Annotated in this window: 197 protein-coding genes, 4 tRNA genes, 2 rRNA genes, 1 pseudogene, 2 riboswitches and 1 other annotated feature; of the genes and pseudogenes, 135 read left to right on the forward strand and 69 right to left on the reverse strand. The window is 63.9% G+C overall.

Annotated elements, in window-relative coordinates:
• The first annotated feature begins 75 nt into the window (after window positions 1-75).
• Window positions 76-192 (forward strand): 5S ribosomal RNA (rrf, locus tag KQI11_RS02070).
• A 420-nt stretch (window positions 193-612) separates the two neighbouring features.
• Here the strand turns inward: rrf (KQI11_RS02070) and KQI11_RS02075 are convergent.
• A tRNA-Glu gene (locus KQI11_RS02075) sits at window positions 613-684 on the reverse strand.
• Window positions 685-1,379: 695 nt separating this feature from the next.
• Between KQI11_RS02075 and KQI11_RS02080 the strand changes: the two genes are divergently transcribed.
• The 10 genes from KQI11_RS02080 (at window position 1,380) to KQI11_RS02125 (ending at window position 21,384) form a co-directional block, all read left to right on the forward strand.
• Complete coding sequence (locus KQI11_RS02080) at window positions 1,380-1,973, forward strand: bactofilin family protein (protein ID WP_216400915.1); 594 nt, start codon at window positions 1,380-1,382, stop codon at window positions 1,971-1,973.
• 40 nt (window positions 1,974-2,013) lie between these two features.
• Window positions 2,014-2,634 carry a bactofilin family protein gene (locus tag KQI11_RS02085; protein WP_216400916.1) on the forward strand — a complete coding sequence of 207 codons (621 nt, stop codon included), beginning with the start codon at window positions 2,014-2,016 and terminating at the stop codon, window positions 2,632-2,634.
• A gap of 21 nt (window positions 2,635-2,655) precedes the next feature.
• The gene (locus KQI11_RS02090; RefSeq protein ID WP_216400917.1) at window positions 2,656-3,576 is read left to right on the forward strand and encodes a polysaccharide deacetylase family protein; all 921 of its coding nucleotides are present in this window, start codon (window positions 2,656-2,658) and stop codon (window positions 3,574-3,576) included.
• 638 nt (window positions 3,577-4,214) lie between these two features.
• Window positions 4,215-10,025, forward strand: a complete 5,811-nt coding sequence (locus tag KQI11_RS02095; RefSeq protein ID WP_216400918.1) for an isopeptide-forming domain-containing fimbrial protein — start codon at window positions 4,215-4,217, stop codon at window positions 10,023-10,025.
• 1,017 nt (window positions 10,026-11,042) lie between these two features.
• Window positions 11,043-12,962 (forward strand): 1,4-alpha-glucan branching protein GlgB, encoded by a 1,920-nt coding sequence (gene glgB / locus KQI11_RS02100; protein ID WP_185916007.1) that lies wholly within the window; start codon window positions 11,043-11,045, stop codon window positions 12,960-12,962.
• A gap of 13 nt (window positions 12,963-12,975) precedes the next feature.
• Window positions 12,976-14,166 (forward strand): glucose-1-phosphate adenylyltransferase, encoded by a 1,191-nt coding sequence (locus KQI11_RS02105; protein WP_185916006.1) that lies wholly within the window; start codon window positions 12,976-12,978, stop codon window positions 14,164-14,166.
• A 14-nt stretch (window positions 14,167-14,180) separates the two neighbouring features.
• Complete coding sequence (glgD, locus tag KQI11_RS02110) at window positions 14,181-15,308, forward strand: glucose-1-phosphate adenylyltransferase subunit GlgD (protein ID WP_185916005.1); 1,128 nt, start codon at window positions 14,181-14,183, stop codon at window positions 15,306-15,308.
• Window positions 15,309-16,754 carry a glycogen synthase GlgA gene (gene glgA / locus KQI11_RS02115; protein WP_216400919.1) on the forward strand — a complete coding sequence of 482 codons (1,446 nt, stop codon included), beginning with the start codon at window positions 15,309-15,311 and terminating at the stop codon, window positions 16,752-16,754.
• A gap of 156 nt (window positions 16,755-16,910) precedes the next feature.
• Window positions 16,911-19,352, forward strand: coding sequence for a glycogen/starch/alpha-glucan phosphorylase (locus KQI11_RS02120; protein WP_185916003.1), 2,442 nt, complete (start codon window positions 16,911-16,913; stop codon window positions 19,350-19,352).
• A gap of 13 nt (window positions 19,353-19,365) precedes the next feature.
• A complete protein-coding gene (locus tag KQI11_RS02125; RefSeq protein ID WP_216400920.1) occupies window positions 19,366-21,384 on the forward strand; it encodes a glycoside hydrolase family 13 protein in 2,019 nt (672 codons plus the stop codon).
• A 421-nt stretch (window positions 21,385-21,805) separates the two neighbouring features.
• On the opposite strand, the gene KQI11_RS02130 is transcribed toward KQI11_RS02125, so the two are convergent.
• Both KQI11_RS02130 and malQ read right to left on the reverse strand, forming a co-directional pair.
• The gene (locus KQI11_RS02130; protein ID WP_216400921.1) at window positions 21,806-23,527 is read right to left on the reverse strand and encodes a phospho-sugar mutase; all 1,722 of its coding nucleotides are present in this window, start codon (window positions 23,525-23,527) and stop codon (window positions 21,806-21,808) included.
• Window positions 23,528-23,576: 49 nt separating this feature from the next.
• The gene (gene malQ / locus KQI11_RS02135) at window positions 23,577-25,073 is read right to left on the reverse strand and encodes a 4-alpha-glucanotransferase (protein ID WP_216400922.1); all 1,497 of its coding nucleotides are present in this window, start codon (window positions 25,071-25,073) and stop codon (window positions 23,577-23,579) included.
• Between the two features lie 287 nt (window positions 25,074-25,360).
• On the opposite strand from malQ, the gene rrf (KQI11_RS02140) reads away from it, so the two are divergent.
• From rrf (KQI11_RS02140) to KQI11_RS02160, 5 genes are all read left to right on the forward strand, one after another.
• Window positions 25,361-25,477 (forward strand): 5S ribosomal RNA (rrf, locus tag KQI11_RS02140).
• A gap of 1,215 nt (window positions 25,478-26,692) precedes the next feature.
• Window positions 26,693-27,214 (forward strand): RNA polymerase sigma factor, encoded by a 522-nt coding sequence (locus KQI11_RS02145; protein ID WP_216400923.1) that lies wholly within the window; start codon window positions 26,693-26,695, stop codon window positions 27,212-27,214.
• Window positions 27,201-27,650, forward strand: coding sequence for a zf-HC2 domain-containing protein (locus KQI11_RS02150; RefSeq protein ID WP_216400924.1), 450 nt, complete (start codon window positions 27,201-27,203; stop codon window positions 27,648-27,650). Before KQI11_RS02145 ends, KQI11_RS02150 begins: the two co-directional genes overlap by 14 nt.
• Window positions 27,637-28,203 (forward strand): hypothetical protein, encoded by a 567-nt coding sequence (locus KQI11_RS02155; RefSeq protein WP_216400925.1) that lies wholly within the window; start codon window positions 27,637-27,639, stop codon window positions 28,201-28,203. Before KQI11_RS02150 ends, KQI11_RS02155 begins: the two co-directional genes overlap by 14 nt.
• The gene (locus KQI11_RS02160; protein WP_216400926.1) at window positions 28,190-29,086 is read left to right on the forward strand and encodes a hypothetical protein; all 897 of its coding nucleotides are present in this window, start codon (window positions 28,190-28,192) and stop codon (window positions 29,084-29,086) included. Before KQI11_RS02155 ends, KQI11_RS02160 begins: the two co-directional genes overlap by 14 nt.
• A gap of 52 nt (window positions 29,087-29,138) precedes the next feature.
• Here KQI11_RS02160 and KQI11_RS02165 read toward each other — a convergent pair whose 3' ends face one another.
• Window positions 29,139-30,353 carry a patatin-like phospholipase family protein gene (locus KQI11_RS02165; protein WP_216400927.1) on the reverse strand — a complete coding sequence of 405 codons (1,215 nt, stop codon included), beginning with the start codon at window positions 30,351-30,353 and terminating at the stop codon, window positions 29,139-29,141.
• 315 nt (window positions 30,354-30,668) lie between these two features.
• Between KQI11_RS02165 and KQI11_RS02170 the strand changes: the two genes are divergently transcribed.
• The 6 genes from KQI11_RS02170 (at window position 30,669) to KQI11_RS13395 (ending at window position 35,497) form a co-directional block, all read left to right on the forward strand.
• A complete protein-coding gene (locus KQI11_RS02170) occupies window positions 30,669-31,562 on the forward strand; it encodes an MBL fold metallo-hydrolase (protein ID WP_185915994.1) in 894 nt (297 codons plus the stop codon).
• 70 nt (window positions 31,563-31,632) lie between these two features.
• Window positions 31,633-32,433 carry a transporter substrate-binding domain-containing protein gene (locus tag KQI11_RS02175; RefSeq protein WP_185915993.1) on the forward strand — a complete coding sequence of 267 codons (801 nt, stop codon included), beginning with the start codon at window positions 31,633-31,635 and terminating at the stop codon, window positions 32,431-32,433.
• 144 nt (window positions 32,434-32,577) lie between these two features.
• Window positions 32,578-33,258 (forward strand): amino acid ABC transporter permease, encoded by a 681-nt coding sequence (locus KQI11_RS02180; RefSeq protein ID WP_216400928.1) that lies wholly within the window; start codon window positions 32,578-32,580, stop codon window positions 33,256-33,258.
• Window positions 33,251-33,985 carry an amino acid ABC transporter ATP-binding protein gene (locus tag KQI11_RS02185; protein ID WP_185915991.1) on the forward strand — a complete coding sequence of 245 codons (735 nt, stop codon included), beginning with the start codon at window positions 33,251-33,253 and terminating at the stop codon, window positions 33,983-33,985. Before KQI11_RS02180 ends, KQI11_RS02185 begins: the two co-directional genes overlap by 8 nt.
• Before the next feature lie 172 nt (window positions 33,986-34,157).
• Window positions 34,158-34,568, forward strand: coding sequence for a CD225/dispanin family protein (locus KQI11_RS02190; RefSeq protein WP_216400929.1), 411 nt, complete (start codon window positions 34,158-34,160; stop codon window positions 34,566-34,568).
• A gap of 197 nt (window positions 34,569-34,765) precedes the next feature.
• Entirely contained in the window at window positions 34,766-35,497 is a 732-nt protein-coding gene (locus KQI11_RS13395) for a GntR family transcriptional regulator (RefSeq protein ID WP_216400930.1), read from the forward strand.
• 74 nt (window positions 35,498-35,571) lie between these two features.
• On the opposite strand, the gene KQI11_RS02200 is transcribed toward KQI11_RS13395, so the two are convergent.
• The 8 genes from KQI11_RS02200 to fabG all read right to left on the reverse strand — a co-directional run bounded on the left by KQI11_RS02200 (window position 35,572) and on the right by fabG (window position 44,528).
• Entirely contained in the window at window positions 35,572-38,061 is a 2,490-nt protein-coding gene (locus KQI11_RS02200) for a GGDEF domain-containing protein (RefSeq protein WP_216400931.1), read from the reverse strand.
• A gap of 63 nt (window positions 38,062-38,124) precedes the next feature.
• Window positions 38,125-38,212, reverse strand: a riboswitch (cyclic di-GMP riboswitch).
• A 145-nt stretch (window positions 38,213-38,357) separates the two neighbouring features.
• Window positions 38,358-39,161 carry an acetyl-CoA carboxylase carboxyltransferase subunit alpha gene (locus KQI11_RS02205; RefSeq protein ID WP_216400932.1) on the reverse strand — a complete coding sequence of 268 codons (804 nt, stop codon included), beginning with the start codon at window positions 39,159-39,161 and terminating at the stop codon, window positions 38,358-38,360.
• Window positions 39,162-39,173: 12 nt separating this feature from the next.
• The gene (gene accD, locus KQI11_RS02210; RefSeq protein ID WP_353653896.1) at window positions 39,174-40,016 is read right to left on the reverse strand and encodes an acetyl-CoA carboxylase, carboxyltransferase subunit beta; all 843 of its coding nucleotides are present in this window, start codon (window positions 40,014-40,016) and stop codon (window positions 39,174-39,176) included.
• Between the two features lie 3 nt (window positions 40,017-40,019).
• The gene (gene accC, locus KQI11_RS02215; protein ID WP_216400933.1) at window positions 40,020-41,393 is read right to left on the reverse strand and encodes an acetyl-CoA carboxylase biotin carboxylase subunit; all 1,374 of its coding nucleotides are present in this window, start codon (window positions 41,391-41,393) and stop codon (window positions 40,020-40,022) included.
• 53 nt (window positions 41,394-41,446) lie between these two features.
• Window positions 41,447-41,881, reverse strand: a complete 435-nt coding sequence (gene fabZ / locus KQI11_RS02220) for a 3-hydroxyacyl-ACP dehydratase FabZ (protein WP_021658226.1) — start codon at window positions 41,879-41,881, stop codon at window positions 41,447-41,449.
• Between the two features lie 63 nt (window positions 41,882-41,944).
• Window positions 41,945-42,397, reverse strand: a complete 453-nt coding sequence (accB, locus tag KQI11_RS02225) for an acetyl-CoA carboxylase biotin carboxyl carrier protein (protein ID WP_185915985.1) — start codon at window positions 42,395-42,397, stop codon at window positions 41,945-41,947.
• A 103-nt stretch (window positions 42,398-42,500) separates the two neighbouring features.
• Complete coding sequence (gene fabF / locus KQI11_RS02230; protein ID WP_185915984.1) at window positions 42,501-43,733, reverse strand: beta-ketoacyl-ACP synthase II; 1,233 nt, start codon at window positions 43,731-43,733, stop codon at window positions 42,501-42,503.
• Window positions 43,734-43,766: 33 nt separating this feature from the next.
• Complete coding sequence (fabG, locus tag KQI11_RS02235) at window positions 43,767-44,528, reverse strand: 3-oxoacyl-[acyl-carrier-protein] reductase (RefSeq protein ID WP_216400934.1); 762 nt, start codon at window positions 44,526-44,528, stop codon at window positions 43,767-43,769.
• 375 nt (window positions 44,529-44,903) lie between these two features.
• Here fabG and fabD point away from each other — a divergent pair, with 375 nt between their 5' ends.
• The 5 genes from fabD to KQI11_RS02260 all read left to right on the forward strand — a co-directional run bounded on the left by fabD (window position 44,904) and on the right by KQI11_RS02260 (window position 50,600).
• The gene (gene fabD / locus KQI11_RS02240) at window positions 44,904-45,830 is read left to right on the forward strand and encodes an ACP S-malonyltransferase (protein ID WP_185915983.1); all 927 of its coding nucleotides are present in this window, start codon (window positions 44,904-44,906) and stop codon (window positions 45,828-45,830) included.
• A 35-nt stretch (window positions 45,831-45,865) separates the two neighbouring features.
• Window positions 45,866-46,330, forward strand: coding sequence for a MarR family winged helix-turn-helix transcriptional regulator (locus KQI11_RS02245; RefSeq protein ID WP_185915982.1), 465 nt, complete (start codon window positions 45,866-45,868; stop codon window positions 46,328-46,330).
• Window positions 46,331-47,009: 679 nt separating this feature from the next.
• On the forward strand, window positions 47,010-47,852 hold the full coding sequence (locus KQI11_RS02250; protein ID WP_216400935.1) for an ATP-binding cassette domain-containing protein: 843 nt from the start codon (window positions 47,010-47,012) through the stop codon (window positions 47,850-47,852).
• A 186-nt stretch (window positions 47,853-48,038) separates the two neighbouring features.
• Window positions 48,039-48,995 (forward strand): ROK family protein, encoded by a 957-nt coding sequence (locus KQI11_RS02255; RefSeq protein ID WP_216400936.1) that lies wholly within the window; start codon window positions 48,039-48,041, stop codon window positions 48,993-48,995.
• 102 nt (window positions 48,996-49,097) lie between these two features.
• Window positions 49,098-50,600, forward strand: coding sequence for a DUF1846 domain-containing protein (locus KQI11_RS02260; RefSeq protein ID WP_185915979.1), 1,503 nt, complete (start codon window positions 49,098-49,100; stop codon window positions 50,598-50,600).
• Between the two features lie 59 nt (window positions 50,601-50,659).
• On the opposite strand, the gene KQI11_RS02265 is transcribed toward KQI11_RS02260, so the two are convergent.
• The 5 genes from KQI11_RS02265 to KQI11_RS02285 form a co-directional block, all read right to left on the reverse strand.
• Window positions 50,660-51,568, reverse strand: a complete 909-nt coding sequence (locus KQI11_RS02265) for a sugar phosphate nucleotidyltransferase (RefSeq protein ID WP_185915978.1) — start codon at window positions 51,566-51,568, stop codon at window positions 50,660-50,662.
• 20 nt (window positions 51,569-51,588) lie between these two features.
• Complete coding sequence (locus tag KQI11_RS02270; protein ID WP_185915977.1) at window positions 51,589-53,181, reverse strand: ABC transporter permease subunit; 1,593 nt, start codon at window positions 53,179-53,181, stop codon at window positions 51,589-51,591.
• A gap of 4 nt (window positions 53,182-53,185) precedes the next feature.
• Window positions 53,186-53,944 carry an ABC transporter ATP-binding protein gene (locus tag KQI11_RS02275; RefSeq protein WP_185915976.1) on the reverse strand — a complete coding sequence of 253 codons (759 nt, stop codon included), beginning with the start codon at window positions 53,942-53,944 and terminating at the stop codon, window positions 53,186-53,188.
• Window positions 53,945-53,971: 27 nt separating this feature from the next.
• Window positions 53,972-54,859 carry an extracellular solute-binding protein gene (locus tag KQI11_RS02280; protein ID WP_216400937.1) on the reverse strand — a complete coding sequence of 296 codons (888 nt, stop codon included), beginning with the start codon at window positions 54,857-54,859 and terminating at the stop codon, window positions 53,972-53,974.
• Between the two features lie 280 nt (window positions 54,860-55,139).
• Entirely contained in the window at window positions 55,140-55,892 is a 753-nt protein-coding gene (locus KQI11_RS02285; protein ID WP_216400938.1) for a sugar transferase, read from the reverse strand.
• A 311-nt stretch (window positions 55,893-56,203) separates the two neighbouring features.
• Between KQI11_RS02285 and spoIIID the strand changes: the two genes are divergently transcribed.
• Window positions 56,204-56,467 (forward strand): sporulation transcriptional regulator SpoIIID, encoded by a 264-nt coding sequence (gene spoIIID / locus KQI11_RS02290; RefSeq protein WP_185915973.1) that lies wholly within the window; start codon window positions 56,204-56,206, stop codon window positions 56,465-56,467.
• A gap of 122 nt (window positions 56,468-56,589) precedes the next feature.
• On the opposite strand, the gene KQI11_RS02295 is transcribed toward spoIIID, so the two are convergent.
• A complete protein-coding gene (locus KQI11_RS02295) occupies window positions 56,590-57,345 on the reverse strand; it encodes a M23 family metallopeptidase (protein ID WP_216400939.1) in 756 nt (251 codons plus the stop codon).
• Window positions 57,346-57,491: 146 nt separating this feature from the next.
• Entirely contained in the window at window positions 57,492-58,082 is a 591-nt protein-coding gene (locus KQI11_RS02300; protein WP_216400940.1) for a hypothetical protein, read from the reverse strand.
• Between the two features lie 166 nt (window positions 58,083-58,248).
• Here KQI11_RS02300 and spoVAC point away from each other — a divergent pair, with 166 nt between their 5' ends.
• Genes spoVAC through spoVAE form a run of 3 tightly spaced genes read left to right on the forward strand, consistent with a single transcriptional unit; the run spans window position 58,249 to window position 60,134 of the window.
• On the forward strand, window positions 58,249-58,695 hold the full coding sequence (gene spoVAC, locus KQI11_RS02305; protein WP_185915970.1) for a stage V sporulation protein AC: 447 nt from the start codon (window positions 58,249-58,251) through the stop codon (window positions 58,693-58,695).
• A gap of 19 nt (window positions 58,696-58,714) precedes the next feature.
• Window positions 58,715-59,776, forward strand: a complete 1,062-nt coding sequence (spoVAD, locus tag KQI11_RS02310) for a stage V sporulation protein AD (protein ID WP_216400941.1) — start codon at window positions 58,715-58,717, stop codon at window positions 59,774-59,776.
• A gap of 1 nt (window position 59,777) precedes the next feature.
• Window positions 59,778-60,134, forward strand: coding sequence for a stage V sporulation protein AE (gene spoVAE / locus KQI11_RS02315; RefSeq protein ID WP_185915968.1), 357 nt, complete (start codon window positions 59,778-59,780; stop codon window positions 60,132-60,134).
• Between the two features lie 166 nt (window positions 60,135-60,300).
• Here spoVAE and rpsT read toward each other — a convergent pair whose 3' ends face one another.
• Window positions 60,301-60,561, reverse strand: coding sequence for a 30S ribosomal protein S20 (gene rpsT / locus KQI11_RS02320; protein WP_021659505.1), 261 nt, complete (start codon window positions 60,559-60,561; stop codon window positions 60,301-60,303).
• A 134-nt stretch (window positions 60,562-60,695) separates the two neighbouring features.
• Between rpsT and gpr the strand changes: the two genes are divergently transcribed.
• From gpr to hemW, 6 genes are all read left to right on the forward strand, one after another.
• Window positions 60,696-61,550, forward strand: a complete 855-nt coding sequence (gene gpr, locus KQI11_RS02325; protein WP_216400942.1) for a GPR endopeptidase — start codon at window positions 60,696-60,698, stop codon at window positions 61,548-61,550.
• Window positions 61,551-61,690: 140 nt separating this feature from the next.
• Window positions 61,691-62,737 (forward strand): stage II sporulation protein P, encoded by a 1,047-nt coding sequence (gene spoIIP, locus KQI11_RS02330; RefSeq protein ID WP_216400943.1) that lies wholly within the window; start codon window positions 61,691-61,693, stop codon window positions 62,735-62,737.
• 38 nt (window positions 62,738-62,775) lie between these two features.
• The gene (locus KQI11_RS02335) at window positions 62,776-63,003 is read left to right on the forward strand and encodes a hypothetical protein (protein ID WP_216400944.1); all 228 of its coding nucleotides are present in this window, start codon (window positions 62,776-62,778) and stop codon (window positions 63,001-63,003) included.
• Between the two features lie 196 nt (window positions 63,004-63,199).
• Window positions 63,200-65,011, forward strand: coding sequence for a translation elongation factor 4 (lepA, locus tag KQI11_RS02340; RefSeq protein ID WP_185915964.1), 1,812 nt, complete (start codon window positions 63,200-63,202; stop codon window positions 65,009-65,011).
• A 73-nt stretch (window positions 65,012-65,084) separates the two neighbouring features.
• The gene (locus KQI11_RS02345) at window positions 65,085-65,495 is read left to right on the forward strand and encodes a DUF3795 domain-containing protein (protein ID WP_216400945.1); all 411 of its coding nucleotides are present in this window, start codon (window positions 65,085-65,087) and stop codon (window positions 65,493-65,495) included.
• Between the two features lie 23 nt (window positions 65,496-65,518).
• Window positions 65,519-66,616 carry a radical SAM family heme chaperone HemW gene (gene hemW / locus KQI11_RS02350; protein ID WP_216400946.1) on the forward strand — a complete coding sequence of 366 codons (1,098 nt, stop codon included), beginning with the start codon at window positions 65,519-65,521 and terminating at the stop codon, window positions 66,614-66,616.
• A gap of 55 nt (window positions 66,617-66,671) precedes the next feature.
• On the opposite strand, the gene KQI11_RS02355 is transcribed toward hemW, so the two are convergent.
• The 3 genes from KQI11_RS02355 to KQI11_RS02365 form a co-directional block, all read right to left on the reverse strand.
• A complete protein-coding gene (locus tag KQI11_RS02355; protein WP_216400947.1) occupies window positions 66,672-67,217 on the reverse strand; it encodes a hypothetical protein in 546 nt (181 codons plus the stop codon).
• 15 nt (window positions 67,218-67,232) lie between these two features.
• Window positions 67,233-67,586, reverse strand: a complete 354-nt coding sequence (locus KQI11_RS02360) for an arsenate reductase family protein (RefSeq protein ID WP_185915960.1) — start codon at window positions 67,584-67,586, stop codon at window positions 67,233-67,235.
• A 511-nt stretch (window positions 67,587-68,097) separates the two neighbouring features.
• Window positions 68,098-68,310, reverse strand: a complete 213-nt coding sequence (locus tag KQI11_RS02365; RefSeq protein WP_021659516.1) for a helix-turn-helix domain-containing protein — start codon at window positions 68,308-68,310, stop codon at window positions 68,098-68,100.
• Window positions 68,311-68,428: 118 nt separating this feature from the next.
• Between KQI11_RS02365 and KQI11_RS02370 the strand changes: the two genes are divergently transcribed.
• The 7 genes from KQI11_RS02370 (at window position 68,429) to KQI11_RS02400 (ending at window position 78,683) form a co-directional block, all read left to right on the forward strand.
• Complete coding sequence (locus KQI11_RS02370) at window positions 68,429-68,752, forward strand: hypothetical protein (RefSeq protein ID WP_185915959.1); 324 nt, start codon at window positions 68,429-68,431, stop codon at window positions 68,750-68,752.
• A 273-nt stretch (window positions 68,753-69,025) separates the two neighbouring features.
• Entirely contained in the window at window positions 69,026-70,048 is a 1,023-nt protein-coding gene (hrcA, locus tag KQI11_RS02375) for a heat-inducible transcriptional repressor HrcA (RefSeq protein ID WP_216400948.1), read from the forward strand.
• Complete coding sequence (grpE, locus tag KQI11_RS02380) at window positions 70,026-70,682, forward strand: nucleotide exchange factor GrpE (RefSeq protein ID WP_286172469.1); 657 nt, start codon at window positions 70,026-70,028, stop codon at window positions 70,680-70,682. Before hrcA ends, grpE begins: the two co-directional genes overlap by 23 nt.
• Before the next feature lie 79 nt (window positions 70,683-70,761).
• A complete protein-coding gene (gene dnaK / locus KQI11_RS02385) occupies window positions 70,762-72,609 on the forward strand; it encodes a molecular chaperone DnaK (RefSeq protein WP_216400950.1) in 1,848 nt (615 codons plus the stop codon).
• A 161-nt stretch (window positions 72,610-72,770) separates the two neighbouring features.
• Entirely contained in the window at window positions 72,771-73,928 is a 1,158-nt protein-coding gene (gene dnaJ / locus KQI11_RS02390; RefSeq protein WP_185915956.1) for a molecular chaperone DnaJ, read from the forward strand.
• 1,302 nt (window positions 73,929-75,230) lie between these two features.
• Window positions 75,231-75,328, forward strand: a riboswitch (purine riboswitch).
• A gap of 126 nt (window positions 75,329-75,454) precedes the next feature.
• On the forward strand, window positions 75,455-76,795 hold the full coding sequence (locus KQI11_RS02395) for an NCS2 family permease (protein WP_216400951.1): 1,341 nt from the start codon (window positions 75,455-75,457) through the stop codon (window positions 76,793-76,795).
• Between the two features lie 109 nt (window positions 76,796-76,904).
• Complete coding sequence (locus tag KQI11_RS02400; protein ID WP_216400952.1) at window positions 76,905-78,683, forward strand: adenine deaminase; 1,779 nt, start codon at window positions 76,905-76,907, stop codon at window positions 78,681-78,683.
• A gap of 72 nt (window positions 78,684-78,755) precedes the next feature.
• On the opposite strand, the gene KQI11_RS02405 is transcribed toward KQI11_RS02400, so the two are convergent.
• Both KQI11_RS02405 and KQI11_RS02410 read right to left on the reverse strand, forming a co-directional pair.
• Complete coding sequence (locus KQI11_RS02405) at window positions 78,756-81,005, reverse strand: putative bifunctional diguanylate cyclase/phosphodiesterase (protein WP_216400953.1); 2,250 nt, start codon at window positions 81,003-81,005, stop codon at window positions 78,756-78,758.
• A gap of 156 nt (window positions 81,006-81,161) precedes the next feature.
• Window positions 81,162-81,845, reverse strand: coding sequence for a 5'-methylthioadenosine/adenosylhomocysteine nucleosidase (locus tag KQI11_RS02410; protein WP_185915952.1), 684 nt, complete (start codon window positions 81,843-81,845; stop codon window positions 81,162-81,164).
• 160 nt (window positions 81,846-82,005) lie between these two features.
• On the opposite strand from KQI11_RS02410, the gene KQI11_RS02415 reads away from it, so the two are divergent.
• The 3 genes from KQI11_RS02415 to KQI11_RS02425 all read left to right on the forward strand — a co-directional run bounded on the left by KQI11_RS02415 (window position 82,006) and on the right by KQI11_RS02425 (window position 83,970).
• A complete protein-coding gene (locus tag KQI11_RS02415) occupies window positions 82,006-82,545 on the forward strand; it encodes a rubrerythrin family protein (protein WP_185915951.1) in 540 nt (179 codons plus the stop codon).
• Between the two features lie 123 nt (window positions 82,546-82,668).
• Window positions 82,669-83,160, forward strand: coding sequence for a Cys-tRNA(Pro) deacylase (gene ybaK / locus KQI11_RS02420; protein WP_185915950.1), 492 nt, complete (start codon window positions 82,669-82,671; stop codon window positions 83,158-83,160).
• A 45-nt stretch (window positions 83,161-83,205) separates the two neighbouring features.
• The gene (locus KQI11_RS02425; RefSeq protein ID WP_216400954.1) at window positions 83,206-83,970 is read left to right on the forward strand and encodes a DUF8091 domain-containing protein; all 765 of its coding nucleotides are present in this window, start codon (window positions 83,206-83,208) and stop codon (window positions 83,968-83,970) included.
• 346 nt (window positions 83,971-84,316) lie between these two features.
• On the opposite strand, the gene KQI11_RS02430 is transcribed toward KQI11_RS02425, so the two are convergent.
• The 3 genes from KQI11_RS02430 to ychF all read right to left on the reverse strand — a co-directional run bounded on the left by KQI11_RS02430 (window position 84,317) and on the right by ychF (window position 89,041).
• Window positions 84,317-85,711 carry an MATE family efflux transporter gene (locus KQI11_RS02430; RefSeq protein ID WP_216400955.1) on the reverse strand — a complete coding sequence of 465 codons (1,395 nt, stop codon included), beginning with the start codon at window positions 85,709-85,711 and terminating at the stop codon, window positions 84,317-84,319.
• 477 nt (window positions 85,712-86,188) lie between these two features.
• Complete coding sequence (locus KQI11_RS02435; RefSeq protein ID WP_216400956.1) at window positions 86,189-87,535, reverse strand: sodium-dependent transporter; 1,347 nt, start codon at window positions 87,533-87,535, stop codon at window positions 86,189-86,191.
• Window positions 87,536-87,946: 411 nt separating this feature from the next.
• Window positions 87,947-89,041 (reverse strand): redox-regulated ATPase YchF, encoded by a 1,095-nt coding sequence (ychF, locus tag KQI11_RS02440; protein WP_216400957.1) that lies wholly within the window; start codon window positions 89,039-89,041, stop codon window positions 87,947-87,949.
• A gap of 468 nt (window positions 89,042-89,509) precedes the next feature.
• On the opposite strand from ychF, the gene KQI11_RS02445 reads away from it, so the two are divergent.
• The 4 genes from KQI11_RS02445 to KQI11_RS02460 all read left to right on the forward strand — a co-directional run bounded on the left by KQI11_RS02445 (window position 89,510) and on the right by KQI11_RS02460 (window position 94,398).
• Window positions 89,510-90,247, forward strand: a complete 738-nt coding sequence (locus KQI11_RS02445; RefSeq protein ID WP_216400958.1) for a class I SAM-dependent methyltransferase — start codon at window positions 89,510-89,512, stop codon at window positions 90,245-90,247.
• Between the two features lie 295 nt (window positions 90,248-90,542).
• A complete protein-coding gene (locus KQI11_RS02450) occupies window positions 90,543-91,229 on the forward strand; it encodes a response regulator transcription factor (RefSeq protein WP_021659545.1) in 687 nt (228 codons plus the stop codon).
• 72 nt (window positions 91,230-91,301) lie between these two features.
• Window positions 91,302-92,864 carry a HAMP domain-containing sensor histidine kinase gene (locus KQI11_RS02455; RefSeq protein WP_216400959.1) on the forward strand — a complete coding sequence of 521 codons (1,563 nt, stop codon included), beginning with the start codon at window positions 91,302-91,304 and terminating at the stop codon, window positions 92,862-92,864.
• Between the two features lie 73 nt (window positions 92,865-92,937).
• Window positions 92,938-94,398 (forward strand): S1C family serine protease, encoded by a 1,461-nt coding sequence (locus KQI11_RS02460; RefSeq protein WP_216400960.1) that lies wholly within the window; start codon window positions 92,938-92,940, stop codon window positions 94,396-94,398.
• Between the two features lie 231 nt (window positions 94,399-94,629).
• On the opposite strand, the gene KQI11_RS02465 is transcribed toward KQI11_RS02460, so the two are convergent.
• A complete protein-coding gene (locus KQI11_RS02465) occupies window positions 94,630-95,760 on the reverse strand; it encodes an aldo/keto reductase (protein ID WP_216400961.1) in 1,131 nt (376 codons plus the stop codon).
• 173 nt (window positions 95,761-95,933) lie between these two features.
• Here KQI11_RS02465 and rpe point away from each other — a divergent pair, with 173 nt between their 5' ends.
• Window positions 95,934-96,596, forward strand: coding sequence for a ribulose-phosphate 3-epimerase (gene rpe / locus KQI11_RS02470; RefSeq protein WP_216400962.1), 663 nt, complete (start codon window positions 95,934-95,936; stop codon window positions 96,594-96,596).
• A gap of 64 nt (window positions 96,597-96,660) precedes the next feature.
• On the opposite strand, the gene KQI11_RS02475 is transcribed toward rpe, so the two are convergent.
• Entirely contained in the window at window positions 96,661-97,197 is a 537-nt protein-coding gene (locus KQI11_RS02475; protein WP_216400963.1) for an adaptor protein MecA, read from the reverse strand.
• 45 nt (window positions 97,198-97,242) lie between these two features.
• Between KQI11_RS02475 and KQI11_RS02480 the strand changes: the two genes are divergently transcribed.
• From KQI11_RS02480 to ribF, 15 genes are all read left to right on the forward strand, one after another.
• A complete protein-coding gene (locus KQI11_RS02480) occupies window positions 97,243-98,199 on the forward strand; it encodes an RnfABCDGE type electron transport complex subunit D (RefSeq protein WP_216400964.1) in 957 nt (318 codons plus the stop codon).
• Window positions 98,200-98,224: 25 nt separating this feature from the next.
• Complete coding sequence (locus tag KQI11_RS02485) at window positions 98,225-98,905, forward strand: Rnf-Nqr domain containing protein (protein ID WP_185915937.1); 681 nt, start codon at window positions 98,225-98,227, stop codon at window positions 98,903-98,905.
• A gap of 3 nt (window positions 98,906-98,908) precedes the next feature.
• Window positions 98,909-99,517: an Rnf-Nqr domain containing protein gene (locus KQI11_RS02490; RefSeq protein WP_185915936.1), complete on the forward strand. Its 609-nt coding sequence runs from the start codon at window positions 98,909-98,911 to the stop codon at window positions 99,515-99,517.
• Between the two features lie 153 nt (window positions 99,518-99,670).
• The gene (locus tag KQI11_RS02495; protein ID WP_216400965.1) at window positions 99,671-100,795 is read left to right on the forward strand and encodes a putative glycoside hydrolase; all 1,125 of its coding nucleotides are present in this window, start codon (window positions 99,671-99,673) and stop codon (window positions 100,793-100,795) included.
• A 1,195-nt stretch (window positions 100,796-101,990) separates the two neighbouring features.
• Window positions 101,991-102,242, forward strand: a binding site (T-box leader).
• A gap of 256 nt (window positions 102,243-102,498) precedes the next feature.
• Entirely contained in the window at window positions 102,499-103,683 is a 1,185-nt protein-coding gene (locus KQI11_RS02500; protein ID WP_185915934.1) for a hypothetical protein, read from the forward strand.
• 180 nt (window positions 103,684-103,863) lie between these two features.
• Window positions 103,864-104,403, forward strand: a complete 540-nt coding sequence (locus tag KQI11_RS02505; RefSeq protein ID WP_021658655.1) for a stage V sporulation T C-terminal domain-containing protein — start codon at window positions 103,864-103,866, stop codon at window positions 104,401-104,403.
• Window positions 104,404-104,628: 225 nt separating this feature from the next.
• Window positions 104,629-105,153 (forward strand): ribosome maturation factor RimP, encoded by a 525-nt coding sequence (gene rimP / locus KQI11_RS02510; protein WP_059004467.1) that lies wholly within the window; start codon window positions 104,629-104,631, stop codon window positions 105,151-105,153.
• Entirely contained in the window at window positions 105,150-106,247 is a 1,098-nt protein-coding gene (gene nusA / locus KQI11_RS02515; protein ID WP_185915932.1) for a transcription termination factor NusA, read from the forward strand. Before rimP ends, nusA begins: the two co-directional genes overlap by 4 nt.
• Window positions 106,248-106,322: 75 nt before the next feature.
• Window positions 106,323-106,595 carry an RNase P modulator RnpM gene (gene rnpM, locus KQI11_RS02520; RefSeq protein WP_021658652.1) on the forward strand — a complete coding sequence of 91 codons (273 nt, stop codon included), beginning with the start codon at window positions 106,323-106,325 and terminating at the stop codon, window positions 106,593-106,595.
• Window positions 106,585-106,920, forward strand: coding sequence for a L7Ae/L30e/S12e/Gadd45 family ribosomal protein (locus tag KQI11_RS02525; RefSeq protein WP_216400966.1), 336 nt, complete (start codon window positions 106,585-106,587; stop codon window positions 106,918-106,920). Before rnpM ends, KQI11_RS02525 begins: the two co-directional genes overlap by 11 nt.
• On the forward strand, window positions 106,913-109,231 hold the full coding sequence (infB, locus tag KQI11_RS02530; protein ID WP_216400967.1) for a translation initiation factor IF-2: 2,319 nt from the start codon (window positions 106,913-106,915) through the stop codon (window positions 109,229-109,231). The genes KQI11_RS02525 and infB overlap by 8 nt, the downstream gene beginning before the upstream one ends.
• 73 nt (window positions 109,232-109,304) lie before the next feature.
• Window positions 109,305-109,691: a 30S ribosome-binding factor RbfA gene (gene rbfA / locus KQI11_RS02535; RefSeq protein ID WP_185915930.1), complete on the forward strand. Its 387-nt coding sequence runs from the start codon at window positions 109,305-109,307 to the stop codon at window positions 109,689-109,691.
• Between the two features lie 117 nt (window positions 109,692-109,808).
• The gene (locus KQI11_RS02540) at window positions 109,809-110,756 is read left to right on the forward strand and encodes a DHH family phosphoesterase (RefSeq protein ID WP_185915929.1); all 948 of its coding nucleotides are present in this window, start codon (window positions 109,809-109,811) and stop codon (window positions 110,754-110,756) included.
• Window positions 110,757-111,632 (forward strand): tRNA pseudouridine(55) synthase TruB, encoded by an 876-nt coding sequence (truB, locus tag KQI11_RS02545; RefSeq protein ID WP_216400968.1) that lies wholly within the window; start codon window positions 110,757-110,759, stop codon window positions 111,630-111,632.
• Between the two features lie 3 nt (window positions 111,633-111,635).
• The gene (ribF, locus tag KQI11_RS02550; protein WP_216400969.1) at window positions 111,636-112,556 is read left to right on the forward strand and encodes a riboflavin biosynthesis protein RibF; all 921 of its coding nucleotides are present in this window, start codon (window positions 111,636-111,638) and stop codon (window positions 112,554-112,556) included.
• A 341-nt stretch (window positions 112,557-112,897) separates the two neighbouring features.
• Here the strand turns inward: ribF and KQI11_RS02555 are convergent, their stop codons facing one another.
• The gene (locus tag KQI11_RS02555) at window positions 112,898-113,473 is read right to left on the reverse strand and encodes a cyclase family protein (RefSeq protein WP_216400970.1); all 576 of its coding nucleotides are present in this window, start codon (window positions 113,471-113,473) and stop codon (window positions 112,898-112,900) included.
• 98 nt (window positions 113,474-113,571) lie between these two features.
• A complete protein-coding gene (locus KQI11_RS02560; protein WP_216400971.1) occupies window positions 113,572-114,411 on the reverse strand; it encodes a 5'-3' exonuclease in 840 nt (279 codons plus the stop codon).
• Window positions 114,412-114,861: 450 nt separating this feature from the next.
• On the opposite strand from KQI11_RS02560, the gene rpsO reads away from it, so the two are divergent.
• A complete protein-coding gene (gene rpsO, locus KQI11_RS02565; protein ID WP_044992442.1) occupies window positions 114,862-115,119 on the forward strand; it encodes a 30S ribosomal protein S15 in 258 nt (85 codons plus the stop codon).
• Window positions 115,120-115,230: 111 nt separating this feature from the next.
• Here rpsO and KQI11_RS02570 read toward each other — a convergent pair whose 3' ends face one another.
• The 5 genes from KQI11_RS02570 to KQI11_RS02590 form a co-directional block, all read right to left on the reverse strand.
• Window positions 115,231-115,842 (reverse strand): bactofilin family protein, encoded by a 612-nt coding sequence (locus tag KQI11_RS02570; RefSeq protein ID WP_216400972.1) that lies wholly within the window; start codon window positions 115,840-115,842, stop codon window positions 115,231-115,233.
• Window position 115,843: 1 nt separating this feature from the next.
• Window positions 115,844-116,557: a DUF4004 family protein gene (locus KQI11_RS02575; RefSeq protein ID WP_216400973.1), complete on the reverse strand. Its 714-nt coding sequence runs from the start codon at window positions 116,555-116,557 to the stop codon at window positions 115,844-115,846.
• Between the two features lie 80 nt (window positions 116,558-116,637).
• Window positions 116,638-117,216 carry a hypothetical protein gene (locus tag KQI11_RS02580; RefSeq protein WP_216400974.1) on the reverse strand — a complete coding sequence of 193 codons (579 nt, stop codon included), beginning with the start codon at window positions 117,214-117,216 and terminating at the stop codon, window positions 116,638-116,640.
• A gap of 64 nt (window positions 117,217-117,280) precedes the next feature.
• The gene (locus tag KQI11_RS02585) at window positions 117,281-117,775 is read right to left on the reverse strand and encodes a GNAT family N-acetyltransferase (RefSeq protein WP_216400975.1); all 495 of its coding nucleotides are present in this window, start codon (window positions 117,773-117,775) and stop codon (window positions 117,281-117,283) included.
• On the reverse strand, window positions 117,772-118,017 hold the full coding sequence (locus KQI11_RS02590) for a glycine zipper domain-containing protein (RefSeq protein WP_216401130.1): 246 nt from the start codon (window positions 118,015-118,017) through the stop codon (window positions 117,772-117,774). Before KQI11_RS02590 ends, KQI11_RS02585 begins: the two co-directional genes overlap by 4 nt.
• A gap of 295 nt (window positions 118,018-118,312) precedes the next feature.
• Between KQI11_RS02590 and KQI11_RS02595 the strand changes: the two genes are divergently transcribed.
• Window positions 118,313-118,750 (forward strand): hypothetical protein, encoded by a 438-nt coding sequence (locus KQI11_RS02595; protein WP_185915920.1) that lies wholly within the window; start codon window positions 118,313-118,315, stop codon window positions 118,748-118,750.
• Window positions 118,751-119,246: 496 nt separating this feature from the next.
• Window positions 119,247-121,385, forward strand: coding sequence for a polyribonucleotide nucleotidyltransferase (locus KQI11_RS02600; protein ID WP_216400976.1), 2,139 nt, complete (start codon window positions 119,247-119,249; stop codon window positions 121,383-121,385).
• Between the two features lie 103 nt (window positions 121,386-121,488).
• Here the strand turns inward: KQI11_RS02600 and KQI11_RS02605 are convergent, their stop codons facing one another.
• Both KQI11_RS02605 and KQI11_RS02610 read right to left on the reverse strand, forming a co-directional pair.
• Complete coding sequence (locus KQI11_RS02605) at window positions 121,489-121,923, reverse strand: hypothetical protein (protein ID WP_216400977.1); 435 nt, start codon at window positions 121,921-121,923, stop codon at window positions 121,489-121,491.
• Window positions 121,924-121,955: 32 nt separating this feature from the next.
• Window positions 121,956-122,273 (reverse strand): helix-turn-helix domain-containing protein, encoded by a 318-nt coding sequence (locus KQI11_RS02610; RefSeq protein ID WP_216400978.1) that lies wholly within the window; start codon window positions 122,271-122,273, stop codon window positions 121,956-121,958.
• Between the two features lie 1,240 nt (window positions 122,274-123,513).
• Between KQI11_RS02610 and KQI11_RS02615 the strand changes: the two genes are divergently transcribed.
• From KQI11_RS02615 to KQI11_RS02755, 29 genes are all read left to right on the forward strand, one after another.
• Window positions 123,514-123,726, forward strand: coding sequence for a FeoA family protein (locus KQI11_RS02615; RefSeq protein WP_059004452.1), 213 nt, complete (start codon window positions 123,514-123,516; stop codon window positions 123,724-123,726).
• Between the two features lie 16 nt (window positions 123,727-123,742).
• The gene (locus KQI11_RS02620) at window positions 123,743-123,964 is read left to right on the forward strand and encodes a FeoA family protein (RefSeq protein WP_021658762.1); all 222 of its coding nucleotides are present in this window, start codon (window positions 123,743-123,745) and stop codon (window positions 123,962-123,964) included.
• A gap of 71 nt (window positions 123,965-124,035) precedes the next feature.
• Window positions 124,036-126,216, forward strand: a complete 2,181-nt coding sequence (gene feoB, locus KQI11_RS02625; protein WP_216400979.1) for a ferrous iron transport protein B — start codon at window positions 124,036-124,038, stop codon at window positions 126,214-126,216.
• The gene (locus tag KQI11_RS02630) at window positions 126,213-126,368 is read left to right on the forward strand and encodes a FeoB-associated Cys-rich membrane protein (RefSeq protein ID WP_216400980.1); all 156 of its coding nucleotides are present in this window, start codon (window positions 126,213-126,215) and stop codon (window positions 126,366-126,368) included. The genes feoB and KQI11_RS02630 overlap by 4 nt, the downstream gene beginning before the upstream one ends.
• A 312-nt stretch (window positions 126,369-126,680) precedes the next feature.
• Window positions 126,681-126,932, forward strand: a complete 252-nt coding sequence (locus KQI11_RS02635; protein WP_216400981.1) for a 6TM ABC transporter family protein — start codon at window positions 126,681-126,683, stop codon at window positions 126,930-126,932.
• 27 nt (window positions 126,933-126,959) lie between these two features.
• Window positions 126,960-127,628, forward strand: a complete 669-nt coding sequence (locus KQI11_RS02640) for an ATP-binding cassette domain-containing protein (RefSeq protein WP_216400982.1) — start codon at window positions 126,960-126,962, stop codon at window positions 127,626-127,628.
• Window positions 127,629-127,765: 137 nt separating this feature from the next.
• Window positions 127,766-129,988, forward strand: coding sequence for a metallophosphoesterase family protein (locus tag KQI11_RS02645; RefSeq protein ID WP_216400983.1), 2,223 nt, complete (start codon window positions 127,766-127,768; stop codon window positions 129,986-129,988).
• An 87-nt stretch (window positions 129,989-130,075) separates the two neighbouring features.
• Window positions 130,076-131,245: a YibE/F family protein gene (locus KQI11_RS02650; protein WP_216400984.1), complete on the forward strand. Its 1,170-nt coding sequence runs from the start codon at window positions 130,076-130,078 to the stop codon at window positions 131,243-131,245.
• 201 nt (window positions 131,246-131,446) lie between these two features.
• Complete coding sequence (locus KQI11_RS02655; RefSeq protein ID WP_216400985.1) at window positions 131,447-132,121, forward strand: response regulator transcription factor; 675 nt, start codon at window positions 131,447-131,449, stop codon at window positions 132,119-132,121.
• On the forward strand, window positions 132,121-133,122 hold the full coding sequence (locus tag KQI11_RS02660; RefSeq protein WP_216400986.1) for a sensor histidine kinase: 1,002 nt from the start codon (window positions 132,121-132,123) through the stop codon (window positions 133,120-133,122). The genes KQI11_RS02655 and KQI11_RS02660 overlap by 1 nt, the downstream gene beginning before the upstream one ends.
• 124 nt (window positions 133,123-133,246) lie before the next feature.
• Window positions 133,247-133,930 (forward strand): ABC transporter ATP-binding protein, encoded by a 684-nt coding sequence (locus KQI11_RS02665; RefSeq protein WP_185915906.1) that lies wholly within the window; start codon window positions 133,247-133,249, stop codon window positions 133,928-133,930.
• Entirely contained in the window at window positions 133,927-136,497 is a 2,571-nt protein-coding gene (locus tag KQI11_RS02670) for an ABC transporter permease (protein WP_216400987.1), read from the forward strand. The genes KQI11_RS02665 and KQI11_RS02670 overlap by 4 nt, the downstream gene beginning before the upstream one ends.
• Before the next feature lie 87 nt (window positions 136,498-136,584).
• Window positions 136,585-137,109, forward strand: coding sequence for a nitroreductase family protein (locus KQI11_RS02675; protein WP_286172471.1), 525 nt, complete (start codon window positions 136,585-136,587; stop codon window positions 137,107-137,109).
• Between the two features lie 193 nt (window positions 137,110-137,302).
• Complete coding sequence (locus tag KQI11_RS13400; RefSeq protein WP_185915904.1) at window positions 137,303-138,757, forward strand: GGDEF domain-containing protein; 1,455 nt, start codon at window positions 137,303-137,305, stop codon at window positions 138,755-138,757.
• Between the two features lie 123 nt (window positions 138,758-138,880).
• Window positions 138,881-139,312, forward strand: coding sequence for a prepilin-type N-terminal cleavage/methylation domain-containing protein (locus KQI11_RS02685; RefSeq protein ID WP_216400988.1), 432 nt, complete (start codon window positions 138,881-138,883; stop codon window positions 139,310-139,312).
• A 121-nt stretch (window positions 139,313-139,433) separates the two neighbouring features.
• The gene (locus KQI11_RS02690) at window positions 139,434-140,216 is read left to right on the forward strand and encodes a prepilin peptidase (RefSeq protein WP_216400989.1); all 783 of its coding nucleotides are present in this window, start codon (window positions 139,434-139,436) and stop codon (window positions 140,214-140,216) included.
• Between the two features lie 33 nt (window positions 140,217-140,249).
• Window positions 140,250-141,458, forward strand: coding sequence for a type II secretion system F family protein (locus tag KQI11_RS02695; protein ID WP_216400990.1), 1,209 nt, complete (start codon window positions 140,250-140,252; stop codon window positions 141,456-141,458).
• Between the two features lie 33 nt (window positions 141,459-141,491).
• Window positions 141,492-142,403, forward strand: coding sequence for a type IV pilus biogenesis protein PilM (pilM, locus tag KQI11_RS02700; protein ID WP_216400991.1), 912 nt, complete (start codon window positions 141,492-141,494; stop codon window positions 142,401-142,403).
• Window positions 142,400-142,984: a hypothetical protein gene (locus KQI11_RS02705; RefSeq protein WP_216400992.1), complete on the forward strand. Its 585-nt coding sequence runs from the start codon at window positions 142,400-142,402 to the stop codon at window positions 142,982-142,984. Before pilM ends, KQI11_RS02705 begins: the two co-directional genes overlap by 4 nt.
• Window positions 142,985-143,002: 18 nt before the next feature.
• Window positions 143,003-143,629, forward strand: coding sequence for a type II secretion system protein M (locus tag KQI11_RS02710; RefSeq protein WP_216400993.1), 627 nt, complete (start codon window positions 143,003-143,005; stop codon window positions 143,627-143,629).
• Window positions 143,630-143,662: 33 nt separating this feature from the next.
• Window positions 143,663-145,567: a type II secretion system protein gene (locus KQI11_RS02715; RefSeq protein ID WP_216400994.1), complete on the forward strand. Its 1,905-nt coding sequence runs from the start codon at window positions 143,663-143,665 to the stop codon at window positions 145,565-145,567.
• A 22-nt stretch (window positions 145,568-145,589) separates the two neighbouring features.
• Window positions 145,590-145,958, forward strand: a complete 369-nt coding sequence (locus KQI11_RS02720; protein WP_185915896.1) for a type II secretion system protein — start codon at window positions 145,590-145,592, stop codon at window positions 145,956-145,958.
• A complete protein-coding gene (locus KQI11_RS02725) occupies window positions 145,942-146,514 on the forward strand; it encodes a hypothetical protein (RefSeq protein WP_216400995.1) in 573 nt (190 codons plus the stop codon). The genes KQI11_RS02720 and KQI11_RS02725 overlap by 17 nt, the downstream gene beginning before the upstream one ends.
• 39 nt (window positions 146,515-146,553) lie before the next feature.
• The gene (locus KQI11_RS02730) at window positions 146,554-148,224 is read left to right on the forward strand and encodes a GspE/PulE family protein (RefSeq protein ID WP_216400996.1); all 1,671 of its coding nucleotides are present in this window, start codon (window positions 146,554-146,556) and stop codon (window positions 148,222-148,224) included.
• Between the two features lie 36 nt (window positions 148,225-148,260).
• Complete coding sequence (locus KQI11_RS02735; RefSeq protein ID WP_216400997.1) at window positions 148,261-149,307, forward strand: type IV pilus twitching motility protein PilT; 1,047 nt, start codon at window positions 148,261-148,263, stop codon at window positions 149,305-149,307.
• A gap of 14 nt (window positions 149,308-149,321) precedes the next feature.
• Complete coding sequence (locus KQI11_RS13405; protein WP_216400998.1) at window positions 149,322-150,245, forward strand: prepilin-type N-terminal cleavage/methylation domain-containing protein; 924 nt, start codon at window positions 149,322-149,324, stop codon at window positions 150,243-150,245.
• A 207-nt stretch (window positions 150,246-150,452) separates the two neighbouring features.
• Entirely contained in the window at window positions 150,453-150,899 is a 447-nt protein-coding gene (locus KQI11_RS02745) for a helix-turn-helix domain-containing protein (protein WP_216400999.1), read from the forward strand.
• Window positions 150,900-150,993: 94 nt separating this feature from the next.
• A complete protein-coding gene (locus tag KQI11_RS02750; RefSeq protein ID WP_216401000.1) occupies window positions 150,994-152,097 on the forward strand; it encodes a CPBP family intramembrane glutamic endopeptidase in 1,104 nt (367 codons plus the stop codon).
• Entirely contained in the window at window positions 152,097-152,576 is a 480-nt protein-coding gene (locus tag KQI11_RS02755) for a nucleoside deaminase (protein WP_216401001.1), read from the forward strand. Before KQI11_RS02750 ends, KQI11_RS02755 begins: the two co-directional genes overlap by 1 nt.
• A gap of 126 nt (window positions 152,577-152,702) precedes the next feature.
• Here the strand turns inward: KQI11_RS02755 and KQI11_RS02760 are convergent, their stop codons facing one another.
• The 10 genes from KQI11_RS02760 to KQI11_RS02805 all read right to left on the reverse strand — a co-directional run bounded on the left by KQI11_RS02760 (window position 152,703) and on the right by KQI11_RS02805 (window position 162,812).
• Window positions 152,703-152,918, reverse strand: coding sequence for a hypothetical protein (locus KQI11_RS02760; RefSeq protein ID WP_216401002.1), 216 nt, complete (start codon window positions 152,916-152,918; stop codon window positions 152,703-152,705).
• A complete protein-coding gene (locus KQI11_RS02765; protein ID WP_216401003.1) occupies window positions 152,915-153,538 on the reverse strand; it encodes a glycerol-3-phosphate acyltransferase in 624 nt (207 codons plus the stop codon). The genes KQI11_RS02760 and KQI11_RS02765 overlap by 4 nt, the downstream gene beginning before the upstream one ends.
• A 31-nt stretch (window positions 153,539-153,569) precedes the next feature.
• Entirely contained in the window at window positions 153,570-154,682 is a 1,113-nt protein-coding gene (locus tag KQI11_RS02770; protein ID WP_216401004.1) for an MGDG synthase family glycosyltransferase, read from the reverse strand.
• A gap of 133 nt (window positions 154,683-154,815) precedes the next feature.
• Window positions 154,816-156,963 (reverse strand): polyphosphate kinase 1, encoded by a 2,148-nt coding sequence (ppk1, locus tag KQI11_RS02775; RefSeq protein WP_286172472.1) that lies wholly within the window; start codon window positions 156,961-156,963, stop codon window positions 154,816-154,818.
• On the reverse strand, window positions 156,960-157,880 hold the full coding sequence (locus KQI11_RS02780; protein WP_185915884.1) for a Ppx/GppA phosphatase family protein: 921 nt from the start codon (window positions 157,878-157,880) through the stop codon (window positions 156,960-156,962). The genes ppk1 and KQI11_RS02780 overlap by 4 nt, the downstream gene beginning before the upstream one ends.
• Window positions 157,881-157,966: 86 nt before the next feature.
• Window positions 157,967-158,917: a carbohydrate kinase family protein gene (locus KQI11_RS02785; protein ID WP_216401005.1), complete on the reverse strand. Its 951-nt coding sequence runs from the start codon at window positions 158,915-158,917 to the stop codon at window positions 157,967-157,969.
• 78 nt (window positions 158,918-158,995) lie between these two features.
• Window positions 158,996-160,018, reverse strand: coding sequence for an ADP-ribosylglycohydrolase family protein (locus KQI11_RS02790; protein ID WP_216401006.1), 1,023 nt, complete (start codon window positions 160,016-160,018; stop codon window positions 158,996-158,998).
• Window positions 160,019-160,070: 52 nt separating this feature from the next.
• A complete protein-coding gene (locus KQI11_RS02795; RefSeq protein WP_216401007.1) occupies window positions 160,071-160,817 on the reverse strand; it encodes a hypothetical protein in 747 nt (248 codons plus the stop codon).
• Entirely contained in the window at window positions 160,783-161,733 is a 951-nt protein-coding gene (locus tag KQI11_RS02800) for a carbohydrate kinase family protein (RefSeq protein WP_216401008.1), read from the reverse strand. Before KQI11_RS02800 ends, KQI11_RS02795 begins: the two co-directional genes overlap by 35 nt.
• 44 nt (window positions 161,734-161,777) lie before the next feature.
• Window positions 161,778-162,812, reverse strand: coding sequence for an ADP-ribosylglycohydrolase family protein (locus KQI11_RS02805; RefSeq protein ID WP_216401009.1), 1,035 nt, complete (start codon window positions 162,810-162,812; stop codon window positions 161,778-161,780).
• Window positions 162,813-163,308: 496 nt separating this feature from the next.
• Between KQI11_RS02805 and KQI11_RS02810 the strand changes: the two genes are divergently transcribed.
• The 6 genes from KQI11_RS02810 (at window position 163,309) to KQI11_RS02835 (ending at window position 169,349) form a co-directional block, all read left to right on the forward strand.
• The gene (locus KQI11_RS02810) at window positions 163,309-164,616 is read left to right on the forward strand and encodes an SPFH domain-containing protein (RefSeq protein WP_216401010.1); all 1,308 of its coding nucleotides are present in this window, start codon (window positions 163,309-163,311) and stop codon (window positions 164,614-164,616) included.
• A gap of 134 nt (window positions 164,617-164,750) precedes the next feature.
• Window positions 164,751-165,830, forward strand: a complete 1,080-nt coding sequence (locus KQI11_RS02815; protein WP_185915877.1) for a TFIIB-type zinc ribbon-containing protein — start codon at window positions 164,751-164,753, stop codon at window positions 165,828-165,830.
• The gene (locus tag KQI11_RS02820; protein ID WP_216401011.1) at window positions 165,827-166,654 is read left to right on the forward strand and encodes a TPM domain-containing protein; all 828 of its coding nucleotides are present in this window, start codon (window positions 165,827-165,829) and stop codon (window positions 166,652-166,654) included. The genes KQI11_RS02815 and KQI11_RS02820 overlap by 4 nt, the downstream gene beginning before the upstream one ends.
• 18 nt (window positions 166,655-166,672) lie before the next feature.
• Window positions 166,673-167,659 carry a hypothetical protein gene (locus KQI11_RS02825; RefSeq protein WP_216401012.1) on the forward strand — a complete coding sequence of 329 codons (987 nt, stop codon included), beginning with the start codon at window positions 166,673-166,675 and terminating at the stop codon, window positions 167,657-167,659.
• A gap of 32 nt (window positions 167,660-167,691) precedes the next feature.
• Window positions 167,692-168,648 (forward strand): hypothetical protein, encoded by a 957-nt coding sequence (locus tag KQI11_RS02830; RefSeq protein ID WP_216401013.1) that lies wholly within the window; start codon window positions 167,692-167,694, stop codon window positions 168,646-168,648.
• Window positions 168,642-169,349: a hypothetical protein gene (locus KQI11_RS02835; RefSeq protein WP_216401014.1), complete on the forward strand. Its 708-nt coding sequence runs from the start codon at window positions 168,642-168,644 to the stop codon at window positions 169,347-169,349. The genes KQI11_RS02830 and KQI11_RS02835 overlap by 7 nt, the downstream gene beginning before the upstream one ends.
• A 113-nt stretch (window positions 169,350-169,462) precedes the next feature.
• Here KQI11_RS02835 and KQI11_RS02840 read toward each other — a convergent pair whose 3' ends face one another.
• The 3 genes from KQI11_RS02840 to ppdK all read right to left on the reverse strand — a co-directional run bounded on the left by KQI11_RS02840 (window position 169,463) and on the right by ppdK (window position 175,986).
• Window positions 169,463-171,172, reverse strand: coding sequence for an NPXTG-anchored protein (locus KQI11_RS02840; protein ID WP_216401015.1), 1,710 nt, complete (start codon window positions 171,170-171,172; stop codon window positions 169,463-169,465).
• A 135-nt stretch (window positions 171,173-171,307) separates the two neighbouring features.
• Window positions 171,308-172,762 carry a S41 family peptidase gene (locus KQI11_RS02845; RefSeq protein WP_216401016.1) on the reverse strand — a complete coding sequence of 485 codons (1,455 nt, stop codon included), beginning with the start codon at window positions 172,760-172,762 and terminating at the stop codon, window positions 171,308-171,310.
• Between the two features lie 599 nt (window positions 172,763-173,361).
• Complete coding sequence (gene ppdK, locus KQI11_RS02850) at window positions 173,362-175,986, reverse strand: pyruvate, phosphate dikinase (RefSeq protein WP_185915870.1); 2,625 nt, start codon at window positions 175,984-175,986, stop codon at window positions 173,362-173,364.
• Between the two features lie 427 nt (window positions 175,987-176,413).
• Between ppdK and glmU the strand changes: the two genes are divergently transcribed.
• From glmU to KQI11_RS02865, 3 genes are all read left to right on the forward strand, one after another.
• Complete coding sequence (glmU, locus tag KQI11_RS02855; protein ID WP_216401017.1) at window positions 176,414-177,826, forward strand: bifunctional UDP-N-acetylglucosamine diphosphorylase/glucosamine-1-phosphate N-acetyltransferase GlmU; 1,413 nt, start codon at window positions 176,414-176,416, stop codon at window positions 177,824-177,826.
• Between the two features lie 71 nt (window positions 177,827-177,897).
• Complete coding sequence (locus KQI11_RS02860) at window positions 177,898-178,854, forward strand: ribose-phosphate pyrophosphokinase (RefSeq protein WP_021658498.1); 957 nt, start codon at window positions 177,898-177,900, stop codon at window positions 178,852-178,854.
• 105 nt (window positions 178,855-178,959) lie between these two features.
• The gene (locus KQI11_RS02865; protein WP_216401018.1) at window positions 178,960-179,499 is read left to right on the forward strand and encodes a radical SAM protein; all 540 of its coding nucleotides are present in this window, start codon (window positions 178,960-178,962) and stop codon (window positions 179,497-179,499) included.
• On the opposite strand, the gene KQI11_RS02870 is transcribed toward KQI11_RS02865, so the two are convergent.
• A complete protein-coding gene (locus KQI11_RS02870) occupies window positions 179,435-180,652 on the reverse strand; it encodes an MFS transporter (protein WP_216401019.1) in 1,218 nt (405 codons plus the stop codon). The genes KQI11_RS02865 and KQI11_RS02870 overlap by 65 nt on opposite strands.
• 291 nt (window positions 180,653-180,943) lie before the next feature.
• Here KQI11_RS02870 and KQI11_RS02875 point away from each other — a divergent pair, with 291 nt between their 5' ends.
• The 7 genes from KQI11_RS02875 (at window position 180,944) to KQI11_RS02905 (ending at window position 191,563) form a co-directional block, all read left to right on the forward strand.
• Window positions 180,944-182,164 (forward strand): MFS transporter, encoded by a 1,221-nt coding sequence (locus KQI11_RS02875; protein WP_216401020.1) that lies wholly within the window; start codon window positions 180,944-180,946, stop codon window positions 182,162-182,164.
• 173 nt (window positions 182,165-182,337) lie between these two features.
• Window positions 182,338-184,044: a putative bifunctional diguanylate cyclase/phosphodiesterase gene (locus KQI11_RS02880; protein ID WP_216401021.1), complete on the forward strand. Its 1,707-nt coding sequence runs from the start codon at window positions 182,338-182,340 to the stop codon at window positions 184,042-184,044.
• Between the two features lie 555 nt (window positions 184,045-184,599).
• Entirely contained in the window at window positions 184,600-185,184 is a 585-nt protein-coding gene (gene pth, locus KQI11_RS02885) for an aminoacyl-tRNA hydrolase (RefSeq protein ID WP_216401022.1), read from the forward strand.
• A gap of 36 nt (window positions 185,185-185,220) precedes the next feature.
• Window positions 185,221-188,670, forward strand: coding sequence for a transcription-repair coupling factor (gene mfd / locus KQI11_RS02890; RefSeq protein WP_216401023.1), 3,450 nt, complete (start codon window positions 185,221-185,223; stop codon window positions 188,668-188,670).
• A gap of 123 nt (window positions 188,671-188,793) precedes the next feature.
• Window positions 188,794-189,858 (forward strand): hypothetical protein, encoded by a 1,065-nt coding sequence (locus tag KQI11_RS02895; protein ID WP_185915862.1) that lies wholly within the window; start codon window positions 188,794-188,796, stop codon window positions 189,856-189,858.
• A 145-nt stretch (window positions 189,859-190,003) separates the two neighbouring features.
• A complete protein-coding gene (locus KQI11_RS13410) occupies window positions 190,004-191,191 on the forward strand; it encodes a transglutaminase domain-containing protein (protein WP_216401024.1) in 1,188 nt (395 codons plus the stop codon).
• 27 nt (window positions 191,192-191,218) lie between these two features.
• A complete protein-coding gene (locus tag KQI11_RS02905; RefSeq protein ID WP_185915860.1) occupies window positions 191,219-191,563 on the forward strand; it encodes a Smr/MutS family protein in 345 nt (114 codons plus the stop codon).
• Between the two features lie 298 nt (window positions 191,564-191,861).
• On the opposite strand, the gene KQI11_RS13140 is transcribed toward KQI11_RS02905, so the two are convergent.
• Together KQI11_RS13140 and KQI11_RS13415 are read right to left on the reverse strand one after the other, a co-directional pair.
• Complete coding sequence (locus tag KQI11_RS13140) at window positions 191,862-192,176, reverse strand: hypothetical protein (protein WP_286172473.1); 315 nt, start codon at window positions 192,174-192,176, stop codon at window positions 191,862-191,864.
• Window positions 192,177-192,571: 395 nt separating this feature from the next.
• Window positions 192,572-193,063: pseudogene (locus KQI11_RS13415) on the reverse strand (RNA polymerase sigma factor); the annotation flags it as partial.
• Window positions 193,064-193,265: 202 nt separating this feature from the next.
• Between KQI11_RS13415 and KQI11_RS02915 the strand changes: the two are divergent.
• Window positions 193,266-196,346, forward strand: a complete 3,081-nt coding sequence (locus KQI11_RS02915) for a hypothetical protein (RefSeq protein ID WP_216401026.1) — start codon at window positions 193,266-193,268, stop codon at window positions 196,344-196,346.
• The gene (locus tag KQI11_RS02920; RefSeq protein WP_185915857.1) at window positions 196,333-196,509 is read left to right on the forward strand and encodes a hypothetical protein; all 177 of its coding nucleotides are present in this window, start codon (window positions 196,333-196,335) and stop codon (window positions 196,507-196,509) included. The genes KQI11_RS02915 and KQI11_RS02920 overlap by 14 nt, the downstream gene beginning before the upstream one ends.
• 135 nt (window positions 196,510-196,644) lie before the next feature.
• On the opposite strand, the gene KQI11_RS02925 is transcribed toward KQI11_RS02920, so the two are convergent.
• Window positions 196,645-196,887, reverse strand: a complete 243-nt coding sequence (locus tag KQI11_RS02925) for a hypothetical protein (protein WP_185915856.1) — start codon at window positions 196,885-196,887, stop codon at window positions 196,645-196,647.
• 107 nt (window positions 196,888-196,994) lie between these two features.
• On the opposite strand from KQI11_RS02925, the gene KQI11_RS02930 reads away from it, so the two are divergent.
• Window positions 196,995-197,795, forward strand: coding sequence for an XRE family transcriptional regulator (locus tag KQI11_RS02930; RefSeq protein WP_185915855.1), 801 nt, complete (start codon window positions 196,995-196,997; stop codon window positions 197,793-197,795).
• 59 nt (window positions 197,796-197,854) lie between these two features.
• On the opposite strand, the gene KQI11_RS02935 is transcribed toward KQI11_RS02930, so the two are convergent.
• Window positions 197,855-198,712 (reverse strand): LCP family glycopolymer transferase, encoded by an 858-nt coding sequence (locus KQI11_RS02935; RefSeq protein WP_216401027.1) that lies wholly within the window; start codon window positions 198,710-198,712, stop codon window positions 197,855-197,857.
• Window positions 198,713-199,016: 304 nt separating this feature from the next.
• Between KQI11_RS02935 and KQI11_RS02940 the strand changes: the two genes are divergently transcribed.
• From KQI11_RS02940 to KQI11_RS02950, 3 genes are all read left to right on the forward strand, one after another.
• Entirely contained in the window at window positions 199,017-199,844 is an 828-nt protein-coding gene (locus KQI11_RS02940) for an HAD family hydrolase (protein ID WP_286172503.1), read from the forward strand.
• A gap of 21 nt (window positions 199,845-199,865) precedes the next feature.
• Entirely contained in the window at window positions 199,866-201,251 is a 1,386-nt protein-coding gene (locus KQI11_RS02945) for an MBL fold metallo-hydrolase (protein ID WP_216401029.1), read from the forward strand.
• A gap of 194 nt (window positions 201,252-201,445) precedes the next feature.
• Window positions 201,446-202,015: a biotin transporter BioY gene (locus tag KQI11_RS02950; RefSeq protein ID WP_216401030.1), complete on the forward strand. Its 570-nt coding sequence runs from the start codon at window positions 201,446-201,448 to the stop codon at window positions 202,013-202,015.
• Window positions 202,016-202,068: 53 nt separating this feature from the next.
• On the opposite strand, the gene KQI11_RS02955 is transcribed toward KQI11_RS02950, so the two are convergent.
• Window positions 202,069-202,593, reverse strand: coding sequence for a hypothetical protein (locus KQI11_RS02955; RefSeq protein WP_216401031.1), 525 nt, complete (start codon window positions 202,591-202,593; stop codon window positions 202,069-202,071).
• Between the two features lie 186 nt (window positions 202,594-202,779).
• On the opposite strand from KQI11_RS02955, the gene KQI11_RS02960 reads away from it, so the two are divergent.
• Window positions 202,780-203,913: an aldo/keto reductase gene (locus KQI11_RS02960; protein WP_216401032.1), complete on the forward strand. Its 1,134-nt coding sequence runs from the start codon at window positions 202,780-202,782 to the stop codon at window positions 203,911-203,913.
• Between the two features lie 29 nt (window positions 203,914-203,942).
• A complete protein-coding gene (locus KQI11_RS02965; RefSeq protein WP_286172476.1) occupies window positions 203,943-205,052 on the forward strand; it encodes an aldo/keto reductase in 1,110 nt (369 codons plus the stop codon).
• 69 nt (window positions 205,053-205,121) lie between these two features.
• Here the strand turns inward: KQI11_RS02965 and KQI11_RS02970 are convergent, their stop codons facing one another.
• From KQI11_RS02970 to argH, 7 genes are all read right to left on the reverse strand, one after another.
• A complete protein-coding gene (locus KQI11_RS02970) occupies window positions 205,122-205,964 on the reverse strand; it encodes a polysaccharide deacetylase family protein (protein WP_216401033.1) in 843 nt (280 codons plus the stop codon).
• Window positions 205,965-205,976: 12 nt separating this feature from the next.
• On the reverse strand, window positions 205,977-206,828 hold the full coding sequence (locus KQI11_RS02975; protein ID WP_021658130.1) for a polysaccharide deacetylase family protein: 852 nt from the start codon (window positions 206,826-206,828) through the stop codon (window positions 205,977-205,979).
• 29 nt (window positions 206,829-206,857) lie between these two features.
• A complete protein-coding gene (locus KQI11_RS02980; protein ID WP_216401034.1) occupies window positions 206,858-207,580 on the reverse strand; it encodes an amino acid ABC transporter ATP-binding protein in 723 nt (240 codons plus the stop codon).
• Complete coding sequence (locus tag KQI11_RS02985; protein ID WP_216401035.1) at window positions 207,567-208,232, reverse strand: amino acid ABC transporter permease; 666 nt, start codon at window positions 208,230-208,232, stop codon at window positions 207,567-207,569. Before KQI11_RS02985 ends, KQI11_RS02980 begins: the two co-directional genes overlap by 14 nt.
• Window positions 208,233-208,313: 81 nt before the next feature.
• The gene (locus tag KQI11_RS02990; protein WP_216401036.1) at window positions 208,314-209,147 is read right to left on the reverse strand and encodes a transporter substrate-binding domain-containing protein; all 834 of its coding nucleotides are present in this window, start codon (window positions 209,145-209,147) and stop codon (window positions 208,314-208,316) included.
• 29 nt (window positions 209,148-209,176) lie between these two features.
• Complete coding sequence (locus KQI11_RS02995) at window positions 209,177-209,914, reverse strand: aspartate/glutamate racemase family protein (RefSeq protein WP_216401037.1); 738 nt, start codon at window positions 209,912-209,914, stop codon at window positions 209,177-209,179.
• A gap of 32 nt (window positions 209,915-209,946) precedes the next feature.
• Window positions 209,947-211,281 carry an argininosuccinate lyase gene (gene argH, locus KQI11_RS03000; protein ID WP_216401038.1) on the reverse strand — a complete coding sequence of 445 codons (1,335 nt, stop codon included), beginning with the start codon at window positions 211,279-211,281 and terminating at the stop codon, window positions 209,947-209,949.
• 347 nt (window positions 211,282-211,628) lie between these two features.
• On the opposite strand from argH, the gene KQI11_RS03005 reads away from it, so the two are divergent.
• Genes KQI11_RS03005 through KQI11_RS03025 form a run of 5 tightly spaced genes read left to right on the forward strand, consistent with a single transcriptional unit; the run spans window position 211,629 to window position 217,757 of the window.
• The gene (locus KQI11_RS03005) at window positions 211,629-212,855 is read left to right on the forward strand and encodes a nucleoside hydrolase (RefSeq protein WP_216401039.1); all 1,227 of its coding nucleotides are present in this window, start codon (window positions 211,629-211,631) and stop codon (window positions 212,853-212,855) included.
• 24 nt (window positions 212,856-212,879) lie between these two features.
• The gene (locus KQI11_RS03010; protein WP_216401040.1) at window positions 212,880-214,022 is read left to right on the forward strand and encodes a nucleoside hydrolase; all 1,143 of its coding nucleotides are present in this window, start codon (window positions 212,880-212,882) and stop codon (window positions 214,020-214,022) included.
• Between the two features lie 24 nt (window positions 214,023-214,046).
• Window positions 214,047-215,336 carry a nucleoside hydrolase gene (locus KQI11_RS03015; protein ID WP_216401041.1) on the forward strand — a complete coding sequence of 430 codons (1,290 nt, stop codon included), beginning with the start codon at window positions 214,047-214,049 and terminating at the stop codon, window positions 215,334-215,336.
• 22 nt (window positions 215,337-215,358) lie between these two features.
• Window positions 215,359-216,492 (forward strand): nucleoside hydrolase, encoded by a 1,134-nt coding sequence (locus tag KQI11_RS03020; protein WP_216401042.1) that lies wholly within the window; start codon window positions 215,359-215,361, stop codon window positions 216,490-216,492.
• Window positions 216,493-216,536: 44 nt separating this feature from the next.
• Window positions 216,537-217,757 (forward strand): hypothetical protein, encoded by a 1,221-nt coding sequence (locus KQI11_RS03025; protein WP_216401043.1) that lies wholly within the window; start codon window positions 216,537-216,539, stop codon window positions 217,755-217,757.
• Between the two features lie 1,101 nt (window positions 217,758-218,858).
• Here KQI11_RS03025 and KQI11_RS03030 read toward each other — a convergent pair.
• Genes KQI11_RS03030 through KQI11_RS03040 form a run of 3 tightly spaced genes read right to left on the reverse strand, consistent with a single transcriptional unit; the run spans window position 218,859 to window position 223,761 of the window.
• Window positions 218,859-221,564: a transglutaminase-like domain-containing protein gene (locus KQI11_RS03030; RefSeq protein WP_216401044.1), complete on the reverse strand. Its 2,706-nt coding sequence runs from the start codon at window positions 221,562-221,564 to the stop codon at window positions 218,859-218,861.
• Between the two features lie 16 nt (window positions 221,565-221,580).
• A complete protein-coding gene (locus tag KQI11_RS03035; protein WP_216401045.1) occupies window positions 221,581-222,771 on the reverse strand; it encodes a DUF58 domain-containing protein in 1,191 nt (396 codons plus the stop codon).
• A gap of 24 nt (window positions 222,772-222,795) precedes the next feature.
• Window positions 222,796-223,761: an AAA family ATPase gene (locus KQI11_RS03040; protein ID WP_216401046.1), complete on the reverse strand. Its 966-nt coding sequence runs from the start codon at window positions 223,759-223,761 to the stop codon at window positions 222,796-222,798.
• Between the two features lie 277 nt (window positions 223,762-224,038).
• On the opposite strand from KQI11_RS03040, the gene KQI11_RS03045 reads away from it, so the two are divergent.
• The 3 genes from KQI11_RS03045 (at window position 224,039) to KQI11_RS03055 (ending at window position 224,373) form a co-directional block, all read left to right on the forward strand.
• Window positions 224,039-224,115, forward strand: a tRNA-Pro gene (locus KQI11_RS03045).
• A gap of 57 nt (window positions 224,116-224,172) precedes the next feature.
• Window positions 224,173-224,248: transfer RNA gene (locus KQI11_RS03050), tRNA-Thr, on the forward strand.
• A 40-nt stretch (window positions 224,249-224,288) separates the two neighbouring features.
• Window positions 224,289-224,373 (forward strand) — tRNA-Tyr (locus tag KQI11_RS03055).
• Between the two features lie 75 nt (window positions 224,374-224,448).
• Here the strand turns inward: KQI11_RS03055 and KQI11_RS03060 are convergent.
• A complete protein-coding gene (locus KQI11_RS03060) occupies window positions 224,449-225,600 on the reverse strand; it encodes an IS3 family transposase (protein WP_216401047.1) in 1,152 nt (383 codons plus the stop codon).
• Window positions 225,601-225,927: 327 nt separating this feature from the next.
• On the opposite strand from KQI11_RS03060, the gene KQI11_RS03065 reads away from it, so the two are divergent.
• Genes KQI11_RS03065 through KQI11_RS03080 form a run of 4 tightly spaced genes read left to right on the forward strand, consistent with a single transcriptional unit; the run spans window position 225,928 to window position 229,976 of the window.
• Window positions 225,928-227,223, forward strand: coding sequence for an AAA family ATPase (locus KQI11_RS03065; RefSeq protein ID WP_216401048.1), 1,296 nt, complete (start codon window positions 225,928-225,930; stop codon window positions 227,221-227,223).
• A gap of 59 nt (window positions 227,224-227,282) precedes the next feature.
• Window positions 227,283-227,846 carry a Pycsar system effector family protein gene (locus tag KQI11_RS03070; RefSeq protein ID WP_216401049.1) on the forward strand — a complete coding sequence of 188 codons (564 nt, stop codon included), beginning with the start codon at window positions 227,283-227,285 and terminating at the stop codon, window positions 227,844-227,846.
• Window positions 227,847-227,856: 10 nt separating this feature from the next.
• The gene (locus tag KQI11_RS03075) at window positions 227,857-228,588 is read left to right on the forward strand and encodes an adenylate/guanylate cyclase domain-containing protein (RefSeq protein WP_216401050.1); all 732 of its coding nucleotides are present in this window, start codon (window positions 227,857-227,859) and stop codon (window positions 228,586-228,588) included.
• Between the two features lie 14 nt (window positions 228,589-228,602).
• Window positions 228,603-229,976 (forward strand): adenylate/guanylate cyclase domain-containing protein, encoded by a 1,374-nt coding sequence (locus KQI11_RS03080; protein WP_216401051.1) that lies wholly within the window; start codon window positions 228,603-228,605, stop codon window positions 229,974-229,976.
• Window positions 229,977-230,686 lie beyond the last annotated feature (710 nt).

Genomic DNA, 230,686 nt, shown 5'->3' on the forward strand with positions numbered 1-230,686 from the left:
GCTTGACCTTGTGAAGCAGTTCTCATTCAGTCTATTCCCCTTTATTCAGTTTTCAAGCTGTATTTTTGCAGCACAGTTGGTGTTGATGGCGCGTAGGATCCACCCGTTCCCATCCCGAACACGGAAGTTAAGCTACGCAGCGCTGAAGATACTTGGCGGGAAGCTGCCTGGGAAAATAGGGCGATGCCAACACAAAAAAGACCATCCGAAAGGATGGTCTTTTTTGCTGCACTGCAGTTGTTTTGGGCCGTGGTCTATTAAAGCGAAACGTCAGCTTGACGGACAAAGCGAAGAGATGTCAGGGTGGCGTGGGCGCTCTCCCGTGAGGGGCAGACCTGCTGGGCCAACTGATTTTATCGGCCCTTTTTCCCACCCTCCTGTGCCCCCCCTTGGCAGGAGGGGCTTTTTTGTACCTGCCAACAGGAGGAATTGGTGCTTGCGGGGGAGAAAGAGCGGATTTGAAGTGGGAAGAGATAGTGGATTTGACCGCTGTGGGGCAGCGGGGATATGCCCAAAGGGCAGGTGAGAGCGGACGGCACAACGAAAGGAAAGACAGCAGCTTTGCCAGCCCATTTTTCAGCGAGGGGCGCTGCAGTGAAGGCAAGGACATCTTCAGCACTGGAGGATCGAACCCCCGTTACCGGCGTGAGAGGCCGGTGTCTTAACCGCTTGACCAACGGGCCGAGTCAATTGCGAAGCAATCGCCTTTGACACCACCTCAAAGTCTTAAGGACTTTGATTTTGCTCTGCCAAATGTGGCCCTCTTTGCGATTGGCCACCTCCATCCTCATCGGTATTCTGGGAGTTCTTTTTACCCCTGTCGCTGATCTCGTCCTTGCCCTTTGCCCTCTTCCGTTTTCCCAACACCCCAGAGGATGTCTTTGTCGGCAGTATCACCCATTTCACCATCATCTCTATTGCCTTTCTCCTCCATTAAAAGGCCTTTTCTGTATAATTTTAAGGGACAATAACCGACATTGTGCCCCATCGGGTTTTCAAAAATACAGGTTTGCTAGACATCCATGCAGATGGGGTTCACAATTTGTTTCAATAATAAGAAATATTGGATATTTTGACTGAAATATGCTTTACAAAAACTACCTGTATTGGTATTCTTATTAATATCAATGGTTTAACAACTTGGCGAAAAACGGCGATTAAAAGAGCCAATTGATAGTGTCCTGTACTTTTTTGGCGAGCTGGATTGATAAGCCGGCTTAGTGAAAAATATGCTGTTTCCCCGCCAAAGTGCAGATGCGAACGGCTTCAACAGGGGTGTGTAGTGAGCAGTTCGCTTTTCCACTCGGCCGGGATGGCGGCGCGGGGTGGCAGTGGGAAACGCCTGTTGACAGCGCGCTGGAAATGATGGAGGAAGTAAAATGGAGATGGATCACAAGGGCAAAGGCCTTGAGAACGGCGAACGGCTGGGAGTAAGAGGTAAAATTGGCGTGCCGATGACCGACGCGGGAAGCGGTTCGGTCCTGGTGGAGGACGTATGGATCGAAGGGACGGTGCGCACCTCTTCACCAGTGCGGGTGATGGGACACATCAAAGGAGATTTGCTGGCAGAGGACCAGGTCGTTATCAGCGGCGACATTGAAGGCGACGTGAGCGGCCGGGAAATTTTCTTCGCCGGGGCCGCCATCCGCGGCGACGTCAAAACCGCCGGCACCATTCAGATGGACCGAGACACCGCGATCACCGGCGACCTGACCGCCCGCCGGGTGGAGATGACCGGCAGTGTCGAGGGCAACTTGCAGGTGGCGGAGACCTTGCTTATGGGGAAGACCGCCTCGGTGCAGGGCGATATCACTGCGGGCGCCATCTCGATTGCCGAAGGGGCCGCCCTCAAGGGCCAAGTCGAGGTGCGAGGCCTGGCTGAGGAGTCAGAGCCGCCGGCACCGGGAGATGGGCCAACCGACGGGGAGGCCCCTTTGGACGTGGCGCCCGAGCCGGGCGAGAGCGAGGAATAGGGGTCGCCGCACGGGCGATGACGAGTGGAGGAAAGAGAACATGGGCAAGCAGCAAAACAATTTTAAACAGGCCATGGCAGAACTGCTCAACGGCCGAAACAGCGACCCTGTACAGGAGGGGGAGGGCCCGGCTGAACGGCCATCTGCCGCCCCGGTGCAGCTGGAGGAGCCGATGGCGCCGGTGGAGCGCCCCCAGGGTCTGCAGGTAGAAATCCCCGCCTGGGCAGGGCGCGGCGGCTCAGTGATTGCCGAGGAAATGACTGTTGAGGGCAAGTTGTGCACCGACTCCCCCCTGCAGATCCGGGGACGAGTCAAGGGCAGTGTTTCCGGGCGGGGCAATCTGCTCGTCAGCGGCGGGGTCGAGGGGGATGTACAGTGCGGCGAACTGCAGTTGCAGGGGGCCAAGGTGCTGGGGAACATCCAATCCAGCGGAGCGGTGCGCATTGACGCCCAGGCGGTGGTGAGCGGCGACGTGGCCGCCGGTGAGTTGGAGCTGGTGGGGAAGATCAAGGGCAACCTGCAAATCGAGGGGACAGCTGTGTTGGGCAGTTCGGCTGTGCTCATCGGCGATCTGCGGGCGCACCGTCTCTCCATTGCCGAAGGCGCAGTGCTGCAGGGTAGTGTGGAGGTCACCGGCGGCCTGCAAGACGCAGCGTTTTAAGGGACTGACAGGGGAGCGGCAATGAAGAGAGAAAAGCGGGCCCAAAGGTATTGGGGCAGCGTGCGCTTTTACCGGCACCTGATTGTCGGGTCGGTATTGGGGGGTCTGCTCCTCTCCACCAGTCTGGCGGTGTTTTGGGGGGTGGAAAACCGCCAGCTGAAAAGTGCGGCCCCGGTCTCGGTGGAGCAGGAACGGGCCTTGGCCCCGATGCAAATGGTGTTGCCAGACGGGGCGGCAGCCGAGGGGGCAGAGATCGCCTATCAAAACGCCCACCCCGCCCTCTATGCCGAGAAGCGGGACTTTGCCTTCGCGCCCGACCGGGAGAAAACGGTCTATCTCACCTTTGACGATGGGCCCACCCAGCGCACCGGTGAGATCTTGGACATCCTGGACCGGTACGGGGTAAAGGCGACCTTCTTTGTGGTCTACCGCGACGACGAGGCGTCCAAGGAGATGTACCGCGAGATCGTGGCCCGGGGACACACCATTGGCGTTCACTCTGCCAGCCACGACTACGGGAAGGTCTACCAGTCGGTGGACAGCTACCTGGACGACTTTGACCAGATGTACCAGCAGATATACGAGGTCACTGGGGTGCGGCCAGATCTCTTTCGCTTCCCCGGGGGGAGTGTCAATGCCTACAATATGGACCTCTACCAGGAAATCATCGCGGAGATGCTGCGCCGGGGCTTTGTCTACTACGATTGGAACGTGGGCAGTGGAGACACCATGAGGGGGGCTACCGCCGGCACCATTGCCGACCGGGTGGTGGGGGGGATGCCCGAGAAGCGGGGCATCGTCCTCCTCCACGACAGCGCAAACAAGCTCCAGACGGTGCAGGCCCTGCCCCGGATCATCGAGCGGCTGCAGGGCCAGGGGTACAGTTTTGCCCCCCTGGACAGGACGGTGCGCCCCTGCACCTTTGCCTATAAGCCAGAGTAGGGAGAGCCGATCTCCCAGACGCCGCCCGGCTGAAAGGGTTCAGCCGGGCGGCGTTTTTTATCTGTCGCCAGCCGCGCAAGGCAGGGGAGAAGAAGCACCCTTCCGCCCAGGGGCGACCGGCGGGGGAGGGGGGCCGGTGAAAAGAGGACTGACGAAAGCGACTTTCTCCCTTGGGGAGTGACAGATGAGGAGCTTGTAGCAGCTGTGAAACTGAGCGGTAAGGACTGAAAGAGAGCAAATGAGGACCTGTACAGCACAGCGGCAGAGGGCAACGGCGCGCAATATTTAAAATTAGGCATTGTGCGCTTAAAAAAGCCGTTTCCTTACCTGAAATTTAGAAAAAGCCAAAAAGGGCAAAAAATAGGTGAGTAGAAAGGACTTTAAAATTGGAGTTAAAAATGACGAAAATACACAAGAACTGTGATAAAACCTTGACAATTTCGGGTGGGGTGCTAAAATAGTAGATAAAGTTTAGTATAATTTTTCGTTCATGAAAAGCATTTCTTAATCCTGCTAAATTTGTATAGAATTTTGGCCAACTTGCCTATTGCAAGTTGGCTTTTTTGTCGTATGTATACAAAAAACAAAATTGAACGAAAAACCATAATTTTATAAAAAGCTCAGGAGAGGTGTAAAAGATGAAAAAACGCACAGCATCCATTGGCATTGCCCTGGCGCTGGTCCTCTCTCTCTTTATGCCGTTGATGCCGGTGACCGCAATGGCGGCCGGCGGCGATACGCCGACAGGAGAGGCGGGCGACGCGCCGGAGGGCTACCAGCCACCCCAGTACGAAAAGGGAAAAATCAACCTGGACGGCTACTACACGGTGGGCAGCGACGGAAAGCTGTCGCAGAAGCTGGAGTGGTCCTTCCCCTTTGAAAACCCCCTTCAGCCGGGACAGGGGCTGTCCGATCCCTCCCGCCCCTACGCCTACCAGCTCTGGCAGTCCAAAAGGGGCGCTGACGGCAGCTGGAGCAAGTGGGAGACTCGCTCCACCGTGGACGTGGACGACGCCTCCAACAAGGTGAAGGTGCTCAACATCTACCCGGGAAACGGCAACAACTTGAAGCAGTGGATGGAGAAGGACACCACCCCCAATCCCCTCACGGGGAACGCCGTGTCCTTTGGCATGGGACTCATCTCCGTTACAGCTGTAAATCTGGACAGTTTCAACGGCAACCCCAACAGCTACCTGAAAAATGCAGATGGCGTCTACCAGTACGACGTGCTGATGTTCGGCTCCTACGACAGCAACAGCTCCAAAGATTTAAGCGCAACTGGAGCAGAGGCTGTAAAGGAATTTTTGGCCACCGGCCGCGGCGTCCTCTTTGGGCACGACACGGTTCGCTATGACCACCCGAATTTCGGTGTGTTTGCGGGGGCCGACTACCTGAATTTCTCTGCTTTGGGCTCCTCCTGGTCGATGGATGCCAACGGCGGCAGCGATGTAAAGGTGGTCAACACCGGCTTTCTCACCAGCCGCCCCTGGGATCTGGAGGGGCGGACCCTGCACATCCCCGCCGCCCACGCCCTGGGTCAGGTCTCCGGCGGGCTCGATGTCGACGGCTCACTTCGCAACCAGGTGTGGATGAAGTTCTCCGACGCCGCCGGCAATCCCAAAGACGGGAAGGTCGACTATCGAGAGTCCACCCCCAGCGCCTACCTCACCACCAACGGCAACACCGCCATGATCCAGACGGGCCACTCCAACGGGGCGGCCACCGACGACGAGAAGAAAATCCTGGCCAACACCCTCATCTACCTGGCCCAGACCACCCAGAAAACCGACACGAAGGATATCTCCTTTACCGATGACGCCGCGCCGGACGCCCCCCAGGGCGAGGTGACCGGCATCGCCCCCAACGCCGACCTGACCGGCTACACGGCGCAGGTGACCTTGAGCGGTTCGACCGACAACGGCACCGACTACGCCTACCGGGTCTTGGGCATCCCCCAGAAGGAGCCCAACTCAGAGCAGGACAAGCAGGAGTACGTGAACATCTGGTCCAGCAGCTCCACCGACCCCACCGACCCCTCTGTCTTTCAGCAGACGGCCCTCTCCGGCCTCAAGGGGTATGTGGTCACCGGGGTGGACAAGAGCAGCGCGGCGGCGGCCAAGCCCACCGTGACCGAAGGCAATCTGCTCCGCGCCTCCAATGCAGGCGACAAGGTGGATTACACCACCGCCCAGCTGGTGCCGGGCGAGACCTACTACCTGCACGCCTTTGCGGTGGACTGGTCGGGCAATGTGAGCGGGGACCTGCTGCTGAAGATCAATGTGAGCGCGCGGCAGGTGAACTTTCACCGCAATGACGGCAGCGGCGGCAAAACCAGTACCCTTCTCGCCGGCGACGGCAAGCCGGCCGGTTTTGTGGACAGCCTTTCCCGTGCGGGCTACGCTTTTAAGGGTTGGTATGAAAACGCCGAGGGCAGCGGCAGCGCCGTGACCCGGGACACCGTCTTTGAGACGATGCCCACGGAGCCGGTGGAGCTGTACGCCAAGTGGGTCAAGACCTGGCAGGTGACCCTGGGACAGCGCGGCGAGGGCGAGGTGCAAGCCGAGACGGTCAGCGGTGCGCCCAGCCCCTTTGAAGAGGGAAACGACGTGACCGTGACCTGGCAGCCCGCCCCCGGCTACCGGGTAAAGGGGGTGTGGTTGGACGATGTGCTGCTGCAGCCGGACGGCAGCGGCAAGCTGACCATCCCCACCATCGGCGCAGACCACCACGTGTTTGTGGAGTTTGAGCGGGAGAACAGCGCAGAGGAGCAGGTGTACTACAGCGTGGACACCATGCTCATCGGCGGCGGGAGCGCCAGCTCCATCACCCCCAGCCGGCGGCTGCAAAAGGACAGCTCCGAGACGGAGAACTACCAGGTGCGCTGGGAGGTGGCACCCGGCTACCGCGTCAAATCGGTGCGGGTGGACGGGGCCAACCGGCCCGACCTGGTGGATAGAGACAGCGTGACCTTTGCCCGGGTCATCAGCGACCACCGGGTCGAGGTGGAGCTGGTCAAGGAGGACGCGGCCCCCCTGTCCTACCGCGTGACCACCGAGCTGGTGGGCGGCCCGGGGAGCATCACCCCCTCGGCCTGGGTGCCGGCGGGCGGCGACTACGCGGTGAAGACGGTGTTGGGCGACAGCAAGAACTACGAGGTCAAGTCGGTCACGGTCTACGACGCCCAGGGCAACCAGGTCAGCAGCTTTGCGGTGGACAGCGCCGCCGGCAGCGCCGAATTGACCAATATCGGACAGGACTACCGGGTGGTGGTGAAGCTGGGCGGCAAGGAGCAGACCGGCGTGATCACCGTGCCCGAAGACGAGCTGATCCGGGTGAACACCTCCAAGGACGGGGGCGGCAGCATCTCGGAGTCGAAAGTCGTGAAGAAGGGCGAAAACTACACGGTGGAGTGGTCGGCCGAAGAGGGCTGGACGGTGCTGGAGGTGCAGGTCGACGGCGAAAAGACCTACTACCCCGAAGGGGGAAGCGCCCGTCGGGTCGCCTACCGCAGCGGCCGCAGCAGCGGCAGCATTGTCATCGGCACCCCGGGGGCCTACCCCTTTGAGCAGATACAGGAAGACCACACCATCCACGTGACCTTTGTCAAGGAGAAATACGAGGCCCCTGCGGGGACTTTCAGCGTGCAGACCTCCATCACCGGGGACTGCGGGGCCACCATCACCGGGGGCAACGGCTCCCTCGACCCGGGCAGCGACTACCCGGTGCGTTGGACGGTGCCGGAGGGCTACCGGGTGGCGGGCGTGCTGGTCAACGGCGTCGCCCGGGACGACCTGCTGGAAGCCGGCGGATTGGCGATCACCGGCATCGACCAGAACTACCTCATCGAGGTGGCGCTGGAAAAGGCGGACAACAGCCAGCCGGAGAAGAAGGAGCAGTACACGGTGGCCACCGCGGTGTACGGCCTGAAAGACGCAACGGCGGCCAACATGACCCCCACCACCATCCTGCCCAAGGGGGCAGATCACAGCGTGGGGTGGATGGTGCCCAGTGGCTACCGGGTGGAAAAGGTGGTCATTGACGGGGTGGAGAGCGCCGCCACCTCGGCCAGCTTCCCAAACATCGGGCGCGACCACACGGTGGAGGTCTATTTCGCGGCCGACAGCGGCTCCCAGCCCGACTTGCACCGGGTGAGCACCCAGGTCGTCGGCGGGCTGGGGACCATCACCGCCGGCGGCACGGTGGCCGACGGGGGCAGTTTCACTGTGGGCTGGGAGCCGGCGCCCAGCTACCACCTGGCCAGCGTCATTGTAGACGGTCAGGTGCGGGACGACCTGCTCACTGCCGACAGCCACACCCTGCAAAACATCACCGCCGACCACACGGTGGGGGTGGTCTTTGCCAAAGACGGCGAGAGCCAGGGCCCCGAACACAGCGAGAGCGGCAGCTTTGTGGTGGAGACCGCCCAGGTGGGGGCGGGGAGCATCACCCCCACCGCCACCGTAAAAGAGGGGGCGGACCACACCGTGACCTGGCAGCCGGCCGAGGGCTGGCACGTCAAAGAGGTGCGGGTGGACGGTCTGGTCCAGCCCGATCTGCGGGACCAGACCGAATTTGTCAACATCGGCGCCAACCACAGGGTGGAGGTTGTCTTTGAGCGCGACGGCGGACCCTCCGACCCGGACGCCGACCCCCTCTACCGGGTGGATACAGCCATCGATCGGGTGAAGGGCACCATCACCGGCTCCGCCGTGCTGGAGGGCGGAAGCGACCACCAGGTGAATTGGCAGGCGGCCGAGGGGTACGAGGTCTACCGGGTGACGGTGGACGGAAAAGAGCGCCCCGAGTACGCCGGCAAGACGTCCGGCAGCCACGCCTTCACCGACATTCGGCAAAACCACAGCGTGGTGGTGGAATTCGTGCGGGTGGACAGGGTGCAGCCCGAACTGGGCAAAGGGGTTGTCAACGGCGACCGAACCGACGGTAACCAGTCCGGGGATCGGCTGACCTATACCCTGACGGCCAAGAACAACCAGCAAAATACCCTTTGGAAGGATGTGGTGATGAAAGACCGCATCCCCAAGGGGATGACCATCGACACCGACAGCATCTACCTCTCGAAAAACGGGGGAGAGCCGGTGCAGGTGGACGCCTCCTGCTATGACGCCGACACCCGGCTGCTGAGCGTGCCCATCGGCTCGCTGCTGGGAGGCGACGAGTACGTGCTGACCTTTGACGTGCTCATCAACCAGGTGGCCATTCAGCCGGGGGACCCGTCCGACCGGGACCTGTCCAACACTGCCCAGGCCGACGGCGACAACGGCAGCGCCACCTCCCCCACCGTGACCCCCAACGGGGACGGAAGCGCCCGCCCCATCCCCTACCCCAACGGGCACCTGGCCAAAGTTGCCGAAAACTTGACGGACGGCGGCGGCAAGGTGCAGGTGGGCGACCGGGTCCAGTACACCCTGCGGGCGGAAAACAGCCGCTACGGCTCGGTCTGGACCGGCGTCTCCATTGTAGACGCCCTGCCACAGGGGCTGGAAATCGACCTGGACAGCATCTGCCTGACAGGGCCCGACGGCAGCAAAAAGACCTTGGACGCCGGCGTGTACGACCCGGCCAGCCGCACCCTGGCGGTCTTTGTGGGCGACATCTACGGAGGCGAGCGGTACGAACTGGTGTTTGAAGCCACCATTGGCGCCGACGCCCTGGGACGCGACATCGGCAACACCGGCGAAGCCTATGGCGGCCGCCCCGCAGAGGGCGGCGAGCCGGGCCATTGGGGCGGGTCGGAGGACTATCCCGACCAACCGGGCGACCCGATCGAGCCGGGCGAATGGCCGGTGGAGGCAGACGAGCCCTCCACCAGCGACAAGGTCTACCCGGGGACGGACGAGGAGGTCCTGCTGGCCGACCCCGACCCGGTGCTGGACAAGACGGTGGAACAGCCGGGCCGGCCGGGCGGGGACACCCATCTGGGCGACGCGCTGCTCTACACCGTGACGCTGGAAAACCCCACGGCATACTCGGAGTGGCGCAACGTCTCCATCTTCGACTACCTGCCCGCGGGGCTGAACCTGGACGAGGGGAGCATCCGCTTGACCTATCCGGACGGGCACACCGAAAAGGTGCCCTCCAGCTGTTACAATGCCTGGGAGCACACCCTCGAAGTGCAGATCCCTGTGCTACGGGCGGGGGAGAAGTACACCCTGACCTACAGGACAATGGTGTACGACCCCAACGACGCCGAAATGCAGGAGAGTGGGGAGCTGGTGAACACTGCCGAGGCGGTGGGCACCGACCCAGACGGGAGCCGAGACAGCACCGGCCCCACCGCCAGCGCCTCGGTGCGCTACCCGGTGGACGCCAAGAAGGGGGTCTACACCGGCGATGACAGCCGGCAGGCTGCCCTGCTCTGGGGGGCCATCGCCGCGGGCGCGGTGTGCTGCTGGGCCGCGGTCAGAAGGCGGGAAACCGAAGAGCTGTAGATCCCGCGCTGCTTGCGAAAAGTGAAAAAAGGGCTGGGGAGCGCCTGCTTCCCCAGCCCTTTTTGTGTGCCGTTGACAGAGTCCGCACGGGCGGAGGAGAGGCGCGCGGCGACAGGATGAAGGGGGGGCTAGTCGGCGAAGGGCAGCCGTTCCCCGCCGGGCAGGAAGGGGGAGAGGGGCCGCAGGCCGGAAAAGGGAGCGCTGTCCCCCTCCGTTGGGTGGGACAGAGATGGGGCGACCGCCAGTTGGCGGAGGGGCGGCCGCCTCCTGTTGGGCGAGAAGGGGGAGAGGGGGGGCCGCAGGTCGGCAGAGGGAGCGCTGTCTCCCTCCGTTGGGTGGGACAGAGATGGGGAGACCACCAGTTGGCGGAGGGGCAGCCGTTCCCCGCCGGGCAGGAAGGGGGAGAAGGGGGCCGCAGGCCGGAAAAGGGAGCGCTGTCCCCTTCCGTTGGGTGGGACAGAGGTGAGGAGACCACCAGTCGACAGAGGGGCCGCCGTTCCCCGCCGGGCGGGAAGGGGGAGAGGGAGACCCCCTCGCCGCCAGTGAAAGGGGAAAAGAGGGCGGTTTTTACAAAATTGCCCGGGAAAAAATAGCGGCCTTTACAGGCGAAATGGCAAAGCGCACGAAAAATGGAAAACATTTGCACCAAAACATAGAAAATAGGAGAGAAATCAAATAAACACTGTAAGGGGTAAATAAAATATGGTATACTAAAAATACAAATTATAGTTATATTGACAGAAAGATATAAAAATAAGGGCGTGCCACCATGAGAGCAAAAAAACGCAGCAACAGCGGCTTTTACAGACATCGAATGAAGAAAATGAAGATGGAGACAGAGCGGGCCATGGCGTGTGCCTTCCCACCGGCGTGTTTTGGGTGTGGTCGGGCCGCGCTGTTTTGCTTTTTTGAGGAGTTGACAAACTGCCTGATTTTTAGCAGGGCGGTTGTCGTATAGTGAGATGGGCGCCGCCCGCCTCCCGAGAGGGGCGGACGGCTGAAAGGGGGTTAACAGCCATGGAGGAAAAGGGCGGATTGGTCCCAGTGGACGACCTCTATCTCTTCAACACGGGAAAGGCGCAGAAGGCCTATTTGGCCTTTGGCTGCCACCATCTGCCGGAAAAGGGCTGCCACCGCTTCTGCGTGTGGGCCCCTGGCGCCGCCAGTGTTTCGGTGGTGGGGGACTTCAACGGCTGGGACGAGACCAGCCACCCCATGCAGCGGGGGGAGGGCGGCGTCTACACCGCCTTTGTGCAGGGCGCCAAGAACGGAGACAACTACAAGTACCTGGTAGAGGGGTGCGACGGGGTCAAGCGGTACAAGGCCGATCCCTTTGCCTTTTACAGCGAGCTGCGGCCGGGCAACGCCTCCAAGGTCTGGAGTTTGGCGGGGTACAGCTGGCGCGACGGCACCTATCTGAAAAAGCGCCGCCGCAGAGACCCGCTTCGCCAGCCCATGGCCGTGTACGAAGTGCACCTGGGCTCCTGGCGGCGGGGGGAGGGCGGCGGCTTTCCCAACTACCGGGAGGTGGCCGACCAGCTGGCCCCCTATCTCAAGTCCATGGGCTTTACCCACCTGGAGCTGATGCCCATCACCGAGTACCCGCTGGACGAGTCGTGGGGCTACCAGGTGACGGGGTATTTCAGCCCCACCTCCCGCTACGGCACCCCCCAGGACCTGATGTACCTGGTGGACCGGATGCACCAGGAGGGCATCGGGGTGATCCTCGACTGGGTGCCCGCCCACTTCCCCAAGGACGCCCACGGCCTGGCCCGGTTTGACGGCACCTGCCTCTACGAGCACCAAAACCCTCTGCAGGGCGAGCAGCCCCAGTGGGGCACCCTCCTCTACAACTACGGCCGGCCAGAGGTGCAGAGCTTCCTCATCTCCTCGGCGAACTTCTTCTTGGAGGAGTACCACATCGACGGTCTGCGCATCGACGCGGTCAGCTCGATGCTCTATTTGGACTTTGGCAAACAGCCGGGCCAGTTCGTCCCCAACAGGGACGGGGGGAATGTCAACTACGAGGCGGTCGCCTTTTTGCAGGCGCTCAACCGCACCCTCCTCGCCCTGCACCCGGACGCGATGACCATTGCCGAGGAGTCCACCGCCTTCCCCCGGGTGACCGGGTCCCCGGAGGACGGGGGGCTGGGATTTACCTTCAAGTGGAATATGGGCTTTATGCACGACACCCTGGACTATGTGGAGATGGACCCCCTCTTTCGCAGAGACCACCACGGGGAGATGACCTTCTCCATGACCTACGCCTTTTCAGAAAATTACCTGCTGCCCTACTCCCACGACGAGGTGGTGCACGGCAAGCGCTCGATGATCGACAAGTGCTTTGGCGACTACTGGCAGAAATTCGCCACCCTGCGCGCCCTCTACGCCTTTCAGTACGCCCACCCGGGCAAAAAGCTGCTCTTCATGGGGGACGAGTTCGCCCAGTTCATCGAGTGGGACTACGGCAAGGAGCTGGACTGGTTTTTGCACGAGTACGACTCCCACAGCGGGATGGCCCGCTTTGTCTCCCGGCTGGGCCGGGTCTACCAGAAATACCGCGCCCTCTACGAGATCGACGACAGCTGGGAGGGGTTCCAGTGGCTGAGCGTGAACGACAACCAGCGGAGTTGTCTGGCCTTCCTGCGGCGCTCCAAGCCCTGGAGGGGAAAGGTGCAGCAGGTTCTGTGCGCCTTCAACTTCACCCCGGTGGTGCGCAGCGAGTACCGGCTGGGAATGCCCTGCCAGGGCGTTTTGCGGGAGATCCTCTCCAGCGACGACCGGCGGTACGGCGGCAGCGATGTGCGAAACCGGGAGGAGATCCACACCATGTTTATTCCCTGCGGGGATTTCGCGGCCTCGGCGGAAATCACCTTGCCGCCCCTGGGCGCCGCATATTTTGAGTTTATACCGGACGAGGAAAACAAAGATATTTAGGAGGCATTGAGAGATGGTTGTGAAAAAACAGTGTGTGGCAATGTTGCTGGCCGGCGGGCAGGGGAGCCGTCTGGGCGCCCTGACCAAAAAGCGGGCCAAACCTGCCGTCCCCTACGGAGGCAAGTACAAAATCATCGACTTCCCCCTCTCCAACTGTGTCAATTCCGGCATTGACACGGTGGGGGTGTTGACCCAGTACGAGCCGCTGGAGCTCAACGAGTACATCGGCACCGGGGCCCCCTGGGACCTGGACGTGACCACCGGCGGCGCCCTGGTGCTGCCGCCCTACGTGTCCGGCCAGAAGGGGGAGTGGTACTCCGGCACCGCCAACGCCATCTACCAGAACATCCCCTTTATCGAGCGCTACGACCCCGACTACATACTGGTGCTCTCGGGCGACCACATCTACAAGATGGACTACTCGGACATGCTGGACTTCCACCGCAAGAAGGGCGCCGACGCCACCATCGCCGTCATCGAGGTGCCGATGGAGGAGGCCTCCCGCTTCGGCATCATGAACACCGACGAGGAGGGCAAGATCGTCGAGTTCGAGGAGAAGCCCCCAGTGCCCAAGTCCAACACCGCCTCCATGGGCATCTACATCTTCAACTGGAAGACCATCCGCAGCTACCTGATGCAGGACAACGACGACCCCCACTCGGACAATGACTTCGGCAAGAACATCATCCCCGCCATGCTGGCCGCGGGAGAGAAGCTCTACGCCTACGTCTTCAAGGGCTACTGGAAGGACGTGGGGACCATCGACAGCCTCTGGGAGTCGAACATGGAACTGCTCGACGACAGTCCCCAGCTGGACCTGCACGCCGACTGGTTCAAGATTTTCAGCCGCAACTACGCCCTGCCCCCCCACTACGTGGGCGAGAGCGGCAAGGTGGTCAACTCCATCATCGGCGACGGCTGTAAGATCTACGGCGAGGTGGTCAACTCGGTCATCTCCCCGGGCGTGGTCATCGGCCGGGGCAGCGTGGTCCGGGACAGCATCATCATGAAGGAGACCGAGATCGGCAAGAGCTGTACGGTGAACAAGTCGATCCTCGACGAGGAAGTGACCCTGGAGGACAACGTCTACATCGGCGGCGAGCAGAAGATCACCGTGGTGGGCACCGGGGTGTACGCCACCAAGGGCGCCATCATCTCGGAGGGCGACATGATCGAGCCCAACCGGGTTCTCAAACAGGATTAGGGGAGGACAAAACAATGCGCAAAGACGTATTCGGCCTGGTGTACGCAGGCGAGGAAAACATCAACTTGAGAGAGCTGGTCAACCTGCGCTCGGTCTCGGCCCTGCCGGTGGGCGGGCGGTACCGGGTCATCGACTTCACCCTCTCGAACATGGTCAATTCGGGCATCCGCAACATCGGCATCATCCCCAAGAAAAACTACCAGTCCCTCATCGACCACGTGGGTTCGGGCAAGGACTGGAACCTGGACCGCAAGACCGACGGGCTGTTCATCCTGCCCCCCTATGACACCTTTGAAAACACCGGCAGCTACAACGGGCTGGTGGACACCCTCAAGGGCGCGTCGGCCTACATCCGCCGGGCCCCCCAGAAGTACTGCCTGCTCACCGGCTCCTTCACCCTCTTCAACTGCGACTACTACGGGATGTTCGAGCGCCACATGGACACCGGGGCCGACATCACCATGCTCTACAACGAAGAGCCCACCTGCGCTGAGAAGGGGGCCCACTTCAAGGACCTGCGGCTGACCATGAACGACGACGGCCGGATCACCGACATGCAGTACCGCTCGGAGAAGTCCAGCCAGAAAAAGGTGGGGATGGACGTCTACCTGGTCCGCAAAGACCTGTTGGAGTACCTGGTGGACGACGCCATGGCCCACGGCAAGTACAACTTCGTCACCGACGTGCTCATCAAAAACCTCAAACACCTGAAAATCTACGGCTACAAGCACAGCGGCTATGTCTCCCGCCTGAGCTCGGCCGCCTCCTACCAGCAGCTGAACATGGACTTTCTCAAACCCGAGGTGCAGGACGACCTCTTCTGCAAAGAGCGGCCGATCTACACCAAGGTCAAGGACGGGGCGCCGGCCAAGTACGGCAGCGAGGCCCAGGTGAAAAACAGCCTCATCGGCTCGGGCTGCATCATCGAGGGCGAGGTGGAGAATTCGGTCCTCTTCCGCGGGGTCTATGTGGGCAAGGGCGCAAAAATCAAAAACAGCATTGTCATGCAGGACAGCCGGATCTACGAGAACACCTCGCTGGACCAGGTGATCGTGGATAAGCGGGTCAACGTGCGGCCGTACTCCAACCTGGTGGGCAGCCAGGAGTACCCCCTGATTATCCCGAAAGGAGCGGTGGTCTAGATGGCGGAAAAGCGGGTCAAAGTATTGCTGGCCGGGGCGGAATGCGCCCCCTTCGCCAAGATCGGCGGGCTGGCCGACGTGCTGGGCACCCTGCCGCAGGAACTCATCCGGCTGGGGATGGACGCGCGGGTCATCCTGCCCTTCCACAGCCAGATCAAGGCCAAGTACGCCGAGAAGACCGAGCACGTGGCGGACTTTCACATCGACCTGGGCTGGCGCAAGGACAAGTACGTGGGGGTCGAAAAGCTGGTCAAGGACAAGGTGACCTACTACTTCATCGACTCCAACGACTACTTCTCCGGCCCGGTCTACAAGGGCGGCATGGAGGAGGGCGAGCAGTACGCCTTCTTCAGTCGGGCAGTTTTGGAATGCCTGGACAAGATCGGCTTTATGCCCGACTTGCTCCAGTGCAACGACTGGCACACCGCCGTTATCCCCATGCTCATCAAGACCCAGTACGAGGGCCGTCCCCAGGGGAAGATCAAGACAGTCTACACCATGCACAACCTGATGTACCAGGGCGTCTTCAGCTTTGGCACAGTGCAGGATTGGCTGAACATCGACAGCCGCTACTACCACCCCGACTACATGGAGCTCAACGGCTGCGCCAACTTCGTCAAGTCGGCCCTGGTGTTTGCTGACAAGCTCTCCACCGTCTCCCCCTCCTACGCCGAGGAGATCAAGACCCCCTACTACGCCTGTAACCTGGAGGGGATGCTCAACAAGCGCGCGGGCGACCTGGTGGGCATTGTCAACGGCATCGACATAAACGAGTGGGATCCCGCCACCGACCCCCACACCCCCTACCACTTTGACAAGAGCGACCTCACCGGCAAGCGCCAGAACAAAGAGGCCCTCTACCGGGAGCTGGGGCTCACCGTGCCGGTGGACACCCCCCTCATCGGGATGGTCTCGCGGATGACCGAGCAAAAGGGCTTTGATTTGGTGATGCGGGTCTTCGACGAGATGATGGAGGACGACGTGGCCATTGTCCTGGTGGGGACCGGCGACTACAAGTACGAGCACTTCTTCTGGGAGATGGAGCGCAAGTACAAGGGCAGGGTCTGCTCCTATCTGGCCTACAGCAACGCGGTGGCACACCGGGTCTACGCGGCCAGCGACCTATTCCTCATGCCCTCCAAATTTGAGCCCTGCGGCATCTCGCAGATGATCGCCATGCGCTACGGCACCCTGCCGGTGGTGCGGGAGACCGGCGGCCTGCGGGACACCGTCTTCCCCTACGACGAGCAAAACGGCCAGGGCAACGGCTTCTCCTTTGCGAACTTTAACGCCCACGACATGCTTTACGTCATCCGCTATGCCCTGTCGGTGCTCGCCGACGAGGGCGCGCACCGGGAATTGGTAAATCACGCGCTGGATTGCGACAATTCCTTTGCAGTTTCGGCGGAAAAATACTATACTATGTTTATGGACGTTTTAAGGTAAGATCGCATACATGTGGAACATGAGACGCAATACTGAATTTTACTACCATCTACCATAGAAGGCTGCGCGGGTGAGGCTCTCCTGCCTCGCCCGCGCAGCTTGCCCTGCTTATCGGGGCGATGCCTGAAACGCAGTAACTTTTGCGGGAGGTACGAGATGAAATCGACCAAACAGACGCCCGAGGTGAAGGCCATCGCGGGCAAGCTCAAACGGCATTTCGGCAAGACCCTGGAGAACGCCACCAGAGAGGAGCTGTACAAGGCCAGCGCCATGTGCATCCGCGACGAGGTGGTGGACAAGTGGACCGCTGCCAACGCCGCAGTGGAGAAAAAGGGCCTGAAAAAGGTCTACTATATGTCCGCCGAGTTCCTGATGGGACGGGCCTACATCAACAACCTTGTCAACCTGGGGCTGTTGGAGCGGTACAAGGCCGCCTTTGAGAGCCTGGGGCTGGACATCGAGGAGGTCGCCTCGCAGGAGCGGGACGCCGGCCTCGGCAACGGCGGCCTGGGCCGCCTGGCCGCCTGTTTCCTGGAATCGCTGGCCACCCTTGACCTGCCGGCCATGGGCTGCGGCATCCGCTACGAGTACGGGCTGTTCAAGCAGCGCATCATCGACGGCGAGCAGGTGGAGATGGAGGACAACTGGCTGGAAGACGGCTGTGTCTGGGAGATCGAGCGCCCCGACGAAGAGGTGGAGGTCCACTTTGGCGGCGAGATCGTCGAGACCTGGACCGACCACAAGATGAAGGCCGAACACAAAAACTACTACACCGTGATGGCGGTGCCCTACGACATGCCGGTGGTGGGCTACAAGAGCAAGTGCCCGGCCACCCTGCGGCTCTGGAGCGCCCGGGCCAAAGACCGCTTTGACCTCAAGAGCTTCAACTCGGGCGACTACATGCAGGCCATGCAGGAGAGGGAGGCGGCCGAGGTCATCAGCAAGGTGCTCTACCCCGACGACAGCCACGAGCAGGGCAAACAGCTGCGCCTCAAACAGTTTTACTTCATGACCTCCGCCACCATGCAGAACCTGGTGCGCACCCACAAGGAGCGCCACGGCGACCTGCACAGCCTGCCCAACTACGTGGCGGTGCAGATCAACGACACCCACCCCACTCTGGCCATGCCGGAACTGATGCGCATCCTGATGGACGAGGAGAACTATACCTGGGAGGAGGCCTACAACATCGTCTCCCGGATGTTCAACTACACCAACCACACCATCATGGCGGAGGCCCTGGAGTGCTGGGAGGAGGGGATGTTCAAGGCCCTGCTGCCCCGCATCTACTCCATCGTGCAGGAGCTCAACCAGCGCTACTGCGAAAAGCTGAACCGCTACTACCCCGGGGACATGGACCGCATCAGCGACATGGCCATTGTGGCCTACGGCCAGATCCGGATGGCCAACCTCTGTGTGGCCGTCGCCCGCCGGGTCAACGGGGTGTCCCAGCTGCACGGGGCCATCCTCAAAAACGACCTCTTTGCCGACTCCTACAAGATCTACCCCCAGAAGTATCTGGCCATCACCAACGGCATCACCCACCGGCGCTGGCTGGCCGTGGCCAACCCGGCCCTGACCCAGCTGATGACCGAGACCATCGGCGACGGCTTCATCAAGGACTACCGCCAGTTTGACAAGCTGATGGAATACACCGAGGACGAGGCCTTTTTGGAGAAGTTCGCCGCCGTCAAGCAGCAAAACAAACAGCGGCTGGCCGACTACCTCTTGAAAAAGCAGGGGATCGAAGTCAACGTCAACTCGATCTTCGACGTGCAGGCCAAGCGGCTGCACGAGTACAAGCGGCAGCTGCTCAAATGCCTGCACATCCTCTACCTCTACAACTCCCTGCAGCAAAATCCCGACGCGGTGACCACCCCCATCACCTTCTTCTTTGCCGCCAAGGCCGCCCCCGGGTACGCCCGGGCCAAGAGCATCATCCGCCTGATCAACACCATTGGCGAACTGGTGAATAACGACCCGGCCACCAAGGGCAAGCTGCAGGTGGTGTTCATCGAAAACTACGAGGTCTCCTCGGCCGAGGTGCTGATCCCCGCCACCGACATCAGCGAACAGCTCTCCACCGCCGGGTTGGAGGCGTCGGGCACCGGCAACATGAAGTTCATGATGAACGGCGCCGTGACCATCGGCACCATGGACGGGGCCAACGTGGAGATCTACGACCAGGTGGGGCCGGAGAACATCTACATCTTCGGGGCCAACGTCAAAGAGATCAAGACCATGCAGACCTACAAGACCTACCGCCCCGGCGAGTACTTCGAGAAAAACCTCGACGTGCGCGCCGCCCTGGACCGCCTCATCGACGGCACCCTGCCGGGGGTCTCGGCCCACCGCTTCTCCGACCTCTACCAGTCGCTGCTCTTCGGCGACTTCGACGGGGCCGACAAGTACTTTGTCCTCCACGACCTGCCCTCCTACATCGGCAAGTTCGCGCGGGCCTACAAAAAGTACTGCACCGACCCCAAGGGCTGGCAGAAGATGGCCGCCATCAACACCGCCAAGTCGGGGGTGTTCAGCAGCGACCGCACCATCACCGAGTACAACGACAAGATTTGGAAGCTGGAAAAACTGAAGTAAAGGCGGGACAGATATGAGTATCCCTTTGAAGCCGGGGGTGGCTGCCCGGCACCTGAGCCTGGACAGCCGCTACCGCAGCCCTCTGGGGGCCATGCCCACCGGGGGGACGGTGCAGCTCTGGCTGGAGATCACCGAGGGCCAGGTGGAGGAGGTCTCCCTCCGCGTCTACCGGGACGATTCGCCCCAGGACCTCCCCATGACTCGGGAGAAGGACGGCCGCTACGCCGCCGAATTGGCGGTGGGGGAGAAGCCCTGCGTGCTCTGGTACCAGTTCGTGCTCACCCTGCCGGGGGGGCGGCACCTCTACTGCGGGCTGCCCTTTGGGCAGATGGCGGGGACCGGCTCTGTCTACACCGAGCCGCCGGCCAGCTTTCAGCTAACCGTCTACGACCGGGACTTTGCGACCCCGGACTGGGTGAAGAAGGGGGTCATGTACCAGATTTTTCCCGACCGCTTCAAACAGGGGGACCCCCGCAACGCCAGCAAGGGCCGCCGCTACCACGAGAAGATGGGGCGGACGGTGCGGCTGCACGAGAGCTGGGACGAGCTGCCCGACTACCTGCCTGCCGAGGGGGAGGAGTTCTACACCCCCTGCGACTACTTCGGGGGCGACCTGAAGGGGATCGAGGAGTCCCTGCCCTACCTCAAGGAGATGGGGGTGACCGTCCTCTACCTAAACCCCATTGTGGAGGCCGACTCCAACCACCGCTACAACACCGGCGACTACAAGAAGGTGGACCCCCTGTTGGGGAGCAACGCCGCCTTCGCCAGCCTCTGTCTCAAGGCCAAGGAGTGCGGCATCCGTGTCCTCTGCGACGGGGTGTTCTCTCACACCGGCAGCGACAGCATCTACTTCAACAAGCTGCAAAACTACAACAATCTAGGCGCCTACCAGGGGGAGCAGTCCCCCTACTACCGGTGGTTCCACTTTTTCGGCGACCGGGAACACTACCGCAGCTGGTGGGGGTTTGACACCCTGCCCGAGGTCAACGAGAGCGAACCCAGCTGGCAGGAGTACGTGATCACCGGCAAAGGCAGCGTCTTTGACTGCTGGCTGCGGCTGGGGGCCTCTGGTTTCCGGCTGGATGTGGCCGACGAGCTGCCCGACGAGGTCATCTCCCTGATGCGCAAAAAGGTCAAGTCCCGCAGCGAGAACAACCTGCTGCTGGGCGAGGTATGGGAAGACGCCACCATCAAGGAGAGCTACGGCCACAAGCGCCAATACGCCCTGGGCCGGGGGCTTGACAGCGTGATGAACTACCCCTTTCGGGGGGCGGTCATCGACTACCTGTTGGAAAAATCCACCGCCTTTGAGCTGCGGGACTTCCTCTGTGCCCAGCAGGGCAACTACCCCAAACCCATGTACTACAGCCTGATGAACCTGCTCTCCTCCCACGACGTGGCCCGCATCCGCACGGTGCTGGGCACCGAGATCGACGGGGAGGGGATGGAGCGGCCCGACCAGGCCGCGTTCCTGCAGGGCATCGGCGACTACGAGGCAGCCCAGGGCAAAGGACGCACCCGTCTGGCCATGGCGCTGCAGTTTGCCGTCCCCGGCATCCCCAGCACCTATTACGGCGACGAGTGGGGGATGCAGGGCCTCAAAGACCCCTTCAACCGGGCCCCCTTCCGCCCCAAAGGGGAGGAGGAGCTGCACCAGGTGGTGCAGCGGTTGGGCTCCCTGCGGGCCGCCACCCCCGCCCTGCAGACCGGCCACGCGGCCTTCTTCGCCCCCGCCCACGAGGTCATTGGGGTGTTGCGCTTCTGCCTGGACGGGCAGGACGCCTTTGGCGAGGCGGCCGAGGACGGCACCTACCTGGTCCTCTGCAACCGGGACGAGGTGGACCAGGAGCTGACCGTCGACCTGCGCCAGCCCTTCCCCGGGCTGGACGAGCCGGTTTTGGCGCGGCTGCGCGACGAGCCCTACGCGGTGGCGGAAAACGTCTGGAGCGGCGTCATCTCCCCGGTGGAAGAGGGGAAGGTCACCCTGACCCTGCCGGCAGAGGATTTTGCTGTCTACCAGGTGCGCTAGAGAAAGTCAGTGAGGGATAAACGAGCGGGAACAGCCCTACAGGGCTGTTCCCGCTCGCTCTTTGTTTGGGGAGGAAAACAGGCTTGTGAAAAAGGGGGAGGGCCCGGCGCTGTGATTGCGCCGGGCCCTCTTTATTCCCCGCGCCGGCAGAGCCGGGTTGGGGGGATAGGACTGCCAAAAATTGATTGGGGGTGAGAACGCCGTTCTCTTCTCACTGGCACCATCCTATCAGCTCTCGGTCACAGATTTGGTCACAAAACAGAAAAAAACGAAAAAATAGAAAAGATTTTTAACCGGGTTTGCCTTCTGCCGGGCTGGCCCTCCCCCGCGGGGAGAACGGGCTTCCAATACGGCGCAAAAGGGGAGGGCGCGCAGGTTTTAGCCGCGCGCCCTCCCCGCAAAGGCAGTCGATAGCAAGGGGCTATTTGGTCAGCTCATCCATCAGGGCGCTGACAGCTGTGACCAGCTTGTCAAACTTCTCGTCCGCCTCGGCCTGGGTCTTGCCGCTGGCCGAGAGATAGGCCTTCAGCTTGGGCTCGGTGCCCGAGGGGCGGAGGATGAAGCTGCCCCCGTCGATCTGGTAGCTGAGCACGTCCGATTGGGGCAGGGTGATGGCGCTCTCCTCGCCGGTGGCGCAGTTCACCTGTTTTTGCAGCAGGTAGTCGGCGTAGGCGGTGATGGGGTAACCGGCGATCTCCTTGGGGGCGTTGGCGCGCACGGTTTTGACCGCCCCCTGGATCTTGGCGATCCCCTCTTTGCCGGCCAAGGTCTTGGAGAGGACCTTCTCGTCAAAATAGCCGTACTTCTCGTAGAGGGCGCAGAGGGCGTCGTAGAGGTTCATCCCCTTCTCGGCGTAGTAGCAGGCCATCTCGGTGGTGAGGGTGGCGGCGATACAGGCGTCCTTGTCCCGCACGAAGGTGCCGCTGAGATAGCCGAAGCTCTCTTCAAAGCCAAAGAGGAAGGTCCCCTTGCCGGTGCGCTCGCTGAGCTTGATCTGCTCGGCGATGAACTTGAAGCCGGTGAGCACCCGGCGCAGCTCCACCCCGTAGCGGGCGGCGATGACGTCGGCCATCTCGGTGGAGACGATGGACTTGACCACGAACTCGTCGCCCTTGCGGTCACCGGTTTTCTGGGAGAGGATGTAGTCCAGCAGCAGCACCCCGATCTGGTTGCCGGTGAGCACCTGGAAGGAGCCGTCCTTCTGCCGCACGGCCACCCCCAGGCGGTCGCAGTCGGGGTCGGTGGCCAGCAGCATGTCGGCCCCCACCTGGTTGGCCAGCTCGGTGGCCAGCACAAAGGCGGCGGGGTCCTCGGGGTTGGGGGCGCTGACAGTGGGGAATTTGGGGTCGGGCAGCTCCTGCTCCTTCACCACGTAGAGGTGCTGAAAGCCCAGCCGCCCCAGCACAGTGCGCACCGGGATGTTGCCGGTGCCGTGCAGCGGGGTGTAGACGATGTTGAGGGAATCCTTCTGGGCGTCGATGGCCGAGCGGTTGATGCAGACCGAGAGCACATCCTGGTAGTACTGCTCGTCGATCTCCTTGCCGATGAAGTGCAGCAGCCCCGCCTCCTCGGCGGCCTTCTGCTCCATGGGGGCGACCGAGAAGATGTCGGTGATCTTTTCAATGTAGCCGGTGACGGTGGCCGCGTCCTCCACGGCCAGCTGGCCGCCGTCCTCCCCGTAGACCTTGTAGCCGTTGTACTGGGGCGGGTTGTGGCTGGCGGTGATGACCACCCCGGCGATGCAGCCCAGCTTCAGCACCGCGTAGGAGAGCTGGGGAACCGAGTGCAGGCACTCGTAGAGGTAGACCTTGACGCCGTTTTGGCAGAGGACCAGGGCGGTCTCCAGGGCGAAGCGGTCGCTGTACAGCCGGGAGTCATAGGCGATGGCGACCCCCCGATTGGCCCCGCCGATCTCGTTGATGTAGTCGGCCAGCCCCTTGGTGGCCTGGCGGACGGTGAAGATGTTCATCCGGTTGGTGCCAAGACCGATGGTGCCCCGCATGCCGGCGGTGCCAAATTCCAGCGGCTTGTAGAAGCTGTCCTCGCAGAGGGCGTCGTCAGCGCCGATCTGGGCCAGCTCCCCCTCGTATTCGGTGCCCTTCAGGGCGGCGCTCCAGGCCGCATAGGTGTCCTTGTAGCTCATGGTCATTTCCTTCCTTTCCCATTTGGTCTCAAAAGAGAGGTGTATTCCCTCAGCGGCCGGCGGGCAACCGCCCATACGCCGCTGTCTTTTGACAAAGTGACTCTGCCAGTTCGGGGCCCAGGGCCCCGGGGGTCAGCCGCCAGCACCAGTTGCCGCCGGTGGTGGAGGGGGTGTTCATCCGCGCCTCGCTCCCCAGTTCCAGCAGGTCCTGCACCTGAAAGATGCAGAGGTCGCAGACGCTGGCGAGGGCGGCCCGCAGAAAGGGGGCGCTGCACCCCACTTCCAGCGAAAAGCCCAGGTAGTCGGCGGCGTACCGGCGGGTGTGTTCCCCCGCCTTTTCAAACCAGCCGGCCAGGGTGTCGTTGTCGTGGGTGCCGATGTAGACCACGCTGTTTGCCCGGTGATTGTGGGGGAGATAGGCGTTGTCGCTCCCCCCGTCAAAGGCGAATTGCAGCACCTTCATCCCCGGGAAGCCGGATGCCTCCAGCAGCTTGTGGACGTCGGGGGTCAGGTAGCCCAGATCCTCGGCAATCAGGGGCAGGTCGTCGCCCAGCGCCTTTTTCAGCGCCTGAAAGAAGGGGAGGCCCGGCCCAGTCTCCCAGTGGCCGCCCTGGGCGGTCTCGTCCCCAAAGGGGATGGCCCAAAAGCTGGAAAAGCCCCGGAAGTGGTCGATGCGCACCAGGTCGCAGCACTGCAGCTGCAGTCCCAGCCGCTGGATCCACCAGCGGTAGCCCGAGCGCTTCATCCGCTCCCAGTCGTAGAGGGGGTTGCCCCAGAGCTGGCCGGTGGGGGAGAAGTAGTCGGGCGGGCAGCCGGCCACAAAGCGGGGCTGCCGCTCCTCGTCCAGCCAGAAGAGCTGGGGATTGGACCAGACGTCGGCTGAGTCCATGGACACGTAGAGGGGGATGTCGCCGATGATGCCCACCCCCTGGGCGGCGGCGTACTCCTTGAGGGCGGCCCACTGCTTAAAAAAGAGGTATTGCAGGTATTTGTGGTAGGCGATGTCATCCTTTAAAAGGGTGCGGTAGCGGCGCAGGGCGGCGGGCTCCCGCAGGCGGATGTCCTCCTCCCACTCCTGCCAGGGGCGGCCGCCGAAATGGCCCTTGAGGGCCATGAAGAGGGCGTAGTCCCCCAGCCAGTGGATGTGTTTGCGACAAAAGGCGAGGAAGCCCGACTGATCGGTCTGCTTTTTGGCCCGCTGGTAGGCGGCGCGCAGCACCCCCTCCCGGTGCTGGTAGATGCGGCCGTAGTCCACCTGTTGGGGGTCGTCTCCCCAGTCGGGGGCCGCCGCCTCTTCTGGGCGGAGGAGACCCTCCTCCGCCAGGGTGTCCAGGTCGATGAAATAGGGGTTGCCGGCAAAGGCCGAAAAGGGCTGGTAGGGGGAGTCCCCGTAGCTGGTGGGGCCGATGGGCAGTACCTGCCACCACCGCTGCCCGCTGCGGTGCAAAAAGTCGACCCAATCCCGGGCCGCCCGCCCCAGGGTGCCGATGCCGTGGGGCGAGGGAAGGCTGGTGACAGGGCACAAAATGCCGCTGCTTCGTTCCATGAATACGCTCCTCAAAAGGCGCCGCCAATTGCAAAAAGAGCAGAGAAAACCCCGCTCATATAGGAATATGCCAAAAAACTTGGAATATATTTGTACGTGTTACACGAAAACACAAAAGGCGAGAACCGTTAATTTGTTTATTTTATTCTACGGCTTTTTCCCCTGCAAGTCAATATCTGGGAGGCATTTTCGGGGGCGCTAAGGGCGGGGGGAAGGAGCGACCAAAAAAGGGGAGATGTGGTTGACAAAGTAGGGGAGATGTGGTATAGTAAACACCGTCAAAGACAGTCGGTGTTGATGGCGCGTAGGATCCACCCGTTCCCATCCCGAACACGGAAGTTAAGCTACGCAGCGCTGAAGATACTTGGCGGGAAGCTGCCTGGGAAAATAGGGCGATGCCGACACAAAAGCGGCCTGTGAAAGCAGGCCGCTTTTTTTTGTTTTTCTCCCTCTTTCCCTTTTCCCCTTCCTGTACCAGTATTGTCCCCAGCGCGCGCCGGGGGCCGCGGCCTCATCTGTCAGGCGCTGGATTGCAGAGTGCGAGGGAAGTGCCGTCGTCAAGCGCAATTGTGCGGGTTGAGCGATTTTGGTGGCGGGGGCGCCGGGGCTGCGCCGTTCGCTGTTCGCCCTGCCCATCTGTGGCGCTGCGCCCGCCCGGCGGGAGAGCTTCAAAAGGGGGGCGGCTGCTGGAAGAGCGAGGGAGATATGGCAAGCCCGTCTGCCGGGGCTTTGAGTGGGGAAAAGAGCGCTGTTCTCCCCGGACAGGGCCTTCTCCCCTTTTGATTGGGCCTGGCCCTCTCTGGCTAGATTTCGGCTTTTGTCTGGACCATCGCTCATCTCGGATTGGGCCCCATTCTCCCGGCCAGGTTTGGATCCTTTTCGACCGGGACTCGTTCTCTCAGTTGGACTTTGGCCCTTTCTGGTTGAGGTCTCTCTTCTCCGGCAGGACCTCATTTTTCCCAGTCGGCCTTTTCCCTTCTCGGTCAAACCTCTTTCCTCTTCGGTTGAACGCTCGTTTCCCCAGCTAGAGGGATCGCCTTTTCCAGCTGGGCTTCGCCCATCTCGGCTGGGATCCGTCCCCTCTGGCCAGGCTTCGCCCCCTGTCTGGGCGTTCACCCTTCCTATTTAAAATTTACCCTCTCTGGCAGGGATTCGCTTCCCCCAATCGGCTTTTTCCCTTTTCGGCCAAAGCTCGTGCATCTTCGGTTGAGTTTTTATTTCTCCGGCTGTGGGATTTGTCTTTCCTGGTGGTTTTTGGCCACCAGCTCTTCCCACTAGAGCCCTGTTTTTCCCAATTGCCGTCCCCTCTCGCTTCCCCCCGGCTAGCCCCTCCCCCTTTCCGACCGGTCCTCCAGTTGCCGCTCCGGGAAGGGAGGGCGGGGGAACACTTGTCAAAGCGGGAGGGGGGACTTCGCTTTTCCCTGCCCCGTGCCCCGCTGTCCGGCCGCTGTGGGTGCGGCCGGGCAGCGGGAGGACCCGCGGCGGCGCGCTGCCATCCGACAGAAGCCCACTTTTAGGGATCCGCGCACAAAAAATAAAAAAATTTGCAAAAGTTGAAGACAGGGGCGACCCTCGATCGTTTTATAGACAGAGCCGCCTGAAAGGAGGGAATGCCAGGGATGCGGGAGAGCGAATTTGAAGAGCTGATGAAGCAGTACCAAAACCTGGTATTCACTGTCTGCTACCAGCTGGTGGAGGATTACCAGGAAGCGCAGAACCTGACCCAGGAGACCTTTTTGGCGGCCTATCGCTTTGTCGACAACTGCGAGGGCAAACACATCCGCCCCTGGCTCTGTCGGGTGGCGGCCAACAAGGCCAAGGACTTTTTAAAGAACAGCTACCGCCGCCGCACCCAGCTCGACGGCGAGGGGGCGCTGGCCGCAGCGGTGGCCGACCCATCCCCGCCGCCGGATCAGCAGTACATAGAGCAGGAGTCGCGGGAGCGGGTGGCCGCCGCCATCGAGGGGCTGAAAGAGCCCTACCGCAGCGTGCTGGCCCTCTCCCTACTAGAGGAGAGGACCGCCACCGAGATCGCCATCACCCTGGGTCGCCCCCTGAAAACGGTGCAGACCCAGCTGGCCAGAGGGCGGGAACGACTGAAAAAACAACTGGAAGGGGAGAGGGAAGATGACGCTGTTTGACCGAGATGGACACCTGACCGGCCAGGCCCTTGCGGCCTTGCAGGCCGGTGGCCTGCCCGAGGAGAGCCGCCTCGAAGTGGCCGAGCACCTGGCCAGCTGTGACCGCTGTGTGGCCGCCTACAGCGCGCTGCTCTCCCCCGAAGGGCTGCTGACCCCGCGGGAGCCGGTCGCTCCCCGGGTGATGGAGACCCTGCGCCGGCGGGAGCGCCGCCTCCGGCTGCGCCAGTGGGGCACCATGGCGGTGGCCGCCTGTCTGGCCATTGTCTTTTGGGTGTCGGGGGTCTTTACCGGCAGCTTTTGGTCCCGCACTGAGGGGGAGGACGTCCCCTCCCTGGCCCGGCAGACCGCGGCCTTTGTGGATCAGGTGAGCCAGAAGACCGGCGACCTGATGAACCAATTTGATTTGAGAGAGGTATTTCAAAATGAGAAAGAGTAAATTTTTGACCTTCTTCTGGTCCCTCCTCCCCGGCGCGGGGCAGATGTATCTGGGGCTGATGCGCCGCGGCGTCTCGCTGATGGCCCTCTTCTTTGGAGCCATCGCCGTTGCGGGGTGGCTGAACATCGGGCTCTTCCTCTTTGCCATCCCGGTGATTTGGTTCTACGCCTTCTTCGACGCCATGAACCTGGGCAGCCTTCCCTACGACGCCCTGCAGTACCGCCGCGCCTGCGACGACTTCCTCTGGAAGCCCAGCGACATGGAGGGGCTGAAAAAGCGGCTGGGCGGCAAGACCCAGATTTGGGTCGGCCTGGGCTGCATCGCCTTGGGGCTGTATGTGCTGCTGGACAATCTGCTGATGCCCTACCTGCGGCGGGTCCTGGCCCACTCGGGCCTGTTCTGGGACATTGTCAACAGCCTGCCCACCCTGGTGGTGGCGCTGGCGGTCATCGCCTTGGGGTTCTATCTGGTGATCGGCCGGAACAAGCGGGAGAAGGAGATTCCCTTTGTCCCCTATCAAGGAGAGGAGGAGAGCGAGCATGACGGAGAATAGCACCCCCCGCGACGAGCGCAGAGAGGAGCCCTTTGCCGCGGGCGCTCCCCGGCAGGAGGGGGCCGGCGATCCCCAGTCGGGCCCTGTGCCCGGCGGCCAGACCCCGCCCCCCAATGGCGGCCCCTGGCAGGGCCCCGGATACGGCGCGCCTGTGGGGCAGGTGCCGGTCTACCCGGTCCCGCCCCGCGACAAGCGGCGCCGGGTGGGCACCTTCAGCCTGGGGCTGGCCCTTATCTATGCCGGCGCCCTGGCCATCCTCAACCTGGTGATCCCCAACTTCCATCTCCTGAGCGCCCTGCGCTGGGCCCCGCTGCTACTGGTGGCCCTGGGGCTGGAAATCATCGCCTCCCACGTGATTTTGCGGGGAGAGCGGTTCAAGTACGACTTTCTCAGCGGCTTTCTCTGCCTCATGCTGACATTGGCAGGGGTGGGGGCGGCGGCCGCTACCCCCCTGCTGGACTACTACACCCCCCAGCGGGCGATGGCCGAGCGGCGGGTGGAGCGCCAGCTGGAAGACCAGCTGTACGAGCAGTTGAAGGGCGACGTGCAGATCGCCGGGATGAGCGTCTGGGTGGACATCCGCGACCCCCAGGTGGGGGAGGAGTTCTCCGCCGGCGATTTGGGCGACCTGGACAGCGTGCACCTGGACCTGAGATTGCAGGGCGAGTTTGCCGACAAGCTGGCCTTTGCCACCGCCGTGCGGGGGATACTGGACCAACTGGACGCGCTGGGGGTGCGGATGGACCGAATCTCCTTCAGCGCCGAGGGAAATCGGGTCGCCTACAGCTTACAGGTGCAGGATCAGTTCCAGCTGCACATGCGCACCGACTTGCTGGAAAAACAGGTCGTCGTCCACGGCGATCCCGTCGGCGAAGTCGACTAGCGCCATTTATAGAGAAAAGCCCTCTGCCGGTCGGCAGAGGGCTTTTTGACGCTCATCCTCGCTGGTCCGCCCGGTCGAGAACGTAGAGAAAGGCGGCGGCAATGGCCTCCTTGGGGATCACCGTCCCCAGCTTGGCGATGTCCAGGGGGTTGCGCAGCTCCCCCGCCATCCGCAGCGCCGCCTCCTGGGAGAGGGAGCGCTTTTTCCGCCTGGCCCAGACCGCCCTGCGCGCCCGCAGGGAGTGCAGAAAGCCGGCGGCGGTGTAGGTGGGGGTGTGGGGGACGGAGAAGAGCTCCCCCGCCACCTCGGCGCAGCGCAGGGCCATGTCCTCGTAGCTGCGCAACCGGTAGCCGTAGGGGCGAAAGAGGGTGCGCACCGCGCGCTGCAGGCCGATGCGGGTCAGGGGGGAGAGGCCGCCAAGCAGCGCCTCCAACTCGGCCCGGGTGATGCGCAGCAGGGGGAGGAGGGCGTCCCCCTCCCCCCGGGCAAAGGTGTAGGCAAACCCGTCGCGCAGCCCCAGGGCCTTCCGCCCGTCCTGGGCCCCCACCGCCAGGTTGTGGCGGGCCTGCCGTGGGGAGAAGTCCAGCACCGGCCCCAGGTCCCAGTAGCAGTCGATGACCCGGGCGCGCTTGAGACTGCCCGGCCGCTTGACGCCGGGGGCGTGCAGGTCCACCGCCCAGATCTCGTCGGCCCCACAGCGGCTGGCCAGCTCCACCGGCAGGTTGTCGTAGTAGCCCCCGTCCATGTAAAATTTGCCGTCGATCTCCCACCGCTGTAGGGCGGGGAAGAGGGAGCTGGACGCCATCAGGTAGTCGATGAGCCTGCCCGCGGGGATGTCGCGGCAGAGCAGGGTGCAGGGCTTGAGGGTGGGGTACTCCACCGTCACCAGCCCCAGCTCGGTGGGGGAGCGGCGCACCCGCCCCTCGTCGATGCAGCCCTCCAGCAGGGCCTTGAGGGGAGAGGTGTCGACGCCGCCGTTTTGCAGGTATTGGCTGACAAACCCCACCGCGGTGGTCACCGCCTCGGCAGGCGGAAGGGCGCCCAGGGACGCCGCGTCCAACTGCAGCACCGCCTCGGTGGTGATCTGCCGCCAGAGGGCCTCCGCCCGGTCCAGGTCGCCCTGGGCGATGAGGGCGGCATTGAGCGCCCCCACCGAGGTGCCAGTCACCACTCCGAAGGAGAGCCCTCCTTCCTCGGCCAGGGCCCGGTATACCCCGATCTCATAGGCCCCCCTGGCCCCGCCGCCGGACAGCACCAGTCCCCGCATGCCGTCGCCCTCCTCTGTAGCCGCCCGACTCTGCAGAGTGGGCTGTTTGACTTTATTCTACCACAAGTCTGCCCCGATCGGCCGCCCTTTTTGCGGGGGCGAAAATATACAGAGGATGCATTAAAAATGAATAATATGCCGTATAAATTTATATTTTTGCCGTTTCGCACAAAACAAAAGGCATTTTATTGCGAATAATAGGCGGGAAAAGAGGGGAAAAGGGGTAGACAAACGGGTAATGCTTGCGTATAATTATACATGCACTCCCCCGAACAAAGGGGACAGCACCCCAAAACACACAAGGAGGAATTTCTCATGCCCGAAAAGATTGCCGACGCCGTTCAGCCAGATGCCTGGTACGAGGCGCTGCCCAGACCCCAGTACGCGACCCTGGAAGCAGTCGAGCAGCCCGACCCCTGGTTCTCGGTCTACAGATTGCCTCACGACGTCTACGCCATCTACGAGCCGGGCCACTTCCAGGAGGTCATCTCCTACCTGGTCCTGGGCGGTGAGAAAGCCCTCCTCATCGATACCGGCATGGGGATGGGCAACATCAAAAAGGTGGTGGACTTCCTCACCGACAAGCCGCTGGTGGTGGTCAACACCCACAGCCACTTCGACCACATCGGCTGCAACTGGATGTTTGAAAAGGTGCACATCTACAACCACCCCGGCGCCATCAGACGGATGAAAGAGGGGCTCACCCACCAGGAGGTGGAGGACAACTTGAAACCCGGTTCCAACTGGATCCCCTACCCCGCCGACTTCGTCCCCGAGGAGTACGCCATCAAGCCCTGCAACTACGTGCCCATCGAGAACGGGCACCAGTTTGACCTGGGCGGCCGGGTGCTCACCGCCTTCAACACCCCCGGGCACTCGCCCGACAGCATCATGCTCGCCGACGACGCAAACAAGCTGCTCTTCACCGGCGACACCTTCTACCCCGCCACCCTCTACGCCCACCTGGATTCCCACGACGGGCTCAAATCGGTCATCGACACCTATAAAAAGACCATGGAGGAGGTGGCCGCCAAGTACGGCGACTACACCCTCATCTGCTCCCACAACGAGCCCATGAGAGAGGGCAAGACCCTCGGCCAGGTGGCCGACGCCTTTGCCGCCATCGAGACCGGCGACCTGCCCTACCAGGAGGACGAAAACCACCTGAAAAAGTACACCTTTGACGGCTTCTGCATCGTCACCCTGTAAGCCGCGATCCCATTTCTATAAAGAGCCGGGGAGAGAAAAGCCCGGCGCACATTGAGAGGAGAAACAAAAGATGAATGCAATCAAGAAAATTCTGGCGACCACCCTGGCGCTGAGCATCGGCGCCCTGTCCCTGGCCGGCTGCGGCGGCAAAAAGACCGAGGGCACCGGCAAGGCCTACGACAAAGAGGTCATGACCCCCGGCAAACTGGTGGTGGGCATCTCCGCCGACTACCCGCCCTACGAGTCCCTGGGCAACGACGGCAAGGTCGAGGGCTTTGACGTGGACATGGCAAACGAACTGGCCAAGTACATGGGCAAAGACGGCCAGCCCATCGAGCTGGAGTTCAAGAACATGGACTTCCACAGCATCATCACCGCCCTGCAGGCCGGGCAGATCGACGTGGGCATCTCCGCCTTCACCTATGACCCCGAGCGCGACTGCCTCTTCAGCGACACCTACCTGACCAGCGAGCAGCTGGTGGTGGTCAGCAAGGAGTCCGGCTACAAGAACCTGGAAGACCTGACCGGCAAGAAGATCGGCGCCGGCACCGAGACCACCGGCGCCAAGGCCGCCGAGGAGAACATCAAAGACGCCAAAGTCTCCAGCCCTGGCGACTACACCGTCATGTTTGAGGCCCTGAAGACCGGCGCCCTGGACGCGGTGGTCTGCGACGGCCAGGTGGCCAAGAACTATGTGGCCGCCAACAGCAACCTGGAGATCCTCGGCGACCCCCTGGTGAAAGAGGAGAACCAGATCATTGTCAAAAACGGCAACAACGAGCTGCTCAAAGAGATCAACAGCGCCATCGCCCAGTTCCTGGCTTCCGATGCGCCCCAACAGCTCAAAGACAAGTGGGAGATCGAGGGCTAAGCGCCTCGCCCCGCGAGAAGTGAACTTTTAAAGCGGGAGGGCCCCGTGTCCCCCGGCGAACAGTGGAGGCAGGCCCCCGGGCCTGTCCTCTCGCCGTCTCGGGGCGTCCGCCGCCGACTACTTGAGTAAAGGATTGTTCTGATTATGGATATTGTCCAAAAGATTTTTACGGCAGACAATCTGCTGTTTATGGCCCGCTCCGCCGGCTGGTCCATCATCATCGCCGTCTGCGCCCTGCTGGCCGGCACGGTGCTGGGAATTCTGGCGGCGGCGGCCCGCATCTCCAAGAGCAGGATCCTGCGGGCCATCTCCACGGTCTATGTGGAGTTTATCCGCGGCACCCCCATGCTGGTGCAGATCCTCTTCTGGTTCTTGGGTTTCCCCGTCGTCTGCAAGGCGATCACTGGCTCGGCCGTGAACATCGACCCCTACGCCATCGGCATCATCGCCATGGGCATCAACAGCGGCGCCTACTCCTGTGAGCTCATCCGCTCGGCCATCATGGCCGTCGACCGGGGCCAGTGGGAGGCCGCCCAGGCCCTGGGGCTGAGCTACACCGGGATGATGCGCCACATCATCCTCCCCCAGGCCTTTAAGCGGATCGTGCCGCCCCTGGTCAGCGAGTTTGTCACCCTCATCAAGGACTCCTCCCTGATTTCCACCATCGGCGCGGTGGAGTTGACCCAGAGCGCCAAGGTGCTGGGCGCCCGGTACTACAACTTCATCCTCCCCCTGGCGCTGGCCTGTGTGGTCTACCTGACTTTGACCCTGACCATCTCCCACTTTGGCAAGAAGATTGAAAGGAAGTTGGCTGAAAGTGATTAAACTCGAACACATCAACAAGAGCTTTGGCTCCCTGCAGGCGGTGAAAGACGCCAACCTGAACGTGGAGAAGGGGGAGATCATCTGCCTGATCGGCCCTTCGGGCTCCGGCAAATCGACCTTGCTGCGGTGCATCAACGGGCTGGAAGTGCCCGAGAGCGGCACCATCACCATCGACGGCCAGGTGCTCAACACCGGCGACAAAAAGGGTGCCAAAGAGCTGCAGAAACAGCGCGCCAAGATGGGCTTTGTCTTTCAGCACTTCAACCTCTTCCCCCACATGACCGTCCTCAAAAACCTCACCCTGGCCCCGGTGCAGGTGCTGGGCCGCACCCAGGAGGAGGCCGAGGCCAAGGGGCGGGAGCTGCTGGAGCGCGTCGGGCTGGCCGACAAGGCCGACAGCTACCCCAACTCCCTCTCCGGCGGGCAGAAGCAGCGGGTGGCCATCGCCCGCAGCCTGGCCATGGAGCCGCAGATCATGCTCTTTGACGAGCCCACCTCCGCCCTCGACCCCGAAATGGTGGGCGAGGTGCTGGACGTCATGAAGGAACTGGCCACATCGGGGATGACCATGATGGTGGTCACCCACGAGATGGGCTTTGCCAGAGAGGTGGCCACCCGGGTCATCTTCCTGGACGAGGGGCAGATCCTCGAAGAGGCGACCCCCGAAGAGATTTTCAAGGCGCCCAAACACCCCCGCACTAAGGAGTTTTTGAGCAAGGTCCTCTGAGACGTGAAGGAGGGCCGCCGAGACAAGCCGTCCCGGCGGCCCTCCTTGCAATTGTAAGAAATTTGTGCGCATTTTAGCGCCCTTTTGCCGGTTGCGCCCCGACCGGCTTTGCGGTATCCTGAAGGGGTAGAAGGGGGCGATTTGGCCCCCTGTGAAACAGGAGGGATCTGCGATGAAGACTTGTCCCCACTGCGGCACCCATTGGGAGGACGACTGCTGTTTTTGCCAGCGGTGCGGCGCCCCCTTGCCGCCGCCTCCGCCGCCCTATGGCGCCGCTCCGGTGCCACCCCCGCGGCCGGTCTACCCCGGCGCGCCGTCGGGCACCACCTACCTGGTGTTCTCCATCCTTGCCACCCTGCTGGGCTGCTTTTTCTGTTTCCCCTTTGGCCTCATCGGCATTGGGGGGATCGTCTATGCCTCCCAAATCGAGGGCGCCCTGGGCCGGGGCGATCTGGCGGGGGCCCGCACGGCGGCCAACCGGTCGCTGATCTTCACCATCCTCGCCGCCGCCTCGCCGCTGATCGCGGTGCTCTTTGGCCTTTTGGCGGGCTTTGGCAGCATCTTCGGCTGGCTGTTCTGGTAGCGACGTCTGTGTGCATCCGGCGGGCGGGCCGCTCCCCTTTTGGGGGGCGGCCCGCTTTTTTGCCCCTGGCAATTGCGCCAAACTTTTGTCGTCAACTATGGGGAAAACACGACTGGCAACCGGTTGCAGAGATGGAGTATAATAAATAACATAGAGTAGTGCGCTGCGGCGCTGATGATAGGAGAGGAGCAGAGCGGGTGGCCAAGAGCTTTTTATACAACCAGATCAAACAGGACATCATCCACAAGATCGATGCAGACATCTACAAAAATGGCGACAAGCTCCCCAGCGAGGCCCAGCTGGTGGAGGAGTACGGCGTCAGCCGCAACACGGCCAGCCGAGTCCTCAACGACCTGGTGGAGGAGGGGTATGCCCGCCGCCGCCAGGGCAAGGGCACCTTTGTCTACAACCAGAAAATCGACAACCGGCTGCAGGGGATCCAGAGCTTTACCGACATGTTCGAGCGCAACAACAAAAACCCCTCCACCAAGGTGCTCGCCTACGAGGTGGTGGACGAGCCCCCGGCCCGGGTGCGGGAAAACCTGCACCTGGGGGAGGGGGAGAAGGCCATCCGCCTCTACCGGGTGCGCTATGCCGACGACACCCCCGCTGTCCTCAACGAGACCTTTCGCAGCTTCAGCCGGTTTGAGGGACAGATGGAGTGCGACCCCGCCACCGTCTTTTCCTACGGCTATCTGAAAAAGCTGAAAAACATCTACCCCGTCCACTCGGAAGAGGTGCTGGAGATCGCCCTACTGGGCCCGGAGGAGGCGGTGCTCCTGGAACAGAAGGTGGGGGCCCCCGCCTTTTTGGTGAAGTCGGTCACCTCCGACAACACCGGCCAGCCGCTGGAGGTGGTCAAGTCCCTCTACCGGGCCGACCTCTTTCAGTTCTCGGTGGTTCTCGACCAGGAGGACCCAGGCCGATAGAGCGTACAAAAAAAGAGCGCCATTCCCGATGGGGGAGTGGCGCTCTTTTCTTCGTTGTCTAGAACAGGGGGATATCAGCTGTCCAGCGAGAAGGTGTTGCCCCCCTCCGCCTTGGCCTGGTAGAGGGCCTTGTCCGAGCGGTGGTACAGCTCTTCAAAGGTGTCGCCCGGCCGGGCGATAGCAATGCCCACGCTGGCGCTGATGCCCGCGTGGCGGTCTTCGCAGCGCTCTACCAGCCGGCGGCAGAAGGCTTCGGCCAGCTGGGCGGCCGCGGCGGCGCTTTGCCCGGGCAGGCAGGCGATGAACTCGTCGCCCCCTAGCCGGCCCAGCACCCCGCCGGCAAAGGACGATTCCATGCAGCGGGCCAGCTCGACGAGGATGTCGTCCCCCATCTGGTGGCCAAATCGGTCGTTGACCGACTTGAAGCGGTCCAGATCCAGCAGGAAAAAGGCCGCCGTCTCGCCGGGCTGCAGGGCGTCCAGCAGCCGCAGCACCTCCCTTTCACAGGTGCTGCGGTTGTAGAGGCCGGTGAGTCCGTCGGTCTGGGAGCGGTGGAGGAGGAAATCCCGCTCGGCCCGCTCCTTTTCGATGTTGCGCAGCTTGCCGATGCAGTAGAGGGGGTGTCCCTCCTCGTCGTAGAGGCAGATGCGCAGCAGGGAAAACCAGGCGGAAGAGCCGTCGGCTAGGGGACAGCGGATCTCCGCCTGCACCGATTTTTGGTTGAGGTCGAATGCCTGTTTGGCCACCTGCTCATCCCACCCCACCAATTCGGGGAAGAGCTCCTTCGCCCGCTCCCGGTAGTGGGGGATGACGAGGTCGCAGCCAAAGGCCTTGGCGAACTTGTCGGAGACGGTGAGGGCGTCGGCCCGCACGTCGTATTCAAAGAGGAATTCGTCGCTGAGCTCGGCGATGGTGCGGTAGCGCTGTCCGTCCAGCACCAGCCGCTGCTGGTGGCGGATTTTGGTGCGCACAAAAAAGATGACCAGCCCCAGCACCACGGCGAAGAGGGCGACGACCGCCAGCACCGATTGCAGGGGGTAGGCGTAGAGCAGCCCCATCAGGCTGATCTTCGGCTGGGTGGTGAGGGTGTTTTGAAAGACGGCGTCCTGCCGCTCCCGCTCGGAAATGCTGCCGATGGCCTTGCTGAGCACGGTGAGCAGGGTGGTGTCCGCCGGGCGGCGCAGCGCCAGGCAGAGCCCGGCGCTGGAGTCGTCCAGGGGGGAGTAAACGAGGTTTCTGTAGGAGCGGTTTTGCAGGTACTGCTGCAACAGGTAGGAGTTGGTGACAAAGGAATCGACATCCCCCCGCTCCACCGCCTGCAGGCAGGCCCCGGGGGTGTCGTACCAGACCAGCTCCTGTCCGGCCAGCTCGTCGGTCACCGGATAGCCCCGCAGACAGGCGGCCCGGTTCTCCTTGCCGGGGTCAGTGGCGTTGCCGCGCACCAAAATGCGCTGCAGAGGCAGGTAGGACTGGGTCAGGGTGAGGCCGGCCTCGGTGGCCGCCTCCGCGTTGGGGGGCGCCCCGATGAGGATGTCGGCCTCCCCCGACTGGACCATCTCCACCCCCTCCTGGTAGCTGCCCACCTCGCGGTAGTCCAGGGAGAGGCCGGTCTCGCGGCAGATCTGTTCCAGCAGGGTGGCGCTCACCCCGGTGAACACCCCCTTTTCCTGGTGGTGCAGGGGATCCCATCCGGCGGGGTAGACCGCCCGCAGGGTGCCGCAGGAGGCGATGTAGTCCCGCTCCTCCTGGCTCAAAAAGAGGGTCGGATCGTCATTGTCGCCAAAGTACTTCTCGTAGAGCTGGGTGTCGTAGTGAAAGTCCACCTCGCGGATCTTGGCGAGGCCGGTGTTGAGGCCGCTGATGATGGCTGTGTTCCCCTTGGTGGTGGCAAAGTAGTGGGGGCTCTCGGCAAAACGGGCGATGATCCGCCGCCCCGAGTCCACCGCGGTGTCCCCCTCCAACAGGGCGTCCACCTCGCCGCTCTCCAGCGCCTGCAGCCAGGTCTCTTCCCCCTGGTAGGTGACCACCTGGGCGTCGACGCTGTTGGCCGCGCAAAAGCTCTTAAAGTGCTGGATGCGCCGCTTGGCGGTGGCCTGGGCCCTCACCCGGATATTGGAGAGGGCCGAGTAGTCGCTCTCGCTGAAACGGCTGTCGTCGGCGCGCACCGTCAGCACCGCAAAGGAGGTGCCGGCGCTGTACTCGGGAAAGTCGTAGAGCGCCTCGGTCTGCTCGCTGCGGAGCATCCCCCCCATCAAGTCAATCTCGCCAGCTGCCAACATGTCGAGCAGCTTGGTGAGGGAGGTGTCGATATCCCCCTCGACCTCGACAAACTCGTACTCCCAGCCGGTGTATTTGGCGATTTCCTGTAAGTACTCGTAGGTGTAGCCGGTGTACTCCCCGTCCGCGGTCTTCTCGGAAAAACCGGGCAGGATGGGGAAGCCCACCCGCACGGTGGCGGTGGCCTGGGGCTGTGCCGCCAGGGCCGCGCCGGGCCCGCTCAGGCAGAGCAGTGCACAGAAAAGGGCGCAGAGGAGGGCGATCCCCCGCTTGCCGTGTCGAAACATCAAAAATCCCCTCCTGTTTTGACTGGTCCGCCCAATGGGCGCAGTGCGAAACGGAAGGGAGGGAGGTGCAGCCGGCTGCCCTGTCCCCTGTGGGGGAGGTAGGCCCGTGGCTTTGCGTCCCGGCCTTTCGCCCGGTTTGCCCATCTGTTCAGTTGAAAATCGATATGTCTGTATTATAGCAAGTTTGGCGCTGCGAAACAACGGATATTATCCAAAAATAGTCGGCTTTTCACAAATTGTGAAAAAAGGCGGCGGAACTCGATCCGCCGCCCGAAAAGGGAATCGCTTTTCACCTGTCAGCCGCCGTAGACCCCCATGCTGCGGTACTTCTGGTACCGGTTGTCCAGCAGGGTGCGGGTGTTCTGGGTGCAGAGGGCCTCCAGCTCCCGCACCAGCACCTCCTTGACGGCGATGCAGGTCTTGGCCGGGTCGGTGTGGGCCCCGCCCTTTGGCTCGGGGATGATGCCGTCGATGATGCCGAAGCCCAGCAGGTCGGGGGCGGTCATCTTCAGCAGCTCGGCGGCCTGCTCCTCCCTGGAGGGGTCCTTCCAGAGGATGGAGGCGAACCCCCGCGGGGAGATGACCGAGTAGACGGCATTCTCCAGCATGTAGACCCGGTCGGCCACCGCCAGACCCAGGGCCCCGCCGCTGCCCCCCTCGCCGGTGATGACGGTGAGGACCGGCACCTTGAGGAACATCAGCTTTTGGATCGAGCGGGCGATGGCCTCGCCCTGGCCCCGCTCCTCGGCCCCGACCCCGCAGAAGGCGCCGGGGGTGTCGACGAAGAGGAGGACCGGCCGCCCAAACTTCTCGGCCTGGTCAAACAGCCGCATGGCCTTGCGGTACCCCTCGGGGTGGGCCATCCCGAAGTTGTAGCGGATGTTCTCCTCGGTGGAGTGGCCCTTGCGGTGGCCCACCACCGTCACGGCCCGGCCGTCCAGCAGGCCGATGCCGCCGTAGATGGCCGCGTCGTCGCCAAAGGCGCGGTCGCCGTGAAACTCGATAAAGTCCTCCACCAGGGCGGAGACGTACTGCTCCACGCTGGGGCGGTGGATATTTTTGATGAGCTGCATCCGCTCGTAGGCGGTTTTCGGTGCCATGGCGCGCCCTCCTTACTTGCTGTGAATGGCCAGGATCTTTTGCAGGGTCTCCCGCATCTCGGGGCGGGGGACGATCCGGTCCACAAAGCCGTGTTCGCAGAGAAACTCTGCCGACTGAAAGCCGCTGGGCAGCTTTTCGCCGATGGTCCCCTCGATGACCCGGCGCCCGGCAAAGCCGATGGTAGCCCGGGGCTCGGCGAGGATGATGTCGCCCTGCATGGCAAAGCTGGCGGTGACCCCGCCGGTGGTGGGGTCGGTGAGGACGGTCACGTAGAGCAGCCCCTCCTGGGAGTGGCGGCCCACGGCGGCGCTGACCTTGGCCATCTGCATCAGGGAGTAGATGCCCTCGTGCATCCGCGCCCCGCCGGAGGCGGTGAAGAGGATGACCGGCAGCTTTTTTCGGGCCGCGTACTCAAAGAGGCGGGCCAGCTTCTCCCCCACCACGCTGCCCATGGAGGCCATGAGAAAGTGGCTGTCCATCACCCCGACAGCGGCGGGGTGGCCGCCGATCTTCCCCACCCCGGTGACCACCGCCTCCTGCAGGCCGGTGGCGCTGCGCAGGTTTTCCAGCTTTTCGGAATAGCCCTTGAACTTGAGGGGGTTGCCGCTGCGCAGCTTGCGGTCGAGTTCGCGAAAGCTGCCCTCGTCGCAGGTCATGGCGATGCGGTCGTAGGCCGAGACCCGGCTGCAGTGGCCGCAGAGGGGGCAGACAAACAGATTTTTGGCGTAATTTTGCCGCAGCACTTCTTTTTTGCAGCGCTTGCAGACCACCACCTCTTTGGGGTCGCCCTCGTCCTTTTGCGGCTTGAGGAACTGCGAGACGGTGCGGGTCTTTTTGAACATGTCCAGGATCACGGTCTATTCCCCCTCTCCCTGGCGCGAAAACTGGGCCAGGAGGTCGCTCTTTTCCAAAAAGTTGGTGTCGAAGTTGCCGGTGGTAAAGGCCTCGGAACTGATGATGGCCATGGAGAGGTCGATGTTGGTGATGACCCCGTCAAAGAGGTATTCGGCCAGGGCGCGCTTCATCCGCGCCAGGGCCTGCTCCCGGCTCTCCCCCCAGACGATCAGCTTGGAGAGCATGCTGTCGTAGTAGGGGGGGATGGTGTAGCCCTGGTAGATGGCCGAGTCCACCCGCACCCCCGGCCCGCCGGGGACGTGCAGCCCCTCCACCGTGCCGGGGCGGGGGGCGAAGTTGTGGTAGGGGTCCTCGGCGTTGATGCGGCACTCGATGGCGTGGCCGTGCAGGGCGAGGTCTTTTTGGGCAAAGCCCAGCGCCTCCCCGGCGGCGATGCGGATCTGCTGCTCGATGAGGTCGAGGCTGCAGACCAGCTCGGTGACCGGGTGCTCCACCTGGATGCGGGCGTTCATCTCGCAGAAGTAGTAATCCCCCTGCCCGTCCACCAAAAACTCCACCGTGCCGGCCCCCCGGTACCCCGCCTGCTTGGCCACCGCCACGGCGGCGGCGCCCATCTCAGCGCGCTTTTCGGGGGTCAGCAGGGAGGAGGGGGCCTCCTCCACCAGCTTCTGGTGGCGGCGCTGGATCGAGCACTCCCGCTCAAAGAGGTGCACCGTGTTGCCGAACGCATCGGCCAAGATCTGAAACTCGATGTGCCGGGGGTCGGCCACGAACTTCTCGATGTAGACCCGTCCGTCGCCAAAGCTGGCGGCGGCCTCGGCGGCGGCCTCCATAAAGGCGTTTTTCAGCTCCTCCGGCTCATCCACCTTGCGGATGCCCTTGCCGCCCCCGCCGGAGGCGGCTTTGAGCATCACCGGGAAGCCGATTTCCCGGGCGATCCGCTCCACCTCCCGGTACTCTCCCACCGCCCCGTCGGAGCCGGGGGTCACCGGGACCCCGGCCTCCCGGGCGGTCTGGCGGGCAGCCACCTTGTCCCCCAGCAGGGAGATGGTCTTGCTGGAGGGGCCGATAAAGGCGATGCCGCAGTCCTCGCAGGCCTTGGCGAAGTCGGGGTTTTCCGAGAGGAAGCCGAACCCGGGGTGGATGGCCTCGGCCCCGCTGGCCTCGGCCGCCCCCAGCAGGTTGCGGATGTTGAGATAGCTGTCCTTGGCCAGCGGCCCGCCGATGCAGATGGCCTCGTCGGCCAGCTGGGTGTGCAGGGCCTCCCGGTCGGCGGTGGAGTAGACCGCCACGCTGGTGATGCCCATGTCCCGGCAGGCGCGGATGATCCGCACCGCAATTTCGCCCCGGTTGGCGATGAGAATTTTAGAAAACATAACGAGAGACCTCCATTGCGCTCGAATCAAATGGCTTGGCGAAGGCGTTTTTGCTACTGGATGGCAAAGGTCAATTCGCCCGAGGCGGCCTTTTTGCCGTTGACGTAGGCCACCCCTTTGCCGATGCCGATGGGCCCCCGGCGCTTGATGATCTCCACCGACAGCTCCAGGGTGTCCCCGGGGCGGACCGGCTCCTTAAAGCGCACCTTGTCCAGCCCGCCGAAGAGGCCGATCTTCCCCTTGTACTCGGGCAGGGAGAGGATGGCCACCGCCCCGGTCTGGGCCAGCGCCTCCATGGTAAAGACCCCGGGCAGGATGGGGTAGCCGGGGAAGTGCCCGTCAAAGAACACCTCGTCGCCGCTCAGGTGCATCCGCCCGACGGCCCGCACCCCGGGCTCGAGCTCGGTGATCTCGTCGATCAGCAGCATGGTGTTCCGGTGGGGGATGATCTCCTGGATCTGCTCTTTTGTCAGCAACACATCGCTCATATTGTCCGCTTCCTCTCCTCAAGGCGGGGCCCCCTCGGGGGCCCCGCGAAAATTTGCCAGGTCTTACTGAATGACCATCACCGTCTGGCCGTACTCCACCAGCTCGCCGTTTTGCAGGTAGATGCGGGCCACCTTGCCGTCGCAGGGGCTCTGGATCTCGTTGAGCATCTTCATGGCCTCGACGATGCAGAGGACATCGCCTTTTTTTACCTCCTGCCCCACGGTGACGAAGGGCTCGTCTTCGGGGGAGGGGGAGCTGTAATAGGTGCCCACGATGGGGGAGGGGACCGGCGTCCCCTCAATGGCGGGGGCGGCGGGCTCCTCGGCCGCGGGGGCGGGCTGCGGGGCCGCCAGAGGGGCGGGGGCAGCGGCCGCCGCGGGGACGGCAAAGACCGGCGGGGCAAACTCCGCCTTGAAGGAGAACTCTCCCAGGTGCAGTTCTACGGCCGTGGCCCCCTGGGCCTTGGCCTGAGAAAGCAGCTCGCTGGCTGCGCTTTGCGCTTCGCGAATATCCATGGCGTTTCCAACCTTTCCAAAAGGGGCGCGCGAGGGGGGAGGCCAGACGCTTCCCCGCGCCGAACTCTGCGGGACAGCCCCGCTCTTTTTTAGAGATACAATTTTACCGGTAGGCCCGGACGACGATGGTGGCGTTGTGGCCGCCAAAGCCCAGCGAGTTGGTCAGGGCCACCTCCACCGGGGTGTGCAGGGCCTCGTTGGGGGTGTAGTCCAGGTCGCATTCGGGGTCGGGCTCCCGGTAGTTGATGGTGGGGGGGATGACCCCGTCGCGCACCGCCAGGGCGCAGACCAGGGCCTCCACCCCGCCGGCGGCCCCCAGCAGGTGGCCGGTCATCGACTTGGTCGAGGAGATGTGCAGCCCCTTCGCCGCCTCGCCGAAGGCCAGCTTGACGGCGTTTGTCTCAAAGGCGTCGTTGATGGGGGTGGCGGTGCCGTGGGCGTTGAGGTAATCCACCTGCTCGGGGGTGACCCCGGCATCCGCCATGGCCAGCTGCATGGCGCGGCAGGCCGCCTCGCCCGAGGGGTCGGGGCTGGTGATGTGGTAGGCGTCGGAAGAGGCGCCGTAGCCGGCCAGCTCCCCGAGGATCTCGGCGCCCCGGGCCTTGGCGTGCTCCTCGCTCTCCAGCACCAGGATGCCGGCGCCCTCGCCCATGACGAACCCGGCGCGGCGGGCGTCAAAGGGGACCGAGGCGGCGTCGGGGTCCTCGGAGGTGTTGAGGGCGTGCATGTTGGAGAACCCGGCGATGGCCAGGGGGACGATGCAGGCCTCGGCCCCGCCGGCCACCATGCAGTCGGCGTAGCCGTGGCGGATCAGGCGGAAGGCCTCGCCGATGGCGTGGGCCCCGCTGGAACAGGCGGTCACCGGGCAGTAGCTGTCGCCCTTGGCCCCAAAGCGCATGGAGATGCGGGCCGCCGCCATGTTGGAGATCATGGTGGGGATGAAGAAGGGGGATACCCGTCCGGGGCCCTTGGTGAAGTACTTCTCGAACTCCTCGCAGAAGGTCTCCATCCCGCCGATACCCGAGCCCACGATGGTGCCGAAGCGGTAGGGGTCGGTGTTCTCGGGGGTGATGCCGCTCTGCTCCATGGCCTGGCAGGCGGCTGCCAGCGCGAACTGGCAGAACCGGTCCATCTTCCGGGCCTCTTTTTTCTCGATGTAGTCGGTGGGCTCAAAATCCTTGACCTCGGCGGCCAGGGTGGCCTTGAACCCCTCGGTGTCAAAATGGGTGATCTTGCCGATGCCGTTTTTGCCGGCAATCAGGTTTTTCCAAAAGGTCTCGATGTCGTTGCCGATGGGGGTGATGGCCCCCATGCCGGTGATCACTACGCGGTTCATACAAATCCTCCGTCTTTTCTGTCTGGATGGGGGCTACATGGCCAGCCCGCCGTCTACGATGAGAACCTGGCCGGTGATGTAGTCGGCCGAGGGGGAGCAGAGAAAGGCCACCGCCCCGGCAATGTCCTCCACGGTGCCAAAGCGCCCCAGGGAGATGGAGGCCTTGGCCCCCTCCACCACCTTTTCGGGCAGGGTCTGGGTCATGGCGGTCTCGATGAAGCCGGGGGCCACTGCGTTGCAGGTGATGTTCCGGCTGCCCAGCTCTTTGGAGATGGTCTTGGTCAGGCCGATGAGCCCCGCCTTGGAGGAGGCGTAGTTGGCCTGGCCGGCGTTGCCGTACACCCCGGCCACCGAGGAGATGTTGACGATCTTCCCCCGGCGGGCCCGGGTCATCCCCTTGGCGCAGAGTTTGCTCATGTAAAAGGCCGAGTAGAGGTTGACGTTGAGGACGGCCGAGAACTGCTCCGGCTTCATCCGCAGCAACAGCCCGTCCTTGGTGATGCCGGCGTTGTTGACCAGCACCGCCACCGGCCCGTGCTCGGCGGTGATCTCCTCCACCGCCTGCTCACAGGCGCCGTAGTCGGAGACGTCCCAGGGTTTGGCGACGACCTTTGCGCCCGCCGCCTCGCAGGCCTCAATGGTCTCCCGGGAGACCGGCAGGTCCAGCTCCTCCTGGGAGATGCTGTTGATGATGAGGTCAAACCCCTCTCTCGCCAGCCGCTTGCAGATGGCGGCGCCGATCCCGCGGGAGCCGCCGGTGACCAGCGCCAGGGGGCGCTTATTCTCGTGTTCCATTCTCAAAACCCTCGTTTCTTCTGGATGATCGGTTTGTCCACCCGCCCCGCCGACTGGCGGTGGGAAACGGGGCCGCCCCGGGCGATTCCCGGCGGCAAAACCTCTTTTCATTCTACCATAAAATTGGCAGAGGCAGTACCGGTTGCGCGAAAAGATGCAAAAAAAATTTACATTTCCCGGCAACCGCGGCGGCACGAAAAATGCTTCGATTGACAAACTAATTGTTTTTTATTATAATGGGGGCCACAGTGTTTGTCAACTTTTTCCCGATCCCCGCTGCCAAAAGGGCCTTGTTGCCGCCCTCTGCAGGGGGCTGTGGGGGAAGGCCGGCCGGTCGCAGCGCCGGCTCCCCTTTTATAATAGGAGGAATGAACGATGAGTCAAATCACCCTGCTGTTCCCCGGACAGGGCGCCCAATTCACCGGCATGGGGCAGGACCTCTGCCAGGCCTACCCCGAGGCAAAGGCGGTCTTCGACCTGGGCAGCCAGGTCACCGGCCGCGACCTGGCCGCCCTCTGCTTCGAGGGGGACGAGGCCACCCTGGCCAAGACCGAGAACGCCCAGCTCGCCATCTTCGCCCACTCGATGGCGGTGACCGAGGTGCTGCGGGCGAGAGGGGTCGCCTTTGAGGCGGCGGCTGGCTTCTCCCTGGGCGAGTGCAGCGCCCTCTGCGCCGCCGGGGCTTGCACCCTGGAACAGGGCTTTGCCCTGGTGGCCGCCCGCGGCCGCCTGATGGGGGAGGCGGCTGCCGCCCAGGGCGGCGCCATGGCCGCTGTCATGGGGCTGACCCCCGAACAGATCGCCGACTGCTGCCGGCAGATCGAGGGGTATGTGCTGCCGGTGAACTTCAACTCCCCGGCGCAGACGGTGATTGCCGGCGACCCGGCGGCGGTGGAGGCGGCCTGCGCCCGCTGTGCCGAGGCGGGGGCCTCCCGCACGGTGCCCCTCAAGGTCAGCGGGGCCTTCCACACCCGGTACATGGAGCCCGCCTCCGACGCCCTCTACGCCGAGCTGGAGGGGTTTGCCTTCGCCGACCCGGCCCTGCCGGTCTACGCCAACGGCACCGGGGAGCCCATCCCCGCCGGCGCCGACCTGCGCGCCCATCTGGCCCAGCAGATGAAGGGCCCGGTGCAGTGGGTCAAGACGGTGGAGAACCTGGTGCGCGACGGCCACCTGTTGGGGGCCGAGTGCGGCCCCGGCAAGGTGCTCACCGGCAACGGCCGCCGCATCAGCCGGGAGATGAAGGTGAAAAATCTGCAGACTGCGGCCGACGTGCAGAAGTTTCTCGACGAGCAGGCCTAAAACGGCCACACCCAACAGAGAGAGGAGGGGAGCGGGTGCCCTGTTCCCAGCAGATCAACCACTTTTTGACCGCCATCTTTCAAAATATCCTCTCGGTGGAGGAGGGGTTTGTCCACAGCGCCCTCAAGGACCGGCGGGTGACCATCACCGAGATCCACATCCTCGACCAGATCGGGCCCGAGGGGTCGCGGCGGATGGGGGACGTGGCCGAGAGCCTGGGGGTCACCCTCCCCACCCTCACCGCCTCGGCGGAGCGGCTCTGCCGCAAGGGGCTGGCGGTCAAAGCGCGCGACGGCGTCGACCGGCGGGTGGTCAATATCTCCCTCACCGACGCCGGGAGGGAGGTCTGCCGGCTGCACAGCGAGTTTCACCAGCGGCTGGTGGCGCGGGTCACCCAGGGGTTGGAACCCAGCGACCTGCCTGCCTTTACCCGGCTGCTGGAGCAGGTCAACGGCTTTTTTGAGGAGCTGTCTGCCGAGGGGGGCGCCCTCCTCAGCTGACGGGCCCTCCCCGGTCTCCCAGACCATTTGCTCTGTTCGGCCCTACCTCATTGCCGACATAGGCACAGTGAAACACGGCGACACAGTGGCTGCGAGTGCGGTCGCTGTGTCGCCGTGTTCGCGTGTTACAGTGCCGGGGGGCGAGGTGCCGACGGCTCTTTTGTTGTCGTCCGCTGCCGGTCTGTGCGGCAAAAACTTCCCTTTTTAACCGAATTGGCCTGTGAACGCCGGTCGACGCCCCGTGTGATCCCAGCGACCGCATTTTGTTAAAATGGTGTGAACTGGGGCAAAAAGACATTGGAAAAGGGTCAAAATGTGAGACTGTCTAACCGTTTTTGGTCAAAATTTTCATTTTTCCCTGTTTTTTCTGAAAAATGATTGACAGAAATGAATGGAGAAGGCTATACTGGAGTTCCAGACCGATCGCGCTTTCAGTAGAGACGCCGCGGTTTGGTATAAGACTGCAAGAGAGAGCGCCTGGGACAGAAATGCCCCAGGCGCTCTCTCTTGCTCCCTTTTTCTTGGGAAAAAGCGCCAATCGCTTCCCATCAAAACCGTCAAATGGGAGAATTGGGGCTGTTCGCCGCCCGCCTGCCCGCTGAAGTGGTATGATAAAGCCAAAGGAAGGGCACTTGTGGGACTTGTCGCCCGCTCCAATCACCTTTTAGGGGGGATAGATATGCTGCAGCTGTGCGGCGTCTGCAAAAATTTCCGAAAAAGACAGGTTTTGCGGGAGGTCTCCTGTGAGATCGGAGAGGGGGTTTACGGCCTCTTGGGCCCCAACGGCGCGGGGAAAACCACCCTGATGCGCTGTGTTGTCGGCCTCTACGGCCTGCAGGGCGGGCAGATCCTCTTTGACGGCAAAGATGTGGCAAAGGACGGTGGCATTGCCGGTCGCATCGGCTATCTACCCCAGAAGTTCGGCCTCTTCAAAGAGCTGAAGGTCTACAACATGCTGGAGTATTTCGCCACCCTCAAAAATATCCCCCGAGAGGGGCAGCGGGCGGCCATTGAAAAGAGCCTGGAGGTGGTCAACCTCACCGAGCGGGCAGGGGACCGGGTGGGGGCCCTTTCGGGCGGGATGATCCGCCGGTTGGGAATTGCCCAGGCGGTGTTGGGGGAGCCAGATGTGATCCTCTTTGACGAACCCACTGCCGGTCTCGACCCGGAGGAGCGGATGCGCTTCAAAAATATCGTCTCCTCCATCAAGGGCGGGCGGACCATCCTGATTTCCACCCACATCGTGGAGGACGTGGAGGCTGTGTGCGACCACATCCTGGTGATGGACGGCGGTGAAATCATCGCCTCCAGCACCGACGCCGAGGTGCGGGAAAAGGCCCGCGGGAAGGTGTTTTTACTCCCCGAGGCGGCGCAGCTGCCGGCGGGCAGCTTTGTGGAGAAGCGGCTGGAAGGGGAGGAAGGGACCCTGCTCCGGGTTTTGGCCCCCACCCCAGTAAAAGAGGGGCGGCCAGCTGAGCCCACTGTGGAGGACGGCTATATGGCCCTCATCAAAAAAATCTGACTGCCGGGCTGGCAGTTTATGAAAAACGCGCCGACAGCCGGTTGTGGCGGGGCGCGTTTTTCTCTATAATAGAGGGAAAAGAGGCGTCGCGGGAATCCTCTGCGGCGCGCCCTTTCTCTGCCGTTGGGCAGTGGGAAGGGGAGAGAGCGGGGTCGACGACGGCCCCGGGGAAAGGACGGAAGCGACATGGCCTACTATGTGGGGATCGACCTGGGAGGGACCAACATTGTGGCGGGGGTGGTGGATGAGCGCTGCCAAATCCTCGCCAAGGCGGAGACCAAGACGAGGGCGCCTCGCCCGGCGGAGGAGATCTGCGCCGACATGGCGGCCGTCTACCGCCAGGCGGTGGCGGCGGCCGGCCTCGCGGAGGGGGCGATCGACTGGATCGGCGTAGGCTCCCCCGGGGTGATCGACAAGGCGGCCGGCCAGGTGGAGCTGGCGGCCAATCTGGGCTTTCAAGGGGCGCCGGTGCGGCAACTGCTGCAGGCGCTCACCGGCAAACCGGTCTATGTGGACAACGACGCCAACGCCGCCGCCTACGGCGAGTTTTTGGCCGGGGTGGGCCGGGATGCAGACAGCCTGGTGATGATCACCATCGGCACCGGCATCGGCGGGGGGATCATCCTGGGCGGGAAGATCTGGTCGGGCTTTCGCTACGGCGGGGCCGAGCTGGGGCACATGGTCATCCGCGCCGGGGGGAGGCGTTGCACCTGCGGCAGAGAGGGCTGTATGGAGGCCTACTGCTCCGCCACCGGCCTCATCCAGACCACCCGCGAAGCCATGGAGGGGGCGCCGGACTCCCTCCTCTGGCAGCTTTGTGGCGGGCTGGACAGGGTCTCGGGGCGGACGGCCTTTCAGGCGGCCGACCGGGGCGACGCGGCGGCCCAGGCGGTGCTCGAGCGCTATATAGACGACTTTGCCTGCGGGGTGGCCAATGTCATCAACCTCCTTCAACCCGAGGTGATCGCCATCGGCGGCGGCATCTCCCGGGAGGGGGAGCGGCTGGTGAGCCCCATCCGGGAGCGGGCGCTGCGGGTGGTGATGTCCCGCCACTCCCCCCAGAACACCCGCGTCCTCCCCGCGGCCTTGGGGAACGACGCCGGGATCATCGGCGCGGCCTTCCTGGGCAGGGAGGGACAATAGGAAAAAAGGCGGTTTCGACTCTGCGATACCGCCTTTACTTTTGTGTGGGCCGATGATAGAATAGACAACGTGATTGCAAAAACGATGGAGGGGAGACGGGCTATGAAACAGGGGTTTGACCACGAGAAATACCTGCGGGAACAGTCGGAATTCATTTTGGAGCGGGTCAACAGCTGTGAGAAACTCTATTTGGAGTTCGGCGGCAAGTTGATGGAGGACATGCACGCCAAGCGGGTGCTGCCGGGATACGACCCCAACGCCAAGCTGAAGCTGCTGGAGAAGATGAAGGACCAGGTAGAGGTGGTCATCTGCGTCTACGCCGGCGACATCGAGCGCAACAAGGTGCGGGCGGATTTCAACATCACCTACGACATGGAGGTGTTCCGTCTCATCGACGACCTGCGCTCCTACCAGCTGGACATCAACAGCGTGGTCATCACCCGCTACGAGCAGCAGCCGGCGGCCACCCAGTTCATGAACAAGCTCAACCGCCGGGGGATCAAGACCTATATCCACCGGGCCACCAAGGGCTACCCCACCGATGTGGACACCATCGTCAGCGACGAGGGGTACGGCGCCAACCCCTATATCGAGACCCAAAAGCCCATTGTGGTGGTCACTGGCCCCGGGCCGGGCAGCGGCAAGCTGGCCACCTGTCTCTCCCAGCTCTACCACGACTACCGCCGGGGGCAGCCCGCCAGCTACTCCAAATTTGAGACCTTCCCCGTCTGGAACGTCCCCCTGAAACACCCCCTCAACGTGGCCTACGAGGCCGCCACTGTGGATTTGAAGGACGTCAACATGATCGACTCCTTCCACTACGACGCCTACGGCGTGCTGGCGGTCAACTACAACCGGGATATGGAGATGTTCCCGGTCATCAGCCGGATCATCGAAAAGATCACCGGCAGTCAGCTCTACCGCTCCCCCACCGACATGGGGGTCAACCGGGTGGGCTTTGGCATCACCGACGACGAGGTGGTGAAGGAGGCCTCCCGACAGGAGATCATCCGCCGCTACTTCAAGACCGCCTGCGAGTACAAGAAGGGGACCCTCGACCAGGAGACCTTCCACCGGATGGACGCCATCATGAAGGCGGCCAACCTCAAGCCGGAGGACCGCACGGTAGTGGTGGGGGCCCGCAAGTACGGGGCCCTGAAAAATGCCGATCTGCCCGAGGGGGAGAGCTGCTCGGTGGCCGCCATCGAACTGGCCGACGGCAAGATCATCACCGGCAAGTCCAGCGAGATGATGAGCGGGTCGGCGGCGGCTGTCCTCAACGCCATCAAGTACCTGGCCCATCTGGCAGACGAGATCCACCTCCTCTCCCCCATGATCCTGCAGCCCATCATCAACCTCAAGAGGGGGACCCTGCACAGCCGGCGCACCGCCCTCAGCTGCGAGGAGATCCTCATGGCCCTGAGCGTCTGCGCCGCCACCAACCCGGTGGCCCAGGCGGCGCTGGACAAGCTCTCCCTCCTGCAGGGGTGCCAGGCCCACACCACCGCCATCTTGAGCCAGAGCGATGAACAGGTCTACAAGAAGTTGGGGATGGACGTGACCAGCGACCCCGAGTTTCCCTCGGAAAATCTCTATTACATGTGAGATAGAGGAGAAAAAGCCCCCGGCAGACAGCTGTCTGCCGGGGGCTTTTGTAGGTAGGGTTACATGTTGTAGACCGGGTCGATTTGCTTGAGCTCGTTGAAGGTGTCGATTTCGACGATGTCCCCTTCAAAGCAGGGGCGGACGTCGACCGCGTAGTTTTTGGAGAAGACGCGCAGGGCGACCTCATCCCAGTATTTCTCCTTGCCGCCGGGCATCTGAAAGGTCTCTTCCAGGTCGTGGCAGAGCTGGGCGCCGTCTTTTTGGTCCCAGTAGGAGATGCCATACATGTGGTAGCAGTTGCGCCCCCCCACCATCAGCTGGCGGATCTTGCCCCGCTTGACTTCAAAGCACCAGTCGTCGGTGTACTCCTTGAACATCCCCAGGTAGTTGGAGGAGTACTCGTATTTGCGGATCAGCCGGGGGTTGCTCAGCAGCAGGTCGGCCTCGCAGACATAGGCGTTTTGCAGCAGGTCTTTGGCCAGATAGGCCGAAGAGATGTTGTTGGACTCGTTGAAGAGGGGGTTGTAGACAAAGCGGATCTGGGGGTATTTGTGAAGAAGGCTGTCAAATTGCTCCCACAGATAGCCTCTCACCACCACGATTTCGGGGATGCCCGCCTCGACAATGGCGTCCAGCAGGGTTTCAATGATCATCTTCCCGTGAACGCGGACCAGGGGTTTGGGGGTGTTGAGGGTGATGGGGACCATCCGCGAGCCAAAACCGGCGGCGATGATGACGGCGCGCTTGACCCGGTAGGGCTCCAGCGCCTCCATCCCCAGCTTGGTGATCTGCAGCTCCTTTTTATCGGTCTGGCGGATCAGGCCCATCTCCCCCAGCTCGGCCAGGGATTTGTTGACCATCCCCAGGGAGAGCATGGTGTCGTCTGCGATTTTTCGCTGGGGCAGCTTTTTGCCCCCCTCCCGCTCGATGTAGGAGAGGATTTCAAACTCATTTTTTTTGATGTTCATGAACAGCGTTCCTTTATTCTTTACTTGGCGTATTGGCGCTTGCAGTACGATTTTACCAGAGAGATGACCCCTTTTGCAACAACATTCGACAGGAGGATGACCAGGGAGATAAAGGCGGCGGCCTCAAACATCATGCTGCTCTCCATCTGGTTGATCATCAGGGAGAGGGGCATGGTCTGGGAGCTGTACAGGAAGGCCACGGCGGAGATGGTGATCATCGAGTTGACAAAGAAGTAGCCGAACATCTCGGCGATGGTGTCCAGAGTGCAGGGGACAAAGACGTTCCAGAGCAGCCGCACCCGACCGATCCCCAGGGTTTTGCCCACGTCCTCAAAGTTGGGGTTGAGCTTTTTCATGGCGTTGTGGGCCATCATATAGGGGGAAGAGAAGAAGTGGATGATGTTGACAAACACCAAAATGAGCAGGGTACCCTTTAAAAAGCTGTTGCTGAAGCAGATGACATATCCCAGACCCAAGACGATGCCGGGAATGGCCAGGGAGGCGATGGCGGTCAAGTGGAGCACCTTGGAGACGAGGGCGTTTTTGGTGCGGGCGGTGGTGTAGGCGGTGACGTAGCCCACCACCGTGCCGATGGCTGCCACCAGCAGGGAGATGATGAGGGAGTTGCGGAAGTACCCCCCCATTCCCCGGGAAAAGACCGTCTGGACGTGCGACCAGGTGAAGGTCAAGTCATAGGGGTATTTGGTGAGAACAGTCATGACGGCGAACGAGCCGATGACCAGCAGCACAAAGCCAATGACCAGAATGCAGAAGACCCCCAAAAGGGTATCCCGCAACCGGTTTTTCTTGACGTGCAGCCGCTTGGTGGCAAACCCTAGCCCCTCGCTCTCCTTCTTGCGCAGATCCAGCAAAAAGGTGATGACTGCGGGTAGGAGGAGGATAAAGCCGATAAAGGCGCCCTTGGAGAAGTTGAGCAGGCCGATGACCTCGGTGTAGAGGTAGACCGGCAGGGTCATGAAGCGGCCGCCCACCGCCAGGGGGACGCCGTAGTCGGTAAAGACCATGGTGAAGACCGCAAAGACGGCGGAGACGAGGGGGCGCTTCATGTAGTACATGGTGACGGTGAAGAAGCGGTTGACAGGGGGGACACCCAGCACCTCCGCTGCCTCATAAGGGGTGGCGTCCACGTATTTCATGGCGTCCGAAAGCATCAAAAAGGCCACAGGGAAGGAGTAGAGGATGGACCCCAGAAGGATGCCGGTGAACCCGTAGAGGCCGCTCTCCACCCCCAACAGCTTGGTGAAGAGGCCATTGTAGCCAAAGAGGTTGGTGAGCCCCAGGCCGTGGGAGATGGAGGGGATGAGCATGGGCAGGGTGGCCAAAACGGTGATGAGCCGTTTGCAGGGGATGCGGCTGCGGTTGACCGCCAGGGCCAGCAGATAGGCGATCAGCACCGAAAGAACGGTGGCCGCCAGGGTGACCGACAGGGAGTTGAGGACGGTCTTTCCAAACTGAGGATTTTTGAGGATGCCGCCGATGGCGCTGAGCTTGACCTTGCTGAACATGGCGGCCAGGGGGAGAAAGACGGTGATGGCGAAAAAAGCAATCAGAAGGAATTTGACGGATTTGGAAAACATGCGACTCTTAGCCATATCCCTACACCCCGGCGCTCTCCTGGATGGAGCGGATCTTCTCCTCCAGGTGGACGGTCACAAAGCTGTGAACAAAATCGTTGGCGGGGTGGTGGTAGACCTCTTTCGGGGTGTCCAGCTGCAGGATTTTGCCGCCCTCCATCACCATGATGCGGTCGGACATGGAGAAGGCCTCCTCCTGGTCGTGGGTGACGTAGATCATGGTGATCCCGAATTTGGCTTGAATGTCTTTGATCTCCCGCCGCAGGGTGAGGCGGTTGGCGGCGTCCAGGGCCGACATGGGCTCGTCGAAGAGGACGATGTCGGGGCTGAGGGCCAGGGTGCGGGCGATGGCCACCCGCTGCTGCTGCCCGCCCGAGAGCTTGTGCGGCTTTTTGTTCAGCTGTTCGCTGAGGCCCACCTTCTCGATGATGTCCAGGGCAATGTCGCGGGCCTGTTCCCGTCTGGCTGGGTCGAATTTCAGGGCGTACATGACATTTTGCAGGACGGTCATGTTGGGGAATAGGGCATAGTTTTGGAAGACAATCCCCATCCCCCGATCGGACGGGTGGGCCGAAGAGATATCCCTTCCGTCCTTGTAGATGCTTCCCCCGTCAAATCCCTCGATGCCGATGAGGATGCGCAGCAGGGTGGTCTTTCCGCAGCCAGAGGCCCCCAGGATGGAGAGAAACTCGCCGTCGTTGACGGCGAAGCTGACGTCTTCCAGTACCGGCTTGCCGCCGAATGACTTGGACAGGTGTTCGATGGACAGTTTGGTTCCCATAGCAATTCCTCTTTTTCTTCTCTTTGTTTACGAGTAATACCACCCGTCCAGCAGCTCCATCTTGAGGGCCGAGTCGGCGATGGTGGACATGTTGCCGGAGGGGAGGTCGGCAGGGTAGTTGGGCAGTTTCAGCTCCTGGTCTTTGAGGATCTTGCCGGGACTGAAATAGGCCTTGTCATAGGGGGAAAATTCCTCGTTGAGAAAGCGGAAGACCGCCTGTACGTCGGGATTTGTCTCGCGCCCCTTGATGATGCCGAAACTGGTGGTGTTGTAGGGCGTTCCCTCTGCGGGAGCGATGATTTTTAAGGGCGCCCCCTTGGTGATCTGTTCGGCTGCCTGGAAGACCATGCCCAGACCGATGGCGGCCTCTCCCTGATTGAGCACCTTGATGGGCCCTGACCCCGATTGGGTAAATTGGCGAATATTGACCTGCATCCGGTCCACATAGGACATGGCTTCTTGGGGTCCCATATCGTTGTACCACTGATTTAAGAACATATAGCCGGTGCTGGAGGTTTTGGGATTGGGCATGATGATCTGATTTTTGTAGATGGGGTTGCAGAGGTCTTCATAGCTGTGGGGTTCGGGAAGTCCCTTTTCCGCCAAAACATCGGTGTTGACAATAAAAGCACCTTCGAATTTTTCCCAGATGAGGTAGCGGGAGTCGGCGCCATTGACCCCGGGCAGGTACCGGTCGGTGGAGACGTCAATGGTGCTCAAGTCCGCCAGGGAGTCACAGATCTGCTCGATCGAGGCGGTCTCCATCCCCAGGACGATGTCGGCCTCGGTGTTGGTGCCCTCCGCCTTGATTTTGGCGGCGCTGTTCCCGGTCGCGATCTGCTGCACAGTGACCTTTAAGTCGGGGAACTTCTCTTCGAGCTGTTTTTCCAACTCGATGTTGCGGTAATCCTCCATAGAGGAGTAGATGACAACACCTGATTTTGGAGATGTATTTGAACGCCCACACCCTGTCAGCGGAAGTAGACAGAGGGAGAGCGCACAGCAAAAAATACCCACTCGTTTAAGCAAACGCAAAATAAAATCCCCCTAAATCGTTCAGTTTCTACATAATACTACGCAGATATGAACGATTCAAGGGGATTTGCAAATTTGTTCAATTTTTTATAAAACATGTGACAAATTGGACAAGTCAATGAAAGCTCATTCGACATTTTTCGCCAAAGCGGCAAACGAATCAAGAGACCCGTTTCTGGGAGACAGACTCCTCCTGTGCGGGGACAGCGGTGGTGGGGGCGGATACCTCGTCCCCCTCGGCGTAGTTTTTGCGGGTGAAAACCACATAGACGGTCATAAAGAGGATCTTTAAGTCCTGCCAGAGGGAGAAGTGGCGCAGGTACTCACAGTCCATGGCCACCTTTTTGTCGTCGTCCACCAGGTCGCGGCCGTTGGTCTGGGCAAGGCCGGTGATCCCCGGGCGCAGCTGGTAGACCCCGAAGCTGTGGCGCAGTTGATGGGTGTAGGACTCGGTCACCACCAGGGGGCGGGGGCCGACCAAGCTCATGTCGCCCCGCAGCACGTTCCACAGCTGGGGCAGCTCGTCAAGACTGGTGCGCCGCAGCACCTTGCCCACCCGGGTGATGTACTCGGTGGCGTTTTTCAGCTCCGCCGTGGCCACATTTTTGGGCGCTTCGGTGCTCATGGAACGGAATTTGTAGACGCAAAAGACCTTCCCGTCCTTTCCCACCCGTTTCTGGCGGAAGATGGCGGGTCCCCTGGAGTCGAGCCTGACCGCCAGTGCGGTGAGAAGCAGCAGCGGACAAAGGAGGATCAGGGCCACAGCCGAGAGGAGGATGTCCAGCAGGCGCTTGAATGCCGCATACACGCGCTGAGCGGGGGTGAGGCGAGGGGATCGTGCAGCCGAAAACGCAGGCGCGGGCGAGAGCCTCTGCGAATCGGTCCCCTGCGCGAGATTTTCAGTGTTGTCCATATGAAAACCCCCAACAAAATAAAAGCTAAACTGATTTACAAATTATGGTTTTTCGTTCGCAAAAAAGTTCTGTAAAAAAGGCACAAAAAGCCACTTGGTTTTTGGCCAAACTGGCTTTTTTTGTGCCGATTAAAGGGTGCTTTTTTTTGAACGAAAACGCATACGATCTTTTCTTTTAATATTATACCGTAAAGGCTTTTTTTCGTCAAATGGGAGAATCCGGCGGCTTCGGGAATGATTGTATCCCTCTGGGCATAGAGATGTACCAATATTGACGCGACGGCCAACGAGAGCCGTGAGAGGGTGAGTGCGTGAAGGGGAATGTGGAAGAGCGGGCCATCTCGCTGGGCAACTTTATTGTGGAGAACAAGACGACGGTGCGGCATGCGGCCAAGGCCTTTGGGGTGAGCAAGTCCACGGTGCACAAGGATGTGTCCGACCGGTTGAAAAAGCTCAACCCCGCCCTCTGTCGAGAGGTCAAAAAGGTGTTGGAGATCAACAAGCAGGAGCGGCATATCCGGGGGGGCCTTGCCACCCGACACAAATACCAGGTGCTAAAGGAAGAGGAGGAGTGACCCCCCTCCCTCCACACTGCGGCAAAAAGAGAGGCCTGTCAGCTGACAGGCCTCTCTTTTTAAAAAGGGCAGTATGATTCGCTGTTTTCTGTGCACAAAAAATAGCGGGGGGACAGCCGGAGTTATTTGGAGAAATAAGCTGCGGGGTCCACGTAAGCGCCGTCTTTTTTGAGCTCAAAGTGCAGGTGGGTGCCGAGCTTGCTCTCCCCGGGGATGGACTGGGCCACCGTGCCGATGACGTCGCCGCTCTTGAGGGTCTGCCCCTCTTTGACGGTGACCTTTTGGGACAGGGACTTGTAGATGCCGGTGGCGCCGCCCTCAAACTGGATCTCCACCACGGTGCCCCAGATGTCGTCGTCCCGCACCGAGGTCACCTTGCCGTTTTGGCAGGCTTTGACCTGTGCCCCGGCTTCGGCCTTGATGTCGATGCCGTTGTGGGTGCGCCAGTCGCCCAGGGTCTGGTCCTTGATCACCTTGCCATCAGAAAAGGGGTTAACGGTCTCGCCAGAGATGGGCGAGACAAAGACCCCATTGGACGCAGTCTGCTGCGATGCGGGTTCGCTTTGCTGCCCGGCAGAAGCGGGCGAGGAAGAAGAGCCCTGCCCCTGCGAGGACGAGGTACTTTGCGAGTTCGACGCGGCGGAGGACGACTTGGGTTGAGAGGTCACCGGCTTTTCCACCACCTCTGTATCGGATGAGTCCCATGAGGGCACCTCCTGGTTGATTTGACTTTGGGGGTCGCCGCTCTGAACGGCGTTTTGAATCAGCGCCCAGGAGGCCAGCCCGGCCCCCAGCAGACAGACCGCCAGAGCGACGTAGAACCCCTTGCCCCGAAGCCATTTTTTCAGGCGGGGCTGGTTGTAGCGTGGGTTTTGCATGTTTTTCACCTCCGACAGTAGTCTTGACAGCCAACTGGTGAGATATGCGCCCGCCGCGGGTTGTTTCGCGCCCGCTCCCCACTCAAAAATGCGCGCAAAAAACCGCCCCTCTTACAGAGAAGAGGGGCGGAATGGGCGCCGGTTCGCTATTTCACCTGGTCGCGGGGAACCACTTCCAGGGTGTGGCAGATGGCGTCGAGCACCTCGAAGTGCGCCCTGTAGTGCTCGGGGTCGCCATTGAGGTAGAGGACGTAGAAGTTTTTTGCATCCTCTAAATAGTAGATGCGGCTGGCCACCTTTTTGCCGTCCTTTTCGGTGTCGACGTCATAGCCTTTGGCGGCGTCAAAATGTTCAAAGGTGAACTCCTGCAGGTCGCCGAAGGTCGAGTACTTGTGCAGGTATTCCAGCCCGTTGGCATAGTACAGCTCGATGAACTGGTCCAGAGTCTTGACGCTGCGCTCGGTGAATATCTCGTCGTCCTTGCGGTAGCGGACGATCTGCAGATTGACCTTTTCGTCGACCCAGTCCAGGCCGATGGCGTTTTTGTCCACGCTGGAGAGCTGCTGAAAGTGCTCCTGATAGGCCACGCGCATATAGCCGTCGGCGCTGGTGAAGTAGCCGCTGCCGTCGTAGTCGTAATAGGTGTCGCCGCAGCCGGTGAGCAGCCCCAGGGCGCAGAGTGCAACCGCCGCGATGGCGGCGAATCGGCCCAGGCGGGCGCGAAGGTGTTTTTTCATGGAACCCGTTTCCCCCTTGTAAGACATCCAGAGAGCCGCCTTGCCGGCGGCACGGCGGGCTTGCTTGCCCGCTGCTATTGTTACATTGTAGCATATTTTGCCACAAAAACAAGCGGCATAAATCTCCAAGCGGCAAGAAACACTATCGCAAAGGGAGGAATGCCAAATGCAACTGTCCAATATGGAATACGATAAAATGGTCAAAAAATATTCGCCCAACAGCAGCCTCTTCAAAGACTGTGTCTGGGCGTTTGTGGTGGGCGGGGCCATCTGCACCCTGGGCCAGGCGCTCATCGGCCTCTACGGGTACTGGGGGGCGGACAAGCTCACCGCCGCCACCCTCACCTCGGTGAGCCTGGTCTTTTTGAGCGCCCTGCTCACCGGCCTTAGCCTCTACGACAAGATCGCCAACCGCGCCGGCGCCGGCACCCTGGTGCCCATCACCGGCTTTGCCAACGCCGTGGTCAGCCCCGCCCTGGAGTTCAAGAGCGAAGGGATGGTGCTGGGCCTGGGGGCCAAGCTCTTTGTCATCTCGGGGCCGGTCATCGTCTACGGGGTCTCGGCGGCGGTGATCTACGGAGTGATCTACTACCTGATGGGCCTGGTTGCCTGATGCGTTTGGAGGAGATAAGATGATCAAAAAAATCGGCCAGAGGACCCTGGCCTTGGAATCCGCCCCGGCCCTGATCCAGTGGGCGTCGGTGGCGGGCAAACGGGAAATGGAGGGCCCCCTCTCACAGGAGTTCGACTTTGTGACCGGGGACACCAGCTTCGGCGAAAAGACCTGGGAGAAGGCGGAGAGCGCCATCCAGAAAAAGGCGGTCGCCCTGGCGCTGGAAAAGGCGGGGCTGCAAAACAGCGACATCGACTACGTCTTTGCCGGGGATCTGCTCAACCAGTGCATTGCCTCCAGCTTTGGCCTGCGGGAGTTCGGCATCCCCCTCATTGGCCTCTACGGGGCCTGTTCCACCATGGCCGAGAGCCTGTCGCTGGCCAGCATCTTTGCCGCCAGCGGCTGCGCCGACCGCTGTGCGGCCGTGGCCTCGTCCCACTTCTGCACCGCCGAGCGGCAGTTTCGCCTGCCGCTGGAATACGGCGGCCAGCGCACCCCCACTGCCCAGTGGACCGCCACCGCCGGCGGCTGCGTGGTGGTGGCGGCCCCGGGCCAGGGCAGCGGCCCCCGGGTCCGGCACGTGACCATCGGCAAGATCGTCGACCTGGGGGTCACCGACGCCAACAACATGGGCGCCGCCATGGCCCCTGCAGCGGCCGACACCATCAAGACCTATTTGGAGGACACCGGCACCGCCCCCACCGATTACCAGCTGATTTTGACCGGCGACCTGGGGCAGGTGGGCAGTTCCATCCTCTACGATCTGCTGGCGCTGGACCAGATCGACATCGCCCCGGTGCACAACGACTGCGGGCTGCTGATCTACGACCGGCAGAGCCAGGACGTCAAGGCCGGCGGCTCGGGCTGCGGCTGTTCGGCCTCGGTCCTCTGCTCCCTCATCCTGGGCAAGTTTGCCCGGGGAGAGCTGGACAACATCCTCTTCATCGCCACCGGCGCCCTCCTCTCCACCACCAGCTCCGCCCAGGGGGAGAGCGTGCCCGGCATTGCCCACCTGGTGCACATCTCGGCGGACAGGGACCAGCCCGCCGGCAAACCCGCTGCCCGGAAAGGGGGGAAGTAGGATGGAGTACCTGAAAGCCTTTGTGGTCGGCGGTCTGCTCTGCGTCATCGGCCAGATTTTGGTGGACAAGACCAAATTGACCCCCGCCCGCATCCTGGTGGGGTTTGTGGTCGCCGGCGTGGTGCTGGGGGCCCTGGGCCTCTACCAGCCTCTGGCCGATTTCGCCGGGGCCGGGGCCACCGTCCCCCTGTCGGGCTTTGGCAACCTGCTGGTCAAGGGCACCAAAGAGGCCGTGGACAGCCAGGGCCTGCTGGGAGCGCTCACCGGCCCCTTGACGGCCGGGGCGGCGGGGATCACTGCCGCCATGTTCTTCGGCCTGTTGGTGGCCCTTATCTTCAAACCCAAGGACAAGGCCTGATTTTGCGCCGAGAGCGCCGGCCCCCCCTTTCCTCCGCCCTTGCACAAGGGGAGAGGGGGACCGGCGCTCTTTGAGAGGGCGAGGGCGGGGCGCTTTGAAAAAGGGCAATAAAAAAAGCAGACCCCCCGAGAGGACTGCTTTTGCGTCACACACTAAAAAGAGACCATTACGCGCTGGCGTTCAGTTTGCGAGCGAGGCTGGATTTTTTCCTGGCAGCGCAGTTCTTGTGAAGAATGCCTTTGGTCACGGCCATATCGATCTTCTTGATGGCGTTGCCAACGACCTCCGCTTTGTTCTCGCTGTTCTTCTCCAAGGCAATCTCGGCAGACTTGATGCTGGAACGCAGAGCGGACTTGATCATCTTGTTGCGCAGGTTCTTGGCCTCGTTGACTTTGACTCTCTTCTTAGCTGACTTGATGTTAGGCATAATCGCACCTCCTTCGCATGGAATCGTACAAGTTATCTTAGCATTTTTGTCGCGGGATTGCAAGGATTTTTTTGAAAAAATCTCGATTTCGCGCCGTATGGGGCAAGTCCCCGCCAAAAAGGAGTGATCAGCAGATGGATATTCGCACCGACCTGGCCATCGAGTGGCTGGACATGGCCGCCGGCCTCGGCCCCGACGACTGGCAGCAGGAGGAGACCGTCGAGGGGGGGATCACCCTCGCCACCACCCGCATCCGCACCCAGGCGGCGGCCGAGCGCATCGGCAAGCCGGTGGGGCAGTACCTCACCGCCAGCTTTTCAAACCTCCTCCACGACGCCGCGCAGAACACTGCCCTGGCAGAGCTGCTGGGGGAGCACCTGAAGCGCCTCCTGCCCGAGAAGGGGGGCGTGCTGGTCCTGGGGCTGGGAAACCCGTCCATCACCCCCGACGCGGTGGGTCCCCGCGCGGTGGAGGGGGTGATGGCGACGCGGCACATCGGCCCGGCCCTGGAAAAGGCCATGGGCATCTCCTTTCGGCCGGTGTCCGCCCTGGCGCCGGGGGTGTTGGGGCAGACCGGGGTCGAGGTGCAGGAGATCGCCCGCGCCCTGGTGCGGGACACCGCCCCGGCGGCCCTGGTGGTGATCGACGCCCTGGCGGCCAAGGCGACCCAGCGGCTGGGGCGGACCGTACAGCTCTCGGATGCGGGGATCGTGCCCGGCTCGGGGGTGGGCAACGCCCGCAGCGAGCTCTCCCAGAACACCCTGGGCATCCCGGTCGTCGCCATGGGGGTGCCGACGGTGGTGGACGTGGGCACCCTGGTGCGGGAGTACACCCAGGAGGACATCGAGGAGGAGCGCTCCCGGATGATGGTCACCAGCAAGGAGATCGACCAGATCATCGCCCGCATCTCCAAGGTGCTGGCCCTAGCGGTCAACCGGGCGCTGCAACCCCACCTCTCGGCCGAGGACATCGCCCTGCTCACCGACTAGGGGCGAATAGGCGGTTCCCCGGCCGGTCATACTGGTGAAGGGGGCGCCATATACTGTACCAACAGACGTGTAGGAGGTGCAGCATGGCGCGCGGTAGGACAAGAACTCCTCCCAAAAGGCGGGGACCGAAAAAGTGGAAGATGGGGCTGGCGGCCTGCACGGTGGTGCTGGCCGTCTGCTATGCCAATTTGGGCAAGATCCTCTCCCTCTGGCAGGGGCTGACCGCCCAAAATCGGGCCATCGTCCAGTCGCTGGAGGGGGGCGTCCCCTCGGAGGAGAGCGGCGAGGGCGGCGCGGTGCTGGAAAAGGGGGAGAGCTGGACCGACTTTTCCGCCCTGCTGCCCCAGACCACCGCCCCCGCGGACACCCCGCCGGAGGGCGCCCAAAAGCCCGAGGGGGCCATGCCCACCGAGGCGGTGGACCTGGCGGTCCAGAGCGGTGTCAACTACCAGTCGGCCTACATCAAAAACAAGACCAGCCTCTCGGACGGGCAGATCGCCGAGCTGCTGGGCACCGGGCCCGGGGCCAAGATCCAGCTGGGCAGCAACCAGCCCCAGGTGCTGATCGTCCACACCCACGCCACCGAGAGCTACGAGCCCTACGACCTGGGCTACTACGACCCGGACGCCAGCTCCCGCAACACCGACAACGCCCAGAACGTCACCCGGGTGGGGGAGGAGATCGCCCGCCAGCTCAACGCCGCCGGCATCAAGACGGTGCAGGACAAAACCCAGCACGACTACCCCCAGTACACCGGGGCCTACGACCGCTCCCGGGAGACCATACAGAGCTACCTCAAAAAGTACCCCAGCATCCAGGTGGTGCTGGACGTGCACCGGGACGCCATTCAGTATTCCGACGGCACCCGGGCCAAGCCCACCACCGTCGTCGACGGGAAGAAGGCCGCCCAGGTGATGTTCATCGTGGGCTGCAACAGCGACAAGACCCCCATCCCCAACTACGAAAAAAATCTGCGCTTTGCCGCCAACTTGCAGTCCAGCCTCGCCCAGAGCTACAACGACTTCATGCGCCCCATCCTCTTTGACTACCGCTTTTACAACCAGGACCTGGCCCCGGCCTGTATCCTCATCGAGGTGGGGGGGCACGGCAACAGCCTGGGGGAGGCGGTCTACTCGGGCCAGCTCATCGGCAAGGGGATGGTCGAATACCTCAAGACCCTGGCGTGAGCGCCGGGGCGGACGAAAAAGAAAAAGGAGCATCTGCTGTGAGCGCGACCAGAAAGTACGCGGCCGCCTTTGTTTTCACCCTGGCGGCGCTGATGGTGACCCTGGCCATGGGGGTGGCCTATCTCAACACCTACCGCATGGTGCACGGGTCGGTGTCCATCCCCCAAATCGACGTGGTCCCCTATATAAAGGAAGGGGCGGCCCTCCTCTGGAAGGTCGCCCCCTCGGGGCTGCGGCTGCTCGTCGCCGCCCTCTTTCAGCTGTGAGTGCGCGCCCCCCGCTCTGCCGGGGGGCGCCTTTTTGGCAAAAAAGACCGAGCGGCGTTGCCTGGGCTCCCCCGGCCGTGGTATAATAACCGCATTGCGACCACCGCCTTCGCCCTTTGACCCAAAAGTGGGGCGGCGGTTATTTGAGTGACATTGACGCGTCGGCCGGGGTCGGCCGACGGACAGGGGGACATCCATGAGCTATCGCGACAACATCCGCAACTTCTCCATCATCGCCCACATCGACCACGGCAAGTCCACCCTTGCCGATCGGCTGCTGGAAGCCACCGAGTCGGTGGCCCAGCGGGAGATGAGCCAGCAGCTGCTGGACAACATGGATTTGGAGCGGGAGCGGGGCATCACCATCAAGGCCCGGGCGGTCAAGCTGGACTACCGGGCCGAGGACGGGCAGGTCTACACCCTCAACCTCATCGACACCCCGGGGCACGTGGACTTCACCTACGAGGTCTCCCGCTCTCTGGCGGCCTGTGAGGGGGCCATTTTGGTGGTGGACGCCACCCAGGGCATCGAGGCCCAGACCCTGGCCAACACCTACCTGGCCCTGGAGCACGACCTGGAGATCCTGCCGGTCATCAACAAGATCGACCTGCCCTCCGCCGACGTGGAGCGGGTGGGGAAGGAGATCGAGAACTTCATCGGCATCGATGCCAGCGAGGCGCCGGCGGTCTCGGCCAAGATGGGGACCAACATCGAGGCGGTGCTCCGCCAGATCGTCAAGCTGATCCCCCCGCCCCAGGGGGACGAGGGCGCCCCCCTGCAGGCGCTGATCTTCGACTCCTTTTACGACAGCTACAAGGGGGTCATCGTCTACATCCGGGTCAAGGAGGGGGAGGTGCGCCCCGGCCAGCGCATCCGGATGATGGCCACCGGCGCCGAGTTCGACGTGGTGGAGGTGGGCTACCTGCGGGCCACCCAGATGGAGAAGTGCGACCGGCTGCGCGCCGGGGAGGTGGGCTATCTCACCGCCAGCATCAAAAATGTGCAGGACACCCAGGTGGGCGACACCGTCACCACCGCCGAGAACGGGGCAGCCGAACCCCTGCACGGCTACCGCCAGGTGCAGCCGATGGTCTTTTCCGGCCTCTACCCGGCCGACGGGGCCAAGTACAACGACCTGCGCGACGCGCTGGAAAAGCTCAAGCTCAACGACGCCTCCCTCTCCTTTGAGGCGGAGACCTCGGCCGCCCTGGGCTTTGGCTTTCGCTGCGGCTTTTTGGGCCTTTTGCACATGGAGGTCATTCAGGAGCGGCTGGAGCGGGAGTTCAATATGGATCTGGTCACCACCGCCCCCAGCGTGGTCTACAAGGTGGAGCTGACCGACGGCACCGCCAAGGTCATCGACAACCCCATGGACTACCCCGACCCGGCCACCATCGCCCAGGCTTACGAGCCCTTCGTCAACGCCAGCATCTTCTCCCCCTCGGAGTACGTGGGCAACATCATGGAGCTATGCCAGGAGAAGCGGGGCGTCTTTAAGAACATGGAGTACGTGGACGAAAACCGGGTGGACATCCGCTATGAGCTCCCCCTCAACGAGATCATCTACGACTTCTTCGACACCCTCAAGTCCCGCACCCGGGGCTACGCGTCGCTGGACTACGAGCTGTCGGGCTACCAGCCCTCCAAGCTGGTCAAGTTGGACATCCTCTTAAACGGCGAGGTGGTGGACGCCCTCTCCTTTATCGTCCACACCGACAAGGCCTATGCCCGCGCCCGGCGGATGACCGAGAAGCTCAAGGAGCACATCCCCCGCCAGATGTTCGAGGTGCCCATCCAGGCGGCGGTGGGGGGGAAGATCATCGCCCGGGAGACAGTGCGGGCCCTGCGCAAGGACGTGCTCGCCAAGTGCTACGGCGGCGACATCACCCGCAAGAAAAAGCTGCTGGAAAAGCAGAAAGAGGGCAAGAAGAGGATGCGCCAGCTGGGCAGTGTCGAGGTCCCGCAGGAGGCCTTTATGGCGGTGCTCAAGCTCGACAGCGACTCCTAAAACGCCGTCTGGTCTGCCCTGGGCCCCGCACAGGATGCTTGTGCGGGGCCCAGGCAGTAAGGGGAGAAACGAGATGAAGATGCCCACTGCCATCCCCGAGGGGATGCTGGCCCCCTGCGGGATGAACTGCCTGATCTGCTATAAGCACTGCCTCTCCCCCCAGCCCTGCGGGGGCTGCCGGGAGGGCGGGGAAGGGATGCCCGCCCACTGCCGCCGCTGCACCATCCGGGCCTGCGCCGAAGGGCGGGGGCTGCGCCTCTGCGCGGCCTGTCCCCTATTTCCCTGCCGGCAGGTGAAGCGGCTGGATCGGAGCTATCGCGCCCGCTACCGGGTCTCTTTGATTGAAAACAGCCGGACGGCGGCAGAGGAGGGGATGGCCGCCCTGCTGCAAGAGGAGGCGCGCCGCTGGCGGTGCCCCGGGTGCGGCGGGGTCGTCTCCCTGCACGACAGGGTCTGCAGCGACTGCGGGGCGGAGAAGAGATGAGAGAGGCGAGAGGGGGAGCGAGGATGGAGGACCGGCCGCTGGGGGTGTACCTGCACATCCCCTTTTGCAGGCGAAAGTGCAACTACTGCGCCTTCTACTCGGCCCCTGACGGGGAGGCCGCATGGGAGGAGTACACCGACGCCCTCTGCCGCCACATCTCCCTCTGGGGGGAGAGGCTGGGCCGGCGGGCGGTGGACACCGTCTACTTCGGCGGCGGCACCCCCAGCCTGCTCTGGCAGCAGTTGCCGCGGGTGTTGGCAGAGCTGGGGCGCTGTTTCCAGCTGGACGCCGGGGCGGAGATCTCCCTGGAGGCAAACCCCGGCACGGTGGGGCGGGAGGAGCTGCGAGCCCTGCGCCAAGCGGGGTTCAACCGCCTCTCCCTGGGGGTGCAGTCGGCGGTGGAGGGGGAGCTGCGGGCCCTGGGGCGGCTGCACACCGCCGCCGAGGCCATGGCCTGTGTAGAGGCCGCCCGGGAGGCGGGGTTTGCCAACCTCTCGCTGGATTTTATGCTGGGCCTGCCCGGCCAGAGCGAGGAGAGTCTGGAAGGGATGGAGGACTTTGTCCGCCGGGCGGCGCCCCAGCACCTCTCGGCCTACATCTTAAAGGTGGAGGCCGGCACCCCCTTTGGGGAGATGGGGGAGGCGCTGCGGCTGCCCGACGACGACACCGCCGCCGACCTGTACGAGAGCTGTGTGGCCCGCCTCTCCGCCCTGGGCTACGGCCAGTACGAGGTGTCGAATTTTGCCCTGCCCGGCTTTGCCTGCCGCCACAACGAGAAGTACTGGAGCCTGGAGGAATACCTTGGCATCGGCCCGGCGGCCCACTCCCTGTTGGGGGGCGCCCGCTTTTTCTACCCGGCCGACCGGGCGGCCTTTGTGGGCGGGGGGCTGGAGCAGCTCCAGCGGGAGGGAACGCCCGACTGGGAGGAGTACGCCATGCTGCGGCTGCGCACCGCCGCCGGGCTGGACACCGGCTGCGCGGGGCTGCCGGACGGGCTGTTGGAGCGGGCCCGCCCCTTTGAAAAGCCAGGGCTGCTGCACATCGACGGCCCGGTCATCCAGCTGACACCCAAGGGGTTTCTGGTCTCCACCCCCCTTATCGCTGAAATTTTGTACGGCTGAAAAGAGCGGCCCGGCCAGTTGGCCGGGCCGCTCTTGCGGCGCGATGGAGGAGGGGTCAGCCCTCCTCCTCGCTGGTGGTGTGAAATTGGACGGCGACCCCGGCAATTGCCAGGGCGACCCCTGCCAACAGCCCCCAGAGGGGATTTTTCAGCCCCAACAGGGGGAGGAGGCCCGCCCCCGCGCAGAGCCCGCCGCCGATGCCGGTGGAGAGGATGAGGGCGGGCCGCAGCAGTTTGAGGGAGAGGGCCCCCGCCAACAGCCCGGCGGCACAGCCGGCCAGGGCCCCGGCCCAGGGGATGGGGATCAGGGCGTAGATGCCGACAAAGGCGGTCAGAAAGCAGAGCAGAAATACCCCGCCCCGGTAGACGCGGTAGGCCAGCAGGGCCCCGACCACCCCCAGCAGCAGGATGGGGAGGAGCAGGAGCCACCCCTCGATGGAGAGGAGGGAGGCGAGCCAGCCCCCCAGGGCCGCGCCCAGGACAAAGCCCGCCAGGGAAATCCAGAACTTGCTCAGCTTGAAGCCCAGAAAACAGTCGGCCAGGGCCAGCAAAACGGTAAAAATCGTCGGCCAGAGGGCCGCCGAGGCAGAAAAATCAGGCATCACAGGTGCTCCTTTCTAAAGGGCGGCCTCCCACTCGGCGGGGCGAAAGCCCACCAGCACCCGGTCCCCCAAAAGCAGCAGCGGGCGCTTGATGAGCATGCCGTTTTGGGCCAACAGGGCGTACTGCTCCTCCTCGCTCATCCCGGGCAGACGGTCCTTGATGTGCTCGTTTTTGTAGACCAAACCGCTGGTGTTGAAAAACCGCTTCAGGGGCAGGCCGCTGCGGGCGTGCCAATCGGCCAGTTCGGCCGCGGTGGGGGTCTCCTCCACGATGTGGCGGGTCTCGCAGGCCACGCCGTGCTCGTCGAGCCAGGCCTTGGCCTTTTGACAGGTGGAACATTTGGGGTACCAGATCAGCAGTGCGTTCATTGACAAATTGCCTCCCATCCGCCCCGGCGACAGGCCGGGGCGCCGTTTGTATTTGGTAAAAAAGAACCGGTGCGCGACTCTCCCCTTCCGGCGCGCTGCAGCAGCGGGGCAGATGTCGCCTCGCCGCAGGCAGAGGACCAAGGGCGGGGGAATGGGACAGGGGTCGTCTGCGCCGGCCGGGCCGCCGCGGTATCGCAACCGCCCCACGGCCGACATTGCCACAGGCGCAGCGGCATTTGGCCGTGGGGCAGAGGGCATCTGTACATCTGCCGGGCCGCCCCGACATCGTGACTGCGCGGCGGCATTTGGCCGTGGGACAGAGGGTATCCGCACATCTGGCGGGCCGCCCTGGCATCACAACTGCCCTGCGGCTGCCATACCGCCGGCGTCGCGGGCGCAGTGGCATTTGGCCAGGGGGCGGGGAGCATTTGCGCCTCTGCCGGGCCATCCTCGGCAGCACAGCCGCCTTGTGGCCATTATACCACAGCGGCGGCCGAGGGGGGAGGGGGGATCACCGCTCCTCTCCCGTGAGCCCCAGGAGATAGTCGGCGCTGACGCCGTAGTAGCGGCAGAGGGCGATGACGTGGCGCACCGGCATCTCGTTGGCCCCCCGCTCATAGCGGGCGTACATGGTCTGCGAGGTGCCCAGTACGGCGGCGATCTCCGCCTGGGTCTTGTCGTGATCCTCCCGCAGATCCCGCAGCCGCTGCTGGTAGGGCACCATGGTGAGTCGTCCCCTCTCGTTTGGTGTTGAACTGGCAGCATTTTAGCATAGTAAAAATATTTACTATTGACTTTAGTACATATATTTACTAGAATGGGTAGAAAAGGCGGTGATATTCGTGAAAGAGGAGAGAAGGGACGAGAATCTGGCGGCCAAGATCGTGCGCAACTTCGCCTATCTCGACGCGGTCTGGAGCTTTCTCCTGGCCGTTGCCGACGGGGCCAGCCTCTCATCGGGCGGCCCGCCGGTGCCCTTCACCGCCCGCTTCGCCGTCTTTTTGGACAGTTTCTGCGGCGCCCTGGTGGGGGTCTTCCTCCTCTATGCGGTGGCCGAAGGGGTGCAGATCCTGCACGACATCCGCCGCGCCCAGCACCCCATCTCCCCCGAAGGCCGCCCCGGTGGGGACGGCCCGGGCAGGGGAGGCGCCTCCCCGCCTCTCTAACATCCCCCGCCGCGCAGGCGGAGCGCACCCCTTGAGAGGGGGGCCCCAGTGGCCCCTCTTTTTTTGTGCAGAAATGCCCCCTTAGAGGGGGGCGCCGGGAAAACTGTTGCCAATATGTAAATATTTATTTCAGTTCTTGACTTTTATTGACTTTGGGGGTAGACTGTATGTGTTGGCAGTCGAGAGGTTCGACTGCTAAACGCAAAAACGGCGCTGCTTCGGCATTTGTCCCCCCTAAACGGGTGCCGCGGCCGCCGGAAAGGGGGCGGGACGATGTTGACGCCGAGACAGGGATTTGTGCTTCAGGCCATCTGCGACCTCTACTCCGAGACCGGGGAGCCGGTCTCCAGCGGGGCCATCGCCAAGTTGGCGGGCGACGCCTTTTCCAGCGCCACCATCCGCAGCGAGATGGCCCGGCTAGAGGCCCTCGGCTGTGTCAAACAGCCCCACACCTCTGCTGGGCGCATCCCCACCGCCCAGGGCTACCGCTACTACATCAATCACCTGATGCTGCGGCGGGAGCTGCCGGTGGAGAAACAGCGGGAGATCGCCCGCTTCCTCCGCCAGGGGGTCAGGGATCCGGACATCCTCCTGACCCGGGCCAGTTCCCTTCTGGCCTACATGACAAACTACGCCGTCCTCGCCACCTCCCCCCAGCTCTCCGACCTGTCGATGGAAAAGTTGGAGGTGGTGGCCCTCACCCCCCAGACGCTGGCGCTGGTGGCCCTCACCAACACCGGGTTGGTGCTCAACCAGGTCTGCCAGCTGGGGCTGCCGGCGGGGGAGCGGCAGCTGGAGAAGCTCTCGGGCTTCTGCCGCAAAAACCTCCTCCACCGGCCGCTGCACGAGGTGGCGCTGCTGCGGGACGACTTCCTGCAGCGGGAACTGGGGGGCGACTACCTCTGTCTGGCCCCCGCAGTGCAGCTCATCTGCCGGATGTGCGCCGAGCTCTGCCGGGCCAAGGTGCACCTGGAGGGGCAGTCGAACCTCCTGCGCTACGCCGCGCCGGAGCACGGCTACAACGCCTTTCTCGAGCTGCTCAAGGAGACCGACACCCTGCTGCGGGCCGCCCCCAAAGAGGGGGGGAACGTGGCGGTGCTGCTGGGCGACGACCTGGACCAGGAGCTGGCGGGCACCACCTTGGTGAGTACCGGCTACCTCTTCGGGGACGAGCACACCGGCGTGCTGGGGATCATCGGCCCCCGGCACCTGGACTACACCAGGATCATTCCCCACCTGGCCTATTTTACCGACCTGCTGGGCAGGATCTTAAATGGAACCGACGGGGACGGGTGAGGGGTCTCCCCCTCCCGACCCAATAACAATAGAGAGGAGCTTGCAGGTGGAACCGGAAAAGAAGACGGCCCAGACCGAAGCTGAACAGACCGCCCCGGCGGAGGAGAAGGCCCCCGCCGCCCCCGAAAAAGAGGAGAAGGCGGCTGAGAAAAAGTCCAAAAAGCCCAAGAAGAACAAAGAGGTAGAGGCCCTGGAGGAGCAGCTGGCCGGCTGCCGCCAGGAGAACAGCGACCTAAACGACCGGCTGCTGCGCCTGCGCGCCGAGTACGACAACTTCCGCAAGCGCTCCACCAAGGAGAAGGAGGGGATGTTCACCGACGGGGTGGCCTCCGCCCTCTCCCAGATGGTGGTGGTGCTGGACAATCTCGAGCGGGCGGTGGACGCCTGCCAGGAGGACAGCGACCTCAAGACCGGGGTGGAGATGACCCTCAAACAGTTCCGCGAGGTGCTGGAGAAGATGGGTGTCTCGGAAATCAACCCGGTGGGCGAGTCCTTTGACGCCCAGCTGCACAACGCGGTGATGCACGTGGAGGACGAGACCCTGGGCGAGAGCCAGGTGGTGGAGGTCTTCCAAAAGGGCTATCTGCTGGGGGAGCGGGTCATCCGCTACGCCATGGTCAAGGTGGCCAACTAGACGAAATATCCCGGGGCGGGCAGCCGCCCCTCACAACCATACAGTACAGATCGACGGATTGAAATAGGAGGAAACGACAATGGGAAAAATCATCGGCATTGACTTGGGTACAACCAACTCTTGCGTGGCGGTCATGGAGGGCGGCGAGCCGGTCGTCATCGCCAACGCCGAAGGCGCCCGCACCACCCCCTCGGTGGTGGCCTTCACCAAAGACGGCGAGCGGATGGTGGGCCAGGTGGCCAAGCGCCAGGCCATCACCAACCCCGAGCGCACCGTGATGAGCGTCAAGCGCCACATGGGCAGCGACTACCACGTGGCCATCGACGGCAAGAACTACACCCCCCAGGAGATCTCGGCCATGATCCTGCAGAAGCTGAAAGCCGACGCGGAGGCCTACCTGGGCACTACCGTCACCGAGGCGGTCATCACCGTGCCCGCCTACTTCACCGACGCCCAGCGCCAGGCCACCAAGGACGCCGGCCGCATCGCCGGACTGGACGTGAAGCGGATCATCAACGAGCCCACCGCGGCCGCCCTCTCCTACGGGGTGGACAAGGAGGACGACCAGAAGGTCATGGTCTACGACCTGGGCGGCGGCACCTTCGACGTCTCCATCATCGAGATGGGCGACGGGGTGCAGGAGGTGCTGGCCACCGCCGGCAACAACAAGCTGGGCGGCGACGACTTCGACGACCGGATCATCGGCTACCTGGTCAGCGAGTTCAAGAAGGACAGCGGCATCGACCTCTCCTCGGACAAAATGGCCATGCAGCGCCTCAAAGAGGCCGCCGAGAAGGCCAAGATCGAGCTGTCGGGCATGGCCCAGGCCAGCATCAACCTGCCCTTCATCACCGCTGATGCCACCGGCCCCAAACACCTGGATATGACCCTCACCCGCGCCAAGTTCAACGAGCTGACCGCCGACTTGGTGGAGGCCACCATGGCCCCGGTCCGCCAGGCCCTCAAGGACTCCGGCCTCTCCGCCAGCGAACTGCACAAGGTGCTGATGGTGGGCGGCTCCTCCCGGATCCCCGCCGTGCAGGAAGCGGTCAAGAACTTCATCGGCAAAGACCCCTTCAAGGGCATCAACCCCGACGAGTGCGTGGCCATCGGCGCCGCCATCCAGGGCGGCGTGCTCGGCGGCGACGTGGAGGGCATCCTCCTGCTGGACGTCACCCCCCTCTCCCTGGGCATTGAGACCATGGGCGGCGTCTCCACCAAGATCATCGAGAGAAACACCACCATCCCCACCAAGAAATCCCAGATCTTCTCCACTGCGGCCGACAACCAGACCTCGGTCGAGGTCCACGTGCTGCAGGGCGAGCGGGAGATGGCGGCCGACAACAAGACCCTGGGCCGCTTCCACCTGGACGGCATCGCCCCCGCCCCCAGAGGGGTGCCCCAGATCGAGGTCACCTTTGACATCGACGCCAACGGCATCGTCCACGTCTACGCCAAGGACCTGGGCACCGGCAAAGAGCAGAACATCACCATCACCTCCTCCACCAACATGTCCAAGGACGACATCGACAAGGCCGTGAAGGACGCCGAGGCCTTTGCCGAGCAGGACAAGAAGCGCCGCGAGGAGATCGACGTGAAAAACAGCGCCGACCAGATGGTCTACCAGACCGAAAAGAGCATGGCCGACCTGGGCGACAAGCTGCAGAGCGAGGAGAAATCCGCCCTGGAGGAGAAGCTCACCGCCCTCAAGAGTGCCATCTCCGGCGGCAACGTGGACGAGATGAAGCAGAAGACCGAAGAGCTGCAGAAGAAGTTCTACGAGGTCTCCGAGCGCGTCTACAAAGAGGCCGCCGCCCAGCAGCAGGCCGCCGGCGCGGATGCCGGCGCTGCCGGCGCCCAGTCCGCCCCCGGCGACGACGGGGTGGTCGACGCCGACTTCACCGAGGTGGACGACGACAAGAAATAAGTTGCTGCGCCCCAAAGCAGCGAGTCACAGGCCGACGAGCAGAGCAGTCGGCCTGTTTGGCGGCAGGGGTGCGGTGGACGCTGCGCCGGGTCTGTGCTATACTGGTACGGCAAAAGCGCCCCCTTCCCCCGCTACTTTAAAAAGGAAACAGGTGGTATCCATTGGCAGATAAACGCGATTACTACGAGGTCTTGGGCGTCTCCAAGAGCGCCAGCGACGACGAGCTGAAAAAGGCCTACCGCAAGCTGGCGAAAAAATATCACCCCGATCTCAACCCCGGCGACAAGGAGGCCGAGGCCCACTTCAAAGAGGTCAACGAGGCCTACGAGGTGCTCAGCGACTCTGCCAAGCGGCAGCGGTACGACCAGTTCGGCCATGCCGGGGTGGACCCCAACTACGGCGCCGGCGGCGCTGGCGGGGCCTACAGCGGCGGGTTCGGCGGGTTTGACGACCTGGGCGACATCTTCGAGAGCTTTTTCGGGGGCGGATTCGGCGGCGGTCGCGGTCGCCGGCAGAACCCCAACGCCCCCCGCCGGGGCGGGGACAGCCACATCAACGTGGTGCTGGACTTCTTCGAGGCCGCCCACGGCTGCACCAAGACCGTCGAGGTGCAGAAACAGGAAGCCTGTGACGAGTGCGGCGGCACCGGTGCGGCCAAGGGAACCACCCCCAAGACCTGCCCCGACTGCGGCGGCACCGGCCAGGTGACGGTGGGCCAGCGCACCCCCTTTGGGGTCATCCAGTCCACCCGGCCCTGCTCCCGCTGCGGCGGCACCGGCCAGATCATCGAGAACCCCTGCTCCAAGTGCCACGGGAGCGGCCGCAAGACCGTCACCCGCAAGGTGGAGGTGAAGATCCCCGCCGGCATCGACGACGACCAGACCATTGCCATGCGGGGCTACGGGGACGCCGGGTACAACGGCGGTCCCAGCGGCGACGTGATCGTGGTGGTCTCGGTCCGCCCCGACCCCCTGTTTGAGCGGCGGGGATTCGATGTCTGGTGCGACGTGCCCATCAGCTACTACACTGCCGTCATGGGCGGCGAGGTGGTGGTCCCCACGGTGCACGGCAAGGTCAAGTACCAGATCCCCGAGGGCACCCAGCCCGGCACCACCTTTCGCCTCAAGGGCAAGGGCATCCAGTACCTCAATGGGCGCGGCAAGGGCGACCAGTACGTCAAGGTCACCATCGAGGTGCCCAAGCGCCTCAACCGCGAGCAGAAGCGGGAGCTGGAGGAGTTCGAGCAATCCCTCTCCATCGAGCAAAACTACGAAAAGCAAAAGAGCTTTCTCGAGCGCATCAAAGACCTCTGGAAGTAGAGGTCTCTGCACAGGGCCCCGGCCATTTGGCCGGGGCCCTACTTTTTTGTCACCCTTCTCCCCGGGCGGCGCGGGCGGTGGGTGTGCCCCCCGGGCTTTCCTGCTCCCTTTCACCTTCGCGATTTGCCTTGCCCCCGCCCCATTTTGTCCCGCATGATGTGGCAGCCCGATGGGCGAAGGGGGGAGGAGATGGCCAAAGGAGGACAGGTCTTTCGAGAAAGGAGGTGCGTTGGTTGGGAGCGGCGGAGACGGAGTGACAGCGCGGTTGCCCTCTCTGGCCCTCCCGACGCTGACCTGGTCTCCTGTTCCGCCTTGTCTTGCGATACGTGATCAGCTGGTGGGGGAGGAGGGAAGTTCGCTGATGGGGTGGATAGGCCCCCCCAAAAGGTGGGCTACCGGGCGGGTGCAGCGGGCCAGAGAAATAGCGCAGTCGCCCTCCCCGCAGTCCATCGCCCGCCTTGCCCCTGGTCTTGCCCTGGGCTGCACAACTGCCCGGCGGCAAGGGGGGAGAGCGTTTCCCGGGGAGGATGGAAGATGAGGCTTACCCCAAAGGAGGAGTGTTCTGGCTGCATATGGTGGGGAACAGGCTGACAGCGCGGCCGCCTTTCCTCAGTTGCGCTCCTTTTCGCCACCGTTTGTCTTGCCCCCTACCCCGCCTTGCCATACCTTGCCCTGCTTTGCCCTGCGCTGCACGACTGACGGGGTGGAGAAAAGAAACCGATGGCTAGGGGAGGGGCAGGTTTTTCGGGAGAGATGGCTGTGCTGGCCCGGGCACAGCGGGGGCAGAGTGGCGGCGCAACTGCTTCTCCGCCCTTTTCCCGCTCGCCCCTCACCGCCTGCACTGTCCGCGCCCTTTGCTCTTTGCCATCTGCCATTTTCCCTGTTTTTCCCTGCGGTGTGCGGTTGCCCGAGAGGGAAAAGGCGTCAGCTGGAAGGGGGACCATTTTCGCGGATAAGGGGATATGTCGGCGGGGGCCGAGAGAGGGCGAGGAAAGGGCGCATCTGTCTCCCAGCAGCGGCGATCCCCCCTCCCTGCGAAAAGGGCCCTGCCAGGGAACTTAGCGAACCGTTTTTATCTAAAAATCGCCTCTTTTTTATCCAACATGGGGGATGCGCGCAAAGTGGATGACCCCACAAAAGGGCGGCGGAGGGCTGATCGGTTTTTCAACACTCTGCATGAATTTTTGGAGAGATGCAAAAGAGAAGATGCAAAAGTTTGTATGAAAGAACAAATTTCGCCCTGTTTTTGCCGCGCACTTTCGGCGCGCCCTCCCCTTGCTTTTGGGGGAGGGGGTGGGGTATACTCGGGGTGTCGCTGGTTGCTATATAATACCCGGATATGGCGGGTAGTTTCTACACTTCACCGTAAATGAAGTACTATGGCTAACTTCTCACCGGCCGGGCGGAGCTGTCTCTCCGCCTCCGCCGGCCGCGTGCGTGTTGTGAGTTGTCCATTTAGTGACTGCCGACAAAAAAGCTGCAGAAACCAAAACAACAACCCGAAACGCGAAAAGAGGAGGAAAACTATGGGACAGCTGTCGAAATTTTTCGGCCTGCGCGAGCGGAAGACCTCGGTCAAGACCGAGATCATCGCCGGACTCACCACCTTTATGACCATGGCATACGTACTGGTGGTGCAGCCCAGCGCCATTGTGGGATTTGGCGCGGTGCCGGCCATTGTCGACATCAACGGAATTTCTGTATCCAAAGAGGCCGTCGTGGTCACCTGTGCGGTGATCAGCGGCCTCATTACTTTGCTGATGGGGCTCTATGCCAACATGCCCTTCGCCCTCTCCACCGGCATGGGCAGCAACTTCATGCTGGGGGCGCTGCTCCAGTCGGGCAGCATCTCCTTTGGGCAGATCATGGCGGTCATCCTGGTCTCGGGCCTCATCTTCCTAGGGCTGTCGGTCTTTGGCATCCGCGACTTGATCGTGCGGATGATCCCCAAAAACATCAAGCTGGCCATCGGCTCGGCCATCGGCTTTTTCATCGCCTACCTGGGCTTCAAAAACACCGGCATCGGGGTGTTTGAAGGGGGCATCGGGCTGGGCGATTTTCGTTCCCCCTCGGTCATCCTGGCGGTGGTGGGGCTGCTGATCATCGCCGCCCTCACCGCCTTCAAGGTCAAGGGCGCCATCCTCATCGGCATCGTCGCCACCACCCTGCTGGGCATCCCCTTTGGGGTCACCACCCTCCCCACCCAGCTCTTCAAGCTGCCCGATTTCAGCCAGGTGGGCAACCTCTGCTTCCAGTTTGACTTTTCCGGCCTCTTCACCCCGGCCTTCATCGTGCTGATCTTCATCGCCTTCTTCGGGGACTTCTTCTCCACCCTGGGCACCGTGCTGGGGGTGGCCGGCAAGGCGGGGATGCTGGACGAGGACGGCAACCTGCCGGGCATCCAGAAACCCTTCCTGGTGGACGCCATCGGCACCTGCGTGGGCGCCCTCACCGGCTGCACCACCATCACCACCTATGTGGAGTCCTCCTCCGGGGTCGAGGCGGGCGGCCGCACCGGCCTCACCGCCGTCACCACCGCCGCCCTCTTCCTCCTCTCGGTCTTCGCCGCCCCCCTGTTTTTGATGATCCCCGACGCCGCCACCGGCCCGGCCCTCATCTTCGTGGGCTTTTTGATGATGGCCGACATCGGCAAGATCGACTTCTCCAATTTCTCCGAGGCATTTGGCCCCTTCGTGATGATCCTCTTCGTCATCTTCACCGGCTCCATCGCCAGCGGCATCGCCGCCGGCATCCTCGCCCACGTCTTCATCAAGTGCATCACCGGCCGCTTCAAAGAGGTCCATCCCGGGATGTACGTCCTCTGCGTGCCCCTTGTCCTCTACTTCCTCTACAACACCCCGCTGTAAGGCGGCGTAGAGCTCACCCGAACACCCTGCGGAGAGAGACCGGCACCCGGGCGCCCCTTGCAGCGGGCGGCGGCCGGGCCGGGGAAAAGAGAAAAGGAGACCTGAAAAGATGAAATATCAGCCCAACGACAAGCGCGCCCTGTTGCAGGCGGCCCTGGGCCGCATCCCCTGCGACCTGGCCATCGCCAACGTCCAGTACGTCAACGTCTTCACCGGCGAGGTTTACCCTGCCACCGTCTTTGTCCACCAGGGCTTTGTGGCCCACGTGGAGGCGGGCGACCCCCAGGCGGACCTGCACCTGGCCAAAGAGGTCTACGACGGGCGCGGCCGCACCCTGGTGCCCGGCTTCATCGACGCCCACGTCCACGTGGAGAGCTCGATGCTGACCCCCCGCAACTTCGCCGCCGCCGTCCTGCCCCACGGCACCACCACCGCCGTCACCGACCCCCACGAGATCGCCAACGTCGCCGGGGAGGAGGCGGTCCACTACATGCACGACGCGGCCCTGGGCCTGCCCATGCGCCAGCTCATCAACATCCCCTCCTGCGTCCCCTCGGTCCCCGGGCTGGAAAATGCCGGGGCCACCTTTGACGCCGGCACCATCCACCGGCTGGCCAAGCTGGAAAATGTCCACGGCCTGGCCGAGGTGATGGACTTTGTCGGGGTGGTCGAGGGCGAGGAGCGGATGATGGACATCATCGCCGCCGCCGAGGAGGAGGGGCTCTACCTGCAGGGCCACCTCCCCCGCCAGACCGGGCGGATGGTCTCCGCCTACCGGGTGGGCGGCCCCTGGACCTGCCACGAGTCCACCACCAGCGAGGAGTCGGTGGACAAGATGCGCGCCGGCATCTACGTCGACGCCCGGGACTCCTCCATCTCCCGCAACGTCACCGCCGTCTGGGAGGGGGTCAAGGACTTTCCCTGCCTGGACCGGCTGACCTTCTGCACCGACGACAGAGAGGCCGACGACATCCTCTATGTGGGGCACATCGACGACGTGGTCCGCCACGCCGTCAGCCTGGGGATGGACCCGGTCTTGGCCATCCGCAGCGCCACCCTGCTGCCCGCCCAGGCCGCCCGCCTGGACAACCTGGGGGCGGTGGCCCCCGGCTATGTGGCCGACTTCCTGCTGCTGGACGACCTGCAGAACCTGCAGGTCAAGGAGGTCTTCACCGCCGGCAAAAAGGTGGCGGAGGACGGGGCCCTGCTGGTGGAGATCCCCCAGCAGGCCCACCCCTTTGAGACGGTCAACTCCATGGACGTGCCTGACCTGACCGCCGCCGACTTTGCCCTGGCGGCCCCCGCCGGCTGCGGGGAGCAGGTGGCGGTCAACGTGATGACCTACGGCGACATGGAGGTCTCCACCGCCGACGCCGTGGTGGAGACGCTGCCGGTCAAAGAGGGCCGGGTGGACATCTCCGGCGACAGCGACCTCTGCTACGCCATTGTCATCAACCGCTACGGCAACGGCACCCTGGCCAAAGGGGTGGTCCGCGGCTTCGGCCTGGAGCGGGGGGCCGACGGCTCCACCGTCTCCCACGACTGCCACAACCTGACCATCGTCTACAAGACCCCGGAGGACGGCTACGCCGTCTACAAAAAGCTGCGGGAGTGCGGCGGCGGCATCGCCTGTGCCGCCGGGGGAGAGGTCCTCTGCACCTTCCCCCTGCCGGTGGGCGGGCTGATGTCCAACCTCTCCTGGGAGCAGGTGGCGGCCCAGTCGGTGGCCATGAAAAAGGCCCTGCGCCAGGTGGGACTGCAGCAGAAAAACCCCCTGCTGCGCATCGCCACCCTGGCCCTGCCGGTGATCCCCAAGGTGAAAATCAGCGATCTGGGGCTGGTGGACGTGCTCAAAAAAGAGCTGATGCCCCTCTTCCCCAAGGCGTAGAGGCTCTGATAAAAAAAGAGGACTGGCAAAAGCCAGTCCTCTTTTTTATGGCGCAGAGGGGGAAGGTGCGCGCTAATCCTCGCTCTTCAGCCGGCGCTCGAAATCCGCCAGGGGCATGGGTTTGGCAAAGACAAAGCCCTGCACCGTGTCGCAGCCGGCCTCCCGCAGGAAGGCCACGCTGTCCATGCTCTCGACCCCCTCGGCGATGACGCGGATGTGCAGCTCCCTGGCCATCTGAATGATGTTGCGCACCACGATGCGCTCCCGGCTCTTGTCCACGCTCTTGTGGAAAAAGAGGATGTCCAGCTTGAGGACGTCAATGGGCAGGTTTTTCAGCAGGTTGAGGGAGGAGTAGCCCGACCCAAAGTCGTCCAGCGAGCAGACGAACCCCCGCTGGTGCAGCTGCTGCACCAGTTGGAGAAAGAGGGTCTCGCCCCCCAGGGCCAGGCTCTCGGTGACCTCCAGCTCAAGCTGGCCGTCGGGCAGGGAGAACTCCTCCTTGGTCTTTGCGTAGTAGTCGACAAAGTCCTCCCGCAGGAGCCCTGCTCGGGAGACGTTGACCGCCAGATTCAGCGGCCGGCCGCCCCCGTCCAGGTGGCGGCGGTACCACTGGCAGGCCTGGCGGAACATGTAGCGGTCCAGCTGGACGATCAGCCCGCTCTTTTCAAAGGCGGGGATGAATTCGCAGGGGGGGATGACCCCCCGCTCGGGGTGGATCCAGCGGCAGAGCACCTCCGCCCCCGCCAGGCGGTTGCCGTTTTGAATGTCGAATTTCGGCTGAAAATAGGGCTGGAACTGTCCCAGGCGCAGGGCCTGTTTGCCCTGTGCCTCCAGCGCCGACTCCTGCAGGTTTTGCCGGCGCAGCGACTCGGTGAAGAAGGCGCAGCCGCTGCCCGCCTCCCCCTTGACCGACTTTTGCGCCATGTTGGCCCGGTCGATCAGCTCGTTGACCGTCAGCCCGCTGTCTTTTGGCTCCAGGCAGCAAAAGCCCATGCACAGCCCGATGTAGGCCAGGTTGGCGGCGCTCTCCTCCGGCTGGTGGAGGGCGTGCAGCAGCTGGTCGAACCAGTCGGTCAACTCCTGCCGCTCCCGGTAGCGGCGCAGCCCAACAAAGTTGTCCGCCGCCATCCGGCAGAACACCTCGCCCGGGCGCTCGCCCTCCTGAAAGAGGCGGTACATCTGCCGCAGCAGCTGGTCGTCCATCTGGTAGCCCAGGGCGTCGTTGTAGTATTTGAATTTTTTGAGGTCGCAATACCACACGGCAAAGGGGCCGTCTCCCCTGCGGGCGACCTCGGCGTCCAGGAGAAATTTGTTGTAGTTGCGGCCGCCGGTCAGCGGGTCCACATAGGCCAGCCGCTCGATTTCCGCCTGGTTGCGGCTCATCATCCGCCGCTGCTGGAACAGCAGCAGCAAAAACAGGGCGCAGGCCGCGATGATGATGGCGACGGCCCCCACCGAGGTGGCCAGGTAGCGCTGGCGCAGGGCCTGCAGGGGGACAGAGGCCAACACGAACCAGTCCTCGATCCCCGCGGGCTCCAGCACCGCCAGCATGGCGACCCCGCCGGCGAGGTAGCGAAAGTGGGTGCTCTCCCCCCGCTCTAGGGCGGCTTGCAGGTCGGCCCTCTCCGCCCCATCGACCCCCTCCAGGGCGTCCAGCGCCGCCGGGGTGGCAGAGGAGGCCCGGGACGAGGCGAGGATCACCGCCCCCGTATTGCTGTACAGGTCGGTGTACCCGCTGCCGTCCAGGAGGGGGGCGTCGAGGATCTCCTGGATGACCGAGACGCTGTTGACCGCGCAGAGGACGCCCAGCACCTGGCCGTCGGCCCGCTCGACCGGCACGGCGTAGTAGTGGACCGATTCCCCCTCGCGAAAGGGGTCGGCGATGGCGGCGGAGATGACGTCCTCCTCCGCCAGGGCGCGGGTGAAGAAATCCTCCCCCGAAACGTCCAGGTTGCGGTAGCGGCGGCCGCCCAACTCCATCAATTCCAGCCGCCCCTCGGCGGTGGCAAAGCCCATGCAGGTGAAGGCGTTGCCCTCGTTGACCTCGCCCATCAGCCGCGCCAGCTGCTCCAAATCGGTGATGTCCTGTTCGGCCACAAAGACGCCGACCCCGTGCAGGGTCTGAAAGTCGCCGTCCACCTGTTTGATGAGGGCGGTCTCGTGCTGGCGGACGGCGTTTTTCAGATAGAGCAGATTTTCGTCTGTGTACTGGTGCCCCATCTGCGCCAAAAACAGAACGCTGCCCACGACAAAACAGAGGCAGAGGAGGATGGCTGTGACTGTCCAGCGACGGTGTCCCTTCGGCTTTTCCTGCAGCGGCATGCGGGGGTCCTCCCTTCGCCTCTTTTTCCCTTATTTCCTCAATTTTAACAGGTTGTGGGCAAAAGAACAAGACCGGCATTTTGGCAGCGTCGAAACGCCAGCCAAAGATCGCCGTTTCCCAATCAAAAAAGGGAGGGGGGAACATCCCCCTCCCCTTTACGCCATTCCCTGAATGACCCGCACCAGCAGTTCGGCGCTCAACTCGGCGGCGCGGTCGGCAAAGTCCTCGTAAATACTCTCGGCCTCGTCGTCGGCCGTGTCCGACAGCAGCCGGATCACCCCAAAGGGCACCCCGTTTTTGACGGCGGTGTGGCCCACGGCCGCCCCCTCCATCTCGGCGCAGTCGGCGCCGGTGCGGGCGATGATGTCGGCCTTGACGGCGCTGTCGCTGACAAACTGGTCCCCCGTGGCGACGACGCCCCGCTTGTAGCGCACCCCGCCGATCTGGTCGAGGCAGCGGCAGATCTGTTCCACCAGCGCCCCGTCGGCCTTGAGCACCGGGGTGTAGGGGTGGCACTGGGCGAAGATGGAGGGATCAAAGTCGTGGTAGAGCACCTGCTCGGCCACCACCACGTCCCCCAGCCCCAGGTCGTCGGCTAGGTTGCCGGCAATGCCGGTGTTGAGCAGGGCGTCCACCCGGTAGCGGTCACAGAGGATCTGGGCGCTGATGGCGGCGTTTACCTTGCCGATGCCGCTGCAAGTCAGCACCACCTGCTGTCTTCCCAGCTGGCCCGAGAGGTAGGTGCCGCCGGCCACCACCTCCTCCTGCAGGTTTTTCAAGTTGGCCCGAATGAGGGCGATCTCCTTTTCCATTGCGCCGATGATCCCGATGGTCTGCATCTCTCGTCTCCTCCTGTTTTGCGCCCGGTGGGCGTCTGTCTCGTTTGGAAATTGTACCACATCCGGCTGCATATTGGTACCCCAAACCGCCCATATTGAAGGGTGAAAAACACCGGGCGGCAGGGCGTGTCTCTGCGCCCCCAAATGGGAGGAATCTTCTATGGAACTGCAAAACAGCCAGACCCACGACAACCTGTTGGCCGCCTTTGCCGGGGAGGCACAGGCCCATCTCAAATACCTGCTCTACGGCAAAAAGGCAAAGGAGCAGGGGTACGAGCAGTTTGCCGACCTCTTCAAACTCACCGCCGCCAACGAGCGCGCCCACGGCGAGATGTGGTTTGAATACCTCAAGGGGGGCGAGGTCCCCGGCGTCGCCGACAGCCTGGTGGACGCCGCCGAGAAGGAGCACTTTGAGTGGAGCGAGATGTACAAGGAATTTGAGAAGACCGCCCGGGAAGAGGGCTTTATCGCCATTGCCGAGCGCTTTCGCCTGGTGGGGGAGATCGAGAAGACCCACGAGGAGCGCTACAACCAGATGAAGCAGAACCTGGACGGCGGCGAGGTGTTTCAAAAGCCCCAGGCCGAGACCTGGGTCTGCAAGAACTGCGGCTACATCTGCACCGGGATGAAGGCGCCGGAGAAGTGCCCGGTCTGCCACTACCCCCAGAGCTATTTTGAGCTGGAGGGCGGCAAGCTGTAACAGACGACTGTCCATGGGGAGGGGGCCTGCTGGGCCCCCTCTTTTTTTGGTTCTGCGCACTGGCCGCCCGCCGGGGAACGTGGTATACTAAAACCCGCAATAGGGAAAAAGGAGGGCGCGCCCATGGGCAGGGAGAAAAAGGCGGAAAAGACCAACGTGATGCGCATTTTGGAGCGGGAGGGGATCCCCCACCAGACCCACGCCTACGACCACCAAGACGGGGTCATCGACGGCCAGGGGGTGGCGGCCAAACTGGGGCAGGACCCGGCGCAGGTCTTCAAGACCCTGGTCTGCCGGGGCCACAGCGGCAGCTACCTGGTCTTCTGCATCCCGGTGGCTGCCGAGCTGGATTTGAAGGCGGCGGCCCGGGCGGCCGGGGAGAAGAGCGTGGAGATGATCCACGTCCGGGAAATCAACCAGGTCACCGGCTACGTGCGGGGCGGCTGTTCCCCCGTGGGGATGAAAAAGCCTTACAAGACGGTGGTGGACGAGAGCTGTCTCCTCTTTGACACCATCATCTTCAGCGCCGGCAAAATCGGCTTTCAGGTGGAGTGCGCCCCCGGCGACCTGCTGAAATTGGTGGGCGGCACCACTGCAGAAATCGCTATTTTGTAATTTTTATAAGATAATATACGAGTCGTATTGACTGGAGGCGTGGCAATGGTGGAGCCGGGCAACCCCCAGCGCTTTGAGGAGGCCCGCCTGCGGGTGCAGGGGGGCGACCGGCTGCGCACCGGGATCGGCACCCTGGGGGAGAAGAGCCTGCACGCGATTTTGAAAAACTACTTTGAGCCCGCGGGCGAGAACCAGGAGACCCGGGTCGGCGACTTTGTGGCCGACATCGTGGGCAGCGAGGGGATCTTTGAAATCCAGACAAAGGGCTTTGACAAGCTGCGCAAAAAGCTGGCGGCCTTTTTGCCGGTCTGCCCGGTGACGGTGGTCTACCCGGTGGCCCAGCTCAAGTGGGTCAACTGGGTGGACCCGTCCAGCGGCGAGGTGGTGGCCCGCAACCGCTCCCCCCGCCGGGGACAGGCGGCAGACGTATTCTACGAACTGTATAAAATAAAAGAATTTTTACAAATGGAGGGGCTGCGGTTCTGCATCCCCCTGTTGGAGGTGGAGGACTACCGCCTTCTCGACGGCTGGGACCGCACCAAAAAGCGGCGGGCCACCCGCAGCGACCGGGTGCCCACCCGGCTGTTCGGCCAGGTGTGGGTCTCCGGCTGGCGGGAGTGGGGGGAGCTGATCCCCCCCGACCTGCCACAGCCGTTCACCGCCAAAGAGTACGCCAAGGCCGCCCGCCAGCGCCTGGAGATGGCCCGCCGGGCGCTGAACGTGCTGGCCTCCCTGGGGCTGGTGGAGCGCGCGGGCAAGGCGGGGCGGGCCTACCTCTACCAGCTGCCTGCAGAAGTGGAAAACGGCTGAGAGCAACCTGCTCTCAGCCGTTTTTTCTGGCGTTAGCGCCCCCGGGGTCTGCCGGGAAATCCAATTGCCTTGGCGCAGCGCTCCCGGAAAGGAGGGGCGCCGAAGGCATAGAGAGAAAGGCAATTTTGGGTACGGGCGGCGCGAGATGGTCTACTGGATTGCCGGGCTGCCGGTGACGGCAGGTGTCTATGCCCATGAGATGTCAGCCGCGCGGAGGGGATGGGGACCGTTGCGGGTGTTATGCGCGCACAAAATGTCGGTCCCCCTTGAGGGGCAAAGCCCGGGCAATGTCCCGTTCGGGCCCGCAGATACCGCCCGTTTCGGCGGTGGTTTGGGCGGCGCGGGGCTACTGGGCGGCGACCTCCTCGGCGGAGGCGGGGCGGACAATGGCCTTGTCCTTCCAGCGGCCGGTCAGATAGCGGACGGTGGTGCCGATGCACTCGGCCAGCCAGCCGATGACCACTGCGATCCAAATCCCGGTGTACCCCAGAATGGGGGAGAGGGCCAGGGCGGCGATGGTCTTGGAGGCGATGCCCGAGAGGGCGAACACCATGAAGAGGTTGACGTCCCCCGCGCCCTTCATCACCCCTTCGGCGGGGAAGAGCAGGGCCATCAGGAAGTAGGAGGCGGCCGAGTAGAGCAGGTAGTTGGCCCCGGCGGCAATCACCGCCTCGGCCCCCTCGCCGCTGACGAAGATGGAGCAGAGCGGCCCGCCGAAGAGGACCACCACCCCGGCCATCAGCACGGCAAAGCCCAGGGAGATGAGCAGGGAGTAGCGGTAGCCGGTCTTGACCCGGCCCACCTTCCCGGCGCCGATGTTCTGGGCGGTGTAGCCGGTGACGGCGGTGCTGATGTTGACCATGGGCATCATGGCCAGGCTCTCGATCTTCATGGCGGCGGTGTAGGCGGCCATGATGACGGGGCCGAAGCCGTTGACCAGGGCCTGCATGATCATCATCCCGGCGGAGATGGCGATCTCCTGCGCGGTGGTGGGGATGGCCAGCTTGATCATCTGCTTGAGCAGGGCGGGGGAGAACTGGCGGCGCAGGGGCTCGGCGTCCAGCTTTTCCTCGTCGGCCGCGGCGATGGAGGCCAGCCGCTTTTGCAGGGCGAAGAGGGCCAGCACCGAGGAGATGGCCTGGGAGATGACGGTGGCGATGGCCACCCCGGCCACCCCCCAGCCGAAGCTGATGACAAACCACAGGTCCAGCACGATGTTGGTGATGGAGGAGATGATGAGGAAGAGCAGCGGGGTCTTGGAGTCCCCCAGCGCCCGAAAGACCGAGGAGAGGATGTTGTAGGTAAAGGTGAACACCAGCCCCAAAAAGTAGATGTAGATGTACTGTTTGGACATGCTCATCAGGGACTGGGGGGTGTTGAGCAGGCGCAGCAGGGCGGGGGTGGCGAGGATGCTCACCGCCGCCAGCACCAGGGAGAGGGCGATGGAAAAGGCCACGCAGGTGACGATGGAGTGGCGCACCTCCCGCTTGCGACCGGCGCCAAAGTACTGGCCGATGAGGATGGAGGCGCCGTTGGAGAGGCCGAAGGCGATGCCGGTGATGGCGAAGGTGATGGCATAGGAGCCGCCCACCGCCGCCAGGGCGTCGGAGCCGACAAAGTTGCCCACCACGATGGAGTCCACCATGCTGTACAGCTGCTGAAAGATGTTCCCAAACAAAATGGGAAGGGCAAAGAGAAAGAGGATCTTTCCCGGGTTGCCGCGGGTCATGTCTTTTGTCATATCGTTCATCCTTTCTGTGAAGGTGTATTGTGCGCCGCGATCGCCCCGGGCAGGGGCGGATAAAAATCCCCAAAAAGGCAAAAAAACAGCAAGGCGAAGCGGCTGCAACGCGTTGCTGCTGATCTTGCGGTGACGAAAAGGGCAAAAAAATAGGCAGAAGAGACAGCTTGCGCGTCGAACCTCCTACCACCGGTCCTCGGCAGTCATGCCGATGTCCAGTCCCAGTATAGACAGCCCTGGGCGGAAAAGTCAAGGGAGCGGGAAAAGATTGGCGGATTGGCCAATATTGGACAGTTTACGTGCAGCGAGATGGCCAAAAAATGCTGTCAAAAGAGGGCGAGAGGACCGTCTTGTCGGGCAAAAGCGGGGGCGGCCAGAGAAAGCGAAGGGGGGAGCACTGCCCACTGTCGCTGTGAAGGGGCGACAGAAAAAAGCCCCTGCGCCAAAAAAGCGCAGGGGCTTTTGGGAAAAGGGGGCTTACCCCCCGATGAGTCCCATGACGAAGATGACGGCGATGAGGATGGGCGCCACCCAGCGGATGAGGAAGCCGTAGACGCGGCGGATGGCAAACCGCTTGCCGCAGCGCTCCACCTCCTCGGTCACCTTGCCCACCCCCCAGACGTGGCCCACAAAGAGGCAGGTGGCCAGGGCGGCCAGGGGCATGAGGATCTTGTCGGTGAGGAAGCCCATGGCGTCAAACAGGTTCATCCCCCCGATGGTGAAGCCGGAGAGGGGGCCCATGGAGAGGCTGGCAAAGACCCCGATGAGGGCCATCAGCCCGCCCATCACCAGGGTGGCGGTGCGGCGGCGCCAGTGGAAGGTGTCGATGAAGAAGGAGGCGACCACCTCCAGCAGGGCGATGGCGCTGGTGAGGGCGGCGATAAAGACCAAAAAGAAGAAGGCCAGCCCGAAAAATCGCCCCAGGGGCATGGAGTCAAAGACCGCCGGCAGGGTTTTGAAGATGAGGCCGGGGCCGCCGGTGGGCTCCATCCCAAAGCTGAAGACGGCGGGCATGATGGCCATCCCCGCCAGCAGGGCCATCAGGGTGTCCAGCCCCACCACGGTGCAGGTGTCCTTGGTGATGTCGGTGTCCTTTTTCAGGTAGCTGCCGTAGGTGATGGCGATGCCCAACCCCAAACTGAGGCTGAAAAAGACCTGCCCCATGGCCAGCACGATGGAGTCGATCAGGGCTTTGGGGTCGGAGAGGAGGGCGGTGTCGGGGACAAAGAGGAACTTGAGCCCCTCCGTCGAACCGGGCAGGGTCACCGAGCGCACCACCACCCCGATGAGGAGGACGAAGAGGAGGGGGAGCAGCCACTTGCTGCAGGTCTCGATCCCCTTTTGCACCCCGCCGATGACCACGATTACGGCCACCGCCATGAACAGCAGGTGCCAGATAACCGGCTGCACCGGGGAGGAGACAAAGGTGTCGAACGCCGCCCCGTCGGAGACGTTGGCGCCGGTGAGGTAGCTGCCGATGTACTTCATCACCCAGCCCCCCACCACGCTGTAATAGGAGAGGATGATGAAGGCGCAGGAGATCTCCAGCACCCCGACGAAGGACCACTTCTTGTCGATGCTGCGAAAGGCGCCGATGGCGTTGAGCTGGGTCTTGCGGCCCACCGCCATCTCGGAGAGCATGATGGGGATGCCCAGCACCAGGGCGAAAATCAGGTAGAAGACGATGAAGAGCCCGCCCCCCGAGATGCCCGCCACATAGGGGAACTTCCAGAGGTTGCCCAGGCCGATGGCCGACCCCGCGGCGGCCATGACAAAGCCCAGGGAGCCGGTGAAGTGGCCGCGGCCCGTTTTTTTCTTGTCCATGTTTTTTCACACTCCTTTGTTGATTCGGTCCCCCCGCGGAGAACGAAAAAAAGTCCCGCCCCTTCACGGTGACGTGAAGGGACAGGACAAAAGTTTCCTGCGGTACCACCCAACTTGGCGCAAAGAGCGCCCAACTCTGCGGGATGCAAACACATCCCCGGCCGATAACGGGGCCTGCCGTGGCGGACTACTGGGGGCGCGCCCCGTTCACCCGCCCTCTCGGGGGCGACTGACCCCACCCCGCTCGCCGCCGTGCTCACACCTGCCACGGCTCTCTGAAGGCGCTTGGATGGGCTTTTTCCCCGTCGGCGATTTGACACCAGCGGTCTGGTTTTGTCGCCGGCGCGCGAACGCCGGCGGAATGGGTCTATTATAGCGGCGCCCTGCCGGTTTGTCAAATGGGGCCCAGAATCAGACGTTGAAGCGGAAGAGGACCACGTCCCCGTCCTGCATCACGTACTCCTTCCCCTCGGAGCGGACCAGCCCCTTTTCCTTGCAGGCGGCCATGCTGCCCTGGGCGACGAGGTCGTCGAAGGCCACCACCTCGGCGCGGATGAACCCCCGCTCAAAGTCAGTGTGGATCTTGCCGGCGGCCTGGGGGGCCTTGGTGCCCTTTTTGATGGTCCAGGCGCGGACCTCGGGCTTGCCGGCGGTCAGGTAGGAGATGAGGCCCAGCAGCTCGTAACAGACCTTGATGAGCCGGTCCAGGCCCGACTCCTCCAGCCCCAACTCCCCCAAAAAGAGGGCCTTGTCCTCGGCGGACATGTCGGCGATGTCCTCCTCGATCTTGGCGCAGATGGGCAGGGAGAGGGCCCCCTCCCCCTGGGCCAGGGTGCAGAGCTTCTGGTAGTTCTCATTGTTCGAGATGTCGCCGATGAAGTCGTCCTCGCTCATGTTGCCCACGTAGATGACCGGCTTGTCCGAGAGCAGGCCCATGGCGTCGATGAGGGCCTTCTCCTCCGGCTCACAGGGGAAGACCGAGGCCCGCTTGCCCTCTTCCAGGTGAGCCTTCAGCCGCTCCAGCAGCTGGGTCTCGGCGGCGTAGGCCTTGTCGCCCTTGGCCAGTTTCTGGGCCTTTTGGATGCGGCGCTCGACGATGTCGAGGTCGGAGAAGATCAGCTCCAGGTTGATGGTCTCCACGTCCCGCAGGGGGTCGACGCTGCCGTCGACGTGGACGATGTCGCCGCTCTCAAAGCAGCGCACCACGTGGACGATGGCGTCCACCTCGCGGATGTGGGAGAGGAACTTGTTGCCCAGCCCCTCGCCCTTGGAGGCGCCCTTCACCAGCCCGGCGATGTCGACAAACTCGATGGTGGCGGGGGTGAACTTGTCGGGCTGGTACATCTCGGCGAGCTTGTCCAGCCGCTTGTCGGGGACGGCCACCATCCCCACGTTGGGCTCGATGGTGCAGAAGGGGTAGTTGGCCGACTCGGCCCCGGCGTTTGTAATGGCGTTGAAAAGGGTGCTTTTGCCCACGTTGGGCAGACCCACGATTCCCAGTTTCACGTGCAGATCCCTCACTATTATTCCATTTGGACGGCTTTGGGGGGCAGGACCCCCGCCGCCCGGCGCTTTTAACAGTATAGCACAAATGCCTGCCCGGTGGAAATGCCCCCGTGTGAATTTGCCGCCCCTTTTTGCAGTTGACAGAAGGGGGAGCGCCGGGGTATGGTAGAGGGGAAAGGGAGGGACGGCGAATGTGCGCCATTTGGACCCTGGAAATGAGAAGGAAAAGCCGCTCCGCGCAGATGAAAAGCGATGAGACGCTGTTCGGAGCTTTGACGGAGGGCTGAAAAGCGCCCTCCCCTCTCGTCGGCGATCAGGCAGCCCGGCGGGTGCGAAGGCGCACCCGTCTGTTGGTGTTGCCCGCCGCCGGGAGATGGTTGCCGCCGACAGCGCCCTGCCGGCGGCTTTTTTGCGCCCCGCCGCGGGCAGGCTGGACGGGGCGCGAAGAGAGACGAGGAGATTAACAAGATGAAAGAGAACCACTACGACGACCCGGCCTTTTTTGAGCAGTACAGCCACTTCCCCCGCTCGGTGGAGGGGCTGTCGGCGGCCGGCGAATGGCACGAGTTGCGGCGGATGCTGCCCGACCTGGCGGGCAAGCGGGTGCTGGATCTGGGCTGCGGCTTTGGCTGGCACTGCAAGTACGCGGCCGAGCAGGGAGCGGCGTCGGTGCTGGGCACCGACCTGTCCGAAAAGATGCTGGCCGGGGCGAGGGAGCGAAATGCCGACCCCCGCGTCCAGTACCGGCGGATGTCCATGGAGGAGATGGACTTTGCCCCCGGCTCCTTTGACGTGGTGATCAGCTCGCTGGCCCTGCACTATGTGGAGGACTTCGCGCCGGTCTGCCGCGCCGTCTGCGACTGCCTGGCAGAGGGGGGGAGCTTTGTCTTCTCCTGCGAGCACCCGGTCTTCACCGCCGAGGGCAGCCAGGAGTGGTGCTGCGACGGGGCGGGCAACCCCCGCCACTGGCCGGTGGACCGCTACTTTGACGAGGGGCGGCGCACCGCCCACTTTTTGGGGTGCGAGGTCACCAAGTACCACCGCACCCTCACCAGCTACCTAAACACCCTGCTGCAGGCGGGCTTTGCCATCAAAGAGGTGGTGGAGCCCCGCCCCGACCCCCGCCTGATGGAGGTGCCGGGGATGGCCGACGAGCTGCGCCGGCCGATGATGCTGCTGGTGCGCGCCGAGAAGGGGAAAAAATAGGACCTTTGGCCTCAAAAGGGCGGTCTGCCGGGCGGCGGGCCGCCCTTTTTCCCCGCCGCGCGGGGGAGGGGCGCGAAAAAGTGCCGCGGCGGGGAAAAAACAGGGGAAATGATATGGTTTCTTTCGCCGATCCGTACTATAATAAATGGTAAATAGGCGCCCTCACCGCGCCGTGCGGCAAACATTTAGAAACTGTTCACCTTTCGCGCCGAGCAGTCGCTATAATGGGAAAATAGAAGGTGAGACGCCGGGCGGCGGGCTGTCCGGCGGCAAAGAAACCGGAGGGGATTTACGCGTGGAAAAGATTCTCGTCGTAGACGACGACAAAAACATCTGTGAACTGCTGCGACTGTATATCGACAAAGAGGGCTACCAGACCGTTGTGGCCTACGACGGCAAACAGGCCCTGAAACTCTTTGAGGAGGAGGCCCCCTGCCTGATCGTGCTGGACGTGATGATGCCCGAGCTCGACGGCTGGCAGGTCTGCCGGGAGATCCGCAAGTCCTCCGACGTGCCCATCATCATGCTCACCGCCAAGGGTGAGACCTTTGACAAAGTGCTGGGGCTGGAACTGGGGGCCGACGACTATGTGGTCAAGCCCTTTGAGTCCAAGGAGATCGTGGCCCGCATCAAGGCGGTGCTGCGGCGCACCGGCACCCGCGCCCAGGCCTCCGACGTGAAAGAGGTGCGCTACGACAAGCTGGTGGTCAACCTGACCCGGTACGAGCTGAAGGTGGACGGCAAGATCGTGGACACCCCGCCCAAAGAGCTGGAGCTGCTCTACCACCTGGCCTCCAACCCCAACCGGGTGTACACCCGCGACCAGCTGCTCGACGAGGTGTGGGGGTTTGAGTACTACGGTGACTCCCGCACGGTGGACGTGCACATCAAGCGGCTGCGGGAAAAGCTGGAGGGCGTCTCCGCCCAGTGGTCGGTCAAGACGGTGTGGGGCGTCGGCTACAAGTTTGAAGTGAAAGACTAGCGCGCAAAAAAAGCGGTGCAGACGGGGGCGGAAGGCCCCCGTTTTGCGACTGGACGGGAAAGGGGCGCCGAGGTGCGAAACGGGATAGTCAAGCGGTATTTTTTTACCTGTGTGTCGGTGGTGCTGGTGAGCATCGTGGTGCTGGGGGCGGTGTTTTTGGGGCTGTCGGCCCAGTACTTTAAAGACGAGCGCCAGGACCAGCTGTTGATCATCGCCCAGCGGGCGGCCGAGCGCACCAGCTCGGGCCTGACCACCAGCGACGGCAACTCCTATCTGCTGGACTTCGACACCCTGCGCCAGGGCTACCGGCTGCTGATCTCCACCCAGGAGGACGCCGACCTCTTCATGACCGATGTGAACGGCGTCACCGTCCTCTGCACCGAGGGGACCCGCTGCGCCCACACCACCTACCGGGTGCCCGCCGAGGTGCTGGAGAAGTCCTCCCAGGCGAGCGCGGCCAAGGGCTACCGGGGGATGGGGACGCTGGGGGAGATCTACAAGCGCCCCCACTACATCGTCAGCGTGCCCATCACCGGGGACGACGGCTACATCATCGGCTACGTCTTTGCCGCCTCGCCGGCGGATGAGCTCTCGCAGTTTTTGGTGGACGTGCTGCGGATGTTCGCCATCGCCGCGGTGGTGGTGCTGGCCATCTCCTTTGCGGTGATCTACTACACCACCAAGCGGCTGGTCTCCCCCCTCAAGGAGATGGCCGGCTACGCCGCCCGCTTCGGGCAGGGCGACTTCTCGCAGACGGTGCCGGTGACCTCCGACGACGAGGTGGGCCAGCTGGCCATGGCCCTCAACAACATGTCCTCCTCCCTGGCGGTGGTGGAGCAGACCCGGCGCAACTTTGTGGCCAATGTCTCCCACGAGCTCAAGACCCCCATGACCACCATCGGCGGCTTTGTGGACGGGATTTTGGACGGGACCATCCCCCCGGAGCGGCAAAACCACTACCTGGGCCTGGTCTCAAACGAGGTGAAGCGGTTATCCCGGCTGGTCAGTGGCATGCTAAACGTGTCCAAGATCGAGGCCGGGGAGATGACCCTCAACACCGTCCCCTTCAACATCTGCGAGGTGATCTTCACCGCCCTGCTCTCCTTTGAACAGCAGATCGAGCAGAAGTCCATCGAGATCGAGGGGCTGGACGTGGACAAGGTGATGGTGGAGGGCGACCGGGACCTGGTGCACCAGGTCATCTACAACCTGGTGGACAACGCGGTGAAGTTTGTCAACGAGGGGGGCGTCATCTCCTTTGGATTTGAGACGGTGGGGGGCTACACCTTCACCGCGGTGCGAAACAGCGGCGAGGGGATCCCCAAAGAGCAGCTGCAGCAGGTGTTTGACCGCTTCTACAAGACCGACCGCTCCCGCGGGCTGGACAAGAAGGGGGTCGGGCTGGGCCTCTACATCGCCAAGACCATCGTCAACCGCCACGGCGGCGACATCGTGGTCAGCAGCAAAGAGGGGGAGTATACCGAATTCCGCTTCTCCCTGCCGGCAGCCAAACCGCTGCGGGCCAAACGGGCCGCCAAGGGCGAGGGCCGGCGGGATGGCCAGCTGGCAGACATCCCCGCCGAGGCGGAGGGGCAACAGGCCCCCGACCCGGGGGATGGGGACAGAAAAATTTAAAGGGATTTCACCATTCTGTCACATCCTATTGGTACAATCAAAAGCGTACTATTCAAAATTAGGAGGCCTCTCCATGTTTGATAACCAACAAAATCCCGAAACGCCCCGGGACGAGACCGGCGGCGCTTCCCCCGCGGGCGGGCCGGGCGGCTCCAGCATTCCCGGCCCCGGGCCCTATGGGCAGCAGCAACCGGGCGGCCATCGCCCCCAGACCCCGCCTGCGGGCGGCGGCGCACAGGCGAGCGGCCAGTCCCCCTACTCCCCCTACCGGCCGGCGGGCCCGGGCGGGGCGCAGCCCTTTGTCTTTGACCCCGACCGGTACGCATCCTCCGGCGGCCCGGGGGGCAAACGGCCGGACAAAAAGCCCAAAAAGGGCAGGGGGGCGGTGGCCTTTGCCGTCATCCTCTGCTGCGTGCTGGCCCTCTCGGGCATTTTGGTGGGGGCCAACATCCTCTACAAAAACTCCCAGAAGGGCTCCGGCGGCCAGGGGGGCAGCTCCCAGGCGGGGGTGACCATCCAAAACCGCCCTGAGGACGGAGACGACGGCGATGATGCCAAGAGCGGCGAAAAGATGACCACCGAGCAGGTGGCCACCAAGGTGAAACCGGCGGTGGTGGGGATCGCCGTCTACAGTCAGCAGAGCACGGTGGAGGCCAGTGGCTACGGCTCGGGCATCATCATGAGCGCCGACGGCTACATCATCACCAACGCCCACGTGGTGGAGGGGGCGGTCGGTCTGACCGTCACCCTGGAAAACGACGAGGAGTACACCGGCAAGGTGGTGGGGACGGACACCAAGACCGACCTGGCGGTGGTGAAGATCGAGGCCCAGAACCTGACCTACGCCGAGTTTGGCAACTCCGACCAGATGAAGGTGGGCGAGGACGTGCTGGCCATCGGCAACCCGGGCGGGCCCAGCCTGGCCGGGAGCGTCACCAAGGGGATCGTCTCGGCGGTCAACCGGACGGTGGGCGGCTCCACCGGCTACTCGCTGCACTGCATCCAGACCGACGCGGCCATCAACCCCGGCAACTCCGGCGGGGCGCTGGTGAACATGTACGGCCAGGTGGTGGGGATCAACTCCTCCAAGATCGCCAAGACCGAGTACGAGGGCATCGGCTTTGCCATCGCCATCAACGAGGCCAAGCCCATCATCGACGGGCTGATCCAAAACGGCTACGTGAAGGACCGGGTGAAATTGGGGGTCACGGTCATCGAGATCAACGACACCACCTCCCGCCTCAACGGGCTGCCCAAGGGCCTCTACATCAAGAGCATCGACCAGGGCAGCAGCCTGGAGGGCACCGGCGTGCAGCCGGGGGACATCATCCGCAAGTTTAACGGCGAGAGCACCGAGAGCTATGAGGCCCTGCAGGCCCAGCTGAAAAACTGCAAGCCGGGCGACGAGGTAAAGCTGACCATCTACCGGTCCCAGCAGTCGGGCACCGACAAGACCTTCGAGGTGGTGGTGACCCTCAAGGAGGACGTGCCCAACGCCGTCGTCAACCAGTCCGCCCGCTCCAAGGTGAGCTGAATGATTTTTTGACCGATCTTTTCTCCGCAAAGGGCCCCGAGAGGGGCCCTTTTTGCCCGGGGAAAGGGCGAGGGGGGCGCGCAGATCCTGCGCGCCCCCCTCTTTTGCCGAACGGCCCCCCCGAAAGGGGCATAGGATGGGACTGTCGAGGTCCGGCATGCGGGGCCTCGTTGAGATAGATGGCGGGGGCCGGCGAATGTTCGCCGGCCCCCGCTTTTTTTGGGAAAACCCCTATTCCAGCCCCTGGATCTCGGCGTGGATCTCGGCCAGCCGGTCGGGGATCTCGATGTGCTGGGGGCAGTGCTTCATGCAAGCCCCGCAGCGCTGGCACTGGTCGGCCCGGTTTTCGGCGGGGGTGAAGCGCTGGTACATGGATTTGACCAAAAACTGGTTCTGGTGCCGCTTGTAGTCGTTGTAGAGGGCGAAGATGCGGGGGATGTCCACCCCAAAGGGGCAGGGCATGCAGTAGCGGCAGCCGGTGCAGGGGACGGCGGTGACCTTGCTCAGCTCATCCAGGGACTCGGCCAGGGCGCGCTCCTCCTCTTCGGCGAGGGGGGCGGCGTCTTTAAGGGTGGCGATGTTCTCCTCCATCATCGCCAAATCGGACATCCCGCTGAGGATGACCCGCACGTTGGGGTGGCCCGCCACCCAGCGCAGGGCCCAAGCGGCGTCGCTCCAGTCGGGCTGGCAGGCGCGCAGGGGGGCCTGCGCCGCCTCGGGCAGCTTGGCCAAAAAGCCGCCGCGCACCGGCTCCATGACGATGAGGGGGACGCCGGCCTCGGTGAAGAGGCGGTACTGCTCGTCGGCGTGCTGCAGCGACCAGTCCACGTAGTTGAGCTGCATCTGGGCCACGTCCCACTGGTGCGAGGCGAGGACCCGCTGCAAAAAGGCGGGGGAGTCGTGGAAGGAGAAGCCCACGTGGCGGACCTTCCCCTCGGCCTGCATCCGGCGCATGAAGTCGTAGGCGCCCAGCCGCTCGGCGTCGTCATAGTTCTCGTGGCTGACGGCGTGCAGCAGGTAGATGTCAAAGTAGTCGACCCCGCAGCGCGCCAGCTGGGTGTCAAAGACCTTCTGCATGTCCTCTTTTTCTTTGCAGGCCCAGATGGGCAGTTTGTCCACCAGGATGTAGCTGTCCCGGGGGTACTTGGCCAGGGCGCGGCCCACATTTTCCTCAGAGGTGCCGTCGTGGTAGGGGTAGGCGGTGTCGAAGTAGTTGACCCCGTTTTCCATGGCGCAGTCCACCATCTGCTGCACCCGCTCAAAATCAACCGTCTTCTTGTCCTCCTGCAGGGGCAGGCGCATGGTGCCGAAACCCAGCAGCGGGGTGGAGAGTTCGAGGTTGCCCAGTTGTCTCCTTTGCACGTGTCATTCCTCCCTAATGGCGTGGGAAATCCCCACAGATTCGCCCTTATCATACACCATCGCCCGGACCATTGCAAAGGAAAGCGCCGCGGCGCCGGCAAAATTGACGGCCGGGCGGTTTTGTTATACAATATATCTGTATGAATGCGACTTGCAGAAAGGGGTTACCCACCTTGCTGAAAATTTCACCTTCGATCTTGTCCTGTGATTTTGCCAATTTGGAGAGCGAGTGCGCCCAGATGAAAGAGGCCGGGGCCGAGATGCTGCACATCGACGTGATGGACGGCCATTTTGTCCCCAACCTGACCCTGGGAGCGCCCATCGTCAAGTGCTTGCGGCCGAAAAACGACCTCTTTTTTGACGTGCACCTGATGATTTCCGAGCCGCTGCGCTACATCGACGACTTTGCCGCCGCCGGCAGCGACCTGATCACCTTCCACGTGGAGAGCGAGAGCGACGTGGGCGAGACCATCGCCAAGATCAAGTCCCACGGCATCAAGGCGGCCCTGTCGGTCAAGCCCGGCACCCCGGCCGAGGCGGTCTTCCCCTACCTGGACCTGCTGGACATGGTGCTGGTGATGACGGTGGAACCCGGCTTCGGCGGGCAGAAGTTCATGGGCGACATGCTCCCCAAAATCGAGGCCATCCGCAAAAAGGCCGAGGAGCTGGGGCTTTCCCTGGACATCGAGGTGGACGGCGGCATCGACGCGGGCACCGCGCCGCTGGTGACGGCGGCCGGCGCCAACGTGCTGGTGGCCGGTTCGGCCATCTTCGGCAAACCCGACCGCACCGCCGCGGTGCGGGCCCTGCGGGCAGCCGGCGAGAGCGCCCTCTGATCGCCCTCTCGCGCGCCAAAAAGCGGGGGCGGGCGGGGTGACCCCCGCCTGCCCCCGCTCTCTTTCAGGCCAACCTGGCCAGCTGTTCCACCGCCTGTTGCCCGGCCAGGGGCCGCCAGTGCTCCCGGGTGGCGGCGTCAGCCACGCCCCCCGGCGGCAGCGGCCGCCCGAACTCCCCCAGCAGGGAGAGGGGGCGGGGCGACTGCCCCCGGCAGGGGGCCAACCGCAGCCGGTAGCGGCCCTCGCGGGCGAAGAGGGCGCTCTCAAAGCGCCCCGGCCCGGCCTGGCGCAGCAGCGCCGCGCACCCCTGCGCCAGGTGGGACAGGCTCGCAAACTCCCACAGCTGGGGCGGCGCGCCCGACGCCAGCCCGGTGAGGTAGAGCTCCGCCCCCTCGCCCTGGCGGCGCAGCTCGACCGAGAGCGCCTCCGGCCGCAGCGGGGCCAGCCCGGTGGCCCGCTGAATGCGCGCCAGCAGCCGGGCGATGGCCTGCCGGGCCGGCTCCCCCTCGGGCCGCCAGCCCTCGCCGATCTGCAGGGCCCGCAACTCGGCGGCCTCTAGGGCGATCTTCCAGCGGTCGGCGTCTATCCTCTCAATGGTCATGGCTGTCCCATCCCCCCACTTCTCACAACCGGAAAGGAGTCCTCCATGGATCGGTCCTCCCCCCTCTACCGGCGGTATGCGCTGTCCAAAGACGTGCTCATCGCAATGCTGCCCATCTTCCTCATGAATGTGATCACCTACGGCCTTCGCCCCCTCCTCCTGCTGGCGGTGTCGATGGCGTTCTCCTATCTCTTCGACGCCCTCACCGCCCGGATGCGGCAGGAAAAATTCGACCGCCACGACATCTCGGGGATGGTCACCGGCGCCATTTTGGTGATGTTCCTCCCCGCCAGCGCCCCCTATTGGCTGGCGGTGGTGGGCGTCTTTGTGGCCATTGTGCTGGCCAAAAATGCCTTTGGCGGCTACGGCAACAACATCTTCAACCCCGCGGCGGTGGGCGGTGCCTTCTTGGCCCTCTTCTGGCCGGAATGGATGTTTTCCTATCCCCTGCCCTTCACCAGCGTGCCGCTGATTTTGCACAAGGGCGCGGTGCTGGTGGACTCCCCCCTCAAGACCATGAAGATCGGCGGGGTCCCCTTTGTGGAGAAGATCGAATTTCTCATCGGCAACTACCCCGGCCCTCTGGGGGCGGTGGGGACGCTGGTGGTCCTCTCGGGGGCGGTCTACCTCTTTGTGAAAAAGGCGGTCGACTGGCGGCTGCCGGCCTCTTTCCTGGGGGCCTGCGCCCTCTTTTCCTACCTCTTCCCCCGGCTGCACACCACCCGGCTGGACGCGGCCTGTCTGGAACTGCTCTCGGGCACCCTGGTCTTCGCGGCCTTCTTTGTGGTGACCGACCCCATCACCGCCCCCAAGCAGCCCCTGTCCCGGCTGATCTACGGGGCCCTCTTCGGGGTGATCACCATGCTCTTTCGCTACTACGGCGCCTTTGAGATGGGGATCTGTTTTGCGGCCATCGCCTCCAATGCCATGGCCGCCTTCATCGACCGCAAGTTGGCTTGGTTCCAAAGTCGCAACAGCGGCCTGCGGGTGATTTCCCAGTGAGGGCGCGGAAAGGAGTGAAGCAACTGTGACCAAATTCAAGCGGCGCTTTCGCGCCTGGAAGGAGCGGGGCCGCCTCTTCTTTGGCCGCCACCAGGACGACCTGGGCCGGGTGGATGGGATCTTCTCCCAAAACCCGATTTTGATGCAGGGGCTGGCCCTGGCGCCGGCCATCGTGGCCACCCAATCGCTCAAGGCGGGGGTCATCCTCTCCCTGGGCTTTCTGGGGGTGGTGGTGCCCACCATCCTCCTGGGCAGCCTGCTCTTTAAAAAGGTGGACGCAGTCTACCGCACCATCCTCACGGCGCTGTTGGGGGCCCTGCTCTTTGTGCCGGTGGCCTACGGGCTGTCGCAGATGTTTCCCTTTGTCTCCACCAATGTGGGCATCTACCTGCCCATCCTGATCGTGGATTCGATCGTGGTGACCAAGTGCAGCTCTTACACCCATTTCGGGGTGGACCGCTACACCTTTTTGGACCTCTTTTGCACCTGGTTGGGCTTTACCCTGGTGGTCTGCGTGGTGGGTGCCCTGCGGGAGGTGTTGGCCTACGGGCGGCTCTGGGGCGTCACCCTCAAAGGGGTGGTGCCGGTCTCCCGCTCCATCGCCCTGCCCTTCTTCGGGTTCTTCCTCATCGCCGTGCTGGCGGCGGGCTTTCGCTTTCTCAACAACAGCTTCCGCCACTGGATCAACAAAAAGGAGGGGAAGTAAGCCATGGCACAGGTCGCAGCAAACATGCTGGTTTCGGTCATTTTGGCCATCTTTGCGGAAAACGCCCTCTTCTCCCGCGCCCTAGGGGTGGAGCGGACGCTGCTGCTGGTGGACGACATGGGGGCCATGGTCACCTTTGGCTGCCTGACCACCCTCTCGGTCACCCTCACCTCGCTGCTCACCTATCTGGTGAGTTTCCCCCTGCAGCAGGACGTCAACGCCTACATCTACAAGCCGCTCCTGTTCATCCTATGCATGGTGGCGGTCTATTTTGCCCTGTCGGGGATCGCCCGCCGCATCCGCATCCCCCGCTTTGTCAAGTGGCAGACCAAGGTGCGCCCCCACTTTCACCTGGCCACCTTCAACAGCGCCGTGCTGGGCACCCTGATGCTCTGCTCCGGGCAGGTCTTCTCCCTGCCCCAGACCGTCGGCTTCTGTTTGGGCAGCGGCGCGGGCTACACTCTGGCCACCCTCATCGTGGCCGAGGGGCAGAGAAAGCTGAAAAACCGCAGTGTCCCCGCCTCCTTTCAGGGACTGCCGGTGACGCTGCTCTACATCGGCATCCTCAGCCTCTGCATCTACGGGTTCACCGGCTACCAGCTGAGTTTTTAGGGGGAAAGGGCGAAATGGGGCCGGCAGACGGCCAATTTATGAAATTTTTTTAAACCCTTTTGCATTTTGCACACCTCGTCAAAAAAATGGTGTATACTTATCACGGCTGATCACAGCGCCCGAACAGCGGGCAAAAAGGAGGGAGTCAGGCGGATGGCGAAGCGATACAAAATCAAGCGCTACGACAAGATCTACCGCAGCAGCAACCGAAACCTGATCCGAAATATCGCCATTTGGGGCGCAGTGTTGGTGGTGCTCGCCTTTGTGGGCTTTGCCGCCTACCGCCCCCTGGTCAACTTCCTAAACGGCGTCTATACCGGGGAGAAGCCCCCCACCTCTCAACCGGCGCAGGACCCGGGCCAGACCGGCGAGGAGGAGACGCCGCCCCAGGAGGAGAAGGCCCCCGTCTACGCCAGGGTCTCCCTGAGCGACCTCGCCGACGAGGCCAAGATCGCCGAGACCGCCCAGCGGCTGGAGGCCGCCGGGGTCACCCGGGCGGTGCTCCCCCTCAAGGACAGCGAGGGGCTGGTGCACTACAACACCGGGGTGGCCACCGCCCAGGCCGCCGGGGCAGTGGCGGCCGGCGGCATCGACCTGGACCGGGTGGTCAGCGTCTTTTCGGAAAAGGGGATCGAGGTGGCTGCCCAGCTGTCGGCCTTTAAAGACCCCCTGGTCTCCCGCTACGACAAGACGGCGGCGGTCCTCTACAAAAACCAGGCAGGGGTCCTCTGGCTGGACAACACCGCCAAGGCCGGGGGCAAACCCTGGCTCAACCCCAATGCCCAAAGCGCCCAGACCTACCTGAAGGCCCTGTGCGCCGAACTGGGGCAGAAGGGGGTCAAGGAGATCATCCTCGCCGACGCCACCTACCCGGTGGCCGCCTTCCTGAAGGACGCGGGCTATGGCCTCTCCGGCGGCACCACCGCCCAGCAGGCGCTGCAGGCCTCCCTCGATGGGATCGCCCAGAGCGCCAAGGAGTCGGGGGCCGAGTTGAGCCTTTACTACCCGGCCAGCCCCTGGATGTTGGCCGAGCAGGTAAACGGGGTGGACTACCGGGCCCTGAAGGCCGACCGGCTCTACGTGGACGTGGGGGAGACCGGCGTGCCCAACGGCACCAAGGTGGGGGAACTCACCGTGGCGGCCGGCACCTCCCGCCAGGAGGTGGCCGACGCGGTGCGGGCGGCCCTGGAGGGCAAGACGGCCACGTCCCCCCTCTACTGCACACCCGACGGGGTGAGCGTCTCCGGGCAGGAGGAGACGGTCCCGTCCCTCTCGTAAATTCAAATCAAACAGCGCGCCAGGGAAGGACTTCCCCGGCGCGCTGTTTTGTGGGCGTGCCCCGGTCGCATCAAGTCGGGGCATAGGGGGACGGCGGGGTGTGGGCACAGTGTGAACGACCCTGGAGGGCGGGGCGGCCATGTCTCCTCTCCATTGTGCGCCCGACAGGGGAAACATTTTCAAGTAGGGGGAACGACCTTGCCCCTCTCATAAGTCCAAATCAAACGGCGCGCCGGGAGATCCTCCCCCAGTGCGCTTTTTTGTGGGTATGCCCCAGTCGCATCAAGTCGGGGCGTAGGGGACGGCGCAGTGTTGACATGACGCGGACGGCTCTGGAGAGACGGTTCCGCCCCTTCTACCGTGCACCCGACAGGTCGGGCTTATTGGGCAGGAGGAGACGGTTCCATCCTTTTCTACAAATTTCAATCCGGCAGTGCGCCGGAAAAATCCCATCCGGCGCATTTTTTACAGGCGCGCCCCGATCGCATTAAGTCGGGGTATGGGGGGACAGTGTGGTGCGGACACAGTTTGGGCGGCCTTGGAGAGTAAGGCAGCTACGCCCCCCTTTACTGTGTGTCCGATGGGATGAGCATTCCCGGAAAGGAGGAGACAGTTCCGCACCCCTCGTAAATCCAACAGCGCACTGGAAAATCCACTCCCCCGCACCTTCTTTTGTAGGTGCCCTCTGGCCGCATTGGGTCGGGGCGCGGGGGAAGCGGCGCGGTGCCGATGCGCCGGGGCGGTCTAAGGGTCGTCTTCCTTTTGGCCGCTTCATCCCACCGCCCTACAGTCGAGAGGCGCTTGGTGGAAAACACCTTCCCCGCCCCATCCAGTTGCAGGCCCGCTCTGGCGGGCCCTTGGGGCGCTCGGGGCAGTTTCTCCCCGGAGCCAGCGCAGTGAAGGGCAAGTGGCTGCCTTTTCCTCCCCTTTGCCGCGCCAGGCCCACCCCGGAGCGATTTGGGCGGTAGGGGAAGGGGAAGAGACCCGTAGGCCGGCCTTCCTACCCTTATGGGACGGCTTTGACGCAGGGCCTGACCGGCGCAGCCGCTCGTGCTCCCCCAGGCCCCTGCAGTGCAACCCAGCGCTCCTGGAGGCAGTGCCTGCCCGTTCCGCCCCACCGGGCGGCGAGCGCCAAAGAGGACGATTTTTCCCCTTGACAAGACGGCGGGGGCGGAGTAGAATGACACCATATTCCAGAAAACCGTTGATTGAGAAGAGTAGGTGCGGAGTGCTCCCTTCCAGAGAGCTGCGGGCGGTGAGAGCGCAGCGGGCAAGGCGCCGGACTGAATGGACTCATGAGGGCGGGACGAAAGGCGGACGGCCGAGTAGTGCCCGACGGGACCTCCACCCGTTACCAAGGGAGCGCACATGGTGGTGTGCGGAGCGAGTGGGCGCCTAGACGCCAATTTGGGTGGTACCGCAGGAGAGTGATTCCCCTGTCCCAGCAGAAATTGCTGGGACAGGGGATTTTTTATTGCCGGGGAAATCGAGGGGGCGGCCGCAAAAGGGGGTCGCAAGTGCACTCTTGCCCGGCAAAGGACCGCCGCCACCGCATCTGTCGAGTTGGGCCGCGCAAGGCCCGTGAGAAGGGGGAGAGAGGGATGAACAGCCGCGCCGCCGGGGTCTTGCCGGTGTTTCGATGGCGGGGAAAAACGCCCGCCCGCAGACACCCGAAACCAATTTTTGAGGAGGACTGAACAACCATGACCTTTACCCCCATTCTGGCCTTTGCCGTGGTCGCCATTGTCTTTGCCCTGGGCGACCTGGTGGCCCGCAAAACCAAGGGCATCATCTCCGCCTTCATCGTCGCCATCGTGCTCTTCGTGCTCTTCGGCGGCGTGCTCAAGGTGCTGCCCGCCGACTTGATGGACACCTCTGGCCTCAACGCCATCATCCCCACCTTTGGCATGGGGCTGATCCTCACCAACCTGGGCTCCACCCTGGACCTCAACGAGCTGAAAAAGGAGTGGAGGACCATCCTGGTGGCCCTGGCGGCGGTGATCGGCATTCTGGTGCTGGGCTTCACCCTGGGCCAGCTCATCTTTGGCCGGGAACTGGCCCTCTCGGCGCTGCCCCCGGTCTCCGGCGGGGTGGTGGCCACCATCATCACCAGCGACGCGGCCACCGCCGCCGGCCGGCCCGACGTGGCCTCCTACGTGGCGGCAGTCAACGCCCTGCAGGTGATCGTCGGCCTGCCCATCTCCTCCTTCTGCCTAAAGAAGGCGGCCACCAAGTACGCTTCTGAGGGCAACCTGAAGCGGGCCGCCGAGGAGGGCGGCCGCCGCATCGACCTCCACTTCCTCCCCAAGACCCCGAAGGGCCTGGACAGCCCCTTCGCCCACTTTGCCCGCCTGGCCCTGGTGGCGGGGTTGGCCGAACTGGCCGCCTCGGCCACCGGCCTCAACGCCACCATCGTCTACCTCCTCTTCGGGGCGCTGGCCTCGGCCACCGGCGTGGTGGACAAAAACGCCCTCGCCAAAGCGGGGGGCGACGGGGTGATCCTGCTGGCCACCTACGCCTACTGCTCGGTCAGCTTTTTGACCATGTCCTTCTCCCAGTTTGCCAGCATCTTGGTGCCGGTCTTTGGGATGCTGCTGATCTCGGCGCTGGGCATCGCCGTCTTCTCGGTGGTGGTGGGGAAGATCTTCAAGTGGAGCCCCGCCCTCTCCATCGCGGCGGGCTTCTCCTGCATGTTCGGCTACCCCATCACCTACACGGTGGCCATGGAGGTCGTCCAGGGGGTCACCGACGGCGGCGACTACACCGAGCAGGAGGTGCAGCGCCTCACCGACTACGTGCTGCCCAAAATGCTCATCGCCGGGGTGACCACCGTGAGCGTGGCCTCGGTGGTGCTGGCCGGGGTGGTGGCGCCCATGATTTTTGCATAACTGTTCGATTGGGAGAGCAGGCCGTTTTTTCGCCGGAAAAAATGGCCTGCTTTCGTCTGCGCGAGGAAGGGATTTTGGCATAAAATAACCTGCCGTGCAAATACTAGCAATGTGAAATTTCCCGCAGACGCCAGGAGGCGCCGCGGATAACGCCAGTTTTGACATGGGAGGAAAAGCCAGATGAAGGCAACGGGAATTGTGAGGAGAATCGACGATTTGGGGCGGGTGGTGATCCCGAAGGAGATCCGCCGGACCCTGCGCATCCGGGAGGGCGACCCCCTGGAGATATACACCGACAACGGGGGGGAGGTCATCTTTAAGAAGTATTCCCCCATGGGGGAGATGTCCACCTTCTCCGCCGTCTGCGCCGAGGTGTTGGCCAAGACCACCGGGCTGCCGGCCCTGATCTGCGACACCGACGGGGTGATCGCCGCCGGCGGCATCTCCAAGAAGGAGGTGCTCGACCGCCGGGTGGCCCCGGCCCTGGAACAGCTGGGGGAGGGCCGCAAAAACTACCTCTGGGAGAAGGGCGGCGAGGTGCTGCGCCCGGTGGAGGGGTTGGAGCGCCAGGCCCAGACGGCCTCCCCCATCCTCAGCAACGGGGACGTGGTGGGCTATGCGGTGCTGCTGCAGGGCGACGGCACCGCCTCGGCCACCGAGGCCGAGTGCAAGCTGACGGTGGCCGGCGCTGCCTTTTTGGGCCGCCAGATCGAGGGCTGACCCCAGCGGGGAAAAAGCGGCGTTTGGGAGTGGCAAACACCCCAAAAAAGGGATGTTTACCCCGCTTTTTGCCTCAAAGCCCCTTGCAATGGGGCGGGGGATGTGGTATAGTGAATAACACAGTAAGGTTTTATAAGTGAGGTTGAAAGAGTGGGGTTTCCCGCTCTTTCATTTTTATGGGGCCCAGGCGGGTCCCCCTCCACAGAAAATAAGGGAGGCACTGCTGTGGCAAAACGAACTTCCGGCGGCAAGACCGCCAACCTGGTGCGCGAGCTGGTCCAGCCCATCTGCCAGGAGCTGGGGGTGGAACTCTGGGACGTCCTCTATCTCAAAGAGGGGTCCGACTGGTTCCTGCGGGTGGTCATCGACCGCCCCGAGGGGATCGACCTCAACACCTGCGAGGCGGTGAGCCGCCGGGTCAGCGACCTGCTGGACGAGGCCGACCCCATCCCTGAGAGCTACTTTTTGGAGGTCTCCTCCCCGGGCATCGAGCGCGCGCTCACCCGGGATGAGCACTTTGCCCGCTACCTGGGCGAGCCCGTCCGGGTGACCATGATCCGCCCGCTGGACGGCTGCAAGGAGCTGGTGGGGGAACTGGTGAAGAAGGAGGGGGCCCTGCTGACCCTGGCGCTGGAAGGCGGCGGCACGGTGGAGATCGACCTGGCCCAGACGGCCAAGGTCAACGCCGTGGACACCGAAGAGGCGTTTGCCGACAGTGAAGACGAGGACGGAGGAATGGAGAAAAGATGAACACCGAATTTTTTGAAGCGCTGGCCCTGCTGGAGAAGGAGCGGGGCATTCCCGCCGACTACCTGCTGGAGAAGATCGAGGCCGCCGTGGTGATCGCCGTGAAGAAGGACTACAACTGCGGCGACAACGTGCTGGTGGACATCGACGCCGAAAAGTGCAAATTCGACGTTTACCTGGTCAAGACCGTGGTGGAAGAGGTGGAGGACGAGACCGCCGAACTCACCCTGGAACAGGCCCAGTCCTATAAAAAGAGCGCCAAGATCGGCGACACCATCCAAATCAAACTCAAGACCAAGGAGTTCGGCCGCATCGCCGCCCAGACGGCCAAGCACGTCATCCGCCAGGGCATCCGCGAGGCGGAGCGGGGGCTGATGGTCCGCGACATGCAGGAGAAGGAGCACGAGGTCATCACCGCCACCGTGCTGCGGGTGGACCCCCTCAAGGGCTTCGTCACCGTCGATTTGGGCAAGAACGAGGCGGTGCTGGTCCGCTCCGAGCAGGTGGAGGGGGAAGTCCTCCACGAGGGCGAGCGGGTCAAGGTCTACGTGGTGGACGTGTTGGCCACCGACCGCGGGCCCAAGATCATGATCTCCCGCACCCACCCCGGCCTGGTCAAGCGCCTGTTCGAGATGGAGGTGCCCGAGATCTACGACGGCACGGTGGAGATCAAGGCGGTCTCCCGCGAGGCGGGCAGCCGCACCAAGATGGCCGTCTGGAGCAAGAACCCCGACGTGGACCCGGTGGGCGCCTGCATCGGCCCCAAGGGCTCCCGGGTGGCGGCCATCGTCGCCGAGCTGGGGGGCGAGAAGATCGACATCGTCCGCTGGAACGAGGACCCGGTGGCCTTCATCAGCGAGGCCCTGAGCCCGGCCCAGGTGGTCGGGGTGGAGATCTTGGACGAGGAGCAGCGGACCTGCCGGGTCTCGGTGCCCGACGGACAGCTCTCCCTGGCCATCGGCAACAAGGGGCAGAACGCCCGCCTGTCGGCCAAGCTGACCGGCTGGAAGATCGACATCCGCCCCGAGAGCGGATTCTACGGCGAGGACGAGGATGAGACCCCGGCCCCCGCCCAGGACAGCGGCGAAGAGGGCTGATCCCCCCGTTTGCCGGCAAGGGCCCGCGCAGGCGGGCAAACGCGTGTTTTTTTGAGCAGAGAAGGGTGAAGAGAGATGGTTCAAAAGCGGGTCCCCATGCGGATGTGCGCCGGCTGCGGCGAACAGAAGCCCAAGCGGGAACTGATTCGGGTGGTGCGCAACAAAGAGGGGGAGGTCTCCCTGGACACCACGGGCAAAAAGCCCGGGCGGGGGGTCTACCTCTGTCCCAGCGCCGGCTGCCTGAAAAAGGCCCAAAAGGCCAAGCGGCTGGAGCGGGCGCTGAGCGCGCCCATCCCGGAGGACGTCTATGAAACCCTGCTCTCGGAGATAGAAGCCCATGGAGAGTAGAGAGAAACTGCTGAATATGTTGTCCCTCTGCCGAAAGGCGGGAAAACTGTCCATGGGTTTTGACAGCGCCAAAGAGGCGCTGGTGCGCAAAGCGAGCCGGCTTTGTCTGCTGGCTGCCGACTGCTCCCCCAAAACCGCCAAGGAAGTTCGGTTTTTTTGCGGCAGGGAAGGGGTCTCCTGCAGAGACCTGCCCGTCGGCCGCGGGGACCTTTCAAAGAGAATGGGCAGGGAGTACACCGTCCTCAGCGTGGACGACGATTCCTTTGCCGCCAGCATACAAAACCTGTTGACCTGTACGAACGAGGAGGACTGTGTATATGATTAAACAGCATCGCATCCACGAATTGGCCAAGGATATGGGCCTGCCCAGCAAGGACTTGATGGAGATTATGGAGGGGAAGGCCGACCTGACCAAAAAGCACATGAGCGCCCTGGATGACGAGCAGCTCAGCTACCTCTTTGAAAAGCTGACCGAGCGCAACCAGCTGCCCAACCTGGACAGTTACCTGGAGAAAAAGCCCGTCGCGAAAGAGGCGCCCAAGGCCCGGCCCCAGAAGGCGGCCAAGCCCAAAAAGCCCAAGGAGAAACTGCAGACGGTCAAGCTGCCGGTGGTGCAGGACCCCGAGGCCGAGAAGGCCGCCGAGGAGATCGCCAAACAGGCCAAGACCCTGCGGCACGTGGACACCCGGACGGTGGACGTCAACCTGGACAAATTCAACGAGAAGTACGACCGCATCGCCCCCCAGACCCCCAAGACCAAGAACGCCGTCACCAAGCAGAAGTTCACCAGCCGGGGACGGCGGGGCGGCTTCCGCGGCGGCAAGAAGGTGGAGACCGAGGCCCAGCGGCTGCAGCGGCTGCGGATGGAGAACATCAAAAAGACCCCGCTGAAGGTGCTCATCCCCGACGAGATCACCGTGGGCGAGCTGGCCGCGCGGATGAAGATGACCGCCGCCAACGTCATCAAAAAGCTGATGGGGCTGGGGGTCATGGCCTCCATCAGCGACACCATCGACTACGACACCGCCTTTTTGGTGGCCAGCGAGCTGGGTTGCGCCCCCGAGAAGGAAGTGGTGGTCACCATCGAGGAGCGCCTCTTTGAAGAGGAGGAGGACAAGGACGAAGACCTGGTCACCCGCAGCCCCATCGTGGTGGTCATGGGCCACGTCGACCACGGCAAGACCAGCCTGCTCGACGCCATCCGCCACGCCAGCGTCACCTCCACCGAGGCCGGCGGCATCACCCAGCACATCGGCGCCTACAAGGTGAAGGTGGGCGACGGGGAGATCACCTTCCTCGACACCCCCGGGCACGAGGCGTTCACCGCCATGCGCGCCCGCGGCGCCCTGATGACCGACATCGCCATCCTGGTGGTGGCCGCCGACGACGGCATCATGCCCCAGACGGTGGAGGCCATCAACCACGCCAAGGCCGCCGGGGTCTCGATCATCGTCGCCATCAACAAGATGGATAAGCCCGAGGCAAACCCCGACCGGGTGATGCAGGAGCTCACCGAGTACGAGCTGGTGCCCGAGGAGTGGGGCGGCGACGTGATCTGCGTGCCGGTCTCGGCCACCACCAAACAGGGCATCGACACCCTGCTGGAGATGGTGCAGCTGACCGCCGACGTCAAGGAGCTCAAGGCCAACCCCAACCGGATGGCCAAGGGCGCCGTCATCGAGGCCAAGCTGGACAAGGGCCGCGGCCCGGTGGCCACCGTGCTGGTGCAAAACGGCACCCTGCACCGGGGCGACGTGGTGATCGCCGGCACCGCCGTGGGCCGTGTGCGGGCCATGACCGACGAGAACGGCCGCCGCCTGGAAGAGGCCGGCCCCGCCACCCCGGTGGAGATCACCGGCCTGGCCGAGGTGCCCGCCGCGGGCGACGACTTCAACGCCGTCGAGAACGAGAAGCTGGCCCGTGAGCTGGTGGAGAAGCGCCGCTACCAGCAGAAGCAGGAGCAGTTCAACTCCTACCAGAAGGTCACCCTGGAAAACCTGTTCAGCCAGATCGAGCAGGGCGAGTCCAAAGAGCTCTCCATCATCGTCAAGGCCGACGTGCAGGGCTCGGTGGAGGCCGTGCGCCAGTCGCTGGAAAAACTCTCCAACGACGAGGTCAAGGTGCGGGTCATCCACGGCGCGGTGGGCGCCATCACCGAGTCAGACGTGATGCTGGCCGAGGCCTCCTCCGCCATCATCGTCGGCTTCAACGTCCGCCCCGACCCCCTGGCCAGGAACCGGGCGGAAGAGGCCGGGGTCGACCTGCGGCTCTACCGGGTCATCTACGACGCCATCGAGGACGTGGAGTCGGCCATGAAGGGGATGTTGGCCCCCAAGATCCGCGAGGTGGACCTGGGCCGGGCCGAGATCCGTCAGGTCTACCGCATCTCCAACGTGGGCGCGGTGGCCGGCTGCTACGTGACCGAGGGCAAGATCCTCCGGGGCGCCAAGATCCGGGTGGTCCGGGACGGCATCATCATTGCCGACGACGAGCTGGCCAGCCTCAAGCGCTTCAAAGACGACGTCAAAGAGGTGGCCCAGGGCTACGAGTGCGGCATGAGCCTGCAGAAGTTCAACGACATCAAGGAAGGCGACTTCTTCGAGGCTTATATGATGGAGGAATACAGAGAAGACTAATAGGGGCGCGACCCGCGCCGCAATCTGCCCCCGCCGCCCCCAACCGGGCGGCCGGGGATAGGGAGGGGAAACCATGTCATCCTTTCGGGTAAACCGCATCTCTGAAGATGTGAAGAAGGAACTGGTGGACATCATCCGGGTCCTCAAAGACCCGCGCATCAAGCACGGGGTCATCTCCATCGTCAAGGCAGAGGTGACCAGCGACCTGTCCTACGCCACGGTGTACGTCTCGTCCCTCGACGGGATCGAGGACGCGAGGGAGGCCGTCAAGGGCTTTGAGAGCGCGGCCGGCTATATCCGCCGGGAGATCGGCAACCGCCTGCGGCTGCGCCGGACCCCGGAATTCCGGTTCGTGGCCGACGACTCCATCGCTTACAGCAGCGAGATCTTCAAAAAGCTGGACGACATCCGGGAAAAGGACCGGCAGAACCGGCAGAAGGACCAGACCGAGTCCGATTGACAGAGGTGTTCCGGCGAGACCCAGGGGCCGCCCCGCACAGGCGGGGCGGCCCTTCCTCGTCGGCACACCGGGGACCGGCCCCGAGGAGGGGCCCTATCAAAGGGGGAGACGTTGGAGATGGAGATGACGGTAAAAGGGGCGGCAGACCTGCTCAAGGGGGCAAAGGACGTGCTGATCCTCTGCCACCAGAGCCCGGACGGGGACACCCTGGGCAGCGGGTACGGGCTGTACTTCTGCCTGAAAAAGCTGGGGGTGCGGGCCCGGGTGCTCTGCCCGGACGAGATACCGGAGCTGTTCAAGCCCCTCTTGCGGGGGTACAGGGAGGAGCCGTTCGACCCCGCCCTGGTGGTGGCGGTGGACATCGCCGACGCCAAGCTGATGGGCCGCCTCTGCGCGCAGTACGGCGATTCGGTGGACCTCTGCATCGACCACCACATCTCCAACACCGGGTACGCCCGCCGGCTGCTTTTGGACCGGGAGGCCGCCGGCACCGCCGAGGTCATCTTCGCCCTGGCAAAGGAGTGGGGGCTGGCGCCCGACCCCCACCTGGCCGACTGCCTCTACACCGGCATCGCCACCGACAGCGGCTGCTTCAAATACCAAAACACCACCCCCCGCACCCACCGCATCGCCGCCGAGCTGATGGAGTGGGGGGCCGACGCGGCCGAAATCAACCGGGCGATCTTCGACACCAAATCCCAGGGGCGCTTGGCGGCCGAGAGCGCCCTGATCCGCTCGATCCGCTATTTCTGCGGCGGTCGGCTGGCCGTGGCGGTGATGGACCTGGCGACCATCGCCGAGACCGGGGCCGGCCCGGCCGACTTTGACGGGCTGACCGCCCTGCCCCGCCAGGTGGAGGGGGTGGAGATCGGGGTCACCCTGCGGGAGCGGGAACCCGGCTTCTTCAAGGTGAGCGTGCGCACCTCCAGCTATGTGGACGCCTCGGCCCTGGCGGCCCGGCTGGGGGGCGGCGGCCACATCCGCGCTGCGGGCTGCACCGTCCGCGGCACGGCGGACGAGGCGGTGGAGACCATCCACCAACTGGCAAAGGAGTTTTTGCACTAGATGGACGGAATTTTGTGCGTCAACAAGCCGGAGGGGTTCACCTCCTTTGACGTGATCGCCAAGATGCGGGGGATCGCCCGCTGCAAGAAGATCGGCCACGGGGGGACGCTGGACCCCATAGCCACCGGGGTGCTGCCCCTCTACTTCGGTGCGGCCACCCGGGCAGTGGACATGGTGCCCGGCCAGAAAAAAGAGTACCGGGCCACCTTTTTGCTGGGCCAGACCACCGACACCCTGGACCGCACCGGCACCCTGCTGGAGACCCGGCCGGTGCGGGTGGGGCGGGCGGAGGTGCTGGCCCTGCTGCCCCGCTTCACGGGGGAGCAGGAGCAGCTGCCCCCCATGTACTCGGCGGTGTCGGTGGGGGGGCGTCGGCTCTACGACCTGGCCCGCCAGGGCATCGAGGTGGAGCGCAAGCCCCGCCGGATCACCGTAGAGGAGCTGGAGCTGCTGGACGGCGAGGGGGCCAGCTACACCCTGCGCATCCTCTGTAGCAAGGGCACCTATGTGCGCTCGTTGGTGAGCGACCTGGGCGAGGCCCTGGGCTGCGGCGCGGTGCTCACCGATTTGGTGCGCACCCGCTCCGGCCCCTACACCCTGAAAGACTGCATCACCCTGGAAGAGGCCCAGGCCAAGCGGGAGGAGCTGGCCTCCCTTTTGCTGCCGGTGGAGACAGCCTTCGCCCACCTGCCGGCGCTCTCCCTCTCGGCCCACTTTGCCCGCCTCTTTGCCAACGGGGTGCGGCTGCGGGCCGAGCAGGTGGGCAGCCCGCAGCCCGGCGAGTACCGGGTCTTTGGGCCGGACGGCTTTTTGGGGGTCGCCCTGCAAGACGGGGGGCAACTGCGGATCAAACGCCTGTTTTTGGGGGGGAGATAGCCGATGGAAGTGGCGGCAACACTGGACTTTTGCAGTTTGCAGCAGACCTCGGTGGCGCTGGGGTACTTTGACGGGGTGCACCGGGGCCACATGGAGGTGATCTCCCGGGCGGTGGCCACCGCCCGGGAGAAGGGGCTGCGCCCGGCGGTCTTCACCTTTGTGGCAGATGGGGGCCGCAAGGGGGAGCGGGCCCTGCAGGGGCAGCTGCTCACCGAGGCGGCCAAGGAGCGGCTGCTGGCGGGCGCCGGGGTGGAGTTGGTGCTCACCCCCCACTTCGCCAGCTTTCGCCAGATGGAGCCGGAGCAGTTCGTGGCCGAGGTGATCCATCTGCGGCTGCGGGCCCGGGCGGTGACCTGCGGCTACGACTTTCGCTTTGGCCGGGGCGGGGCGGGGGACGCCGCCGCCCTCAAGCGCCTCTGCGCCCCCCTGGGCATCGCCGTGGAGGTGGTGCCCGAGTTCCGGCTGGCGGGGCGGGAGGTCTCCTCCACCCGCATCCGCGCCCTCATCGCCCAGGGCGAGATGGAGGAGGCGGGCCGGCTGCTGGGCTACCCCTTCGCCGTGGAGGGGAGCGTGGGCCAAGGCAACCACCTGGGCCGCACCCTCCAGTTCCCCACCGTCAACCAGCGACTGCAGGAGGGGATGGTGCAGCCCCGCTTCGGGGTCTATGTCTCCCGCACCCGGGCGGCCGGGCGCTGGTGGCCCTCGGTGACCAATGTGGGGGTCAAGCCCACGGTGGGGAGCGAGTGGCCGGTGGCCGAGACCAACCTGCTGGGCTTTTCCGGCGACCTGTACGGGGCCGAGATACGGGTGGAGCTGCTCCACTTTCTGCGGGGGGAACAGAAGTTTGCCTCGGTGGAGGCGCTGCGGGAACAGATTGCCCGGGACGTGCAGAGCGCCCGGGACTACTTCGCCCAAAACGGCTGAGAGGTGGACCCCGCCAGGGCAACGGGCGGTATCTGCCGGGCCAAAAAGGGCATGCTCCGGCCTTTGCCCCAGAGAGGGGCGCCGGGATGTTGGCATCGCCCCGCCCCCATCGCCCCCGGTGGGACGCCGTTTCGCGCCGTTTACCCCCCTTCAAATCGCTTTTTTGCCTCTTCGGCGCCCATTCTTTCAGGAGGGGCTTCTGCCAAAGCCCGTTTGCGCTCCTCCGGTCAAACCGGGGAGAGGCTGGGTGTCAAAGCTGCAAAATAAAAATACAGGCAGGCGGATGATACGCCTGCCTGTATTATTTTTATAAAAACAACAAATTGGATTGTCCGGGCGGGTCAGGGGGCGATCAGAACGGCCCGCACCGGCGCGCCGTCGCTGCCGGCGATCTTGACGGGGGCGGCCGAGAGGAAGTAGCGCCCCGGCTCGATCCCATCCAGCTTGAGGGTCTCGATGATGGCGATCCCCTCGCCGAGGATGCTCTGGTGGGGCGGTTTCTCCCCGCCCACTGGGCCCACCGAGAGGGCGTCGGTGCCCAGGGTGATGATCCCCTTCTCCCGGAGGATGGGGCCGGCGTTCTCGCTGAAAAAGGCAAACCCCTTGACGAGGAGGATGGAGCAGCCCTGGGTGTCCAGCTCCCGCAGCCAGGCGTCGCCCACAGTCTGGCCGGGATAGCTGACCACCAGGCATTCGCCGATGTAGTGCTCCAGCGGCATGTCGGCGATGGAGACCGGCGAGTCGGTGAAGTGGCAGGGGGCGTCGGTGTGGGTGCCCTTGTGCACTGAGGTGGTGATTTGGGTGCAGTTGCAGTCGTCCCCTCGCGCCCGGCTGAGGGTCTGGCGGGTCTCGGCCGGCGGGTCACCCGGGTAGAGGGGGGCCGAGAGCAGTTCGTGGGAGATGTCGATCAGACGCATGGCAAGCGCCGCCTTTCCGTTTTCTTTTCTCCAGCATAGCAGAGAGTTTCCCCCCTGTACAGGGGCGGCGGCACTTTTGGGGCAAAAAAGTGCCGGGCCTACCGCTCGCCGATGGCGGCGATGATTTCGTAAGTCTTGCGCTCGCGCAGGGCGGGGCTCGGCCGCCGCGGCACCAGCGTCCCGGTGTCGAGTGTCCGGTCAAGGGCGATCAACCGCTCGTTCTGGGCGATCTTGTCCCGGTTTTCCCGCAGGATGCCCGCCGTTTTGGAGGCGGGCTGGGCGGCGATGTAGGGGGCGATCCCCCCGCTGTGCAGAATGGCCGCCGCGGTCTTGGGGCCGATCCCCCGCACCCCTTCGATGTTGTCGCTCTTGTCCCCCACAAGGGCCTTGTAGGGGACGTACTCCCCGGGCGCGATCTGAAACCGCTCCCTCACCCGACGGCAGTCGAAGAGGACGCTGTTTTTCCCCCGGGGAACGTAGAGGGTGGTGTGCCCGTCCACCAGTTGAATGAAGTCGGAGTCGGTGGAGACGACGGTGCAGGCTCGCCCGGCTGCCCCCTCCCGCGCCACGAGGGAGGCGATGAAGTCGTCGGCCTCCACCCCCTCCGCCTCCCGGTGGGGGATGTCCAGGTAGTCCAGCGCCTTTTTGATGAGGGGCAGTTGGGCAAAGGGGTTCTCCCCCTCTGGCGCGTCGGCGTAGTCCCGCCGGTTGGCCTTGTAGCCGCTGTCGATGGCCAGATTGCCCGCCCAGCTGGTCTCGCTGTCAAAGACGACGGCCAGGGCACAGGGGTCAAACTGCTCGGCCAGCTTCTTCAGGCTCCCCAAAAAGCCCACCAGCCCCTTGATTTCCCGCCCCTCCCTGTTTAAAATAGAGGCGGGGATCCCATAGTACATCCGAAACAGCAGGTTGTGCCCGTCCACGACGACGATTTTTTCCATCTTTTCGCCCTCCCCGATCAAAAGGTGATGTGGGCCGCCGTTCGGCCCTGCGGTCGCCCCCGCCCCCCAGCGCAAAAGGGGGGGCGGGGCGGTTTTCTCTGTCCCCCCGCCGGCGGGGGGGATAAAAAAAGACAGGTATGATATCGATCATACCTATCTCTAGGGTCCGGCCGCCTGGCCGGAAGAAACTGCTTCTGCCCCCATTATAGCAGAGGGGCGGGCCCTTGGCAACGCCCTCACGCCCTTCCTTTTTTGGAGGGGGAGGAGGGGCCGTTCCCCGCCGGCGAACGCCGGGAAAAGATTGGATTTTTGCTTTACAACAGCCCTGGTTTGTGGTATCCTAACAACTGTGTGACCCATTACTTGGCTCTGGGGGCATGCCCCGAAACGGGGAGTTCACCTGCCCACTGCGAAGTTTTGCGGCGCAAATTTTACAATGAGGTGAAAGACATGGAAAACAAACAGGAACTCATCGCCAAATACCGCGTCAATGAGAAAGACACCGGCTCGCCGGAGGTGCAGATCGCCCTTCTGACCGCCCGCATCAACCACCTGAGCGAGCACCTGAAAGAGCACCCCCACGACCACCACTCCCGCCGGGGTCTGCTGAAGATGGTCGGCAAGCGCCGCAACCTGCTCAAGTACCTGACCAAGGTCGATGTGGAGCGGTACCGCGCCATCATCAAAGAGCTGGGCATCCGCAAGTAGGCGACGATCAAAAAAACAGAGAGGGCCCTGGCCACTATCGGCCAGGGCCCTTTTTTGCAGGAGCGCCGCCCCAGCCATCGGCGGGGGCAGCGCTCCTTTGACGTGCGTTTTTTACAGGCCCTGCCGGACGCAGTCGCCGGTGACCCGGCCGATTTTGGCCGAGCGGTGGACCGAGAGGGTGCCGCTGCAGTCCACCTGCCCGATCTCGCAGCGGGGGCCGATGGTCACGTTCTGCCCGCTCACCGTGTCGGCCCGGACCCCCGAGAGGGAGACGGTGGTGGCCTCCACCATCCCCACGGTGGAGAGGGTGGGGAAGAGGAGGGCACCCAGCCCGCGGCTGTGGGAGATGATTTGGATCTGGTCGCCCACCACCTCCCGGGCGTTGATGGCGCCTTCGGCCTTGAGGAAGTCGGCGGAGATCTGCCCCTCCACCCGGATGTAGCCGGAACAGCGGACCTCCTGCGCCTCGAGGTTGCAGCCCTCGCCCAGGACCAGCCGCCCCGAGGCGGACAGGGACGCGGCGCTGATGTCGCCCCCGAAGTCGGCGGTGCCGCTGCAGGTGAGTTTGCCCACCTTCAGCTTCCCCTGGCAGGTGAACTTGCCCGAGACGGAGAGGGACTGGGCCGTCAGATCGCCGGTGCACTTGCCCATCCCCGAGACCTTGACGCTGCCGTACTCCCCCCCGGCAATGGTGCCCATCCCATCGATTCGCGTATCCTGCATCTTACTTCCTCCTGTTCTCATCTGTCGGGCCGCTCTCAAAGCGGGCGGTGTACTTCATCTTGATGCGGCCGGCCAGCTCGCTCATGGGGCGACTGTCCAGCACCGAGACGGCCGGGCCGAAAAGGGGTGGCTGCTCCCCCCCGGTGACCGCCAGGGTCAGCTCCCCCCCGCAGCGAAAGAGGGTGCAGCCCCCCTCGGCGCAGCGCAGCGGCGGGGGGAGCGCCAGGGCCTGATAGACCAAGTCCTTGGCGCTTTCGGGCGGGAGGGAGAGGCGCTGTACCCCCTCCCACAGGGCGGCCAACAGCACCGCCTGGTCAAAGGAGAGGCCGGCGGGCGGGGCGGCGGCTTCGGCTGCGGCCAGCAGGTCGGGCCCGAGCTCGCCCCACTCCCAGAGTTCCCGCGGGGCAAGGGGGACATCCACCGCCTCGGGGGAGAGGATCTTGGCCAGCTCTTCCAGGGAGTAGCGGTCTTTTGCCTCCAGAATGGCCTGCACCCGGGCGAGCATCTGCTCTTTGGGGAAAAAGGTCTCCTGCCCGGTGTAGGAGGACTGCTTGATAAACCACCCCTCCGGGATCAGCCGCTCCCGCTTCCAGCGGTAGAGCTGGCCGTAGGAGATGCCGGTCTCGGCCAACAGCTGTTTTTTGGAGATGAGTTCCAGGGAAATCGCCCCCTTTCGTAACAATGTTCTGTCGATGGACTTATCGTAACATAACATTGTTTTGTTGTCAACCAAAACTTTGGCGCAAAAAAAGAGAGGGCCGCAGGGTCCCCTCTCAATGGGCGGGTAGAAGACCGCTATTCCCCTGCCGGGGGAAAGGCCACCTGCCGCCGGTAGACGGGGCCGGGGATGGTGGCGCGGTAGACGGCGTCCAGCAGGGCGGGGATCTCGCGGTCGGGGAAGTCCCGCGCCACCGGGAAGAAGAGGATGCGGTACTCCACCCCGAAAAGGCGGCAGCGGCAGCCGGTCTCCCGGGCCCCGTTTTTCAGGTAAAAGCGGATGCGCCGGCGGCGGGTCTCCCGCTCCTGGGCGGTGGGGGCGGTGTCGGGGTCCTCCACCTCGATGAGCAGCCCCTGGCAGCCGTCGAGGTGGCCGGGAAGCTGCCGCCAAAAGGCGCTGCCCGCCCCCTGGCCCCTGCCCCCCTGGCAGACGGCGTAGTAGTCCAGCAGCCAGCAGGGGCCCTCGGGCACCCGGGTGAAAAAGGCGTAGGCGCGCAGTTCCTCCCCCGCAAAGCCGCCCAGGCAGAGATAGCGCCCCCGCCGCAGCAGGGAGAGGATGGCCGTCAGGGGCTTGCGCTCGGCGGGGGGAAAATCGCGGGAGAGGTGGCGGGCGTAGAGGGCGCGCACCTCTTTGGCGGTGAGGGGTCGGCAGTTCAAAGAAGATGCTCCTTTCTGAATGCGCCGCCGTCTCAAAGCGGCGGGGAAGGGGATGGGGGCGCCCCTATGCAAGGGGGCGGGTGTACTGGATCTCCTTCACCGGTTGGCCCCCGACCTCCCCTTCGAGGCGGGCGCCGGAGGGGGCAAAGCCCTGGCGACGGTAAAAGGCCTGGGCCCGCAGGTTGCCCTTCAGCACCCACAGGTAGACAGAGGGGTAGCCCTGACCGGCCAGTTCGTCCAGCGCTGCGCCCAGCAGCGGGACACCCAGCCCCCGGCCCCAGTAGGCGGGCTTTAGGTAGAGGGAGACCACCTCCCCCCAGCCCGCCATCTCGGGGCTGCGGGCCGGGCAGCAGGAACAGGTGCCGGCGATGGCGTCCCCGTCCAGGAGAAGGAAGCTCGTCCGCTGGGGGGCGTCCAGCACCCCCAGCCAGTTGCGGGCGTCGAGACCGTCGAGATAGGCCTGGGGGATGAGCCCCCGGTAGGCGGCCCGCCAACTGTCCACGTACACCTGGCCGATGGCGAGCCGGTCGTCGCCGTCTGTGGCGGGGCGGACGATCACCCCTCCGCCCCCCCTTCCGGGGGCGGGGTGGGCCCGGGCGGGTCCTTTTTCTTGATGGCGGTGCCGATGGCCAGCCCCAGACAGAGGCCGACGGAGATGCCGATGGCCAGGTTGTGAAAGACGGCGCCAAAGGCCGTTCCCAGGCAGAGACCCAGGCCCAGCCCCAGGGACTGGTAGTTTTCTTCCCCCGGCTCGGGAGGAGGGGTGGGGTCGTCGCGCTTGGGCGCTTCGCCGGTGGACATAAAAATCGCTTCCTTTCGCCGCTGTTTCTCCCAGTGTACTGTCTGCACAGGCCCGCTGTCAACGACTTTGCGGTTTGACAACAACTGGAATTGGGGGTAAACTGGCATCCAACCCACCAAAGGGCCCTGCCGTCCGCCGAGGCGAACGGGGGGGAACAGGGCCGCTCGGCAGAAAGCCCCCGCCCGCCGCGGCCGGCATCCCTCCGCGCCGCGGGCCCGGTGAGAGAGAGGGCGTCCTGCCCAGGGGGGCGCCCAGGGCCCCCCTCGGACCCCACCTTGAAAGGAGCGCGTTTTTATGTGTGAGGAGTGTTACAGCGAAGACAGCCGGGCCACCCCGCTGCGGGGGGCGCGGGCCTGCCTGGAGGGGCACACCCAGTACATCTGCGGCAGTTGCGGCCGCTGCATCTGCATCGAGAGGGAGGAGCGGCGCGGGCTGCAGCGCTGGAACTTCCCCTTTCAGACCCTCGAGCAGGCCAAACTCTACCTGCGGGTCGCCGACCACACCTGCCAAAGGGCCTGCGGCATCTACCAGATCGAGGGGCCGGGCGGCCGGACCTTCTACAAAATTTTCCCCGGCCGGGAGGAACTGGCGGCCTTTCTGCGCAAAAACCCCGGCAAGCGCTGCCCCCAGGGCGCGCCCCTCTTTTCGGCCGGCCGGTACCGCGAATTCCCCGGCACCCAGGTGCGGCGGCTGCGCCCCCAGGAGGTGGAGGCGTACCTCGCCCAGCGGTGACGGGGGAAGCCGCCCCGCCGCCCTATCCCCCCTTCCATTTTGCCACCGCCCCCTTTGTCAGAGCCGCCTTTTTCTCTCGGCCGCAGCGTACCCGTCCCCTCGCACCGCCTTTCCCCCCTCCGCACCTCTGGAAGGCAGGGCCGCCCCCTCCCCGTCCGGTGGCGAAGGGGGCCGGCTCTGCCTTCCCTTCCCTTACCCCCCGTCGGCATTTGTCGAATTGCCTACAAAATGGCCACAGTTATGGGCATAGCCCACAAAACTGCGGCCATTCCTTTACAGTGAACTGGTATTTATACTATACTGATTCCATAGCCGAACGGCCGCCTCCCCTTTCCCGCCGTGGGGGAGGGGGGCGGGCCGCCCGGCCCCGGGGTGGGGGCGGACATCGGTTTTTGCAGACTATCGCGCCCCCTTTGCGCCTTCAAAAGGGGTGGGATACCCTGTAAAAGCGCGGTCCCGCCGGCCATCAATTTTGTGTGCGCAGGAGGAATGCGTGATGTTTGAGGAATTCAGAGTGTTTGAGACCCAGTTCGCGGGGAAGAAGCTGTCGGTGGAGACCGGGAAGATGTGCTGCCTGGCCAACGGCTCCTGCCTGGTGCGCTACGGCGAGACCACCGTGCTCTGCAACGCCACCATGTCCCAAAAACCCAGGGAGGGGATCGACTTCTTCCCCCTCTCGGTGGACTTTGAGGAAAAGCTCTACTCGGTGGGGCGGATCCCCGGCTCCTTTTTGAAGCGGGAGTCCCGCCCCTCCGAAAAGGCGGTGCTGGCCTGCCGGATGGTGGACCGCCCCATCCGCCCCCTCTTCCCCAAGGACATGCGCAACGACGTGGCGGTGGTGATGACGGTGATGTCGGTGGACCCCGCCTGCGCGCCCGAAATCGCCGGCCTCATCGGCACCTCCATCGCCCTGGCCATCTCCGACATCCCCTGGAAGGGGCCCATCGGCGGGGTGCAGGTGGGGCTTGTGGACGGCAAGGTGGTGCTCAACCCCAGCGAGGAGGAGGGCCACCGCTCCGACCTACACCTGACCCTGGCCGGCTCCAAGGAAAAGATCGTCATGATCGAGTGCGCCGCCAACGAGGTGGACAACGACACCATGCTCGACTGCATCAAGGCCGGGCACGAGGAGATCCGCTCCATCATCGACTTCATCGAGAACATCCGCCTGGAGATCGGCAGGGAAAAGATCCCCTACACCTCGAAAGACGTGCCCTTTGAACTGCTGGACGCGGTGCGCGACTACGCCCTGGAGAAGATGCAGCACTGCATGGACACCGACGACAAGCGGGTGCGCGACGAGCGGCTGGCCCCCCTCTACGAGGAGGTGCACGACCACTTTGACGACCGCTGCCCCGACGACCCCGGCCTGATCGACGACTGCCTCTACAAGCTGCAAAAGCAGGTGGTCCGCCGCTGGCTGCTGGACGAGGGCAAGCGGGTCGACGGCCGCGGCATCGACGAGATCCGCCCCCTGGCGGCCGAGGTGGGGGTCCTCCCCCGGGTGCACGGCAGCGCCCTCTTCACCCGCGGGCAGACCCAGGTGCTGACGGTTGCCACCCTGGGCCCGGTCAGCGAGTCGCAGCGGCTCGACGGCATCGACCACGAGACCGGCAAGCGCTACATGCACCACTACAACTTCCCCTCCTACTCGGTGGGGGAGACCCGGCCCAGCCGCGGCCCCGGCCGCCGGGAGATCGGCCACGGCGCCCTGGCCGAAAAGGCCCTGGTGCCCGTCCTCCCCAGCGAGGAGGAGTTCCCCTACGCCATCCGCCTGGTGAGCGAGGTGCTCTCCTCCAACGGCTCCACCTCCCAGGGCTCCATCTGCGCCTCCACCCTGGCGCTGATGGACGCGGGCGTCCCCATCAAAGAGCCGGTGGCGGGCATCTCCTGCGGCCTGGTGACCGAGGGGGAGCGCTGGATGACCATGGTGGACATCCAGGGGGTCGAGGACTTCTTCGGCGACATGGACTTCAAAGTCGGCGGCACCAAAAACGGCATCACCGCCATCCAGGTGGACATCAAAAACGACGGCCTGACCTATGACATCATTGCCGAGGCCTTTGAAAAGACCTACAAGGCCCGGATGCACATCTTAAACGACATCATGCTCAAGGCCCTGCCCGCTCCCCGGCCCGAGGTGTCCCAGTACGCGCCCAAGATGCGGGGGATGCAGATCCACCCCGACAAGATCCGCGAGGTCATCGGCTCGGGCGGCAAGGTCATTCAAAAAATCTGCGCCGAGTGCGGCGTCAAGGTGGACGTGGAGGACGACGGCCGCGTCTTTGTCTCCGGCATCGACCTGGCCGGGGTGGAGCGCGCCATCACCATCATCAAGACCATCGTGCAGGACCCCGAGGTGGGCGCCCTCTACAAGGGGGTCGTCACCCGGCTGATGAACTTCGGCGCCTTTGTGGAGATCGCCCCCGGCAAAGAGGGGCTGGTCCACATCTCCAAGCTGGACAAAGAGCGGGTGGAGAAGGTGGAGGACGTGGTCAACGTGGGCGACGTGGTGGTGGTCAAGGTCACCGAAATCGACCGCCAGGGCCGCATCAACCTCTCCCGCAAGGACGCGCTGGAGGAGATGGAGCGGGCCAAAAAGAAGAGAGAAGAGCAGCAGGAGCAGGGGGAGTAAAGCCCCCCCTCTTCCCCGCCGCCAAAAAAAAGAGGGCCCACACAGCCGTGTGGGCCCTCTTTTGTCACCTGTTCTATACGGTTTGTAATATACAATAAAACAATTACAAGTTTTCCTCCCCCGGCAGGGGCTGCAAGGGGGATTTGCCGTCGGGGAGGGGGCATATCTGGTAGAGGCGGTCGCTCAACTGCACACAGGTGCGGTAGGCGGACCAGTAGCGCCCGCACAGCCGCTTCCAGCGCTTTGTCAGGAGGAAACCGGCGAGGGTGGCGGCCGCGCAGAGGCAGGTGCACCCCAAAAAGACGTACCGCCCCCAGCCGGGGAAGCGCAAAAACAGGAAAAAGCCTGCGCCGAGGCAGAGCAGGAGGGCGTATACAACAGGCGTCCAACGCCAAAAGTGGGGGCGCCGCTCCAGCCGGTCGCGGGCCTGTTCGGCCGCCAGCAGCCGGGGGTAGACCTCCTCCCACCGGCGGCAGATGGCGTCCAGTTCCTCCCGCTGCGCCTGGGAGAGCTGCGAGACGTCCGGCCACTGCGACATGGGGCGCATCCCCTTTCGGGCAGAAGGGGCGGCTAGTCCCGCGCCTTCATGATGGATTTGAGCAGTTCCTTGAACAGCCGCCGCTCGTGCGGGGTGAGGCGATCGACCAGGGGGCGGAGGTCCTCCCCCCCGTCGGGCAGGCAGAGGTCCCCCTGCAAAAGGTACTGGGGGGAGACCGTGAGGTTGTTGCAGATTTTCAGCAGCAGGTCCAGCTCCAGCCCCCGCTTGCCGCTGAGGATCTTTTGCATGTAGGCGGCGGAGACGTCGCACGCCTCGGCCAGCGCCTCCACTGTCACCCCTTTGGCCAGCCGCGCCTCGTTGAGCAGCTTGCCGAACTGTGTCCGGTCCACCCGGTCCCACCCCCTCTCTGCCCGTCTGGTATAAGACTGCATGGGCCCCTGACCGCGCGCCGCGCCGCCAGGGCCCTTTTTTAGTATAGGAAATATTTTCCCCGCGGAGAATCGACAGACCGGCCTTTTTGCGGACAGAAAGGCCGCGGCGGTACTTTTTTTGAAATCTGCTGAGACAATCCCCACAGTCAACTCAACAGCATACAGGATTTGAGAAGACAATATACCAACAATTGAGGGTATTGCCATATTTTTTTGCCGGGTGTCCACCTCGCGAGTTATTGGGGAGAAAGCATACCGCCGTGGGTGATGGAAAGGGAGCAGGGAGGGAGATGCGCCCTCTCCCCGCCAGCACAGTCCGTCTCATCCCCTCTTTTTTCACGGCATGGGGCGAGATAGAGAGAACCTGTTTCACCCCTTTTTTCCAGCGTGCGATGGATATAACAAGATTCCGACAGTACACGGGAGCAAGGGTACCTCCCTCTGACAGAAAACGCCCTTTGGCACGCCCATTTTTCCTCCCCTCACTCCTCTCCCCATAAGAAAGCGGGTATTAAAAGGGTGGGTTTGCTTCTTCCGGCGGTATTGTCCGCACCATCCACGCCTTCCGCGGTATGGGAAGCGAGTGGGACAGGGAGGACCTCCTCCGGCTGAACATGCTCTCAGAAGCGCCCCCTTGCTGCCATCCTGTCCCCTCCGCGCGGAGGGAGAACAGGTACGCCCCATTCCTTCCGACAGTACACGGGAGCAAGAGTACCTTCCTCTGACAGAAAATGCCCCGGGAGCGCTCTTGCCGCCTTCCTTGCCAGCACTTTCCTGCATGGCGGAGGATAGACACCCCCTACACTCCCCCCGAACAGTACACGGGGCAAAGGCCACCTCCTCCCGGCCATCCTGATTTCCTCCCACCTTCGTCCCCTCTGTGCGCGGAGGGAAAGCAGGTAGCGCCTTGTCCCTACCACCACGGGCGCAAAGGCGCCCCTCCCCGCCGCCCAAGGGGCCACAGAGCCCACGGAGGGGGAAAATCAGAAGAAAAAATTCCCACAAAATTTCGCGCGGCAGCGGCCATTTTGCGGCAAATCGGCAAAAGCTGGGGGTGGGATGAAAAATTTGGGGAGAGGGGATTGACAGATGGAGTTAGCGGCGGTAAACTATGAACTGTTCAAAGAAGTTAGTTAATGCTAACCAAATGCATTGGCCCTCGGTCCCAGGTGGGCCGCCAAAGAGGAGGGGAGGGGACGTGATGCCCTTGACAATGGCAAAGGCGGGGGAGACGGTCACCATCCGCAAGATCACCGGCCGCGACGAGGTCCGCCAGCACCTGGCGGAGCTGGGCTTTGTGGTGGACACGTCGGTGACGGTGGTCAGCGAGTTGGCCGGCAACCTGATCTTGCAGGTGAAAGACAGCCGCATCGCCCTGGACAAGACCATGGCCATGCGGGTGATGATTTGAGAGGAGAGAGAGCCCGATGAAAACGCTGAGAGACGCCAAGGTGGGGGACACGGTCACGGTGGTCAAGCTCCACGGCGAGGGGGCGGTCAAGCGCCGCATCATGGACATGGGGATCACCAAGGGGGTGGACATCCACATCCGCAAGGTGGCCCCCCTGGGGGACCCGCTGGAACTCAATGTCCGCGGGTACGAGCTGTCCCTGCGCAAGGCGGACGCGCAGATGATCGAAATCAGCTAGGGCGGCGGGCGCCGCCTGTTTTTCGGCCAAGCGGTTAGCTTGTGCTAATTAAGAGAGGGGGAGTACAAGAAATGGAGATAAAAATCGCCCTGGCGGGCAATCCCAACTGCGGTAAAACCACCCTGTTCAACGCCCTGACCGGCTCCAACCAGTACGTCGGCAACTGGCCCGGCGTCACGGTGGAAAAGAAGGAGGGCCGCCTCAAAGGGCATGGGGACGCGGTCATTCAGGACCTGCCGGGCATCTACTCGCTGTCGCCCTACACCCTGGAAGAGGTGGTGGCCCGCAGCTACCTGGTGGGGGAGAAGCCCGACGCCATCCTCAACATCGTCGACGGCACCAACATCGAGCGCAACCTCTACCTGACCACCCAGCTCATCGAGCTGGGGCTGCCGGTGGTGGTGGCGGTCAACATGATCGACCTGGTGCGCAAAAACGGCGACCGCATCGACCTTGCCAAGCTGGGCGACGCCCTGGGCTGCCAGGTGCTGGAGATGAGCGCCCTCAAGGGGGAGGGCGGCATGGCCGCCGCCGAGGCCGCCCTGGCCCTGGCCAAGGGCCACCGGGCGGGGGAACGGCCCCACGTCTTTACCGGCAGCGTCGAGCACGCCATCGCCCACATCGAGGAGTCCATCGCCGGGAAGGTGGACGACCGCTTCCTGCGCTGGTACGCCATCAAGGTGTTCGAGCGCGACGAGCGGGTGATGGAGGAGCTGCGGCTGTCCGCCTCCCTGAAGGCGCACCTGGAACAGCACATCGCCGACTGCGAGCAGGAGCTGGACGACGATGCCGAGAGCATCATCACCAACCAGCGCTACGCCTACATCAGCGGGGTGATCGAGCGCTCGGTGAAAAAGAAGCGGGCCAAACACAGCCTCTCGATTTCCGACAAGATCGACCGCGTCGTCACCAACCGGGTGCTGGCCCTGCCCATCTTTGCGGCCGTGATGTTTTTGGTCTACTACATCTCCATCTCCACGGTGGGGGACGTCGTCACCGAGTGGACCAACGAGACCCTGTTTGGCAGCCTCATCTGCGGCAACCTGAGCGCCTGGATGGAGGGCATCGGCTGTGCGCCCTGGCTGGTGGGCCTGGTGGTCGACGGCATCGTCGGCGGCGTGGGCGCGGTCATCGGCTTTGTGCCCCAGATGCTCATCCTCTTCCTCATGCTCTCGGTGTTGGAGGATATCGGCTACATGGCCCGGGTCGCCTTTATCATGGACCGCATCTTCCGCCGCTTCGGCCTCTCCGGCAAGAGCTTCATCCCCATGCTCATCGCCTCGGGCTGCGGGGTGCCCGGCGTCATGGCCAGCCGCACCATTGAAAACGAGCGCGACCGCCGCATGACCATCATGACCACCTGCTTCATCCCCTGCGGGGCCAAAATGCCCATCATCGGCCTGTTTGCCGGGGCCCTCTTCGGCGGCTCCGGGCTGGTGGCCACCTCGGCCTACTTCATCGGGGTGGCGGCGGTGATTTTTTCAGGCATCGTCCTCAAAAAGACCAAGATGTTCTCCGGCGACCCGGCCCCCTTCGTCATGGAGCTGCCGGCCTACCACGTCCCCGCGGTGGGGAACGTGCTGCGGGCCACCTGGGAGCGGGGCTGGTCCTTCATCAAGCGGGCCGGCACCGTCATCCTGGCCTCCTCGGTGGTGCTGTGGTTCTTGCAGTCCTTTGGCTTTGTGGATGGGGTCTTCGGGATGGTGGAGGACAACAACACCTCCCTGCTGGCCTCCATCGGCAGCGCCATCTCCTTCCTCTTTGCGCCCCTGGGCTTTGGCAGTTGGAAACCGGCCGTGGCCACCTTCACCGGCCTCATCGCCAAGGAGAACGTGGTGGGCACCTTCGGCGTCCTCTACGGCTTTGCCGAGGTGGCTGAGGACGGCGCCGAGATCTGGGGCAACATCGCCACCGACTTCACCCAGCTCTCCGCTTACAGCTTCATGATCTTCAACCTCCTCTGCGCCCCCTGCTTTGCGGCCATGGGCGCCATCAAGCGGGAGATGAACAGCGCCAAGTGGACCTTTGCCGCCATCGGCTACATGTGCGGCTTGGCCTACCTCGCCTCGCTGGTGGTCTACCAGTTGGGCCTGCTCTTCACCGGCTACGGCTTTGGCGTCGGCACCGTCGCCGCTGTCCTGGCCCTGCTGGCCGCCGTCTACCTGCTGGTGCGCAAAAACCGGTATGGCGACAACACCCTGGCGGTGCGTTCGGTCACCGCCGCCTCGAAGAAAAAGGAGATGATTTCTTGAACGGACCCACCATCGTCGGCGCGCTGATTATTTTGGCGATCGTCGCCGCCATCGTCGGGCGGGGCATCTGGAACAGGAGACACCACCGGGGCGGCTGCAGCTGCGGCTGCGGCGACTGCCCCAGCCGGGGCCTCTGCCACCCCGACAAATAGACAAATAGGGGGGCGCGGGCGGCAAAACCGCCGGCGCCCCTCTTTTTTAAAAGGAATATTTTCCCGGAAAACGCCGCCGCAATGAGGCCCCGGGAAAGGGAGTGGGGACAGACGAGATGATGATCGACAAGCGGCCGATCGGCGCTGTGCCGGACAGCAGGGGCCAAGTGGCCCGAAACGTGCTCTACCGGTGGGGCGGGCTGTTGTCGGGCGCGGCAGCGCCCCTTGCCTTTGCCCGGCTGCTGGGCGGGCTGCTGCAGGGGGGCCACCGGCGCCGACCTGGCCGCCGCCTGCGGGGTGGGGCTTTTGGCTATGGCAGTGCGCTGGTTCTGCACCGCCATGGCCGGGCGGGAGAGCTTTCTCGCCTCCCGCTCGGTGAAAAAGGCGCTGCGCCGCCGCATCTGCGACAGGCTGCTGCGGCTGGGGCCCTCCTGCGCGCAGCGGGTCTCCCCCTCGGAGGTGGTGCAGCAGTTAAAGGCCTATTTTGGCGCTTGCCTGCCCCAGTTTTTTTACAGCCTGCTGGCGCCTTTGCCCCCCTTTGTCCTGCTCTTCCCCATCAGCTAAAAGGCGGCGGTGGCCCTCCTCCTCTGTATGCCGCTGATCCCGGCGGCCATCGCCGCGGTGCAGACCGGTGCTACGGGGGGTGTTGCTGGACATCCGCCTGGGCGCGCTCACTGCCGTTGTTGGGGGGAGCGGCTCACTCTTGCCGCCCTGCTCACCGGGCGCTGCCGGGACTGTGGGGGCGAGGCGCGCATCGGCGGGGTGGAACGGGGCCGGCTCTCCACCGGAGAACTGGCCCGCACCGTCACCTATGGGGGCTTTGCGGGCCACCTGTTTTCGGGAACGGCGGCTGAAAACCTGCACATGGGCTGCCCCGAAGCTGACGACGCGGTCCTCTGGCGGGCGCTGGAACGCACCCGGACGACCGACTTCCCGCGGGGGGAACAGGGGCTGGGAACCCATCTGGGGCCCCAGGGGGCCAACCTCTCGGGAGGGCGGCGGCAGCGGCTGGCCCTGGCGCGGGCCCTGCTGCACGGCACCCCTATCTACATCTTTGACGAGGTCACCTCCAACAGCGACGTGGGGAGCGAGAACGACATCATAGCCAAAATCCACGCCCTGGCGGGGGAAAAGGCGGTCCTCCTCGTCTCCCACCGGCCAGCCAATGTGGCCGCCGCCGACTGCATCTGCGTGCCGGGGCCCGGCCGGGGGCCCCCTCCCTTTTGGCCCGAATGCCAGGTCTGGGAAAGGGTGGCGTAGGGGGAAGGTGGGGGACGGTCAAAGCTCTGTAAGGCCGGGTAAAAAGTGGGTCAAAAGCCTTGAGAGGGCCGCCGGAGCGGCGCTATAATGCAACCGTCACAGGAAATGTTTTGAAGAAGAGAGAGGAGAAAAAGACTGTGAGAGTTGCAAAGAGAGCCGCCGTTTTGGGGCTGGCCGCCGCCCTGGCCCTTTCCTCGGCCGCGCCGGCGTTTGCCAGTTTTGCCGGCGACACCCAGGGGGGCAGCGCCTACCAGAGCTGGAAAAGCGCCAACTGGACGGCTGAAAACGCCGCCGACTCCGGCCGGCTGGCCATCGCCCCCGGCAAGAGCGAGACCGACCTGAACTTCGCCTGGTACGCCCAGCAGAAGGGGGTGCCCGCGGTGAAGATCGCCACCAGCAGGGAGGGGTTGGCCGCCGCCACCCCCATCCGGGGGACGGCCACCGCCATCGACCGCCAGAATGTGGCCGGGGTGCGCTATCTGGCCTCCAACAAGGTGGAGGCCGAGGGGGTCATTGCCCCCAACACCCTCTACTACTACAGCTATACCGATGATGTGGAGGCCGTCGCCCCGGTGTGGAGCGAGCCCGCCACCTACCAGTCCCACGGCTTCGACAGCTTTGAGGTGCTCTATGTGGGCGACCCCCAGGTGGGGGCCTCGGGCAGCGCCGGGCAGGGGACAGCCGACGACGCCAACATTGCAGTGGACACCTACAACTGGGACAAGACCCTTCGGTACGCCCGCGCAAACGAGGGCAAAAATGCCAGCTTTATGCTGGTGGCCGGCGACCAGATCGACTACTCCAGCGCCGACACCGCCGAGAAGCGGGCCATCCGCGAGAGCGAGTACGCCGGCTACCTCTACCCCGAGGCCCTCAAGGGGCTGCCCATGGCCACCACCATCGGCAACCACGAGAGCTATGGGGACGACTACTCCCTGCACTACAACACTCCCAACGCAGAAGACGGTCTGGGGGCCACCGCCTCGGGCAGCGACTACTACTTTAGTTATGGGGATGTCCTCTTCATCGTCCTCAACAGCAACAACCGCAACACCGCCGAGCACCGGCAGTTGATGCAGAAGGCCGTCGAGAGCCACCCCGACGCCAAGTGGCGCATCGCCATGTTCCACCACGACATCTACGGCTCCGGCGAACCCCACGCCAGCGTGGACGGCGCCAACCTGCGCATCCTCTTCGCGCCGCTGATGGACCAGTTCAACATCGACGTCTGCCTCACCGGGCATGACCACTCCTACGCCCGCACCTACCAGATCCTCGACGGCAAGGTGGTGGACTACGACGAGAGCACCGGCTCCATCGCCGACCCCCAGGGCACCCTCTATATGTCCGCCGGCTCGGCCAGCGGCAGTAAGTTCTACAACCTGAACACCCCCAAGCAGTACTTTGTGGCCGAACGCAACAACGAGAACAAGCCCACCTTCTCGGTCATCAAGATGGGGGGCGATCGCTTCTCCATCAGCACCTACGACTACGAGGGGAACCAGTACGCCCAGCCCTTCACCATCGTCAAAAACGCCGATGAGGAGTCCCTCACCAACCTGATCTCCCAGGCCCGGGAAAAGGAGGCGGGCGACTACACCGAGGGCAGCTATGCGGCCCTGCAACAGGCCGCTGACGAGGCCGCCGCCCTGCTGGACACCCGGGAGGACCCCGGCGCCGAGGCGCTGGCCCAGGCGTATGACAAGAACATCCAGGGCGACAACAGGGCCGACCCCCTCAACTACTACGGCTACGCCCAGGGGATGTACCAGGCCGCTGCCGACGGGGCCCTGAACATCAAGGCCACCACCCTAAAAGCCGGCTTCTCCACCCTGCTGGACAAGACCCTGCACCGCCAGCAGAACACCACCGTCTCGGCGGCTGATCTCTCCGCCCGCTATGTTGCCCTGACCCAGGCGCTGGACGGCCTGGCCCTGCGCGCCGATGCCGACGCCCTGCAGGCGGAGATCGCCCGGGCCGAGGCGGCGCTGGAAGCCGCCGAAGAGGGCGAGCATGCCGGGCAGTATCCCGCCGGCTCCAAAGCGGCGTTGCAGGCAGCTGTCGAGGCGGCCCGGGCGGTGTTCGGCGACCAGTTGGCCAGCAGCGGGGAACTGACCGCCGCCACAGAGGCCCTGCGGGCCGCGGTGCAGGCCTTTGCCGACGGGCAGCGCACCGAGGACGCCACCCCGCCCAGCCCCGACCAGGGCGGCGAGCAGACCCCCGATGCCGATCCCCCCGAGGCGGGCCAGCCCAACACCGGTGACCCCTCCGGTGTGGCCCTTCTCCCCCTGGCGGGTCTCGGCGTCCTGGCCCTGGCGGGCGCTGGCACCTGTTTGGCCAAGCGCCGCCGGACCCGGTGACCCCCCTTTCCCCGCACAAGATGCAGAGGCGCTCCGGCGCCTCTGCATCTTGCCTCGCCCCAAATTTTTTTGATGGAGGGATCTTTCATGTGCGACGCCAACCGCGCCCGCCTGCGCCGCAGGCTGCCCGACCTGGCCATGCTGGCCTTTTTGCTGCTCTTTGCCCTCGCCCTCATCCTCCTCAACCGCTCGGTGCAAAAGGCCCCTCTGCTGCCGGAGGACGGCAGCACCTTTGAAAAGGGGACGGTGATCGCCCTGTTGGAGGACGATCTGGCCGACGGCGGCGGACAGGTCGTCCAGGTACTGCTGCGCAGCGGCACCCACCGGGGGGAGACGGTCACGGCCGACAACTCGGCCAGCTATCTCTACGGGGCCGCCTGCCGGGTAGGCACCCGGGTGGTGGTGCAGCTGGGCGAGTACGGCGGCGCCCTCACCGCCAGCGTTTACAACTACGACCGGGGCGGGGTGCTCTGGGCCCTGGTCGGCCTCTTTTTGGCGGTGCTCTGTGCCATTGGGGGAAAGCGGGGCCTCAAGTCGGCAGTGGGGCTCATCTTTACCTTTCTCTGCGTCCTCTTTCTCTACCTGCCCCTGCTCTACTTGGGGGTCTCGCCCTTCTGGGCGGCGGTGGCGGTGGTGGCGCTCACCACCCTGGTCACCCTCTACCTCATCGGCGGCCCCACTCGCAAAAGCCTCTGCGCCATCCTTGGCACGGTGGCTGGGGTGGTGGCCGCCGGGGGGATTGCCGCCCTCTTTGGGGCCCTGGGCAGGATTTCCGGCTACAACGTCAGCGACATCGAGACCATGATCGTCATCGGCCAAAACAGCCGCCTGCAGATTGGCGGGGTCCTCTTCTCCGGCATCCTCATCGCCTCGCTCGGGGCGGTGATGGACGTGGCCATGTCCATCTCCTCCACCGCCAGCGAGCTCATCGCCCAGACCCCCTCCCTCACCCGGCGGCAGCTCTTTCGCAGTGGCATCAACGTGGGGCGGGACATGATGGGCACCATGTCCAACACCCTGATCCTGGCTTTCACCGGCGGCTCGGTCAACACCCTGCTGGTGATCTACGCCTACGACATGCCCTACCTGCAGGTGATCAACATGTACGCCATCGGCATCGAGATCCTGCAGGGGCTTGCGGGCACCCTGGGGGTGATTCTGACAGTTCCGGTGGTCTCGGCCCTCTCGGCCTGCGCCTTCGGCCGGCGGGAGGCCGCTCCCGCTGCGCAAATCCCTAAAATACGTATAAACAAATAGATGTAATACTAACTGTAATAAAAATGGGATGGCAATCACCGCCTTTCCTCCCCCCGTTCCCCCGGATTGCACTGGCAGAAACTTCCCCGCCCCCCTGCGGGTGACGAAATCGTCACCCGCAGGGGGGCGGGGTTTGCTATAATAAAGGCAAGTTTAGCCGCGGGGGCCCTGTCGCCCCGCGGGGAAGGGGGGAGCGCGGAGATGCGCATTTTGCTGGTGGAGGACGACCGCACCATCGCCGCCGGTCTCTGCTATTCGCTGCAGGCCGAGGGCTACCAGGTGGAGCACTGCGCCACCTGCGCCGGGGCCTTGGAACAGGTGGAGGCGGGGGGCTGGGACCTGTTGCTGCTGGATCTGACCCTGCCCGACGGCAGCGGCTACGACATCTGCCGCTGGGCCAAGGCCCTGGGGGACACCCCGGTGGTCTTTCTCACCGCCTGCGACGAGGAGGTCAGCGCGGTGATGGGGCTGGACATGGGGGCGGACGACTACGTGACCAAGCCCTTTCGCCTGCGGGAGCTGCTCAGCCGCATCAAGTCGGTGCTGCGCCGCAGCGGCCGGGGCGGGGGGGAGACCTCTCTCACCTTCGGCGCCCTCACCATCTGCCCCCAGCGCGCCCAGGTGCGCTTTGCCGGGCGGGAACTGGCCCTCACCGCCCTGGAGTACCGGCTGCTGTTGACCTTTGCCGCCCACCCCGGACAGGTGCTCACCCGGGGCCAATTGTTGGAGGGGATCTGGGACGTGGCCGGCAACTTTGTCAACGACAACACCCTCACCGTCTACATCAAGCGGCTGCGGGAAAAGCTGGCCGCCGCCGGGGACGAGGGGCGGATCTCTACCGTCCGCGGCCTGGGCTACCGAATGGAGGGGGAGTGATGCTGCGCGGCCGGGAGGGGAAGCTCGCCGCCGTCCACTTTGCGGCCCTCTCCGCCGCGGGGACGGCCCTCTGCTTTGCCGTCGCCCCGGCGGCCGGGTGGATCTGCCTCTCCCTCTGCGCGCTGCTGGGGGCGATCTTCGCCGCCTTTACCCGGCGGCGCTACCGGGAGATCCGCCGCCTCTCCCAGTACCTGGCGTCGGTCTATTCGGGGGGCAAACCCCTGGACATCCGCGACAACCGGGAGGGGGAGCTGAGCATCCTCAAAAACGACCTCTACAAAATCACCTGCGTCCTCACCCGGCAGGCCGAGCAGCTCCACCGGGACAAGGACTACCTGGCCGAGGCCATGCAGAACATCTCCCACCAGCTCAAGACCCCCCTCACCAGCCTCTTCGTCATGACCGAACTGCTGCGCTCCCCCGACCTGCCGACGGACAGGCGGGAGGAGTTCTGGCAGAGCACCGGCCAGTCGCTGGAGCGGATCCAGTGGCTGGTGGGCACCCTGCTGAAATTTTCCCGGCTGGACGCCGAGGCCGTCGCCTTTGCCAGGGAGGAGCTCGCCCTGGCCGACCTCCTGGCCCGGGCGGCGGCCCCCCTGCGCCCGCTTTTAGAGGGGCGGCGGCTCTCCCTCTCCATCGACTGTCCCCCCGCCCTCACCTGGCGGGGGGATGGGGAGTGGACGGCCGAGGCCCTGGGCAACCTCCTCAAAAACTGCGCCGAGCACACCCCGCCCGGGGGCTCTGTCTGGGTGCGCTGTAGCGAGAACCCGCTGCACACCGAGATCGCCATCTGCGACAGCGGCGAGGGGATCGACCCCGGCGACCTGCCCCACCTCTTCGAGCGCTTTTACAAGGGCAAAAACGCCGCCTCCGACGGGGTGGGCATCGGCCTGGCCATGGCCAAGACCATCCTGCAGAGCCAGAACGCCGACGTGAGCGCCCGCAACCGCCCCGAGGGCGGGGCCGAGTTCTCGGTCAAGCTCTACAAGCAGATCGTCTAAAGGTGACCAAATGGTCACCGCCCGGGTCACCCCCGCGTCACCTGCCAAAAGTAGAGTGGGGCCAGGCGGGGGAGAGCGCCCCCGCCGATCACCGGGCCCCGGCCCGCATGGGAGGAATGGTTTGATGGAACTGTTGCGCGTGGAAAGCCTCTGCAAACACTACGGCGGCCGGGAGACCGGCACCGACGCCCTGAAGGGGGTCTCCTTCACCGTCGAAAAGGGGGAGTTCGTGGCCATTGTCGGCCCCTCCGGCTCGGGGAAGAGCACCCTCCTGCACATCCTCGGCGGGGTGGACCGCCCCACCTCCGGCCGGGTGCTGGTGGACGGGGCCGACGTCTACCAGATGGACGAAAACGCCCTGGCCATCTTCCGCCGCCGCCAAATCGGGCTGATCTACCAGTTTTACAACCTGATCCCCGTCCTCAATGTGGAGGAGAACATCACCCTCCCCCTGCTGCTGGACGGGCGGAAGGTCGACCCCTTCCGGCTGCAAAACCTGGTGGAAAAACTGGGCCTGGGCGAGCGGCTCGGCCACCTGCCCAGCCAGCTCTCGGGCGGGCAGCAGCAGCGCGTCAGCATCGGCCGGGCGCTGATCGCCAGCCCCGCCCTGGTGCTGGCCGACGAGCCCACCGGCAACCTGGACAGCAAAAACAGCGGCGAGATCATCGGCCTGCTGAAGGACTTTCACCGCACCCTGGACCAGACCCTGCTCATCATCACCCACGACGAGCGCATCGCCCTGCAGGCCGACCGCATCATCGCCATTGAAGACGGGCAGATTGCCCGGGACGAGGTGATCCGCCGATGAACATCATCCACCGCCTCACCCTCAAAAACATGGCCCAAAACCGGCGGCGCACCCTGGTTACTGTGCTGGGGGCCGCCGTGTCGGTGGCCATGCTCACCGCCGTCTCCCTCATCGCCGTCTCCTTTTTGGACATGATGCAGCGCACCGTGCTGGCCGACACCGGCGACTGGCACGTCCGCTTCGAGGGGGTCTCCGCGGAAGCCCCCGCCGCCGCGCGCGCCGACAGCCAGACCGGGTCGGTCACCACCCGGGGGCTGCTCTCCTACGCCAAACCGCCGGAGAGCCTGGACACCCAGCGCCCCTACCTGGCCCTCTGGGGCTACGACCCTGCCGACCAGTCGGCCGCCCGGGCCCCCCTCACCCTGGAGGAGGGGCGGCTGCCCGAGCGGGCGGGGGAACTAGTGGTCTCCCGCGCGTTTTTGGAGACCTCCGCCCTCGACTGGCAGGTGGGGCAGCAGGTGGTGCTGCCCACCGGCCGGCGGCTGGCCCCCGACGAACAGAGCGGCGAACTGTTGCCGGTCTCCCCCTCCTCCCCCGCGGTGGACGGGGAGCAGTGGCTGCCCGAGGAGAGCGAGCGCTACACCCTGGTGGGCATCGGCTCCTTCTCCACCGGCCTGGAGCCCAGTTGGAGCCGCAGCTACACCGGCATCACCTGTCTGCCCGGCGGGTACGGCGGCCAGCTGGAGGTGTCCGCGTCGATGGCCCACCTCGACCGGGGGGTCTACGACTGGGGCGACCGCCTCTGGGAACAGGTGGGCGGCGCCCGCACCTACAACAGTGAGCTGCTCTTTTACATGGGCATCACCGACGACAACACCCTTTACAGCACCCTCTTCGGGGCCCTGGCCATCGTCTGCGGGGTCATCCTCGTCGGCTCGGTCAGCCTCATCTACAACGCCTTCGCCATCTCCCTGGCCGAGCGGGGGCGTACCTTCGGGATGCTCTCCAGCGTGGGGGCCACCCGCCGCCAGAAGCGGGGCAGCGTCTTTTTTGAGGCGGCCCTCATCGGGGCGGCGGCCATCCCCCTGGGTCTCTTCGCCGGCTGGCTGGGCATCAAGATCACCTTCGCCTGCATCGGCTCCATCGTCCAGGAGATGTTTCGCGCCGCCCAGCCCCTGCGGGTGGTCATCGCCCCGGCCGCCGTCGGGGCGGCGGTGCTCCTCTCGGCGGCGGTGCTCTTCCTCTCGGCCTGGGTGCCGGCCCAGCGGGCCTCCCGCATCTCCCCCATCGAGGCCATCCGCGGCAGCCGGCAGGTGCGCATCTCCCCCCGGCAGGTGCGCACCTCCCCCATCAGCCGCAAGCTGCTGGGGTTTGAAGGGGAGCTGGGGCTGAAAAACAGCAAGCGCAGCCGCAGCCGCTACCTGGCGACCCTCCTCTCCCTCTTTGTCAGCGTGGTGCTCTTTCTCACCGCCTCCACCTTTACCTATTACATGGGGCGCTCCTTCTCCATGACGGTGGAGGACGTGCAGTTTGACTACACCGTCAACTTCCCCTACACCGGCGACAGCCAGCGCGACCGGCTGGCCGCCGGCATCCAGGCCCTCCCCGGCATCGAGGAGAGCGCCTGCACCCAAAGCCTGTACGGCCAACTGACCCTGCGCCCCGAACAGCTCACCGCCGAGGCCCGGTCGGCCATCTGGCAGCGGGGAGACGGGCTCTACCCCATGGGGATCCAGGTCTACGCCCTGGACGAGGCGTCCCTGAAGAGCTACTGCCGGCGCGCGGGGCTCGAGGCCGCTCCCCTGCTGTCAGGCAGCGGCAAGGGCATCCTCCTCTCGCCCCAGCTCTACCGGGTCGGACACGAGTTCCGGGAGCTGCGCCACCTGGCCGCCCCCCTGGGCAGCGAACTGACCTTTGCCGCCGGCGAGGTGGAGGGCCCCCAGCTGCGCCTGCAGATCGCCGGGGTCTCCTCCGAAGCCCCCATGCCGGTGGCCGGGGCCATGGGCAACAGCTCCACCCTGGCGGTGCTGGTCTCCCAGGACACCTTTGCCGGCTGGCTGGACCAGCTGGGGACCGACTCCCGCACCGCCACCGTGATGGTGCGTGCCGCCGACCTCGACCTCTTTTACAGCCGCCTGCTCCAGTACCAGAAGGAGACCCGCAGCGAGTGGAGCGTCACCGACTTCACCCGCTACCGGGAGCAAAACAGCCAGCTCCTGCTGCTGGTGGAGGTCTTTGTCTACGGCTTTGTGGCCCTGGTGGCGGTGGTCTGCGGGGCCAACATCTGGAACACCGTCTCCACCGGGGTGGCCCTGCGCCGGCGGGAGTTCGCCATGCTCCACTCGGTGGGCATCTCCCCCCGGGGCTTCCGGCGGATGATGCGCTGGGAGAGCCTCTCCTACGGGGTGAAGGCCCTGGCCCTGGGCCTGCCGGTGAGCGCCCTGCTGGCCCTGGGCATCTACAGGGTGCTGGAGCGAAACTTCGCCTTTGCCTTCTCCCTCCCCTGGGGGGCCTATCTGGCGGCGGTGCTGGGGGTGTTCCTGCTGGTGGGGCTGCCCATGGCCCTGTCGCTGCGCAAACTCCGCCGCGAGAACGTGATGGACGCCCTGAAAAACGAGAACCTCTAAGGGCGACCGGCATTTGCGCCCACCCCCTGCCGGTGGTATGATGGGGCTGTGACCGGGCGGACCCCGGAAGAGAGGGAGGTTTTTTGTATGGACGTGTTGGAAGCCATCTACACCCGCCGCAGCATCCGCAAGTACACCGGCCAGCCGGTGGGGGACGAGGCGGTCAAGGCCCTGCTCAAGGCGGGGATGATCGCCCCCACCGCGGTGGACAACCGCGACTGGGAATTCGTCGTCACCAGGGAGCGGGCGGTGCTCGAGCGCCTGTCCGACTGCCTGGGCCACTCGGGGCTGATGCTGAGAGAGGCCCCCCTGGCCATCGCCCTCTGCGGCGACTGGGACCGGGCCTACCGCTGGGGCAGGGACTACTGGGTCGAGGACTGCGCCGCCGCGGCCGAGAACATCCTCCTGGCCGCCCACGGCATGGGGCTGGGCGCGGTCTGGCTGGGCACCTATCCCCAGACCGACAAGATGCGCCGGGTCGCCGAGACCCTGGAGCTGCCGGCGCATATCATCCCCTTCTGCGTCCTCTCCATCGGCTGGCCGGGGGAGACAAAGCCCGCCGCTGCGGACGAGCGGTACGACGAGGCGAAGATCCACATCGACCGCTGGTGACCTGCCGGCGGGAGGGCCGCTCCGGGCAATTGGCCCGGGGCGGCTTTTTGTATGTCAAAAACAGAGAATTTTTTTTGGTATTTTTAGAAATGCCTTCCGGCGGGAGGGTCGGCGTGGTATACTGGTGGAAATTGGGGGGGCGCCGCGGGTGTCCCCCTCCCCGCCGCGGGCGGGGCGAAGGGGGGCGCGCAGGGTGAAACAGGAGATCGGCCACAGGCGAAAAAACCTGCTTCTGCCCACCTGCGCCATTGCCCTGGCCCTGGTGCTGTCGGTGCTCTCCTTTGCCTACTACCAGCGGGAGCTGCGGGCCACCCTCCTGCAAAAGACCGAGGAGGAGATGGCCCGCTACACCCACCAGAGCGGGGCGATGGTCTCCGGCCTGGTGGAGGACTACTTTGCCCAGCTGGACGCGGTGGCCCTCTTCTGCGCCGGGAACGCCGACCGGGACAACGACAACATCGTCGAGCTGCTGCGCCGGCAAAACAGCCGGGATGAAAATTGCAGGCTGGGCCTCTCGGACTTGAGCGGCACCCTCTACACCGGCACCGGGGTGCCGGTGGACATCTCCGGGCGGGACTTTTTTCAGCGGGCCGCCGCCGGGGAGCGGGTGTTGAGCCAGGTGCACGGCAGCTGCCTGGACGGCCGCTCCTGCGTGGTGCTGGCCATCCCCATCTACGAGGGGGAGCAGGTGGCCGGGGTGGCCTATGCCGAGTACGCGGTGACCCACTTTACCGAACTGTTGGGCAGCGCCCAATTTGCCGGGCTGGGGGCCACCATGGTGATCCAGCCCGACGGGGCCATGATTTCGGGCTACGCCGGGACCGAGCGGTACGAGACCTTTTACGACGCCATCAGCCAGATGGACTTTCGGGGGGCGGACACCCTCGCCAGCCTGCGCGAGCGCGTCGGGGCGGGGGAGTCGGGGCTCTTCACTTACTACAGGGGCGGCAAGGCCCGCTACCTCTACTTTGAGCCCGCCGGGGTGGGGGACTGGACGGTCCTCTCCCTGGTCCTGGCCGAGTCGGTGGAGCGGCAGTTTTCCAGCATCAACGGCCGCTCGGTGGCCCTGATGGGGATCAACCTGCTGCTCTACAGCGTGGTCCTCCTCTGCATCTGGCTGATCTGGCGCAAAAATCAGGCAGTGCTGCGGGCCAACCGCTGCGACGGGCTCACCGGCATCTACAACCGCGGGGGGGTGCGCGCCGCTGTGGAGCCCATGTTGGCGCGGGTGCCGGAAGGGGGACGGGTGCACGCCTGCCTCTTCATCGACGTGGACGACTTCAAGGGGGTCAACGACCGGCTGGGCCACCAGGTGGGGGACCGGGTGCTCGTCCAGCTGGCGTCCCTGCTGCAGCGCACCTTCCGCCAGAGCGACGTGGTGGGCCGCTACGGCGGCGACGAGTTCCTGGTCTGGATGCGGGACGCCCCCTCGCCCCAGCTGGTGGAGCACCGGGCCCAGCAGCTCTGCGAATCGGTGGCCGCCTGCGAAGACTTCCCCACCTCCATCAGCGTGGGGGTGGCCCTCTGGCCGCAGGACGGCAGCGACTACGACGAGCTGCTGCACGCCGCCGACCAGGCCCTCTACACCGCCAAAGGGGCGGGGAAAAACCGGGTCGCTTTTTCCCAAAACCTTGGCGAATCGGGGTAAAATAGTCTTGTTTTTTGAGAGAAAGCGCCGTATAATGAGACCATGTACATAGGACACGGCGGGCCGCTGTGTAAAACGCTTGCTCTGCCCCCGGGCGGAGCGCCGAGAAAAGAGGTCATTTAAATGAACAAATTGGCAACTCGTGCCAAAGCGCAGCTGCAAAAAAAGACCGGCAAAAAGGGCTTTACCCTGGTCGAGGTCATCGTGGTGCTGGTCATCCTGGCGATCCTGGCCGCCCTGCTGATCCCCTCCATGGTCAAGTGGATCGACAAGGCCCACGAGAAAGAGGCCATTGTCGAGGCGCGGACGATTGTCATGGCCGCCCAGACCATCGCGTCTGAAGCCTATGAAAAAAATCCCACTGCCACCGCCCTGACCGGTGCGCAGGAGAGCGAAGTGCTGGCCCTGGCCGACATCGGCGGCTCCTTCCCGGCGGGTTCCTCCATCACCATCGACGCGGGCAAGGTCACCGGTCTGACCTATGTGACCAAGAACGGCGCCTATCAGGTGGTTTACAGCGCGACGGGAGATACCTATACCGTCACCAAGTTGTAACAGTGATTTCTGCGGTCAAAAAACAGCGCATTTACTAGAAAGCGAGGGCACCCTTGCGGGACTTTCCCGCAGGGGTGTTCTAAGATAGGGGCAAAAATGCCCGAGAGGGGAGGGTCCGCCAGTGCCAGCTTCGTACTACGTCGCCTGCACCGTGCTGGCCCTCCTCCTCTTTGCCTTCGGCAGCGTCATCGGCAGCTTTTTAAACGTGGTCATCTACCGGGTGCCCCAGGGCATCTCGGTGGCCAAAGGGCGCTCCTTCTGCCCCAGCTGCGGCAAGACCCTCCACCCGCTGGACATGGTGCCGGTCTTCAGCTGGCTGGCCCTGCGGGGGCGCTGCCGGTCCTGCGGGGCCCCCATCTCCCCCCGCTACCCCCTTGTCGAGTGCGCCGGCGGAGTGTTGGCCCTTCTCTGTGTGGGGGCGCTGGGCCCCACCCCTCTGGCGGCGGTGGCCTTTGGCACCCTCTGCGCGCTGCTGTGCGTTGCCTGCATCGACGCCACCACCATGGAGATCCCCAACGGGCTGGTGCTGGCCCTGGCGGCCTTTGCGCTGCTGGCGGTCCCCGCCGCGCCGGGGGTGGGGCTTCTCTCCCGCCTCTTCGGCGCGGCCGAGATCAGCCTGCCCCTGTTCCTCTGCACCCGTCTGGTGCCCGAGAGCTTTGGCGGGGGCGATGTAAAGCTGATGGCGGCCGCTGGTTTCCTGCTGGGGTGGCGCGCCACCCTGGTGGCCGCCTTTTTGGCCCTGGTGGGCGGCGGGCTCTACGGGGTCTGGCTGCTGGCCACCCGCCGCGCCGGGCGGAAGAGCCACTTTGCCTTCGGCCCCTTCCTGGCCGGGGGGATCGGGGTGGCCCTCCTCTGGGGCGAGGGGCTCATCTCCGGCTATCTCTCCCTCTTTGGCCTGGCCTAGGGGGCTCATCAAATCGGAAAGGGGGCGGGGCAGGTGCCCGTCTACCAGTACCGCGCCGCCGACAAGGGCGGCAAGATCACCGAGGGGGAGATGAACGCCCCGGCCGAGGCCCAGCTGTCCGAGCGGCTGCGGGGCGACGGGCTCTTCCTCCTCTCCTGCAAGGAGAGGGAGGAGAAAACCGTCTCCTACCGGCTGCGGCCGCTGGAACTCTCCGAGTTCTGCCGCGACCTGGGCACCATGCTCGGCTCGGGCGTGCCGCTGCTGCGCTCGGTCTCCATCCTCATCCAGCGCGACCCCAAGGTGCGCATCAAGCGGGTCTACCAGCAGCTCTACCGCTCCCTCCAGCGGGGGCTCCCCCTGTCGGAGGCCATGGAGGAGCAGACCGGCGCCTTCCCCGAGCTGCTGATCCAGATGTACCGCGCGGGGGAGGCCAGCGGCCGGCTGGACCTGACCTCCCAAAAGATGGCCCTCCACTACCAAAAGGAGCACCGCCTCAACAGCAAGGTGCGGGGGGCGATGGTCTACCCCATCATCCTCCTGTGCCTGACGGTGGTCATCACCCTGGGCATCTTCCTCTTCGTCCTCCCCAACTTCTTCACCCTCTTCGAGGGGATGGAGCTGCCCTGGCCCACCCAGGTGGTGATGGCCATCAGCGGCGGGCTGGAGCGGTACTGGGTGTTCTGGCTCGTCGGCGCGCTGCTGGCGGTGCTGGCCCTGGGGTTTGTGCTGCGCCTGCCCAAGGTGCGGCTGGCGGTGGACCGCTGCAAATTGCGCCTCCCCCTGGTGGGCAAACTGCTGCGCACCATCTACACCGCCCGCTTTGCCCGCACCCTCAGCTCCCTCTACGCCAGCGGGCTGCCCATCATCACCGCCCTGCAAAACGCCCGCGGCACCACCGGCAACCGCTACATCGGCGACCAGTTCGACGGGGTGGTGCGGCAGGTGCGCAGCGGCGGCGCCCTGTCCGACGCCATCGCCCAGGTGGACGGCTTTGACCCCAAACTGGCCGCCACCATCCGGGTGGGGGAGGAGACCGGCAAACTCGACGAGATGCTCGAGTCCACCGCCGAGTCCTTCGACTACGAGGCGGAGAGCGCCACCGCCAAGCTCACCGCCATCCTCGAGCCGGTGCTCATCATCCTCATGGCGCTGGTCATCGGCTTCATCATGATCTCGGTGATGCTGCCCATCTACTCCCTCTACGACCAGATCGGCGCCGGCGCCGGCAGCTACGGCGGCTGATCAATCCCCGCTTTTTAAAGGAGAAAAAACACCATGGAATGTTCGGTATATATCGGCAACGAGGCCATCCACGCGGTGATGGGCCGGGCCGGGCGCAAGGGGGTGCAGATCGAGCGGGTCTGCTCGGAACCCCTGGCCCCGGGGGCGGTCATCGGCGGCGTGTTCATCGACGAGGCGGCCGTCAAGGCGGCCCTCTGCAGCCTCTGGGGCCGCAGCCACCTCCCCCAGCGAGGGGTGCGGCTGGTGGTTGGGGGGCGCTCGGTCTTCCTCAAGCGCTCGGTGGTCCCCACCCTCTCCCGCGGCAAACTGCAGCGGGTGTTGGTGGACGAGTTCCCCGAGGTGGAGGACCCCGCCGAGCTGCTCTACGACTACGCGGTCCTCACCCCCCACCTCCCCGAAGGGGGCGGCGCGGTCCTCTGCACCGCCGCGCCCCGGGCCTTCATCCAGTCCTACCGGCAGCTGTTTGCGTCGGCGGGCGTCGGCCTGCGCTCGGCGGAGCTGAACATCGGCGGCCTCATCAAGGTGGCGCGGCTCTCGGCCGCCCTGCAGCGGGAGAGCTGCGTGGTGGTGGTGCTCGACGACCTGGGCGTCGACCTGACCCTGCTGGCCGCCGGCGACTACCGGTTTTGCAACCGCTCCCGCCTGTTGGAGGGGCGGGGCACCCTCCAGTCCGCCGCCGAGATCGGGCGGCTGCTCTCCTCCATGGTGCAGTTCAACGCCTCCGAAAAGGGGGAGCCGGTCGAGCACGTCTACCTGGCCGGCCTCAAGGAGGGGGAGGAGGGGCTCTGTGCGGCCCTGGGCGAGAGCTTGGGCATCGCCGCCGACCCCTTCCCCGACTGCCCTGAAATCGCCGTCCTGCCCCGCCGCAGGGGGTGCCAATTCACCCTTGCCGAGCACCTGTACGCCGTGGGGGGACTGATTCGGACAGGGGGGATCTGGGGATGAAGGCGCTTCGCAAAAAGGACATCGACTATCTGGCCCGGCTGAAGGACGGGCGGCGCAGCGCCCGCCCCATCCTCCGCATCGCCCTGTTGGCGCTCCCCTTTGTGCTGGTGTTGGGGGCCTTCGCCGCCGCCTTTTTCTACTACACCGGCGCCACCTCCCGCCTGAAAAGGGAGGACGCACCCCTGCAGGCCTACCTGCAAAACCCGCAAAACCTCCAGCGCCAGAGCAGGGCGGTGGAACTCTCCGACCAACTGGCGGGCTACACCGCCCGGCGGGACGCCCTCAAGAGTGACCTGGACGCCCTGGCCGGCTACCCCCGGCTCTACAAGGAGCTCTACCGGCAGGTCATCGGCCTCACTGGCAATGCCGTGCAGGTGGAGAGCACCTCCTTCTCCGACGAGACCGGGCTGCTGAGCCTGGAACTGTCCTCCTCCGGGGTGAAGGACGCGCCGACCTACATCCAAAAGCTGCGGGAGTCCGGCCTCTTTCAGGACATCGCCTACCGGGGGTACGGCGTGGACGAACAGGACGGCCGCTACCACTTCACCGCCGACTGCCTGCTGGCAGCCTCGGCCCAATAGCCGCAAGGAGGGAACGCCATGACCAAACTGACCCGGCGGGAGCGAACGCTGCTCTACGCCATGTTTCTCATCCTCTTTGCGGCGGGGGCCTTTCTCCTGGCGCGACCCCTGGCCGCGTCGCGGGATGCGGCCCAGGAACAGCTCGCCCAGGACAGGGAGGCCGCCCAGCTGATGGAGCGGCAGATCGCCCTGGCCCAGACCTATGAGAGCCAGATCAGCGCCTGCAAAGAGGAGATCACCGCCCTCTCCGGCAGCCTTCCGGCCCCCATGGTCTCCAACCGGGCCGACCAGATGGTGACCAACCTGGCCCTCCGCCACCGGCTGACCCCGGTAAAGGAGACCATCTCCGACCCGGTGAACACCCCCATCCCGGCCTACCTCTCCCAGCCCGCCGAGCAGGGGAGCGCCTCCCAGGGGGAGGAGGAGGCCGTCGGCGCCCTGACCACCACCGAGATCGAGCTGCAGGCCTACGGCACCCTGTCCAACCTGCAAAACCTCCTGGAGGAGATCAAGGACCTGCCCGAACTGCGGGTCACCCAGTACAAGACCACCGTGGAGCGGAGCAAGGACGAGGCGGGCAACACCTCCAGCCGCACCCTGTTCACCATCCACTTTGCCATCTACCAGTACCAGGAGGGCGAGTAGCCCCCAAACCGCCGCAGAAGGGAGGGATTTGCCGTGCGCGCCAAACCAAGAGAGCAGGGCTCCGCCATGCTCTGGTCGGTGCTGGTGCTGGCCATCATCGCCATCTTCGCCACCGGGGTGCTCACCCTGGCCCTCTCCTTCTCCCAGCGCAGCATCCAAAACGACAGCCGGCAACAGGCCTACCTCACCGCCCGCTCGGCGGTGGACGCCCTCTCCTCCCAACTGCACGCGCTGGAGGTGGGGCAGTCCTCGGAACTGGTCCCCACCACCCCTGAGGGCATCCGGGTGGAGATCCCCCAGACCGAGGGGATGGGCAGCTGCACCGCCGTCATCGCCCGGCCAGAGGAGGGGGTCATCACCATCACCGCCACCGCCCGCTACGGCGGCCAGGAGCAGACAGTGGTGGGCCGCCTCACCCGGGAGGGGGGCGGCGACGGCGACCTGCCGGTCACCGACCTCTCCGGCTTTGTGGGCTTTGTGGGCGGCCGGTGGGTCGTCAGCGGCCAGCTGGAACTGGAGGGCGACGTGGGGGACGAGGACGCCTCGACCATGTACGTGCTCGAGAGCATCGTTTCCGGCAGCCAGAAGGGCCACGTCCACGCCGACGTCCCCCCCGTCCTGACCCCCGGGTACAGCTGGCCCAAAGAGGTGGGCTATGACGGCCAGAACCGGGAGCCGGTCAATCAGGAGATCACCGCCACTCTCCCCCCAATCACCTTCCCCGACGAGGGGGTGCAGACCCTCCCCGCCGGGGCCTGGAGCGCCACCCTCGGGGGCGGCCAGCAGTGGTACCAATTCGAGGGGAGCACCTCCCCCTCGGCGCTGACGATCACCGGGGACCGGGACATCTACATCCGGGTCCGCCAGGGGCAGAAGCTCTATCTGAGCAAGATCGCCTGGGACGAGGACGCCGCCGACGTGCAGATCTTCGTCCTGCTGGAGGAGGGGGAGTCCGGGCCGGGCGGCGTCTTTCAGACCGAATACGGCTTTGAAAACCCCGACAACGCCCCCCTCTACATCTGCGGCGGGGCGGACACCAAGGTCAGTCTGGGCGGGGCGACCGAGTTGACCGGCAGTATCTACTGTGCGGGCGAGGTGGCGACCGGCTCCAAGACCGAGCTGGAATACCGCCCGCCGGTCGCCGGCAGCGGGGGGGAGAGTTCCGGCGGCGGGACAGGGGAGAGCAGCATCTTCACCGGGATGGTGGCCAACCACTGGTGGCTGGGCAGCTACACCTACACCTTCGGCACCCCGGAGACCCCCTGCGACATGGTGGTGCTGCAGGACTTTCGGGAGGTCGGCTCCCAAAACCGGGTGGTGACCTACCGCGCCCCCATCGTCAAAGCGGGGGCCACCGGCGCGGGGGGCAACGCCGTCCGCTGGAGCGTGGAGCCCCAGTGGAGCGAGAGCCCCGCCGTCCCCCGCCCCCGCCTGCCCAGCGGCCCCGCCAACGGGGAGACGGCCCCCCTGCGGCTGGAAACCGGCGGCACAGTGGAGATCGGCGGCGAGGGGGAGCACTGGTACCGCTGTGAGGGCGGCTGGCAACAAAATGCCACTGTCCGGGTGGTGGGGAGTGGCGACTGCTACCTCGTCGTCCCCACTGGGCAGAAGCTGCAGTGCAACTTTGTCCGCCCGGCCACCGAGGGGGACGTCCGGGTCTTCATCGTCCTTGAGGACGGCGCCTCCCCCTGGAACCAGACCACCTTTGAGACCGCCTACGGCACCGAGTGGAGCCAGCCGGACAACCTCAACCTCTACGTGTTGGGCGGGGCGGAGACCAACTTCACCCTCTGGGGGGAGTTTGCCGGCGCGGCCTATGTGGACCACCTGCAGTGCAACCGGGCGGACATCCACTTCCACTCCCGCCCCACTGAGGTGGGAAAACCCGTCGCCCCGAGCAATGGCCGCTGGAAGCTGGTCCGCTACGAGGCGGCCTAGTGAAGAGAGAGGAGGGCGCGCAGTGGAGCGAAAAGAGCGAGCAAAAACCGCCGCCACCGGGGGGATGACCCTGGTGGAGGTGGTGGTTTCCCTGGCGCTGCTGGCCGTTGTCGCCCTCATCTTGGTGACCGGCTTCTCGGCGGCGGGCAAGCTGATCCGCCGGGGGACCGACACCAAAAACAGCACCGACAAGACCATCTCTGCCCTGGAGATGCTCGCCGGCGGCCTCTCCCCCGCCGACGAGGTGGACAGCACCGAGGAGGAGAGCACCCTCACCTACACCCTAAACGGCGCGACCCGCAGCGTGAAGGGCCGCACCATCACCGTCACCGACCCGGAGGACCCGGCCATCAGCCACCGGGTCTTTGTCCCCGATGCGCCGGCGCAGTAGGGGCCCGGCCGCCCGCCGCGGCTGGACCCTGGTGGAGGTGTCGGTGGTGCTCCTGCTGCTGGTGCTGGTGGTGGCCCTGGCGGGGGGGATGATCCTCTCCGGGGGCAACCTGCTGGGCCGCAGCGCCCAGCTGGGGGAGGAAAAGCTCATCGGCGACACCGCCTGCCAGTGGCTCTCGGGCAAGCTGCGCTACGCCACTGAGCTGCGCCTCGTCGGGGGGGACGACCTCTCCGCCCCCGAGGCCGTCTGGCTGGAGGAGGGCCGCCTCTGGTACCGAAACAGCGGGGAGGGGGCCCTCCAGCCCGGCCAGGGGATCGACTACTACGGCGACGCCTTCTACCAGGGGCGCACCCTGTCCGTCACCGCCGCCCTGCACGACCAGTACTACCTGGATCTGACGGTGCGGGTCCACCGCGCCGACGGGGCGCTCTGCTACACCACCCGCACCACCGTCAAACTGCTCAACCTGCAAATCAGCGGCGCCCCGGCGGAGGGGCCGACTGGCGAGGTCGAGGACCCGGCCCTCCTCTTTGCCAGCGGGCAGGGGGCGGGCTGACCGGCCGCGACCGCAACACAGAGGAAAAGGGGAGTATCCATGAAAAACATACCCATCGGCGAGGTGCTCAAGGAGTACGGCTACATCACCGAGGAGCAGCTGCAGCAGGCCCTGGCGGCCCAGAAGCAAAACCGCAGCCGCCGTCTGGGCGAGATCCTCGAGGACATGGGCTTTGTCACCGAGCGCCAGAAGCTGGAGGCCCTGGGCCAGAGGATGGGGCTGCCGGTGGTGGACCTGGCCACCTACGAGGTGGACACCGACGCGGTGGCCAAGATCCCCAAGCAGTTGGCCCTGCGCCACGGGGTCATCGCCGTGGCCCAGCAGGGCGGGCACCTGGTGGTGGCCACCAGCGACCCCCTCAACTTCTACGGCACCGAGGAGGTGCGCCAGATCACCGGCATGCCGGTGGACTCCCTGCTGGCCGAAAAGGCCCCCATCGACGCGGCCATCGCCCACTACTACGCTGAAATCGGGGCCAAGCTGGCCGCCGAGCAGGCCAACAAGGACGTGGAGCCCCTGCCCATTTCCCCCATCGAGGTGGAGGAGGGGGAGGGCGACGCGCCGGTGGTCAAGCTGCTGGCAAGCCTTCTGGACCGGGGCTACAACTCGGGGGCCAGCGACATCCACGTCGAGCCCTTTGAGCAGCAGACCTCGGTGCGGATGCGGCTGGACGGGGTGATCGTCGACTTCGTCACCCTCTCCCCGGCCATCCACCCCTCCCTCATCACCCGCATCAAGATCCTCGCCGGGCTGGACATCGCCGAGCGCCGCCAGCCCCAGGACGGCCACTTTCGCCAGAAGGTGGACGGCCAGGACGTCAACATCCGCGTCTCCATCATCCCCACCATCTACGGGGAGAAGGCGGTGCTCCGCTTCCTCAACCAGAACACCCCCATCGACCGGGCGGGCCAGTTCGGGATGGACGACGACAACTATCAAAAGTTTTCACAGATGCTCCGCTCCCCCCACGGCATCATCTACATGACCGGACCCACCGGCTCGGGCAAGACCACCACCCTCTACATGATTTTGGAGCAGATGGCCCAGCGCACCCTCAACATCTCCACCATCGAGGACCCGGTGGAGAGGGACATCTTCCGCATCAACCAGATGCAGGTCAACACCGCCGCCGGCCTCACCTTTGACGCGGGGCTGCGGGCCCTCCTGCGGCAGGACCCCGACGTGATCATGGTGGGGGAGACCCGCGACAGCGAGACCGCCTCCATCTCGGTGCGGGCGGCCATCACCGGCCACCTGGTCTTCTCCACCCTCCACACCAACGACGCCCTCTCGGCCATCGTCCGCCTGCAGGACATGGGATTGCCGGCCTATATGGTGGCAAACTCCCTGGTGGGGATCGTGGCCCAGCGGCTGGTGCGCAAGGTCTGTCCCCACTGCGCCGAGGAGTACGCCCCCGACGAGACCGAGCGGGCCGCCCTGGGGGTCGATCTGCCCCGGCTGCGGCGGGGAAAGGGCTGCCACATCTGCGGCCACACCGGCTACAAGGGGCGCATCGCCATCCACGAGGTGGCGGTGGTCGACCGGCAGATCCGGCGGATGATCTCCGCCGGGGCCCCCATGGACGACATCACCCAGTACGCCCGCGAGAGCCAGGGGATGCGCACCCTGCGCGACAGCGCCCTGCAGCTGGTGAAAAACGGGGTCACCACGGTGGACGAATTCCTCAAGGTGACCTACTACGCCGACTGACACCGGCGCGAGACGAGAGAAACGAGGTTTTGCAAGATGACCATTCAGGAGCTGGTCGCCGCCGGGCGGCAAAACGGGTGTTCCGACATCCACCTCACCGTGGGGGCCCCGGTCCCCTGCGCCCTGCGCCGGGACGGCGCCCTCTTCCCCGCCCCCTTTTCCCTGGACAGCGGCGAGGCGGAGGCGCTCATCCGCGCCCTGGCCGAGGGCGAGCGGCCCGAGGGCCTCTGCCGGGGGGAGGACATGGACTTTGCCTTCGCATTGCCGCAGGGGCGGCAGCGGGTCAACATCTTCTGGCAGCAGGGCCATCCGGCGGCGGCCATCCGCCTGCTGTCCGACCACATCCCCACCCTGGAAGAGCTCTCGCTGCCCCCGGTGTTGGGGCAGCTGGCCGACAGCCCCCGGGGGCTGATTTTGGTCACCGGCCCCACCGGCAGCGGCAAGTCCACCACCCTGGCGGCCATGATCCAGCGCATCAACCGCAGCCGCCCCGCCCACATCCTCACGGTGGAGGACCCGGTGGAGTACCTCTACACCCCCGAGCTGGCCACCGTCCACCAGCGCGAGGTGGGGCGGGATGTGCCCTCCTTCGCCGCGGCCCTGCGCTCGGCCCTGCGGGAGGACCCGGATGTGATCCTGGTGGGGGAGATGCGCGACTACGAGACCATCTCCGCCGCCGTCACCGCCGCCGAGACGGGGCACCTGGTCCTCTCCACCCTCCACACCACCGGCGCGGCCCAGACCATCGACCGCATTGTCGACGTCTGCCCGCCCCAGGCCCAGTCCCAGATGCGCTCCCAGCTCTCGGCCATCCTGCGGGGGGTCGTCACCCAGCAGCTGCTCCCCCGGGTGGGGGGCGGGCGGATCGCCGCCACCGAGGTGCTGGTGGGCACCGACGCGGTGCTCAACCTGATCCGCGAGAACAAGTGCTATCAGCTGGACACCCCCATGCAGGCGGGGGCCGCCCAGGGGATGCACACCCTGAACGCCGACCTGGCCAACCTGGCCCGCCGGGGCGTCATCGACCGGCAGACGGCGCTGCAGGCCTCCACCTCTCCCGCCAACCTGCGGGAGTACCTGTGAGAGGGGGCCGCGCGGTGAGGGCGAAAAAACAGGCTGCTCGCAGGGGGCGGCAGGGCTTCACCCTGGTGGAGGTCATTGTGGTGCTGGTGATCTTGGCGGTGCTGGCCGCCCTCCTCATCCCCTCCATGGTGAAGTGGATCGACAAGTCCCACGAGAAGATCTGCCAGGTCAACCGCAGCGACATCGCCCGCTTCTACCAGGCGGCCCTCCCCCTGGAGCCGGAACTGCAGCGGGACAGCCAGAACGGCCAGGCGGACAAGGTGCTGCCCTTCCTGCGGGAGACGGGCTACGTGGAGGAGGGGATGAAGTGTCCCGACGGCGGGACCTATCTCTCCCTCTACGACAATGTGAACGGCGGGGTCATCTTCGTCTGCTCCAAACACCTGGGGGACGTGAGCGAGGCGGTGAAAAACCAGGTCAACACCGGCACCATCTGTGAATACGGTTCTAGCGCCCTGAAAAACTACATCGACATCATGGGGGACGACACCCTCAGCAAGGACGAAAAGCAGAAGCGGCTCAAGGAGCTGGGGATCGAGAGCATCTTTGCCAATAAAGACCCCTCCCTCATCAACAACGAGAGCTTTCGCAAGGCCGTCTACGAGAAAAACGGCGGCTGGGGCGAGCTGAAGGTGGACGGCCAGACCTTTTACGTCCAGCCCTACTACAACACGGTCAAGCAGGACAAGACGGAAAATTCCCTGGTGATTTTCGCCAACACAAACCCCAACAACAGCGGCAACTGGACGGCCAACTACATCTACAACCGCGACGACGGCAGCTGGTACCAGTGCGCCACCGGCTCCAAGTCCATCAACGGCAAGAGCTGGAGCGACATCAAATACGACCTGGAGAATGAAAAGACCTATAGCGGCTCTCCCCAGTGGGTCAAAGTAGACAAGATCTTTGGCCTCCCCGACGGGGCGGAGGGGGCCTGAGGGGCGGCCGAGAGGCAGCGCCGCAGAGGAGAGGGGGGAGCGTCCCCTCTCTTTTTGTTTTCCCGCAAAAAAGGGCATCACCGCGCGGCCGCAACCGCGGTTGCGCCATTTGGATCGCCGATGCGGTTGCGCGGTTTCCCCGCTCTCCCGCATACTGAGAGACAGACAGTGCCCTGTCATTGCAAAAGCGGGAAAGGATGAGTGACAATGAAAAATCGGCAATTGGCAGACCAGTTGACCGCCCTCCGCCGGGACGCCGGCCTCTCGCAGGAGGAGCTGGCCGCCCGCCTGGGGGTCAGCCGCCCCGCCGTCAGCCGGTGGGAGCGGGGGGCGGCCCTGCCGGGGGTGGAGAATTTGACCGCCCTGGCGGCCCTCTACGGCGTGGGGGCGGAGGAGCTGCTGGCAGCCTCCGGCCCTGCCGCCCCGGCGCAGCTCTCGCCCCGCCGGCGGCAGAGTGCAAAGAGACCGGTATACGGGCTGCTCGGCCTCTCGCTGGCCCTCCGCCTAGCTGCTACTGTTTGGAATAACCTGGAAATCCGCAAGGTATCTTTCTGGAAATGCCCCCAAATCTGCCACTTTTCACGGTTTGTTCAAACAATCGGTTTGATTTCACCTGCGCGGATTGGTATAATGATGACGATTATATTGGGTTGACTTTTGGGTGTAAAGTGCAAAGGCCGCCCTTGCGCGGACCGGCCAAACAGGGCCGGCCGTTTTCCGCACGGGCGGTGAAAGGGGGGACAAGCAGGTGTACAGCGACGGCAGCGAGCGAGACTGCGCGCAGCAGACCTTTGAGGGCTTTCCCCCGCCGGAAGAGGGGGAGGGCTATTCCTATTCCGCCGGCTTTGGCTACCTGGGTGGCCCCCAGGAGGGAAAAGGCAGGGGAAAGAGCGAACTGCAGATCCAGGAGATCCACCGCCAGGCCAACATCCTGGGGTTCGCCATCCTCCTCTCCATCTTCCTCTCCAACGCCTCCTTCTTCCTGCTGACCCGGCTCTTCGCCCTCCTCTCCTCTGGGGTGGTCATCATGAAAAACGGCCAGGTGCTGACCAACCAGTTCCTCCACTACTTCATCCGCCTGCTGGTCTACCTGGCGCAGATCGTCATCCCCTACTGGGTGGTCTCCTGTCTCAACGGCTTCCGCCTCAAAAAAGACCTTCCCCGCGGCCCGGTCAAAGGGCGCACCCTGGTGCCCTGCACCTTCATCCTGCTGGCCATCGGCATTGTCGGCATCGCCTCGGCCAACGTCCTCGGCGGCCTGGCCTCCCAGCTGAACATCCGCTTTGTCAGCAGCGCCGAACCGGCCATCACCTCGGCGCCCGCCTACCTGCTCTACTTCCTCTCCCTCTCGGCGGTCCCCGCCGTGGTGGAGGAGGTGGTCTTTCGCGGGGTGGTGCTGCAGCCCCTGCGCCGCTTTGGCGATCGCTTTGCGGTGGTGGTCAGCGCCATCGTCTTTGCCATGGCCCACCAGAGCTTTGTCAAGGCCCCCAACATGTTCTTCGTGGGCCTCTTTTTGGGGTATGTGGCCATCAAGAGCGGCTCCATCCTCACCACGGTCGTCCTCCACTTTGTCAACAACGCCCTCAGCCTGGTGCTCGCCACCCTGCAGACGGCGGTGAGCGCCTCTACCTACGCGCTGGTGCAAAACAGTCTCTTTGCCCTGCTGCTCTTGCTGGGGGTCTTCTCCGTGGCCTACCTTTCGCGGCAGGACAGCGCCATCTTCGCCATTGAGGACTACGAGGACACCAACACCCTCACCACCAAGATGGTGGCCTTCATCGGCTCGGGCGGCTTTGTCATCAGTCTCTGCATGGTGGCTTTCCTCATGGCCTCCCAGGCCCGCATCCTCTGATGGACAGGCAGTACATGCGCCTCGCCCTCGATCTGGCCCGCTGTGCGGCGGCCCAGGGCGAGGTGCCGGTGGGAGCGGTGGTGGTGCACCGCGGCCAGGTGGTGGGCTGGGGCTACAACACCAGGGAGCAGAGCAAAAACGCCCTGGACCACGCCGAGATCAAGGCCATCGACATGGCCTGCCGCAACCTGGGCGGCTGGCGGCTGCCCGACTGCGCCCTCTACGTCACCCTGGAGCCCTGCGCCATGTGCGCCGGGGCCATCATCAACGCCCGCATCGACCGGGTCTGCTTTGGCGCGAGGGACGAGAAGTTCGGCGCCTGTGGCAGCGTGGTCGACCTCTTTTCCCAGCCCTTCACCTACTGCCCCAAAGAGGTGATCCAGCTGATGGAGGAGGAATCCCGCCAGCTCCTGCGGGAATTCTTTGCCGATTTGCGGGCCCGCAAGCGGGCCGAAAGGGAGAAGGGGCGGGAGGGGTAGCCCCCCTCTGCTCTGCACAAAAAAAAGACCGCCGGTCGGCCCTGTTCGGGTCGGCCGGCGGTCTCTCTCTGCCGCGAAAGTTGTCCCCCCTTGACCGCCAGGCGGCAGAGAGGGGGAGCGGGACAGCTACAGCCCGCCAAAATTGTGGGGAAAAAGCCGCACTTCCACCCCGGTCTTGTAGGGCATATCCACCCCCTGCAGCTGGTGCCAGACGATGACCTGGTAGAGCAGGGCGGTGTAGGTCGCGGTCCCCCCGTCCTTGTAGAGGGTGCGCTTGGGAAAGAGAAGGAGAAGCGCTGCCAGCACAACGATTACAGTTCGTATAATTCGCTTTCTTTTCAACTAAATATCCCCCGCACAAAGGCCTTTTTCAGGAGTTCCTGGTGGAGGTGGGGCGCTCCGCTGAGGTGGCGAAAGATCACCGCCGCCGAGATGAGGGTGCAGCCCGCGGCGATGCACTTGTTGGGGCAGAGGAGGAAGCTCCCCCCGGCGAAGAGGGAGAAGGTGGCCAGGGTGCGCAGCCGGTGGTCGGGGATCACCGCGATCAGGGAGAAAAAGAGGTAGAGGGCCGCCAGCCCAAAGACCACCAGACTGCCCGGAAGCAGCCCCAGCAGGGCCCCAAAGCTGGCGGTGATGGCCTTGCCGCCCCGGCCCTGCCGCCAGGGGGAGAAAGCGTGCCCCAGCACCGGCGCCGCCAGCACCAGGGAGAAGAGGAGCCGCTCCTGGGTGGGCAGCCGCGAGGCCGCCAAAAAGACGGGGAGAAACCCCTTGGCCAGGTCGCAGAGGACGCAGAGCACCCCCACCCGCGGCCCGGCCAGCAAAAAGGCGTTGGCCGCGCCGGGGTTGTGGTCGTCGCTGTCGGCGACGATGTCGATCCCCCGCAGCCAGCGGGGCAGCAGGGCGCTGTAGAGGATGCTGCCGGACAGAAAGCCCAGCAGGGCGTAAAAGAGATAGGGCAGCACAGCCGGTTTCCTCCTCTCTAAAAAGGGTCGTCTAAAGATTGTCTTCCGCCATCCGGCGGACGATCTCCTCCGCCGCCCGCGGGTTGCAGTTGGCCGCCTGGGCCGCGGCCATCGCCTCCCGGCGGGCGGGGTCGCCCAGCAGCCCTTCCGCCGCCTCGGCGGTCTCTTCCGGGCCGTCGGGGCAGAGGGACATCCCCCGGCTGCTGAAGAAGGCGGCGTTCTGGGTCTCGCACCCGGGGATGGGGGCGGTATGGATGAGGGGGATGCGGTGCACCGCCGCCTCGGTGCTGGTCAGGCCGCCGGGCTTGGTGAGGAGCAGGTCGCAGCCGTCCATGTAGAGGGGGACCTGGTCGGTGTAGTCGAGGACCACCGCCCGCGGCTCCCCGGCAAAGCGCTCCCTCAACTCGGCCTTCAGCCGCTCGTTCCGGCCGCCGAAGAGGTAGACGCGGCGGCGGTCGCCGCCCCGCTCCAGCAGGGCCTGGGCGTACTCCCCCGCCCGGCCAAAGCCCATGCTGCCGGTCATCACCAGGCAGACCTGGCTGTCGGGGCCGATGCCCAGGGCGGCGCGGGCGGCCCCCCGGTCGCCCGGGTGGGAAAACCGCCGGCTCACTGGGATGCCGGTGGCCACCAGCTTTTCCCGGGGGAGCCCCTTCTGGGCAAACTCCTCCGCCAGATCCCGGTGGGGGATGAAGTAGGCGTCCAGCTCGGTCTCCTCCCAAAAGGGGATGCAGGTGTAGTCGGTGGCGATCCCATAGCAGCGCGCCGCCAGCTTCCCCCGCCGCCGCAGGCTGGTGAGGGCCTCGGCCGCGAAGAGGTGGGGGGTCAGCACCCGGTCAAACCCCTGCTCTTCGATGTAGCGCAGCAGGTTGTCGGCGTAGAGGGTGTTGGCGAAATAGACCGGCGAGCGCAGCCGGTCTGAGCGGATGGCCTCGCCCGCCCGGTAGAGCCACTGAAACACCAGGGGGGAGCGGGTGGTGATCTTGACGTAGGCGTTCGACACCACCCGCGAGGTGCGCCGCCCGGCAAAGAGGAGCACGTCCTTCATCTCACAGGGGACCCCCTGCCGCCGCAGCTCCTCGAGCACCGCCCGCCCGGCGGTGTTGTGCCCCTGCCCGGTGTTGCAGGACAAAATCAGTACCTTCACCCAATCCCTCCTCATCTGGTGGCCTTTTCTGTGCCTTTAGTATAGGAGCTGTGCCCCCGCTTGTCAATCGGTGGCGAAAAAAGGGGAGGGCCCGCCGGTTTTCCGCCCGGCGGGCCCTCCCTCAAATCTGTTTTTACCTTCCGAACCAGGAGAAGGGGGCGCGCCCCTTCCAGCGGCCCCAGGCCGTCTTCTTCACCGGCGGCACCGGCTTGGCGGCCGCGGCCACCGCCTCCTCCATGAACAGCTCCTGCGAGCCCACCGGCCAGTCGGCGGGCGGGGTGCGCTGTAAATAGGTGCCGTCGGCCTGCTGCTCCCTGCCCTTGACGTTGTCGCCCAGCATCACGTGCACCATCTGCAGGATGCGGGCCTTGAGCTCCTTGTCCTGAATGGGGCAGGCGATCTCCACCCGGTGTTCGGTGTTGCGGGTCATCATGTCCCCCGAGCCGATGTAGACCCGGGTGAACTCCCCTGTGCCAAAACAGTAGATGCGCGAGTGCTCCAAAAACCGGCCCACAATGCTCACCACGCTCACGTTGTCGGTGAGGCCGGGCACCTTGGGGGTCAGGCAGCAGATGCCCCGCACGATCAGCTGCACCTTCACCCCCGCCTGGGAGGCCTCCACCAGTTTGGCCATGATCTCGGTGTCGGTGAGGGAGTTGCACTTGATGGTGATGCCGCAGGGCTCCCCGGCGCGGCAGTTGGCGATCTCCTCGTCCATCCGCGCGAGGATGCTCTGCTTAAAGCTCACCGGCGCCACCCAGAGCCGGTTGTAGTGGCCGAAGAGGTTGCCCATGGCCATGTTCTTGAAAAACTCCACCGCGTCCTCGCCGATGGAGAGGTCGGGGGTGATGATGGACAGGTCGGTGTAGAGCCGGGCGGTCTTCTCGTTGTAGTTGCCGGTGCCGATTTGGGTGATGGTGCGGATGCGCCCCCGGTCCCGCAGGGTGATGAGGCAGATCTTCGAGTGCACCTTGTAGCCGTCGGTGCCGTAGATGACGTGGCAGCCCGCTTCCTCCAGCCGCTGGGCCCACTCGATGTTGTTCTGCTCGTCGAAGCGGGCGCGCAGCTCCATCAGCACCGTCACGTCCTTGCCGTTCTCCGCCGCGGCGATCAGGTATTCCGCCAGCTTGGACTGGCGGGCGATCCGGTAGAGGGTGATCTTGATGGAGAGGACCGAGGGGTGATAGCTGGCCTCTTTGATGAGGTTGAGAAAGGGGTTCATGCTCTCAAACGGGTAGGAGAGGAGGATGTCCCGCGCCAGGGCCTGGCGCAGCATGCTCTCGCCGGGGTCCACCAGGGCCGAGCGCTGGGGGGTGAAGGGCGTGTCCAAGAGTTCCAGCTTCTGGGCCGGGCTCAGCTTCCCCTCCAGCGCAAAGCAGTAGGAGAGGTCCAGCGGCGCCCGGGAGAGGAAGACCTGGTCGCGGCCGATGTGCAGCTTGCCGCAGAGGTACTTGACGAACCGGTCCCCCACCTGGCTCTGCAGTTCCAGCCGCACCGGGGCCAGCCGCAGCCGCTTGCGGATCACCCGCTTCATGTGCTGGCGGTAGTCGATGTCCTCGTCCAAAAGGCCGGCCTCGGTGTCGATGTCGGCGTTGCGGGTGACGCAGAGCACCGTCCGCTCCACCACCTCGTACATGTCAAAGACCAGGTGGGCAAAGTGGCAGAGCAGGTCCTCGGTGAGGACAAAGCGCAGGGCCTTGCCCTCCGCCGGCTCCAAAAAGGTGATGCGCTCCACCATGGGCGGCAGGGGGATGATGCCAAAACAGATCTTTTCCTTGTGGCGCAGGGTCACCGCCACATTTAGCTGCTTGTTGCCGATGTGGGGAAAGGGGTGGCGGTTGTCGATGATCTGGGGGGAGAGCAGGGGCAGGGTGTTCTTGAGAAACTGCTTCTCCAGGTGCCGCTGCTCCTTCTCGGGCAGGTCCGCCACCCGGCAGCGGGCGATCCCCTTTTTGGACAGGGCCTTGGCCACCGCCTCAAAGGACTGGTCGCGCAGCTGGTAGAGGGGCCCCACCGCCGCAAAGATGGCGGCCAGCTGCTGGGCCGGGGTCATCCCGGTCTTGGTGTCCCTGCTGTCCGGCGCGGCCAGCAGGTAGTCGGTGATGCTGCCCACCCGCACCATGAAAAACTCGTCCAAGTTGCTGGTGAAGATGGAGAGGAACTTGAACCGCTCCAGCAGGGGGGTGGCCTCGCAGTTGGCCTCCTCCAGCACCCGCTCGTTGAACTTTAGCCAGGACAGCTCCCGGTTTTGCATACAGGGGGCCAGCTCGCTTCCCTTCATCCCTCTTCACACCCTTTTTTGGTCTGCAGCATCCGGTCGATGAGATAGCCCTCCCGCACGCCGCTCTGGCTGATGGCGATCTGCTGGCAGCCGAAGGCGTCCACCACCTCCCGCAAGATCATCAGCCCCGGCTGGATACTGAAGATCCGCTCGGGGACGATGCGGTAGACGGTCTGGTAGAAAAACTCCTTGTCCCGGATCATCTTGCACAGCTTCTTCACGTTTTTGGCGGGCACCTCCCGGGCGTCGGCGGGCAGGCCCAGCAGCTCACAGCTGAGCTTGTGTAGCGCCCGCAGGGTGCCGCCCACCCCGCACATCTGGGGCAGGGTGTCCCTCCCGACCCAGTCCACCTTGCCCATGGCCTTGCGGATGACGCCGCGCACCTGGTGGCGCTCCTTGTCGCTCATCAAGAGGCCGTCCACGTACTTGGCGTGCAGTCCCAGCGACCCCACCGGCAGGGAGCAGAGGTGCTCGATGGCCCCCTCCTTGCTCACCACCAGCTCGGTGGAGCCGCCGCCGATGTCGCAGAGCAGGCCGGTCCCCATGGGCATGGCGTGGTTGACCCCGATGTAGTCCAGCCGGGCCTCCTCCTCGCCGGTGAGCACCTCGGGCGAAAGGCCGGTCTCCCGCCGAATGGCCTCCAGGGCCTTGTCCCGGTTGCCCGCCCCCCGCAGGGAGGCGGTGGCAAAGACCCCGTACTCCTCGATGCCGAAGCCGGCGAACACCTCTTTGTACCCGGCGAGGATGGCGCAGGCCTTGCGGATGCCCGCCTCGGCCAGCATCCCGTCTTTTTTCACGTATCCCGCCAGGCCGGCCATCTCTCGCTTGTTGATGAGCTGGGTGATCTCGCTGCCCTCGCACTCGTAGATGGAGAGGCGGATGGAGTTGGAACCGATGTCGATGACGCCGTACTGCAAAGTGGTATCCCCCTTTAAATGACAAACCCTGTTTGCCCTATTTTATCATATTATGGGCTGGTTTAGGTAAACTTCTTGTAATATTTTCAGGGGGCTGCCCGGGTTTCCACCGCCTGGGGGGCCCTGTCCATCCAGCGCCGCGCCTCCTCCAGGGTGCAGATGCCGCCCCGGGCCCCCAGCACGGTGCAGGCGCGGGCGGCCATCCCGTTTGCAAAGCGGGCGCAGTCGCCCAGCGCCCAGCCGTTGACCCGCGCCCAGAGGAAGGCGGCGCCCCAGGTGTCCCCGGCGCCGGTGGTGTCCACCGGTGTCACCGGCACCCCGGGGCAGGCGATGGTTCGCCCCGGGGTGTGCACCCGGCAGCCGCCGGGCCCCAGGGTGACGACCACGAACTCCACCCCGCCGGCAAAGAGGTCTTTCAGGCAGGCCCCCTCGCTGCGGTCCCCCCGAAAGGCGGCAAACCCCTGCTCGTTGAAGGTGAGCCCGTCGGCCCGGCGGAGGAAGCGGGGGTCGTTGTCCTCGGCCACCACCCCCTCCACGTCCAGGTAGAGCTTGGCCCCGGCGGCCCGGGCCCGGTCCAGCACCGCCTCGGCGTCCTCCACCTGCTGCAGGGTGCGCACAATGGTGTAGATCCAGGCCGCCCCGTCCAGCAGCCGCTGGTGGCGGGGGGTGATGCGGCGGGGGGCGCGGGCGGTGTCCACCACGCAGACCACCCGCTCGCCCCCCTGGGTGACGATGATGCACTTGGGGTCGGCCATGCCCGGGTCGTGCAGGGTGTAGGAGGTGTCGATGCCCTCGGCCTCCATCGCCGCGCGCAGCTGGCGGCAGACCGGGCTGTCGCTGAGGGAGTCCACCAGGTAGCACTTCTGTCCCAGCCCGGCGGCCACCCCGGCGGCGTTGGCCACCATCCCCCCAACCAGGTTTTCCACCGGGCGCAGCATCATCTTGTCCCCCATCTCCCCCCAGCGGTCGGTCTCGTAGTACTCGTCGATGCAGGCCTCCCCCAAAAAGACCAGGTAGGGCGCGTCTTGGCGCTCCATGGCGATCCCCCTTTTCTCGCTGTGCGACAGGGGGCGCCGGCCCTCCAGACAGCCGGCGCCCCCTCTCTTGTTTCCGTCTTACCGCTCGGCGGCGACCTCCGCCAGCCGGTCGGCCAGCCCGCGCAGGTCGTAGCCGTTGACCCGGTCGATGACCTCCAGGTAGTGCCCCGGCAGGGCCCCGATGCCGCTGTGGGCCCCGGCGATGCTGCCCACAATGGTGGCCACCGTGTCGGTGTCGCTGCCGATGTTGACCCCGGCCAGGGTCGCCTCCACCGGGTCGCCCCGGCCCGCCACCAGCAGGCCGAAGGCGGCGGGCACCGCCTCGGCCGCCGCCAGCCCGGTGCCGATGATGTCGGAGATGTCCCGCATGGCGGTCTCGATGTCCGGCGCGCGCATCCCCAGCTCGGCGGCGATCCAGATACGCCGCTCCACCGAGGGCCCAGCCAGCCGGGCGCCCACCCGGCCGCCCTTCTCATACCCCTTTTGGGCCCCGTAGGCCCCCGCCTTGACGATGGAGAAGAGGTCGGCCCCCTCCCGCACCGCCTCGGCGCAGGCCGCCGCCACCGCGCAGGCCCCCGAGAGGGCGATGTCGTAGGGGTGGGTCGGCAGGCAGATGGTGATGGCGTCCTCCACCGCCCGGTCCCAGTCGCCGGGGTTGACATAGCCCACCGCCTCGATCTTCATGGCCCCGCCGTTGGAGGCCTTGGAGTTGTCGCAGGCCAGAAAGGAGAGGGGGGCCTCCATGGGGGTGCCCAGCATGGCCATCACCGCGGCGCGGGTGGTGGGGCCGGCGTACCGCTCGAAGTAGTCCCCCAGGCCGTGCCAGCGCACCAGGGCGTCCTTGGCGCAGGCCTCGTCGATGACCCCTCCGCGCTCGGCAATGGCTATGGCGGTGCACCAGGCCAGGGAGAAGTCGTCGGTGACGGTGCCGGCCTTGGCCCCGCGGGCAAAGGTGTCCTCGGGCGCGTCGATAAAGTCCCGCACCGGGCCGCCAAAGCGCTCCTCGATCAGCGCTGTGGAGCGGGTCTCGGTGGCGGCGCCGATGGCGTCTCCGGCGGCGGCCAATACCAGGCCGCCCAAAATGCGTTCGTTCAGGGTCATCTGCAATGTCCTCCTCGCTTTTGGCTTCCTCCCCGCCCGGTGGGGCAGGGGGTCAATATCCGATGTAGAGCCGGTACCGCCCGCCCGTCAGCTTCTGGGCGCAGACCCAGTAGGAGGTGTTCCCCTCCCGCTTGATGTGCTGGCAGTACCCCTCGATATCCTGTTTCTTGTAGTCCACCTTCCACTGCTCGGTGATGGGGAAGGTGGCGGTGATGGGGGTGTCCCAGGAGCGGTTGTCCGGGTTCCCGTCCGGGTCCAGCTCCAATCCGATGCGCTGGCCGTACTCCTTGGCGTAGGCCACAAAGTAGTCGATGTCGTAGGACTTGACCGGCTCGGGTGCGGGTGCGGGTTCGGGCGCAGGCTCCGGGGCGGGGGTGGGTCCCGGCTCCGGCTGGGGCGCGGGTGTCGGCTGGCCGGCGGAACTCCCCCCCTGGGAGGGGGCCTTTTGCCCCTGAGCGGGGGAGACGGTCTCCGGCGGGGCCTTCTCTGCCGCGCCGCCGGTCTGCGCCGGGGTGCTCGGGCCCGCAGCGGCGCTCTCCCCCTCCGGGGCGGGGGGTTCCTCCGGGGCGGTCCCCCCTCCGTCGGGGGGCCTCTCCCTCTCGATTCCCGCCACCGCCGCGGGGGCGGTCGGGCAGGCGGCTGTCCCCGCCTCCCTTTCGGCGGAGCAGCCGCCCAGGAGAAGGGCCGCCGCCAGGAGGAGGGGGAGGGCGGCCCCTCGCCCCGCCCGGTTTGTCGCCTCTATCCCCCTTGCCGCGGCGCGGCCGTCACCGCTGGGGCGGCAGCGGGTGCTCCTTGACAAAGGCCTCCACCTCCTCCAGGGTGGCGATGCCGCTGCGGCTGCCCACCATGGTGACGCAGCGGGCGGCGGCCGCGGTGGCAAAGGCGGTCACCTTGGGCAGGCACCAGCCCTGGGTCAGCCCGTAGACAAAGGAGGAATTGAAGGTGTCCCCGGCGCCGGTGGTGTCCACCGGCTTGACCGGGCAGGCGGGCTGGTTGACGATCATCTCCTTGGAGTAGACCGAGCAGCCCTCGCCCCCCTTGGTGATGACCACCATCTTGGCCCCGTTTTCCAGCAGGGTCTTGCAGTAGACCGCCTCCTCCTTGCCGTGGGCCATATGGGCAAAGTCGTGGTCGTTGACGAAGATGATGTCGCAGAGCCCCAGGTATTTCTGGTGGCGCTCGTCGTCCTCATAGCTCTCCAGGTCATAGGTCACCAGGGCCCCGTGTTCGCGGGCCTCGGCAATGGCCTCGTAGCCGTTTTCGTAGAGCTCGATCTTGTTCATGGTGGTGTAGATAAAGGCCGCCCCGTTGAGCAGCTTCTGCTGCTCGGGGGTGAAGCGGAAGGTGCAGCCCTCGTCCAGCCCCACGAAGATGGTCCGCTCCCCGCTGCTAGTCAGATAGATGTTGCAGACCACGATGGTGTAGTCGTCGTCGTAGTTGTGGTGGCTCAGGTCCACCCCCGCCTCCCCCAGGGTCTTGAGGATGAAATCCCCCTCGGGCGAGTGGGTGGTGGTGCCGATGAGGTAGGTGTGGCGGCCGTATCCGGCCAGGGTGGAGCTGGCGTTGGAGATCATCCCCCCCACATAGTCCCCCATGGGCCGGCAGAGGATCTGCTCCCCCAGGTCGGGCCAGCGGGAGAGGGCGTAGTAGTGGTCCACGCCGCCGTCCCCCACGGCGACCACATAGCGCTCGGGATTGGCGATTGCCTCGTTCATGGTTTGGTTCCCCTTTCCGTTATTCGTTGTGATGGGCCGGGCGCTCACCGCTCCCCGGCCAGGCAGCGGGCGACTTTTTGGGCCAGCCCCCGCAGGTCGAATTGGTTTTGCCTCTCGATGAGGTCGATGTGCGCCGGGGGGATCTCCCCGGCCCCGGCAAAGGCGCCCGCCATGGCCCCGGCGATGGTGGCGATGGTGTCGGTGTCCCCGCCGATGTTCACCCCGCCGTAGACCGTCTCCATCACCCGGCCCTGGGCGGCCGCCAGCAGGCCGAAGGCGGCGGGCACCGCCTCCACCGTGGCCAGCCCGTTGCCGATGAGATCGCGGATCTCCGCCATCCCCGCCCGCCAGTCGCCGGCGTGCCGCCGGCCGATCTCCCAGGCCAGGGCGATCCGCCGCTCCACCGAGGGACCGGCCAGCCGGTGCCCGCGCAGGGCGCCCAGCCGCATCCCCTCCCTGGCGCCGTAGAGGCCGGCGTCCCGCAGGTCGTCCAGGGCCGCGCCCGGCTGCATCGCCTTGGCCACCGCCGCCGCCACCGCGCAGGCCCCCGCCAGGGGGATGTCGTAGGGGTGGGTGGGCAGGCAGGCCTCCACCGCGTCGGCGATGGCCCGGTCCACATCTCCCCCCGAGAGCAGGGCCACCGGCCCGATCTTCATGGCCGCCCCGTTGGAGGCGCGCCCGTTCTCGCAGACCACCTGCACCGGGATGTCCCGCGGGGGGACCGGCTCACCCCGCAGGGCCCGCACCGCCGCCTTGGTGGTGGGGCCCACGTTGTAGTCGAAGTAGGCCGGGTACTGGGCCCACTTGAGCAGGGCCTGTTCGGCCACCGCCCGGGTGACCTGTCCTCCCGCCTCCACCGCGGCCTCCAGGGTGAAATAGGCCAGGGAGAAGTCGTCGGTCACCATCCCCGCCCTGGCCCCGTAGGCCCAGGTGTCCAGGGGGGCGTCGCGAAAATCGGTCACGTAGCCGCCGAAGTCCTCCAAAATCATCTCGGTGCTCCGCTCCTCGGTGGGGCCGCCCATGCTGTCGCCGATGGCGGCTCCGGCCAGGCAGCCCAGCAGTTTGTCCTCCCGCTGCATCGCCCGCATCCTCCTCTCCGCCCCGACGCCCTTTCAAAAGGGCTGTCCGGGGGTGGTTGCACATACAATGGTAGTATACCATAGGCCCCCTCCTCCGGCATAGAATCAAAATCGCCACAAATGAACGGCAGTCCGTCGGCGAAATGCCCAAAGGCGGGGCAAAAAAATCAGCCCCTTTGCAGGGGGAAAAGCTGGGTTGGGCGGTGTGCGATTGTCGAAATTTGTGGTATAATAGCCACAAAGTGGCGAGGATACCGGGGATGGCCGGGCAGATGCGCAAACGCCGTTTGCTCCCTGCCCCACGGCCAAATCCCACTGCGCGCTCGCCGCTTGCGGCACAATGGCCGCAAGCGGCAGTCGTGCCGCGGCGACCGGGGCCGTCCGGGTGTTTGGCCCGCGCTCTGCCCGCGCTGCGCAACGGCTCGTAGGTTCACTTGCAGATCAGGCGTCCCGCCGCAGGCGGACCGCCGAAAACAATAAGCGGAGGGATTTGAATATGGGTCTTATCAAAGCGGCAACCGGCGCCATCAGCGGCGCCCTGGCAGACCAGTGGCTGGAGGCGTTTGAGGCCGGCGACATGGGCGACACCACGGTCATGGCCCCCGGCATCAAACTCCGCTGGGGCGACCGGCGGGACAGCAACTACAAGGGCACCGCCCAGGTGGTCTCCAACGGCTCGAAGATCATCGTCAACGAAAACCAGTGCATGCTCCTCGTCGACGGCGGCAAGATCGTCAGCTACACCGCCGAGCCGGGCTATTACACCGTCGACAACTCCACGGCCCCGTCGGTCTTCAACGGCCAGTTGGGCGACTCGGTCAAGGAGACCTGGGAGCGCTTCAAGTTCTCCGGCTCCACCCCCCTGCAGCAGAAGATCTACTTCATCAACATGCAGGAGATCAAGAACATCGCCTTTGGCACCGTCAACCCGGTCAACTACTTTGACGAGTTCTACAACGCCGAGCTCTATCTGCGGGCCCACGGCTACTTCTCCATCCGCATCACCGACCCCATCAAGTTCTACCGCGAGGCCATCCCCCGCGATGCCCAGCACGTCAATGTGGAGGACATCCACAAGCTCTACCTGTCCGAATTCCTCACCGCCTTCCAGGCGGCCATCAACCAGATGTCGGCCGACCACGAGCGCATCTCCTACGTCGCCTCCCAGAGCCAGAAGCTGGCCCAGTACATGTCCACCGTCCTCGACGACGACTGGAACGACCGCCGCGGCATGGTGATCGAGTCGGTGGGGATCAACAGCATCTCCTACGACGAGGACTCCAAGAACCTCATCAACCTGCGCAACAAGGGCGCCATGCTCTCGGACGCCACCGTCCGCGAGGGCTACGTCCAGGGCTCGGTGGCCGAGGGCATCAAGGCCGCCGGCTCCAACTCGGCCGGGGCCGCCCAGGCCTTTATGGGGATGGGCATCGGCATGCAGGCCTCTGGCGGGCCCATGGGCGCCTTTAGCGCCACCAACCAAAACCAGATGCAGCAGCAGGCGGCCGAAAAGCAGGCCGCCAAGGAGGAGGCGGCGGCCCAGGCCGCGGCCGCTGCGGCTGCCGGCGCCTGGACCTGCGAGTGCGGGCAGCAAAACACCGGCAAGTTCTGCCAAAACTGCGGCAAGCCCCAGCCCGCCCCGGCGGAGACCTGGACCTGTGAGTGCGGCCAGGAAAACGGCGGGAACTTCTGCTCAAACTGCGGCAAGCCCCGCCCGGCAGCCCCCTCCGTCTGCCCCAAGTGCGGCAAAGAGGTGGAGCCCGGCGCCAACTTCTGCCCGTCCTGCGGCGAAAAACTCAAGTAATTGCCCCCTGATTTTCTCCCCTGCCGCCCCGGCAGAGGGGGGAGGGGGATATTGGGCCCCTGCGGACGCATCTCGCTCCGCGGGGGCCCGGCCCTGTGGCCACCACTCAAATGGAGAAAGGGATGACATACGCCATGCCAGAGACCCAGACCACCCTCACCTACGACTGCCCCCGCTGCGGCGCCGCCCTCTCGTTTAACAGCGACAGCCAGAAGTGGGACTGCGCCTTCTGTGGCGGCTCCTTCACCGCCGAGGAGATGGAGGAGATCTTGCGGCAGCAGCAGGCCGCCCAGGTCGACGACCCCCTGGAGCAGTGCGAGGGGGCAGGGGAGGACCACGCCCAAGAGGTCACCGTCTACACCTGCCCCAGCTGCGGCGCCCAGATCCTCACCGACCAGAACACCACCGCCACCTTCTGCGTCTTCTGCCACAACCCCGCCGTCATCGCCGGCCGGTTGGAGGGCGCGTTTCGCCCGGCCTACGTGCTCCCCTTTGTGCTCAAAAAGGAGCACGCCCTCCAGGCGCTGGAGAAGCTGTGCAAGAAAAAGCCGCTGCTGCCCCGGGATTTCACCTCCACCCACCACATCGAAAAGCTCAGCGGCCTCTACGCCCCCTTCTGGCTCTTTGACTGCCAGGTGGACGCCTCCCTCTCGGCCCGGGCCGAGAGGATCACCAGCTGGAGCGACTCCAGCTACCGCTACACCAAGACCGATGTCTACCAGATCGAGCGGGCGGGGGAGATCTCCTTTGGCCACCTGCCGGCCGACGGCTCCAAGGGGTTGGACGACAGCATGATGCAGGCGCTGGAACCCTTCAATTTTGGCCAGATCAAGCCCTTCTCCATGGCCTACCTCTCGGGCTATTTGGCCGAGCGCTACGACGAGAGCGCCCGCGACCTGGCCGCCCGGGTCCACCAGCGCATCGAGAGCACCAGCCGGATGTTGCTGCGGGACACGGTGGCCGGCTACACCAACGTCAGCCCGGGCAGCTGCTCGGTGTCGGTGCGCAGCGAGCGGGCCGACTACGCCATGCTGCCGGTCTGGATCCTCAACACCAAGTACAAGGGGGAGACCTACCACCTGGCCATGAATGGCCAGACCGGCAAGATGGTGGGCCGCCTGCCCATGAGCAAGGGCCGGCTGGCCGCCTGGTTTGGCGGGGTGAGCGGCATCCTCTTTGCCGTGTCGATGTTGATCGGAGGGCTGATCAAGTGAGCAAAATTGCAAAAGGAAACCGAAAAAAGGGATGGGCCGCCCTGGCATTGGCCGCCCTCCTGCTGTGCGCCGCCCCCCTCTGCGCCCTGGCGGGCACCGCCACCGGCAGCCTGACCAAGGTGTTTGACCAGGCGGGCCTCTTCACCCAGCAGGAGCGGGACACCCTCACCAAAAAGGCCACCGAGACCGCCACCACCTACCACATGGACATCGCCGTGGTCACCACCGACGACGCCGGGGGCAAATCGGCCATGTCCTATGCCGACGACTTCTACGACTACAACGGCATCGGCTGCGGGGAGAAAAACGACGGCCTGCTGCTGCTCATCGACATGGACAACCGCAAGGTCTGGATCACCACCACCGGCAGGGCCATCGATCTCTTTACCGACGACCACATCGACACCCTCCTCGACGACGAGGTCATGCCCCAGATGAAAAAGGGCGACTACTACGGCGCCGCCCAGGCCTTCCTCGACCGCGCCTCCCGCTACATCAAGTACGACGGGGGAGAGGGGCCCTTCCTCGGCCACCCGGCCCTCTACACCGCCATCGCCCTGGGCGGTTCCCTCCTGGTGGGGGGGATCGTGGCGGGCTGTTTGGCGGGCAGCCACAACAAGCTGCCCAACCCCGCCCAGCTGGCCCGGGCCTACACCGGCACCAACGGGGTGCGCCTCTCCCGCAAGGAGGACAACTTTGTCACCACCCACACCTCCCGCACCGCCATCCCCAAGAGTTCCAGCAGCGGCGGCGGGGGCGGCGGCTCCTCCACCCACTCGGGCTCCAGCGGGGTATCCCACGGGGGCGGCGGCCGCAGCTTCTAAAGGAAGGGGAGTGAGGGGATGACCATCGAGGAGATGAAGTGTCCCAATTGCAGCGCACCCCTCAGCCGCAGGGGGGCGGACTGGTACTGTCCCTTCTGCGGCGGGGCCTACTGCGAAAATGGGGCGGAAAAACCGCCGTCACCGCCCGCTGACCGGCGGGAGGACCCGCCTCCCGGCAGCCGGGCCGAGGCGCCCTATCGGGGGGCGGAGATCCTCGCCTGCGCGCAGGGGAAGGATGTCCCTCTGCGAGCGGGCAATACGGCGGTGCGTGCTGTGCCGATGCGCTTTGACCGCTCACAGGCCATCTCCATCCTCCGGCAGGCAGCCCCAAAGGGCGCGATCAAAGCCTGCTTTTCTATCTCTGCCCTCCAGGCGGTGAGAGAGGTGCGCCTGCCCCTGTGGCGAATTGCCTGCCGGGGAATTGCCGCCATGGAGGGGATTTGGGCGGAGAGACCGCACCTTCCCCCCGCCGCTGGGTGCCGGGTGGCCCAGAACTGTCTCTTCACTGCCGAGGAGCTGCTCTATTCCCCTCTGGCCTCCCCCGTCTTTTTGCGCAGTGACCTGCAACAAGTGGCTGTCTGTGATTTGGAAGAGCAGGGCAGGCGGGAGATTTTGGGGGACACCGCCCTCCCCGGAGATGGGCGCTGGCGGGAACAGGCCAAATGGCAGCTGCAAAAATGCCTTCCCCGCCCGCTCGGTGGGGGATGTTTTGAAAGTGGCGTTTGGCACAGCATCGTCCTCTCCATCACCGAAGCGGTGGCCCATCTCTACCTCGCCCCCTATTGGTGCCTGGAAGGGGCGTGGGAGGGGAAATCCTACCGGCTGCTGGTCAATGGCTGTACCGGCTGGGTAGATGGCAATCCTCCCCTTGGGCCACAGGCAGAGGAGGGGCGGTGGCGGCAAAGCCGTCTCTGTGAGATGACGATGCGGGAAGGACCCCTCTGCACGGCGGCGTTTGAATGGACGTTTCAGCAGAGCGACCGCCAGCCGGCCGAGAAGAGATGAGTCCACTTGACCCGGCAAAGAGGAGAGATATTGTGAGAGAGCTAAAAAAGCGGGCCTGCCCCAGCTGCGGGGCACCGCTGACCCCCATGCCGGGCGGCGGGGGATACACCTGTCCCTTTTGCGATACCGTTTTGCACTGGGAGGAGACGGAGCCCCCCGTCCAGGATGCCAAAAAGCGGCAGCCGGCGCCCTTTGTGCCGCCCAAACCGACGGTGGACCCACGCAAGGACTGGCTGGCCGACTTTCAGCGGGCGGACAGAGAGGTGGCCATCTTCCCCCCCACCGACCCCCTGCGGGTGAGTAAAAAGGTCCCCTGTTCCATCCCCCAGGGGGAGGCGGCCCAGGCTGTTTGCGACTACTGTAAGCGGGTCAAGGGCTCCCCCCTCTGGACACGCCGGCCGCAGGGCCTCCTCTCCCATCTGGAACAGGTCTGGTTCCCCGTCTGGTGCGCCGACGCCACTGCCGAGGGGGCGATTGCCGCCGTCTCTTCCACTGGCCTTAGCGCGGAGATCCACCGGGGGGAACTGACCCTCTTGGGAAAACAGTTCGCCGACCTGCAGGGGATGGAGGAGCGGCTGCTCTGGCAGCGGTTTGCCCCCTTTCCCCTCGACCGGGCAAAGGAGGGGGACCCGGTCAAGGTGGAGCGCTGCCCCTCTGATTTGAAGCGGTCGGCCCTCCTCGCCGGCAGCGAGGCGAAGGACCGGCTGTACAGCGCCCTCTTTCAGGAAAATCACTGCAAAGAGGAGCAAAAGGTGCAATACAAGGCCTCCCTTCTCAGCTGCAGCGCCGACTGTGTTCTCTACCCCGTCTGGAAGTGCAGTCTGCCCGGCAGGGGAAAGGGCAGTGTCGTCTGGGTGGACGGGGTCAGCGGCAGGACCGCCGGCTCCGTGGAAGCGGGCTTTTTTTCCAGTATGCTCGCCCCCGCCCCCTGGGTGCTGGGACTGATTGCCGGTGGGCTGGCGACCTTTTTGGGGGTGTTGATATGGTAAAAAATCGCTGGAAGTGGATGGCCGCCCTGTTGGTCTGCTGCCTGGTTCCCCTTGTGGGCACCAGCGCTTCGGCGTTTGGCGCCGACCTCTGGGAGGACACCAAAGGGGGAGTCCACGTGTTCGATTCGGCCCAGTGCTTAGAGGACCCCTCGGCGCTGGAGAAGCGCTGTGCCGCCCTGATTGACGAGTTCGAGTTCGACCTGATAATCATCAGCCAATATGACAACAGCACCTACGCCCCTCCTGATTTGGACCACCGCTTGGAGGAGGTGTTGAGGCAGCGCTACGGATACGGTTCTTACAAGCGCATCGACGCCGCGGTGATGTTCATCAATGCCAGGAAAGGCACCTGTGAACTGGGGGTCTGGGGGCAGTTTGACTCCTTTTCCCCCGGCGACGGGACCGCCTTTACCTATGACGAGCTGGCGTTTGCGATGATCGACGATTTGACGGCCCAACTGCAGTTGGCAAGTGATAAGGGCCGCTACCACCCCATTTCGTGGCGTCACCGCCGTCACGTCCTCTACAGCGCTCTCTTTGGCGCGGCGGTCTTTGTCGCCACCGTCTGCCTGCTGGCCCGTCGCCGACAGAAGGAACAAAATGCCGAGCTCCGGCAGAGCGTCTCGTACACGGTGCGCCCCCTGGCAGGAGGGGAGCTGCTCTACCGCTCCACAGGGCACAGCCATAAGGGGGCGGGCTGATTTTTCCCTGCGGCTTTTGGATAGAGTACCCCGCCACAATCTGCCGCCCCATGAAAGAGCGCCCCTTGCAAAGCTGCAAGGGGCGCTCTTTTTGAATGGCTATTTGACGGGAATTACTGCGCTTTCTTGCGCAGCGTCAGAACTGCCGCCCCGCCCAGCAGGGCCAGGGCCGCCACCCCGATGATCCCGGCGTCGCCGGTATTGGGGGAATCCCCACGGCTGGAGTCGGGAGAAGGGGCAGGATCAGGCGCGGACGGCGTGACCTGATCGGGAACGGGAGGCTCCTCAGAGGAGCTGTCGTCAAAGTTGACGATGACATAGTAGCTGAGGTGCTCGGTGAGAAAGGAGAGGGTCCCGTCTTCGTTGTCGATGCTGTCCAGCAGGGTGAAGGTGCCGTCTTCCTCCAGGCGGAAGACGCCCAACAGGCCATCAAATCCGTCGGGGACGGGCAGGGTCACCACAATGGAGCCGTCCGGCTGAACGGTCTGGTCGCCGTCCAGAAGACAGATGTCCAGCAGCTGGAACTGGTCTGACACGGTGTTGACCGAGGCTTTGACTGCATCGTAGAGTTCGCCCTCTGTCAGCTCGTCGGCCGCCACAGTGCAGCCCGCAGGGATGGGGCCGGTGGCGGAGACACCGCTGTCGGGGTTGGTCACAGTGGTGATGGGGGTCTCTTTGGTCACCTCGATCTCGATGATCTTCTCTGCGGTGTAGGGGTTGCTGTAGCAGTCGCAATATTCAGGGATGTTCTGGGGCAGAATGGTGGCGTACTGGACTTTCAGCTTGACGGTCCCCAGCCCAGTGAAGCTCCAGGTCTCACTGCTCGAGAGGGTGTTGCTGTAATCTCCACCCGAGCGGGTCACCAGTTCAGCCCCTTCGAGGATCTCGACCTTGGGCGCAAAGGCGAGGGGATGGCTGCCAACAAAGTCATCGGTGTCATAAGCTGACTTCTTTTTGGCATCCTCTACCTTTTCATTGGAGAGCGCGGTGTTCTCCAGCTTGGTGGTAAAGTGGAAGACACTGCCCAACTTGATTTTTTGAGGGGCGTTGGTCTCGATTTTCGGCTCTTCCACCGTTACGGTATAGGGGGCTCCGAAATTGCTGCCAGAGGGTGTTTTGGCCTGTAGCACCACAGAGCCGGGGTGCATGGCACGGCTAATTTCGTCTTTGATATAGGAGGTGTGCCCTTTGGCGCCAGGCCCACCTGCATCGTGGTGGTAGGCAAAGAGAGCCGATTGAGCGACTGTGTCGCGGTTGTAGTCATACAATTGGCCGTCAGAGTAAAGGGCGTTTTGGATTGTCGCTATGGAAAACTGGTCGTACACATTCGCCCCTTCCGTCAGGAGCGCCTGCCCAAGCTTCAAGTGAGAGGGAAGGCGATAGGAGAGCGTCGGTTTCCCCGCCGGCGCGGTCACGTTGAGCCCGGTCTTCTCGTACACCTTCTCGGTGGCAAGCCCCTTGTCGGCGACGATCCGAAAATAGGAGTTCGCCCCCGCCGCCTTGAAGTCGATGGTGATCGTCTCCTCCAGGCGATATCTCCCCCCGGCAGAAAAAACTTGATCCTGCGCGGCGAGGACGATGTTGTCGGAACTCTCGAGGACAGGCCGCTCCGAAATTTCCTGGCTGTCCTCGATGGCGACGGTGACCGTCACCCTGTCCCCCACCCAAAAGCCGTCGGTCGGGCCGTCCGGGTCGGGGCCGTCAAGATCTCCCGAGGAAATCTGCACTGTCCGGTCGCTCGAGGCAGCCCAAGCAGTGGGAACAGCCGCTGAAAATACCAGCGAGACCGACAACAGCGCTGCCAGCCATCTTCCCTTTTTCATCTTATCTCCTCCAATCCTGCCAATTGACAGTTATAATGTCTCCATTATAGGCCCCTTTTTGGGGGCGAACAATGCGTTTGGAGGAAGATTGGACGATTCGGCAAAATCCGACAGTTCTTTTGTGCGCTTCTGCCCTTACTCTCGAACCGCCTCCACCGCCCGCCCGAGCTGGACGTCCAGCTCGCTCTGCTGGGTGTACCACTTCAGCGTCACCGCCTGGGTGAGGGCGCGGCAGAGGCCCTGGTCGATCGCCTCCCCCTCGGGCAGCCCCGCGTCGGCCCGAAAGGCCCGCACGGCGGCGGCGGAGCCCGGGGCGTAGTAGCCGTCCTGGCGGGCGACCGGGTAGCCCAAAAAGGCCAGGTAGGTCTGCACCGGGCCGGCCGCCTCTCCCACCTGGTCGGGAGAGATGGTCTCCCCCTCCGCCATCTGCGGGGCGGGGGTGTCCAGCGCGCCGGGCTGCGAGACCTCCAGGTCGGGGGCGATCCCCTGGCCGTTGACCCACCCGCCGCCGGGGGTCAGCCAGCGGTAGCGGGTGTACTTGAGCCCGCTCCCATCGCCGAAGAGGAGGGTGGACTGCACCGTCCCCTTGCCGTAGGTGGCGGTCCCCACCACCGTCGCCCCCAACTGCTCCTTCAGGGCGGCGGTGAGGATCTCAGAGGCGCTGGCCGTGTCCCTGTCCACCAGCACGGCGATCCGCTCAAAGGAGCGGCGCTCGGTCTCGCGGTCGGCGGTGATTTCGCGCACCTTGCCGGCCTTGTTCTCCTCCTTGTAGACCACCGCCCCCTCGGGCAGAAAGTAGCTGGCCACCTCCACCGCGGCGTCCACATAGCCGCCGCCGTTGCCCCGCAGGTCGATGACCAGCTCAGTGCAGCCGGCCTCCTGCAACTGGGTCAACACCTCGCCGGTGCGCGCGCCCAGGGTGCTGGTGAAGGAGCGGATGGTCAGCACCCCCACCCCGTCGACCACCCGTCCGCTGGCCGAGTTGTCCACTGTTCGCCGCTCCAGGGCGTACTCGGTCTCCACCCCGTTTCGCGCCGCGGTCACCCGCACGGCGGTGCCCTCCTCCCCGGCGATCTCTGCCGCCGGGTCCTCCAGCTGGGAGAAGGGGACGCCGTTCACCGCCACCAACAGGTCTCCGGGCAGGATGCCCGCCTCGGCGGCCGGTGAGCCGTCCACCACCTGCACCACCAAAAAGCCGCCGTCCGCCTGCTGGTAGACCACGCCGATCCCCACCGACGCCCCGGCCAGGCTCTTTTCGCTCTGGGTGCGCAGGGCGGGGGGCAGGTAGCCGGTGTGGCTGTCCAGCTCGCTCTGTGCCATCCCCGCCAGGGCCTGGTCGGTCAGCCGGCTGGACAGGTCCTCCACCTCGCCGCCAAAGTACCACCGGTCCCGCAGGGCCCGGTAGCTGGCGGTGAGTTTGCGGTACCCCTGCGCGCCGAAGGGGGAGAAGAGGCCCAGCGCCCCTTCCAGCGCTGCCCCTCCGCCAAAGGCGAGGAGAAGGGCGAGGGCGAGGGCGACGACCCTTTTCCAGCGTCCGGGGCTGCGGCCGAGCCGTCGGGACTGTGAGCCGCGGGGAGAGAGCGAAAACATGGCAAGCATCCTTTCCGGTGGGAAGCTGGACCGGCTTCCCACCGGCCCGCAGTAAGATAATAGTATATCGCTTTTTTGTGACAGACAGATGAACGGCTTCCCCTCTGACGGGACCCTTCCTCACCAGGGTCCTCCTTGCCGGAGCTCCAGGGCTTTTTCTTCATCGGAACTTCTCTCTTCACCAAGTCCTCTCTTCTTTGGAACATCCTCCTCACCGGGGCTCCCTCCTCACCGGGGCCCCCTCCTCACCGGGGCCCCCCCCTCACCGAGACCCCCTCCCTTGCCAAGGCCCCTCTCCACCAGACCACCTTTTCTTGCCGAAGCCCCTGTCTCACTGGAGACCTCCTTTCCGGCCGAGCCCTCTCCTCGCCGGGGGCTCCTCCTCACCAGAACCCTTCATCACCGAGCCTTCCCTCACTCTGGGACCTCTCTCCCTGGAGGCCCCTCCCAGTCAAGACTCCTCTCCGCCGGACCCCTCTTCTTGCCGAAAGCCCCCTCCCCCCACCAAACAACTCCCCTCTCCCCCCAAAAAGGCCAAAAAGAGAGCCCCGCCGGGCGCTTTCGCGCCTCGACGGGGCTCTCATCAGCTCTCAAATGGCTTATTTGTCTTTCAGAGCGGCCTGCGCAGCAGCCAGCCGGGCGATGGGCACCCGGAAGGGAGAGCAGGAGACATAGTCCAGGCCGACGCGGTGGCAGAACTCGACCGAGGTCGGGTCGCCGCCGTGCTCGCCGCAGATGCCCAGGTGGATGTCGGGTCTGGTCTGGCGGCCCAGCTTGGCGGCCATCTCAACCAGCTTGCCAACACCCTTCTGGTCCAGGTGGGCGAAGGGATCGGACTCGTAGATCTTGTTGTCGTAGTAGTAATCGAGGAACTTCCCGGCGTCGTCGCGGCTGAACCCAAAGGTCATCTGGGTCAGGTCGTTGGTGCCGAAGCTGAAGAACTCGGCCTCGGTGGCGATCTCGTCGGCGGTCAGGGCCGCGCGGGGGATCTCGATCATGGTGCCGACTTCGTACTCCAGGTCGATGCCGGACTCGGCGATCAGCTTGTCGGCGGTGGCGACCACCACGTCCTTGACAAACTTCAGCTCTTTGACTTCGCCGACCAGCGGGATCATGATCTGGGGCTTCACAGCGAAGTTGCCCTTCTTGGTCACGTTGATGGCGGCCTGGATGACGGCGGTGGTCTGCATCTCGGCGATCTCCGGGTAGGAGACGGCAAGACGGCAGCCGCGGTGACCCATCATCGGGTTGAACTCGTGCAGGGAGGCGATGACCTCTTTGAGTTTGGCAACGGTGATGCCCAGCTCGTCGGCGATCTCCTTGATGTCCTCTTCCTTGGTGGGGAGGAACTCGTGCAGCGGCGGATCGAGGAAGCGGATGGTGACAGGGTCGCCCTCCATGGCCTCGTACAGGGCCTCAAAGTCGCCCTGCTGATAGGGCTCGATCTTGGCCAGGGCCTTTTTGCGGTCCTCGGTGGTCTCGGCCACGATCATCTCCCGCATGGCTTTGATGCGGCTCTCCTCGAAGAACATGTGCTCGGTGCGGCACAGGCCGATGCCCTGGGCGCCGAACTCGCGGCCCTGTTTGGCGTCGCGGGGGGTGTCGGCGTTGGTCAGGACCTTCAGCTTGCGGACCTTGTCGGCCCAGCCCATGAACCGGCCGAAGTCGCCGGAGATGGCGGCGGGGCTGGTGGGGATGGCGCCGTAGTAGATGTTGCCGGTGGAGCCGTCGATGGAGAGGAAGTCGCCCTCGTGCAGGGTCTTGCCGCCCAGGGAGAACTCTTTGGCCTCTTCGTCGATGACGATCTCGCCGCAGCCGGAGACACAGCAGGTGCCCATGCCGCGGGCCACGACGGCCGCGTGGGAGGTCATGCCGCCGCGCACGGTCAGGATGCCCTCGGCCACGTTCATCCCCTCGATGTCCTCAGGGGAGGTCTCGCGGCGGACCAGGACGATCTTCTCGCCCTTCTCGGCCCACTCCTTGGCGTCCTCGGCGGTGAAGACCACCTTGCCGCAGGCGGCGCCGGGGGAGGCGGCCAGGCCCTTGCCGATGCACTCGGCCTTCTTCATCTCGTCGGCGTTGAACTGGGGGTGCAGCAGGGAATCCAGCTGCTTGGGCTCGACGCGCAGAACGGCCTCGTCCTCGGTGATCATCCCCTCGTCGACCAGGTCGACGGCGATCTTCAGGGCGGCGGCGGCGGTGCGCTTGCCGTTGCGGGTCTGCAGCATGAAGAGCTTGCCGTTTTCAATGGTGAACTCCATGTCCTGCATGTCGCGGTAGTGCTGCTCCAACCGGTTGGCGATCTCGGCGAACTGGTTGTAGACCTCGGGCATGTCCTCCTGCAGGTGGGAGATGGGGGAGGGGGTGCGCACGCCGGCCACCACGTCCTCGCCCTGGGCGTTGATCAGGTACTCGCCGAAGAGGGCCTTCTCGCCGGTGGCGGGGTTGCGGGTGAAGGCAACGCCGGTGCCGGAGCGGTCGCCCGAGTTGCCAAAGACCATCATCTGCACGTTGACGGCGGTGCCCCAGTCGTAGGGGATCTCGTTCATGCGGCGGTAGACGTTGGCGCGGGGGTTGTCCCAAGAGCGGAACACGGCCTTGACGGCCTCCATCAGCTGGACCTTCGGGTCAGCGGGGAAGTCGGTGCCCTTTTTCTCTTTGTAGAAAGCCTTGAAGCGGACCACCAGGTCCTTCATGTCGTCGGCGTCCAGCTCCACGTCCTGGGTCACGCCGCGCTCTTCCTTCTTGGCGTCGATGATCTTCTCAAACTCGGGTTTGGGCAGCTCCATCACCACGTCGGAGAACATCTGGATGAACCGGCGGTAGGAGTCGTAGGCAAACCGGGGGTTGTTGGTGAATTTGGCAAAGCCCTCCACCACTTCGTCGTTGAGGCCCAGGTTGAGGATGGTGTCCATCATGCCGGGCATAGAGGCGCGGGCGCCGGAGCGGACCGACACCAGCAGCGGGTTCTCGGGGTCGCCGAACTTTTTGCCGACCAGCTTCTCGAACTCGGCCAGATTCTCAAAGATCTCCTTCTGGATGTCCTCGTTGATCTGCTTGCCGTCCTCGTAGTACTTGGTGCAGGCCTCGGTGGTAACGGTGAAGCCCTGGGGAACCGGCATGCCGAGGTTGGTCATCTCGGCCAGGTTGGCGCCTTTGCCGCCCAACAGCTCCCGCATGGTTCCGTTGCCTTCGGAAAACTTGTACACGTATTTCGTGCTCACGGGTATCTACCTCCTGTTTTTTGTAAACAGATTTGGACACCACAAAGACTATGCGCGCTCCCCCTCGCCGGAAAGAGCCCACATAGTCCTCTCATCCCCAATCTGTTCAGACGCACCGTCTATGCGCCCATTATAGCAAATCGAGATTGTATTTGCTATACCCAATTTGCTTTTTTTGTGTTTTATTGGTGATTTTCAATAGATTTTCCCCAGAGCCGGAAAAAGGGCTTGCAAAAGGGACGGGAAGTTGTAATAATTATATAAAGAGCAGTGCGCCGATTCGTCAAAAAGACCCCGCTTCCCCCATGGGAAAAGGGGCTTTCTTGCGCCTGGAGGGCACTGTGTAAAAACGAGGTAGCTTATATGCCGGGGCGGGGCCGCGCGCCTTCCCCCATGCCGAACACAACTGGAAACAGGAGGCAAGTACATGGAAGCAGCCATCAACGCCGTCGTCCTGGCGGCGGGCGAGGGGACCCGCATGCGCTCGCGCAAGCCCAAGGTGCTCTGCGAGGTCCTCTTCAAGCCGATGATCTCCTGGGTGACCGACGCGCTGGAGCGCGCGGGCATCGAGGACATCTGTGTCGTGGTGGGCCACGGCAGCGAAGAGGTATGCCAGGTCCTGGGGGATCGGTTTGCCGTCGCCATGCAGACCAAACGGCTGGGAACGGGCCACGCCGTGCTGCAGGGGGAGGCATTTCTCAACTCCCACCGGGACGGGCATACCCTTATTTTATGCGGCGACGCCCCCTTTGTCGACGAGGACACCATCCGCCGCTCGCTGGAGAGCCACCTCCAGTCGGGCAACGCCGTCACCGTCATCACCGCCGAGCTCGACGACCCCACCGGCTACGGCCGCATCGTCAAGGACGGCGGGCAGATCGCCAAGATCGTCGAGCAGAAAGACGCCACCGAGGCCGAGCGGGCCATCCGCGAGGTCAACTCCGGCGCCTACTGGTTTGAGACCGCCGCCCTGCTGGAGGTGCTCCACCAGCTGCAAAACGACAACGCCCAGGGCGAGTACTACCTGACCGACACCGTCTCCCTCCTGCTGCGCGCCGGCAGGGGCGCCGGCACCTACACCGCCCAGAGCGAGGACGTGGTGCTGGGGGCCAACGACCGCCTCTCCCTCTACAAGCTGGGGGAGATCGCCCGCCGCCGGGTCATTGAAAAGCAGATGCGCCAAGGGGTCGAGTTCGTCACCCTCGACGGCATCGTCCTCTCCCCCGACTGCGAGATCGGGGCGGACACCACCATCCTCCCGGGCACCATCATCAAGGGGCACACCGTGGTGGGCTGCAGCTGCACCATCGGCCCCAACTCCCTGCTCACCGACGCGGTGGTGGGCGACGGCACTGTGCTCAACGCCTCCCAGGTGACCAATTCGGAGATCGGCTCCGGGGTGCGGATGGGGCCCTTCGTCCAGGTGCGGCCCGGCTCCCGGGTGCAAGACGGCGCCAAGGTGGGCAACTTCGTCGAGATCAAAAACTCCACCGTGGGGGAGGGCACCAGCGTCGCCCACCTCACCTACGTGGGGGACAGCGACGTGGGCTCGGGGGTCAACTTCGGCTGCGGCTGCGTCACCGTCAACTACGACGGCAGCCAGAAGTACCGCACCGTCATCGGCGACAACGCCTTCATCGGCTGCAACACCAACCTGGTGGCCCCGGTCACCGTGGGGGAGGGGGCCTACACCGCCGCCGGCTCCACCATCACCGAGGACGTGCCCGCCGGCGCCCTGGCCATCGAGCGCGGGTACCAAAAGACCGTCGAGAACTGGGCCGGCAAGAAGTTGGCCGGCCGCATCGCCAAGGCCAAGAAGAAAAAAGAAGAGGAACGGTAGCGCCGCAGGGTGCAAAACGCTGCCGTCGCACCGGTGCGGGGCAGCCAGATAAATAGGGGAGTTAAAAAACTATGAACGTACACGGCAAGGACATTAAGATTTTTTCCGCCAACTCCAACAAGAAGGTGGCCGAGGAGATCGCCGAATACCTGGGCCTGCCTCTGGGCAAATCGGACGTGGGGATGTTCTCCGACGGGGAGATCTCGGTCTCCATCCACGAGACCGTCCGCGGTTCCGACGTCTTCGTGGTCCAGTCCACCTGCGCGCCGGTCAACCGGCACCTGATGGAGCTGCTCATCATGATCGACGCCTTCAAGCGCGCCTCGGCCGGCCGCATCACCGCCGTCATCCCGTATTACGGCTATGCCCGCCAGGACCGCAAGAGCAAGGCCCGCGACCCCATCTCCGCCAAGCTGGTGGCCGACCTGATCACCGCCGCCGGGGCTGACCGGGTCCTGACCATGGATCTGCACGCCGCCCAGCTCACCGGCTTCTTCGACATCCCGGTGGACCACCTGCTGGGCGTCCCCCTGCTGGAGCCCTACTACGAGAAGAAGTTCGCCGGCAAGAAGGAGAACCTGGTGGTGGTCTCCCCCGATTTGGGGTCGGTCACCCGGGTGCGCTCCTTCGCCCAAAAGCTCGACGTGCCCATCGCCATCGTCGACAAGCGCCGCCAGAAGGCCAATGTCTCCGAGGTGATGAACATCATCGGCGACGTGAAGGACAAGACCGTCATCCTCGCCGACGACATGATCGACACCGCCGGCACCCTCTGCAACGCCGCCAAGGCCCTCATGGGCAAGGGCGCCAAAGAGGTCTACGCCTGCGCCACCCACGCGGTCCTCTCCGGCCCCGCCATCGAGCGCATCAAGGAGTCCCCCATCAAAGAGCTGGTCTTCCTCGACACCATCCCCATCCCCCCCGAGAAGATGCTCGACAAGTTCCGCATCCTCCCGGTGGCCCCCGTCTTTGCCGAGGCCATCGCCCGCATCTACTCCGACAAGTCGGTCTCCACCCTCTTTGTCTGATCCCTGCCCGCAAAATCAGGCGGGGCGGCATACAGCCGCCCCGCTTTTTCTTTTTCCCCGCCTGTGCGATGATGGGAAAAACTGCCGCAACGGGGGAGAGGAGAGATGTATCTGAACCTCGATCGGGTCGAATTCACCATGATCTACCACTGCACCGGCCGCTGTGCCCACTGCTCCCAGGGGGAGATGTCCGACCACCCGCCCGGTCACCTCCCCTACGCCCTCTGCGAGGGGGTGCTCACCCGGCTGGCACAGCGCTTCCCCCTGCGCTCGGCGATGTGTTTTGGGGGCGAGCCCCTCCTCTGGCCGGGGGACACCGTCGCCCTCCTGCGGGAGGCCAAGACCGCCGGCATCCCCCGGCGGCAGGTCATCACCAACGGCTACTTCTCCCGCGATCCCGTCCGGGTGGCCCAGGTGGCCGGCTGGCTGGGGGAGGTGGGGGCCGAGGTGCTCCTCTCGGCCGACGCCTTCCACCAGCGGCGCATCCCCCTCCCCGCGGCGCTGGACTTTGCCCGCCGCCTGGCCGCCGGCGCCGGTATCTATCCCCCAAACACAGGGCGCGCCCGAAAAAAGAGCCGGGTCAGCCCTTTGGGGCTGGGGCGCGCCCCAGGGCCAGCCAGGCCACCGCGCCGCCCAGGGCGGTGATCCCCACCCCGAACAGCAGCGTGGCGGGGATGCCCACCCGGTCGATGAGCCAGCCCCCCAGCAGCGAGCCGAAGACCCCGCCCAGGGTGTTGGTCACCGCCAGCATGGCCTGCCCCTTCACCCGGTCGGCCCCGGCGATGACGGCGTTGGCGTAGTGGACGGCCGCCGGGGTGAAGAGGGCGAAGCCCCCCACCTGAAAGACCTGGCTCAAGTAGATGCCCCCCGGGTCGCGGGCCAAAAACAGCAGCGCCGCCTTGACGAGGAAGAACCCCAGCGAGATCTTCAGCAGGGCCTCGCAGCGGACCCTGCGCACCAGCCGGGAGAAGAGGGCCATGGTGGGCAGTTCCAGGGCCGAGGCCACCGTGAGGGCAGCCCCGAAGTCGGCGCTCTGCCCCCCGGCGTGCACCACGATCTGCATCAGGAAGTTGTTGAGCATGGTGTGAAAGACAAAGACGCAGGTCGCCCCCGCCAGAAAGAGGGTGAAGCGGGGGTTTTGCCGGAAGAACTCCAGCAGGGAGGAGGGGCGCTCCCCCTCTCCCGCCCCCTCTTCACCGGCCTTGGCGGCGGGGGCGTCGGTCAGCCCCTTGGCGCGAAAGGTCAAGGCCAGCAGGGCGATGAGGAGGTAGAGCAGCACAAACCCCACCGGCAGCACGTCGGCCCCCCACCGCTCCAACAGCAGCCCCAGCAAAAACGAGACCGCCGCATAGCAGAGGGAGCCGATCCCCCGCGCCAGGCCGAAGTCGATGGACAGCCCCCACCGCTCGTAGACAAACCCCAGGGCGTTGATCAGGGGCTGAACGGTGAGCATGGCGGTGGCTACCAGGCAGAAGAGGACGGCCGTCAGCCAGAAGGAGCGGGGGATGAGCAGCAGCACCCCCGACAGGGCGGCCGCCGCAAAGGCGATAGCGGCGGCGATCTGCCGCAGGGAGAACCGGCGCGCCCGGTCGGCCAGGAAGGCGGCCGCGGGCTGGAGCAGCGCCCCGAACACGTTGGAGAGGGCCAGCACCACCCCGATCTGGGTGGTGTCAAAATCGCGGGAGAGCAAAAAGGCCGAGGCAAAGCTCATGACGGCGCAGAAGACCATCCAGTAAGCGCCCTGTAAGCTGGCGTACTGGGCGGTCATCCGCCGGGCGAGCGAGGGGTTTGACTGCAAGGGTTCATCCTCCTTTTTTGGCGGGTCCCGCCGCGGGACGATATAGTCCAAAACGGTCCAAAAGCGGCCGAAACCCGCCGATCTCTGCTCATTTTAGCACGATTTTGGACCGGGTGCCATCCCGTGTTTTCCCCGCCGGAGGGCCGGTTCCGGCAAAATGCCGGGATTTTGCCCCTTTCTTCTGTGCTTTTGCCGGTATCACCCGGCAAAGCGGCTGTGATACAATGCAGCTATCGGCCACTGGCAGCTCCCTGCGCGCGGGTGGCGGACAATAGAGAGGGGACGATTTTCTTGCACAGACAGAACAAGCGGCCGGGCGGCCGGGGCGCGGCCACCATGGCGGTCTTTTTTTTCGGGCTGTTGGCGGTCAACTACGCCCAGTACCAACTCTCCCCCCTGGGGCCGGAGATCACCGCCGCCCTGGGGCTGGACGCCGCCCAGTTTTCCAGCGCCTTCTCGGCGCCGATGATCCCGGCCTTCCTCCTCTCCTTCTTCGCCGGGGCCCTCTCCGACCGCTGGGGGGTGCGCCGGGTGGCGGGGGTGGGGCTGGCCGTCAGCGCCCTGGGCACCGCCCTGCGCCCCCTCTGCGGCAGCTACCTGGGGCTGATGGGGAGCATGGTGCTGCTGGGGGTGGGGATGGCCTTTTTGAACGCCAACACCGCCAAGGTGGTGGGGAACTGGTACCCCCCGCAGCGGGCGGGAACGGTGGCGGGGGCGGTGCTCACCTCCTCCCCGGTGGGGATGACGGCGGCCCTGGCCACCACCGCCCTGCTGCCCAGCGCCAAGGCGGCCTACTGGGTGGCCTTCGCCGTCTGCGCGGCCGCCGCCCTGCTCTGGCTGCTGCTGATGCGCGAGCGGCCTGAGGGGGCGCCGGACGCGCCCGTCAAAGAGGAGGCCGCGCCCCCCTCGGCGGGGGAGAGCATAGCGGTGGCCGCCCGCAGCCGCTCGGTCTGGCTGGCGGGGGGCTGCATGGCCTGCCTGATGGGGGCCTGCATCCTCCTCAACGCCTTTTTGCCCAGCGCCCTGCAACAGGTGCGGGGAATGGCGGCGGCCGCCGCCGGGGTGGCCGCCTCGGCGGTGACGGTCGGCAACATCTTCGGGGCCCTGTTGGGGCCGGTTTTGCTGCAAAAGACCGGCAGTCTCAAGGGCTGCCTGATCGGGGCCGGGGCGGTCTTCGGCCTGGGGGCGGCCTTTGGCTGGCTGTTGCCCCAGGGCCTTGTCATGGGGGCGGTCCTCTTTGTCACCGGGGTGGCCCTGGGGATGTTTTTCCCCCTGCTGCTCTCCCTGCCCGCCACCCTGCCCGAAATCGGCCCCCGCTACGCCGGGGCGGCGGGGGGGATCATCGCCACCCTGCAGATGCTGGGAGGCTTTTTGCTGCCCACCTACCTGGTGGCCCCCCTGGCCGGGGGCAGCTACCCGGTGCTCTTTGGGGCCGCCGGCGGGCTGATGGCGCTGCTCTGCCTGTTGGCCCTGGCCTTCCCCCGCGCGGCCCGGGGCAGATCCGCCGCCTAGAAATTTTGAAAAAGCACTTTTTATTGCAATCGGAAAAAGCGATTGTTCAGCGGCCTGGCCGCGTGGTATAATACAGTTGACTGTACAGACTTGCTCTGCAAAAAGGGAATAAAAAGAGAGACTTTCAGCACCCGCTTGAAAGGGCGCCAGGATCTCTGGCGAGGAGGCCACCAATGGAGACTCCGCACATCAGCTCCCACGCGCTCCAGTCGTTTCCCATCGACGCGCAGGTGCTCTACAAGGCGATCGTCAACAGCACGGAGGACTATGTCTACATTGTGGACATGGCCGCCGATCTCGCCCTCGTCTCGGAAAACATGGCGCAGGACTTCGCGCTGCCGGGGCGGCTTGTGAAGGGGCTGGTGTCCCGCTGGGGGGAGCTGGTCCACCCCCGGGACCAAAGGCGCTACTTTGCCTCCATCGACGAGATGCTGGCGGGCCGCACCGACGAGCACAACGTGGAGTACCAGGTCAAAAACCGCGGGGGCGAATACGTCTGGGTGGTCTGCCGGGGCCTGCTCAACCGGGGCGAAGGGGGCCGGCCGCTCACCTTTGCGGGGGTGGTGGCCCCCATCGCCAACAAGGGAAAGATCGACCCCACCACCGGCCTCTTCACCCAGGGCGAGTGCCGCAAGCGCGTCGAGCGCCTGCTGGAGCGGGCGGAGGCGCCGGGGGGCATCCTGCTGCTGGGGCTGGACGACTTCAAGCGGATCAACAACCTGAAAAACCACATCTTCGGCGACTCGGTGCTGCGCCAGATCGCCCAGAACCTGCAGCGGCTGCTCCCCCCGCGGGCAGAGGTCTTTCGCTTTGACGGGGACGAGTTCGCCGTCGTCTGCCCGGGGGCCTCGCCGGAGGAGATGGAGCGGCTCTACCGGACCATCCACCTCTGTGCCAACCGGGAACAGGAGGTGGACGGCACCCCCTATTTCTGCACCATCTCCGGCGGCACCGCCCAGATCGGGCGGGACGCGGACAACTACCTGGACCTGCTCAAATACGCCGAGAGCGCCCTCGAGGCCTCGAAGGACGGCGGCAAGAACCGCTGTACCGCCTTCACCCCCGACCTGCTGAAGCAGCGCATCCGCAAGATGGAGCTGACCAGCTGCCTGCAGCAGAGCGCCCGCAGCGGGATGGAGCACTTCTCGCTGGTCTACCAGCCCTTTGTCCGCTTTGAAGAGGGGGGCGGTCTGCAGCTCGTCGGCGCCGAGGCCCTGCTGCGCTGGTCCTGCGAGCCCTTTGGCCCGGTGTCGCCGGTGGAATTTATCCCCCTGCTGGAATCCAGCGGCCTCATCGCCCAGCTGGGGCGGTGGGTGCTGGAGGAGGCGGTGACCACCTGCAAGCGCTGGCTGGATTTCTGCCCCGACTTTGTCATGAACGTCAACGTCTCCTATCTGCAGCTGGCGGACAAGGCCTTTGTCCCCTTTGTGCTGGACCTGCTCCAGCGGCGTGAACTGGACCCCCGGCACCTGGTGCTGGAATTGACCGAGAGCTGTTTTGTCACCGACATGCCCGCCCTGCGAGAGGCCTTTCAGGGGCTGCGGAGCGCGCGCATTCAAATCGCCATGGACGATTTTGGGACAGGCTACTCCTCCCTGGGGATGCTCACCCAGATGCCGGCGGACATCGTGAAGATCGACCGGCTCTTCATCTCCCTCATCAACGACCAGACGCACGAGTTCAACCGCGCCTTCATCGCCGCGGTGATCCAGCTCTGCCACAGCGTGGGCATCTCGGTCTGTGTCGAGGGGGTCGAACAGCTCGACGAACTGAAGACGGTGCAGACCTTGAACGCCGACAGTGTACAGGGGTACTACGTGTCCCGCCCCATCACCAGAGAGGCCTTTGAGGAGAAGTACTGGCCCGGCGCCGAGGGGTAAGAGGGGCGACTGCCGATAAGGCGGTGGGGTTGGCCAGCCGCCCCCCGAGCGCGCCGCCGGCAGGGAGACAGTTTGCGCCGTTGGCGCGGGCCCGATCGGCCGCCGGGACCGCAGCGGCAGCCGATCGGGGCCTGCGGGGAAACGTCTGCCACCGCCGGGGCCCCGGCCGACTCCGGCGTGTGCGCAGGGCCTTTCGGACGGGGCGGCGGGGGAAGACCGGGCGGCGCCTCCCGCGGGGGGCGTGAGGGCGCCCAATTGCAACAAAAATGGAGGGGCAGCCATCTCGGCGCCCCTTTTTTGTGCGGGCATCCCTTTTCGCGGAAACGAGCCCCCCTTTTTCCTGTGCCAAATGTCGAAGTGGGCCGAAGGGGGGAAAACCGCCCCGAAGGTGTTGAACCGGGCGGCGCGATGGGCTATAATGAAAGGCGCTTGCAGTGCGCGGGCGGCAGTTTGAGCGGGGCGGTGGCTGACACCGGTCCGCCCCGACTTGTTGCGCCCATTTTGCAAAAAAAAGGGGGACGGGCCCCGGGCCTGTCCCAGACCAGGAGAGAGAACATGCTGTTTTCCAAACCCAATATCGACCTCTGCGTGGTGGGGCTGGGCAACCCCGGCAAGAAGTACGAGCGCACCCGCCACAATGTGGGCTTTGTGCTCGTCGACGACATCGCCCGGGAGCTGGGGGTGTCGGTCAGCCGGCTCAAGCACCAGGGGACCTGCGGGCAGGGGCTCGTCGACGGCAAAAAGGTGCTGTTTGTCAAACCCCAGACCTTTATGAACCGCTCGGGCCTCTGCGTGCACGAGGTGGCCAGCTACTACCGCCTCCCTCCCGAGCGGGTGCTGGTGATCTGCGACGATGTCTCCCTGGACGTGGGGAAGATGCGCATCCGCCGCAAGGGCTCCCACGGGGGGCACAACGGCCTGCGGGACATCGCCCTCTCGCTGGACAGCGAGAACTACCCCCGCATCAAGATCGGGGTGGGGAAGAAGCCCCACCCCGACTACGACCTGGCCGACTGGGTGCTGGGCGCCCTCTCCCCCAAGGAGTGGGAGGCGGTGCGGGCCTTGGCCGGCCCCTGCCTGGACACCCTGCGGCTGCTGCTGGAGGACAACCTGAACGAGGCCATGAACCGCTACAACTAGAGCCCCCCTGCGCCGGGGGCAGAGGAGTGTGTGAGGATGGAGTTTTTTACCCGCATCTGGCAGGGGGTGCCCGCCTTCGAGACCCTGCGCCGCAGCCTGGAAGAGGGCCGCGTCCCCCTGGCCTGCTACGGTCTCTCCACCGTGCACAAGGCCAACTTGATCGCCGCCCTCTACGCCGAGACCGGCCGCCAGATGCTGGTGCTGGTGCCCGACGAGCGGGTCGGGGAGCGGATGGTGCGCAACCTCAACACCATGATCGGCGGGGAGGCCGCCGCCCTCTACCGGCAGAAGGACTACGTCTTCCACCCGGTGGAGGGGGCCTCCCGCGAGTTTGAGTACGGGCGGCTGTCGGTGCTGGGGCGGGTGCTCGACGGCAGCTGTCCCATCGCCGTGGCCACCGCCCCCGCCGCCTGCCAGTACACCCTGCCCCCCCAGCGCTACCGGGAGGCCACCTTTGTGCTGCGCCCGGGGGACGCCTGCCCCACCGACCAACTGGCCCGCCGACTGGTGGAGGCCGGGTATGTCCGTCGCCCCCAGGTGGACGGGCCGGGCCAGTTCTCGGTGCGGGGGGGGATCGTCGACCTCTATCCGCCCCAGGCGGCCGCCCCTCTGCGGCTGGAATTCTGGGGGGACGAGGTGGACACCATCGCCGCCTTCGACCTGCTCACCCAGCGCCGGGGCGACGGGGTGGAGGCAGTGGAGATCACCCCGGCCAGGGAGGTGCTGGTGGCCGACCCGGCGGCCCTGGCCGCCAAGTTGCGCAAACTGGGGAAAAACGGGCCCGAGGCCCTGCTGGCCGACGCCGAGCGGCTGGAGACCGGGGCCGAGGTGGCGGGGCTCGACCGCTACCTGAGCCTCTGCCTGCCCGAGCGGGCCACCCTCTTTGACTACCTGGAGGACGCCTTTGTCTTCACCAGCGAACTGCAGGAGATGACCCAGGAGCTGGAGGGCTTTCACTGGCAGCTGGGGGAGGATGTAAAGGAGCTGTTGGAGCAAAAGCTCCTCTCGGGGAAGGCGACCGCCTTTGCCGACGAGAAGGGGGCCTTTTTGGCCCGCCTGGGCAGGGGCCGCACCGCCTTTTTGGAGACCTTTTCCCGCCAGTTGGAGTTCCCCTTAAAGGAGCTGCTGGACTTCACCGCCGTCTCCACCGCCAGCTGGAGCGGGCAGATGAACCTGCTGCTGGAGGAGCTTGCCAGCCAGCAGGAGCAAAACTACTGCACCCTGATTTTGGCGGGGACCGAGAAGGCGGCCAAGACCCTGGCCTACGACCTGCAGAGGGACGGCTACAACGCCCAGTACACCGATTCGGGCAAGACCCTCTCCCCCAAGAAGGTCTATGTGGCGGCCGGCACCCTCACCGCCGGGTTCGAGTACCCCGAACTGCGGGTGGGGGTCATCTCCTACACCCTGCAGGAGGGCAAAGGCAAGGGCAAGCGGCGGACGGCCAAGAAGAAGCGGGGGAAGGACGCCATCACCACCCTGGAGGACGTGACCCCCGGGGACTACGTGGTGCACGTGACCCACGGCATCGGCCAGTTCACCGGCATCACCCAGTTGGACCTGCAGGGGGTGAAGAAGGACTACCTGAAGATCCAGTACGCGGGCAAGGACGTCCTCTTTGTGCCGGTGACCCAGCTGGACCTGGTGAGCAAGTACATCGGCCCCCGGGAGGACCGAAAGATAAAGCTCAACAAGCTCCACTCCACCGAGTGGCAGCGGACCAAGCAGCGGGTCTACTCCTCGGTCAAGGACATGGCCGACGAGCTCATCAAACTCTACGCCGAGCGGGCGGCGGCCAAGGGCTTTGCCTTTTCGGAGGACAGCGAGTGGCAGCGGGAATTCGAGGAGCGCTTTGAGTACACCGAGACCGACGACCAGCTGCGCTGCATCGAGGAGATCAAGGCCGACATGCAGTCCCCCCGGCCGATGGACCGGGTGCTCTGCGGGGACGTGGGCTACGGCAAGACCGAGGTGGCCCTGCGGGCGGCCTTCAAGTGCGTGCTCGACTCCAAGCAGTGCGCCATCCTGGTGCCCACCACCATCCTCGCCTGGCAGCACTACCAGACCATCCTCAAGCGGATGGGCAACTTCCCGGTGAACGTGGAGCTGCTCTCCCGCTTTCGCACCCCGGCCCAGCAGGCCGAATCGATCCGCCGGCTCAGGAGCGGGCAGGCCGACATTGTGGTGGGCACCCACCGGCTGCTGCAAAAGGACGTGAGGTTCAAAGACCTGGGGCTGGTGGTCATCGACGAGGAGCAGCGCTTCGGGGTGGCCCACAAGGAGAAGTTCAAAGAGGCCTTCAAGGGCATCGACGTACTCACCCTCTCGGCCACCCCCATCCCCCGCACCCTGAACATGGCCATGAGCGGGATCCGCGACATCTCCATCATCGACGAGCCGCCCCAGGACCGCCACCCCATCCAGACCTATGTGCTCGAGCACAGCGACCTGGTGGTGGGGGACGCCATCCGCAAGGAGCTGCGCCGGGGCGGGCAGGTCTACTACCTCTACAACCGGGTGGAGTCCATCGAGGCCTGCGCTTCCCGGGTGCGGCAGATGGCCCCCGACGCCAACGTGGCGGTGGCCCACGGCAAGATGGGCGAGCGGGAGCTCTCCTCGGTCTGGGCCCAGCTGCTGGAGGGCAGCATCGACGTGCTGGTGTGCACCACCATCATCGAGACCGGGGTGGACGTGGCCAACTGCAACACCCTCATCATCGAGGACGCCGACCGGCTGGGCCTCTCCCAGCTCTACCAGATCCGGGGGCGGGTGGGGCGCAGCGCCAAGCGGGCCTTCGCCTACTTCACCTTCAAGCGGGGCAAGGCCCTGTCGGAAGTGGCCTCCAAGCGGCTGACGGCCATCCGGGAGTTCACCAGCTTTGGCTCGGGCTTCAAGATCGCCATGCGGGACCTGGAGATCCGGGGGGCGGGGAACATCCTCGGCGCCCAGCAGCACGGCCACATGGAAGCGGTGGGCTACGACATGTACCTGCGCCTGCTCTCCGAGGCGGTGAGCGAGAAGAAGGGCGAGGAGAAGCCCTACAAGAACGAGGAGTGTTTGGTGGACATCCAGCTGGACGCCTACATCCCCAAGGCCTATATCGAGGACATGGCCAGCCGGATCGACACCTACAAAAAGATCGCCGCCATCCAGTCCCGGGAGGAGGCCGACGACCTGCTCGACGAGCTCATCGACCGTTTCTCCGACCCGCCGGCGCCGGTGGTGGGGCTGGTGGACGTGGCCCTGCTGCGCAACCAGGCCGCCAATTTGGGGGTGGGGGAGATCACCCAGCGGGAGGACACCGTCACCATCCGCTTTGTCCACCTGGAAATGGAGCGGGTCGCCCGGGCGGTGGGCTGCAAGAAGGGGGTCAAAAACGTCCTCTTCAACGCCGGGGAGAAGCCCTTTTTGCAGGCGGTGCTGGAAAATCCCCACCGCCCCATCGACGGGATCCGGGCGGTGCTCGACGCCATGTCCCACGCCTAGGGGACGCGCCGCGCCCAGCGCCCCTTCCAGGGGGAATTGACTTTTGACAGCCCCCCAAAAAATTGCTATAATCGTAGCTAGTTGTATGCGCTGTGGCGCGAAAAGAAAATGGGAGGAAAGACGATGTCTTTTAAACATAAGCTGGCGGCCGGCCTGGCCGCTTTGGGGCTGCTGGCCTCGCTGACCGGCTGCACCCTGGGCAAGAGCTTTGACTACGCCGCCAAGGTGGGCGAGGTGGAGATCTCCAGCGGCCTCTACCTCTACTACCAGTACGCCAGCTACCTGGACGCGGCCGAACAGTCGCAGAAAAACCCCAAAGAGGTCAAGACCGTCTTGAAAGAGCAGATCGGCGAGCAGAGCGCCACCGACTACATCAAAGACCAGACCAAGGCCCGCTGCATCAGCTACGCGGCCATGGAAAACCTCTTTGACAAAGAGGGGCTGGAGGTCACCGAGGAGGACGAGGCCCAGATCGAGGCCAACGTCAACCAGAACTGGGACAGCCAGAAGAAGGCCCTCGAGAAAAACGGCATCGGCAAAGACACCTACCGCACCCTGGTGCGCTCGGCCCTCAAGTCCAGCAAGCTCTTCGACCACTACTACGGCGCCGACGGGCTGACCCCGGTGGGGGACGACGAGCTCAAGGCCTACTTTGAGAGCCAGTACCTGCACATCTCCTTCCTGGCCCTGCCCAAGCTCAACAGCGAGTCAAACGCCATCTCCTCCGACGGGATCGCCACCATCAACGACCTGTCCGAGCAGATGCTCGCCAAGTTGAAAGGCGGCGCCACCATGAAAGAGGTGGCCGACGAGTTCATGCCCCAGGTGCTGGAGGTGGGCGGCCACTCCTTTGCCGAGGGGACCGACTTCGTGCAGCAGGACTTCATCAATAAGGACACCGAGAACTACAGCACCTACCCCATGAACATGATCAACCAGATCAAGGCCGACGGGGTGGGGGACTACAACCGCTACGAGGCGGCCCAGTACACCTTTGTCTACCAGCGCCAGAGCGCCCTCGCCAACGAGGCGGACTTTGCCTCCGCCCGCACCTCGCTGCTGGTGGAGATGAAGGAGGGCGAGTTCTCCGAAAAGAGCAAGGCTGCAGAAGAGGGGCTGGAGATCGTCTACAACGATGCGGCGGTCAAGGAGTTCAGCCCCAAAAAGATCAAGTACGTGGCGTCGTAACATATGGGGGGAGGGGCGCGGTCTGCCCCACCCGCTGAAAAAACGGGCGGAAGTCCCGTTTTTTCTTTTTTGGGCCGGCTTGAAAAGACAGCCGCCCACGCCTTTGGGCCCCCGTCGGGCCCAGACCAGAGAGAGGAGATCGCCTGTGCAAATCCACCGCCTATTTCGCCGCGGGGCCGCCCTGGCCCTGGGGGCCGGGTTGACCCTGTCCCTCCTTTGCGGCTGCTCGCTGCTGGACGAGCTGCGCACCGGCAGCAACGACCTGTTCCGGGGGGAGCCGGTCACCCGGCAGCAGGTGGAGCTGGAGGGAAAATACGGCCGCTCCCAGCTCGACGGGCTGCAGCGGGAGCTCTACGACGACCTGTACAGCGCCGTCTCCCGGGCCGAGGACAGCATCCAGGTGGACAGCCGCATCACGGTGGAGGAGCTGGAGACGGTCTACCGCTACTACTTCTCCGACAGCCCCGAACACTTTTGGGTGGACGGGTACAGCTATGTCACCGGACCCGGCGGCCGGGTGCAGAAGGTGCTGCTGCGCTACATCGGCACCCGGGAGGAGATCGCCCGGATGGACGGGGAGCTGGAACAGAGGGTGGAGGAGCTGACCGCCCAGAGCGCTGCCCTGCCCGGCGACTTTGAAAAGAGCGTCTGGGTCAGCGACGAGCTGGCCCGGCGGGTGCGCTACGACACCGACTTGAGCGGGAAGAGTCCCTACACCGCCTACGGCGCCCTGGTGGACGGGCGGGCGGTCTGCCAGGGGTATGCCAAGGCCGCCCAACTGCTCTACCAGAGGCTGGGTTACCCCTGCCTCTACGTGCGGGGGGAGAGCCGGGGCGAGCGCCACGGCTGGGTGATGGTGAAGCTGGGGGAGAGCTACTACCACGTGGACCCCACCTGGAACGACCTCTATATGGAGGGGATGGGGGAGGATGAGGTGATTCTCAACCACAGCTACCAAAACATCACCACCGCCGCCATCTCCCGCGACCACCAGATCAGTGGGGATGAAAACTACCCCCTGCCCCCAGCCGACTCCACCGAGATGAACTACTACCGGGTAAAGGGGCTGCAGGGGGCCGACTTCGGGGGGATCGCCGAGCGGGTAATCGCCGCGGCGGCGGAAAACATCGGCCGGGGCGACTACTCGGTGGAGATGCAGCTGGGGGACGCCCAGGCCATCCAGTCGGCGGCCGAGAGCACCGGGGGGATGCGGCGGCTGATCTCCGGGGTCAACGAGGCCCTGGGGAGGGAGGCGGTGGCCTACCGCTACTCCTACTACCAAAACCCCGACCAGTTCACTCTGCAAATCTACTTTGAGAAGGTCGCCTCCTGACGGGCGGCTGGGAAGGAGGGGCCCGGCGTGGAGGTCTACACCGTCAACCTAGAAGAGGGGATGCCCTATGTGGACGAGGCCCTGGAGCACCTGGAAAAGTCGCTGCGGCGGGCCAAGAACGGCGGCTGCAAGGTGGTGAAGTTCATCCACGGCTACGGCTCCTCCGGCAAGGGGGGAAAGATCCGCCGGGCGGTGCGGTTGGAGCTGGAGCGAAAGTGGGAGCGGGGGGAGCTGGCCCTGGTGGTGCCGGGGGAGCGCTTCTCCCTCTTTGATCCGGACACCCAGCGGATGATGCGCCGCCACTTCTTCGTCACCCGGGACAGCGACATGGGGCGAAACAACCTGGGGGTCACCCTGGTGATGCTGAAATAGAGGCGTGCTCCCCGGCAGAGCCGGAGGACGACGCGGCCATAAAAGGCTTGGTGTCCGCGGGCGGCCAAAGGCGCGGCGAAATTCGGTCTGCCTTGTTACGGCCCGGCATGAAAGCGGGCAAATTTGCCTGTTTAAGACACCCCCTTAGACTGTCCCCCTGCCGTTGACGGCCCGCCTTTGCCCGGTGCTTGCAGCGAGCGCCTTTTGCGGGACGGAATTACCGGCAGGGCCGGTGGTTTTTGCTGGCAATAAGAGAGGGGCCCTTCCCCGCGGGGAAGGGCCCCTCTCTTATTGTTTGTCACTGGGGCAGCTCGACCCAGAAGGGGCCGCTGCCCCGGTTGCCCAGCCGGTCGCAGACCGAGAGGGTGTAGCGCCCGGCCGGGGCGTCGAACCAGGCCACTCCGGCCGCCCCGTCCACCCGGCGGGGGGAGAGGGAGGTCCCGTCCTCCCCGGTGAGGGAGAGGGTCGGCCAGTCGACCCCGCTGGGGTCCTGCAGCCGCAGGGCCACCAGCCCGTTTTCGCCCCAGCTCTCGACCAGCACAGGGGAGGAGAGGTCGCCGTCCCCCACCAAAAAGTCCACCCGGACGGTGCGGCCGTTGGCCCCGGCCGCCACCGCCGTGCAGGGGCCGGGGGCCACGGGGGAGAGGGTGAAGACGCCTCCTCCCCGGGCCGACAGGGGAGGGAGCGGCCGCCCTGTTCCAGCCAGACCTGGCTGGCCCCCTCCGCCTGGACCGACACCTGGGCGCCGCCCCCTGCGGGGGTGCTCTGCACGCTGCCTATTTGCGGGGTGGGCAGCAGCGCCAGGGCCGCGCTCCCCCCCACCGCGGCAATGCCCGCCAGGGCCGCCGCGGGAAGGGGAACAGTGTGCGGGGGCGGCGGGCGAAACCCGGCTCGCCGCCCCGCCGCAGAGAGGGCCAGCCCGGCGGGAAGGAAGGCGGGGAGGAACCCGTCCATCTCCCGCCGCAGCTGGGCCCGGGCCAACTGCAAATCCCGCTTGACGGTGCCGGGGGAGCAGTGGAGGAGGGCGGCGATCTCCCCCACCTTGCGGCCCTGAAAATAGTGCAGGACGACCGCCTGCCGGCGGCGCTCCGGCAGGGCGGCGACGGCGCGGTGAAGGGCGGCCTCCCGCTCCTCGCGCAGGGCGCGGCGCTCGGGCTGGCCCGTCTGGTCCCGGTCGGGAAGCCCGGGCAGCAGCTCGTCCCCGCTCCCTGCGCGGCGGCCCTCCACCCGGCGGAGATTTTGACAGGCGAGAAAGGTGGATCTGTTGAGAAAGGCCACCAGGGAGCGGGGGTCGCGGATGTCGCCCATCTTTCGGTAGAGGGTGAGGTAGCTCTCCTGCACCGCCTCCTCGGCGAGGGCGGCGCTTTTTAAGAGCAGCTTTGCCTGGGCCAGCTGGGCCGGGGCGGTGGCGCGGTAGAGCTGGGCGAAGGCCTCTTCATCCCCCTGCCGGGCCGCCCGGAGAAGGGCTTCCAGCTGCCGGTGCGTCCGTTTTTCCTCCATTTTCCACCCCTCCAAATCTTGCCGTATCCTGTCGAAAAGTGTACACTATCTTTGCCTGAAAAACAACGCATTTGGGGAGTTGGGAATTTTTTTCGATTTTTGGCAATTTTGAATTGGCCGTTTTGAAAATGGCGTACACCTATTTAGAAACAGATTGAGGCGCAGGGGCAGATGCGCCCTTGACGAAGGGGAGGAAAACGCCATGAAACACGGTAAGCGGCGGGAACTGGGGGCGCGGTTGACAGCCCTGGGACTGGCGGCCGCCCTGGTGGTGGGGGGCGCGAGCGCCCTTCGCCGGCCGGTCCACGCCGGGCAGTCGGCAGGGAGCTTTGTAGAGGAAAAAAACCTGAACGCAATTTTTGCCATGCGCTCCACCACCGCAGGTGTCGGCGTCGTCGACGGCAACTGGGTCCACTTTGCGGATGAGGACCACTGGGCGGACAGCGTGAGCAACACGTCGCTTTTTTCCAAGGGGAAGATCTCGCTGAAAGCCAACTGGAAGCTCGAGGCAAATTTTACCGTTGTCGGGAGCGGGCACTGCCATTACGGGGAGGTGGCCCTTTACGACAGCACCACCAACTATCGGTTTTCCGTCGGTCGGGTGGGCGGTATCGAGCGGATCACCGTCGTTCAGGGGAACGACTACAAGCAGCCGCAGCAGCCGCTGACGGAGGCGGACTTTGGGGAAAATAAGCCCTACTGCCTCTCCTTTGACACGGCGGCCAATGCCTTTACCCTGTCCTACAACGGCAAGAGCATCACCTACCCCAACCCCTTTACTGAAGATGTGGTCACTGTGGGTATCGAGGGGACAATGGACTACAAGGGCGACGTCCCCGCTGTGGGGCGGGTGGAAGGAACATTTCTAAAAATGGCCTACACCGATTACAGCCCCGCCTTTCTTGAGACCAAACTGCTCGACGAGAGCGGAGGGACCATTCCCCAGGGGACGCCGATCGCCGACGGCAGCATCGTCACCGTGCAGGCAAAAATCAAAAACAACTGGGAAAATGGGGGCACCGTCCCCAGCCACCTGAAGCTCTCGGACAGCGAGGAGTACCCCACCGCCGGGCTGCATTTTGACCCCGCCACCTGGGGGGAGAGCAAAGGCAAGAGCCAAAAAATCACCGTGAACGGGGTGGACGTGACTGCCCAGGGGGGCAATGTGGCGACAGGGGGCATCCCCTTTGACTGCTCCCCTGCCGAGACGGTCATCACCTACCGGGCCAAGGTGGCAAATCCCGAGGGCAAGGCGGTCACCATTGGCCAGATGATGGTGGACGACTTCTTTCAGTCCAAGCAGTATTCGGGGGACGAACTGATCCCCGCCAAGCCCCTGGTGCCCTACGACCCGGAGAAACCGGCGGAGGAGCAGGGGACGGCGGGGAAGGACTACCACTTTACCCGCACCCCAGCCAATGAAAATGGCTGGAACGCCGGTCCGGTGGAGATCGCCTTCTACCCCGACCAGTTCAACCAATTCCTCATCAAAGAGGGGGAGGTGGTCACCGCTACCCTCGACCAGGGCAACCGCAAGACCAGCTACAGCCAGGAGACCGGGGGGAGGAAAACCGCCTACCAGGCCAAGAACACCCAGACGGGGGAACTGTCCACCACGGTGGAGGACGCGGTGAAGATCGACGCCACCAAGCCCACCCTCTCCGCCTCGGGGAAGACTGTCACCCTGTCGGACAGCCTCTCGGGCGTCTGGAAGGTCGAGCGCTACGACGCCAAGATCGGCCGCTGGGTCGGCGCCAAGATGTTCCCCCTCACCGGCGGCAACGGCGCCGCCAGCCAGACTTTTGTTGTCGCCCAAAACAGCAAGTATCGGGCGGTGGACGCGGCGGGGAATATCTCCGACCCCCTGCCCGTCACCGTCAACGACCCGCCCTCGGCCGACCCCAGCGACCCCAGCGTCACCCCCTCCGACCCGGAGAAGGAGGTGGACGAAAACGGACTGGCCCACACCGTTATCCACGACAGCATGCAGGAGGTCATCGACCGGGAGGCCCCCCTCTACGGCGGGCGGTTCACGGCAGAGGACGCGAAGGACCTCTTTGACAGCCGCTACGGCTTTGCCTCCAACGTGCCGGGCAACAGCGACCTCACCTATGTTTACACCATCGCCCAGGGGGGCAAGGACGTCACCGGGGAAGGGGTGGACGCCACCCAGCCCGGCAGCTTCACCGTCACCTGCGTGGTCACCGACGCGGACGGCAACACCACCACGGTGCTCCTCACCGACACCCTCATCGACCGGGACGCCCCGCCGGTGGTGGACTGGGGGGAGGACCCCGACCCGCCGGTGGGCCCCTCCTTCGACCCCCTGAAGCCCCTCCCCAAGCCGGTGATCAAAGACGACCCGGCCACCGGGAAGAAACACGCCCACCTCTACGACAGCATCACCGAGGTGGTGGGCACGCCCCCCGCCTACGGCGGCAAGCTGACGGCCCAGGTGGCGGCGGAGATCCTATCCGGGCGCTACCAGTTCGGCAGCGCCCAGGGGGACGGTGTCCTCACCCACGGCCCGGTCACCGTGACGGTGGACGGGAGGGAGGCGGCCCTTGACACCGCCAGGCCCGGCAGCTGCGCCATCACCCAGACGGTGACCGACAGCCAGGGCAACCAGACCACCGTTCACCTGACCTATACCTTTGTGGGCCAGGGAGTCCCGCCGGTGGTGGAGTACGACCCCAGCGACCCCACGGTGGAGCCGGGGAGCCGCCCCGACGACCCGGAGGTGGTGGAGGACTGGCAGAGCGGCACCAAGTACGCCACCGTGAAGGACAGGCTGGTGCAGGCGATTTCCGACCCGCCCCTGTCGGGCGGCTGGCTGGACGAGGCAGAAATTCGCGACTTGATTGCCGGCCGATATAAGTTCACCTCGGCCCAGCCGGACGGGGCCCTCAAGGAGATCCGCTTCGCCGTGACCCGGGATGGAAAGGCGGTGGAGGGGATCGACACCACCCGGCCCGGGGAATACATCATTGCCTACACCCTGGAGGACTCCTCCGGCAACCGCACCTCCCTCTTTTTGCAGTACGAGCTGGCGGAGAAGACTGCCGGCGGATCGTTGGACGGGGAGACTGCCGCGCCTGCCGGCGGGCAACCCAATACTGGGGATGCGGACGCCGGACTGCTGGGCGGCGGGCTGGGCCGGGAGGACGGTTCCTGCGGCGTCCACTGGGGGCTGTTGGCGCTGGCGGTGCTGGTCGCCGGCTACACCCTTTTTCGCAAGGGACAGTTGGACCGGGAGGAGGGAGAAGACCGTGAAACTCTGTGATTTTCTCTTTTTCACCCTGGTGGCGGGCGGGGGCGCGGCCCTCTTTGTCTTTGCCGGCTGTCGGTTAGACCTTCCGGCGCTGTTGATCCTCGCCGGGGCGGTGCTGCTGGGCAGCGGCTACCTGATCCGCCGCACCCGCCGCCGCGACCGGGGAGAGCTGTGACGCGGGGGCAGCACCCCTCCCTCAAATAAAAAAACAGACACCCTTTTCAGATGTGAAAAGGGTGTCTGTTTTTGTCGAAAATATGTGCTTTTCAACAATTTTTTGAAATGGTAAAATAAGGATAGAAAAGGGCAGCTACCACTCGAGGGAGGGAAAGTAGGAATCCCTGTCGGGAAAGGCGGCGGCGCAGAACATATCCCGCACCACGTCGCAGAGATGGGCGGGGTCCAAATCCTCCCGCTCAAAGAGGGAGGCCAGCCGGGCCACCTGTAAGGGGTCGGGGGAGAAGAGGGGCGTCTCGATCCCGCCCTCCGCCTGTATGCCAAAACGACTTTTCTCCGGGTTGGAAATGACCGCAAAGCAGTGGTTCTTACTCATCGCAATGTCTCCTTTTGTTCCTTCTTGTAGCGGCGCCCACACGCCGCGCATTCCATGCTACCAGGATGGGAGACAAAGTCAATAAAGGGAGGGGACTTTTACAGAAAATGGGTGAAAATTTACCGAACGCGGATATTTGGGAAGAGGGCGGCGGCAAGGACCTTTCGGAAAAGCTGCGGCTGCTGAAGGAGCGGGAGGGCTTTACCACCCAGATGCTGGCGGACTACTCGGGCATTCCCCTGGGGACCCTCAACAAGATCCTCAGCGGGGCGACCAAAGACCCCTCCCTCAAGACGGTGGAGCGGCTGGCCCAGCTCTTCGGGCTGCCGATGCGCTACTTCTGCGACGTCTACCCCAGCGGGCAGAGCTGTGCCGCCCTGTTGGAGCAGGAGGTGGAACAGCCCCTGCTCCTCACCCAGGAGGAGTACCGGCTGATTTGGAGCCTGCGTCGGTTCACCGGCAGGGAGCGGCGAATCCTCCTGACCATGGTAAAGACCTTTGACGCCCTCCACCGCCCCGGCGACCCGGCAAAACTGGTGCTGCCCTGCTATCTCCCCACCCGGGCGGAGGGCGGGCAGACAGCGGTGGACTCCATCGCCATCCGCCACATCTCGGTAAAAGACAGCGAAACGGCCCAGGCCGCCGACTTTGCGGTGGTGCTCTACGGCAGCGCCATGGAGCCCGCCTACCACGCCGGGGAGGTGCTGGCGCTCTCCCGCCGCCCGGCCGGACAGGACGAGATCGGCCTTTTCAACCTAAATGGGGAGGGGTATATCCGGCTCTACCAGCGGGTGCGCGGAAAGGTGCGGCTGGCGGCGCTCAACCGGGCTTTCCCCAACGTCGCCGTGGAGGAGGGCAGCCAGTTTTGCTGCCTGGGAACGGTGGTGGGCCGCCTCGACCTGCTGTGAGGGGACAACAGGGAAAAAGGACCCGGACAGACATCTGTCCGGGCCCTTCTCTTTGCCGCCTAGCGGAAGTAGTTTTTCAGCAGCATCCCGTCCTGGGTGGGGTCGTAGTCCCGCCCGCCGCTGTAAAAGATCTGGGGGGCGGTGATGGTCTTGGGCTGGCCCGAGAGGGCCTCGGTCAGCTCCTTTTGCAGTTGCAGGCAGGCCACCGAGGTGATGTTGGTCTTGCACTGGCCCGACCAGCGGGCAAACCACTGGGACATCCCCGCCACCGACTGGGCGGTGAGATAGCGGTCCAGGTAGGCCTTGAAGAGGTTCAGGCGCAGGGTCTCCTTCTCGTCCCCCTCCAGCTTGGTGTAGCGCAGGTAGCCGGTGAGCTTGTCGCCGCTGAGATCTTGGGGGCCGTAGGGCAGCTTGAAGGTGAGCAGGCCGCTTGTCTCGTCGTAGCGGTAGATGTCCTCGGCCACGCTGTAGGGCAGCTCCCCGACCTCGTCGAGGATGGCGGCCAGGGTCTGGTCGGTCAAGTCGGCGTAGTAGTCGATGCGCAGCCCGGTGAGGGCCTGCAGGGAGGAGATGCACTCCATGGCGCCGCCGTAGCCGTAACACTGCTGCAGGCTGTCCTCCCGGTTGGCAAAGGACACCTTCCAGCAGGGGGGGAGCACGGTCAGGGCCAGCTGCCGCTTGGTCCCGTTGATCCCCACCAGCAAAAACGCGTCGGGCAGGCTGCGCTCCTCGGGCCGCAGGCAGAGCAGCAGATTGGTGCCCGAGGCGTAGTTTGCCTCCACCACCTGGGCCTGCCGCTCCCGCTCCTCCAGGGCGGGCTTTTGCACCAGCTGCCCAAAGGCCAGGGCAAAGACCGCGATGAGGGCGAGGAAGGTGAGGCTGAAACTCTGCCAGAAAAGACGGGTGCTGCGTTTCACGGGCCATTTCCCCCTTTTGCTCATTTACAGGGAGAGTATGGCCTGCCCACAGAGGAGATATGCGGGCGGCGCAGCTGCCCCAAATCGACAAAAGAGGGGGAGCGCCTTTGTGCAAATGAGACCTTGCTTTTCTTGTAAAAACGTTTTATCATAGAGGCAAATCAATACAAAACCACCGGGTGATTTCACCGAAGCAGCGGCAGATGTGCGAGACCTGCGCCCCAGGAGGCGGGGCTTTTAGAGGGACAGATGCGGCTGCTCGTTTGATTTTGCCGGGGGCAGCGAGGAGGAGTACGCTTTGAAGATGGATTTTTTGGAGGACTGCAAGGTCGTCATCCTGGACATGGACGGCACCCTGTACCAGGACGAGGGCTTTATCGCCCGCAACGTGGCCTATTTGGCCGAGGGGACCCGCTGGCAGGGGCGGGAGGACGACATCACCGCCAAGTGCTTTGAACTGATCCGGGGGCAGCTGCCCCTGAAACTGGGGCACTTTTACGAGACCGACGCCAACCTGCACTGCGAGACGGTGGAGGAGCTGTTTGCCGTGACCCCGGTGGAAAACCGGCGCAGCGACGGCTTTGAGGAGCGGTTTTTCGACCACAATAAGCACTTTACCTACATGGGCGACGCCTGGAGTGTGACCTTCTTCATCGGCGAGCGGATGGGGATCCCCCGCACCCGGGGGACCGAGTGCTTTTTGAAGGTGCGCGAGGAGATGCTGGAGGGCCCCTTTGCCATGCATCTGCACGAGGACATCAAAGAGGCGGTGGGCCAGGTGACCGCCAGCGGCAAAAAGACCTACATCTTCACCAACACCCAGCAGGTGGGGGCCGAGGGCTTTATTCGCAAGCTGGGGCTTTTGGACAAAGTCTACCAGGTGAAGTACGGCACCAACAAGCCCTACGGGCTGGACACCCTGCTGCCCCAGATCTTAAAAGAGACCGGCGTGCGGCCGGAGGAGATGCTCTCCATCGGCGACCACACCTTCAACGACCTCTCGCCCATCAAGAAGTTCGGGGGAAAGACCATCTGCATGTCCCCCTATGAGATCCACGACAACGTGCAGTGGGACGCCCGGCTGACCACCCTCGACCAGCTCTGCGACACCCTGCGCCGGCTGGCCCGCTAAGCGGCAGAAAGGAGAGACGCCATGCGCCCTACCATCACCTTTTTCTCGGGTCTCAACACCATCGGCGGCACCCACGTCCTCATCGGCTGTGGGGAGGACGCCATCCTCTTTGACTACGGCGCCCGCCCCTCGGCCCACTACGACTGGCTCAACCCGGCAGTGCACATGGAGCTGCCCCGAGGGCTGCGCCAGCACCTGCTGACCCGCAAGGCCCCGCCGGTCTTTGAGCTCTACGACCCGGACTGCCTGGGGGATCTGTCCTATGAGGACGTGATCCAAAACGCCTGGGACGGGATGCAGTTCCCCCGCTACAAGCGGGTGTCGGCCTTTGTCAGCCACATCCACCAAGACCATATGGAGCTGCTCCCCTTTTTGGGGGAGCAGGTGGACCTGTACATGCACAAGGACTCGGTCTCGGTCTATGACGGGGTGGTGGCCAGCGGCGAGTGGTACGGCACCAGGGCGAACGTCATCGGCCTGGCCGACGGGGAGGAGCGCCAAATCGGCGAGCACCTTCACATCCAGCTGCGGGAGACCGACCACGACATCGCCGGCGCGTCGGCCCTCCTGGTCACCGCCGGGGGGCACAAGATCCTCTACACCGGCGACTGGCGGACCCACGGCCGCCACCGGGACTATGTGGAGCGGCTTTTTGCCGACATGGCCGACCAGCACCTGGACATGATCATCACCGAGACCACCCAGCTCAAGGAGGAGACCCTCTGGCAGAAGCAGCTGCCCCAGAAGGAGCTGGAGCTGCCCGGCCTCTACCGGGAGATGTTGCAGAGGGCCCAGGGGCTGTGCTATCTGAACATCCTCTGCCGCAATGTGGAGCGGGTGGCGGACTTTATCAAGGTCACCAAGGAGTGCGGCCGCACCCTGGTGCTCGACCGGGCCACCGCCCTGCTCTGGCACACCGCTGCCACCGAGGGGCTGAGCCACCTGGAGGGGGACCCGGTGCTGGGGGAGACCGACGCCATCCGCCTCTTTGAGGGGGAGGACCCCAGCGGCCTGCCCTACGAGACGGTCAGCCTGCGGGAGATCGTCCACCACAAAAAGGACTATGTCTTCTACCTGATCTACCCCAAGACCCCCATCATGGCCGAGCTGGAGCGCACCGGGGAGCAGGGCGTCCCCTCCCACTACTTCCACGCCGACGGCAACCCCCTCTTTGCGGGGGACAAGATCCTGCACGCCTGGCTGGACGACTTCGGGGTGCGCTACCACTTCCACGGCACCTTTGGCCACGCCATCCCCCGGGAGATCACCCGGATGGTGAAGCTGGCCGCCCCCAAGCTGGTGGCCCCCCTGCACGGCAACCACCCCGAGCTGCTGGACACCGGGGAGATCCCCAAGCTGTTGCCCACCTTTGGCCAGACCTTTGACCTGGACAAACTCTTCCCCTGACGGCGCCTGACCTGAAGAGCGCCCCGCCGAACCCGGCGGGGCGCTCCTTTTTCCTCTGCTGTAAACTTTGTATACTATAAATAGTTTACAATGGAGGCGGGCGGGAAAGGCTGTTTCATCTGCGGATGGAATGGAGGAAAAAATCAATGTATACTTAAAACGCAGAACATAGTTTACATTGAGGAGGAATTCCCATGCGTCAATCGTCCAAGACCAGGGAGCTGGTGCTCACCGCCCTGGCCGCGGCCATCATCTCCCTGTTGGCCCCCCTGTCCGTCCCCCTGCCCTTCACCCCGGTGCCCATCTCCCTGGCGAGCTTTGCGGTCGTCCTCTGCTCGGCCTGCCTGGGCTTTTGGCGGGGGACCGTCGGCACCCTGGTCTACATTGCCGTGGGGCTGGTGGGACTGCCGGTCTTTGCCGGGTTCACCGGCGGGGCGGACAAGCTCTTCGGCCCCACGGGGGGCTACATCATCGGCTTTATCTTCTGCGCCGCCGCCACCGGCTGGCTGGTGGACCGGGCGCCGGGAAAGGTCTGGCTCTACCCGGTGGCCATGGTGGCGGGGAACCTGCTCTGCTATGTCTTCGGCAGTCTCTGGCTGGGGATGCAGATGCACCTGACCTTTGGCCAGGCACTGCTGGCGGGGGTGGTCCCCTTCCTGCCGGGGGACGCGGGAAAGATCGTCGTCGCCTGCCTGGTGGCCTACCCCATCCGCCAGCGGCTGGAAAAGGGCGGTTTCCTGCCCGCCAAGAGCGCCGCGAAATAGCAAAGAGAAAAGGGCTCCACCGCGGTGGGGCCCTTTTTTTCTGCGGCATAAAATCACTGCAGTTCCTGCCCCTGCGCATCAAAGAAGCGGCAGCGGTAGGGGGGCTCGCTCCCGCCCCCGTCGGTGGCGGAGAAGGCCTCCGCGTCGAAAATGAGCGTGGGGGTGGTGTCAAGGCCGTTGGAGGTGCGGTTGCTCCCCTCGGTCCGCTCGACGCGGACGCAGGCGGGGTTGTCCACCAGCAGCACCAGCCCGTTTTGCCAGCGGTAGGTGTAGCAGCCCGGGGCGCGCCGGGTCAGCTCCCCCTCCTCCAGGGCGGAAAAGGCATAGCCGCTGCCGCTCCGGCTGAAACTGACGGGGAAGTAGGCGGTGTCCTCCCCCTCCCCGGCGGCGAGGACCAGGAGGGACATCCCCTCCCGGTCGACCTGCCCCACCGCCCGCAGGGTGGCGGCCTCGCTCTCGGCGATGGGGAGGTGGGGGCGGGCCAGCGCCACCATCTCCTCCTGGTTGCTGGCGGTCTTGGCGCAACCCGACAGCGCCAGGCAGAGCAGGGCAATCAACAAAACGGCGGTCTTGCGCATCTCGTTTGCTCCTCTCGCGCCCACAGGGGCGCTTTTTCTCACCATACCCCACGCCGGGACAGCCTGTCAAGGCGCGGCGGCAAAAAAAGGGGAATTTCCCCCTTGACTTGGAGTGGACTCCAGGGTGTAAGGTGAAAAAAACGGCCCGGCAGCGGCGGGCCGCCCTGTTGAGAGGAGAGAGAGACCGTGATCTACAAGGCATTTGGGGACCTGCAACTGTCGGCGCTGGGGATGGGCGCCATGCGCCTGCCGACCATCGGCGGGGAGGACGGAATGATCGACGAGGTCCAGACCGGCCAGATGGTGGACTTTGCCATGGGACAGGGAGTCAACTACTACGACACCGCCTGGGGCTACCACGGCGGCCAGTCGGAGATCGCGCTGGGCCGGGCGCTGCAGAAGCACCCCCGGGAGCGCTTCTACCTGGCCGACAAGTTCCCCGGGTACGACCTGGCCAACATGGGCAGGGTGGAGGAGATCTTCGAGCGGCAGCTGGAGAAGTGCGGGGTGGAGTACTTTGACTTCTACCTCTTCCACAACGTCTGCGAGATGAACATCGACGCCTATCTGGACCGGCAGTACGGCATCTACGACTACCTGATGGCGCAGAAGCGCGCCGGGCGGATCCGGCACCTGGGCTTTTCGGCCCACGGCAGCTGCGCGGTGATGCGCCGCTTTTTAGAGGCCTGCGGCGAGGGGATGGAGTTTTGCCAGCTTCAGCTCAACTACCTGGACTGGACCTTTCAGGATGCAAAGGGCAAGGTGGCACTGCTGGCGGAGTACCAGATCCCCGTGTGGGTGATGGAGCCGCTGCGGGGCGGCCGGCTGGCCGCCCTGCCGGAGGAGAGCGCCGCGCGGCTGAGGGCCCTGCGCCCCGACGAGGGGGTCCCGGCCTGGGCCTTTCGCTTTTTGCAGACCCTGCCCGAGGTGGTGGTGACCCTGTCGGGGATGTCGAGCCCCGCCCAGCTGGAGGAGAACATCCGCACCTTCTCCCAGGAGCGGCCCCTGGACGAGGGGGAGATGAAGGCCCTGCTGGAGGTGGCCGACGGCCTGCTCGAGCGCAAGGTCCTGCCCTGCACGGCCTGCCGCTACTGCACCAGCCACTGCCCCCAGGGGCTGGACATCCCCTCGCTGCTGTCCCTCTACAACGAGCACAGCTTTTCCGAGGGCGGCTTTCTGGCCTCCATGGCCCTGTCGGCCCTGCCGGCGGAGAGGCAGCCGGGCGCCTGCATCGGCTGCAGGAGCTGTGAGGCGGTCTGCCCCCAGCAAATCAAAATTTCTGAGGCGATGGCCGATTTCGCCGCAAAGGTGCGGGCCTGACAGGCCCCTTGCACAGGGAGGAACAGAAGATGGCAACAATGCAGTACCGAGCGCTGCCCCACGGCGGCGAGAAAATCAGCGTCATCGGCCTGGGGATGGGCTCGATCCACGCCGGCAGCGAGGAGGAGATCGAGCGCACCGTCGACCGGGCCATCGAGGCGGGCATCAACTACTTTGACATGGCCGCCTCAGAGGGGAAGCCCTACCCCTGCTATGCCCGCGCCTTTGCCGGGCGGAGGGAGAAGCTCCTCTTGCAGATGCATTTCGGCGCGGTGTACGAGGGCGGCAGGTACGGCTGGACCCGGGAGCAGTCAAAGATCGAGGAGAGCTTTCGGGAACAGCTGCGGCTGCTGGGCACCGACTACACCGACATGGGGTTTGTCCACTGCATCGACGAGGAGGACGACTGCGACCAGGTGCTGAGCGGCGGCCTCTGGGATTATATGAAAGCCCTCAAGGCAGCCGGCGTGATCCGCCACCTGGGCCTCTCCTCCCACAATCCCGAGATCGTCCGCCGCTTTTTGGAGACGGGGCTGGTGGACATGGTGATGTTCAGCATCAACCCGGCCTACGACTACTCCACCGGCACCTACGGCATCGGCAGCGCCGAGAACCGGAGCCGCCTCTACCGGGAGTGCGAGCGGGAGGGGGTCGGCATCTCGGTGATGAAGCCCTTTGGCGGCGGGCAGCTGCTGGGGGAGAGGACCTCCCCCTTCCGCCGGGCCCTGAGCAAGACCCAGTGCATCCAGTACGCCTTGGACCGGCCGGGGGTGCTCACCGTCCTCCCCGGGGTGCGGGGGGAGGAGGACCTGCAGGCGGTGCTGGCCTACCTGGACGCCGATGCGCAGGAGCGGGACTACTCGACCATCAGCGCCTTTGCCCCCCCGAACGCCGAGGGGGTCTGCGTCTACTGCAACCACTGCCAGCCCTGTCCAGCGGGGCTCGACGTGGGGCTGATCAACAAGTACTACGACCTGGCCCGAGCGGGGGACGTGTTGGCGGCGGGGCACTACCAAAAGCTCTCGCTGAAGGCCGACGCCTGCCTGCGCTGCGGCCACTGCGAGGCCCGCTGTCCCTTCCACGTCAAGCAGGAGAGCCGGATGGAGGAGATCGCCGCCTATTTTCAGGGGCAGCTGTAGAGGGGCAAAACGAGAGAGGGGCCGGGGAAGACATCTCTTCCCCGGCCCCTCTTCTCTTTGGGGGGAGGTCTATTTTTTGAGGGCCTCTTCGCAGTAGGCGTGCAGCTCGCTGCCGGTGGCAAACCAGACCCCCTCCATGGCGGTGGCGTAGTCGAAAAACTCCTCCAGCACGGCGGTGCGGCCGGGGTTGCCGATGGTCTGCGGGTCCAGCTGCATCACGTAGCAGAGACCGTGGTTGTAGTGGCCGAGGAACTCGTCTTTCCAGTTGGAGAGCATGTTGGTGTAGTTTGACACCCGCCCCTGCCCAAAGGGGAAGGCCGGCCGGTAGTTGAAGGCCAGGTAGGGGAAGTCGAAATTGGCCCACTGCATGGGGATCTCGAGGATCTCCTCCCCCGGCTGGGTCAGGGGGAGGTAGTAGGGCCGGTCGTCGTCAAAGAGGTCGCTAGAATAGACCATCCCCAACTCCTTGGCGATGGCGAGGGTCTCCAGGGTCAGGTCCCCCTCGGGGGCGCGAAAGCCCCGGCAGGGCTGGCCGCTGACGGCCTCGATGGCGGCCACCGCCCGCGCAAGCCGCCGGCGCTGCTCCTGGGCGGAGAAGAGGGAGAGGTTTTCGTGCTCGTACCCGTGGCAGCCGATCTCGTGGCCGGCCGCGGCGATCTGCCGCAGCTTGTCGGGGTACTCCTCCGCCACCTTGCCGGGGCAGAAGAAGGTGGCTTTGATTTGGTAGCGCGCCAGCACGTCCAGCAGCCGGTCCACCCCCCGCAGCATGCCGTACTGGCCCATGGAGAGGGTCTTGGGCATCTCTTTGGCCGCCGGGTCGAGCTGCAGCCAGAAGTACTCGGCGTCCAGGTTGACGGTGATGAGGGCGGCGCAGCGCTTGCCCTGGGGCCAGGTCATTGTCTCGGTGTACATCTGCCATTCCTCCTATTGTGGGTCGGTGGGGTAGGTGGCGCGCCACCAGTCGGCGATCTCTGCGCCGGTGGCGATCCAGACGTCGGGGTGGGAGGTGACTTCCTTCAAAATCTCCTCCAGGATCAGGTTGCGGCCGGGGGCGCCGGAAATCTGCGGGTGCATCAAAAAGGAGATGCAGAGGCCGTAGCGGTGGTAGCCGCGGAACTCCCGCAGGTAGGTGTCCTGCACGTTGCGGTAGCAGGAGATGCGGTCGAGACCGGCGGGCTCGGCCGGGTAGATGCTGTAGGCCTGGGCCACGTAGTCGTCCAGCTCCCACTTGGAGGGGATCTCGATGAAGTCGGTCACCCGCCCGTCGAGCACGGTGTGGTAGGGGCGGTCGTCCCCCCGCATCGAGCTGGAGTAGGAGAAGCCCCGCTCCTCCAGCAGGTAGGGGGTCTCCACCGCCCAGTCGCCCGAGGGGGTGCGAAAGCCCACCGGGGCCTTGCCGGTGATCTCTTTGATGATTTTCTGGGTCTTTTCGATGATCTCGATCTGCTCCTCCCGGCTCTTCTCCACAAACCGCTCGTGGGTGTAGCCGTGGTTGCCGATCTCGTGCCCGGCCGCGGCGATTTTTTGGATGACTGCCGGGTTGTGTTCGGCCACATAGCCGGGCACAAAGAAGGTGGCCTTGACCCCGTATTTGTCCAGCAGGTCCAAAATCATGTCGACGCAGCGGTTGGGGCCGTACTGGCCGATGGAGCGGGCGCGGATGAGCTGGTCGGCGTGGGGCTCGTCGGCGGACATGTTCTGCCAGATGATGTCGCCGTCCAGGTCAAAGGTGAACATGGCGGCGCTTTTGCAGCCGTTTGGCCATTTGATTTGCATAGATGGATCGTCCTTTCGTGCGGCGATTTTTACAGCACCTTCTCCAAAAATTCCTTGGCGCGGGGGGATTTGGGGCTGGAGAAGAAGCGCTCAGGCGGGGCGTCCTCGATCAGGCGGCCCTCGTCGAGAAAGCAGATGCGGTCGGCCAGCTCCCGGGCAAAGCCCATCTCGTGGGTGACCAGCACCATGGTGATGCCGGTGTCGGCCAGCCCCTTGATGACCCCCAGCACCTCTTTGACCATCTCCGGGTCCAGGGCGGAGGTGGGCTCGTCGAAGAGGATGGCCTCCGGGTCCATGGCCAGGGCGCGGGCGATGGCCACCCGCTGTTTCTGTCCGCCCGAGAGGGTGGCGGGGTAGACCCCTGCCTTGTCGGCCAGGCCGACGCGCTCCAGCAGTTCCATCGCCTTTTTCCCGGCGGCCTTCTTGTCGGCCTTTTTCACCTTGCGGGGGGCGTAGGTCATGTTCTCCAGCACCGTCATGTGGGGGAAGAGGTTGAAGTGCTGAAAGACCATCCCCACCTTCTCCCGCACCGAGAGGATGTCGACTTTTTTCTGGGTGATGTCCACCCCGTCGATGAACACCTGGCCGGAGGTGGGGGTTTCCAGCAGGTTCATACACCGCAGCAGGGTGGATTTGCCCGAGCCGGAGGGGCCGATGATGGCCACGATCTCCCCCTTTTGGATGTCCAGGGAGACGTCCTTGAGGACCTCCAGCTCGCCGAAGTCCTTGCTCACATGCTTAACGCTGATCACTTTTGCGCACCTTCCTTTCAATGCATTTGGCGATGAAGTTGAGGATGGTCACGATGACGTAGTAGATGAGGGCGGCCACCAGGAAGGGCTCAAAGGAGCGGTAGGTGGCGTTCATCACCAGTTGGGCGGTGCGCATGATCTCCACCATCCCGATGGTGGCTACCAGAGAGGTGCCCTTGAGGAGGTTGATGACCTCGTTGATGATGCTGGGCAGCACGCTCTTGATGGCCTGGGGAAAGACGATGTCCCACATCATCCGCGGGTAGGAGACCCCCAGCGCCTGAGCGGCCTCCTTCTGGCCGGCATCGACCCCCAGCACCCCGCCTCGCAGGTTCTCCGAGAGGAAGGCCGCCGAGTTGAGCCCGAAGGCCAGCACCGCCGCTTGCAGGGCGGTGATTTTGTAGGCAAAGAGCTGGGGAACGGCGAAGTAGACCAGAAACAGCTGTACCAGCTGGGGCACCCCGCGGAAGATGGAGGTGTAAAACTGGGCAAAACCCCGGAGGATGCGGCTGCGGGAGATTTTGCAGAGGGTGAGGGGGATGGCCAGCACAAAGCCCACCAGCAGCGAGAGCAGGGTCACCTGCATGGTGACGCCGATGGAGCGGAAAAACATGGGCAGGTACTTGGGGATGATCCCGAAGTCCAGATTCATGGGGATTCTCCTTTCGCGCAGGCAGACCACGGCGGCCGGCGCCGTAGTCTGCCTTTTTGGTGTAGGGGGGAAGGGAAGGGGCTACTCGCCGATATAGGCCTCGCCCAGCCACTTAGTGACGATCTCGTCCATCTTGCCGCTGTCCTGCAGGGCCTTGATCTCGGTGTTGAAGGCCTCGATCAGGTCAGAGCCCTTGGGGAAGGCGATGGCGAACTCCTTGTCCACGTCCTTGTTGATCTCGCTGTCCTTGGGGATCATGAAGCCGTCCAGGTCGGGGTTGTCGTTGATGAAGCCCTGCAGCAGGGAGCCGTCGGTGCACATGGCGTCCACCCGGCCGCTCTTGAGTTCGGCCAGCACGGCGGGCTGGCCGTCAAAGGTGGTGACGATGGCGCCGGGGACCTTGCGGGCGGTGGTCTCGTAAGAGGTGCCGGTGGAGCAGGCGATTTTTTTGCCGTTCAAGTCTTCCACCGTCTTGATGCCCGAGTCCTTGCTCACCAGGAAGGCGTCGCGGCTCTCGATGTAGCCGATGGAGAAGTCGACGCTCTTGCGGCGCTCGTCGGTGGCGGTCAGCCCCGAGAGGACGAAGTCGGCCCGGCCGGACTGAAGGGCGCCGATGAGGCCGGAAAACTGCATGTTGGTAATTTCGTAGGTGAAGCCCATGTCCTCGGCCATCTGGTTGAGAAAGTCGATGTCCAGGCCCTCGTAGACCTCCTTGCCGCTGTCGTCCACGGTGACGGTCTCAAAGTTTTTAAAGGAGGCGCTCATGGCGATGGTGAAGTGCTTGCCCGCCAGGGGTTTTCCGCTGGTGTCGCTTCCGGCGTCGCCGCCGGCGCTCTTGTCGGTGCCGCAGCCGCTGAAGGCTCCCAGTGTCAAAACGCCCGCCAGGGCGACAGCCAATACTTTTTTCAGTTTCATAGTCGATTCCTCTCTCTTTCTCTCTTTATTTAATCAATTGTCCCGCCCGACCAGGCGCGAATTGCCCGGGGTGGGAGGGGATAGGCCAACTTGCTGTGGCAGAGGCCCTGGCGCACCAGCAGCTCCGCAGTGCCCACCAGGGTGAAGGCCGGGTCGATGACCGGCAGCCCCGCCAGGGCGGAGACCTGCGCCCCCAGCCCGGCAAAGCTTAAGCAGCCGAGGATCACCGTGTCGGCCCCGTCCTCCTCGGCGCATCTTCGGCAGGTCTGGGCCAGCTTCTTGACCAGGGCGCCGTCGGTAGCCGGGCTGCGCCCCTCGCTGGGGCCGTGCTCGGCGCTGCGCACCGAGGCCAGTGCATTCCCAAAGCCCAGGGCGCGGACAAAGGCGGCCTTTTGGGGGATGCGGCCGGCGGCGGTGGTGAGGACCGAGAAGCGGTGCCCCAGCTGCGCCGCCAGGGCCAGGGAGGCCTGGGCCCCGCCCACCACCGGGATCTGCAGCAGCTCCCGACAGGCCGACAGGCCGGGGTCGGAGAAGCAGTAGAGGCAGACGGCGTCGAATCCGTCGGCCTGCGCCTGCAGGGCCATCTGCACGATCTCGGGCGCGGCCACCGCCACGTCCAGGTCGGAGTCGATGCAGACCTGGGTGCGCTGGGGGCAGTCCATCGAGATGGCGGTGTCCGGGCCCGCCGCCCGGGAGAGAAGGGCCTCGCGGGCGGCGAGTTCGGCCCGGGTCATCCCCGAATCGGGGTTGATGAATTTCAGTTTCACCCGCGCTTCCTCCTTTCTGCCAGGGCGGCGGTTCAGAGCATCTCCTTTTTGATGCCCTTGTGCAGGATGTTCTCGTAGTCGATATAGGGGTAGATGTCCTCCCCGATGGCGGGGCAGAACTGCTTGAGCTCCGAAAGGGTCAGCTCCTCGATGCTCGTCTGCCGGTCCTCGCAGTAGATAACGATCTGCCCGACGATGCCGTGGGCATCCCGAAAGGGGACCCCCTTGGCCACCAGGTAGTCCGCCACCTCGGTGGCGTTGAGAAAGCCCTTGGAGACCGCCTGCCGCATCTTTTCGGGGTGGACGGTGAGGGTGGCCACCATCCGCTCCATCATGGTCAGGGAGAGGAGGACGGTCTCCAGCCCGTCGTGAAAGAGGTCCTTGTCCTCCTGCATGTCCTTGTTGTAGGCCAGGGGCAGCCCCTTCATCACCGTGAGGAGGGCCAGCATGTCGCCGTAGACCCGCCCGGTCTTGCCCCGGATGAGCTCGGCCCCGTCGGAGTTTTTCTTCTGCGGCATGATGCTGGAGCCGGTGGTGTAGCGGTCGTCCAGGGTGACAAAGCCAAATTCCTGGGTGCCCCAGAGGATCATCTCCTCGGCCAGCCGAGAGAGGTGCATCATCAAGATCGAGAAGGCGGCCAGGACCTCCAGCTGGTAGTCGCGGTCGCTGACCCCGTCCATAAAGTTGTCATAGACCCCGGCAAAGCCCAGCTTCTCGGCGGTGAAGGCCCGGTCGATGGGGTGGGTGGTCCCGGCCAGGGCGCCGCATCCCAGGGGGGAGAGATCCATGTTTTCCAGGGCGCTTTGCAGCCGGTGTCTGTCCCGCTGCAACATGCCGTGATAGGCCATGAGGTGGTATTTAAAGGTCACCACCTGGGCCCGCTGCAGATGGGTGTAGCCGGGCATGATGTAGGGGTTTTCGTCCGCCTTTTTCCGCAGCGTCTGCAAAAACGCCTCCACCAGCTCGACGACATGGGCGGTCTCCCTCTTGACATAGAGCTTCATGTCGGTGTTGACCTGGTCGTTGCGGCTGCGGGCGGTGTGGAGCTTTTTCCCCACCTCCCCCAGCCGGTCGATGAGGTTGGCCTCGACAAAGGTGTGCACGTCCTCGTAGCGGTCGTCCAGGGGCAGGGCGCCGCTGTGCACGTCGGCCTGTATCCCCAGCAGCCCCTCGGTGAGCTGGGCGCCCTCCCCCTCGGTGAGGAGGCCGCACTTGACCTGCATGGCCACGTGGGCCAGGCTGCCCTCGATGTCGGGGTCGCAGAGCCAGTGGGTGTCTTTGAAATTGTTGTTGAACTGCTCCATCAGGTCCTCTTCGCCCGCGCGGAACCGGCCCCCCCAGAGCTTGTGAATGCCGTTAGCTGCCATCTGTCTGGCCCGCCTGCCTTTCTGCTGTAGATATTTGAAAATTATTCATTCAATGTGCATGATTATACCTCTTTCTGCGGGAGGATGCAAGAGGAAATTGAGTATAAAATATCGTTTTTACTCTGTATATACAGTATAAAACCCTAAAAATATTCAAAAATAAGAAAGTTTATAACTATTCAACAAAAAGAGAGACGAGGGTTTTTCAAAAGACAGCAAAGTTTAAAAAAGGATTACAATTGGTTACAAGTTTGCTAGAAAATTGCCACTGAAAAGCAATCATGTTAAAATGATTTTAGGAAAAATGCGAGGTGGCCGCCGTCAGGCGGCAGAGGGGGGCGGCGGCTGTGCGGGAGAGAATCAGGGCGCTCTGGCGCAAAAAGGCAGTGCGGCGGGGCCTGTTGGCGGCGGTGGTCGCCCTGGTGTGCCTGGGGCTTTTGTGGGGGGTGGTCCGTGCCATCCCCGGCGCGCCCATCGACACCACCCTCACCGGGCGGGTGCCGGTGGTCATCGACAGCGACGGGGGGCTCGACGACTTGACGGCCCTGTTGCTGGCCCGACAGGTGGACCGTCTCGAGGTGCGGGGCCTCACCGCCTCCTACGGCGCGGTCTCCCTGCCCCAGGCCGGGCGCAACCTGTTGGCGGCGGCCGAGTGGATGGGGGAGGACTGGCCGGTGGCCCTGGGGGCCAAAAGCGCCCTCGACGGTTCCCTGCCCGCCGGGGTCCGCACCCTGGGGGAAAACGGGCTCTACGGCGCGGTGCTGCCGCCGGCCGCCCGACAGGCCGACCCCCGCACCGCCAGCGACTTCCTCTACGACCTGGCGGTGGAGGAGGGGGGCGCGCTGCAGGTAGTCTGCCTGGGGCCGGCGACCAACCTGGCCAGGGCGATCGAGGAGCACCCCGACCTGCCCGGCCTGTTGGCGGGGGTCACCCTGGGGAGCACCCGCCTCCCCATCCCCGAGGTGGAGGTGGAGCGGCTCAAGGGCGAGAGCGAAGAGGCCTGGCGCAAGCGCTGGGAAGAGGCCCAGTTAAAGCACGAGCAGGAGGAGGTGGGGGCCCACCCCGACTTGCTGTGGGAGGCCGACGGAGCCGCCCTGGAGGCGGTGGTGGAGAGCGGTATCCCCCTGACGGTGGTGCCGGTCTCGGCCCTGGAGGGGATGGAGGCGGGCAAAAAAGACCGCTGGGACACCCTGACCCCCCTGCTGGAGGACACCGGCAAAGCCGCCCCCCTCTACGCGGGGGCCAAGGAATACTTGAATGAGGAGTACCGCAAGGGCAGCCCGAGCATTGCAATGGACTTTTCGGCGGTGGCGGTGCTGGCCGCCCTGGTGGACGAGAGCGCCTTCACGGTGGAAGAGGGGGGCATCGCCTGGGCGCGGTACGGGCCGGTGGTGGAGCCGGGCGGCGAGGGGGTCCGCTGCCGGGTGGCGAGCGAACTGGAAATGGTGACGGACGAGGACTACAAGTGGGCCGAAGCCACCAGCTCCAGAGATGGGACCAAGGCGGTGGCGACCCAGCGCATCCCCATCCCCAAGCTCTTTTTGGTGATGGAGAAGACCTTTCGGCACTGGTGATTTTCCCGACGGGAGGGTTTTGAGATGGCACTGATCGGCACAGCGGGCCGCCAGCGCGGGCGGAAGATCGGAACGGCGGCAGCGGCGATCGCCCTGGCTGCGCTGATGGTGGTCGGCGGCGGGCGGCTGCTGCCGGGGAAGGCCATCGGCGCCACATTGACCGAGCGCACCCCGGTGCTCATCGACAGCGACGGGGGGCTCGACGACCTGACGGCCCTGCTGATGGCCCGGCAGATCGGCTGCCTGGACGTGCGGGGGATCACCGCCAGTTTTGGGGTGGTCCCCCTGCCCCAGGCGGCCCGCAACCTGCTGTCGGCGGCGGACTGGATGGAGCGGGACTGGCCGGTGGCCCTGGGGGCCGGGGCCTCGCTGGACAGCCGCCTGTTGACGCAGGAGAGCCGGTGGGGGAAGACCGGCCTCTGCGGGGTCGCCCTGCCCCCCAGCGGCCGCAGCTTTGACGCCCGCACCGCCAGCGACTTCCTCTACGACCTGGCGGTGGAGGAGGGCGGGCGGCTGCAGGTGGTCTGCCTGGGGCCCCTCACCAACCTGGCCGCCGCCCTGCGCGAACACCCCGACCTGGCGGGGAGGATCGCCGGGGTGACCCTGGGGGCGGGCCTCCCCCTCCCCGAGGGGGGGCTGGACGAGGAGGGGGAGAGCGCCTACTGGGCGGCCGTGGCCGGGAGCGATTACGCCCTGCAGGCCGACCCCACCGCCCTGCGGGAGGTGGTGGAGAGCGGCATCCCCCTGACGGTGGTGCCGGCCCCGGTGCAGGCGGAGATGGCGGCGGTTCGGCAGAGAGATAGGGACACCATCAGCCCCCTCTTTCAAGACCTGCGGGAGACAAAGCCCGTCTACGGGCAGATGCTCTCCTTCCTCAAAGAGCAGGGGGGCACCAGCGACCGGGTCTCGCTGGAGCTGGGCGGGGTGGCGGTGCTGGCCGCCCTCACCGACGAGAGCGCCTTCTCCTTTCTCCCGGCCGATCTGCAGTGGCGGCAGGGGGCGCTGGCATACGCCCCCGCCGAGGGAGAGGGGGACTGCCGGGTGGCGGCGGCCCTGACGGCGGTGACCGACGAGAAGTACCGGCGGGTCTCGGCATCCGGCGCCGGTGAGTTGGTCCCCGTTCCCCAGCTGTACGGGACTTTGGAGCAGACCTTTCGATACTGGTAGACCGGGCGCAAAGGGGGAAGCGAGATGGCAGGCGGGCAAACCGTACGGCGGGGGCCGCGAAGGGCCCTGCGCCGGCATCTGATCGAGGGGCTGGCGGTGCTCTATGCGGCACTCCTCCTCTTCTCTCCCCAGTGGGGCATCCCCACCGGGCTGTCCGAGCGCACCCCGGTGGTCATCGACTGCGACCCGGGCAGCGACGACGTGTTGATGTTGGGCTATGCCGCCGGGGCGGACCTTCTGGACGTGCGGGGGATCACGGTGGTGGGGGGGACGGGCACCCTGGCCCAGACCGGGCGCAATGCCCTCACGGCGGCGGCCCACTTTGGCCTTCACTGCCCGGTGGCCCTGGGGGCCGCGCAGACGGTGCGGGGCATCCCCTTCACCTGGCCGCAGGACGCGGGGGCCAACGGCGCCAACAACCTGACCCTCCCCTGGGAGGGCGGGCGCTCCTTTGACCCCCGCCCCGCCTGGGACCTGCTCTACGACCTGGCGGTGGAGGAGGGGGGGCAGTTGCAGCTGGTCTGCACCGGGCCCCTGACCAACCTGGCCCGGGCGCTGGAGGAACACCCCGACCTGCCCGGCTATTTGAAGCGGGTGGTGGTCTCGGCCGGCAGCGTCGATCTGCGGGCGGCGACCGCCGCCGGGGAGTACACGGCGGGCGGCGCGGGGAGCAGCCTGGCCTTGACCGCCCCCGACCCCAACGGCCAGGCAGACCCCGGCGCCCTGGAGGCGGTGCTGGCGAGCGGCCTCCCCCTCTACATTGTGGGGAACGACCGGTATGCGGCGGGGAGCAGATTGGTGTGTAAAGACAGCTGGACCACCTTTGCCAGCGAACCGCAGCTCTACGGGGCCATCTGGACCTACCCCATGAACGTCTACAAAAGCGGAGGGGAGGACAATGACGTATCGCTGTACGGCCTCGCCGCCCTCTACGCGGTGCTCGACGAGGGCGCCTACCGCTTTGCACCGGCCCAGCTGTGTCCGGCGGAAGGGCTGCTGGAGCGGGCGGTGCCGGAGAGGAGCGTGGTCGTCTACGACCCCGCGGGGCAGATGCGGATGATGGACCCCACCAAGGAGCGGGAGACCAGGGAGCCGGTCGAGCCAAACCTCCCCAGCGGGATGTTTTTCTGGGAGGAGGCGGACTACCTGACCCCCGCCGACCTGGAGGGGCGGACCCTGGTGCGGCTCACGGGGGAGGAAGAGGCCAACTGTCACCTGGCGGTGGAGCAGCGGGTGGGGACATCGGGCGTTGGAGAATGTGCGGTATTAGGTCCCATTTTTGACTGCCGGAACCAACTTGGAAAAAAGAGCTGACCTGCCAGAGAGGAGGAGAGAGATGCAGATGTTTTGGGAGAGGGGACGCCGCCTGGCGCAGGCGGTGCGGGCGCGGGCGGGGCGGGTTTTCTGCGGGGCCCTCGCCCTCTGGGTGGGGGTGATGGCCTTTTCGCCCCAGAGAAACATCCCCACCACCCTGACCGGGCGCACCCCGATCCTCATCGACTGCGACCCGGGGGGAGACGACGTTCTGGCCATCGGCCTGGCCGCCGGGACGGCGCTGCTGGACGTGCGGGGGATCACCCTCTGCAGCGGCGCGGGGACCCTTGCCCAGACCGGCCGCAGCGGGCTGACGGCAGCGACTTACTTTGACCTTCACTGCCCGGTAGCCCTGGGTTCCACCCGCAATTCGGCGGGAGAGGCCGTCGTCTGGGGGGAGGACACCGGCCCCACCGGCGCCGGAAACCTGGTCCTCCCCTTTGGGGGGGAGGAAGACTTTGACCCTCGCCCCGCCTGGGAGTTGATGTACGAGACCGCTGTCCAGGAGGGGGGCGCGCTGCAGATCCTCTGCCTGGGCCCCCTGACCAACCTGGCCCGGGCGCTGGAGGAACACCCCGACCTGCCGCAGTACATCCAGCGGGTCGTCTTTTCGGCGGGGAGCGTCTCCCTGACCGAAAATGGGGCGGTGGCCGGGGTGGGGAACGACGCCAACGGCCCGGCCGACCCGGCGGCCCTGCAGAAGGTGCTGGCCAGCGGCATCCCCCTGGTGATGATAGACGCGTCGATCTCTTTAGGCGATCACGGCACCCAGAAGGACCTGTGGACCCTCTTTGCCAGCCAGCCCAGGCTGTTTGACGCCCTCTGGAGCTATTGGGATGAAAAGGGGAAGCGCAACTTTGCCGCCGGCACCCTCCCGCTGGACGGCATTGCGGCGGTCTCCCTGCTGATCGATGAGACGACCCTGGTCCTCAAACCGGCCGACCTGGGCTATTGCGAGGGGCCGGTGACAGGGCTCGACGGGGAGTCCCTGGACGGGCGGGGGCGGGTGACGGTCACATCCGCGGCCGAGGGGGGGAGCCCCCACCGGGTGGCTGTGGCCTGCGCCATGTGGGACTGGCAGGGAAAGACCGCCCCGGCGCCGGTGGTGCTGCTCCACCAGTGCCGCAACCTTTTGGGCAGCGCGGCGGCGCTGTGACGGTGAACGGCAGACAGAAGAGAAGATGAAGACGGGGTGTTTGTATGAACCTGCTCAAGAAGGGAAAAAGCAAAAAACAGGTGCTGGCGGTCTGCGCGGCCACGGTGGCCTGTGCGGCCGCAGCGCTGGCGCTGACCGGCAAGGTGGCCGCCAAAAAGATCCAGGACATCCCCGAGGTGGCGGAGCGAAACGGTCTGACCCACATCGAGTCGGTCTTTCGCCGGCAAAATGGCGAGGGGTATGTCCTGCTGACCCGGGTGTTTCGCTGCCCCAACCCCAAGGGCCCGGGGCAGGCCTACAACTTGAGCGACGAGGAGATCAGCTACCTGCTCATCGACCTGCAGAGAAACATCCCCCAGGTGGCGCTGGAGGTGGGCGGTCAGCGCGTCGAGAGCGACCCGGAGCAGGTGGACGTCCACTACAACTGGGTGGCCGATCAATTCTTCGCCTACTACACGGTGCCGGTGGGACAGATCGGGGAGGCCGAGAGCGCCTACCTCACCTTAAACGACAGCGGGCAGAAGGAGCGGCCGGTCATCGACCTCTCCGACCAGCCGGAAGCGGTGCAGACGGTGCAGCTGGAGGGGGGGCGTTCGGTGGAGATCCGGGTGCAGTCGGCCAGCGCGGACGGCCGCAACCTGCTGGTGGAGTGCCTGTCCGACGGCGAGACCCAGATGGTCTACCCCGCCCTGGCCGACCTGGGGATGGCCGGCACCAACTGGCGGGCCCAGGAGACGGTGGAGAGCATGCTGGAGCAGAGCGAGGAGAGGAGCCTGTCCCTCTACACCCTCAAGCGGGTCCTCTCCCTCTACGAGCTCTTCTACCGCACCCCCAAGGTCTGGTACATGACCTTTGACAACCTGGCGGAGACCGTCTACGCCACCGCCGGCGAGGCGGTGTCCATCCCCAACCCGGCGGAGGGGGAGACCATCGAGCTGAACACCCCCTTTACCGTGGGCGGGCAGCGGTACCGCCTGAGCGCCGTCAAGCGCTCTAATGGGACGGTCTTCACCACGGTGGAGACCTACGGCGAGACCTCGTCCATCATCGCCCTCAAGGCCAATGTGGGCCCCGCCGGCAAGTGGGCGGAGTACCAGCAACCCGCCATCACCTACGAGCTGCGGGGGGAGGCGGCCAAGGGCACCTCCAGCCAGCAGTTGGAAGTTCTCGCCTCCCAGCCGGAGGGGATCGCCCTGGAATTCATGCCCTATGAGGCGCGGATCAAGTGGGGGTGGCCCGGCATCGTCCTCCCCCCGGAAAAATAAGTTTCTATAAAACTGGCTAAAACAGCGGCCTGTCGCCCCACACCCCGGGCGACGGGCCGCTGTCTTTTGCACCTGGAGATGGTGGAGATGGGGCTGCTCAGATGGGGGGAGCCGCTCGATGGGGGAGAAAAGAGGAGGATCCCCAATCGGCGGCTGGTTTTGCGTTTTTGGAGGCGAGAAGACGGCGGGATGGTCTCCCCAAACTCTGGCGGGATTGCCCCTTTTTTCAATCAGCGGGTCAGTTCCCCTCTTGGTCCGCGACATATAAAGGGCGCGTCCGGCCAAAGGCGCTGAGGAAGCGGTAGGTGGTTCTATGCTCCCGACAGTGGGCGGAGAGGTTGGCAGGGAGGGGAGGGTGCTGCGGCGGCAGTGTCTGTGGGAGAGGGGAGATCTCTCTCGGCCTCGGGGGGACCGCTCGCCTACCGGCAGCTGTCGCCCTGCCGATGGGGCAATGGGGGGCCGCCCAATCGAGGCCATCGGTTGAGGAACAGGCAGCACCCTGCTCCCGACGAAGGGGAAAAGGCTGATCGGGAGGGGAGAAGATGCCCAGCAGCAGTTGAAGTGGGGTCGGCATTCGCCCGATCTAGGGCAACCCCGCTTTACCGGTGGGTCGCCTCTGTGGCGGTGGGGGACAGGCCGCTGGGAGAAAGACTGTCCACCCGATGGAAGGGAGCGACCTCTGCCCCTGCGGTGGCGGAAAAAAGCCCCTCCATTTTTTGGCCTGTGGGATGGGGAAAGGGCAGCGTTTTGCCATCCCCCTTGACATGGGGGACAGAAAACACTGGGTGATCTCGACTGTGTGCTGTGCAGCCGGGCACACCCCATCAAATACGGGGACCTTATCCTTTTGGTACAGGGCCGATTGGTGTGTCTGCCGAGAGGGAATAGGGAAGCTGCTCTCCGGCTGTTGCCCCCCTGGGCAGGGTAGACCCCTGTGAGGGGGAGATGCGAACGGGCCTCTCTTCCCCTCTTCGCGAAACGGCCCGATCGCCGGCGGGGGCGAAGGGAAAAACGCAGCAGCGGGCCCGGCGGCCTGCCGTGTGGCAGGTGCCGGGCCCGCTGTGTAAAAAAGGAGGAGGAAAGGCAACGGTAGGGGACATCTCACCAGAGCGCGTGGAGGAAGCGGAAGGAGAGTTTCTTAAAGATGTTTTGGTCCTTGGACACCGAGCGGATGAACCGGTCGACAAAGACCAGGAATTCGCGGAACTGCTCCGGCGTCATCTGGTGTTGGCTGAAGCCGGCTTCCAGCACCAGCTCGATGATGGGCAGGGCCTCGCCGTGCTCCAGGTGGTCGCCAAAGGCCACCTCGATGCTGCTGGCCATCCCGTAGTAGGAGTGGGCGTGGGTGTAGCCGAAGGAGAAGAAGTCCAGCGCCTGCAGCAGGTAGCGGTAGAGGCGGATGATGTTGCGGCGGGGCTCGTCGGTCTCCAGGGAGCGCTTGAAGCGGTGGATGCGCACAAACCGGCGCAGGGCCAGAAAGACGGCGGCGACGGCGATCAGGCCGCCCAGCCAGGCGATGCCGGTCCAGATGATGGTGGTCCAGGGGGCATTTTTGAGGGGCCGCCGCCAGGTGTCGAAGATGGAGAGGGGGTCGTCCACCCCGTCAAAGGTGACGCTGCCCCCGCCGATGCTGTCGCTGGGGTCGCCGCTGCCGGTTCCGCCCCCGCCGGAGATGATGGGGGGCGCCACCTCGCCATCCACCACGGGCAGGGTGTCGTACTCGATAGAGCGGTCGGGGGTCATCTCCACCGGCACCCAGCCAAAGCCGTCCAGGTAGATCTCCACCCAGGCGTGCATGGCGCTGCCGCTGACCATGGTGCCCCGCCGCTCCACCAGGGCGTTGACCCCCAACAGGGGCTGCTCGATGGGGACCTTCTCGTCCTCCAGCCCGCGGCCGCTCAAGGCCTGGGGGGTGAGGGCGTAGCCCTCCACATAGCGGGCGGGCACGCCGGCCGAGCGCAGCATCATGGCGCCCGCCGAGGCGAAGTGGGTGGCAAAGCCGCTGTCCCGCTGGGTGAGGAAGTACTCGACAAAGTCCTGCCCGTCGGGGGTGGAGCCGGGGGCGGGGTTGTAGTGGTAGTGTTCGCTCAAATAGCTGCGGACCCAGTCGGTGTAGGTGGCCAGGTCGCCCGCCTCCGCCAGCGCCTGGGGGGTGAAGAGCTCGTCGGTGAGCACCTTCTGAATGTTGTCGGGCACCTGGGTGTAGGTCTGGTAGACAAAGCGGCGGTAGGCCGCCTCCCGCCGGGCGTAAGCCGCCGCGTCGCGGTCGCGCTGCGCCGCCTCCTGCAGGGGGGTGTCCATGTCCACCCCCAGCAGGTTGGGGGCGGTATAAAAGTCAAAGTCGTAGGAGCCGGCCCAGCGGTTGTTGTCGGTCCAGATGGTGCTGTCCAGGTCGGTCTGGGCGGTCTCCCGCTCGGGCAGCTCCTCCCCTTCGAGGAGGAGGGAGGGGTCGATCTCCTCCCCGATGTACCAGGGGTAGACCGCGCCGTAGGGCACATAGGTGAACTGCTTGAGGGCGGTGTCCTTGAGCCCTTCCACCGAGATGGTGGCATGGGAGAGGTAGACCCCTTTGAGCACCGGGTTGTCGATGGTGTCACAGAGGGCGATGTAGTCGCTGGGGAGGTTTTGGGGCGAGGTCTCCGCCTCGGAGAAGAGGGATCCGAAGGCCTGCCGGCCCGTCTGCTCGGCCTCCTCGTCCAGGGTGTCCCACCGGTCCCCCCGGTAGATCCCGCCCACATACCCCTTGAGGTAGATGGACTGGCCCAGGGTGGGGGTGCGGATCATCAGGTCGTTGGCGGCGTCGTAGTTGCGCCAGATGCCCAGGCGGCTCAACTGCCCGCGGTAGAGGTTGAGGATGCGGCTGGGCTGTTTCTCCATCGACACCTCGGAGAGCTTGTGCCCGGCGCCGTTGCGAAAGGAGGTAAAGGCCCGGCTGTTGTACAGCGGCGGCGAGATGATGAGCCCGCCCGCCGCCAGGCAGCAGAGGCAGAGGCCGACGAGGACACAGCCGCTCTTGAGGGCGGTGGCGTAGCGGTAGTTGTAATTTCGGTAGTCCACCCGAAAGGCGCGGGCCTTTTTCTCGATTTTTTCGGAGAAGTCCCTCTTGGCGCGGGGGTGCCGGGTGGCCAGGTGCAGGGAGAGCACCAGCGCGTAGGAGGCGGCCAGCAGCAAGAAGGGGAGGTAGGAGGGGGTGAGGCCGTAGAAGAGCCCCGGGAGCAGCGGCAGGAAGGTGGCCGCCAGGTAGAGGAAAATGTTGGGCCGGTAGAGGATGGCCACCCCAATGACAAAGAGGATGCAGCAGAGGGCAAAGTTCACAAAGAAGCGCTCGCTGGCCGGCTGGTCGTAGAGGGGCGGGATCCGGTAGGGGATCAAAAATTCAAAGGTGTGCCAGTTGAGCAGTTCGATGACCCGGTTGAAAAACATCTCAAAGCCGAAAAAGAGGGCGTCGCTTTTGAAGAGGCCGAAGGAGACGGCTGCAAAGAGGACCACCCCCGTCCCCGCCAGGGGGTATTTAAAGAGGGTGTAGAGCAGGCAGACCCCCACCAGACAGACCCCCAGCGCCACCGGGGAGACAAGGCTCACCGGCAGCTGGTAGAGGGTGAGGAAGCTGGCCAAAAAGGAGAGGGCGCAGAGCCCCAGCAAAAACAGCCGCACATACCACTTGGCCTGGGGGGCGCGCCGCTCCAGGGCGAGGGAGGTGTCCCGCAGAAGGACGATGTCGTCCCCCTCCAGCGGGGGGAGGGGCGCCGGGTGGCGCAGTTTGTAGAGGAGGGAGGGTTTCTTGCCGCGCTTTTTCTTCGCTTTCAAAGTCCAGTCCCCCCTCTCACAGAATCAGGGCCTGCAGGGCCCCTTCCGGGTGGTCGGAGTCCACACAGATACAGCGGATGCCATACCGGTCCAGCACCGGCATGTCGCAGTGGTCGAAGTCGTGGATGTAGAAAAAGGTAAAGGGCTCCCGGTGCTCCATCCCCATCTGCTCGATGGGGCCGGTCTCGATGATGGGGGCCAGGTAGAGTACCTGGGCGCTCTTAGCCACGGTGAAGTTCTGGCAGTAGGCCTGCAGGGCATAGATCTGTTCGGTGTAGCTGGCGGCGTCAAAGAGGTCGTCCAGGCAGCCAAACAGGTCGGCCTCGTCGGTGATCCGGTGGGAGGCGAGCCCCCCGTTTTGCAGGTCGTACCAGTAGACGGTGTGCTCGATCCCCTCCTGCAAAAAGAGGGGGGAGAGGACACAGAGGGTCTCCAAGATGGCGTCGAGGTAGTTCTTGTCCTCCCGCGAGCCGGAGACCCGGTAGAGCTCCAAGAAGATGCAGGTGGTGTCCTGCAGGGGGAAACTGGACTCCTTGACGATCATCTCGCCCACCTTGGCGGTGAGTTTCCAGTGGATGTGGTTGATCCGGTCGCCGGGCTGGTATTCCCGCAGCTTGAAGGTCTCGGAGGAGTCGTCCCCCCGCCGGTGGCGGGAGAAGGTGTTGCTGTCGGGCACGTGGCGGAAAAAGTCCACCCCGATGCGGGCGGCCGAGTCCACAAAGGCGGGCAGCACCGGCAGCACGAGGCGGCTGTTCGGCTCCAGCCGGATGCAGGTGATCCCCAAAAAGTCGTACAGTCGCACCTCGCCCAGGGAGAAGGTGATCTTCCCGGTGTGGCGGGGGGCCACCGAGTAGGAGATGGTCTGGGTGTTTTTGGAGAAGACGGGGGTCTCCACCACCGTCCGGTTGGGGTCGCCGTAGAACTGGTGGCGGGCCAACAGCTCCACCTGGCAGCGGGCGATGGGCAGCCGCCCCCGGTTTTTGATCTGTAGCTGCAGGGAGAACGACTCGCCCCGCCCCAGGGAGTGGGGGCCGGGCAGCAGCTCTACCTCGACTTTTTTGGCGCAGTGGCGCAGCAGCAGATAGAGCCCCAGGGGGAGCAGCAGCGCCATGGCGAAGGCCAGCATGGACAGGTACTCCCGGTAGGAGAAGGCGAACACCGCCATGGCGACGCAGAACGCCCCGTAGATGATGCGCGCTTTTTTCACGGGAACATCCCCTTTCGGCGTCTTCTACTGTTGGTCGAGCAGGCTCTCGGTGATTTGTGGGGCCGGGGTGTCGTTGAGGATCTCCTGCAGCAGGGTCTTGGCGGTGACCCCGCCGACCCGCGCCTTGGAGCCCAGCACCAGCCGGTGGGCGCCCACGTCGAAGAAGGTCTCCTGCACGTCGTCGGGCACCACGAAGTCGCGGCCGTAGAGGTAGGCCATGGCCTTGGCCATCCGGACGTGGGCCAGGGCGCCGCGGGGGCTCATCCCCAGGGTGATCATGGCGTGGTTGCGGGTGGCCTCGGTCAACTGGGCCACGTACTCGTAGATGGCCTTGTGCACGGTGACCAGCTGGGTCTCCCGCTGCATCTGCAAAATTTCCTCCCGGCTGGCCTGGGGGATGACCTCGTCCAGCGGGTTGCTGTCGTGGCGGCGCTCCATGATGGTGATGGTGCTCTCCACGTCGGGGTAGCCCATGGAGAGGCAGATGAGGAACCGGTCCAGCTGCGACTCGGGCAGGATCTGGGTGCCGGCCGAGCCCACCGGGTTCTCGGTGGCGATGACGATGAAGGGCTTGGGGGTCTCGCGGGTGACCCCGTCCACGGTGATGCGGCCCTCCTCCATCACCTCCAGCAGGGCCGACTGGGTCTTGGAGGAGGTGCGGTTGATCTCGTCGGCCAAAAAGAGGTTGCAGACCGCCGCGCCGGGCTTGTACTCAAAATCGCCCAGCTGCTTGTTGTAGATGGTGAAGCCGGTGATATCCGAAGGCATGACGTCGGGGGTAAACTGCATGCGGTGGTAGTCCAGCGAGAGGGCCTTGGAGAAGGCCATGGCCAGGGTGGTCTTGCCCACGCCGGGGATGTCGTCGAGGAGGACGTGACCCTGTGCCAGCAGGGCCATGAGGATCTTGGCGGCGATGTCGTCCTTGCCGACCACTGCTTTTTTGATTTCAGAAAGGATGCGTTGCGCCTTGGGGTTATACGTGTGCTCCATGCTTTCACTCCCTTTTTGCTCTGTCCGCGCGGCCGCCTCCCCGCGGGGCGGGGCGACAGGGCGGCCGTTTGCTATAACAACAGTATACATGAGCAAATTTTTTCATACAACCTGACGGAGGTTACAAAGTGTTACAGTTGGGTTACAGCGCGGCGAGAGCGCGGAAAAGAGGGGGGCGGATCTGGTTGACAAACGGGCGCGGATGGGCTAAAATATAAAAGCTGTGTTACGAATATCCAGCAATTTTTGGTGTGCTGCGCTGTAACACAAAGGCTGACGAGGCGTAGCTCAGTTTGGTAGAGTGCCTGGTTTGGGACCAGGATGCCGCAGGTTCAAGTCCTGTCGCCTCGACCAATTTTTTTGTTGACAACGCGAAAAGAAGATGGTATAATCCATACCGTTGTCACATTTGCTGGTGTAGCTCAGTTGGTAGAGCAGCTGATTTGTAATCAGCAGGTCGGGGGTTCAAGTCCGTCCACCAGCTCCATTGAAAAGAGCCGGCCAATGTGGCTACTAAAATAAAATATGGTGGAGTTCCCGAGTGGCCAAAGGGGGCAGACTGTAAATCTGTTGCGTTTCGCTTCGATGGTTCGAATCCATCCTCCACCACCAGATGATACGAAGGTAGGTTTTTGTAGTTTCTTTTTGGAAATGTACAAAACATACCTTCGTTTTTTATTATTGTAATTATGTATTTGTCGAATTTTCTGCATAATAATCTATTTCTACTTGTTCAGGTGTTCGTGCTTTCAACCGATGATGAGGTCGTTCATAATTAAAAAAGTGAATGTATTCCTCTACTGATTGTATTAGTTCTTCTGCAGTGAAATAAGCATGACGATGTAATTCTTCTTTTTTCATACAGGCAAAGAAAGACTCTGCTACTGCATTATCGTGCGGAGAACCGGGGGCTGAGAAAGATTGTTTCACTTTCTTTTTCCGAAGATATTGGCGAAACTCGTAAGAGACATATTGTGAGCCTTGATCAGAATGAAAAATTAGATTAGATGGGCAATCACGTTCCTGAAAAGCTCGTTTAAAAGCTTCTTTTGATTGTGCTGTATTGTTAGAGGTTGATACTTCGTAAGATATAACTTTTCTGGAGAATAAATCGATAATAACGCAGATATAATAAAATGTCTTATTTACCATCACATGTGTTGTATCACTGACCCAAACAATATTTGGAGCTTCTGTTGTAAAGTTTCGTTTTAATCTATCTTTTCGAAACTGTCGATGATAAATATTATTATCATATCGGGAGGGTTTCTGTGCTTGACAGCAAAGATTCATTTCCTTCATTAATTCTCGTATCTTTTCAATAGCAACAGTGTATCCTATTTCTTTTAATTTGATGCGAATTTTGGGCGCTCCAAATCTCTGCTTGCTTTCTTCAAATATTTTTTGAATAAGTGGACGAAGCTCATTATCTCGCAATTCATAACTGGTCGGAATATCTTTATGACGAATTCTATGATAAAGTGTTGTATGATTTACATCAAGTGCTTTACATACAAGCATCATTCGAAAATCGTAATGTTCCATTAATTCTAAAGCTGCATCAATTCGGTTTTTTAGAGGGGATTTTGGGGTGCAGCCGCTGATACGGTAGATCTCGTTTTCAGCCTTTAAACGTTCTAATTCTCTCTGCAAGGAGAGAATATTACCAGCCGAATACATTTTTCCCTGAGATTTCACAATTGGTTTCATATCTGAAAACCTGTTGTAGAGGGAGCTTCGGGAAACATTATAGCTTTTACAAAGATTAGATATGCTTTCTCCTGATTTGTATTTTTGATAGAGCATTTGTTTAAATTCATCTGAATAGGTTTTAGGCATAATTAAGTTTTCTCCTTTCTGTTGACTTTGACTATTGTAACAAAATTATCAGCTACCATAAAGGTCCATTGATTTATCATTTATCTTTCTTCAAAAAAGCCTAAAGTTAATGAAGGTAGAAACAAACAGAGCTTACTTCTAATATCAGAGAAAATGAATACCTGCAAAAAACAGCACCGATGTCCTCCAAGCGAGGTTCCGGTGCTGTTTTTTTATGAAACGACGCCTCAAATCATATTAACATATACGTATAAATGAGGATTTTCCTCAATCTAATATTGATTTATTTGACAAATTGTATTATAATCGACTTGAGGGAGTGAAAATATGCTAACTAAGTTTGTTTTCCGTAATTTTAAGTCTTTTCGAGATGATACGATATTGGATTTGTCTGCGTCGAAAATTACAGAATACGCAGATCACTTATTTGATACTGGAATTGAAAAGGTTTTGCCGACTGTCGCTATCTATGGAGCCAATGCAAGTGGCAAATCTAACGTTTATCAGGCTTTCGAATATATGAGCCAGTATGTTGTAAACTCATTCAAATTTGGTGGAGATGACGATTCAAACCAAAAATCAGACTTTGGTTATATGAAACCTACGCCTTTTTTGTTTGATAGCAAAAGCAAAAATCAAGAGTCTTTATTTGAAGTTTCCTTTGTAGATACAGGTAGCGAATCAATAAAATCATATCAATATGGCTTTGCGGTAAATTCACAGGGAATTACACGAGAATGGTTGAATCGAAAAGCTAAAACCGCAAGAGCTTATAAACGTATTTTTTATCGGGATGCCGAAACATTAGATTTAACTGGAATTCCTGTCAAATACCGTGAAAACTTAGAAGTCTCCTTGGAACGAGAGGTTTTGATTTCCTCCTTGGGAGCCAAACTGAAAATCTCCAAACTCAAATTTATCAGAGATTGGTTTTTACAAAATGAATTTGCGGATTTTGGGGATCCCGCTGAAAGTTTCTTTATGTCTCGTTTTTTACCTGCGGGGTTCGTTGATAATCAAGAAGTGCAGGATAATGTTGTAAGATTCTTTTCTGCTTTTGATGATTCCATCAAAGGGTTCCATATACAAAAGGTTACTTCCTCTGATTCTGATAAAAAGGAAGAGCATTATACAATAGACGCTATTCACTCGATGATTGACTCTGATGAAACCGCCTCTATTCCCCTGCATTTAGAGTCTGATGGAACGCTGAAAATGTTTGCATTGTATCCGGTTCTGCAAGAGGTGTTAGAACGTGGCAACGTATTGTTCATAGACGAACTTAATGCAAGACTACACCCTTTGCTTGTAAAAAACTTTATCCATACATTTTTGACTCCTGAATTAAACCCCCATAGGGCACAATTGGTTTTTACGACCCACGATACATGGCAACTATCCACTGATATTCTCCGACGTGATGAAATTTATTTTACACAGAAGGATAAACAGGGCATTTCACATTTATATTCATTGGCCGATTGCGTTGATGAAGATGGTGTTAAAATCCGGAAGGATGAAAACTTTGAGAAGAACTATTTGAACGGGAAATACAAAGGAATCCCAGATATTAAAAAATTTGATATCATGGACTCAGTTAAATGCAAAGAAAATCTCTCATAAGTATAACTATTAAAGAGTTTGTGACCAAAATATAAACTTAAGAGAATGGAGATGAGCGAGTGGATTCGCAAATTAATTCAGTTATAAATGGAGAGCAAACAACTGAAATAAAGCAGACTTTTTTATCAAATGCCATTTCTGATATTGCAATTTATATTCAACTTGCCGATACTAAGGTATCGATCATCATGGGCTCCCTTGTAGCTCTTTTAGCAGGCATTTTGTCTTGTTATGAATCTATATTACAACTAATTTCAAAAATAAAACCTTGTAGTTGGTTAGGGACAATAATTGCTATTTTTACCGTATGGCTCTTTATAAGCTTTATTGCTGTTTTTGTATTTGGAATTTTAACTATTCGCGGACATGTTTCAAAAATTGGATACCAGTCAAAATGGTTTTTGGCGAACTCTCCTAAAGAGTATTCTTTTGATACATATAAGCAAGATATCAATGCAATGACAGATCAAGATATTATTGAAAATATGGCAGCGGAATTATATAAATTAAACGATATCAACCAACAAAAATCCAAAACCATGAAATGGGTAATACGGTCTTTTGCTTCTACTCTGATTGCAACTGCCGTTCTTGGATTTTTATTGCTATCTTATAATTGGTAAGGAGAACTTTATGGCTATAGATGTAACTGCAATTTATAAAAATACTTTAAAACATTACGAACAAGCGAAAAATAATCTTATTCTAAAAGAAGAGAGAGGAATTTTTGCACACTCCGCCATTTCAGATGTGATCCCCGGTTTCAAAGCCGAAAAACTTGAATTTGGCTCTTATGATAAAGAAAACTTTGCAGTACTATTTGTAGATATGCGTAGATCTACTGAAAGGGCTCAAAATGTCGGCCCCGAAAAGACATTTTTGACAATGCACATATTTCTTACTGCCCTTCTTGAGGTGGTTGAATACTATCACGGAAAGGTTATCGATATTATGGGAGATGGACTGATGGTGTTCTGGGGCGGAAAAGAAGCACGTGCGAAAGATAATATGGTTAAATCCATTGCAATTCAAAATGCAGGGTTATGTGGACGTGACATGCTAAAAGTGCGTGAAGCAGTTATAAACCCCATTATTGATTGCGAAAAACTCGGTACTCCGATTAGCATTGGAGTAGGAGTTACATTTGACAGCGTAGTTGTTACTAAAATTGGAACGGCTGATTCATACGACGTAAAAGCCTTTGGAGATTGTATTAACATAGCTTCTCACTATGCCAGCGAAACCGAGAATAAGGTGAAAGTATCCAAGAAAATAAAGAATGAATGGCCTAAAGGTGAAGGAGGAACCATACAATTTCTTTCTACTAAAGATGGTGAATCTTATTATCTTGAATCGAATAAATAAGAACGAGGTACGTTATGGCTAATGATAAGATTGTAACAGTAGAGGTAGAACTATTATTAACCGCTATTGAGCGGATTACTTCTAGTGAAGTGCTTGAAAAAGATATAAATAGTAAATTACCTTTGACTACTGATTTGCCGGATGCAAATAAAATTTATCATGGAAAAGTTTCTGTACTTTTTGTTGATATGCGTGGCTCAACAAAATTGCCAGACAAATTTAGCTCAGATCAACTTGTTAAAATATATAGGAGCTATATCCGCACCGTTGTACAAGCGATACGTTACTCTGGGGGTGTCGTAAGGGATTTCATGGGCGATGGAGTCCTTGCCGTATTTGTAGATGATATAGACGGTAAATCTGTAGATAAATCAGTTCGTGCTGCCAGATATATTACAACTGCTATTGATAAATTTCTCAATCCAATACTCGATGAAAAGATTAAACATAGAATTTCTTATGGTATCGGCATACATACAGGAGAAATTTCTCTTTCCAAAGTGGGCATGAAAGGAAAAGAACAAGACACAGATAGCGAAAACGAGTTTGGTATCGCATGGATTGGAAATAGTACAAATCTTGCATGTAAGTTTAGCAGTGCAGTCGATCGTGGGACGATTTTTATAAGTGCATCTACCTATGCAGAACTCTCGGACATAGAAAGTAAGCAAATGTGGAGAAAAATTGAATTTAGTAAAGGTAGTAATACATTAAGTGGCTATATAGCAGAACATTACTATTTGCAGCTTGATCAAGATGTGGAGCCTTGTGTTGCCACTGATGGTGATGATACTTTAAGACAGGGAGATGAAGTGGGGATTGGAATACAGAAACAGTTATCATCTATAGTCGAAAAAGCGTTGGAATTGGGAAGGAAAGAACAGTCTCTTCAGGATAGGGAAGAAAAACTTAATATAAAAGTTGCAGAGATTAATCGTAAAGAAAAGGAAAATTTTGAAAGAGAAAAGTCATTATATAAGAATGAATATGATTTTTATTGCGATATTCTTGGCAGTGGGCACTGTAAGGCAGCATATGTAAAGGAAATGGGGCAAGATTTCTGGGAGGAAAATTTAGAAGATGCAATTGCTGCTGGTGCAAAACTGGGGAAAGATGAGCATAAAGTGAAGCAAGAAATAAGCTATGCAATGGTTAGCATTTATGAGGATTTGGAGATTTATGATAAAGCGTATGATTTTTTAGTTGAACAAGCTGCTGGGCATCCATGGCTTCATTTGTCTACGGTACAAAAAATTGTGGCAAAAGTGCAGTATTGTGACAGACTAAAATCTGCTATATATAAACGTTTGGCTAAAAATGATTTATCTGCAGATTATAGATACGAATTTGAAAAAATAAAGAATTGGTTGGCTCAATATAAACCTTAAATTTAAATTTTCAAAAAAATTTTTTGAAACACCCCGGAAACCGCATAGTTACTGGGCGCCAGTAATTTCGGTCACCAAACACAAATTGAGTCTGGACGCGATCTGCGCTCCAGGCTCTTTTTTGTCAGAGTGGGGCGTCCGCCTCCAAGGGCATCTCAAGTGCCTATCCCTTTCGCGCCTGTGGTGCCATTCGCCCTCCACCGGCTTTTTATCTGGAGATGTTGACCCGCGCCTTGCGGCATGCAGATCGCTTCCCCCATCTAAAAAATGCAGAGCAATTTGCTCTGCATTTTTTGTTGCGGCGCCGCACCCGGAGACGGGGCAGTCCGTCTCGCTGTTTTAGAGCCGCTTTTCACGCAAGGCAAAAGTGCGGTTTTCCTTTAAAAAGCACCTGCCGGCCACAGGGGGACAGTGGGCTTTCTGCCAGCGGAATGGCGCGCAGTGGTTTTCAACGGCGCTTGCCGGCGAAGAGGGGGCCCTTTGAGAGCGCTTCTCGAAAAGGGGCGGCGCTCCCTTTTGGGGAAAGGCGGCCAATTTCAAAGAGTCGGCCGCCTCTTTCTCTCGTTTTGTCGATGGCAGAGGGGGCCCTTCTCCCCTTCCCCGTCGCACCCCACGGCTCTGACAGTGCGGGCGGAGAAAACAGCCGGTTTTCACCCGCCGGATCGAGCGCGTTTTTTCAGGGCGGGGCAAAGGCGATTTCTAGCAAAAGA

The organism is Acetanaerobacterium sp. MSJ-12 (assembly GCF_018917875.1).
GTDB classification, from domain to species: Bacteria; Bacillota; Clostridia; order Oscillospirales; family Ruminococcaceae; genus Bittarella; species Bittarella massiliensis.

Excerpts from the sequence above, each read along its gene's own strand:
- KQI11_RS02355 (WP_216400947.1), bottom strand. The coding sequence starts at position 67,217 with ATGCCTGATTTTTCTGCCTCGGCGGCCCTCTGGCCGACGATTTTTACC.
- rpsO (WP_044992442.1), top strand. The coding sequence starts at position 114,862 with ATGGAAAACAAACAGGAACTCATCGCCAAATACCGCGTCAATGAGAAA.
- KQI11_RS02670 (WP_216400987.1), top strand. The coding sequence starts at position 133,927 with ATGAACATCATCCACCGCCTCACCCTCAAAAACATGGCCCAAAACCGG.
- KQI11_RS02490 (WP_185915936.1), top strand. The coding sequence starts at position 98,909 with ATGGCACAGGTCGCAGCAAACATGCTGGTTTCGGTCATTTTGGCCATC.
- KQI11_RS02170 (WP_185915994.1), top strand. The coding sequence starts at position 30,669 with ATGCCCGAAAAGATTGCCGACGCCGTTCAGCCAGATGCCTGGTACGAG.
- KQI11_RS02560 (WP_216400971.1), bottom strand. The coding sequence starts at position 114,411 with ATGGAAAAAATCGTCGTCGTGGACGGGCACAACCTGCTGTTTCGGATG.
- KQI11_RS02730 (WP_216400996.1), top strand. The coding sequence starts at position 146,554 with ATGAAAAACATACCCATCGGCGAGGTGCTCAAGGAGTACGGCTACATC.
- KQI11_RS02480 (WP_216400964.1), top strand. The coding sequence starts at position 97,243 with ATGGATCGGTCCTCCCCCCTCTACCGGCGGTATGCGCTGTCCAAAGAC.
- infB (WP_216400967.1), top strand. The coding sequence starts at position 106,913 with ATGATTAAACAGCATCGCATCCACGAATTGGCCAAGGATATGGGCCTG.
- spoVAD (WP_216400941.1), top strand. The coding sequence starts at position 58,715 with ATGATCAAAAAAATCGGCCAGAGGACCCTGGCCTTGGAATCCGCCCCG.
- KQI11_RS02805 (WP_216401009.1), bottom strand. The coding sequence starts at position 162,812 with ATGCAGCGGGAGGACAAACTGCTGGGCTGCCTGGCCGGAGCCGCCATC.
- KQI11_RS02880 (WP_216401021.1), top strand. The coding sequence starts at position 182,338 with ATGGAGACTCCGCACATCAGCTCCCACGCGCTCCAGTCGTTTCCCATC.
- gpr (WP_216400942.1), top strand. The coding sequence starts at position 60,696 with ATGGATATTCGCACCGACCTGGCCATCGAGTGGCTGGACATGGCCGCC.
- KQI11_RS02150 (WP_216400924.1), top strand. The coding sequence starts at position 27,201 with ATGACGCTGTTTGACCGAGATGGACACCTGACCGGCCAGGCCCTTGCG.
- KQI11_RS02745 (WP_216400999.1), top strand. The coding sequence starts at position 150,453 with ATGAAAAATCGGCAATTGGCAGACCAGTTGACCGCCCTCCGCCGGGAC.
- KQI11_RS02605 (WP_216400977.1), bottom strand. The coding sequence starts at position 121,923 with ATGTCGCAGTGGCCGGACGTCTCGCAGCTCTCCCAGGCGCAGCGGGAG.
- spoVAC (WP_185915970.1), top strand. The coding sequence starts at position 58,249 with ATGCAACTGTCCAATATGGAATACGATAAAATGGTCAAAAAATATTCG.
- hrcA (WP_216400948.1), top strand. The coding sequence starts at position 69,026 with ATGTTGACGCCGAGACAGGGATTTGTGCTTCAGGCCATCTGCGACCTC.
- ribF (WP_216400969.1), top strand. The coding sequence starts at position 111,636 with ATGGAAGTGGCGGCAACACTGGACTTTTGCAGTTTGCAGCAGACCTCG.
- KQI11_RS02130 (WP_216400921.1), bottom strand. The coding sequence starts at position 23,527 with ATGAGCTACAAGGACACCTATGCGGCCTGGAGCGCCGCCCTGAAGGGC.
- pth (WP_216401022.1), top strand. The coding sequence starts at position 184,600 with ATGCTGTTTTCCAAACCCAATATCGACCTCTGCGTGGTGGGGCTGGGC.
- KQI11_RS02145 (WP_216400923.1), top strand. The coding sequence starts at position 26,693 with ATGCGGGAGAGCGAATTTGAAGAGCTGATGAAGCAGTACCAAAACCTG.
- KQI11_RS02105 (WP_185916006.1), top strand. The coding sequence starts at position 12,976 with ATGGTTGTGAAAAAACAGTGTGTGGCAATGTTGCTGGCCGGCGGGCAG.
- KQI11_RS02360 (WP_185915960.1), bottom strand. The coding sequence starts at position 67,586 with ATGAACGCACTGCTGATCTGGTACCCCAAATGTTCCACCTGTCAAAAG.
- KQI11_RS02500 (WP_185915934.1), top strand. The coding sequence starts at position 102,499 with ATGACCTTTACCCCCATTCTGGCCTTTGCCGTGGTCGCCATTGTCTTT.
- KQI11_RS02790 (WP_216401006.1), bottom strand. The coding sequence starts at position 160,018 with ATGACCCTGAACGAACGCATTTTGGGCGGCCTGGTATTGGCCGCCGCC.
- KQI11_RS02865 (WP_216401018.1), top strand. The coding sequence starts at position 178,960 with ATGTATCTGAACCTCGATCGGGTCGAATTCACCATGATCTACCACTGC.
- KQI11_RS02300 (WP_216400940.1), bottom strand. The coding sequence starts at position 58,082 with ATGAAAAAACACCTTCGCGCCCGCCTGGGCCGATTCGCCGCCATCGCG.
- lepA (WP_185915964.1), top strand. The coding sequence starts at position 63,200 with ATGAGCTATCGCGACAACATCCGCAACTTCTCCATCATCGCCCACATC.
- KQI11_RS02970 (WP_216401033.1), bottom strand. The coding sequence starts at position 205,964 with ATGTACACCGAGACAATGACCTGGCCCCAGGGCAAGCGCTGCGCCGCC.
- KQI11_RS02285 (WP_216400938.1), bottom strand. The coding sequence starts at position 55,892 with ATGGACAACACTGAAAATCTCGCGCAGGGGACCGATTCGCAGAGGCTC.
- fabF (WP_185915984.1), bottom strand. The coding sequence starts at position 43,733 with ATGAACCGCGTAGTGATCACCGGCATGGGGGCCATCACCCCCATCGGC.
- KQI11_RS02525 (WP_216400966.1), top strand. The coding sequence starts at position 106,585 with ATGGAGAGTAGAGAGAAACTGCTGAATATGTTGTCCCTCTGCCGAAAG.
- KQI11_RS02445 (WP_216400958.1), top strand. The coding sequence starts at position 89,510 with ATGAAAGAGAACCACTACGACGACCCGGCCTTTTTTGAGCAGTACAGC.
- malQ (WP_216400922.1), bottom strand. The coding sequence starts at position 25,073 with ATGGAACGAAGCAGCGGCATTTTGTGCCCTGTCACCAGCCTTCCCTCG.
- KQI11_RS03060 (WP_216401047.1), bottom strand. The coding sequence starts at position 225,600 with ATGCCTAAAACCTATTCAGATGAATTTAAACAAATGCTCTATCAAAAA.
- KQI11_RS02620 (WP_021658762.1), top strand. The coding sequence starts at position 123,743 with ATGAAAACGCTGAGAGACGCCAAGGTGGGGGACACGGTCACGGTGGTC.
- KQI11_RS02400 (WP_216400952.1), top strand. The coding sequence starts at position 76,905 with ATGAAATATCAGCCCAACGACAAGCGCGCCCTGTTGCAGGCGGCCCTG.
- KQI11_RS02540 (WP_185915929.1), top strand. The coding sequence starts at position 109,809 with ATGGAGATGACGGTAAAAGGGGCGGCAGACCTGCTCAAGGGGGCAAAG.
- KQI11_RS02600 (WP_216400976.1), top strand. The coding sequence starts at position 119,247 with ATGTTTGAGGAATTCAGAGTGTTTGAGACCCAGTTCGCGGGGAAGAAG.
- spoVAE (WP_185915968.1), top strand. The coding sequence starts at position 59,778 with ATGGAGTACCTGAAAGCCTTTGTGGTCGGCGGTCTGCTCTGCGTCATC.
- fabG (WP_216400934.1), bottom strand. The coding sequence starts at position 44,528 with ATGGAACACGAGAATAAGCGCCCCCTGGCGCTGGTCACCGGCGGCTCC.
- KQI11_RS02655 (WP_216400985.1), top strand. The coding sequence starts at position 131,447 with ATGCGCATTTTGCTGGTGGAGGACGACCGCACCATCGCCGCCGGTCTC.
- rpsT (WP_021659505.1), bottom strand. The coding sequence starts at position 60,561 with ATGCCTAACATCAAGTCAGCTAAGAAGAGAGTCAAAGTCAACGAGGCC.
- KQI11_RS02365 (WP_021659516.1), bottom strand. The coding sequence starts at position 68,310 with ATGGTGCCCTACCAGCAGCGGCTGCGGGATCTGCGGGAGGATCACGAC.
- KQI11_RS02950 (WP_216401030.1), top strand. The coding sequence starts at position 201,446 with ATGCGTCAATCGTCCAAGACCAGGGAGCTGGTGCTCACCGCCCTGGCC.
- KQI11_RS02575 (WP_216400973.1), bottom strand. The coding sequence starts at position 116,557 with ATGTTATGTTACGATAAGTCCATCGACAGAACATTGTTACGAAAGGGG.
- KQI11_RS02090 (WP_216400917.1), top strand. The coding sequence starts at position 2,656 with ATGAAGAGAGAAAAGCGGGCCCAAAGGTATTGGGGCAGCGTGCGCTTT.
- fabD (WP_185915983.1), top strand. The coding sequence starts at position 44,904 with ATGAGTCAAATCACCCTGCTGTTCCCCGGACAGGGCGCCCAATTCACC.
- KQI11_RS03065 (WP_216401048.1), top strand. The coding sequence starts at position 225,928 with ATGCTAACTAAGTTTGTTTTCCGTAATTTTAAGTCTTTTCGAGATGAT.
- KQI11_RS02985 (WP_216401035.1), bottom strand. The coding sequence starts at position 208,232 with ATGAATCTGGACTTCGGGATCATCCCCAAGTACCTGCCCATGTTTTTC.
- KQI11_RS02945 (WP_216401029.1), top strand. The coding sequence starts at position 199,866 with ATGCGCCCTACCATCACCTTTTTCTCGGGTCTCAACACCATCGGCGGC.
- KQI11_RS02975 (WP_021658130.1), bottom strand. The coding sequence starts at position 206,828 with ATGCAAATCAAATGGCCAAACGGCTGCAAAAGCGCCGCCATGTTCACC.
- KQI11_RS02260 (WP_185915979.1), top strand. The coding sequence starts at position 49,098 with ATGAAACAGGGGTTTGACCACGAGAAATACCTGCGGGAACAGTCGGAA.
- KQI11_RS02955 (WP_216401031.1), bottom strand. The coding sequence starts at position 202,593 with ATGCGCAAGACCGCCGTTTTGTTGATTGCCCTGCTCTGCCTGGCGCTG.
- nusA (WP_185915932.1), top strand. The coding sequence starts at position 105,150 with ATGAACACCGAATTTTTTGAAGCGCTGGCCCTGCTGGAGAAGGAGCGG.
- KQI11_RS02395 (WP_216400951.1), top strand. The coding sequence starts at position 75,455 with ATGGGACAGCTGTCGAAATTTTTCGGCCTGCGCGAGCGGAAGACCTCG.
- accC (WP_216400933.1), bottom strand. The coding sequence starts at position 41,393 with ATGTTTTCTAAAATTCTCATCGCCAACCGGGGCGAAATTGCGGTGCGG.
- KQI11_RS02725 (WP_216400995.1), top strand. The coding sequence starts at position 145,942 with ATGCGCCGGCGCAGTAGGGGCCCGGCCGCCCGCCGCGGCTGGACCCTG.
- KQI11_RS02475 (WP_216400963.1), bottom strand. The coding sequence starts at position 97,197 with ATGACCATTGAGAGGATAGACGCCGACCGCTGGAAGATCGCCCTAGAG.
- KQI11_RS02640 (WP_216400982.1), top strand. The coding sequence starts at position 126,960 with ATGCCGCTGATCCCGGCGGCCATCGCCGCGGTGCAGACCGGTGCTACG.
- argH (WP_216401038.1), bottom strand. The coding sequence starts at position 211,281 with ATGGCAGCTAACGGCATTCACAAGCTCTGGGGGGGCCGGTTCCGCGCG.
- KQI11_RS03075 (WP_216401050.1), top strand. The coding sequence starts at position 227,857 with ATGGCTATAGATGTAACTGCAATTTATAAAAATACTTTAAAACATTAC.
- KQI11_RS02415 (WP_185915951.1), top strand. The coding sequence starts at position 82,006 with ATGGAACTGCAAAACAGCCAGACCCACGACAACCTGTTGGCCGCCTTT.
- KQI11_RS02810 (WP_216401010.1), top strand. The coding sequence starts at position 163,309 with ATGGGTCTTATCAAAGCGGCAACCGGCGCCATCAGCGGCGCCCTGGCA.
- rnpM (WP_021658652.1), top strand. The coding sequence starts at position 106,323 with ATGGTTCAAAAGCGGGTCCCCATGCGGATGTGCGCCGGCTGCGGCGAA.
- KQI11_RS02710 (WP_216400993.1), top strand. The coding sequence starts at position 143,003 with ATGACCAAACTGACCCGGCGGGAGCGAACGCTGCTCTACGCCATGTTT.
- KQI11_RS02095 (WP_216400918.1), top strand. The coding sequence starts at position 4,215 with ATGAAAAAACGCACAGCATCCATTGGCATTGCCCTGGCGCTGGTCCTC.
- KQI11_RS02410 (WP_185915952.1), bottom strand. The coding sequence starts at position 81,845 with ATGCAGACCATCGGGATCATCGGCGCAATGGAAAAGGAGATCGCCCTC.
- KQI11_RS02590 (WP_216401130.1), bottom strand. The coding sequence starts at position 118,017 with ATGTCCACCGGCGAAGCGCCCAAGCGCGACGACCCCACCCCTCCTCCC.
- truB (WP_216400968.1), top strand. The coding sequence starts at position 110,757 with ATGGACGGAATTTTGTGCGTCAACAAGCCGGAGGGGTTCACCTCCTTT.
- KQI11_RS02570 (WP_216400972.1), bottom strand. The coding sequence starts at position 115,842 with ATGCAGGATACGCGAATCGATGGGATGGGCACCATTGCCGGGGGGGAG.
- glgD (WP_185916005.1), top strand. The coding sequence starts at position 14,181 with ATGCGCAAAGACGTATTCGGCCTGGTGTACGCAGGCGAGGAAAACATC.
- spoIIP (WP_216400943.1), top strand. The coding sequence starts at position 61,691 with ATGGGGCTGGCGGCCTGCACGGTGGTGCTGGCCGTCTGCTATGCCAAT.
- KQI11_RS02080 (WP_216400915.1), top strand. The coding sequence starts at position 1,380 with ATGGAGATGGATCACAAGGGCAAAGGCCTTGAGAACGGCGAACGGCTG.
- KQI11_RS02120 (WP_185916003.1), top strand. The coding sequence starts at position 16,911 with ATGAAATCGACCAAACAGACGCCCGAGGTGAAGGCCATCGCGGGCAAG.
- accB (WP_185915985.1), bottom strand. The coding sequence starts at position 42,397 with ATGGATATTCGCGAAGCGCAAAGCGCAGCCAGCGAGCTGCTTTCTCAG.
- KQI11_RS02270 (WP_185915977.1), bottom strand. The coding sequence starts at position 53,181 with ATGGCTAAGAGTCGCATGTTTTCCAAATCCGTCAAATTCCTTCTGATT.
- KQI11_RS02660 (WP_216400986.1), top strand. The coding sequence starts at position 132,121 with ATGCTGCGCGGCCGGGAGGGGAAGCTCGCCGCCGTCCACTTTGCGGCC.
- KQI11_RS02255 (WP_216400936.1), top strand. The coding sequence starts at position 48,039 with ATGGCCTACTATGTGGGGATCGACCTGGGAGGGACCAACATTGTGGCG.
- KQI11_RS02280 (WP_216400937.1), bottom strand. The coding sequence starts at position 54,859 with ATGGAGGATTACCGCAACATCGAGTTGGAAAAACAGCTCGAAGAGAAG.
- fabZ (WP_021658226.1), bottom strand. The coding sequence starts at position 41,881 with ATGAGCGATGTGTTGCTGACAAAAGAGCAGATCCAGGAGATCATCCCC.
- KQI11_RS02990 (WP_216401036.1), bottom strand. The coding sequence starts at position 209,147 with ATGAAACTGAAAAAAGTATTGGCTGTCGCCCTGGCGGGCGTTTTGACA.
- feoB (WP_216400979.1), top strand. The coding sequence starts at position 124,036 with ATGGAGATAAAAATCGCCCTGGCGGGCAATCCCAACTGCGGTAAAACC.
- KQI11_RS02460 (WP_216400960.1), top strand. The coding sequence starts at position 92,938 with ATGTTTGATAACCAACAAAATCCCGAAACGCCCCGGGACGAGACCGGC.
- KQI11_RS02555 (WP_216400970.1), bottom strand. The coding sequence starts at position 113,473 with ATGCGTCTGATCGACATCTCCCACGAACTGCTCTCGGCCCCCCTCTAC.
- KQI11_RS02345 (WP_216400945.1), top strand. The coding sequence starts at position 65,085 with ATGAAGATGCCCACTGCCATCCCCGAGGGGATGCTGGCCCCCTGCGGG.
- KQI11_RS02860 (WP_021658498.1), top strand. The coding sequence starts at position 177,898 with ATGAACGTACACGGCAAGGACATTAAGATTTTTTCCGCCAACTCCAAC.
- KQI11_RS02200 (WP_216400931.1), bottom strand. The coding sequence starts at position 38,061 with ATGTTTCGACACGGCAAGCGGGGGATCGCCCTCCTCTGCGCCCTTTTC.
- KQI11_RS02405 (WP_216400953.1), bottom strand. The coding sequence starts at position 81,005 with ATGCCGCTGCAGGAAAAGCCGAAGGGACACCGTCGCTGGACAGTCACA.
- KQI11_RS02085 (WP_216400916.1), top strand. The coding sequence starts at position 2,014 with ATGGGCAAGCAGCAAAACAATTTTAAACAGGCCATGGCAGAACTGCTC.
- glgB (WP_185916007.1), top strand. The coding sequence starts at position 11,043 with ATGGAGGAAAAGGGCGGATTGGTCCCAGTGGACGACCTCTATCTCTTC.
- KQI11_RS02160 (WP_216400926.1), top strand. The coding sequence starts at position 28,190 with ATGACGGAGAATAGCACCCCCCGCGACGAGCGCAGAGAGGAGCCCTTT.
- KQI11_RS02930 (WP_185915855.1), top strand. The coding sequence starts at position 196,995 with ATGGGTGAAAATTTACCGAACGCGGATATTTGGGAAGAGGGCGGCGGC.
- KQI11_RS02190 (WP_216400929.1), top strand. The coding sequence starts at position 34,158 with ATGAAGACTTGTCCCCACTGCGGCACCCATTGGGAGGACGACTGCTGT.
- KQI11_RS02785 (WP_216401005.1), bottom strand. The coding sequence starts at position 158,917 with ATGGAGCGCCAAGACGCGCCCTACCTGGTCTTTTTGGGGGAGGCCTGC.
- KQI11_RS02735 (WP_216400997.1), top strand. The coding sequence starts at position 148,261 with ATGACCATTCAGGAGCTGGTCGCCGCCGGGCGGCAAAACGGGTGTTCC.
- KQI11_RS03020 (WP_216401042.1), top strand. The coding sequence starts at position 215,359 with ATGCAGATGTTTTGGGAGAGGGGACGCCGCCTGGCGCAGGCGGTGCGG.
- ybaK (WP_185915950.1), top strand. The coding sequence starts at position 82,669 with ATGGGCAGGGAGAAAAAGGCGGAAAAGACCAACGTGATGCGCATTTTG.
- KQI11_RS02635 (WP_216400981.1), top strand. The coding sequence starts at position 126,681 with ATGGCAGTGCGCTGGTTCTGCACCGCCATGGCCGGGCGGGAGAGCTTT.
- KQI11_RS03080 (WP_216401051.1), top strand. The coding sequence starts at position 228,603 with ATGGCTAATGATAAGATTGTAACAGTAGAGGTAGAACTATTATTAACC.
- KQI11_RS02165 (WP_216400927.1), bottom strand. The coding sequence starts at position 30,353 with ATGCGGGGACTGGTGCTGTCCGGCGGCGGGGCCAGGGGGGCCTATGAG.
- KQI11_RS02835 (WP_216401014.1), top strand. The coding sequence starts at position 168,642 with ATGGTAAAAAATCGCTGGAAGTGGATGGCCGCCCTGTTGGTCTGCTGC.
- KQI11_RS02595 (WP_185915920.1), top strand. The coding sequence starts at position 118,313 with ATGTGTGAGGAGTGTTACAGCGAAGACAGCCGGGCCACCCCGCTGCGG.
- KQI11_RS02825 (WP_216401012.1), top strand. The coding sequence starts at position 166,673 with ATGACCATCGAGGAGATGAAGTGTCCCAATTGCAGCGCACCCCTCAGC.
- KQI11_RS02175 (WP_185915993.1), top strand. The coding sequence starts at position 31,633 with ATGAATGCAATCAAGAAAATTCTGGCGACCACCCTGGCGCTGAGCATC.
- KQI11_RS02180 (WP_216400928.1), top strand. The coding sequence starts at position 32,578 with ATGGATATTGTCCAAAAGATTTTTACGGCAGACAATCTGCTGTTTATG.
- grpE (WP_286172469.1), top strand. The coding sequence starts at position 70,026 with ATGGAACCGACGGGGACGGGTGAGGGGTCTCCCCCTCCCGACCCAATA.
- KQI11_RS02815 (WP_185915877.1), top strand. The coding sequence starts at position 164,751 with ATGCCAGAGACCCAGACCACCCTCACCTACGACTGCCCCCGCTGCGGC.
- KQI11_RS02940 (WP_286172503.1), top strand. The coding sequence starts at position 199,017 with ATGGATTTTTTGGAGGACTGCAAGGTCGTCATCCTGGACATGGACGGC.
- KQI11_RS02435 (WP_216400956.1), bottom strand. The coding sequence starts at position 87,535 with ATGGACAAGAAAAAAACGGGCCGCGGCCACTTCACCGGCTCCCTGGGC.
- KQI11_RS02155 (WP_216400925.1), top strand. The coding sequence starts at position 27,637 with ATGAGAAAGAGTAAATTTTTGACCTTCTTCTGGTCCCTCCTCCCCGGC.
- KQI11_RS02425 (WP_216400954.1), top strand. The coding sequence starts at position 83,206 with ATGGTGGAGCCGGGCAACCCCCAGCGCTTTGAGGAGGCCCGCCTGCGG.
- KQI11_RS02705 (WP_216400992.1), top strand. The coding sequence starts at position 142,400 with ATGAAGGCGCTTCGCAAAAAGGACATCGACTATCTGGCCCGGCTGAAG.
- hemW (WP_216400946.1), top strand. The coding sequence starts at position 65,519 with ATGGAGGACCGGCCGCTGGGGGTGTACCTGCACATCCCCTTTTGCAGG.
- KQI11_RS02430 (WP_216400955.1), bottom strand. The coding sequence starts at position 85,711 with ATGACAAAAGACATGACCCGCGGCAACCCGGGAAAGATCCTCTTTCTC.
- KQI11_RS02925 (WP_185915856.1), bottom strand. The coding sequence starts at position 196,887 with ATGAGTAAGAACCACTGCTTTGCGGTCATTTCCAACCCGGAGAAAAGT.
- KQI11_RS02915 (WP_216401026.1), top strand. The coding sequence starts at position 193,266 with ATGAAACACGGTAAGCGGCGGGAACTGGGGGCGCGGTTGACAGCCCTG.
- KQI11_RS02685 (WP_216400988.1), top strand. The coding sequence starts at position 138,881 with ATGAACAAATTGGCAACTCGTGCCAAAGCGCAGCTGCAAAAAAAGACC.
- KQI11_RS02800 (WP_216401008.1), bottom strand. The coding sequence starts at position 161,733 with ATGAACGAGGCAATCGCCAATCCCGAGCGCTATGTGGTCGCCGTGGGG.
- KQI11_RS02675 (WP_286172471.1), top strand. The coding sequence starts at position 136,585 with ATGGACGTGTTGGAAGCCATCTACACCCGCCGCAGCATCCGCAAGTAC.
- rbfA (WP_185915930.1), top strand. The coding sequence starts at position 109,305 with ATGTCATCCTTTCGGGTAAACCGCATCTCTGAAGATGTGAAGAAGGAA.
- KQI11_RS02505 (WP_021658655.1), top strand. The coding sequence starts at position 103,864 with ATGAAGGCAACGGGAATTGTGAGGAGAATCGACGATTTGGGGCGGGTG.
- KQI11_RS02965 (WP_286172476.1), top strand. The coding sequence starts at position 203,943 with ATGGCAACAATGCAGTACCGAGCGCTGCCCCACGGCGGCGAGAAAATC.
- KQI11_RS02755 (WP_216401001.1), top strand. The coding sequence starts at position 152,097 with ATGGACAGGCAGTACATGCGCCTCGCCCTCGATCTGGCCCGCTGTGCG.
- KQI11_RS02895 (WP_185915862.1), top strand. The coding sequence starts at position 188,794 with ATGTCTTTTAAACATAAGCTGGCGGCCGGCCTGGCCGCTTTGGGGCTG.
- dnaK (WP_216400950.1), top strand. The coding sequence starts at position 70,762 with ATGGGAAAAATCATCGGCATTGACTTGGGTACAACCAACTCTTGCGTG.
- KQI11_RS03040 (WP_216401046.1), bottom strand. The coding sequence starts at position 223,761 with ATGGAGCACACGTATAACCCCAAGGCGCAACGCATCCTTTCTGAAATC.
- pilM (WP_216400991.1), top strand. The coding sequence starts at position 141,492 with ATGGAATGTTCGGTATATATCGGCAACGAGGCCATCCACGCGGTGATG.
- glmU (WP_216401017.1), top strand. The coding sequence starts at position 176,414 with ATGGAAGCAGCCATCAACGCCGTCGTCCTGGCGGCGGGCGAGGGGACC.
- KQI11_RS02275 (WP_185915976.1), bottom strand. The coding sequence starts at position 53,944 with ATGGGAACCAAACTGTCCATCGAACACCTGTCCAAGTCATTCGGCGGC.
- KQI11_RS03010 (WP_216401040.1), top strand. The coding sequence starts at position 212,880 with ATGGCACTGATCGGCACAGCGGGCCGCCAGCGCGGGCGGAAGATCGGA.
- KQI11_RS02265 (WP_185915978.1), bottom strand. The coding sequence starts at position 51,568 with ATGAACATCAAAAAAAATGAGTTTGAAATCCTCTCCTACATCGAGCGG.
- KQI11_RS02665 (WP_185915906.1), top strand. The coding sequence starts at position 133,247 with ATGGAACTGTTGCGCGTGGAAAGCCTCTGCAAACACTACGGCGGCCGG.
- KQI11_RS02840 (WP_216401015.1), bottom strand. The coding sequence starts at position 171,172 with ATGAAAAAGGGAAGATGGCTGGCAGCGCTGTTGTCGGTCTCGCTGGTA.
- KQI11_RS03015 (WP_216401041.1), top strand. The coding sequence starts at position 214,047 with ATGGCAGGCGGGCAAACCGTACGGCGGGGGCCGCGAAGGGCCCTGCGC.
- KQI11_RS02125 (WP_216400920.1), top strand. The coding sequence starts at position 19,366 with ATGAGTATCCCTTTGAAGCCGGGGGTGGCTGCCCGGCACCTGAGCCTG.
- KQI11_RS02295 (WP_216400939.1), bottom strand. The coding sequence starts at position 57,345 with ATGCAAAACCCACGCTACAACCAGCCCCGCCTGAAAAAATGGCTTCGG.
- KQI11_RS02495 (WP_216400965.1), top strand. The coding sequence starts at position 99,671 with ATGGCGAAGCGATACAAAATCAAGCGCTACGACAAGATCTACCGCAGC.
- KQI11_RS02250 (WP_216400935.1), top strand. The coding sequence starts at position 47,010 with ATGCTGCAGCTGTGCGGCGTCTGCAAAAATTTCCGAAAAAGACAGGTT.
- KQI11_RS03025 (WP_216401043.1), top strand. The coding sequence starts at position 216,537 with ATGAACCTGCTCAAGAAGGGAAAAAGCAAAAAACAGGTGCTGGCGGTC.
- mfd (WP_216401023.1), top strand. The coding sequence starts at position 185,221 with ATGGAGTTTTTTACCCGCATCTGGCAGGGGGTGCCCGCCTTCGAGACC.
- ppk1 (WP_286172472.1), bottom strand. The coding sequence starts at position 156,963 with ATGAAGGGAAGCGAGCTGGCCCCCTGTATGCAAAACCGGGAGCTGTCC.
- KQI11_RS02650 (WP_216400984.1), top strand. The coding sequence starts at position 130,076 with ATGTGCGACGCCAACCGCGCCCGCCTGCGCCGCAGGCTGCCCGACCTG.
- glgA (WP_216400919.1), top strand. The coding sequence starts at position 15,309 with ATGGCGGAAAAGCGGGTCAAAGTATTGCTGGCCGGGGCGGAATGCGCC.
- KQI11_RS02845 (WP_216401016.1), bottom strand. The coding sequence starts at position 172,762 with ATGTTTTCGCTCTCTCCCCGCGGCTCACAGTCCCGACGGCTCGGCCGC.
- KQI11_RS02205 (WP_216400932.1), bottom strand. The coding sequence starts at position 39,161 with ATGGCACCGAAAACCGCCTACGAGCGGATGCAGCTCATCAAAAATATC.